Annotated in this window: 203 protein-coding genes, 1 tRNA gene, 1 other RNA gene, 1 pseudogene and 1 riboswitch (2 of these 207 only partly in view); of the genes and pseudogenes, 75 read left to right on the forward strand and 131 right to left on the reverse strand. The window is 62.8% G+C overall.

Features of this window, described 5'->3' with window-relative positions:
- Positions 1-1019: the 5' portion of a 4-hydroxyphenylacetate 3-monooxygenase, oxygenase component gene (hpaB, locus tag AC1DLO_RS01650; protein WP_476888569.1), read on the reverse strand. It extends 436 nt beyond the left edge of the window; 1019 of the gene's 1455 nt are visible here — the first part of the coding sequence; the start codon lies at positions 1017-1019; its stop codon lies off the left edge, out of view.
- Between the two features lie 71 nt (positions 1020-1090).
- Entirely contained in the window at positions 1091-1627 is a 537-nt protein-coding gene (locus AC1DLO_RS01655) for a flavin reductase family protein (protein ID WP_184737481.1), read from the reverse strand.
- A 148-nt stretch (positions 1628-1775) separates the two neighbouring features.
- Between AC1DLO_RS01655 and AC1DLO_RS01660 the strand changes: the two genes are divergently transcribed.
- The 3 genes from AC1DLO_RS01660 (at position 1776) to AC1DLO_RS01670 (ending at position 4590) form a co-directional block, all read left to right on the forward strand.
- Positions 1776-2510 (forward strand): IclR family transcriptional regulator, encoded by a 735-nt coding sequence (locus AC1DLO_RS01660; RefSeq protein WP_260404821.1) that lies wholly within the window; start codon positions 1776-1778, stop codon positions 2508-2510.
- 151 nt (positions 2511-2661) lie between these two features.
- On the forward strand, positions 2662-3483 hold the full coding sequence (locus AC1DLO_RS01665) for a molybdenum cofactor biosynthesis F family protein (RefSeq protein ID WP_476888570.1): 822 nt from the start codon (positions 2662-2664) through the stop codon (positions 3481-3483).
- A 147-nt stretch (positions 3484-3630) separates the two neighbouring features.
- Positions 3631-4590 (forward strand): AraC-like ligand-binding domain-containing protein, encoded by a 960-nt coding sequence (locus tag AC1DLO_RS01670; protein ID WP_476888571.1) that lies wholly within the window; start codon positions 3631-3633, stop codon positions 4588-4590.
- Positions 4591-4664: 74 nt separating this feature from the next.
- Here AC1DLO_RS01670 and AC1DLO_RS01675 read toward each other — a convergent pair whose 3' ends face one another.
- The 6 genes from AC1DLO_RS01675 to AC1DLO_RS01700 all read right to left on the reverse strand — a co-directional run bounded on the left by AC1DLO_RS01675 (position 4665) and on the right by AC1DLO_RS01700 (position 11489).
- Positions 4665-6272 (reverse strand): sulfatase family protein, encoded by a 1608-nt coding sequence (locus tag AC1DLO_RS01675; protein ID WP_476888572.1) that lies wholly within the window; start codon positions 6270-6272, stop codon positions 4665-4667.
- A complete protein-coding gene (locus AC1DLO_RS01680) occupies positions 6269-7084 on the reverse strand; it encodes an ABC transporter ATP-binding protein (protein ID WP_476888573.1) in 816 nt (271 codons plus the stop codon). Before AC1DLO_RS01680 ends, AC1DLO_RS01675 begins: the two co-directional genes overlap by 4 nt.
- A 65-nt stretch (positions 7085-7149) precedes the next feature.
- The gene (locus AC1DLO_RS01685) at positions 7150-7926 is read right to left on the reverse strand and encodes an ABC transporter permease (protein ID WP_476888574.1); all 777 of its coding nucleotides are present in this window, start codon (positions 7924-7926) and stop codon (positions 7150-7152) included.
- Positions 7923-8699: an ABC transporter permease gene (locus AC1DLO_RS01690; protein WP_476888575.1), complete on the reverse strand. Its 777-nt coding sequence runs from the start codon at positions 8697-8699 to the stop codon at positions 7923-7925. The genes AC1DLO_RS01685 and AC1DLO_RS01690 overlap by 4 nt, the downstream gene beginning before the upstream one ends.
- 32 nt (positions 8700-8731) lie before the next feature.
- Entirely contained in the window at positions 8732-9724 is a 993-nt protein-coding gene (locus AC1DLO_RS01695) for an ABC transporter substrate-binding protein (RefSeq protein WP_476888576.1), read from the reverse strand.
- A gap of 85 nt (positions 9725-9809) precedes the next feature.
- Positions 9810-11489 (reverse strand): amidohydrolase, encoded by a 1680-nt coding sequence (locus tag AC1DLO_RS01700; RefSeq protein ID WP_476888577.1) that lies wholly within the window; start codon positions 11487-11489, stop codon positions 9810-9812.
- A gap of 200 nt (positions 11490-11689) precedes the next feature.
- On the opposite strand from AC1DLO_RS01700, the gene AC1DLO_RS01705 reads away from it, so the two are divergent.
- The gene (locus tag AC1DLO_RS01705) at positions 11690-12301 is read left to right on the forward strand and encodes a TetR family transcriptional regulator (protein WP_476888578.1); all 612 of its coding nucleotides are present in this window, start codon (positions 11690-11692) and stop codon (positions 12299-12301) included.
- A 36-nt stretch (positions 12302-12337) separates the two neighbouring features.
- Here the strand turns inward: AC1DLO_RS01705 and AC1DLO_RS01710 are convergent, their stop codons facing one another.
- The 6 genes from AC1DLO_RS01710 to AC1DLO_RS01735 all read right to left on the reverse strand — a co-directional run bounded on the left by AC1DLO_RS01710 (position 12338) and on the right by AC1DLO_RS01735 (position 19943).
- Complete coding sequence (locus AC1DLO_RS01710) at positions 12338-13768, reverse strand: MFS transporter (RefSeq protein ID WP_476888579.1); 1431 nt, start codon at positions 13766-13768, stop codon at positions 12338-12340.
- A 118-nt stretch (positions 13769-13886) separates the two neighbouring features.
- Positions 13887-16907: an AAA family ATPase gene (locus AC1DLO_RS01715; protein WP_476888580.1), complete on the reverse strand. Its 3021-nt coding sequence runs from the start codon at positions 16905-16907 to the stop codon at positions 13887-13889.
- On the reverse strand, positions 16904-18094 hold the full coding sequence (locus tag AC1DLO_RS01720) for an exonuclease SbcCD subunit D (RefSeq protein WP_476888581.1): 1191 nt from the start codon (positions 18092-18094) through the stop codon (positions 16904-16906). The genes AC1DLO_RS01715 and AC1DLO_RS01720 overlap by 4 nt, the downstream gene beginning before the upstream one ends.
- Positions 18095-18184: 90 nt before the next feature.
- Entirely contained in the window at positions 18185-19105 is a 921-nt protein-coding gene (locus tag AC1DLO_RS01725; protein WP_476888582.1) for an MIP/aquaporin family protein, read from the reverse strand.
- Between the two features lie 134 nt (positions 19106-19239).
- Positions 19240-19590: a DUF202 domain-containing protein gene (locus AC1DLO_RS01730; RefSeq protein ID WP_476888583.1), complete on the reverse strand. Its 351-nt coding sequence runs from the start codon at positions 19588-19590 to the stop codon at positions 19240-19242.
- On the reverse strand, positions 19587-19943 hold the full coding sequence (locus tag AC1DLO_RS01735) for a YidH family protein (RefSeq protein ID WP_184737200.1): 357 nt from the start codon (positions 19941-19943) through the stop codon (positions 19587-19589). Before AC1DLO_RS01735 ends, AC1DLO_RS01730 begins: the two co-directional genes overlap by 4 nt.
- Before the next feature lie 77 nt (positions 19944-20020).
- Here AC1DLO_RS01735 and AC1DLO_RS01740 point away from each other — a divergent pair, with 77 nt between their 5' ends.
- Positions 20021-21106, forward strand: coding sequence for an ADP-ribosylglycohydrolase family protein (locus tag AC1DLO_RS01740; RefSeq protein WP_476888584.1), 1086 nt, complete (start codon positions 20021-20023; stop codon positions 21104-21106).
- 12 nt (positions 21107-21118) lie between these two features.
- Here the strand turns inward: AC1DLO_RS01740 and AC1DLO_RS01745 are convergent, their stop codons facing one another.
- Together AC1DLO_RS01745 and AC1DLO_RS01750 are read right to left on the reverse strand one after the other, a co-directional pair.
- Positions 21119-21685, reverse strand: coding sequence for a DUF4395 domain-containing protein (locus AC1DLO_RS01745; RefSeq protein WP_476888585.1), 567 nt, complete (start codon positions 21683-21685; stop codon positions 21119-21121).
- 93 nt (positions 21686-21778) lie between these two features.
- On the reverse strand, positions 21779-22801 hold the full coding sequence (locus AC1DLO_RS01750) for a 3'-5' exonuclease (RefSeq protein ID WP_476888586.1): 1023 nt from the start codon (positions 22799-22801) through the stop codon (positions 21779-21781).
- Between the two features lie 150 nt (positions 22802-22951).
- Between AC1DLO_RS01750 and AC1DLO_RS01755 the strand changes: the two genes are divergently transcribed.
- Positions 22952-24346, forward strand: a complete 1395-nt coding sequence (locus AC1DLO_RS01755) for an Nramp family divalent metal transporter (RefSeq protein WP_476888587.1) — start codon at positions 22952-22954, stop codon at positions 24344-24346.
- A 60-nt stretch (positions 24347-24406) separates the two neighbouring features.
- Here the strand turns inward: AC1DLO_RS01755 and AC1DLO_RS01760 are convergent, their stop codons facing one another.
- From AC1DLO_RS01760 to AC1DLO_RS01770, 3 genes are all read right to left on the reverse strand, one after another.
- Positions 24407-25600 (reverse strand): MFS transporter, encoded by a 1194-nt coding sequence (locus AC1DLO_RS01760; RefSeq protein WP_476888588.1) that lies wholly within the window; start codon positions 25598-25600, stop codon positions 24407-24409.
- A gap of 72 nt (positions 25601-25672) precedes the next feature.
- The gene (locus AC1DLO_RS01765) at positions 25673-26536 is read right to left on the reverse strand and encodes an SDR family oxidoreductase (RefSeq protein WP_476888589.1); all 864 of its coding nucleotides are present in this window, start codon (positions 26534-26536) and stop codon (positions 25673-25675) included.
- A complete protein-coding gene (locus AC1DLO_RS01770) occupies positions 26533-27525 on the reverse strand; it encodes a helix-turn-helix transcriptional regulator (RefSeq protein ID WP_476888590.1) in 993 nt (330 codons plus the stop codon). The genes AC1DLO_RS01765 and AC1DLO_RS01770 overlap by 4 nt, the downstream gene beginning before the upstream one ends.
- Before the next feature lie 118 nt (positions 27526-27643).
- Between AC1DLO_RS01770 and AC1DLO_RS01775 the strand changes: the two genes are divergently transcribed.
- A complete protein-coding gene (locus tag AC1DLO_RS01775) occupies positions 27644-28408 on the forward strand; it encodes a VTT domain-containing protein (RefSeq protein ID WP_184737475.1) in 765 nt (254 codons plus the stop codon).
- Positions 28409-28476: 68 nt separating this feature from the next.
- Here the strand turns inward: AC1DLO_RS01775 and rdgB are convergent, their stop codons facing one another.
- The 6 genes from rdgB to clpS form a co-directional block, all read right to left on the reverse strand.
- The gene (rdgB, locus tag AC1DLO_RS01780; protein ID WP_395893791.1) at positions 28477-29127 is read right to left on the reverse strand and encodes an RdgB/HAM1 family non-canonical purine NTP pyrophosphatase; all 651 of its coding nucleotides are present in this window, start codon (positions 29125-29127) and stop codon (positions 28477-28479) included.
- The gene (rph, locus tag AC1DLO_RS01785; RefSeq protein ID WP_221451250.1) at positions 29124-29882 is read right to left on the reverse strand and encodes a ribonuclease PH; all 759 of its coding nucleotides are present in this window, start codon (positions 29880-29882) and stop codon (positions 29124-29126) included. The genes rdgB and rph overlap by 4 nt, the downstream gene beginning before the upstream one ends.
- A 56-nt stretch (positions 29883-29938) precedes the next feature.
- Complete coding sequence (locus AC1DLO_RS01790) at positions 29939-30736, reverse strand: MBL fold metallo-hydrolase (protein ID WP_184737180.1); 798 nt, start codon at positions 30734-30736, stop codon at positions 29939-29941.
- Positions 30733-31803, reverse strand: coding sequence for a glutamate racemase (gene murI / locus AC1DLO_RS01795; RefSeq protein WP_260404804.1), 1071 nt, complete (start codon positions 31801-31803; stop codon positions 30733-30735). Before murI ends, AC1DLO_RS01790 begins: the two co-directional genes overlap by 4 nt.
- 105 nt (positions 31804-31908) lie before the next feature.
- The gene (locus tag AC1DLO_RS01800) at positions 31909-32475 is read right to left on the reverse strand and encodes a DUF2017 domain-containing protein (protein ID WP_184737176.1); all 567 of its coding nucleotides are present in this window, start codon (positions 32473-32475) and stop codon (positions 31909-31911) included.
- Positions 32468-32854 carry an ATP-dependent Clp protease adapter ClpS gene (clpS, locus tag AC1DLO_RS01805; protein WP_476888591.1) on the reverse strand — a complete coding sequence of 129 codons (387 nt, stop codon included), beginning with the start codon at positions 32852-32854 and terminating at the stop codon, positions 32468-32470. Before clpS ends, AC1DLO_RS01800 begins: the two co-directional genes overlap by 8 nt.
- A 131-nt stretch (positions 32855-32985) precedes the next feature.
- On the opposite strand from clpS, the gene AC1DLO_RS01810 reads away from it, so the two are divergent.
- The gene (locus AC1DLO_RS01810) at positions 32986-34314 is read left to right on the forward strand and encodes a nicotinate phosphoribosyltransferase (RefSeq protein ID WP_311770512.1); all 1329 of its coding nucleotides are present in this window, start codon (positions 32986-32988) and stop codon (positions 34312-34314) included.
- A complete protein-coding gene (locus AC1DLO_RS01815; RefSeq protein ID WP_184737172.1) occupies positions 34315-34941 on the forward strand; it encodes an isochorismatase family protein in 627 nt (208 codons plus the stop codon). It abuts the gene before it with no gap.
- A gap of 58 nt (positions 34942-34999) precedes the next feature.
- On the opposite strand, the gene AC1DLO_RS01820 is transcribed toward AC1DLO_RS01815, so the two are convergent.
- The 8 genes from AC1DLO_RS01820 to AC1DLO_RS01855 form a co-directional block, all read right to left on the reverse strand.
- Positions 35000-36778, reverse strand: coding sequence for a DEAD/DEAH box helicase (locus tag AC1DLO_RS01820; protein ID WP_184737170.1), 1779 nt, complete (start codon positions 36776-36778; stop codon positions 35000-35002).
- A gap of 271 nt (positions 36779-37049) precedes the next feature.
- Positions 37050-37391 (reverse strand): DUF3039 domain-containing protein, encoded by a 342-nt coding sequence (locus AC1DLO_RS01825; RefSeq protein WP_184737168.1) that lies wholly within the window; start codon positions 37389-37391, stop codon positions 37050-37052.
- Between the two features lie 37 nt (positions 37392-37428).
- Positions 37429-38211, reverse strand: coding sequence for a glucosamine-6-phosphate deaminase (gene nagB / locus AC1DLO_RS01830; protein ID WP_476888592.1), 783 nt, complete (start codon positions 38209-38211; stop codon positions 37429-37431).
- A 94-nt stretch (positions 38212-38305) separates the two neighbouring features.
- The gene (locus AC1DLO_RS01835) at positions 38306-39877 is read right to left on the reverse strand and encodes an ABC transporter permease family protein (protein WP_476888593.1); all 1572 of its coding nucleotides are present in this window, start codon (positions 39875-39877) and stop codon (positions 38306-38308) included.
- Positions 39859-40650: an ABC transporter ATP-binding protein gene (locus AC1DLO_RS01840; protein WP_476888594.1), complete on the reverse strand. Its 792-nt coding sequence runs from the start codon at positions 40648-40650 to the stop codon at positions 39859-39861. The genes AC1DLO_RS01835 and AC1DLO_RS01840 overlap by 19 nt, the downstream gene beginning before the upstream one ends.
- A 127-nt stretch (positions 40651-40777) precedes the next feature.
- Positions 40778-41881, reverse strand: coding sequence for an NADH:flavin oxidoreductase/NADH oxidase (locus AC1DLO_RS01845; protein WP_476914386.1), 1104 nt, complete (start codon positions 41879-41881; stop codon positions 40778-40780).
- Positions 41881-42837, reverse strand: coding sequence for a co-chaperone YbbN (locus AC1DLO_RS01850; protein ID WP_476888596.1), 957 nt, complete (start codon positions 42835-42837; stop codon positions 41881-41883). The genes AC1DLO_RS01845 and AC1DLO_RS01850 overlap by 1 nt, the downstream gene beginning before the upstream one ends.
- Before the next feature lie 36 nt (positions 42838-42873).
- Positions 42874-44655, reverse strand: coding sequence for a DUF8094 domain-containing protein (locus AC1DLO_RS01855; RefSeq protein ID WP_476888597.1), 1782 nt, complete (start codon positions 44653-44655; stop codon positions 42874-42876).
- 299 nt (positions 44656-44954) lie between these two features.
- On the opposite strand from AC1DLO_RS01855, the gene AC1DLO_RS01860 reads away from it, so the two are divergent.
- Complete coding sequence (locus tag AC1DLO_RS01860; protein WP_476888766.1) at positions 44955-46145, forward strand: AI-2E family transporter; 1191 nt, start codon at positions 44955-44957, stop codon at positions 46143-46145.
- A 49-nt stretch (positions 46146-46194) separates the two neighbouring features.
- Here the strand turns inward: AC1DLO_RS01860 and AC1DLO_RS01865 are convergent, their stop codons facing one another.
- Together AC1DLO_RS01865 and AC1DLO_RS01870 are read right to left on the reverse strand one after the other, a co-directional pair.
- Positions 46195-46989 carry an alpha/beta hydrolase gene (locus tag AC1DLO_RS01865; protein WP_184737154.1) on the reverse strand — a complete coding sequence of 265 codons (795 nt, stop codon included), beginning with the start codon at positions 46987-46989 and terminating at the stop codon, positions 46195-46197.
- 18 nt (positions 46990-47007) lie between these two features.
- Positions 47008-47340, reverse strand: a complete 333-nt coding sequence (locus AC1DLO_RS01870) for an ATP/GTP-binding protein (protein WP_184737153.1) — start codon at positions 47338-47340, stop codon at positions 47008-47010.
- A gap of 57 nt (positions 47341-47397) precedes the next feature.
- Between AC1DLO_RS01870 and nucS the strand changes: the two genes are divergently transcribed.
- The 3 genes from nucS to AC1DLO_RS01885 all read left to right on the forward strand — a co-directional run bounded on the left by nucS (position 47398) and on the right by AC1DLO_RS01885 (position 49922).
- Positions 47398-48093, forward strand: a complete 696-nt coding sequence (gene nucS / locus AC1DLO_RS01875) for an endonuclease NucS (protein WP_184737151.1) — start codon at positions 47398-47400, stop codon at positions 48091-48093.
- A gap of 74 nt (positions 48094-48167) precedes the next feature.
- Entirely contained in the window at positions 48168-49415 is a 1248-nt protein-coding gene (nagA, locus tag AC1DLO_RS01880; RefSeq protein ID WP_184737149.1) for an N-acetylglucosamine-6-phosphate deacetylase, read from the forward strand.
- 303 nt (positions 49416-49718) lie between these two features.
- Positions 49719-49922 (forward strand): cold-shock protein, encoded by a 204-nt coding sequence (locus tag AC1DLO_RS01885; RefSeq protein ID WP_028264741.1) that lies wholly within the window; start codon positions 49719-49721, stop codon positions 49920-49922.
- Between the two features lie 73 nt (positions 49923-49995).
- Here the strand turns inward: AC1DLO_RS01885 and AC1DLO_RS01890 are convergent, their stop codons facing one another.
- The 14 genes and pseudogenes from AC1DLO_RS01890 to AC1DLO_RS01955 form a co-directional block, all read right to left on the reverse strand.
- Positions 49996-52464: a bifunctional lysylphosphatidylglycerol flippase/synthetase MprF gene (locus AC1DLO_RS01890; protein WP_476888767.1), complete on the reverse strand. Its 2469-nt coding sequence runs from the start codon at positions 52462-52464 to the stop codon at positions 49996-49998.
- 92 nt (positions 52465-52556) lie between these two features.
- Positions 52557-53810, reverse strand: coding sequence for an alpha/beta hydrolase (locus tag AC1DLO_RS01895; protein WP_476888598.1), 1254 nt, complete (start codon positions 53808-53810; stop codon positions 52557-52559).
- A gap of 23 nt (positions 53811-53833) precedes the next feature.
- Entirely contained in the window at positions 53834-54265 is a 432-nt protein-coding gene (locus tag AC1DLO_RS01900) for a DUF2550 domain-containing protein (RefSeq protein WP_184737145.1), read from the reverse strand.
- 10 nt (positions 54266-54275) lie between these two features.
- Positions 54276-54560 carry a F0F1 ATP synthase subunit epsilon gene (locus AC1DLO_RS01905; protein WP_184737143.1) on the reverse strand — a complete coding sequence of 95 codons (285 nt, stop codon included), beginning with the start codon at positions 54558-54560 and terminating at the stop codon, positions 54276-54278.
- Between the two features lies 1 nt (position 54561).
- Positions 54562-56016, reverse strand: a complete 1455-nt coding sequence (gene atpD, locus AC1DLO_RS01910; protein ID WP_184737141.1) for a F0F1 ATP synthase subunit beta — start codon at positions 56014-56016, stop codon at positions 54562-54564.
- Positions 56017-56102: 86 nt separating this feature from the next.
- The gene (locus tag AC1DLO_RS01915) at positions 56103-56990 is read right to left on the reverse strand and encodes a F0F1 ATP synthase subunit gamma (RefSeq protein WP_184737139.1); all 888 of its coding nucleotides are present in this window, start codon (positions 56988-56990) and stop codon (positions 56103-56105) included.
- A gap of 94 nt (positions 56991-57084) precedes the next feature.
- On the reverse strand, positions 57085-58722 hold the full coding sequence (gene atpA / locus AC1DLO_RS01920; RefSeq protein WP_184737450.1) for a F0F1 ATP synthase subunit alpha: 1638 nt from the start codon (positions 58720-58722) through the stop codon (positions 57085-57087).
- A gap of 83 nt (positions 58723-58805) precedes the next feature.
- Positions 58806-59633: a F0F1 ATP synthase subunit delta gene (locus tag AC1DLO_RS01925; protein WP_476888599.1), complete on the reverse strand. Its 828-nt coding sequence runs from the start codon at positions 59631-59633 to the stop codon at positions 58806-58808.
- On the reverse strand, positions 59633-60193 hold the full coding sequence (locus tag AC1DLO_RS01930) for a F0F1 ATP synthase subunit B (protein ID WP_184737134.1): 561 nt from the start codon (positions 60191-60193) through the stop codon (positions 59633-59635). Before AC1DLO_RS01930 ends, AC1DLO_RS01925 begins: the two co-directional genes overlap by 1 nt.
- Before the next feature lie 54 nt (positions 60194-60247).
- Positions 60248-60466 (reverse strand): ATP synthase F0 subunit C, encoded by a 219-nt coding sequence (gene atpE, locus AC1DLO_RS01935; protein WP_028264751.1) that lies wholly within the window; start codon positions 60464-60466, stop codon positions 60248-60250.
- An 81-nt stretch (positions 60467-60547) separates the two neighbouring features.
- Complete coding sequence (gene atpB, locus AC1DLO_RS01940; RefSeq protein WP_184737132.1) at positions 60548-61348, reverse strand: F0F1 ATP synthase subunit A; 801 nt, start codon at positions 61346-61348, stop codon at positions 60548-60550.
- An 81-nt stretch (positions 61349-61429) separates the two neighbouring features.
- Positions 61430-61769, reverse strand: a pseudogene (locus AC1DLO_RS01945) (AtpZ/AtpI family protein).
- Entirely contained in the window at positions 61756-62244 is a 489-nt protein-coding gene (locus tag AC1DLO_RS01950; protein ID WP_476888600.1) for a hypothetical protein, read from the reverse strand. Before AC1DLO_RS01950 ends, AC1DLO_RS01945 begins: the two are co-directional and overlap by 14 nt.
- 127 nt (positions 62245-62371) lie before the next feature.
- Positions 62372-63481, reverse strand: coding sequence for an MraY family glycosyltransferase (locus AC1DLO_RS01955; protein ID WP_184737127.1), 1110 nt, complete (start codon positions 63479-63481; stop codon positions 62372-62374).
- 213 nt (positions 63482-63694) lie between these two features.
- On the opposite strand from AC1DLO_RS01955, the gene AC1DLO_RS01960 reads away from it, so the two are divergent.
- Complete coding sequence (locus tag AC1DLO_RS01960) at positions 63695-64591, forward strand: glycosyltransferase (RefSeq protein ID WP_476888601.1); 897 nt, start codon at positions 63695-63697, stop codon at positions 64589-64591.
- Here AC1DLO_RS01960 and AC1DLO_RS01965 read toward each other — a convergent pair.
- The 10 genes from AC1DLO_RS01965 to argS form a co-directional block, all read right to left on the reverse strand.
- Entirely contained in the window at positions 64588-65379 is a 792-nt protein-coding gene (locus AC1DLO_RS01965; protein WP_476888602.1) for a WecB/TagA/CpsF family glycosyltransferase, read from the reverse strand. The two genes, AC1DLO_RS01960 and AC1DLO_RS01965, sit on opposite strands and share 4 nt — an antisense overlap.
- Positions 65376-66161, reverse strand: a complete 786-nt coding sequence (locus AC1DLO_RS01970) for an L-threonylcarbamoyladenylate synthase (protein WP_476888603.1) — start codon at positions 66159-66161, stop codon at positions 65376-65378. The genes AC1DLO_RS01965 and AC1DLO_RS01970 overlap by 4 nt, the downstream gene beginning before the upstream one ends.
- Before the next feature lie 12 nt (positions 66162-66173).
- Positions 66174-67046 (reverse strand): peptide chain release factor N(5)-glutamine methyltransferase, encoded by an 873-nt coding sequence (gene prmC, locus AC1DLO_RS01975; protein WP_476888604.1) that lies wholly within the window; start codon positions 67044-67046, stop codon positions 66174-66176.
- Between the two features lie 18 nt (positions 67047-67064).
- The gene (gene prfA / locus AC1DLO_RS01980; RefSeq protein ID WP_028264759.1) at positions 67065-68138 is read right to left on the reverse strand and encodes a peptide chain release factor 1; all 1074 of its coding nucleotides are present in this window, start codon (positions 68136-68138) and stop codon (positions 67065-67067) included.
- Positions 68139-68315: 177 nt separating this feature from the next.
- The gene (gene rho / locus AC1DLO_RS01985; protein WP_476888605.1) at positions 68316-70472 is read right to left on the reverse strand and encodes a transcription termination factor Rho; all 2157 of its coding nucleotides are present in this window, start codon (positions 70470-70472) and stop codon (positions 68316-68318) included.
- Positions 70473-70773: 301 nt separating this feature from the next.
- Complete coding sequence (gene thrB, locus AC1DLO_RS01990) at positions 70774-71748, reverse strand: homoserine kinase (protein ID WP_476888606.1); 975 nt, start codon at positions 71746-71748, stop codon at positions 70774-70776.
- Between the two features lie 2 nt (positions 71749-71750).
- Positions 71751-72857 (reverse strand): threonine synthase, encoded by a 1107-nt coding sequence (thrC, locus tag AC1DLO_RS01995; RefSeq protein ID WP_184737112.1) that lies wholly within the window; start codon positions 72855-72857, stop codon positions 71751-71753.
- Positions 72858-74180: a homoserine dehydrogenase gene (locus tag AC1DLO_RS02000; protein ID WP_476888607.1), complete on the reverse strand. Its 1323-nt coding sequence runs from the start codon at positions 74178-74180 to the stop codon at positions 72858-72860.
- Positions 74173-75651 carry a diaminopimelate decarboxylase gene (lysA, locus tag AC1DLO_RS02005; RefSeq protein ID WP_184737108.1) on the reverse strand — a complete coding sequence of 493 codons (1479 nt, stop codon included), beginning with the start codon at positions 75649-75651 and terminating at the stop codon, positions 74173-74175. Before lysA ends, AC1DLO_RS02000 begins: the two co-directional genes overlap by 8 nt.
- A 5-nt stretch (positions 75652-75656) precedes the next feature.
- Positions 75657-77306: an arginine--tRNA ligase gene (gene argS / locus AC1DLO_RS02010; protein WP_476888608.1), complete on the reverse strand. Its 1650-nt coding sequence runs from the start codon at positions 77304-77306 to the stop codon at positions 75657-75659.
- Positions 77307-77525: 219 nt separating this feature from the next.
- On the opposite strand from argS, the gene AC1DLO_RS02015 reads away from it, so the two are divergent.
- The 7 genes from AC1DLO_RS02015 to AC1DLO_RS02045 all read left to right on the forward strand — a co-directional run bounded on the left by AC1DLO_RS02015 (position 77526) and on the right by AC1DLO_RS02045 (position 82460).
- The gene (locus tag AC1DLO_RS02015) at positions 77526-77984 is read left to right on the forward strand and encodes an FMN-binding protein (RefSeq protein ID WP_184737104.1); all 459 of its coding nucleotides are present in this window, start codon (positions 77526-77528) and stop codon (positions 77982-77984) included.
- 5 nt (positions 77985-77989) lie between these two features.
- The gene (locus AC1DLO_RS02020; protein WP_184737102.1) at positions 77990-78865 is read left to right on the forward strand and encodes an FAD:protein FMN transferase; all 876 of its coding nucleotides are present in this window, start codon (positions 77990-77992) and stop codon (positions 78863-78865) included.
- On the forward strand, positions 78862-80382 hold the full coding sequence (locus tag AC1DLO_RS02025; RefSeq protein ID WP_476888609.1) for an FAD-dependent oxidoreductase: 1521 nt from the start codon (positions 78862-78864) through the stop codon (positions 80380-80382). Before AC1DLO_RS02020 ends, AC1DLO_RS02025 begins: the two co-directional genes overlap by 4 nt.
- An 86-nt stretch (positions 80383-80468) precedes the next feature.
- Positions 80469-80544: transfer RNA gene (locus AC1DLO_RS02030), tRNA-Arg, on the forward strand.
- A 128-nt stretch (positions 80545-80672) separates the two neighbouring features.
- Positions 80673-80822 carry a hypothetical protein gene (locus tag AC1DLO_RS02035; RefSeq protein ID WP_184737098.1) on the forward strand — a complete coding sequence of 50 codons (150 nt, stop codon included), beginning with the start codon at positions 80673-80675 and terminating at the stop codon, positions 80820-80822.
- Between the two features lie 279 nt (positions 80823-81101).
- Complete coding sequence (locus AC1DLO_RS02040; protein ID WP_184737447.1) at positions 81102-82118, forward strand: M4 family metallopeptidase; 1017 nt, start codon at positions 81102-81104, stop codon at positions 82116-82118.
- Positions 82119-82151: 33 nt separating this feature from the next.
- The gene (locus tag AC1DLO_RS02045) at positions 82152-82460 is read left to right on the forward strand and encodes a protealysin inhibitor emfourin (protein WP_184737096.1); all 309 of its coding nucleotides are present in this window, start codon (positions 82152-82154) and stop codon (positions 82458-82460) included.
- On the opposite strand, the gene AC1DLO_RS02050 is transcribed toward AC1DLO_RS02045, so the two are convergent.
- Positions 82457-83425, reverse strand: a complete 969-nt coding sequence (locus tag AC1DLO_RS02050; RefSeq protein ID WP_184737094.1) for a GlxA family transcriptional regulator — start codon at positions 83423-83425, stop codon at positions 82457-82459. The two genes, AC1DLO_RS02045 and AC1DLO_RS02050, sit on opposite strands and share 4 nt — an antisense overlap.
- 81 nt (positions 83426-83506) lie before the next feature.
- Between AC1DLO_RS02050 and AC1DLO_RS02055 the strand changes: the two genes are divergently transcribed.
- The 3 genes from AC1DLO_RS02055 to hrpA all read left to right on the forward strand — a co-directional run bounded on the left by AC1DLO_RS02055 (position 83507) and on the right by hrpA (position 88786).
- Positions 83507-83677: a hypothetical protein gene (locus AC1DLO_RS02055; RefSeq protein ID WP_476888611.1), complete on the forward strand. Its 171-nt coding sequence runs from the start codon at positions 83507-83509 to the stop codon at positions 83675-83677.
- 125 nt (positions 83678-83802) lie between these two features.
- Positions 83803-84789 (forward strand): helix-turn-helix transcriptional regulator, encoded by a 987-nt coding sequence (locus tag AC1DLO_RS02060; protein ID WP_476888612.1) that lies wholly within the window; start codon positions 83803-83805, stop codon positions 84787-84789.
- A gap of 13 nt (positions 84790-84802) precedes the next feature.
- On the forward strand, positions 84803-88786 hold the full coding sequence (hrpA, locus tag AC1DLO_RS02065) for an ATP-dependent RNA helicase HrpA (protein ID WP_476888613.1): 3984 nt from the start codon (positions 84803-84805) through the stop codon (positions 88784-88786).
- Between the two features lie 410 nt (positions 88787-89196).
- Here hrpA and AC1DLO_RS02070 read toward each other — a convergent pair whose 3' ends face one another.
- The 3 genes from AC1DLO_RS02070 to AC1DLO_RS02080 form a co-directional block, all read right to left on the reverse strand.
- Complete coding sequence (locus AC1DLO_RS02070) at positions 89197-89625, reverse strand: HIT family protein (RefSeq protein ID WP_184737086.1); 429 nt, start codon at positions 89623-89625, stop codon at positions 89197-89199.
- On the reverse strand, positions 89622-90830 hold the full coding sequence (locus tag AC1DLO_RS02075) for an NAD(P)-dependent alcohol dehydrogenase (protein ID WP_476888614.1): 1209 nt from the start codon (positions 90828-90830) through the stop codon (positions 89622-89624). The genes AC1DLO_RS02070 and AC1DLO_RS02075 overlap by 4 nt, the downstream gene beginning before the upstream one ends.
- A 98-nt stretch (positions 90831-90928) precedes the next feature.
- Positions 90929-91783, reverse strand: a complete 855-nt coding sequence (locus AC1DLO_RS02080; RefSeq protein ID WP_184737082.1) for a sulfurtransferase — start codon at positions 91781-91783, stop codon at positions 90929-90931.
- A 115-nt stretch (positions 91784-91898) separates the two neighbouring features.
- Here AC1DLO_RS02080 and cds1 point away from each other — a divergent pair, with 115 nt between their 5' ends.
- Entirely contained in the window at positions 91899-92987 is a 1089-nt protein-coding gene (gene cds1 / locus AC1DLO_RS02085; protein ID WP_184737080.1) for an L-cysteine desulfhydrase Cds1, read from the forward strand.
- A gap of 13 nt (positions 92988-93000) precedes the next feature.
- Here cds1 and AC1DLO_RS02090 read toward each other — a convergent pair whose 3' ends face one another.
- Positions 93001-93657, reverse strand: a complete 657-nt coding sequence (locus AC1DLO_RS02090; RefSeq protein ID WP_476888615.1) for an MBL fold metallo-hydrolase — start codon at positions 93655-93657, stop codon at positions 93001-93003.
- 123 nt (positions 93658-93780) lie between these two features.
- Between AC1DLO_RS02090 and AC1DLO_RS02095 the strand changes: the two genes are divergently transcribed.
- Positions 93781-94263 carry a Fur family transcriptional regulator gene (locus AC1DLO_RS02095; protein ID WP_260404802.1) on the forward strand — a complete coding sequence of 161 codons (483 nt, stop codon included), beginning with the start codon at positions 93781-93783 and terminating at the stop codon, positions 94261-94263.
- Here the strand turns inward: AC1DLO_RS02095 and AC1DLO_RS02100 are convergent.
- From AC1DLO_RS02100 to AC1DLO_RS02120, 5 genes are all read right to left on the reverse strand, one after another.
- Positions 94260-95177, reverse strand: coding sequence for a metal ABC transporter permease (locus tag AC1DLO_RS02100; RefSeq protein ID WP_476888616.1), 918 nt, complete (start codon positions 95175-95177; stop codon positions 94260-94262). The two genes, AC1DLO_RS02095 and AC1DLO_RS02100, sit on opposite strands and share 4 nt — an antisense overlap.
- Positions 95178-96011, reverse strand: a complete 834-nt coding sequence (locus AC1DLO_RS02105) for a metal ABC transporter ATP-binding protein (protein WP_476888617.1) — start codon at positions 96009-96011, stop codon at positions 95178-95180.
- 108 nt (positions 96012-96119) lie between these two features.
- Positions 96120-97073, reverse strand: coding sequence for a metal ABC transporter solute-binding protein, Zn/Mn family (locus tag AC1DLO_RS02110; protein WP_476888618.1), 954 nt, complete (start codon positions 97071-97073; stop codon positions 96120-96122).
- A gap of 131 nt (positions 97074-97204) precedes the next feature.
- Positions 97205-98275 carry a hemolysin family protein gene (locus AC1DLO_RS02115; protein ID WP_476888619.1) on the reverse strand — a complete coding sequence of 357 codons (1071 nt, stop codon included), beginning with the start codon at positions 98273-98275 and terminating at the stop codon, positions 97205-97207.
- Positions 98272-99738 (reverse strand): hemolysin family protein, encoded by a 1467-nt coding sequence (locus AC1DLO_RS02120; protein ID WP_476888620.1) that lies wholly within the window; start codon positions 99736-99738, stop codon positions 98272-98274. Before AC1DLO_RS02120 ends, AC1DLO_RS02115 begins: the two co-directional genes overlap by 4 nt.
- 534 nt (positions 99739-100272) lie before the next feature.
- Between AC1DLO_RS02120 and AC1DLO_RS02125 the strand changes: the two genes are divergently transcribed.
- From AC1DLO_RS02125 to AC1DLO_RS02145, 5 genes are all read left to right on the forward strand, one after another.
- The gene (locus AC1DLO_RS02125) at positions 100273-104091 is read left to right on the forward strand and encodes a multifunctional oxoglutarate decarboxylase/oxoglutarate dehydrogenase thiamine pyrophosphate-binding subunit/dihydrolipoyllysine-residue succinyltransferase subunit (protein WP_476888621.1); all 3819 of its coding nucleotides are present in this window, start codon (positions 100273-100275) and stop codon (positions 104089-104091) included.
- Positions 104092-104234: 143 nt separating this feature from the next.
- Positions 104235-104834 (forward strand): GDSL-type esterase/lipase family protein, encoded by a 600-nt coding sequence (locus AC1DLO_RS02130; RefSeq protein WP_269992429.1) that lies wholly within the window; start codon positions 104235-104237, stop codon positions 104832-104834.
- A gap of 109 nt (positions 104835-104943) precedes the next feature.
- The gene (locus AC1DLO_RS02135) at positions 104944-105795 is read left to right on the forward strand and encodes a DUF4097 family beta strand repeat-containing protein (RefSeq protein WP_476888622.1); all 852 of its coding nucleotides are present in this window, start codon (positions 104944-104946) and stop codon (positions 105793-105795) included.
- Positions 105795-106409, forward strand: coding sequence for a PadR family transcriptional regulator (locus AC1DLO_RS02140; RefSeq protein WP_476888623.1), 615 nt, complete (start codon positions 105795-105797; stop codon positions 106407-106409). Before AC1DLO_RS02135 ends, AC1DLO_RS02140 begins: the two co-directional genes overlap by 1 nt.
- A gap of 85 nt (positions 106410-106494) precedes the next feature.
- Positions 106495-106569, forward strand: a complete 75-nt coding sequence (locus AC1DLO_RS02145) for a 50S ribosomal protein bL37 (protein WP_369299106.1) — start codon at positions 106495-106497, stop codon at positions 106567-106569.
- A gap of 79 nt (positions 106570-106648) precedes the next feature.
- Here AC1DLO_RS02145 and rsrA read toward each other — a convergent pair whose 3' ends face one another.
- Both rsrA and AC1DLO_RS02155 read right to left on the reverse strand, forming a co-directional pair.
- On the reverse strand, positions 106649-106906 hold the full coding sequence (gene rsrA / locus AC1DLO_RS02150; protein ID WP_184737058.1) for a mycothiol system anti-sigma-R factor: 258 nt from the start codon (positions 106904-106906) through the stop codon (positions 106649-106651).
- Positions 106903-107742 carry a sigma-70 family RNA polymerase sigma factor gene (locus tag AC1DLO_RS02155; RefSeq protein WP_476888624.1) on the reverse strand — a complete coding sequence of 280 codons (840 nt, stop codon included), beginning with the start codon at positions 107740-107742 and terminating at the stop codon, positions 106903-106905. Before AC1DLO_RS02155 ends, rsrA begins: the two co-directional genes overlap by 4 nt.
- A gap of 218 nt (positions 107743-107960) precedes the next feature.
- Between AC1DLO_RS02155 and AC1DLO_RS02160 the strand changes: the two genes are divergently transcribed.
- The 7 genes from AC1DLO_RS02160 to AC1DLO_RS02190 all read left to right on the forward strand — a co-directional run bounded on the left by AC1DLO_RS02160 (position 107961) and on the right by AC1DLO_RS02190 (position 115207).
- Positions 107961-108476, forward strand: coding sequence for a DoxX family protein (locus tag AC1DLO_RS02160; protein WP_476888625.1), 516 nt, complete (start codon positions 107961-107963; stop codon positions 108474-108476).
- A gap of 6 nt (positions 108477-108482) precedes the next feature.
- On the forward strand, positions 108483-109877 hold the full coding sequence (aroA, locus tag AC1DLO_RS02165; RefSeq protein WP_476888626.1) for a 3-phosphoshikimate 1-carboxyvinyltransferase: 1395 nt from the start codon (positions 108483-108485) through the stop codon (positions 109875-109877).
- 2 nt (positions 109878-109879) lie between these two features.
- Entirely contained in the window at positions 109880-110995 is a 1116-nt protein-coding gene (gene rsgA / locus AC1DLO_RS02170) for a ribosome small subunit-dependent GTPase A (RefSeq protein WP_476888627.1), read from the forward strand.
- 94 nt (positions 110996-111089) lie between these two features.
- Positions 111090-111902: a histidinol-phosphatase gene (gene hisN / locus AC1DLO_RS02175; protein WP_184737047.1), complete on the forward strand. Its 813-nt coding sequence runs from the start codon at positions 111090-111092 to the stop codon at positions 111900-111902.
- A 159-nt stretch (positions 111903-112061) separates the two neighbouring features.
- Positions 112062-112174: riboswitch (SAM riboswitch) on the forward strand.
- Positions 112175-112209: 35 nt separating this feature from the next.
- Positions 112210-113637: an aminotransferase class V-fold PLP-dependent enzyme gene (locus AC1DLO_RS02180; RefSeq protein WP_476888628.1), complete on the forward strand. Its 1428-nt coding sequence runs from the start codon at positions 112210-112212 to the stop codon at positions 113635-113637.
- 50 nt (positions 113638-113687) lie between these two features.
- The gene (locus AC1DLO_RS02185) at positions 113688-114464 is read left to right on the forward strand and encodes a class I SAM-dependent methyltransferase (protein WP_476888629.1); all 777 of its coding nucleotides are present in this window, start codon (positions 113688-113690) and stop codon (positions 114462-114464) included.
- A 29-nt stretch (positions 114465-114493) separates the two neighbouring features.
- Positions 114494-115207: a metal-dependent transcriptional regulator gene (locus AC1DLO_RS02190; RefSeq protein WP_476888630.1), complete on the forward strand. Its 714-nt coding sequence runs from the start codon at positions 114494-114496 to the stop codon at positions 115205-115207.
- A gap of 73 nt (positions 115208-115280) precedes the next feature.
- On the opposite strand, the gene AC1DLO_RS02195 is transcribed toward AC1DLO_RS02190, so the two are convergent.
- Complete coding sequence (locus AC1DLO_RS02195) at positions 115281-116726, reverse strand: MFS transporter (RefSeq protein ID WP_476888631.1); 1446 nt, start codon at positions 116724-116726, stop codon at positions 115281-115283.
- An 80-nt stretch (positions 116727-116806) separates the two neighbouring features.
- Between AC1DLO_RS02195 and AC1DLO_RS02200 the strand changes: the two genes are divergently transcribed.
- Complete coding sequence (locus tag AC1DLO_RS02200) at positions 116807-117181, forward strand: hypothetical protein (RefSeq protein WP_260404800.1); 375 nt, start codon at positions 116807-116809, stop codon at positions 117179-117181.
- Positions 117182-117301: 120 nt separating this feature from the next.
- Positions 117302-117442 carry a hypothetical protein gene (locus tag AC1DLO_RS02205; RefSeq protein WP_172465476.1) on the forward strand — a complete coding sequence of 47 codons (141 nt, stop codon included), beginning with the start codon at positions 117302-117304 and terminating at the stop codon, positions 117440-117442.
- A gap of 65 nt (positions 117443-117507) precedes the next feature.
- On the opposite strand, the gene AC1DLO_RS02210 is transcribed toward AC1DLO_RS02205, so the two are convergent.
- Positions 117508-118506, reverse strand: a complete 999-nt coding sequence (locus tag AC1DLO_RS02210; RefSeq protein WP_476888632.1) for a S1C family serine protease — start codon at positions 118504-118506, stop codon at positions 117508-117510.
- A 125-nt stretch (positions 118507-118631) separates the two neighbouring features.
- Positions 118632-119102, reverse strand: a complete 471-nt coding sequence (locus tag AC1DLO_RS02215) for a MarR family winged helix-turn-helix transcriptional regulator (RefSeq protein WP_476888633.1) — start codon at positions 119100-119102, stop codon at positions 118632-118634.
- Between the two features lie 123 nt (positions 119103-119225).
- Between AC1DLO_RS02215 and AC1DLO_RS02220 the strand changes: the two genes are divergently transcribed.
- The 6 genes from AC1DLO_RS02220 (at position 119226) to menE (ending at position 125850) form a co-directional block, all read left to right on the forward strand.
- On the forward strand, positions 119226-120170 hold the full coding sequence (locus tag AC1DLO_RS02220) for an SDR family NAD(P)-dependent oxidoreductase (RefSeq protein ID WP_476888634.1): 945 nt from the start codon (positions 119226-119228) through the stop codon (positions 120168-120170).
- 1 nt (position 120171) lies between these two features.
- A complete protein-coding gene (locus AC1DLO_RS02225) occupies positions 120172-121068 on the forward strand; it encodes an amidohydrolase family protein (protein ID WP_476888635.1) in 897 nt (298 codons plus the stop codon).
- A gap of 1 nt (position 121069) precedes the next feature.
- Complete coding sequence (locus AC1DLO_RS02230) at positions 121070-122290, forward strand: acyl-CoA dehydrogenase family protein (RefSeq protein WP_476888636.1); 1221 nt, start codon at positions 121070-121072, stop codon at positions 122288-122290.
- 103 nt (positions 122291-122393) lie between these two features.
- On the forward strand, positions 122394-122849 hold the full coding sequence (locus AC1DLO_RS02235) for a MaoC family dehydratase (protein ID WP_476888637.1): 456 nt from the start codon (positions 122394-122396) through the stop codon (positions 122847-122849).
- Between the two features lie 45 nt (positions 122850-122894).
- Positions 122895-124241 (forward strand): MFS transporter, encoded by a 1347-nt coding sequence (locus AC1DLO_RS02240; protein ID WP_476888638.1) that lies wholly within the window; start codon positions 122895-122897, stop codon positions 124239-124241.
- Between the two features lie 40 nt (positions 124242-124281).
- Complete coding sequence (gene menE / locus AC1DLO_RS02245; RefSeq protein WP_476888639.1) at positions 124282-125850, forward strand: o-succinylbenzoate--CoA ligase; 1569 nt, start codon at positions 124282-124284, stop codon at positions 125848-125850.
- A gap of 483 nt (positions 125851-126333) precedes the next feature.
- Here menE and AC1DLO_RS02250 read toward each other — a convergent pair whose 3' ends face one another.
- The 14 genes from AC1DLO_RS02250 to AC1DLO_RS02315 form a co-directional block, all read right to left on the reverse strand.
- A complete protein-coding gene (locus AC1DLO_RS02250) occupies positions 126334-126552 on the reverse strand; it encodes a hypothetical protein (RefSeq protein WP_476888640.1) in 219 nt (72 codons plus the stop codon).
- Positions 126553-126692: 140 nt separating this feature from the next.
- Positions 126693-127061, reverse strand: a transfer-messenger RNA (tmRNA) gene (gene ssrA, locus AC1DLO_RS02255).
- Positions 127062-127207: 146 nt separating this feature from the next.
- A complete protein-coding gene (gene smpB / locus AC1DLO_RS02260) occupies positions 127208-127678 on the reverse strand; it encodes an SsrA-binding protein SmpB (protein ID WP_476888641.1) in 471 nt (156 codons plus the stop codon).
- A gap of 64 nt (positions 127679-127742) precedes the next feature.
- Complete coding sequence (locus tag AC1DLO_RS02265) at positions 127743-129167, reverse strand: peptidoglycan DD-metalloendopeptidase family protein (protein ID WP_476914387.1); 1425 nt, start codon at positions 129165-129167, stop codon at positions 127743-127745.
- Between the two features lie 2 nt (positions 129168-129169).
- Positions 129170-130084 carry a permease-like cell division protein FtsX gene (ftsX, locus tag AC1DLO_RS02270; RefSeq protein ID WP_476888643.1) on the reverse strand — a complete coding sequence of 305 codons (915 nt, stop codon included), beginning with the start codon at positions 130082-130084 and terminating at the stop codon, positions 129170-129172.
- Entirely contained in the window at positions 130081-130845 is a 765-nt protein-coding gene (ftsE, locus tag AC1DLO_RS02275; RefSeq protein WP_184737017.1) for a cell division ATP-binding protein FtsE, read from the reverse strand. Before ftsE ends, ftsX begins: the two co-directional genes overlap by 4 nt.
- Positions 130846-131008: 163 nt before the next feature.
- Entirely contained in the window at positions 131009-132124 is a 1116-nt protein-coding gene (gene prfB / locus AC1DLO_RS02280) for a peptide chain release factor 2 (RefSeq protein ID WP_184737015.1), read from the reverse strand.
- A 65-nt stretch (positions 132125-132189) separates the two neighbouring features.
- Positions 132190-132603 (reverse strand): hypothetical protein, encoded by a 414-nt coding sequence (locus tag AC1DLO_RS02285; protein ID WP_476914396.1) that lies wholly within the window; start codon positions 132601-132603, stop codon positions 132190-132192.
- 86 nt (positions 132604-132689) lie between these two features.
- Complete coding sequence (locus AC1DLO_RS02290) at positions 132690-133082, reverse strand: hypothetical protein (RefSeq protein WP_476888645.1); 393 nt, start codon at positions 133080-133082, stop codon at positions 132690-132692.
- A gap of 151 nt (positions 133083-133233) precedes the next feature.
- Entirely contained in the window at positions 133234-133656 is a 423-nt protein-coding gene (locus AC1DLO_RS02295) for a TadE family protein (protein WP_476888646.1), read from the reverse strand.
- A gap of 3 nt (positions 133657-133659) precedes the next feature.
- Positions 133660-133923: a hypothetical protein gene (locus AC1DLO_RS02300; RefSeq protein ID WP_184737503.1), complete on the reverse strand. Its 264-nt coding sequence runs from the start codon at positions 133921-133923 to the stop codon at positions 133660-133662.
- 114 nt (positions 133924-134037) lie between these two features.
- Complete coding sequence (locus AC1DLO_RS02305; protein ID WP_476888647.1) at positions 134038-134976, reverse strand: type II secretion system F family protein; 939 nt, start codon at positions 134974-134976, stop codon at positions 134038-134040.
- Entirely contained in the window at positions 134973-135827 is an 855-nt protein-coding gene (locus tag AC1DLO_RS02310) for a type II secretion system F family protein (RefSeq protein WP_476914388.1), read from the reverse strand. Before AC1DLO_RS02310 ends, AC1DLO_RS02305 begins: the two co-directional genes overlap by 4 nt.
- A complete protein-coding gene (locus AC1DLO_RS02315) occupies positions 135827-137050 on the reverse strand; it encodes a CpaF family protein (RefSeq protein ID WP_476888649.1) in 1224 nt (407 codons plus the stop codon). The genes AC1DLO_RS02310 and AC1DLO_RS02315 overlap by 1 nt, the downstream gene beginning before the upstream one ends.
- Before the next feature lie 407 nt (positions 137051-137457).
- Here AC1DLO_RS02315 and AC1DLO_RS02320 point away from each other — a divergent pair, with 407 nt between their 5' ends.
- Positions 137458-139365: an S-layer homology domain-containing protein gene (locus AC1DLO_RS02320; RefSeq protein ID WP_476888650.1), complete on the forward strand. Its 1908-nt coding sequence runs from the start codon at positions 137458-137460 to the stop codon at positions 139363-139365.
- A 24-nt stretch (positions 139366-139389) separates the two neighbouring features.
- On the opposite strand, the gene galE is transcribed toward AC1DLO_RS02320, so the two are convergent.
- Entirely contained in the window at positions 139390-140424 is a 1035-nt protein-coding gene (galE, locus tag AC1DLO_RS02325; protein WP_476888651.1) for a UDP-glucose 4-epimerase GalE, read from the reverse strand.
- 178 nt (positions 140425-140602) lie between these two features.
- Here galE and AC1DLO_RS02330 point away from each other — a divergent pair, with 178 nt between their 5' ends.
- Positions 140603-142684 carry an acyltransferase family protein gene (locus tag AC1DLO_RS02330; RefSeq protein ID WP_476888652.1) on the forward strand — a complete coding sequence of 694 codons (2082 nt, stop codon included), beginning with the start codon at positions 140603-140605 and terminating at the stop codon, positions 142682-142684.
- 210 nt (positions 142685-142894) lie between these two features.
- Complete coding sequence (locus AC1DLO_RS02335) at positions 142895-145195, forward strand: GH25 family lysozyme (RefSeq protein ID WP_476888653.1); 2301 nt, start codon at positions 142895-142897, stop codon at positions 145193-145195.
- 132 nt (positions 145196-145327) lie between these two features.
- Here the strand turns inward: AC1DLO_RS02335 and AC1DLO_RS02340 are convergent, their stop codons facing one another.
- On the reverse strand, positions 145328-145702 hold the full coding sequence (locus tag AC1DLO_RS02340) for a DUF2304 domain-containing protein (RefSeq protein WP_461837240.1): 375 nt from the start codon (positions 145700-145702) through the stop codon (positions 145328-145330).
- A 13-nt stretch (positions 145703-145715) separates the two neighbouring features.
- On the reverse strand, positions 145716-146381 hold the full coding sequence (locus tag AC1DLO_RS02345) for a glycosyltransferase family 2 protein (protein WP_395893787.1): 666 nt from the start codon (positions 146379-146381) through the stop codon (positions 145716-145718).
- A gap of 146 nt (positions 146382-146527) precedes the next feature.
- Here AC1DLO_RS02345 and AC1DLO_RS02350 point away from each other — a divergent pair, with 146 nt between their 5' ends.
- The 6 genes from AC1DLO_RS02350 (at position 146528) to AC1DLO_RS02375 (ending at position 156258) form a co-directional block, all read left to right on the forward strand.
- A complete protein-coding gene (locus tag AC1DLO_RS02350; protein WP_476888654.1) occupies positions 146528-147682 on the forward strand; it encodes a glycosyltransferase family 4 protein in 1155 nt (384 codons plus the stop codon).
- Between the two features lie 2 nt (positions 147683-147684).
- On the forward strand, positions 147685-148869 hold the full coding sequence (locus tag AC1DLO_RS02355; protein WP_476888655.1) for a hypothetical protein: 1185 nt from the start codon (positions 147685-147687) through the stop codon (positions 148867-148869).
- A gap of 56 nt (positions 148870-148925) precedes the next feature.
- The gene (wecB, locus tag AC1DLO_RS02360) at positions 148926-150107 is read left to right on the forward strand and encodes a non-hydrolyzing UDP-N-acetylglucosamine 2-epimerase (protein ID WP_476888656.1); all 1182 of its coding nucleotides are present in this window, start codon (positions 148926-148928) and stop codon (positions 150105-150107) included.
- The gene (locus AC1DLO_RS02365; protein WP_476888657.1) at positions 150104-151219 is read left to right on the forward strand and encodes a glycosyltransferase; all 1116 of its coding nucleotides are present in this window, start codon (positions 150104-150106) and stop codon (positions 151217-151219) included. Before wecB ends, AC1DLO_RS02365 begins: the two co-directional genes overlap by 4 nt.
- Positions 151220-151266: 47 nt before the next feature.
- Positions 151267-153273 carry a DUF6541 family protein gene (locus AC1DLO_RS02370; protein ID WP_476888658.1) on the forward strand — a complete coding sequence of 669 codons (2007 nt, stop codon included), beginning with the start codon at positions 151267-151269 and terminating at the stop codon, positions 153271-153273.
- A gap of 582 nt (positions 153274-153855) precedes the next feature.
- On the forward strand, positions 153856-156258 hold the full coding sequence (locus tag AC1DLO_RS02375; protein WP_476888659.1) for a S8 family serine peptidase: 2403 nt from the start codon (positions 153856-153858) through the stop codon (positions 156256-156258).
- 123 nt (positions 156259-156381) lie between these two features.
- On the opposite strand, the gene AC1DLO_RS02380 is transcribed toward AC1DLO_RS02375, so the two are convergent.
- The 5 genes from AC1DLO_RS02380 to glf are packed head-to-tail and all read right to left on the reverse strand — an operon-like array spanning position 156382 to position 163409.
- A complete protein-coding gene (locus AC1DLO_RS02380; RefSeq protein ID WP_476888660.1) occupies positions 156382-158610 on the reverse strand; it encodes an acyltransferase family protein in 2229 nt (742 codons plus the stop codon).
- Positions 158570-159307 (reverse strand): ABC transporter ATP-binding protein, encoded by a 738-nt coding sequence (locus tag AC1DLO_RS02385; protein WP_476888661.1) that lies wholly within the window; start codon positions 159305-159307, stop codon positions 158570-158572. Before AC1DLO_RS02385 ends, AC1DLO_RS02380 begins: the two co-directional genes overlap by 41 nt.
- Before the next feature lie 3 nt (positions 159308-159310).
- A complete protein-coding gene (locus tag AC1DLO_RS02390) occupies positions 159311-160204 on the reverse strand; it encodes an ABC transporter permease (RefSeq protein WP_184736978.1) in 894 nt (297 codons plus the stop codon).
- Positions 160201-162225 (reverse strand): glycosyltransferase, encoded by a 2025-nt coding sequence (locus AC1DLO_RS02395; protein ID WP_476888662.1) that lies wholly within the window; start codon positions 162223-162225, stop codon positions 160201-160203. The genes AC1DLO_RS02390 and AC1DLO_RS02395 overlap by 4 nt, the downstream gene beginning before the upstream one ends.
- On the reverse strand, positions 162222-163409 hold the full coding sequence (gene glf / locus AC1DLO_RS02400; protein WP_184736976.1) for a UDP-galactopyranose mutase: 1188 nt from the start codon (positions 163407-163409) through the stop codon (positions 162222-162224). Before glf ends, AC1DLO_RS02395 begins: the two co-directional genes overlap by 4 nt.
- Before the next feature lie 213 nt (positions 163410-163622).
- Between glf and AC1DLO_RS02405 the strand changes: the two genes are divergently transcribed.
- Positions 163623-167693 (forward strand): FtsK/SpoIIIE domain-containing protein, encoded by a 4071-nt coding sequence (locus tag AC1DLO_RS02405; RefSeq protein WP_476888663.1) that lies wholly within the window; start codon positions 163623-163625, stop codon positions 167691-167693.
- A 24-nt stretch (positions 167694-167717) separates the two neighbouring features.
- Here AC1DLO_RS02405 and AC1DLO_RS02410 read toward each other — a convergent pair whose 3' ends face one another.
- On the reverse strand, positions 167718-168215 hold the full coding sequence (locus tag AC1DLO_RS02410; protein WP_476888664.1) for a hypothetical protein: 498 nt from the start codon (positions 168213-168215) through the stop codon (positions 167718-167720).
- 228 nt (positions 168216-168443) lie between these two features.
- Here AC1DLO_RS02410 and AC1DLO_RS02415 point away from each other — a divergent pair, with 228 nt between their 5' ends.
- Positions 168444-168692, forward strand: a complete 249-nt coding sequence (locus AC1DLO_RS02415; protein ID WP_003804966.1) for a WhiB family transcriptional regulator — start codon at positions 168444-168446, stop codon at positions 168690-168692.
- A 151-nt stretch (positions 168693-168843) separates the two neighbouring features.
- Here the strand turns inward: AC1DLO_RS02415 and AC1DLO_RS02420 are convergent, their stop codons facing one another.
- From AC1DLO_RS02420 to AC1DLO_RS02435, 4 genes are read right to left on the reverse strand one after another with little or no spacing between them, the layout of a single operon-like run.
- Entirely contained in the window at positions 168844-170313 is a 1470-nt protein-coding gene (locus AC1DLO_RS02420) for a sensor histidine kinase (RefSeq protein WP_184736973.1), read from the reverse strand.
- 30 nt (positions 170314-170343) lie between these two features.
- Complete coding sequence (locus AC1DLO_RS02425; protein WP_476888665.1) at positions 170344-175197, reverse strand: NAD-glutamate dehydrogenase; 4854 nt, start codon at positions 175195-175197, stop codon at positions 170344-170346.
- Between the two features lie 57 nt (positions 175198-175254).
- Positions 175255-176568 (reverse strand): CpaE/TadZ family protein, encoded by a 1314-nt coding sequence (locus tag AC1DLO_RS02430; RefSeq protein ID WP_476888666.1) that lies wholly within the window; start codon positions 176566-176568, stop codon positions 175255-175257.
- Positions 176565-177209, reverse strand: a complete 645-nt coding sequence (locus tag AC1DLO_RS02435; RefSeq protein ID WP_476888667.1) for an SAF domain-containing protein — start codon at positions 177207-177209, stop codon at positions 176565-176567. Before AC1DLO_RS02435 ends, AC1DLO_RS02430 begins: the two co-directional genes overlap by 4 nt.
- Positions 177210-177359: 150 nt before the next feature.
- On the opposite strand from AC1DLO_RS02435, the gene AC1DLO_RS02440 reads away from it, so the two are divergent.
- Positions 177360-177575, forward strand: coding sequence for a helix-turn-helix domain-containing protein (locus AC1DLO_RS02440; protein ID WP_184736966.1), 216 nt, complete (start codon positions 177360-177362; stop codon positions 177573-177575).
- 62 nt (positions 177576-177637) lie between these two features.
- Here AC1DLO_RS02440 and AC1DLO_RS02445 read toward each other — a convergent pair whose 3' ends face one another.
- Entirely contained in the window at positions 177638-178210 is a 573-nt protein-coding gene (locus AC1DLO_RS02445; RefSeq protein ID WP_476888668.1) for a hypothetical protein, read from the reverse strand.
- A 144-nt stretch (positions 178211-178354) separates the two neighbouring features.
- Here AC1DLO_RS02445 and AC1DLO_RS02450 point away from each other — a divergent pair, with 144 nt between their 5' ends.
- Together AC1DLO_RS02450 and AC1DLO_RS02455 are read left to right on the forward strand one after the other, a co-directional pair.
- Positions 178355-179137, forward strand: coding sequence for a LysM peptidoglycan-binding domain-containing protein (locus AC1DLO_RS02450; protein ID WP_476888669.1), 783 nt, complete (start codon positions 178355-178357; stop codon positions 179135-179137).
- A gap of 231 nt (positions 179138-179368) precedes the next feature.
- Positions 179369-179725, forward strand: a complete 357-nt coding sequence (locus AC1DLO_RS02455; RefSeq protein ID WP_476888670.1) for an Rv3235 family protein — start codon at positions 179369-179371, stop codon at positions 179723-179725.
- Between the two features lie 87 nt (positions 179726-179812).
- Here the strand turns inward: AC1DLO_RS02455 and secA are convergent, their stop codons facing one another.
- From secA to mtrA, 7 genes are all read right to left on the reverse strand, one after another.
- Entirely contained in the window at positions 179813-182557 is a 2745-nt protein-coding gene (gene secA / locus AC1DLO_RS02460; protein WP_476888671.1) for a preprotein translocase subunit SecA, read from the reverse strand.
- A gap of 126 nt (positions 182558-182683) precedes the next feature.
- Positions 182684-183925, reverse strand: a complete 1242-nt coding sequence (locus AC1DLO_RS02465; RefSeq protein ID WP_476914389.1) for a winged helix-turn-helix domain-containing protein — start codon at positions 183923-183925, stop codon at positions 182684-182686.
- 32 nt (positions 183926-183957) lie between these two features.
- Complete coding sequence (hpf, locus tag AC1DLO_RS02470) at positions 183958-184683, reverse strand: ribosome hibernation-promoting factor, HPF/YfiA family (protein WP_476888673.1); 726 nt, start codon at positions 184681-184683, stop codon at positions 183958-183960.
- Between the two features lie 162 nt (positions 184684-184845).
- The gene (locus AC1DLO_RS02475; protein WP_476888768.1) at positions 184846-185553 is read right to left on the reverse strand and encodes a ComF family protein; all 708 of its coding nucleotides are present in this window, start codon (positions 185551-185553) and stop codon (positions 184846-184848) included.
- A 386-nt stretch (positions 185554-185939) separates the two neighbouring features.
- Positions 185940-187676, reverse strand: a complete 1737-nt coding sequence (locus AC1DLO_RS02480) for an LpqB family beta-propeller domain-containing protein (RefSeq protein WP_476888674.1) — start codon at positions 187674-187676, stop codon at positions 185940-185942.
- The gene (gene mtrB / locus AC1DLO_RS02485) at positions 187673-189649 is read right to left on the reverse strand and encodes an MtrAB system histidine kinase MtrB (protein ID WP_476888675.1); all 1977 of its coding nucleotides are present in this window, start codon (positions 189647-189649) and stop codon (positions 187673-187675) included. Before mtrB ends, AC1DLO_RS02480 begins: the two co-directional genes overlap by 4 nt.
- The gene (mtrA, locus tag AC1DLO_RS02490) at positions 189621-190295 is read right to left on the reverse strand and encodes an MtrAB system response regulator MtrA (protein ID WP_184736948.1); all 675 of its coding nucleotides are present in this window, start codon (positions 190293-190295) and stop codon (positions 189621-189623) included. Before mtrA ends, mtrB begins: the two co-directional genes overlap by 29 nt.
- A gap of 178 nt (positions 190296-190473) precedes the next feature.
- On the opposite strand from mtrA, the gene AC1DLO_RS02495 reads away from it, so the two are divergent.
- The 6 genes from AC1DLO_RS02495 to AC1DLO_RS02520 are packed head-to-tail and all read left to right on the forward strand — an operon-like array spanning position 190474 to position 196879.
- The gene (locus tag AC1DLO_RS02495; RefSeq protein WP_476888676.1) at positions 190474-191790 is read left to right on the forward strand and encodes a DUF7847 domain-containing protein; all 1317 of its coding nucleotides are present in this window, start codon (positions 190474-190476) and stop codon (positions 191788-191790) included.
- Entirely contained in the window at positions 191751-192473 is a 723-nt protein-coding gene (locus AC1DLO_RS02500) for a DUF4129 domain-containing protein (RefSeq protein ID WP_476888677.1), read from the forward strand. Before AC1DLO_RS02495 ends, AC1DLO_RS02500 begins: the two co-directional genes overlap by 40 nt.
- Positions 192470-193711, forward strand: a complete 1242-nt coding sequence (locus tag AC1DLO_RS02505) for a DUF4350 domain-containing protein (RefSeq protein WP_476888678.1) — start codon at positions 192470-192472, stop codon at positions 193709-193711. Before AC1DLO_RS02500 ends, AC1DLO_RS02505 begins: the two co-directional genes overlap by 4 nt.
- Positions 193708-194763 carry an AAA family ATPase gene (locus tag AC1DLO_RS02510; protein ID WP_184736943.1) on the forward strand — a complete coding sequence of 352 codons (1056 nt, stop codon included), beginning with the start codon at positions 193708-193710 and terminating at the stop codon, positions 194761-194763. The genes AC1DLO_RS02505 and AC1DLO_RS02510 overlap by 4 nt, the downstream gene beginning before the upstream one ends.
- A 35-nt stretch (positions 194764-194798) precedes the next feature.
- Positions 194799-196091 carry a DUF58 domain-containing protein gene (locus AC1DLO_RS02515; RefSeq protein ID WP_476888679.1) on the forward strand — a complete coding sequence of 431 codons (1293 nt, stop codon included), beginning with the start codon at positions 194799-194801 and terminating at the stop codon, positions 196089-196091.
- A gap of 53 nt (positions 196092-196144) precedes the next feature.
- Positions 196145-196879, forward strand: coding sequence for a DUF4166 domain-containing protein (locus AC1DLO_RS02520; RefSeq protein WP_476888680.1), 735 nt, complete (start codon positions 196145-196147; stop codon positions 196877-196879).
- Between the two features lie 18 nt (positions 196880-196897).
- Here AC1DLO_RS02520 and AC1DLO_RS02525 read toward each other — a convergent pair whose 3' ends face one another.
- From AC1DLO_RS02525 to mnmA, 8 genes are all read right to left on the reverse strand, one after another.
- On the reverse strand, positions 196898-197935 hold the full coding sequence (locus tag AC1DLO_RS02525; protein WP_476888681.1) for a uroporphyrinogen decarboxylase/cobalamine-independent methonine synthase family protein: 1038 nt from the start codon (positions 197933-197935) through the stop codon (positions 196898-196900).
- Between the two features lie 4 nt (positions 197936-197939).
- Positions 197940-198326 (reverse strand): chorismate mutase, encoded by a 387-nt coding sequence (locus tag AC1DLO_RS02530; RefSeq protein WP_476888682.1) that lies wholly within the window; start codon positions 198324-198326, stop codon positions 197940-197942.
- Between the two features lie 166 nt (positions 198327-198492).
- Complete coding sequence (locus AC1DLO_RS02535) at positions 198493-200217, reverse strand: dipeptide ABC transporter ATP-binding protein (protein ID WP_476888683.1); 1725 nt, start codon at positions 200215-200217, stop codon at positions 198493-198495.
- Positions 200214-201248, reverse strand: a complete 1035-nt coding sequence (locus tag AC1DLO_RS02540; RefSeq protein WP_476888684.1) for an ABC transporter permease — start codon at positions 201246-201248, stop codon at positions 200214-200216. Before AC1DLO_RS02540 ends, AC1DLO_RS02535 begins: the two co-directional genes overlap by 4 nt.
- Before the next feature lies 1 nt (position 201249).
- A complete protein-coding gene (locus tag AC1DLO_RS02545) occupies positions 201250-202338 on the reverse strand; it encodes an ABC transporter permease (protein ID WP_476888685.1) in 1089 nt (362 codons plus the stop codon).
- Positions 202339-202451: 113 nt separating this feature from the next.
- The gene (locus AC1DLO_RS02550) at positions 202452-204080 is read right to left on the reverse strand and encodes an ABC transporter substrate-binding protein (protein ID WP_476888686.1); all 1629 of its coding nucleotides are present in this window, start codon (positions 204078-204080) and stop codon (positions 202452-202454) included.
- Between the two features lie 202 nt (positions 204081-204282).
- Entirely contained in the window at positions 204283-205908 is a 1626-nt protein-coding gene (locus AC1DLO_RS02555) for a gluzincin family metallopeptidase (protein WP_476914390.1), read from the reverse strand.
- 135 nt (positions 205909-206043) lie between these two features.
- Positions 206044-207165 (reverse strand): tRNA 2-thiouridine(34) synthase MnmA, encoded by a 1122-nt coding sequence (gene mnmA, locus AC1DLO_RS02560; protein WP_476888769.1) that lies wholly within the window; start codon positions 207163-207165, stop codon positions 206044-206046.
- A 226-nt stretch (positions 207166-207391) separates the two neighbouring features.
- Between mnmA and AC1DLO_RS02565 the strand changes: the two genes are divergently transcribed.
- A complete protein-coding gene (locus AC1DLO_RS02565) occupies positions 207392-208633 on the forward strand; it encodes an NAD(P)/FAD-dependent oxidoreductase (protein WP_476888688.1) in 1242 nt (413 codons plus the stop codon).
- On the opposite strand, the gene AC1DLO_RS02570 is transcribed toward AC1DLO_RS02565, so the two are convergent.
- Positions 208609-209877 carry a cysteine desulfurase family protein gene (locus AC1DLO_RS02570; protein WP_476888689.1) on the reverse strand — a complete coding sequence of 423 codons (1269 nt, stop codon included), beginning with the start codon at positions 209875-209877 and terminating at the stop codon, positions 208609-208611. The genes AC1DLO_RS02565 and AC1DLO_RS02570 overlap by 25 nt on opposite strands.
- A gap of 68 nt (positions 209878-209945) precedes the next feature.
- On the reverse strand, positions 209946-210611 hold the full coding sequence (locus tag AC1DLO_RS02575) for a helix-turn-helix transcriptional regulator (protein ID WP_476888690.1): 666 nt from the start codon (positions 210609-210611) through the stop codon (positions 209946-209948).
- A gap of 90 nt (positions 210612-210701) precedes the next feature.
- On the opposite strand from AC1DLO_RS02575, the gene AC1DLO_RS02580 reads away from it, so the two are divergent.
- Positions 210702-211121, forward strand: coding sequence for a hypothetical protein (locus AC1DLO_RS02580; protein ID WP_476888691.1), 420 nt, complete (start codon positions 210702-210704; stop codon positions 211119-211121).
- A gap of 3 nt (positions 211122-211124) precedes the next feature.
- Here AC1DLO_RS02580 and AC1DLO_RS02585 read toward each other — a convergent pair whose 3' ends face one another.
- Together AC1DLO_RS02585 and AC1DLO_RS02590 are read right to left on the reverse strand one after the other, a co-directional pair.
- The gene (locus tag AC1DLO_RS02585; protein ID WP_476888692.1) at positions 211125-211976 is read right to left on the reverse strand and encodes a hypothetical protein; all 852 of its coding nucleotides are present in this window, start codon (positions 211974-211976) and stop codon (positions 211125-211127) included.
- Positions 211973-212935, reverse strand: a complete 963-nt coding sequence (locus tag AC1DLO_RS02590; RefSeq protein WP_476888693.1) for a diacylglycerol/lipid kinase family protein — start codon at positions 212933-212935, stop codon at positions 211973-211975. Before AC1DLO_RS02590 ends, AC1DLO_RS02585 begins: the two co-directional genes overlap by 4 nt.
- Before the next feature lie 151 nt (positions 212936-213086).
- On the opposite strand from AC1DLO_RS02590, the gene AC1DLO_RS02595 reads away from it, so the two are divergent.
- The 5 genes from AC1DLO_RS02595 to AC1DLO_RS02615 all read left to right on the forward strand — a co-directional run bounded on the left by AC1DLO_RS02595 (position 213087) and on the right by AC1DLO_RS02615 (position 217123).
- The gene (locus AC1DLO_RS02595; RefSeq protein ID WP_476888694.1) at positions 213087-214046 is read left to right on the forward strand and encodes a J domain-containing protein; all 960 of its coding nucleotides are present in this window, start codon (positions 213087-213089) and stop codon (positions 214044-214046) included.
- A gap of 43 nt (positions 214047-214089) precedes the next feature.
- The gene (locus AC1DLO_RS02600; RefSeq protein ID WP_184736927.1) at positions 214090-214557 is read left to right on the forward strand and encodes a tRNA (cytidine(34)-2'-O)-methyltransferase; all 468 of its coding nucleotides are present in this window, start codon (positions 214090-214092) and stop codon (positions 214555-214557) included.
- 233 nt (positions 214558-214790) lie between these two features.
- Positions 214791-215387, forward strand: a complete 597-nt coding sequence (sigK, locus tag AC1DLO_RS02605) for an ECF RNA polymerase sigma factor SigK (protein WP_476888770.1) — start codon at positions 214791-214793, stop codon at positions 215385-215387.
- 1 nt (position 215388) lies between these two features.
- Positions 215389-216270, forward strand: a complete 882-nt coding sequence (locus AC1DLO_RS02610) for an anti-sigma factor (RefSeq protein WP_476888695.1) — start codon at positions 215389-215391, stop codon at positions 216268-216270.
- Positions 216271-216361: 91 nt separating this feature from the next.
- A complete protein-coding gene (locus AC1DLO_RS02615) occupies positions 216362-217123 on the forward strand; it encodes a MerR family transcriptional regulator (protein WP_476888696.1) in 762 nt (253 codons plus the stop codon).
- Between the two features lie 93 nt (positions 217124-217216).
- On the opposite strand, the gene AC1DLO_RS02620 is transcribed toward AC1DLO_RS02615, so the two are convergent.
- From AC1DLO_RS02620 to AC1DLO_RS02645, 6 genes are all read right to left on the reverse strand, one after another.
- A complete protein-coding gene (locus AC1DLO_RS02620) occupies positions 217217-218590 on the reverse strand; it encodes a GntT/GntP/DsdX family permease (protein WP_476888697.1) in 1374 nt (457 codons plus the stop codon).
- A complete protein-coding gene (locus AC1DLO_RS02625; protein WP_184736923.1) occupies positions 218587-219132 on the reverse strand; it encodes a gluconokinase in 546 nt (181 codons plus the stop codon). The genes AC1DLO_RS02620 and AC1DLO_RS02625 overlap by 4 nt, the downstream gene beginning before the upstream one ends.
- A 73-nt stretch (positions 219133-219205) precedes the next feature.
- Positions 219206-219985, reverse strand: coding sequence for a PIG-L deacetylase family protein (locus tag AC1DLO_RS02630; protein ID WP_184736922.1), 780 nt, complete (start codon positions 219983-219985; stop codon positions 219206-219208).
- A 5-nt stretch (positions 219986-219990) separates the two neighbouring features.
- Positions 219991-220944, reverse strand: a complete 954-nt coding sequence (locus AC1DLO_RS02635) for an electron transfer flavoprotein subunit alpha/FixB family protein (protein WP_476888698.1) — start codon at positions 220942-220944, stop codon at positions 219991-219993.
- Between the two features lie 15 nt (positions 220945-220959).
- Positions 220960-221760, reverse strand: a complete 801-nt coding sequence (locus AC1DLO_RS02640; RefSeq protein WP_476888699.1) for an electron transfer flavoprotein subunit beta/FixA family protein — start codon at positions 221758-221760, stop codon at positions 220960-220962.
- Between the two features lie 285 nt (positions 221761-222045).
- Entirely contained in the window at positions 222046-223635 is a 1590-nt protein-coding gene (locus tag AC1DLO_RS02645; RefSeq protein WP_476888700.1) for a S1C family serine protease, read from the reverse strand.
- Positions 223636-223965: 330 nt separating this feature from the next.
- Here AC1DLO_RS02645 and AC1DLO_RS02650 point away from each other — a divergent pair, with 330 nt between their 5' ends.
- Complete coding sequence (locus tag AC1DLO_RS02650; RefSeq protein WP_476888701.1) at positions 223966-226026, forward strand: TPM domain-containing protein; 2061 nt, start codon at positions 223966-223968, stop codon at positions 226024-226026.
- Positions 226027-226126: 100 nt separating this feature from the next.
- The gene (locus AC1DLO_RS02655; protein ID WP_184736912.1) at positions 226127-226915 is read left to right on the forward strand and encodes a PspA/IM30 family protein; all 789 of its coding nucleotides are present in this window, start codon (positions 226127-226129) and stop codon (positions 226913-226915) included.
- 77 nt (positions 226916-226992) lie between these two features.
- On the opposite strand, the gene AC1DLO_RS02660 is transcribed toward AC1DLO_RS02655, so the two are convergent.
- From AC1DLO_RS02660 to AC1DLO_RS02675, 4 genes are all read right to left on the reverse strand, one after another.
- The gene (locus tag AC1DLO_RS02660; RefSeq protein ID WP_476888702.1) at positions 226993-228129 is read right to left on the reverse strand and encodes an acyl-CoA dehydrogenase family protein; all 1137 of its coding nucleotides are present in this window, start codon (positions 228127-228129) and stop codon (positions 226993-226995) included.
- A 52-nt stretch (positions 228130-228181) separates the two neighbouring features.
- The gene (locus AC1DLO_RS02665; RefSeq protein ID WP_476888703.1) at positions 228182-229114 is read right to left on the reverse strand and encodes a cytochrome b/b6 domain-containing protein; all 933 of its coding nucleotides are present in this window, start codon (positions 229112-229114) and stop codon (positions 228182-228184) included.
- A 90-nt stretch (positions 229115-229204) separates the two neighbouring features.
- A complete protein-coding gene (locus AC1DLO_RS02670) occupies positions 229205-230176 on the reverse strand; it encodes an electron transfer flavoprotein subunit alpha/FixB family protein (RefSeq protein WP_476888704.1) in 972 nt (323 codons plus the stop codon).
- Between the two features lie 13 nt (positions 230177-230189).
- Positions 230190-230686: the 3' portion of an electron transfer flavoprotein subunit beta/FixA family protein gene (locus tag AC1DLO_RS02675; RefSeq protein WP_476888705.1), read on the reverse strand. It continues 271 nt past the right edge of the window; 497 of the gene's 768 nt are visible here — the last part of the coding sequence; its start codon lies off the right edge, out of view; the stop codon is at positions 230190-230192.

The raw sequence follows: 230686 nt of genomic DNA on the forward strand, positions 1-230686 counted from the left end.
ACGGTCTCGATCAGCTCGGCAAGGTCTTCCTGGATGTGCTGGAAACCGTCGATCCCGATGGATGCTGCGATCTCCGAAGCAAGGCCCAGGAAGAACTCGCTCTTGGCAATGGTCCGTGTGACCACCTGATGGGTCATCAGGGCCCCGGCGCCGGTCTCCGAGTAGAACGCGTTGCACAGTTCAGGGTGGCCAAGCATGAAGATTCGCTCGTTGGGGACAAAGACATGATCGAAAACCACCACGGCGTCCATCTCCTCGAAGCGGCTGGCGAGCGGCTCATCATGGGTGCTTCCGCCCTTGTAAAGGGAGGTCCGGCACAGGTAGCGCATGCCCGGAGCGTCATTCGGAAGGGCGAAGGCGTATGAGTAGGGAGCATCTTCCGGCGTAGAGCGAAGGAGGGTCGACGGGAAGACGAGGAGTTCGTCGGCGATCGGCGCGATCGTGGCGAGCATGCGAGCCCCGTGGACGACAATTCCATCTTCCCGCTCCTCCACCACCCTGGCCGAGAGTTGGCCACCGAGCTGCTCGGATCCGGACACCGAGCGGTTGACTTGTGGTGGAATCAGCGTATGCGTCGCCAGCAGATCGTTCTCGCGGCAATGCTCGTAGTATTTGCGGATGTTTTCACCGAACATCGGATCTGCCTGGGCAAACCACTTCTCCGCGCCTGAAAGGGCCGTGAGCGCGCCGTTCATGTAGTCGCCCGTCCGGCCGAGGAATCCATGCGAGTATTCGGCCCAGGCACGGATGGCTGCGTGCCGGTGTTCGAGGTCCTCCTTGGTGCGCGGCACCAAGAACGAGGCGCTCACCCGATCACCCGTCGTCGGCGATTCATAGGTGAGGGCGTCCGCATACTTCGGGTCATGCTGCATGTCGAAGAGCTTCGCGTATGTGCGGGCGACGTTCCTGAAGGACGGGTGATCGGCGATCTTCTCGGTGACCATCTCGCCGTCGATCAGGACGTGGGGGTTCATCGAGTTGAGCTTGTCCAGGTACTGCTGTCCGGTCCGGATTCCCATGGTTGTCTCCAATGACGGTTGAGCTGAAACGGCGTTGCGTGATGGATGCGGCATTCCGTGGGCCGCGGCGACTACAGAAGATCCTCCATTCCCAATTGGCTTTCCGGGATGGTGGTGAAGGAGCTGTTGGCGAAGGCGAGCGCGTCCCCGTTGCGGTAGTTGAAGTCCACCACTTCACCCAGATAGAGGGTGTGGTCTCCGCCGTCGTAGGCAGCCCATGGCGTGCATTCGAAGTAGGCGAGGACATTGGATAGCCGGGGCGCCGTGTCGCCTTCGACCCATCGGGGCTCGGGCCCGGGACGTCCCGCGAAGTGCAGGGCCAGCTCCTGCTGCTCCGCTCCCAGGATGTTGACGCTGAACGGCCGTCCGGCGAGCTCGTCGTGGGCTTTGGCGGTGCGGGCGATGCTGACAAGGACCAGCGGCGGTTCCATGGACACCGAGGTGAAGGAATTCACGGTAATACCGTGCCTTTTGGTGGGGCCGTCAAACGTCACGATGGCCACGCCGGTGGCAAATCGGCCCAGGCTGCCACGGAAGTGATGTGCCCGCGGCCGCGAAGTGCGGCCCGGGCGGCCGGGCTCAGCATTCTGGCTGGACTTGGCAATCATCATTGATTCCTGGCTGGAGATTGTTCCATATGTGAACTTGTTCTATATTTGAACAACAAATTCTCATACAGAACCATAGTCTTTTGCGGTCCACGGCACAAGACAGCGGACCCGCCGCGTTAGACCCCAACATAGGATGGAGCCCATGATGTCCGCCAGTGCCACGAAGAAACCGCAGGAAACGACGGCGACCGTCTCGCCGTCGCAGACGCTCTCCCGCGGAATCCAGGCCCTGGAAATCCTGGCCGCCGCGGAGCGCCCCTTGACCATCGCGGAACTTGCCGGGGCCCTGGGCGTTCACCGCTCGGTGGCCTACCGGATTCTGCGCACGCTGGAGGACCACTCCCTTTTGGTGCGCGATGACGCCGGCCGAGTTCAGCCCGGCCCCGGCTTGGCAGTGCTGGCGCGTGGCGTCTCGCGCGATCTCCAGACGGCCGCGCTCCCCGAGCTGACGCAGCTTGCGAACACCCTGAACATGACGGCATTCGTTGCGGTCTGGGACCATCAGGATTGCGTCACGCTGGTCACTGTGGAGCCGCGCCACTCGGCCGCAACCTTGGCACAACACCCCGGTACCCGCCACCCCGTGAACACCGGAGCGCCTGGAATCGCCATCCAGTCCACCATGAGCGAGGACGAATGGGCCGCCCGCGCCCCGGGCTTGCCCTATCGGCCCGAGGCAGCCGAAGCACGCCGGCTCGGCTACGCCGCAAGCCACGACGAAGTCATCGCGGGTTTGTCATCCTTGGCCGCTCCCGTCCAGGTGCCCGGCGGGCGGCCCGCGGCGATCGCCGTCGTCTACATCCGCCGCGAACAGGATCAATCCGCCGTCGGGGAAGCGCTGGCCGCGAGCGCGGCCCGGATAGAGTCCCAGCTGGCTTAAGGCAAGCACTTCCGGCCGGCGTCGGAGGAACCCATTCCGCTCAGGTCAAGTGCCATTCCCTCGCAGACAAGACTTCGACCCCCGATCCGCCCAATACTCAAAGCAGTGCCGGCGCCTGCCGGCGCCGCTGCTGAGAATTGGAAGGAACCACATGAGCGTGAATCTTCTCGACACTGCCAATTGGCTGCCCTTGGATGGCCTGGCCCCTGGCTTCGACGCCAACAAGGCACCCCACTCACCGGACCTGGCCGGGCGGACCATCACCATCAATGCCTCGAACGGATCCGTGATCACACATACGTTCACCGAAGACCGCGTGATTTGGGCCTACGATGCGGCCGAGGGCGATCCGCACGGCGACGAGCGCGGAGATGATTCCTACGAGGCATTCCAGGTTGAGGAAGACCTCTACTTCGTCCAGTTCCACACCCAAGTGCGTCCGCTCGACGCCGTCAGCCTGGTGCTGGACCTGAAGTCGGGCCGGTCGCTGACGGTTGTCACAATCATCGACGAAGAGGATTCGCAGGGCACGCGGGTAAAACAGCTGTTCGACGCCGGCACCATCGTCGAAGTTCCGACGAATGGCACAGCCCCCTCCCCGAGCCGTGCCCTTATTGGCCGGCGTGTGTTGTGGGTCTATAGCCCGGAGCACGCCTACGAGCACATCTACTTGAGCCCTGAGTGGTACACCTGGCAGTGCCTTGCCGGCCCGGAGAAGGGCCTTGCCGACACCGATGAGAACACGGTCTACGAAATCCGCCCGGGCATCTTCGTCTTTGCTTGGCGTGAGAAGGTCATCCCCTGCGCTTCGGTAACCATCGCTGACCACCGAAACGTGCGCAGCATCCGTTCCCATGGCGCACTGTTCGGACTCGACGAGTCGGGCGAGGTGCCCACGCACTTCACGTTCGGGGCATTCGGCCGCTTGATTTCCACCACCGTGCATCCCGAGGAGTTCGACCCCGCACGATGATTGACGTGCCGACGGCGCGGCCCCTCACGAGGGACCGCGCCGGATGCGCGCGGCACGCTTCGAATCACAGGAGTGTAGAATTGCGGCCAAGCTCACACCGGGCAGGCCAACGGCCTGCGGCGCGGGGGGCACTTAAGAAGGAGTTTGATGACCGCCGTGGCCGATGCCGGCTCCGCCACCGTTCACACCGTCGTGGCCGACAGTTTCCAGGACTGGAGCCGCGCCATCTCCGAGTCGTTCGTGCCGTTGATGGTCCGCTCCAACGACGCTCCCACGTTTCATGGGAGCATGCGTTCCCGGGTTCTTGGTGACATCTCGGTGGTTGAAGTCAAGGCCGGGCGGCACACTGTTGTGAGGACCCCGGCGCTGATCGCAAAGTCCACGGGGCGCTATTTCAAGCTCAGCATCCAACTCTCCGGCAGCGGCCGGCTCGTCCAGGATGATCGGGAAGCCGTGCTGAGTCCTGGCGACCTCGCCATTTACGACACGTCCAGGCCGTACGAGCTCTCCTTTGACGGAGAGTTCCGAACACTCGTACTCATGTTTCCGCACGGGCTGCTGGACCTCCCGGCAGAAGCGATGGGACAGGTCACCGCACTGAGAATCCCCGGCAACGAAGGCCTCGGAGAGATCATCAGCCCCTTCCTGGTGCGCCTCGCAGACAATCTGGAAGCATTGTCCGGCGCCAACGGCCTGCGCCTGGCCCACAACGCCCTGGACCTCGTTACCACTTTGTTCAACGGCGAGCTGGACCAGTTGATCGACACCGGCCGCGACCCTCACTTGCTGTTGCTGAGCAGGATCCACGACTACATCGAAAGCAATCTCGGCGATCCGGACTTGGGACCGGGCTCGATCGCAGCGGCGCACTACATTTCGACCCGGCACCTGCACGACCTCTTCCAGGAGATCGGCACCACCGTGGCCGCTTCCATCAGACAACGCAGGCTTGAACGCTGCCGCCGGGACCTTCGGGATCCCGTCCTGGCCAAACGACCCGTCACAGCCATCGCCGCCCGCTGGGGTTTCACGGATGCGGCGCACTTCAGCCGCATCTTCCGTGCCGCCTTCGGCAATTCGCCCACTGGTTACCGCAACGAGCCCTGATCAACGAGAAAGGCGCACGAACGCCCACGGCTTTGCACTTGAAAAGGGAGTTCCGGCCCCGAATTGGCTCAGCCTCAGGCGGCTGCCGTGGGCGCCGTTCCCTCATCCGCCACGGCAGCCATTTCCTCCAGCATCGCCTGCATGAGCCGCTGCTCCAACTCGCGGTGCTCCGGATTTCCAGCGAGGTTGTCCAGCTCGTCCGGATCGGAACGATGGTCGTACAGCTCGGTCATCCCGTTGCCGAAGTAGCAGGTCAACCTGCCATCTGCGGTGATCACAGTGCGCATACGGACCGGCCCTGGCAACCCGTCCAGGCCGAAGGGCTGTTCCTCCTCGACCAATAGCCGCTGCCGATGCATGTCAGTCCGGCCTTCCAGCAACGGCGACAGGGATCTGCCTTGGATCCCCCGGTAGGACGGCGCGCCGGCAAGTTCCAGCAAGGTCGGGGCAAGGTCGGTGCTGGACACGAGTGCGTCGCTTTGACGGCCTATGCCGCCAGGCACATGGATCAGCAACGGAACGTTCGTCACGGCCCGGTAGTGAACGAAATGCTTGAGCATCAACCCATGGTCGCCGAAGAGGTCACCATGATCGGCTGTGAAAACGATAATGGTGTCATCAGCCAGGCCCTGGCATTCCAATTCATCCAGGATCCGCCCGATGTGTTCGTCCATCAGGGTGACCAAGCCGTACTGGGCGGCCGCCGCGTGCCGGTACTGTTCCTCGGTGGCCGCCCACGTCATGGTGGGATCGATGTTCGGTTCGCCGCGGTGTTCGATCATCCGGCGCACATGCTCGGGCGACCTCGAATGATCCTGGCTGAAGCCGATGGGGAGTTCAATTGCGTCCGGATCGTAGAGGTCGGCGTATCCCTGCGGCGGCGAGAAGGGATGGTGGGGATCCGGGAATGAGACAAACATGAAGAACGGCTGGTCCTGGCCTGCGGCATCTTTCAGCTGCTCGATCGCCTTCTCGCCGACGTAACTGCTGGGGTGCAGTTCGGCCGGGACCGCCGTCTGGTATACCTGTTCCCATCCGCTGTAGGCACTGGACGAGTTTTCAGGCCCGCCCACCGCTGCCGGATCAATGCCGCGCTCACGGGCCCAGTGGACGTAGTGTCCGCCGGGCCGGTCGCCGTGACCGATGACAAGGTCCACATGGTTGTAGCCGTAGTAATCCGCGGGCAGCTCGATGAACCGCTCGTCGTGGGCGTCGCGGTTTTCCCATTGGTCCCAGCCCGGGGCAAAGCCGGGCTCCCTGGCATCTGTTGCACGCGGCTCTACCAGCAATGGGGCCACCGCGGCGATCTCCGCTTGCTGGTGGGGTTCGAACTCCCAGCCCATATTCTGGTGGTGGAGCTTCCCGACGCCGATCGTCCGATATCCCTCGCCGCGCAGCACCCGGGGCAGTGTTCGTGCCACAGGATCCAAGGTGATGCCGTTGCAGCGGGTTCCATGAACCGAGGGCCACCGACCCGTCATGAGGCTGGCCCGGTTGGGCATGCACGTGGGGTTGGCTACCGTGGCCTCCGTGAATACGGTGCTCCTGGCCGCGAGCGCATCCAGGTTCGGTGTCCTGACGGTGTTGTTGCCGCCGAAGCCGAGATGGTCTGCCCGCAGTTGGTCGGCGATGATGAACAAGATGTTGGGGCGGCCGGTGGTTCCGCCGTTGCCTCTTGTCATGCCGGCCGCTTGATGAGCGAGAGGACATCGGTGCGCTGCCGGGCAAACTCGGGCAGCGAGCGCGTGGTGATCTGGTCACGCGGAGCCGGAAGGTCGACGTCGACAATCCGCAAGACGCGGGCAGGCTTGGATCCCAGCACCACAACCCGGTCGGCCAGATAGACCGCTTCATCGATGTCGTGGGTGACCACCAGGATGGTCATGTTGAAATCGCGCCGGATCTTGAGGCAGAGGTCTTCCAAGTCGAAGCGGGTCTGGGCATCAACGGAAGCAAACGGCTCATCCATGATCAGGATTTCCGGGCGGTATGCGAGGGCGCGGGCAATCGCGACACGCTGTTGCATGCCTCCCGAGAGCTGCCATGGGTATTGGTGTTCGGCATGCGAGAGACCGACGGCGGCCAGGGCGTCGTCGCAGCGCTCCTTCAGTTCGACGGCACTCAGGTGAAGGTGGCGCAGCGGAAGCATGAGGTTCTTGCGTACCGTGAGCCAAGGCATGAGCGAACGGTTGTAGTCCTGGAACACGAGTGCCATTTCGGGCGGAGGTCCGCTGATGGTGCGGCCGTCGATGGCGGCCCGCCCGCTGCTGGAGGGGTGCAGGCCTGCAAGGCATTTGAGCAGGGTGGTCTTGCCCACGCCGGATGGGCCGACGATGCAGACCACTTCGCCGGCGTCCACAGTGAATGTCAGGTCCTCGATGACGGTCCGGGCTTTGTCCCCCGTTCCGTAAGTCTTGGCGAGGTGGGAAACGTCGAGGCGGGGCGGCGCCGTCGTGGTATCCGCGGGCCCGGCGGGGGCGATCTCTTCGGTCATGGCATTCTTTCCGGGCTGGGCCGCAGTCGCGGCGCTGGAAGTTCGGGAAGTACTGAAGATGGTTTTCATGATGATCGGGCCAATCGACGGGATCCGATGTACCAGGCGAGCACCCGGCGGCGGATGAGGCTGAAGACAAGGTTCGCGGCGAAGCCGATGACCCCCAGCAGCAGGATCCCGGCCCACATGTCCGAAATCATGAAGCTCTGCTGGGCCAGCAGGGTCATTGCTCCGATGCCCTGCGAAGGGCCGAGCATTTCGCTGGCGATCATCACCACGAAAGCAACCTGGAGGCTCACTTGAAGCCCGGAAAAGATCTGCGGGCCCGCCGAGGGCAAATAGACCTGGGTGACCTTCTCCGCCGTCGTGAAGCGGTACACGCGGGCTACGTCCTTCAGCCCGGAATCTACGCTGCGGATACCATCAACGGTTGCAATCAGCGTGGGGAACAGTGCCGCCAACGCAATGCTGAAGACCCGCATCTCAGTGCCGAAGCCCATGAGCGAAATGAAGATCGGAACCAGGGCAACGGGCGGAATGCTGCGTAGGAAATGGATCAGGGGTTCAAGGACGTTCCGAGCCACCGGCACCAAGGCGATGACAAAGCCGAGCACCACACCTACCACCGAGGCCATCGCGTAGCCCAGCAGCAGATTGCCCAGGCTGACCAGGACATCCGATTGGAAGTGGGCGAAAAGCCACAGCTGCTGGAAGCTCTGCAGGATGTCCTTGAGCGGGGGAAAGAACGTGTCGGTAGATTGAAGCGAGGTTGCCCACCACAGCAGCAGGAGCAGCACCGGGGTACCCGCTCCCAGAAGCCAGAGCAGAAGTTTGCGGTTCATCGGTGTGCCGCCTCTCGGAAGGATTCGTGCCAGTGGAGCATGCGGCGTTCCACAGCGCTGGTAGCGCCCTGGAAGAACATTCCGAGCACGCCAAGGACGATCACCAGGGCATACAGGGTCGGATAGTCGCCACCGGCTTGGGCTTGGTAGATGCTCTGGCCGAGCCCTGGGCCGCCGCCCAACAGGCCGGCTACCACAGTGATGATCAGGGCGCCGGGCGCCGCCACCCGGATGGCCGTGCCGATGAAAGGCATCGCACTGGGCAGTACCACACGCAGCAGGATCTCCGGCTCTTTGAGTCCGTAGGAACGGGCCGTATCGCGGGCCACCGGATCGGCGTCGTGGACCCCGTCCACGGTCTGCATGATGATCGGCAGGAGGCAGCCCAGGAACACCAGGAACCAGGACATCTGGCCGGTGGGCCCCAGGACCAGGACCACCAAGGGAAGAATGACGATCGGCGGAATGGGCTTGAGGAACTCCAGGACCGCCACCGTGGCGTAGCGGAACGGCTCAAAACTTCCCACCAGGATGCCCAGTGCAATGCCGGCAACGGCGGAGGTCAACAGTCCGAGCAAGGCGATCCCCACCGTCGTCGCCAGGGAAGTCCAGAATGCCTCCGTAACGACGACGGCGGCGAGGTTTCCCGCGACCGAGGTGACCGTGGGCAGTGGCCCGCCGGCCATGGGTCCGGTGGCGACCAGCTGCCACGCAGCCACCGCCACGAGGAAGCCTGCAGCGCTGGTAAGCAGCGTCTTCGGCTGGATTTTCATGATTGCGTCTCCAGGAGCTTGGTGGGGGCCGTTCAGTTGCCCATGATGAGGTCGGGCGCGAGCTGCACGCTCTGCTTCAGGAAGCCCAGATCCACCAGTTGCTTGTCGACGCGTTCGATGTCATCGACACGCACGGTCACCGGCCAGTAGTTCGCAGCTCCGGCCCGGACGACGTCAAGGCTGGTCTTGGTGATCTTGGCACTCAGCTCCTGGGCTTCCGGGAGGTTGGCGTTGGCATACGCATTGGCCTTGTAGATGGCCTTCTTGAATCCCTCCAAGGCCGGCTTCTTGGAGGCCACCGTGCCCTTGCCGGCCAGCCAGAGGCCGACTGCGCCCTTCCCGAAGAACTCGATTCCGGGCGAGGCAAGGAGCTTTTCGCCGTCGTTGACGGCTTGCGAGCTGAAGGGGGATATCAGCGATGCCGCTTGGACCCGTCCTGCCTTGAGCGCTTGCATGGCCGAGGACGGGTCCAGGACCATCCAGTTGACCTTGGCCGGATCCCCGCCGTCGTCCTTGATGACCTTGCTGACGGTGACTTCCAGTTGGGCTTTGCGGGCAGGAACGGAAACGGACTTGCCTTCGAGGTCCTTGGGCCGGATGATGCCGGAATTCTTCCCTGCAACAAGCGCGGTGTCGTCAACTTTGGAAAGGTCTTTCGTGCTCAGGGCGTCGTCTGCGTATCCGTCGGCGGCGGCGACGATCGTCACCGGGACGTTTTGGCTAAGGGCGTTAAGCATGGGGATCGACGGCGAATACGTCAGGTCCAGCTGTCCGCTCTGGGCTGCAGCCACGCCGGCGGGAGGGTTGGCCACGACGGAGACCTGGACGTCAAGCCCTTGTTCCTTGAAGTAGCCTTTGTCGATCGCCAATTGCAACGCGGCGTCCGAGCCGATGCCGATGGTGCCGACCTTGAGGGTGGTAAGTCCTGCCGGGTTGCTGGCGGATGAGGGACTAGGGCCCGATCCACAGGCAGCGAGCGTGAGTGCCACAGTGGCAGCCAGGACGAGGGGAATGCTTCTTCGCATCGTGTGTCTCCTTGCTAGTACGGCTAGTTGCCGAAGTTGGGGTGCATTTCTTGTCGGGAATCCATGGGGGTGAAGTCTTGGTATGTCAATTGCCGGTGGCGTCGTGGACGACCCGGCCACCACTGACGGTCATGAGCACATCGTTTTCGGCCAATGCCCCGATATTTCCGTCGTCGGGCCAGCCTTCGGCCAGAAGGCAAAGATCTGCCGCCATTCCGGCACGGAGGGACCCCTTGAAGTGCTCTGCGTGGTCCTGCCACGCAGCCTGGCTGGTCATGGCGGCGAGGGCCTGCGTGCCGGAGATCCGTTCAGGATCGTCCTTGCGTCCGGGGCGGGTCCGCGTTGAGCGCTCGACGGCGGAAATCACCGTGCGGCGCCAGTCGGTGGACGCGACAGGTGAGTCCGATGCCAGGTTGAAATGCACGCCTGCGATGGATGCGGAATGAAGAGGCTGATGGCGCTCAAAGCGTTCCTCGCCCAGGATGGAGCGCATCGCGTCGCCGGCCATCGAACGGATGAGCGGGTTGGTGCTGTAGCCGATGGTCCGGGCCGCCATGGTGTCCAATGTCCGGTGCGAACTGAAGGAACCATGGATGATGTAATGCCGTCTTGCCACGGTGTCAGTGCGGGCAATCAAGGCCTCCACGGCGGCCTCGGTGGCGGCGTCGCCTGTGGCGTGGATCCCTGCCTGCAAGCCAGCGATATCGATCAGTTCCAGGATGTTGCCGAGTTCGGCTACCCGTTCGGCGTCACTCCCGCCGCGGACCACCAGGCTGCCATGCTTGCACGCATCTCCGTAGGGTTCGGACATCCAGGCCGTGCCGCTACGAGGGATTCCGTCCGCAAAAACTTTGACCCCGGCAATGCGCAGGAGCCGTTCGTCGATTCCGCGGTCCGTGTAATGGGTGGCAAGCCCTGAAGCCAGTCCATCCGCTACCGCCTCAGCGCTCACTCCCCCGGTTCCGGCGAACAGGAGGAGGACATTCATACGCAGGCTCAGCTCCCCCGCGACGGCGAGATCGCCGAGCAGCTTAAGTGCCGCCGTCGAACCCGTTCCGTCCAGCAGCCCGGCGCTGGCCGGTCCCAATCCGGGTTCAGTGAGCGAGGTGATGCCTTGTTGGTGCAGCAGGGACTGCATGGACAGGGCCGAGCGTCTCAAGGTCTCCACGGGCACGGGCGGCAGGGCTCGTGAAATGAGTTCCATGGCGCCGTCCTTGAACAGGCCGCGGGGGCTCCCATCGGTCAGCCGCGCGATAACTCCCCCTAGAACATCGGCCGTTCCTGCGGTGATCCCGGCGGCGGCCATCGCAGCCCGGTTGGCCAGGAGTTGGTGTCCGGTCTTATCGAAGGCAACAACCGGTACGTCCGGCCGGGCATCCAGCAATTCACCATGCTCGGGGCCAATCAGGACCTCATCCCAGCCGTGGGCACGGATCCAGCCGTCCGCTCCGGGTTCTGCCGAGTCGATCATGGACCTCACCCCTGCCCACGATTCCGCGGAGCCCACGCCCAGGTATCCGAATCCGACCATGGAGGATGCGATGAAGTGCAGGTGCGCATCGTTGATTCCAGGGATGACGGCTCCGCCCGCGGCGTCAACAACTCGAGTGTCCGTGCTGGCCTGGGCCAGCACGTCGCCATCACTGCCTACCATCGTGATCTTGCCGGCGCGGATCGCAATTGCGGAGGGACCCGGCCCGGAGCCGTCGTCCACCATTGGCAGCACCTGGCCGTTGACGATGACCAGTTCCGCGAATTGCTCCATCGCTGCCTCCGACCTTTCACGCACTCGTAAGTGTGACTTCGATTACCCGTTGAAGCCAAGTATGTCGCTTGACTAGGTCATTTGACTAGGTTTATGGCAAACTTTCTTGTTTAGTTGCTTTCATGACCACCGCCGCCGCGCTTCCGAGGAAGCGACGGAGCCGGACATAGGATGGTCAACGACGTATCTGGGAGGACACCATGGCCAGAGTTCCGGTCGAAGAGCGCCGGTTGCAATTTGTGCGTGCGGCCGCGAAGGTCATCGCGAGCGATGGACTGGCCGCGGCCACCACGCGGCGCATCGCGGCTGAAGCCGACGCACCCTTGGCGGCGCTGCACTATTCCTTCCGGAACAAAGATGAGCTGCTCCAAGAGGTGTACAACTTCCTGAGCCGCGACTACGCGCAGGCACTGCCTCCAGTCGGCGAACCGGAGTTGGGCCTGGAACACGTGATCCAGGCCCACGCCAGGCGTATCTGGACCCGCATGGTGCAGAATCCGCATGAGCAGATAACCACGTTTGAGCTCTTGCTGCGCCGCTTCCGCGTGGGACCCGATGATGAGCCGCAAGCACTCCTGATGAACAAGACCATGTACGAGGGGTGGATCAGTTCAACCCTGGATCTCTTTCGCGGTGCAGCTGAAGCTGCCGGCGACCCCGTTCCTGTGAACCTCGAACAGGTCACGCGCTTGTTCATCTCCGGCATCGACGGCATCAGCATGCAGCATCTGGCCGATCCGGACGAGGAACGGTCCCTGGGGCTCGTCGACCTGCTGGCACGTTCGCTGACAGGCGCGCTCGACTACAGCTGACGGCTTGGTTCTTGTCCGCGCTTGAAAGTCGAAGCCTTACTGTCGAGTGGACGGCCTGCGTCGAAGGACCAGTCCCGCAACGATCCCAAGCACCAGAAGCGCACCCGAAGCGGCCGTGGACACCACAAAAGCGGCGCCGGGACCTTGGGTCTGTGCCAACTGGCCCGCAAGGTAGGCGCCCAAGGCCGTACCGGCCACGATCCCGCTCGCCAAGGCGGTCATGACCGTTGCCATGCGGCCGGCCGGAGCCACCACTCCCCCGATGCTAAAGACCGTCACCATGACGGGTCCCACCGGAATTCCCAGTACGAGCAAAACAATGACCATTGGCCAGATCCCGGCCGGAAGGAACAACAACAGCGAGAACGCCGTCATCGCCGCGGCAGCAAGCACCCAACGGATGGCCAGTCCAAAGCGCTGCGGCCAGTAGGCAACAGACAGGGCGGCGACAGCGGAGCTCAGGCCCATGACGGAATACATCAGCCCCGCGATTTCGGCGGTGGCAAACTGGGCGGAGAATGCACTCAACGCATTCTGCGTGGCGCCGAAAAATGTTCCCATGCAGACCATGGCCAATACCGGAACGGCTACCTTCAACCAGGCAAGGGAACGGACACCTGTTCTCTGTCCGTCAAGAGCGCTCCCGACGACGGCCGGTGCCTTGCGCTTAGCCGGCACCACGGCCAAGTGCGAAGGATGGACGGCGAAAGCAGGCACGAGGGTGGCAGTGAGGACCGCGGCCAATGCGAGGGGCAGCCAAGGAGCTACGAGGCTGGCCAAAATGCCAACCAGCGCGGGCCCTAGGACGAAAGTGACCTCGTCTGCGGTTCCTTCGTAGGACAAGGCAGTATCCAAGTCGGCACGACTCGTCGCCACACTGCCGGAACCGGCGGCTTTTCCGCTAGCTCCAGGGCCCAGGTTCCGGGTGGCCAGGTTCCTTGTGGTCAGTGCCATCCAGCGAACCCGGGCCATGGGACCCACCTGCGGGCAACTCGCCCCAGCGAGGAAAGCCGTCACCAGAATGGCAATCGCGTCCGTGGGCGCGTTGAAGTCCGGCGTCAGGTAAGCCGCGACAAGCAGTGCAATGACTGTGATGGCGTTGACGGCCGCGGCTACGAGCAGGACCGGACGCTGACCGGCCCGGTCAGCGAGAGAGCCGAGCACCGGCGCACCTACGGCCGACCCGATGCCGACTGCGCCGGCGGCCAGGCCGCCGATGGCGTAAGAATGGCTGACGGCCGTGACAAGTGTCAGGGTGCCTACGGTCAGCATGGCGAGGGGCAGCCTCGCGAAGAGTCCCAGCGGCAGGAAGTTTCGGCCAGCAAGTTCGGGCAGGCGCGCGAAGCGGCCGGGCAGACGTGAATGGCGCTGCGCGGTAGGAGGAGCAGCTGAATCTAGCAGGACCGGCTGCGATGGGGCAGGCTCGAGCGCGGTGTTGGCCGCGGCGTTTCGTGGGAAGGAGTTCATGATTCCGGGTTCGCTGAATGGTGCGCATCGTCCCTCCTCCCGATGCGCGCGACCCGGTGTAACCCTCCAAGTCTACCGGACTGCTCCCGGGGGTGCGTCTGTTCCTTGTGGCCGCGTCCTAGGCGGCCAACGCATGGACGATTCGCACAATGGAGCCGTTTCGGCTCTTGATCACCTGAAGCTGACTGCTGATTCTTTGCTTCATTTCCGCAACGTGGCTGACGAGTCCAACGACCCGGCCGCCGTCGCGTAGTCCTTCCAGCGCATCCATGACCTGTTCGAGCGACTGCTCGTCAAGGCTCCCGAAGCCTTCATCGACAAACAAGGTTTCGATATCTACGCCGCCGGCCTCTTGCTGGACAACATCCGCGAGCCCCAAGGCCAATGCGAGCGAGGCCATGAAGGATTCTCCGCCGGAAAGCGTGGCGGTGTCCCGCCGCTGGCCTGTCCACTCATCCACGACTTCGAGGCCCAAACCGGATTTCGCGCCCCGGGCCGCCTTGGCGTCCGTGTGCTGAAGGGTATAACGGCCGTCGCTCATGGCAATAAGGCGCTCCGACGCCGCTGCTGCGACCTGTTCGAGCCGGGCAGCCAGGACATAGCTGTTGAGGCTCATTTTGTAGCCGTTGTCGCCCGACCCTCTGGCAGTTTCGGCGAGTTCGCTGAGCACCCGGGCGCGTTCGCGGGGTTCCCGACCAGACGCCGCAGCTTCTTCATACTGCGAGCGGATCGTTGCCAGGCTCTCTACCGTTCGGGCGGCGAGTCCCGCAGCGAGGGCAAGACGGCGGGCCGCTTCTTCCGCCTGCCCGGCCTCCTGTTCAAGGGCGGCGAGCTCGACGGCGGACAACGGCACCTCGCCGATCTGGGATTCCTTGGCAGCAAGCACAAGGTCCTCGGACTCAAAAAGCTCCGCGAGACGGGCACTCTCGGTCTCGGAAGCCCTGACGACTTCGTCAAAGCGGGCGGCGTGCTGTTCGTCGAGGATCTCGCGCCGGGCATCCTCGGCTGTTTCGAAGTGGTTTGCCGAAAGAGCATGTTCCAAGGCTGTGGACGCATCGTCCAAGGCCTGCCGGGCGCCTTCCAACTGAGCGCCTGCAGTTACGGCGAACTGCAGGAGCACGCGTTGCCCCGCCAATGCCTCGATCCTTGCGCGGAGAGTGTCGAAGCCATCACGAAGCCCCGAAAGCAAGGAGTCCAGGGACTCGCGTTGTTCGCCCAGCAAGGCGATGGTTGACTCAGCCTGCGCAGCAGCCGTGTCCTCCTGGAGTTGTTCATCCTCCAAGCGGGCTATGCGCTCCTTCGTGCGGGTGAGATCTTCCTTTCCTCGCTTGAGTATTTCGACGGCGGAGCGTGCCGAGGCGAGGGCATCGTTGGCCGAGGCCCCCGCGGAAGCGGCTTCCTTTGGATCGATGTCTCCGCCTTGGGCGGCGAGCACGGCGACTTCCTGCTCGGCCGAGGCGAGCTCAGCCGCCGCCTGAAGTAGTTCGTGCTCACTCTCGTCATAGCGCTCGTGGGCGGATTGCTCTTTCTCGGCAAGGGCCAAGGCCGTCAGTCCGGCTGGCGCTGGAGAGGGGTGCTCAACGCTTCCGCAGACAGGGCAAGCATCACCATCATGCAGCTTTGCTGCGAGCTCGGCGGCGGCGTTGGCCAACCGGGATTCGCGCAGATCCAGCCAGAGTTGGCGGAGGTCTTGGGAAAGCGCACGGGCGAACGCGTGCCGCTTGACGGCCGCGGAGAGTGATTCGAGGGCCGCGGTGTGACGGGCCACCGTCTTGACAGTGTTCTGTGCGGCGGCGGCTTCGCTTTCGCGGAGGGGCAATTCCAGGGCTGCGGCCTCCAGTGGGTCCAGGCCGGCTTCCAAGGCGGATGCCTCCGCACGAAGCTCTGCGACGGCTATGGACCTTGCCGCCTTGGCCGCGTCCCGCTGCCCGGCCGCCACGTCGAGTGCAAAAAGCCTGGCAGTGATGTCCTCAAGCTTTTGTTCGTCTCCAACCCGGGCCTCCAGGACTGCTGTGGTTTCATGAATTCCGGCCAAGGCCACCGCGGGATCGCTTGCGTCCAAGGAGGCTGCAAGAAGCTTCGCCGTAGCGGCTTCGGCTTTCGAGCCCGCCAGGTCCAGCGCTTTCGCGGCGCGGTCTACGGCGTCGAGCTGTCCGCCAAGGACGGCGGCCTTCCGGTGGCGTCCTAGACGATCGCGGACTTCTTGGACTTCGGCCGCGCGTGCGGAGAACGCTTCGTGGCGGAGCGTGGCGGCGTCGAGCTTCGCGTGGCGTTGGACCCGTTCCCGTGCGGAATTGAGCTTGTCGGCCAGCTGAAGCCTGACAATGTCTGCGGATCTGGCCGCCTGGTGCCGCTCCGCCGATTCGGCCCGCGCCCATGCTTCCAAGTGGCCGAGCCTGAGTTCGGGCGCCGCCACGTCGGACTTTACGTCAAGGACCTCCGGGTCCACAGACTCTTCAATGCCCAGTTGGGCAAACTCCGATTCGGCCCGCTGCAGGAGCAAGTGAAGACTGTTCTGGTTGTCCTGCACCTCTGCGCGCGCGGTGATTGCCTGGGATGCCAACTGCTGCTCAATGGCTTCAAAACGCTGGGTGCCGAAGAGTTTCTGGAGCAGGTCTAGCCGGTCGGAAGCCTTGGAGCGTAGGAAAGCCGCAAAATCTCCCTGCGGGAGCATGACCACCCTGGTGAACTGCTCCCGGTCCATCCCGAGGACGTCACCGATTTCCGCACCGGCTTCGTCGTTCCGGGAGGTCTTTTCTTCCCACGAGCCATTGACCCGTTCACGCAGGAGGGTTTTGGCCTGCTGGGTGGTGAAGCCTTTGCGTCCGCGGGCACTGGGCCTGTCCCACGCCGGGGAGCGGGTGACCTCAAAGCGCCTACCACGCGCCGAGAATTCGCAGACAACCCGGGGCTCTGCAGCCGGTTCCGCGTGGTCGCTCCGCAAGCGTTTGCCGTCTTGGCGAGCCCCGGGCACGGAGCCATACAAGGCAAAGCAGATGGCGTCGAGCACGCTCGTCTTGCCTGCGCCGGTGGCACCGTTCAGGAGGAACAGACCCTGGGCGCCCAGCTGATCGAAGTCGATCGACTGAACCTTGGCAAAGGGCCCGAAAGCCTCAATCTCAAGGTGGTGGATTCTCACAGCTCCGCCCCTTCCAGCCGAACCGCTTCCAAGGCTTCACGAAGCGCGGAAAGTTCAGTTTCGTCGGCGGGCCTTCCCCGCACGTGATCAAGGAAACCACAGCAAACTTCGAGATCGTCCTCAGCTTCGGCAAGCCTGCTGCTGTAGCTGGCCTTGGCCCTTCCCTCGGCGTCCTCCGGATCAAAGCCCAACACCAGGGTGTCCGGGAAGCGGGTACGCAGCTGTTCCATGGCCTGCGCCGGCCGCGCGGAGTCCGTGAGCGTGACTTGGCAGTAGGCGGATTCGGCCCACTTGTATTCCTCTGCCTCCAAAAGCTCGGCGAGCTTCCCTCTGAGAATCGCCAGCTCCCGCGGCGCTTTCCACAAGATTTCCTCGACGTGGTTCACGCCGTCGGATCCGACGTCAATCAGCCATGCGCCCTTCCGATGCTTGGCTTCGGAGAAAGAGTAGGCCAGCGGCGAACCCGAATACCGGACGTGCTCCGAAAGTTCCTGGCGTCCGTGAAGGTGGCCCAAGGCCGTGTAGCCAATGCCGTCGAAGAGATCAAGCGGCACTGCTCCCAAACCGCCGATGCTCAGATCGCGTTCGCTGTCCGAAGTAATGCCTCCACTCGCGAAGGTGTGTGCTAGCACCACGGAATGCACAGGTCCCGTCTCGCTCCGCCGGGCGACGTCCTCGCGAATAAGCTGCACGGCTGACTGGGTGACGTCGAAGTGACTAGCTGTTTGTGTACCGAGCCGTTCGGCGACGAGCCTCGGTTCAAGATAAGGAATGCCGTAGACGGCCAGCACCGGGGCACCCGGCAGAGCTTCGCCGACGTCGTTCCCATCCATAGTGAACAAGACCGGGGAATCCAGATCCTCTAGGCGGGTCCGCAGATGGACTCCCCCGCGCTCCAGCAAGCGTGAGGCGAACCCGAGGCGGATCGCGGAATCGTGGTTACCGCTTGTCAGCACTACCTTGGCGCCAGCATCCGTGATCCGCACGAGGGCGTCGTCGAGAAGCTTCACAACATCCAGTCCGGGAAGGGCACGATCGTAGACGTCACCGGCAATCAGCACGACATCGACCGACTGCTCGCGGATCACTGCCAGCAATTGCTCAATGAAATTGCGTTGGGCATCCAGCATCCCGACGCCATGGAATGAGCGGCCCAGGTGCCAATCCGAAGTGTGAAGAAGCTTCATGATTTCACGCTAACCGGAGGCACAGACATTTTTGACGCGGCACGGCGGCACCGGCAATATCAGCGCCTTCCGGGCAGCTAAATCCCTGTGTCAGTCCCGCTTGCCGTCGAAGAAATCACGGGCGGGATCGACGTCGGGCTTCACTTCTGCGGGGGCGGCAGCCGCAGTTGGCGCAGGGACCTCCGTTGAGCCTTCCGAAGCGCCGGTGTCCGTGTCGTCGTCGGACTCTTCCTCCCACTCGTCGGACTGTGCGGGATCTTCGATCTCCGCTACGGCTACCGGAGCGGACTCTCCAAAGCCACGGAAGATGAGGCCAGCGATTGCTGCCCCCAGCAGCGGTGCGAGCCAGAAGAGCCAGAGCTGCTCCACGGCCCAGCTGGAGCTGAAGACGGCGGAGGCGGTGGCGCGGGCAGGGTTGAACGCAAGGTTGCCGACTGACTGTCCAAGCTGCAACAGCACTGCGAAGGTCAGGCCGACGGCAAACGGGGCTGCGGTCCTGACAGGGTTGCGCCGGGCGGTGGCGGCGAGGAATACCCCCACCAGCAGTGCACCGCCGAGGATCTCCACGAGCAACGCGCCGGCCATGGGAGCCTGGATGACGGAGTGCTCACCGAAGCCGGCAGAGACGGTATCGAATGCAGCCCGGCTGTCGTCGATCTTGGGCACGGTGCGCACAAGTGCGAACACGGCAAGGGCGCCGAGCAGGCCGCCGACAACCTGGGCCACAAGGTATGCCGCGCCATCCACGAGCTTTGTGCGCCCGGCAATCACATGGCCGACGGTGATAGCCGGGTTGAAGTGGCCGCCGGAAAGGTATCCGAAGGCGAGCATGGCCGCGGCAACCGCAAGTCCGCCGGCCAGCGGCGCAGGCACAGTGCTCGATTGCGGAATGCTGAACATGGGGACGCCCACACCAATAACCACAAGGAACAACGTCCCCAGAGCTTCAGCGGATGCCCGGGCGATGAGCCCGGTACCGCGGGAGGAGGGAACGGACACAGTTGTGGTCATGTCGAATGATTCCTTAGTTCGAAGTTAGGGTGGCGTATTGCGGAGCCGCACGGCAACAGCACGTCATGCAGCAGCCTGCGTGCCTGCCCCGCAGCATCCTGTCAGCCGAGTCTGGACGCTTCCTGAATCTGAGCCTAGTCGCCCAATGCGATCGCGGCGACCGCCGCGCAGCCGAGGGCGATGATGGACAGTGCGCTTGCCAGCATAAGGACGGCCGACGCTTCTTCTGTTCCGTGGTGGAGTTGGCGGGACCTTACCCACACAACGCTGCCAAGGACGATCGTCGCAGCAGCGGCCGTCAAAGCGCAGATTCCCTGGTAGTCGAGCCCCGGTATTCCGGTGGGCAATTGCCCCGCACCGGACTTCGCCGACAGCCACCTGCGCCAGATAAAGAGATCCACAACCAAAAGCGAAATCAGGGTCCGGCGCCAGGCAAGCGTGGTGCGCTCTGGCTGCAGGCCCGGATCCCTGGCTTCTACGCTCAACGCGCCACCAGGATCAGCACCGCAAAGGTGAAGGCCGCTACGGCGACCACAATGGTCATCAGCAACATGACACGTGAGAATGGCAGGGCTTGGTCGTTACGCATGGCTGACTCCATCTGTGCCCACCGGCGGTAGGCGAGCGTCGCCAGCCCCGCGCCAATGATGGAAAGCACGACGCACAGGACAATGCGCACCGGCTGCGGCGCAATATTCGGAGCGAGCTGATCGATAGCCACGGCACCTGCGAGCAGCGCCAATGAGGTACGGATCCATGCAAGGAAAGTCCGCTCATTTGCGAGGGAGAATCTGTAGTCCGGGGTCGTTCCGGTTTTGCGCCACGCCGGTTCACGCATCGTTGCCTCCTGGTTCAGGAGCCACCGTATCAGTGGCCAAGTGAAGACCGGCGAAACGGCCACGGTAAATTACCACTATGACTGCTGAATCGTCCCCCTCTGCCGTGCCGACCTTCGAGTCCCGGGTCCACGGCTGCCTGCTGGGAGGTGCCCTGGGCGATTCGCTCGGCTACGCCGTCGAATTCGACGACCTGGACACCATCCGCTCCCGCTACGGCGCAGCGGGTCTCACCTCTTTCGGACAGCTCGACGGCGGCAGCCACTTTTCGGACGACACCCAGATGACGCTGTACACCGTGGACGGACTCGTGGAAGCGCTCGAGTGGGCCAACGACGGCGTGGCCGCCGATGAAACAGCGTGTCTCTGGCTGGCCTACCTGCGATGGCTCGCCACCCAGGGCGTGGCCTTGCCGGCATCGGCGCCGGTTCCCCAACCGCGTTGGATTGACAAGCAGGAGGTACTCCGGCACCGCCGTCATCCAGGCAAGGCCTGCCTGAGCGGACTCGCCACCGGCCAAATGGGGACCAAATTTCGCCCGGTCAACCCGGATTCGAAGGGCTGCGGCACCGTGATGCGGTCCGCACCGTTTGGCTTGGTCCCACACATTTCCGAGGCCGCGGTTTACAAGTTGAGCACTGACGCCGCCTCTTTGACCCACGGGCACCCTTCTGCGCGGCAGAGTGCCGGTGCCTTCAGTGTTCTGGTACACAAATTGGCCACGGGCTCGGATGTACGGAGTGCGGCTGAACATGCCTTGAGCGTAGTGGCAGGATTGCCCGATCCGGCCGCCGAACTGCTGGACCGTCTCCACCAGGCGCTGGAACTGTCCTCCACCGGCGCTCTGCTCAGCCCGGAAGAACTCACCGCGCAACTAGGCGAAGGCTGGGTCGCTGAGGAGGCACTCGCCGTCGGGCTCTATGCTGTGCTGGCAACCGCCGCGGCGGCCGAGGCACCGCTCGATCCGTCCGCCCATTTCCGCCAGGCCGTTGCCATGGCGCTGAACCACAGCGGTGACAGTGACTCCACGGCCTCCATCGCGGGCAACATCCTCGGGGCTTTCCACGGCGAGGGAGCCCTGCCGTCAGACTGGCTTGAAGCTCTTGAGGCTCCTGACGTCATCCGCGGGATGGCCCAGCGGCTTATCGCTGTCACGGTCGGCTAGGGAGCAATCGACTCATAGCCGGCGAAGTGCGATGTTGTTGCAGGCTTCGCAGACTTCCTCGGGGATAAAGCCATGCCTCTGCAGGAAACCGAATATGGCGCAGCCAAGGCAGAATCCCACAAACGACTCAAGGGAAGCTGCCACAATCAGCAGGGCGAGCAGGACCCACGCCCCCAGGGCGAAATTGGCGAAGAACAGAATAGCGGCCGCTGTGCTCAGAACGGCCCCAATTCCCTGGGCAAAACGTTTTGGTGGGCCAGGGACAAGTTTGGCGGGGCCCACCCGTGGTGCCAGGACCTTGACGGACAACAGGGCAAACGGCGAAATCCTCGGCCCGAACAGTACGCGCAACCAGAAACCGGCAGCAATCAGAACGAGCCCCCAGCCAAAGCCGCTCAGGAGCGTAGCCACCGCAGCCAAAACCACAAGGCCCGCCGTGATCCTCGCGGCGTACTCATTGACCGGGTTGGGGAATGCGAAGACGGCACGCCATCTGGGGGCGGCGTGGGCCCCGGACGCGGTTGATGAAGGGGCGCCGACGGCGGTCCGCGCCGTGTCCGGCTGGTTTCCCTGTCTCATGGCTCAAGGCTAGGAGCGCGGGCACTCAACGGGAAGCTTTGTTGCTCCGTGTGAAATCTGCCGACGGCCCGGCGAACCGGGCCGCGCCGGTTCCTAGCTTCCGCCAACCATCTGCAGGAACTCTCCTTCAGACAGCACCTCGATCTGTTGGCCGCGGCTATGCAGCTCCAGGACCCGCTTGGCTTTGCCGGTGAGTCGTCCGTTCCTGAGATCGCCGGCTACAAATCCGTCGCCCACCACCAGGACCGTGGTCCTTCCTGTAACCCGACTCTCCGGACGCGCCCCCATCTCCGCGGCCCGCTGTTTCGCTTCCGGCCGCGCAATCGCAAGCTCGCCGGTAAAGACGACGGTCTGGCCGAACAGGGGGTGGCTCGGTTCTGCTGCCGGATTGGGCACCGGATTGGTGCCCTCTTCCGGCCAGTTGCCCCAGGCTCGTCCCAGCTGGCCCGCGCTGCTCCCGACGCCGGAACGGCCGGAAGGTTGCCCGCCAGCCCCGACGGCCGCGAGCGCAGCCAGGGTCTGCTTCGAAAGCCCTTCTCCAGGCCGGAAAGCCTGCTGTTTAGGCAGGTCCAGGCCGAGCGACAAGTAGAGCTCGGCGATGCTGTTGGCATTGTTCCGGCGGGCGATATCGACCAGGATCCCCGCGCAGGCCCGGGCGTCCTCGGCGGCGTCGTGATGGTTCACGAGAGGCACCCCGGCCTCTTCCGCGGCGTAGGGCAAGGAGTTGGAAACCAAGGAATAGCAGCGCCTGGACAACATCACGGTGCAAACGTATTCATACGCCGGCCCCGGCAGCCCGGACACTTCAAGACCTGAACGGATGACGCCGAGATCGAAGGCCGCATTGTGGGCAGCCAGGATGTCTCCTCCGATAAAGGCCCCAATTTCGGGGAAGAGCTCGCCAAAACGGGGAGCGGTGGCGACGTCCTCGGCCCGAATGCCATGGATTCGCGTGTTGTGGTACTCGAAGTGGTCATGGTTTTCTGGTGGCCGCATGAGCCAGGAGGCTTCCTCCACCACCACTCCGCCGCGGACCTTGCTGAGGCCGACCGAGCACGGTGAACCCCTGAAGCCGTTCGCAGTTTCAAAGTCGATCGCCGTAAAGTCCAATGCCACTGGTCAAGGTTACAGGGGAAAGGGGCCGGCCAAGCGAATGGTCGAGTTCACCCAAAAACGAGCCATCAGGCCACTTTTGTTTTACCATAAATGCTAGCTGGGGATAGTAAGCATGCTTATCATCTAGTCAATGAAGAGCGGGAGAAAACCATGCACTCCATCAAGGCTTCTGATCCGGAACCCCGCCCGTCCGGGGCGGCCGCAACGCACGCGAACCGCCGCTCCGAAGAGGATCCGCCCCCTTCGAAATCGAAACGGTCACCCATCCGGCGATTCTTCGGCTTGCTTGGGCCCGGCTTGGTCACCGGCTCAGCCGATGACGACCCATCAGGAATCGCAACGTATGCCCAAGCGGGTGCCACCTTCGCCAACGGGATGTTGTGGACCGCTCCTGCTACGTTGCCAATGATGATGGCTGTTCAGGAAATCTGCGACCGCACCGCTTTGGCCACCGGGGACAGCCTAGGCAAGCTTGCCCGCAGGAAATTCACCCGCAAGCCGCGGATCATGATCGGAATACTGATCGTCGCCCTCCTCGCAGCCAATACTCTCAACGCATCGGCGGACCTGATGGCGATCGGACAGGGCATGCAATTGCTCGGCGCTGGTCCGGACCACCTCTGGAGCGCGGTCGCAGGCATCGGGATTGCCATAGCCCTGATGGCTGGCGGCTTCGACATCATTTCCAAGACCTTCAAGTGGCTCTGTATGGCCCTCCTGGCGTACGTAGCGGTTCTGTTCGTGTCCAATGTGGACTGGACCGATGTCCTGAAGGGGCTCCTTGGCCTCCAGTTCCGGTTCAGCCCGGATTACCTCGGACTGATCGTCGCCGTCCTGGGCACCACCATCTCCCCATATCTTTTCTTCTGGCAAAGCGCGCACAGGATCGAGGAGCTCCGCGAAGAAAATCATGGAAGTGACCAAGCAGTCGGCCTGGAAGAGAGGCCTGCCGGCCCGGCTGAGCATGAGCTTCATAATGCCCGCGCCGATGTGTTCACTGGAATGTTCTTCTCCGTGTTGGTCATGTTCGCCATCATGGCGGCCACTGCCGCGACATTGGGAAAGAACGGTTCGGACGTCAAGACTGCGGCTGACGCCGCCAAGGCGCTGGAACCCATGTTGGGTCCCGCTGCCAAATTCCTGTTCGCAGCCGGCTTCATCGGTTCCGGGATCCTCGCAGTGCCTGTGCTGGCCGCCGCTGGCTCCGCGGGGCTGGCCGGCTTGCTGGGAAAAGAGTGGGGCTTCGATCGCCGCCCCAGTAAGGCGCAGACCTTTTATGTGCTTCTAGGCGTCGGAACCATAGGCGGTGTCATCATCACCTTCTTTACCACCGACCCGATAGGACTGCTGATCCTCAGTGCCATCATCAACGGGATTGCGGCCACGCCGTTCCTCGTGGTGACAATGCTGATCGCGCGGGACAAGGACCTCATGGGCAAATACCGCAACGGAAAACTCGCCGCTACCCTCGGCTGGTCCACCACCGCCATCATGGTCGTCGCAGGCGCCATCGGTATCTGGACCACCATCACCGGCGCTGCCTAGGCCCCTCCCCACCGAGGACATCCCGGGACCGAAAGCAGCCGGACGCCTGACCGCCACTCTTCACGAACCGGGCGCAGGGACGTGGTGGGGCAGATAGTGGCGCAGGCGCATGCGCAGGGCCACCGACACGGCGGCGAAGATGGCTCCGGTGACCGGGATCCAGGCCATGCCGAGGGTCTCCACGGTGAGCCCGCCCAAGGCTGCGCCCAGGGCGATGCCGAGCTGGATGGCGACCACGGAGAGGCTCGTGACGGTGTCGGGGGCCTCGTGGCCGACAATGAGGACGACTTGTTGGTCGAAGACTGCTGCGGCGGCGTATCCGGCTCCCCAGACCCCCAGGAGCACGACGGCGGTGGCCAGGTTCATGGGCAGCACGCCCAGGCCCAGGAGGCCTGCGACGATCAGCGTCGGCGCGCCCAGCAGCCCTGCGAACAGGGCACGCCGGGGCACGCGTCCGGCCAGGACTACTCCTGCCAGCCCGGCGATTCCCAGGATGGCAAGCCCGGCGCCGACGATGTCCCCAAGGCCCGCGTGTTCCAGGAACGGGGCGATGTAGGTCAGGACGGCGAAGTGGGCCAACAGCATGACAGCCCAGCCGCCGATAATCAGTCCGACTCCGGGCAGGCGTGCGGCCCGGGCAAGGGAGAGCGGCCGTCGGGTGTCCGGGCTGACCTTCGGGATCGTGAGGAAGGCGCACACTGCGAGCACCGCGCTCACACCGGCCAGGATCAGGAACGCCGTGCGCCAGCCCAGTGCCTGGCCGAGCAGGGTTCCCAGCGGCGTACCGGCCGCCAGCCCCAGGCTGGTGCCGGCAAAGACGATCGCCATGGCCCGCGGGGCCCGTGCCGGGCTGGTGATCCTCCCGACCATAGGGGCCACGGTGGCCCACAGCAGACCGTGCGCAACCCCTGCGAGGACACGCGCGGTGATCGCGATCGGCAGGGCAGGGCTGAGGGCGACGAGGATGTTGGCGGCCGCGAAGACGCACAGGATCGCCGCGAACAGCACCCGGCGCGGGACGCGGATCGTGAACCGGGTCAGGGGAAGGACAGTAGCGACGATGGCGGCCGCGTACACCGAGGTCAGGGAACCGGCCCCGGCAATGCCGGTGCCAAGGTCCGCGGCGATGCGGGTCAAAAGCCCGGAGGGCAGAAGCTCCGTGGTGACGCTGGTGAAGCCGCACAGGCTGAGCACGACGAGGGGCAGCAAGGACGAACGGGTACTCGTTCGTCTGGAGACGCTGGTCGTCACCATGATCAGGCCCGACCGGTGGGCATGATCCACCAATCGGCGACCGGCGCTCGACGTTTCGATGTCATGGCGTTCCTAAGCGTCATCGTGGGCGAGGCTGCTGGAGAGTTGGCGGTGGGCGTTGGCTTGGTCCTGGAGTTCCTTGGCTCGGGAGTCGAAGAGTCCGACGGCGTCTGCGCCGGCGGCGAAGCGCAGCGGCGGCTCGTCCAGTTCGGCGAGGTGGATCAGGGCGTCGGCGAGCTTGGCCGGGTCTCCGCCCTGCAGGCCGTTCATGCCCTTCCAGGCCGTGACGGTCTGTTCGGTGCGTTCGGCGTAGTCGGCAATAGTGGATTCCGCGTAGCTCGTGGATTCCAGGGTAAGCAACTCCGTGCGGAAGAATCCCGGTTCGACGAGCATGGTGCGGATCCCGAAGGGTGCGATTTCCGGGGCCAGGGATTCCGCCCAGCCCTCGATGCCGAACTTGGACGCGGCGTAGGCGGTCAGGAACTCCCCGCCTGCGATGCCGGCGGTTGAGGAGATCGTGACGACCAGGCCCGAGTGCTGGGCCCGCAGGACCGGCAGGGCCGCGCGGGTGACGTTCATGGGGCCGAACATGGTGGTTTCGATTTGTGCCCGGAAGTCCTCGGGGGTGATTTCCTCGAAGAACCCGGCGTAGAAGTTGCCGGCGTTGTTGACGAGCACGTCGATCCGGCCAAAGCGGGCGACGGCGGCCTGCACGGCCGCTTCCGCGGCGGCGGGGTCGGTGACATCCAGTTTCACGGTCAGCAGGTCCTCGTTCTCGCCGACGGCCCGGGCGACTTTTTCCGGGGTGCGGCCGGTGGCGACGACCGCGTGGCCGGCAGCCAGGGCCGCCTTCGCAATGTCGGTCCCCATACCGCGGCCCGCTCCGGTGATGAACCAGACCTTCTTGCCGGACAGGCTTTTCTTGTGCTCACTCACAGTTCTGTCTTTCCTGGGTTGGGTGTTCGTGGCCGCGCGTGGGAGCGCACGCCAAGGACGGTGATTCCACCGGCTGGATCGCCGGCGGTGGTTGTTTCGGGAGGCGTTGCCGCCCAGCTGGCGAGGAACGCCAGCGCGTTTTCGGACGCGGAGGCGGGCTCCGCAGTAAAGGTGAACAAGGTCTGACCCTCATCGCCGGGAAGGTCCAGCGTCTCGAACTGCAAGGACAGGTCCCCGGCGACAGGGTGGTGGAAGCGCTTGGTTCCCGTGGTGTGGATCCGCACGTCGTGCCCGGCCCACAGTGCGGCGAACAGCCCGCTGCGCGTGGTCAGCTCCCCGACCAGCTCGTTCAACGCCCGGTCATCGGGGTTCCGCCCCGCCTCCAGGCGCAGCATCGCGACGGTTGTCGCCGCGATCGCGCGCCAGTCAGGGTAGAAGTCACCCGCGCCCGGATCGAGGAAGAGGTAGCGCGCCTGGTTCGGCAGCCGGGCCGACGTGTCCGAAGCCGGCGACGAGACGGAGTCGAACTGTGCGGCTGAGTTGAATACAGGCGCGTACAGCGCCCTGCCCAACACGTTTGCGGCCAGCACGTCCGAACGTCCGTTCTGGACGATGGCGACCGCTCCGGTCATCCCGTCCAGCAGACGCAGGACCCCCGGACGGACCCGTTGCTGCGGTGGCCGGCGCGGGCCCTGGCGAGACGGTGAATTGGCCGCTCGCGCCAGGTCCATCAGGTGTGCCCGCTCGGCCTCGTCCAACTGAAGGGCCGATGACACGGCCTCGAGCACAGCGTCCGAGACGCCGCGGACACTGCCGCGTTCCAGACGGGTGTAGTAGTCCGCGCTCACTCCGGCGAGATGCGCCACTTCCTCACGGCGCAGGCCCGGCACTCGGCGGAGGTCCCCGTATGTGGGGATGCCGGCCTGTTCCGGGCTGATCTTCGCCCGACGCGAGATGAGGAATTCACGGATTTCGTCTCTTCTGTCCACATCCACCACGCTACGTACTCCGGACTGCCAGTGGCAGTGTCTAGCAGACACCCCCGGCGGTTGCGGCAAAGGCCCGACGGCGGTCGTCCCGTACCCTTGAAGAGTGACCCTTTCTGCGATGAACGACTTTGCCGTATCCACTTTGGGGGGCGCAGGACCGGTGCAGCCGCACATGTCCGCGCTCCTCCCCGACTGGCTGAACCCCCAGATCTTCCTGGCCGACCCCGCCTTGGCGCCTTGGGTGGTCCTGCTCGTGTGCGGCATCGTGTTCGCAGAGACGGGACTTCTGGTCGGGTTCTTCCTGCCTGGCGACTCGATGCTCTTCACCGCAGGACTGCTCGTCGCCACGGATACCATCAAGTTCAATATCTGGGCACTTGCCGCCCTGATCATCGTCTCGGCAATCATCGGCAACCAGAGTGGCTACCTCATTGGATCCAAGGCCGGTCCGGCGATCTTCAACAAGCCAGACTCCAAGTTGTTCAAGCGCGAAAACGTCGAGAGCGCCCACGCCTTCTTCGAGAAGCACGGTGGTAAGGCCCTGATCCTGGCCCGCTTCGTACCTATCATCCGCACCTTCGTCCCGGTGATCGTCGGCGTCGCTCAAATGGACAAGCGCAAGTTCTTCATTTTCAACGTCATCGGGGCCGTGCTCTGGGGCGGCGGCGTCACGCTCCTCGGCTACCTGCTCGGCGATAAAGTTCCGTGGGTCCGGGACAACCTCGACATTATCTTCGTGGTCATCGTCCTTATCTCGGTGGTCCCCGTGGCCGTCGAGGTCATCCGCGGCTTGCTGGCCAAGCGCAAGGCCACTGACCGCAGCGCGAACCCCGCCGAAGAGTTCGTCGACGGACGCGAAGCCGGAAAGCACGGCGAGCGCTAAGCCCACTGGCTAAAGAAGAAGGCACCCCGCAGTTCGCTAGCGGGGTGCCTCTCTCGTTAACTCGTACGCTAGCGCAAAGCGTCCACGATGGCTGGAAGCAGCGCCCGGAACGCCTTGCCGCGATGGCTGATGGCGTTCTTCTCCTCGGAACTCAGCTCGGCGCAGCTGCGGTCCAAACCCTGGGGCTGCAGCACGGGGTCATAACCGAATCCGCCCCCACCGCGGGGTTCACGCAGGAGAGTGCCTTCCAGCTGGCCGTATTCGACCACCTCCCGCCCGTCGCCGCCGACGGCGTCCGGTACAGCGAGCGCCGCAGCGCAAACAAACGCCGCTCCACGGTGTGCGTCGGGGACATCGGATAATTGCGCCAGCAGAAGCTGGAGATTGGCGGCGTCGTCACCGTGCCGGCCGGACCACCGGGCCGAGAAGATGCCTGGGGCTCCGCCCAACACGTCCACGGCTAGCCCCGAATCATCGGCAATCGCCACGAGTCCCGTGGCTTCAGCCACGGCCCGCGCCTTGAGCAGGGAGTTCTCGGCAAAGGTTACTCCGGTCTCGGCAACATCGGGGGCTCCAGCCGCAGCCGCATCAATCACTTGCGTATCGACGTCGAGTCCTGGCACTTGCCCCCTCAGGAGCTCCCTGAGCTCCCGCAATTTGCCTTTATTGTGGGTGGCGAGAACCAGCCGCGGCGCCGCTGCGGTCACTGCCTCGCTCACGGGGCCTCGGCCAGGGTCTCGCGCTGGATCGCGGCCAGCTCGCCCGTGCCAAGGAGGGCAAGGTCCAGCAAAGCATTCAGTTCATCGCGGTCGAAGGGGGCCCCTTCGGCGGTGCCCTGGACCTCCACAAACTTGCCCGAGCCCGTGACCACCACGTTCATGTCGGTTTCGGCGCGCACGTCCTCGACGTAGGGCAAGTCCAGCATGGGGATACCATCAATGATCCCCACGGAAACGGCAGCAATGGTGTCGATCAGGGGCTGCGCGTTCTTGGCGATCATCTTGTTCTCCCGTGCGAAGCGGATCGCTTCGGCAAGGGCCACGTATGCTCCGGTGATCGCTGCCGTGCGGGTGCCACCGTCGGCCTGCAGGACGTCACAGTCGAGCACGATCGTGTTCTCGCCGAGGGCCTTGGTATCGATGATGGAACGCAACGAGCGGCCGATCAGGCGCGAAATCTCGTGCGTGCGTCCGCCGATCCTTCCCTTGACCGACTCGCGGTCGGAACGGGTGTTCGTGGCTCGCGGCAGCATAGCGTATTCGGCCGTGACCCAGCCACGGCCCTCCCCCTTGAGCCAGCGGGGAACGCCCTCGGTCAGGGAAGCCGTGCACAGCACCCGGGTATTGCCGAATTCGATCAGGGCAGAGCCTTCGGCTTGCTTCGACCAGCCGCGGGTGATGCTGATGGGACGGAGCTGATCAGGCGTGCGGCCGTCGGCACGGATGACAGGGACAGATGTGGCTTCGGAAGTCATAGTGCAAGCTTAGCGATCCCCCAGCCTCCGCTGGACTGCGCAGTCGGACTGCGGGTTCAGACGGTGTAGTGAACCCCGGCAACCGCGACGGCGACATCGCCGGCGAACTCGGGCCGCGCCTCTGCCATGACCTTGGTCTGCGATGTCCACACGGGGATGTGGGTCAGGAGGAGGCGTCGAGCTCCGGCGGCCGTGGCTGCTTGTCCCGCGCGCTTGCCGGTCAGATGCACATCCTTGATGTCGTCGTCGCGTCCTTCTTCGAAGGCTGCCTCGCACAGGAAGAGGTCCGCGTTACGGGCGGCATCCTCAAGGCCCTGGCACGAGTCGGTGTCCCCCGAGTACGTCAGAATCCTGGTGACAGGACTTCCTTCTTTGTCCGGCTCTGTGACCTCCACGCGTAAGGCGTAGGCCTCTTCCACCGGGTGGTTCACGGCGTACGGCGTCACGGTGAACGGTCCAAGCTGCACGGATTGGCGTTCGTTCCAGTTGCTGAAGTCGAATTCCTCGTGCATTCCGGGGACCAGTTCCAGCCCGTAGGCGGTGGCCATGCGGTCCGCCGTCGCGGCGGGCCCCCAGACGGGGATCCTGTCCCGTCCCCAACCGCCTGGCTTCCACCGGACGGCCACGTGCAGTCCGCACAGGTCCATGCAGTGGTCCGGGTGCAAATGGGTTAGGAAGATGGCGTCGATGTCCTCGAGGTCCGTGTACCGCTGGATGGCCCCGAGGGCACCACTGCCGAGGTCCATGACGATCTTCCACTGGCGTTCGCCGTCGTGCGCAGTCAGTAGGTAGCACGATGCCGGAGAACCCGGCCCGGGAAAGGAACCTGTGCAGCCAACAATGGTCAGTTTCACTGGATGCGGCCCCCGCGGGCCGCGCCGAATTCATTCACTGTGAAGCCTGCAGGGTCAACGAAGTTGGAGGTCCTCGCATGGTGCCCTCCCGCGCGGGCGGCCTCCAGCATTTCCGGGGTGATGCGCGCGAGGCTTCCTGTCGGGTACTGCGCGGCCACATGGTCCACGTGGCGCACGGACAGGACCTCCGGTCCGAGGAAGCGGCGCGCCAGGGTTTCGAACTGGACAGCGTCGCCGGTCGCCATGAAGTCGTGCCGGGGCAGGCCGGCGTCGGTCCGTTGGATCCCGTGGGTGGCCAGGGCGCGATACACGTCTTTGGCGGTCTCCTCGGCGCTGGATACAAGGGTGACGGCCTCCCCCATGACGTAGGAGATCACTCCCGTGAGCAGCGGATAGTGCGTGCAACCCAACACCACGGTGTCCACATCGGCATCCCTGAGCGGTTCCAGGTACTCGTGGGCTGCGGCGAGGAGCTCAGGACCGGTGGTGATGCCGGCTTCCACGAAGCTCACGAATTCCGGACAGGCCACCGAGGTGATATTTAGGTCCGGGGCGGCGGCAAAAGTGTCCTCGTAAGCCCGGGAACCCACCGTGGCCGATGTCCCGATCACTCCGATCCGGCCAGATCGCGTAGCGGACACGGCCCGGCGGACCGCGGGTTGGATGACCTCGATGACTGGAATCCCATAGCGGGCCGTGTACCGTTCCCGGGCATCGCGCAAAACTGCGGCCGAAGCTGAGTTGCAGGCGATCGTCAGCAGCTTGACGCCTGAGTCCACCAGCTCGTCCATGACGCCGAGGGCATTCGCCCGGACTTCGGCGATTGGAAGGGGCCCGTACGGTCCGTTGGCAGTGTCCCCCACATAGATGATGGACTCATTCGGCAGTTGGTCGATGATGGACCGTGCCACGGTGAGTCCGCCGACTCCCGAATCGAAGACACCTATGGGGCGCGATCCCAGCAAAGTGTTGACTGCGTTGGTGTTCAGTGTTTCGGGCTTGCGCTGGGATGCCGGCGCCGATGCGGCGCTCTCCCCACCCGATTCCGTATCCGATGCTGAGTTCATGATTCTTAGAGAATAAGCCACTGCATGTGTCGCAGCCATGACTTGTGGCGGGGGCCTCGTGTCTGTTTTGTCACACGGAAGGCCGCTGGCACCTCTAAATCCATCTCAGGTTTTCCGGTCCATCGATGCCATCATGGCCTGCACCAGCGATTCCTGGAGCCACGTGGTGAAGTTGTATACGAGCGCCAGATAGCTCTCAACGTCTTCGGCTTGGGACCAGTCCTGCATGGCGTGGACATGGTCCGCATCGGCCTCATCGCGGATATCGAGGCGCTCGGCCAGCACCAGGCGGACGTCGTTGAGCGCCATGGACCAGAGCTTCGCCTCCTCGGGCGTGAGCACGAGTTCGTTGCGGTCCAGGCCCATCGCGGCGGCCCGAAGCGCACCGATTTTTCCTTCCCGCAGCGAGCGCTCGGTGAGCTGGCGGAACTCGAGGGACGCGGCGTCGTCGTTCTTCATGACGTTTGGCAGCAACCTCAGCAAGGCGCGATCGGACGGTTCCTTGACGTTCATGTCCAGGCCGATCAGGGCAGTCAGCGGGTCTTCATCGCGGGAAAGCTCCGGTTCCAGCATGGAGATGACATCATCCAGAAGCCCACGCAGGAGTTCGCGCTCGGCGGGCTCAAGGTAGCCTGTGATGCCTTTGAGTCCGTATTTGAAAGCCTTAGCCACGTGCGCCGCCCTTGCGTCCCCGGCCGTCGCCGCTACCGCTTGCCTTTTCAACCGTTGCCCACAAACCGTAGCCGTGCATGGCAACCGCATGCTGCTCCACTTGTTCCTTGCCACCGTAGGCCACGATTGAACGGCCCTTCCTGTGGACTTCGAGCATGAGTTTGTTGGACTTGGCCTCGGAATAGCCGAAGTAGCTCTGGAAGACATAGCTCACATAGCTCATGAGGTTAACGGGATCGTTCCAGATCACCAGGTTCCAGGGGATGTCAGCAGCGCTGAGGAGGTCGGTGGACTGCTGCTCCGCGGTGTCCGTCCGTTCCTCTCCCTTGAGGCCTGCGTCTGTGACGGCTGCAGTGCCGGGGGCAACGGTAGTGGTCATCTGTCCATTCTAAGGCGATCGATGGGCCACGCCGGAGCGAGACCTGGGAGCCGGTGGGTGGGCCCACGCCGGCGAGGGGCCCGGGTCGAGCGGAGCGAGACCTGGGAGCCGGTGGGGACTAGAGTGAATTCGTGAGTAGATCCGTCGCCTGGGACCACCCCCGCACGTCGTTGTACACCGATCACTATGAGCTGACAATGCTGGAAGCTGCCCTCCATTCCGGGGCGGCGCACCGGCGCTCGGTCTTCGAAGCCTTCGCCCGCCGCTTGCCAGATGGCCGCCGCTACGGCATCGTCGCCGGCACCGGCCGGCTGCTCGAGGGAATTAAGGACTTCCGTTTCGGCGACGCCGAGCTCGCCTTCCTGGACCGGCACGAAGTGGTGGACAGGCAAACCCTGGACTTCCTCGCCGACTACCGGTTCTCCGGGGACATCTGGGGCTATCCGGAGGGCGAAGCATACTTTCCCGGCTCCCCCATCCTGATCGTCGAATCCACGTTCGCCGAAGCGTGCATCCTGGAAACCTACATCCTGTCCGTGCTCAACCACGACACCGCCATAGCTTCGGCTGCCTCCCGCATGACCAGCGCCGCCGGGAACCGGCCCTGCATCGAGATGGGCTCTCGGCGCACCCAAGAGGAATCGGCGACGGCGGCTGCGCGCGCCGCGGTCATCGCCGGTTTTGGCAGCACCTCCAATCTTGAGGCCGGCCGCCGCTACGGCATCAAAACCGTGGGCACGGCGGCCCACTCGTTCACGCTCCTGCACGATACCGAGCGCGAGGCCTTCGAAGCGCAGATCTCCGCCTTCGGACCAGGAACAACGCTCCTGGTAGACACCTACGACGTCGAGACCGGGGTTCGAACCGCCGTCGAACTCGCAGGTGACAAGCTCGGAGCGGTCCGTCTCGATTCCGGAGACCTGGTTGCCCAGGCACAATGGGTTCGCGAACTTCTGGACAATCTCGGCAACGTCAACACCAGGATCGTGGTCACCTCAGACCTCGATGAATACGCCATCGCCGCACTGCAATCGGCCCCGGTGGATGTGTACGGCGTAGGCACCTCCCTGGTCACCGGATCGGGCGCGCCGACGGCCAGCATGGTCTACAAGCTGGTCAGCCGGACCAACGATGCCGGCGAATTCGTTTCCGTCGCAAAGGTAGCCAAAAACAAGGCCAGCGTGGGCGGCCGCAAGTACGCCCTCCGCAAGCTTGACCAACACGGCATCGCAACCCAGGAGATTGTGGGCATCGGACACCGGCCGGAAGACGACGGGAACGATCGCCCGCTGCTCCAGCAGTTCGTCAAGAACGGCGAGCTGCTCCCCGGGTGGACAGGACACGAAGGCGTGGTCCGGGCCCAGGACCGCCATACTGCCACCATGGCTGAACTCCCGCCAGTAGTCCGGAGGCTGCAGCGCGGCGAACCGGCAATCCCCACCGTCTACGAGGAGGACTGAATGTCCCGTGCCCTGATCATCGTCGACGTCCAGAACGACTTCTGCGAGGGCGGGTCGCTCGCTGTGGAAGGTGGCGCCGCTACGGCAGCCGCCATCAGCGAATATCTTGACTCCAATCACCAGCACTTCGACCACATCGTGGCCACGCAGGACTGGCATGTGGATCCCGGAAGCCATTTTTCGGACACGCCGGACCTCGTGGACAGTTGGCCCCCGCATTGCCGTGCCGGCAGCAGAGGCGCCGAGCTCCACCCGGACCTGGATGCCGAGTACATCCAGGCATACTTCCGCAAGGGCCAGTACACCGCGGCCTACTCGGGGTTCGAGGGAGTCCTGGCACCCGAAGACGAAGTGCCCACGGGCGAGCTCGCACCCGGCGCCGCCCCCTCCGTCGAGCTGGACGAAGATGCACTAGGCCTCGATGACTGGCTGCAGAGCCACGGGGTGGAAGAAGTGGTGGTGGTGGGAATAGCCACGGACTATTGCGTCAAGGCCACCGCTTTGGACGCCGTCCAGGCTGGCTACTCCGTGACGGTAATCGGAGAACTCACCGCTGGAATCGCGGAAGATCTAGGCGAGACCTACGCAGAGCTGGAAGAGAACGGCGTCGAGCTCAGCGAGGGCTGAACCGCCGGAGCACGCTCAGAACCCACAGCCCCGAGTCCGCCTGGGCAGCCAAGCGGTTCTACTTTCGCCCGATGAACCAATCCTGAAGCTTGCGCAGCCGCGACTGCAATTGCTCTTCGTTCGCCTGCGCGACGGCCGGCCCGCCGCACACCTCGCGCAACTTGTTGTGGACGACGCCGTGCGGGGTGCCTGTCCTGGCAGACCAAGCCGCCACGTTCTTGGCAAGCTCGTTGCGCAGATCCATCAGCATGCGGTGGTCCGGCACCGCAGGTGACGCGGCAGCAGCCAACGGCGATTGGCGCTTCTTCCGCGACTGCTGATCGTGCTGCCGCTGCCGGAGCAAAGTGCCCACCTGTTCGGCGTCGAGCAAGCCGGGAATTCCGAGGAAATCAAGCTCGTCCTCGGAACCGATGTCTGCTCCCGTACCGAACTCGCCGCCGTCGAACAGCACCCGGTCAAAGGACGCCTGGGAATCGAGGGCTTCGAATTTGCCCTTTTCCAGGGAGTCCGAAGCTTTCTCCTCGCGGTTGGCCTCGGCCATCAAGTTCTCTTCGGGGTTGAAGAGACCATCCGGATCCTCCTTCTCGGGCCGATCCAGGGCATGGTCCCGCTCGGCCTCCATGGAGTTGGCGAGGGCCATGAGGGGCGGCACGGAGGGCAAGAACACCGATGCGGTTTCACCTCGTTTGCGTGCACGAACGAAGCGGCCCACCGCTTGGGCGAAGAACAGCGGCGTGGACGTTGACGTCGCGTAGACGCCGACCGAAAGCCGCGGGACGTCGACGCCTTCAGACACCATGCGGACGGCAACCATCCAGCGCTTGTCGCTGGCGGTGAACTCCTCGATCTTGTGCGAAGCCTTGGAATCGTCCGACAAAATCACCGTGGGCGACTGACCCGTGATCTTCTTGAGCTGGCCGGCGTACGCGCGGGCGTCGTCGTGGTCCGTTGCAATCACCAAGCCACCGGCGTCGGGCACGGTACGGCGCACCTCGCTGAGGCGCTTGTCGGCGGCCGCAAGAACCGCTGGGATCCATTCGCCAGTAGCGTTCAGCGCCGTCCGCCAGGCTTGGGAGGTGATGTCCTTAGTCACGGCGGCTTCGCCGAGGGAGGCCGCCATTTCGTCGCCGGCGCTCGTACGCCATCGCATCTGGCCCGAATACGCCATGAACAACACGGGGCGCACGACATGGTCCCGCAAGGCGTTGCCGTAGCCGTAGGTGTAGTCCGCCTTCGAGCGGCGGATGCCGTCGCGGTCTTCGGCATATTCGACGAAAGGAATGGGCGAAGTATCGGAGCGGAACGGCGTACCCGTGAGGGCCAGGCGCCTCGCCGCGGGATCGAAGGCTTCCCGCAATCCGTCACCCCAGGACAATGCCTCTCCGCCGTGGTGGATTTCGTCCAGAATGACCAGCGTGCGGGCGGCCTCGGTCTTGGCGCGATGGAGCATCGGCTTACTGGCCACTTGCGCATAGGTCACCGCGACGCCCACAAAGCCCCTTCCGTGCTGGCCGTCGGAATTCTTGAAGTTCGGGTCAATGGCAATGCCCACCCTGGCAGCGGCGTCAGCCCACTGGCGCTTCAAGTGGTCTGTGGGAGCCACGATCGTCACGCGGTTGACGGTTCCGTTGTCAATGAGCGTCGAAGCGATCCGCAGAGCGAAAGTGGTCTTACCAGCGCCCGGGGTTGCCACTGCGAGGAAATCGCGCGGGTTGGTGTTCAGATACAGGTCCAGGGCTTCCTGCTGCCAGGCGCGCAGTTTCGGGGCGGTTCCCCAGGCTGCGCGTTCCGGATACGCAGGCGGCAGCGCCGGGCCGCCGAAGAGTGTTTCAGTCACGCAGATTCCACCTGCTTGGTGCCAGCCTGACTCGCGGCATTCAATCTGCCCGACTCGCCACCAAGCGCAGCTCGATGCAGGCCGCTGCGCGAGGCGGCGACGATTCCAAGCAAGGCCGCTGCAGCCAGCGAAACCCAAATAACCACAAAAACACCAATCTTTTCCGGATCCGCCGGATCACGCAGGGCAGCAAGCAGGCAGGAGAAGGCACTCCCCCGCCTGCTACTAGGAAATATCCAATTACTAGGGATTGCTTACTGCTGGGACTTAGCTACTTGGAGCCGCCGGGGCCGCTGCCCTTGTCTCCGCCGTCGTTACCAGGGCGGAGTCCATCGTAGATTTCTTTGCATTCCGGGCAGATCGGGAACTTCTGCGGGTCCCTGCCGGGAGTCCATACTTTGCCGCACAGCGCAATCACGGGCTCGCCTGTGATGGCGGACTCCATGATCTTTTCCTTGCGGACATAGTGGGAAAAACGTTCCCGGTCACCGGGCTCCACTTCCTGGCGCACTTCCTCGCGCTCAATGGTTGCAGTGGAAGTTCCGGCTCCGGAAAGCTCGCGCATGGGATCGTTTTCGAATGGGTCCGGAGGCAGCGTCGTCATGCCATCCATCTTAGCCGCTGTAGCTTCCGCGCCGGATGCACGGCGATCAGATGCTCTGCCACTTCGGCTTGTTGTCGTAAGTGTGGCGGTAGTAGTCGGCAAGCTTGAGCGAGGAAGCGGCCGCTTCATCAATCAGGATGGTGGCGTGCTGGTGCATCTGCAGCACCGATGCAGCACAGATGGCTGCGACGGGGCCCTCCACAAAGTCCCGGACGGACTGGGCTTTCTGCGCGCCTGTAGCAATCAGGACAACATGCCGGGCATCCATGATGGTTCCTAGCCCCTGCGTGACCACGTGGTGCGGGACGTCGTCGATGCTCTTGAAAAAGCGGGCGTTGTCCTTGCGAGTCTGCTCGATCAGCGTCTTGATCCGGGTCCGCGAGGCGAGCGACGAGCCGGGCTCGTTGAACCCGATGTGGCCGTCGGTCCCCACGCCGAGAATCTGCAGGTCAACGCCGCCGAGTGCCCGCATGGAGTCCTCATACGCCTGGCAGGCCGCAGGAAGGTCCGCTGCGGTACCGTCCGGACTGTGGACATTGGCGGGGTCGATGTTGACCCTGTCCGTGAATTCGCGGCGGATGACTTCACGGTACGATTCCGGATGCCCAGGCCCGAGCCCTACGTATTCGTCCAAGGCAAAGGCGTGTGCCTGGCTGAAGTCGAGGCCCCTTTCCTGGTAGCGGCGCGCAAGCTCGTCGTAGACAGGGAGCGGGGACGATCCGGTGGCCAGGCCAAGGACAGCGTTCGGCTTTCGACGAAGCAGCGACTCGATGGCATCGGCGGCAAGCGCCCCGATCTGCTTGCTTCCCGGAAGGATGACAACTTCCATGGTCCACGACCTTTCTAGCTGAGATTCCCGGATCGACTGGTTCGACGTTCAGGTTATCCCATGTCCCATATCTTGTCATTGTTGTTCAAAGTAATCAACGGTTGATGCTGAGCTGAGCGAAGAGCTCCGGCCCGCGCCGATCAAGCCATCGACCGCCGATCCGGACCCCCGTCGCGAAGAGAACAGCCCCAAGAAGCGTGCCGATTGCCAAATTGATCCACCCCCATGACGGATCGCCCGTGACGGACTGGACAACCACGAGGGTGAGTTCCGGAAGGAGCAGGACAAACAGGACCGCCATTCCTCCGAACTGGACGGCCAGCGTCTGGGCAACGTTGCCCGGCGGCTTCTTGAACGGGCTGTCACCGGGCAACGGCACGCTTGATGTGTACCGCGCCGAGACGATGGATGACAAGCCCAGTCCCGTCAGCAGCACGCCCAAGGAAAGCCCAAGAATACCGGGCAGCCAGCCCCAATCTGCCGTCAGGAAAAAGGGCCCGACAGCGAAGATCAGGACTACGGGGAGCGCGAACGCCAGGCAAGCGAGGGCCCGGCCAAGCCGGTCGTGGATGCCGCGAACCCCGGTGGCCAGATGCAGGGCAAACGCGGTGTTGTCGTAGGAAACATCGGCGGCAATGGACCAGGAGAGGACAAAAGCAGTGAGGGGCCCGAGGATCATCAGCATGGAGTAGCCTCCGGACTGCCCGGACTGGAACAGGAAGATCACGGGCAACAAGGGCACCACAATCAGCGCGGCTGCATAGCGCGGATCACGGTGCCAGTAGGTCAGTGAGCGTGCCGCCACAGCACCGGTAGGGGTTGCCGGCAGAAGTCCGAACAAGCCAAGTTTTCCGCCACGTTTTCCTGATCCGCCGGAGTATGGCGGAGTGACCAGCGCCCGCCTGAGCAGTGCATTCCAACATGCAAACAACGCGAGGAGAGTGGCTAAAGAGATGAGCGCCTTAAGGAGAGCGGCCCCGACGTTTCCCGACGCCAGATCCCCGCCAAGAGCCCACGGCGCTCCGAGCGGAGTCCAAGAGACCGTCCGGGCGAGTTCGGGGAGATAGCCGGTGGAACTGGACACTCCCCCTACTACGCCAGCCACAATCGGCCCCATCAGCACAAGCGGCACAAAGACCACGATGCTGCTCGCATCCTTGAAGCGACGGGAGGCAGCAAGGCTGGCTGTCGCGGTCGTCACCACTTTCGACAGCACCACACAGCTGAGTACGCCCAGCACGGCGCCCACCAGGGCACCGGCCACGGCAGGCACACTGCGCCACCACGTTGCCGCCGTGAACAACGCCACCGCCAGGGTGGACAAGCCCGGAAGCCCGATGAAACCGGCGAGTGCAAGGCCAGCCAGCAGTTGGCGCATGGGAATCGCCGACGTCGTGAAGCGGGAAGGGTCAAGTGTCATGTCCGCCGCCGAAGCCACAAGCGGCACCACCGCCCAGCCCAGGGTCGCAGCGGCGCCGCCGAGGACGACGGCGGTGTGGGCGGTCTCGATGTCGGCCCACCGCAAGGCAACAAGGACGACCATGAGGGTCGCCACGACTCCCAAAGCGTAAAGCCCACCGATCGCAATGCCCACGATCTGCCCCGGACTACGCCGGAAACCGTTCAGCAGGAGCCGCCACTTCAGGCTCAGAAGGTGCGCAACCATTCCAGGCCCCCCGTCCGGTTTCCGCCGCCCACCAACTGCACAAAGCGGTCCTCAAGCGTGGCGCCACCGCGGACTTCATCCACGGTTCCGGCAGCCAGGACCCTGCCCGCCGCTACCACGGCCACGTGGTCGCACATGCGCTGAACCAGGTCCATGACGTGGCTTGAGACGATGACGGTTCCTCCAGAGGACACATAATTGTCCAGGATTCCCCTGATGTTGGCTGCTGAAATCGGATCCACCGATTCAAAGGGCTCGTCAAGCACCAAGAGCCTTGGCGCATGGATGAGCGCCGAGGCCAACGCAATTTTCTTTGTCATGCCTGCGGAATAGTCCACCACGAGGGTGCCCGCGTCGCCGCTGAGATCCAATGCCTCAAGCAGTTCGCCAACCCTCTGTGCGACGACTTCCCTGTCCATCCCACGAAGCAAGCCGGCATACGTGACCAACTGTTCGCCGGTCAATCTGTCGAAGAGCCTCACACCGTCAGGCAATATCCCCATCAGCTTCTTGGCTTGCAGGGGCTTCGCCCATACGTCGACGCCGTGAATGAAGGCAGTACCAAAATCCGGCCTCAGAAGCCCTGTTGCCATGGACAACGTGGTCGTCTTGCCCGCGCCGTTGGGCCCGACCACCCCGTAGAACGAGCCAGCGGGCACGTCCAGGCTGATGCCGTCGACGGCAATCTTTCCGCCGAAGCGTTTGGCCAGTCCACGAAGCGCAAGTGCAGGCACCGGGACAGTGGGAGAGGAATCGGGAAGCTGGACACTCATGCAGCCAGCCTAGTCCCGGCGAGGCTCCCGGGGGTCGTCCCTGAGGGGGAACTCCGGACCGTCCTTCCGGAGCTGCCTCATCCCAAAGGACTAGATCTCCAAAGACTAGATCTCCAAAGACTGGGCCTCAGAAGCTGTGGCGTGGAACCGCGCGCTGGTACTGCGGCGCCCATTCCAAGGGGAATCCGAGTTCAAAAGCTGCGCGAAGCCACCAGTGCGGATCGCGGAGGGCAGCGCGGGCCATGAAGACGCCGTCTGCTTGGCCGGTAGCCACTGTGTGTTCGGCCTGTCCAGGGGAGGTCAGGAAGCCGACAGCCCCAGTAGGGACTCCTGCCTCGCGCCGGATCTGCTCAGAGAATCCCGTCTGATAGCCAGGGCCGGCCTTGATCCGCTGGTGGGCCACGGCGCCACCGCTGGAGACGTCCACCAAGTCCACACCGTGCTCGGACGCCTCCCGCGCGAGCCGCACGGAGGCTTCAATGTCCACGCCGCCCTCGGCCCAATCGCTCGCGGAGATCCGCAACAACAATGGCATGGAGTCGGGGATGGCTGCACGGACGGCATCGACAACCGCGAGAGTCAGGCGATTCCGGCCCGCCTCACTGCCTCCCCAGGAATCATCGCGTTTGTTGATCAAGGGGCTTTGGAACTCATGCAGGAGGTAGCCGTGCGCGCCGTGGATCTCGACCGTGTCAAAACCCGCGTCCACGGCCCGTGAGGCTGCTGCCGCGAAATCGGAAATCACTTCCTGGATGTCCGTCTCGCCCATGGCAGCAGGGGCGGCAAGCCCGGCAAATGGTTCAGACCCGGGACCCCGGGCCAGCCACCCGCCGTCGGCTTCCGCTACGGATCCGTGTTGTTCGGCAAACGGCCAGTAGGTCGAAGCCTTGCGCCCGGCGTGTGCCAGCTGGGCGCCGATCTTGCCGCCTATAGCGCTATTGCGGTGGACGAAGTCCACGATCCGCTCCCAAGCGCCCGCCTGCCCATCCGTATACAGCCCGGCGTCCCGCGGGCTGATCCGTCCCTCGGGACTGACGGCTGCCGCCTCGGTGAGGATGAGGGCCGCGCCTCCAGTGGCAAACGCTCCAAGGTGTACAAGGTGCCAGTCGTTCGGCACGCCGCCGTCGCCGTCGGGCGAGCAGCTGTACTGGCACATCGGCGACACCCAGCCTCGATGCGGCAAGGTCAGGGAGCGTAACTGAAGCGGGCTGAACAGAGCCGGCTGCGTCATCAGAAAAGGACCCGCGCGAGACCTTGCCGGGCCTTGGCCACACGTTCGTCCGAAATGCCGACAACGTTGAACAGTTCCAGCAACCGTACGCGCGCCGTTTCGCGCTCGGGCCCGAAGTTGCGGCCGATGAAAGCGATGATGCGGTTGAACGCGTCCTCGATATGGCCGCCGGAGATGTCCAGGTCCGCCACGCTGAGCTGCACTTCGATGTTGTCCGGTTCTTCCGCTGCCCGATGGCGCAGGGCATCGGCTTCCGCTGCGGTCAAAGACTCGAGCCGGCCCATCAGTTCCACCTGCGCAAGTCCGGCCTTAGCTTCCGCGTCAGCCGGCTTCTCGGCAAGCGCTTGGCGGTAAGCGACCGCGGCGGCGGCGTAGTCCCCGGCCTCAATGGCGTCGAAGGCCGCTTGGTGCAAGGGCGGCAACGGCGGGGCTTCCGCATCAGGAGCGCCTGCACCGATGCTGCCTGTCACTCCGTTGGCTTCTGCCACCTTGAGGAGTTCGTCGATGAGGGTGCGGATTTCCTGGTCCGACGCCGGCCCTTCGAAGAGCGGCACCGGCTGGCCCTTCAACACTGCGACGGCGGTGGGGATGGCTTGGACCTGGAATGCCTGGGCAAGCTGCGGGAACGCGTCAACGTCCGCGGCGGCCAGCACCACTTTGCCCGCGTAGCTTTCGACAACCCCCTCGAGGATCTGCAACAGGCTCGAGGATTCCAGGGAGCGGTTGGACCACAAGAGAAAAAGGACGGGAATCTGCGCGGACAGCTGAACGAGGTCCTGGAAATTGGCCTCGGTGGCGTCTACCCGCAGCGGCTGGCTGCTTCCGCCGGGGGCAGCCGGAACACCGCTCGATGCCGACGGCGCTGGGCGCCGCAACGCAGAGAGGTCGACGGCGCCGCGAAGGTTGAGCTGGCTGGCAGCGGCTGGAGAGACGGGACGGGATCCTGGCGAACTCATACCGTCCACTCTAGCCGCTGCGCCAACAGCATTTTCCTACTTGAAGCTGGCTCCCACCAGACCGCGAACGGCGGCAACGAGCTTCATCGGAGCAGTCGAACCGGCTGGCGGAATATAGACGGCTACTGACTCCGCGAAGGTCTGGACAAGGCCCACTTTCGTCGAATCCCCGCCGGCGAGCACGGCAGCAGCTTTGTCCACCGTCAACGTGTCTCCATCCGCCTTGGGCTTGCTGGTGAAATCAAAGTCCAGCTTTCCGACAACCACAGCACCGCCGTCGGACGTCCGGAACACCGCCGTGTCCGCCGGAGTGGGAGTGTGGGTGAAGGTGAAGGTTCCATTGGCGCCGGACTTCACGGTGCTGGCCTGGTAGTCCAGGACGTCCGCAATGTAAGGCGAATTGGTTCCCTCGACCAACTTGTCCTTAAACGTGGAGTCCGCCTTGGTCAAACGATCGCCCAGGGCAGCCAGCGCCTCCGTCCCGCTGTACTGCAGCCCTGACTTGTCCCCGGCCGCCAGTTGTTGGGTTCCGCCCAAGGGAATCGCTGGGAAGGACGTTCCAGGCTGAAGCGGGGAGGCGCTCTTCAGCTTGTAGTTTTCGCGTGGTGAAGCCTGCACAAGAGTCAGGACCTGGGGAACTACGTTGCCATCGCCCTGCGTCACCGCGATTACCGTGCGCGGCCATGTGCGCTGGTTGGTAATGACGCTGCCGAGCAACTTGCTGGACCGGACGGGCATCCGCGCCTCGTGCGTTGCAACCTGGGACCGGATCTTGTAGTTCTGGGTCCGAACCTGCAGCTCCGCGCCGTCAACCCGGGGAGCGAGCTTGGCGGCATCACGTGCGGCGTCTCCGGCGGCAACGGCGCTGGCGACCTGTTCCAGGATCCGCTTGAGTTGCGTGTCCACCAGGACAGGCACGGCGGGGGCTCCCGAGATCCCTGACGGGCTCGCCGTCGGGGATCCTGAGGGAGAAGGAGTCTCGCTCGCCTGGGCACCTGCGGCAGTGCCACCAACGAGGGCTGCCGCCACAGCCGCAGCCACCACCGAGACACGGAGCGCAGGACCGCTGCCCGTGCTCTTCTTGGTGTCGCCAGCAATGTCCTCGTCCGTGGCGCCCTGGTCCGTGGTGCCCTTATCGGCTTCCGTGTTCTCGTCAGCGTTCTCGCCGCCCGAGGGATCGCTTGGGCCAACGCCCTTGCCCCGGCCTCTGGTGAACTTGTTGACGAACGGCAGCGCCGCACCCGCGACGAGGAGGATCGCGCCAATGACGATGAGCGGGACGGCCCACGGCATCGTCGCATCGTTCGGGAACGTCACGGAGACCGACGACGGCGCCGGCTTGGTTCCGTCGCTCGCCAGGAGGAGCGACCAGTTACCACTGGCAGGCGGCGTAAAGGTGTAGTCCAGCTGGCCATTGGCGTTTTCCGTTTCCGCCCACAGGTCCGATCCGGCCGGAGACGGAGCGGTCGCTTCGCCGTCGGTGCCGGCAACCTGGAGGGACTTGCCGTCCTCGGACACACCGGTGACGCTGTTATGCGCGGTCTTGCCCACCCAGGCATCGACGTCATCCGGACGGCCAACAGCCAGGACAAAGTTGCCATCGCCCTTGATGCTGATCTTCGTGGGACCCCCCTTGTGGGCCAGCACGTTTTGGTTGATCACCGTCAGCGGAGCGGCTTTGGCGTCGCCAGGGGCGGACGCGGTCACGGTCTCGGCCGGAGCCCAAAAGGTCAGCTGGCCAATGCCGGCCAACAGTGTCAGCAGGCCAAGCAGCACCAGCGAAACTGCAGTCTTCAATCGCACAGGAATACCAATCATCAGCGGTCGTTGAACTTCAAGGGTAACGGTTTTGTTACCGAAGAGTCAGTTCGGAGTCCTGCCCTAGAGGCCCACCGCGCACCCCTTTGCCCCTAGAATCCGCCAATTCCTGCCTGCTGATAGTGTGGCGAACAACATCACATCGGGCACCTCCGGAGCCTGAACGCGGAACGAAAAGGCAGCTGAAACACGTGAAAGAGCGCAAGGATCCGACTCCCGCCGAACAACAGCCCGGGACCACCCCGGATGGTTTGGCTACCGGGTCCGCCCAGGATGGCAAGGATCACGGCGAGGGGCTGATGGCTTCCTTCGTCCGCAGGCTCCGCCAGCCCATTCCGGGCGCACAGCCGCGGGTCCGTTTCGAGATGCCGCCCGAGCTTGAGCACGATGGAACAGCCGAGGCCGATCTGGATGAATCCGGCGGTCCACGCTTCGGCTCTCCCGGCCCGCGGATGTCCGCGCAGCATCCGCTTTATCTCGGATTCATGGGCACGGCCGGCGTCGGCGTCGCGCTCTTGTTGTTCTACATCGGCACAAATACCGCCCAGCTTTTGCTATGGATCGTGACCGCCTTATTCATCGCGCTGGGCTTGGATCCCGTGGTTCGCTGGCTTGAGGGCCGAAAGATTCCGCGCCCGGCCGGCGTCGTCATCGCAGTCGGAGCTGTTGTTGCCGGAGTGGCAGCGTTCTTTGGAACCCTTATCCCCACGATCGTGGAGCAGGTCTCGCAGATCGTGCGGCAGGCTCCGGACTGGATCCGGGGCTTCGTGGATTCCGATTTCTTCAGGTCCCTGGACAGCCAGTTCGGCGTCCGTGACAGGATCAGCCAGGAGCTGGACAAATTCGTCAAGAACCCTGACGCCATGGGCGGAATCTTCGGCGGCGTGGTCGGCTTCGGTTCCACGGTGGCCAATGGCGTGTTCGGGACGCTCATCGTCCTGGTCCTCAGCCTTTACTTCCTCGGTGCGCTGCCCGCCATGAAAAGGTGGGGTTACAGGCTCGCCCCCCGGTCGCGCCGGCCGCGCGTGGAGGCCCTGTCAGAGGAAATCACACGTTCAGTAGGCAACTACGTGATCGGCCAGGTTTGTGTGGCCTTGCTGAACGCATTGTTCGCCTTCATCGTCATGAGTATCCTCGGCATTCCGTTCAGCGTCCTTCTGGCTTTCGTGGTTGCCCTGCTTGCGTTCATACCGCTGGTAGGAGGAATGATCGCGGCCGTAGTGGTCATCCTGGTGGCCTTGACCGCCGGCTGGCAAACGGCCGTGATCTACGCCATCTGCTACTTCGCCTATCTGCAATTCGAGGCCTACTTCATCTCCCCACGCATCATGCAGAAGGCCGTCGCTGTTCCCGGCGCAGTCGCCGTGATCTCGGTGATTGCGGGCGGCAGCCTGCTGGGCGTCCTCGGCGCCTTGATCGCCATCCCGACGGCGGCAGCCATCATGCTGCTGATCAAGGAAGTCTTCATCGTTCGCCAGGACCGCCACTAGGCCTGGCAGTCGCCAAAGGACCGACCGCTGCTCAGGCAGCAGCCGCCGGTCACGCGGTAGCCACCGGACCTGTCCATTCGCGGGGCAGGCCGCCGGGTCCCGCACCAGCGTCGGTCACGTCATCGACGATCTCGTCCAGAACCCGGGCCGCGTACTTCTCCCCCACCCATAGGTGCTTGGCGCCGTCGATCCCCAGGACACGGGCCTGTGGCACCAGGCTGAACCGCTCAGCGGCCTCAGCGGGCTGAAGATAGTCATCGTGTTCCGGAACCAGGACAGTCAGCGGCTTTCCCGAGGCAGCCCATTCTTTCAGGTGCACGTCCGTGGCCCGGTGCAGCGGCGGTGACAGCAGGACAGCTCCTTCCACTTGGGAAGCCACAGGTTCAACTGCCCCGTACATCAAGGCCAGCTCCGTACCAAAGGACCAGCCGACCAACCAGCGGTTCGGAAGCCCGCGTTCCACCGCGAAGCGAACGGCGGCTTCGACGTCGTACCGTTCGCCGATTCCCTCATCGAACTTCCCCTGGCTGGTACCCCGTGGCGAATGCGTTCCCCGTGTATTGAAGCGCAAAACCGCGACGCCGGCCAGGGCCGGTAGCCGATAGGACGCTTTGCGGTAGACGTGCGAATCCATGAATCCGCCGTGCGTTGGCAAGGGGTGCAGGGTAATCAGCGTTGCCGAGATCTCCCCGGATTCCGGCAACGCCAGTTCTCCCACGAGCAACTTGCCGTCCTCGGTGAGGAACTCCACGTTCTCGCGGCGCGCCGGCAGAACCGTGGAGGCCCGGATATCCGTGGCAGACTCCGGCTGGCTGAAAACGAAGGAGGCAGGATCGAAACTCATGCTTTCAAGCTTAAGTGCTCAGCGGTACCTGTACGTCCGGCCTGTCCAGCAGTTGTTGTGCCAGTGGCGGCGTTCGGCCAATCCTGCGGCTTCGCCGAAAAGGTGCGTCTCGGACCACACCACCAAGTGCGCGACGCCTGGCGTGATGGCCATCGAACAACCGGGGCAAATATACGTCTTCTCGGCATTCCGCGCGGTCATGGTCCGGACCATCCAGTCGCCGTCGGGGGCGCTTTCCCTGCGGGCGATCCCCGAACGGGCGCGTTCCAGATCCAGTTCCGGCGACTCGCCTGTCCGTTTCCAGCTTGCCTTGGCTGATTCGGTGCGTCGGGGGCGGTTGGAGCGGGGCATGACTCCATTCTGCACCAGTCGCTGAATGCAAGCGGCAGAGGAAGTAAAGTGGAGCGGGTGCGACTCGTCATAGCCCGTTGTTCCGTTGATTACGTTGGCCGCCTCAAGGCCCACCTCCCGCTTGCCACCCGGCTTTTGCTCGTCAAATCCGATGGTTCCGTGCTGGTCCACTCCGACGGCGGTTCCTACAAGCCGCTGAACTGGATGAGCCCGCCCGCTACTCTGCGGGTGACGACGCCGGAGGAGACTGAGGTCGAAGAAGGCGTGGTGGAGCAGTGGACCGTGCAATCGGCCAAGACCGATGACCGGCTCATCATCAACATCTACGAGCAAATCCATGACACGTCCCACGACCTCGGAACGGACCCCGGGCTCATCAAGGACGGCGTCGAGGCTGACCTGCAGCGACTGCTTGCTGAGCAAATCGAAACCCTCGGGGCCGGCTATTCGCTCATCCGCCGTGAGTATTTCACCGCCATCGGTCCGGTCGACATCCTCGCCAGGGACAGCGACGGCGGGACAGTCGCCGTCGAACTCAAGCGGCGCGGCGACATCGACGGCGTCGAGCAGCTCACGCGCTACCTTGAGCTGCTCAACCGCGATCCCTTGCTGGCACCCGTACGGGGCATCTTTGCGGCCCAGCAGATCAAGCCGCAGGCGAAGGTCCTTGCCAACGACCGCGGAATAGACTGCGTCACCTTGGACTATGACGCCATGCGCGGCGTAGATGACAGCGAGTCGCGCTTGTTCTAGGCGTTCCGGTTGGTCCGGCCTTCATCCCGATTCAAACCGGGTCAGCGGCAACCAGGGGCAACTAGAATCAAAGCATGACTGTCCCAGACCGGCCTGCATCTTTTTCTGCGCCTGTGCGCCACCTGATTACCGGAACGATCGTCAGTGACGGTGTGGTGATCGAAGACGGCCTGGTGGCGGTGGAAGATGATCGCATTGCCTTTGCTGGGCCGGCCGCTGAGTTCCACGAAGCATCATTTGAAGGCTTCGAGGAAACGCCGCGCACGGATTTCCCCAAAGAACGTTACATCGTTCCCGGTTTCGTGGATGTGCATTGCCACGGCGGCAACGGTGGCGACTTCCCGGGGGCCGACGAATCCTCCGCGCGCAAGGCCATCGATTTCCTGCACCGGTCCGGGACCACAACCTTACTCGCCAGCATGGTCACGGCGCCGCGGGAGGACCTTCTCCGTGGCATCGAGCTCTACGTCCGTTTGGCCGATGAAGGACTCGTGGCGGGAATCCACTTGGAGGGGCCTTTCCTCTCCCATGCCCGCTGCGGCGCGCAGAATCCCGCTTACTTGCTTGAACCGGACCTGGATCTCATGAACGAGCTGGTTGAAGCGGCTGCAGGCAAGCTTGCCACGATGACTTATGCCCCCGAGCTTCCCGGAGCCGCAGCGCTCGTGGACCTGATGACGTTCCACGGAGTAACGCCGTCGCTCGGCCATACCGATTGCGACGACGCGACGGCCGCCGCCTCCCTCATTGCGGCAAGGGAGGGCCTGGAATCCGCTGGTTTCGACGGCGTCAGCTCTTTGCCAACCGTTACCCACCTGTTCAACGGCATGCCACCCATGCACCACCGCTCCCCCGGGCCGGTTGCCGCTTGCCTGCGCACGGCCCAGGAAGGCAAGGCCGTGGTGGAACTGATCGCCGACGGCACCCACCTCGATCCAAGCACCGTGGCAACCGTTTTTCAGCTGGTAGGTGCCGCGAACGTTGTCCTGGTGACCGACTCGATGGCAGCAGCCGGGCTCTCCGACGGGAACTACATGCTGGGCCCCTCGCCAGTGACCGTGACGGACGGCGTGGCCACTTTGGATGCCACCGGTTCGATTGCCGGCGGCACTGCCACCATGCTCGACGTCGTCCGGCGCACTGTTGCTGCCGGCGTCGGGCTCGCCGATGCTGTTTCATCGGCGACGGCGGTTCCCGCCGCGGTTTTGGGGCTCTCCGATGAACTTGGCGGCCTTCGCAGGGGTCTGCGGGCCGATCTGGTGGTCGTGGACAAGGAACTGCAACTTGCGGGTGTATTGCGCAATGGGGATTGGCTGGCCTAGGCCGAATTCGCGGACGGCCAATGGCAGCGCCAATGGCGGGTGCGCTTTCTTCCGTTACCTTCTTTTTACTTAAAATTTGTCGGAATTCCTGAACAGACCGTTGACCTCCAGTATCCGCCATGAAAGTGTTGTAGCAGTCTTTGTGTAGGTGTGATTCATGCTCGCAAGACGTGTTGCGAGCGTGAAGCTCCTGCGAAGCCAACCAAGCCTGGCTTGGGCGGAGAACCAGGTCTTCTCGCGGAGTAACCAAGGCCGGCACGCGGTGTGCCGGACTTAAAGTTCCACAATGAGGAGAAACAAAAAATGGCACTGGGCACCGTCAAGTGGTTCAACGCTGAAAAGGGCTTCGGCTTCATTACCCCGGACGACGCAGAAGGCGACGTCTTTGTCCACTACTCCGAGATCCAGACCGGCGGCTTCCGCACCCTCGACGAGAACCAGCGTGTTCAGTTCGAGATCGGTCAGGGCGCGAAGGGCCCGCAGGCCACCGGCGTCACCGCCGTCTAGTTTGACTGATTGATTCTGCCTGGCAGGTTCAAGGAAGGGGTTCCGCACAGGATGCGGAACCCCTTTTTCCTTTTCAGGCAACGAGCGTGCGGAGAAGCCTGGCGGTTTGCCGAACGGACAGCCCTGGCAAATATGCCCGGCTGAGCGCAGCGCCGATCGCGGGAATCTCCAAGCTGTCCTGATAGTACATATACAGGTTCCTATACTCCGGCTGGAACCTCGATTTGAAGCGGGCCAACGAGCGGAATCCGTAAACAGGTTCCAAGGTCCTGCCAACAAGGTCAAGAATCCCTGCCATTCCGGCATCCCCGGTGGAAAATTCCCCTGTCTCCCCAGCCAAGGGTGAACCCGACAGGGAAATGACTTCCACTCCCTGGCGCAACTCCTGCACCGCTGAGGCAATCATGAATTCCATGATGCCTGGGAATGCATCACCCCGCCGGCGCATGAAGTCCAATGTCCAGCTAATCACCCGGCCCTCACGAAACACGGGCAGCCAACTGGTCACCCCGTAGACAAACCCTTTGCTGTCGACAGCTATGCAACAAAGCACTTCGTCGTCCATCAGTTCGTCGAGGGAACCCAGGGTAAAGCCCATTTCAGGTACCTTTTTCCTGGCGGCCCATTCTTCCGACACCTCGCCAAGCTGGGAACGGATGTGCTGGGAGAACTCGGAATAGCGTCCCCACCGGGCTTCAACACCGGCCTTGAGCGCCCGGTTCTTGGCCGTGCGGACGTTTTGCCACGCTTTGCCGGTGAACTCAAGATCACGGATGGAGAGCCGGGTTTCCTGGGCAACGGCAATGCGGCGAAACCCCGTGGATTGCAACATCGGCCACAATGCCTCGGTACAGGAGTAGAGGCACGGCACCAAGGCGTGGTCCGCGCAGTAGTCAAGAAAGCCTTCGGTCGCTGCCCGGGCCTGTTCGGGAACGCCGAACGGACCGGCAAGGGTCAGTGCGACGTTTCCGTGCTGCTGGTAGGCAATGCCAGCGTCCATCCCCGGAGTGAACCAGAACTTGTTCGGCTCCCATAGCGACATCCAGGCGAGTGACTCTCCGCCCCGCTTGACCAAATCCCTTGCCGCTAGACGGGCCGGATCGTCTCCGCCTGGACCGTGTTGCCGTTTGAGAAGCAGTGTCCATACAGCGGCGAGTGCCACAAGCCAGAAAATAATCCCGGACCAGGCGAACAATATTGACTCTGCGGCGCTGCGCTCGGCGAACACGCGTCCGAAAGCCGTGGGTATCGGCAGCGGGAGATACTGCCGGGCGAGTTCGGCAATGAGCCCCAGGATGCCGCCGTCGTGCGCCATACCGCCCGAGCCGAGCCAGGCCCCTGTGTAGGCACTCGCCAATACCAGCAACGTTCCGCCAACCAGCCACGCCATCTTACGGCGAAGAGGCGCCCTCGATCCCACGACAAAGTTGCCCCTGAACAGGAAAAGCAGAACTGCCAGGATGAGCGGAACCAGCGCGAGAGTCAGGATATGGAACACTGCGGACCCAAGAACCACAGTGCGGCCCCGTCCTGGAAAATGCGGAATGCTGGCAAACAAAACCAGATAGGCCAAGGACAGCGCCACCACCCCAAGCTGCACTCCGATGGCGATCTTCAGGGCCAAGCGCCTTCCTTGGCGCATGCCCACCGCACAAATGAGGAGAAGCAGTGCGGGTACGACGGCAAGAGCCACGCCGGCTGGCCCGGGATAGCCCTGCCGCCCAAGCTCCAGGCACGTGATGTCCACGGTGCCGCCACAGTTCGCCTGCAACTGCGTGAGTGTCGGAACGGGGTTCAGGACCATTTCCCTGAGCAATGCCAACGGCCCTGCCGGGCTCCGCACGGCGCCTGCCACGAGGGGCCCGACGCCGAAAATCGCCACCATGAGCGACAACAAGTTTCGCGTCTCGCGCCTGGTCGCCCGATGGCTCGGTTGAATTCCTTGGTCGAGTTGGAGCCAGAACCCGGCTCCGAGGCCTAGCAGCGCACCAGTCAGCGCCATGACAGCAGAAGGGTCGCCAACGTACAGGACCAAGAGAAGTGCCAACGACACAACCGTTGCCCTCAACCGCCGACGCCACAAAGTGGGTAGAAGCCCGCTCGCGGCCATCGAGACGAAGAGGGTAGCCGGAACGGGACCCGAAGTCCTGGCATCCATCATCCGTCCCAGCCAACCGTCGTCCGCGTAGGCCGCAAGCTGGACCACCAACAGAAAAGCAGTGACCGTGGCAAACTGGCCGCCAAGGAAGCCTGCTGCCGTTCGGAACCATCCCAGTTTGCGCTCTGAAGAGCCCAGCAACACGACGAGCAGCAACGAACTCGCGACGTAGTCGAAGGGGTTGGCGGCAAAGAACATCGATGTCCAGATGGACCACCAGTCCCCGGACTTCAATCCGCCACCGCTCACGCTGGTCAGGTGACGCAACACATCTGGGCTGGATGCGATGTCCGGGTCGAAGATGGCCGGAGTGAGCAGATAGAGCGCTAGCACCCCCACAGTGAACGGGATCGCGCCAATATGGACAGCCACGTTTGCAACCATGGCCCGGACGAGCGCTGCCACCACCTTCCGCGCTGGCTTGGAGTCCTCGTGCGCAGCCGCTTGGTCCTTGGACAATTGAGCTTCCTGGGTGCTCACGGTGTGATCCCCCATCGAGGAGCCAGGAAATCCAGGGCAGAAGGAAACTCTTGCACGGCCACGGCCCACGAATGACCGGCGCCGGCAACTGAAGCCTGCCTGATGTCGAACCCTGAACCGCGGGCTGCCGCCGCAAGCTCGGTGGCGAAATGGCTGAATTCGCTATCAGCGCTACCGACCGCGATGAAGGCCGCATGCCCGGCGTAGTTTTGTTTTTTCATCAAGATCAGCGGTGTCAGGGCATCGAAAGCGGCAGAGTCTCCGCCGAATGCGGTCTGGATGGTCCGCTGGCGGTCCGGACCAAGCGAAGGCTCCCGCTCGCCCGAGAAGGCAATGAAGGAAGGATAGATTTCAGGATGCAGGGTAGTCATCTGCATGGCACACGTGGCACCGAAGGAAAACCCGCCGACTGCCCATTTCCTCGGATCCGCGGAGACCTCGAGAGTCGAGTTGATCCATCGCGGAACATCGATAGAGAGGTAAGTGTCGGCACGGGCGATCCGGCTATCCATGCAGATGGTGTTCGCGGTATCGGAGCCGTTGGGATCGACCACCACCACGACCGGCGCCACTCCACCGTGTTTTGCCGCGAAGGTATTCATGGTCGGTTCGAGCAGGCCGCCGGTCAGCCAGTCGGCGGGACGTCCGGGCTGGCCGGCAAACAGCACCAGCACTGGTAGTTGGGTGCGATCGGCGACCAGATAGGCAGGCGGCAGATAGATGAAAGCATCCTGTGCCTTGAAACCGGATTCGGTCCCCGGAATCGATGCCCGGCGGACTAATCCCCCACCGTGCGCCCACACTCTCAGGCTTCCGGAAGCACCCTTCTTGAACTCATCCCCAAGTTCCGGGATCCGCCCCACATTGTGGCCGAAGAGATCAGCAGCCGTGTGGTTGAGGCCGAAATAGCTGTTGATCTGAAGCGCAGAGAGCAGCAGGACAGCGACGAACGAGGCGGCAGCTGCACTCCTGCCACGCCACGAAGAGCGAGGGAGCCGGACTAGGAAGAGGGCCAGCGCTGAGAAAGCAACCACGGACCACGCGAGAACATCGAAGGGGAGGTCCTCAGGGAACACTGGGAGAACGTTGACGAGCATCCAGTGGATGAACGCCACAACTCCACTTGCCATCACGACAGCCACAACAATGGAGAGTACCCACCGCCAGCTTCGTCGAATGAGGAGGAACGCGCCCCCGGCGATTCCTGCGCCAAGGATGGTCCAAAAGAATGGACCATCAACAAGGCTCACTTTGTCGAAATAGTCCACGGTCCTCAGCGCCAGGTGCCGACGCCCACCACGGGGCCGGCTTCCAGCCAGGAAGACAACCCGGTGTAGGCATCAAATCTCATGGCGAGCATGAACGACTGGCCTTCATGCTGCAGCTCCACGACCACGACGTCGGGTTGTAGCCTCGTGAGTTCTTCCTCCGTTGGTTTCCGGCGGCCTAGGAGCTCCAAGGAGCTACGGCGGAAGCTGTGCCTCGGACGGAAGCTGAGGGAGAGCAAACGGAACCATTCGAGCTCCGAGTCCTGATAACGACAAACCCCCATCCGCCAGCTGTTTCCAGCCATGCAAATGGAGGCGTCAACCGTGCCCAGGGCGCGCCGCAAATTGAAGCGGCGCACCCCTACGAGGCACAGTGTAAAAATCAGCAACGCAAACGCCGTTGCCAGGGCGATGAACGGAATAGCAGAATCGTCCATCAAGGTCTTGCTATCGGATCCCCGCAGTAGCTGCTTCGCCCAGCTGGGCGTTGTCAGCGACGATCACCACGCGGTTGTTGTCGACGGAGAAGAACCCGCCGTCCACAACTACCGACAGGCGGTCTCCGGAAACCGGCTCGATGGCCAGCTCGCCCTCGGCCAGGATGGCGAGGAGCGGCGAGTGGCCCGGCAGGATCCCGATTTCACCATCGCTGGTGCGGGCCTTGACCATCTTGGCCGCACCGGACCACACAAAGTGGTCCGCTGCGACAATCTCAACCTCGAGCTCAGCCATACTACTTGGTCTGTTCCTGGATCTTGGCCCACTGGCGCTCGACGTCATCCAGGCCGCCGACGTTGAAGAACGCCTGCTCTGCGATGTGGTCCAGCTCGCCGTCGCAAATGGCCGTGAAGCCTTCCACAGTGTCCTTGATGGAGACGGTGGAGCCCTCGACGCCGGTGAACTGCTTGGCGGTGTAGGTGTTCTGGGACAGGAACTGCTGGATGCGGCGTGCGCGCGACACGACGATCTTGTCTTCTTCAGACAGTTCGTCAACGCCGAGGATGGCGATGATGTCCTGGAGTTCCTTGTTCTTCTGCAGGATCTGCTTCACACGGACAGCCGTGTTGTAGTGGTCCTTGCCGATGTACTGGGGGTCCAGGATGCGGGACGTCGACGTCAGCGGGTCAACAGCCGGGTACAGACCACGAGAGGCGATTTCACGGGAAAGTTCCGTGGTCGCGTCGAGGTGTGCGAAGGTGGTCGCCGGAGCCGGGTCGGTGTAGTCATCGGCGGGCACGTAGATTGCCTGCATCGACGTAATCGAGTGGCCCTTGGTCGAGGTGATGCGCTCCTGCAGGAGGCCCATCTCGTCGGCGAGGTTCGGCTGGTAACCAACGGCGGACGGCATGCGGCCGAGCAGCGTGGAAACCTCGGAACCGGCCTGGGTGAAGCGGAAGATGTTGTCGATGAAGAGCAGCACGTCCTGGTTCTGCACATCGCGGAAGTACTCCGCCATGGTGAGCGCAGAGAGTGCGACGCGCAGACGCGTTCCCGGCGGCTCATCCATCTGGCCGAACACAAGGGCGGTGTCCTTGAGGACGCCCGCCTCTTCCATTTCAACCCAAAGGTCGTTACCTTCACGGGTACGCTCGCCAACACCGGCGAATACCGAAGTACCACCGAAGTTACGGGCAACACGGGTGATCATTTCCTGGATCAGAACGGTCTTGCCAACACCGGCGCCACCGAACAGACCGATCTTTCCACCCTTGATGTACGGGGTGAGAAGGTCGATGACCTTGATGCCGGTCTCGAGCATCTCCGTGGAGCCCTCAAGGGACGCGAAGGCCGGAGCCTTGCGGTGGATCGGCCAGTAGGCGTCGGCCTTGATCTCCGACTCGTCGACGTCCAACGGCTTGCCGAGGACGTTGAAGATGTGTCCCTTGACGCCGTCGCCAACGGGCACGGAGATCGGGGCGCCGGTGTCCTGCACGGAGGTACCGCGGACGAGTCCGTCGGTGGCCTGCAGGGAGATGGCACGAACGAGGTTGTCACCCAGGTGCTGGGAAGTCTCGAACGTGATGGTCTTGGTCTCACCGTTGAGGGTTACCTCAGTGGTAAGCGCATGGTAGATCGACGGGATTGCGTCAGCCGGGAATTCGACGTCGACAACCGGGCCGATGACACGGGCAATGCGGCCGGTGGCGCCGGCCGTTGCAGCTGCGTGCTCGGTAGCGGTGGCAGTCATCTCTCTCACTTCACTCAGTAGATGGCGTGGGGTTAAGTTTATCTATTTGGTGCAGGTGTAGCTTGCGCCGAACCATGCACCGGCAACTACGCGCTCAGGGCGTCGGCGCCGGCCACGATTTCGGAAAGCTCCTGCGTGATCTCAGCCTGGCGGGCCGTGTTGCGCAGTCGCGTGTACTTCTTGATCAGTTCGGTCGCGTTGTCGCCTGCCGACTTCATGGCGCGCTGGCGGGCCGCGAGCTCGGAAGCCGCTGCCTGCAGCATCGCTGCGAAGATGCGGGATTCGATGTAACGCGGCAGCAGTGCGTCAAGCACCTGCTCCGATTCCGGTTCGAACTCGTACAGCGGCAGAAGCTCGGCCTCGCTGACTGTCTGCTCTTCAACTTCGAGCGGCAGCAAGCGAACAACTGTGGGTTCCTGCGTCACCATTGACTTGAAGCGGGTGTAAACGACATGGATCTCGTCGACACCACCCTCAGCGAAGTCGTTGGCGAACTCCTCAAGAAGAGCAGCACCGATTTCCCTGGCAGTCTCGAATTCCGGTGCGTCCGTTCCGCCGGTCCACACGCGGGAGTACGAACGGCTGCGGAAGTCGAAGTAAGCCTGGGCTTTACGGCCAACCAGGTAGGTCTTGACTTCCTTGCCCTCTGCGCGGAGAAGCTCGTTGAGTCCTTCAGCCTTCTTGAGCACGCTCGCGGAGTAAGAACCAGCCAGGCCACGGTCCGAGGTGATGACAAGGACGGCGGCACGGCGGATCTGCTCCGGCTCGGTGACGAGCGGGTGATCGATTTCGCTCTGGCTTGCGACAGCAGAAACAGCACGGGTAATCGCGTTTGCGTAGGGCGTCGAAGCTGCAACGCGGGCGCGGGCCTTACCGATGCGCGAGGTAGCGATCAGTTCCATCGCCTTGAAGATCTTGCGCATCGACGTCGTCGAGCTGATCTTCTGGCGGTAGACCCGGATCTGGGCTCCCATACATTTCCTTTCCTAAGATCCCGATGGATCAGCGGCTAAGGCTTTGGCGAAGGCCCCGGGCCTGCGTTCGTACGCAGGCCCGGGGACCAATGCTCTAGCGCTTCTGCTTGACGATCTTTTCCTGGTCGACTTCGCCGCCGGAGATCGCTTCGTGCTCTTCGTGTCCGGCACCGACCAAGCGGTCGTCGCCTTCGCCGAAGAAGCCCTTCTTGAAGGCAACGATGGCTGTCTTCAGCGCTTCAGCGGTGTCGTCGTCCAGGACGTTGGTCTGCGCCAGCGTGGTCAGGATGGAGGACTTGTGCTTGAGGTGCTCCAGGAACTCAGACTCGAATCGGCTGACATCCTCAACGGGGACATCGTCCAGGTAGCCCTTTGTACCGGCCCAGATGGACACAACCTGGTCCTCGACCGGGAACGGCGAGTATTGGCCCTGCTTGAGCAGTTCCATCAGGCGGGCACCACGGGTCAGCTGCTGGCGAGAAGCCGCGTCAAGGTCGGACGCAAACATCGCGAACGCCTGCATGTCGCGGTACTGTGCCAGGTCCAGCTTCAAGGTGCCGGAGACCTTCTTCATGGACTTGACCTGCGCCGAACCACCAACGCGGGACACGGACACACCGACGTCAACAGCGGGGCGCTGGTTGGCGTTGAAGAGGTCCGACTGGAGGAAGATCTGGCCATCGGTGATGGAGATGACGTTGGTCGGGATGTAGGCCGAGACGTCGTTTGCCTTGGTTTCGACGATCGGAAGACCGGTCATCGAGCCTGCACCCAGCTCGTCGGAGAGCTTGGCACAACGCTCCAGCAGACGGGAGTGCAAGTAGAAAACGTCACCCGGGTACGCTTCGCGTCCCGGCGGGCGGCGGAGCAGCAGGGAGACTGCACGGTAGGCTTCAGCCTGCTTCGACAGGTCATCGAAGATCACCAGTACGTGCTTACCGCCGTACATCCAGTGCTGGCCGATGGCCGAGCCCGCGTACGGAGCCAAGTACTTGAAGCCTGCCGGGTCGGATGCCGGGGAAGCCACGATCGTGGTGTACTCCAGCGCGCCGTGGTCTTCCAAGGTCTGGCGGACAGCGGCGATGGTGGAAGCCTTCTGGCCGACGCCGACGTAAACGCAACGGACCTGCTTGGTGACATCGCCCGAAGCCCAGTTGGCCTTCTGGTTGATGATGGTGTCCACGGCGATGGCGGTTTTGCCTGTCTGACGGTCACCGATGATCAGCTGACGCTGGCCACGGCCGATCGGAATCATGGCGTCGATAGCCTTGAGACCGGTCTGCATTGGCTCGTGGACCGACTTACGCTGGGTCACGCCCGGAGCCTGGAGTTCCAGTGCACGGGTGGTCTCGGCCTTGATCTCGCCGAGGTCATCGATCGGCTGGCCCAGCGGGTCAACTACGCGGCCCAAGAAGGCGTCGCCAACCGGGACGGACAGGATTTCACCGGTGCGGTGGACTTCCTGGCCTTCTTCGATACCGGTGAAGTCACCGAGGATGATGACGCCGATTTCGCGGACGTCGAGGTTCTGGGCCAAGCCCAGGGTGCCGTCTTCGAAGCGAAGCAACTCGTTCGCCATGACCGAGGGAAGGCCCTCAACACGGGCGATGCCGTCACTTGCGGCGGTCACGCGGCCGACCTCTACGCGTTCTGCGTTTCCGGGTTCGTAGGACGCCGCGAACTCGTTCAACGCATTACGGACGTCGTCGGCGTTGATGGTCAATTCGGCCATCTGCAGTCCCTGCTCTCCTGTTTTCGTGATCATCGTTGCTCACGATGACCGGTGTTTGTATCAGTTAAGTTGTGCTTGTCTGGCTAGCCAGCGAGCTGCCGGCGGAGCTCGGACAGGCGGGCTACAACGGAAGCGTCAAGCACTTCGTCTGCCACCTGGACCCGGATTCCACCGATCAGAGTCGGATCAACGCTGACGTTGACCTTCAACTCGCGGCCGTAGAGGGCATCAAGCCCGGCCTGCAGACGGCTGGCCTGCGCATCCGTCAACGGACGGGTGACGCGGACAGTTGCGATCCAGCGCTGCTGGCGCTTGGCTGCAAGCTTGGCGAAGTTGTCGATGAGCTTGCTCGGCTTGACGCCGCGCGGCTGCGACACGGCCTGGCCGATGAGAAGTTGGGCTTCCTGGCTTGCGCCAGGAACCAGCTTCTCCGCCAAGCTGATTTTGGCCGCAGCACTTGCCTGCGAATCTCCCAGAGCACGTTGTACCTCGTGGCTGGAAGCAACGGCCTGGTTGAAAGCAAAGAGATCGTTTTCCAGCTCTTCCAGCCCCGTAATTCCGGAGGCAGAAACGGCCGACTTGTTTTCAGCCACGGCAATGACCACCGTGGCGGCAAGAGTCTCGAGTGCATCGCCGATATCGCGTGCCGATGCCCAGCGGGAGCTGGCCAATCCGCTCGCGATTTCCGCAGCATCAGCGGAGACTTTCCCGCCAACCAGCTGCTTGACCAGCGCCGACTTTTCTTCTCCGCTGCGGGAAGGGTCAGTCAGGGCGCGGCGCAAGCCAGCCGAGCTGTCCACCGTTCCCAGGATTCCGAAGAGGTCCTTAGCCAACTGCAGCGAGGCAACCGGAAGCGTGGCTTCCAACTGCTCCAGCGCTTTGGTCAGCGATTCGCTCGATACACCTGCCATTACTTAGCTGCACCTGCGCTCTGAGTCTCCAGATCTGCCAGGAAACGGTCCACCACGCGGGCGGCACGCTCGTCATCGCTGAGCGATTCGCCAACGATGCGCTCGGCCAACGTCGTGGCCAAGGTGCCCACCTCGGAACGCAGGGAGACAACAGCTGCCTGACGCTCCGATTCGATCTGGGCGTGTGCCTGCTCGGTGATACGCGCCGACTCGGCTGCTGCCTTGGTCTTCAGCTCCGCAAGGATCTGGGCACCTTCGGCACGAGCTTCTTCGCGGATGCGGTTGGCCTCGGCGCGGGCGTCGTGGAGCTGCTGCTTGTACTCTTCAAGAGCTGCAGAAGCTTCAGCCTGAGCCTTTTCAGCCTTGGCAATGCCACCCTCAATCGCCTCTGCGCGCTCGGCAAAAGTCTTCTCGAACATCGGGACAACAAACTTGACCACGATGTAAAAGAGGACCGCGAAGCCAGCGAGGACGACGCCCATTTCCCAGGGGTTGGGAAGGAGCGGATTAGCCGACTCGGCGGCGCCTTGAGCGGCGGCTGAGATGATCTGCTGATTCATTTTTCACCCGTCCTTATCTACTCGGTTCTGAATGTTCGCTTGGTTCTTAGCGGTTTACTTGAGAACGAAAGCGAAGACCAGGCCGAGGATGGCGAGGGCTTCCGTCAGAGCCAGACCAAGGAACGCGATCGGCTGGAGCACGCGCTGGGCTTCCGGCTGACGTGCAACACCGTTGATGTAAGCAGCAAATACGAGACCCACACCGATACCACCGCCGATGGCGGAGAGACCGTAGCCAATGAGGTTAAGGGAGCCGTTGATGTCGCCGTTCATTGTATTCCTTTCAAGATGCCGCAGTCGCGGCAGGTTGTTTGGTTTGCTTCAACCCCCGAGGGGGAAGATTGAGGGTTGTGCCTAGTGGCTGTCGGCGTGGAGTGCGCCTTCGATGTAGATCGCAGTCAGAAGGGTGAAGACGTATGCCTGCAGCACCATGATCAGGGCTTCGAGCATGTACATGGCGATGGCACCTACGAGGACCAGCACGGAAGCACCCTTGAGGAGGACGTTTTCCTGTGAGACAAGGAACTCGATACCCGAGCCGGCGATCATGACGATGAGGTGTCCGGCCATCATGGTGGCGAAGAGACGGAGGCTGTGCGTCACCGGCCGGACCAGGAAGTTGGAGATGATTTCGATCGGTACGACGATCGGCAGGATGAACCACGGGACGCCTGAAGGAACCGTGGCCAGCTTGAAGTACTTCAGGCCGTTCTTCTTGATGCCGATGCCAATCCAGGTGACATATACAACCGCGGCAAGAACATAGGCTCCGCCGACGTGCGAGAAGCTCGGGAGCTGGATGACGGGAATGGCGCCGTAGATGTTGTTCACCAAGATGAAGAAGAACAACGTGAACAGGAGCGGTACGTACTTCATGAAGTCGCGGCCGCCGATAATGTCCTTGGCGATGCTGTTGCGGACGAAGCCGTAGGCCATCTCGCCTGCGAACTGCAACTTGCCGGGAACCAACTGCTGTTTGCGTGCAGCGGCGATGAAGAATGTAGCGATAAGGACGACCGACAGGATCACCAGCAACATCTGCTTGGAGAAGCCATCGCTCGCACCCCACGGCAGGATAGCCGGCAGGTGCATTTGGTCGATTCCGGGAGGAGTGAAGGTCCCTGAATCCTGGGCCGGGAGCGCAAGCGCGATCAACGCGTTTCCTCTCTGCAGTGTCCATCATTGGGCGTTGTTGAGGATCCGGCCGCGTTTCCTGCAGCCATTTCCCGTGTGAAATTATTTGACATTACTGTCCCCGTCGTGGGGCGGGCCGCTGTGTGCTTTGCTCATCACCAGATGAAGACCGTTGACTGGTAAGGCCATGCATGTGGGAAAGATAGAACCCCCCTGCGGCTCCGAGCAGAGCGCCAACGAGCACAATCCAGCGAGTCCCCCACAGAATATCCAGACCCCAGCCTATCAAACTCCAGACTATGATTCCGCCAACAATGTAGCTAAAGACGGCAATGCCGGCGTTGTATCCGCCGTCGCTTCCGTCGCTCACTTGCTCAGTGGAATCGCCGGGTTTTGCGGCACGGGGCGTGGCGGAGTGTCCTTTGTTCTTACGAGTGAACATCGTCGCCTCCTTTGCCTGCTGCGGGGTCGTTGTAGATCTGGAGCCGCGCTTTGCTGAAGCCATAGATTTCGGCGGCCTGCCAAGAGACGACGGCAACGACGGCCCCAATCACGAACCAACGTCCGTGCAGCCATGCGGGGGCTCCTAGGACGAACAGCACCACGGCAAAGCCGACCACCTTGACAAAGTAGCTGGCGACAAAGAGGCCTACCGCGCCGGAGGGGTTGTCCCGGCCAACAAAATGGCCGATCAAAAGGCTGATGGCAAAGAACGCCATCACCAGCACGCCGCCGAATGCGGCAGAAAGGACTCCTACGCCACCGTTCATGACCGCCGCAACAACCGACGTTGCAGCAAGAGCCGCCACCGCCGCCGCCGAGCTGAGGAAAAGGAGCCGCAGCCAGAGCGAAGAAGTGGAGCGTGGGGCAGCAACGCCGCTGGAGTCGGACTGCTGTCCGCCGGCGTTGGAGGTCATGGGGATGCCAATCGTCGTGGCAAGGATGCCAAAGTCTCAAAAGGGTGGGTGCGCGGGCGAGTGACTGTCCGCCCTAGAATTCTACATGAGATAGAACTGTGATGTTAACGCCCTTGTCACACGACGCCTACCGGGCGGCGCGTCCCTTTCGGACGAAGTACGGCCAAGCTGTCACGCCGGCCATGATCAACGCGGCCAGGATGTCCAGGGTAAGGACCATTTGCCAGGGGAAGATCGCAAAAGCAAGGCCTCCGAAAGCCAGGATGCAGGTCCACACGTACATCATGAGCACTGCCGTTCGGTGCGTGTGACCGAGCTCTATGAGCTTGTGATGCAGGTGCCCGCGATCGGCTGACCACGGTGATTGCCCACGTGCTGTTCGCCGCAACACCGCCAGCCCGAGGTCCAACAACGGCAGCGAGAGAATCGCGAACGGCAGCAGGATGGGGACGATCGTCGGAATACCGTTGGCGCGGTCGTAAAGTCCGGAGCTGATTTGGCCCGTGGAGACAACACCGGCCGAGGCCATCACTAGGCCCAAAAGCATGGCCCCCGAGTCGCCCATGAAGATCTTGGCCGGGAACCAGTTGTGTGGCAGGAATCCGATGCAGCAACCCACGATGATCGCCATCAGCAGCGCCGCCAGGTCCGAGCGATCAGTGAGTGTCGCGTTGCGGTGGACCCAGTAGGCGGTCAGGAAGAACGCGACCCCGCCAATCGCGGCGACGCCTGCCGCCAAGCCATCGAGTCCATCGATGAAGTTGACGGCGTTCATGGTGGTCACAATGAGGAGGGCGGTAAGGACAACCCGCAGCGGTTCCGACTCAATCCGGATGGGCTCCGGAACAAACGGAATCACCGACATCTGCACACCCCAGACTGCAACGATCGTGGCGGCTGCGCACTGGCCGATCAGCTTGACCCACCATCGGATGTCCATCACGTCGTCGGCAACACCAACCGCGACGATCACCAGGGCACCGGCCAGTATCCCCCATGGCGCACCGTTTCCGTGGAAGATGTCCTTCACGAAGAACGAATTGCTCGCTACGACGAGGGCCACGGCAAAGCCTGCGAAGAGTCCCAGGCCACCCAGCCGGGAAATAGGCACAGAGTGCATATCGCGGCTCCGGATAGGGGCAAACAGCCGAAGTCTGTTCCCCATTTGGCGGGCTACCCACGTTGCGAGATAGGACACGACGGCAGCCGTGAGCATCATGAGTGAGTACATGATCACGTGGCGGCTCCTGTTGGCGGTGGTGGTGGATTTCGTCCCCGGCGAATAGCTGCCGGCACAACACCCGCAACACCTCTGCGCACCGCCGAATATTGCTGTACTACAGTTGGACTCTGTTCAAGATACTAGCGGCAACGGCGGCCTTGCTCCGTTTCACGCGCCCCTAGGGCGAGCCGGGAAGACCCTCCCGCTGCTGCCCGGAAGGAACCCTACATGACTGTCTCCGTTGCCGTTGCGGCTGTGACCTTTGACCGCCCCGGAGAGCTTGGAGTCCTGCTCGACGCCGTCAACAACCAGTCCCTACCGGTGGACACCATCTGTCTCGTGGACAGCGGTACCACTCCTTCGCGGGAGCTCGCATCGAGCCATCCGAACGTGGACTACGTCCGCTCCAAGGCCAACCTTGGCGGGGCGGGCGGCTTCGCCCTAGCCATCCTCAAAGCCGTGGCCAGCGGCGCCGAATGGGTCTGGATCATGGACGATGACGCCGAACCAGGGGATCCCGAATGCCTCGAAACCCTGGTTCGCGAAGCGGATGCCCGGGGATTGGATGCGGTGGTCCCGCTCGTGGTGGCCCCCGGCCACCCGGATAAGCTCTCCTTCTTCTTCCGGATCGACGGCAAGGTGACCCACGACCGTTCCGAAGTCGAGAAGGCCGGGTTCCTGCCCGACGTCGGGCACTTCTTCAACGGGGCCCTCATCCGTTCCAGTGTCTTCTTCAAAGTGGGAGTGCCGGATATCCGGCTTTTCATCCGGGGCGATGAGGTGGACTTCATGATCCGCCTGAGGAAAGCCGGGATACGGTTCGGTACTGTCGCGACGGCGTGGATCACCCACCCGCACGCGTTTTCCGAGACGAAGCACGTCTTCGGCGCGCGCTGGCACGTGATCGTGCCGGATTCGGCGTTCAAGCGCTACTTCTACTACCGCAACCGCGGCTATTTGATCCGCAGGTATCGTCGCGGCAAGTCCATGGTGGCCGACGTCGGAGGCTACCTAGGCTATTTCCTCCCCCGGGGTGACTTCCGCGGGCTCGCCGAGTGGTTCCGGGCGTTCTCCGCCGGTTTGCGGAACAAGGGCTTCGGCCCCTTGGAGGACCAGAAGTTCTAAGGGCCCTGAGGGTCGCTCTTCTTGCCTGCAAGCCGACGGCGGACGAGCAGGCTGAGCAGCACCCACGGCTCACCGAACACCCGGTATGCGACGCGTCCCGGGTGCAGAATGAGTCGCCAGGCCCATTCAAGCCCCAGCCGGCCGAGCCAGCGCGGAGCAAGCTTCTGGAGCCCCGCCAACTGCTCGATAGCCCCGCCGACCGTGCAATAAACGGCGGGCGGAAGTTCGCCCAGGCGACGGTGCAACACCGACTCCTGCAGCGGCATTCCAAGGCCAAGGAGCACCAATTGCGGACGGAACTCCGCCAGCCAGGCAACGGTAGCCTCTTCGCTGGAGGCGTCCCAATTCTCACCCGCCCGGCCAGAGACCTCGGCGCCGGGCACGATCTCCCGGAGCCGTTCGACCGTCTTGGCATTAGCCACGGGGCCAGCCCCGACGACGGCGATCCGGCGTAGTCCTTCAACGCCGCCCAGCGCTGGCACCCAGTCCGTGGATCCCAGACGGTGTTCCATCAGCCCGGGGCCGTCAGTTCGTGAATCGCCGCGGCGGCCAAGTCCCCAAAGCATGGCGACGGGCGCACCATCAAGGAGGACCACATCGCTGCGTTCATAGAGGCGGCGGAAATCCGGACTCGAATGAAACAGCGTGACACTGTGCAGGTTGTGCCCAAGAACCACCTTCGTGGTGCCATCCGAAATGAACCCTCGCATGGCCTCGAGAAGTTCGTCGACGCGCAGGGCTGTGACGTCAACGTCCAAGAGGGGAACACGATCCCGGACCAGGCTCATTCGGCCTTGATCTCTCCGGAGACTGGGGCCTCAGCCTGATCTTTCGGCTCTTCAGGCACCGTATCCGGCGCCGCGGCCGACTCCGCCTCCGGCTCAGTCTCCCCGCCTGGCGCGGGCGCAGTCTCGCCAAGGGCCAACAGGCCCGGAACCACCTCGCGTAGGCGTTCCAGGGAAAGAGCACCATCGCGGACCACTCGAAGTGGCAAGGTAGTGGCGTCAACAATCGTCGACGCTACGGACTCGGTTCCTTCGACAGGCCGGAACCCGCCCTCAAGGTACACCTCGACCGATTCAGCAAGCTGGATCCTCGCCTCGGCAGCTGTCTGCGCCGCCGCTTGACCGGTGCGATTGGCCGAGGACACGGCCAGCGGACCGGTGCGGTTGAGCAGTTCAAGCGCAATTTCATCGTCGGGCATTCGCAGGGCCACGGTTCCGCGGGTCTCTCCCAGGTCCCAATCCAGGGACGGCTGGGCGTGGAAGATCAATGTCAGGCCACCGGGCCAGAAGGCGTCTGCCAGTTTACGGGCTTCTTCCGATACGTCTGTTGCCAGCCCGTCCAAGGCATTGAGCCGCGGGATCAACACCGGGGGCGGCATGTGGCGACCGCGGCCCTTGGAGACGAGCAGCATGGTCACGGCCTGGGGCGAGAACGCGTCGGCGGCGATGCCGTAGACGGTGTCGGTCGGCATGACGACGCATTTCTTCTCACTGATGGCGCGCTGCGCATGCTCCAGGCCTTCGGCGCGTTGTTCCTCTGACGTGCAGTTGTAGCTTGTGGTCACAGCGCTATTCTTTCATTCCCCGGAGTCGGCGATTGCCAACACCGCACTCGTGGCACGTTCTTTGCCGTTGAGATCGACGTGGGTGGTGACCTGCGCCCAACAACCTGCGGACCTCAAATGTTCGGCAATCCACCCTGCCTGCACTTCCGCGTGCTCCATGACGAAGAAGCCCCCGGGCTTCAGGAGCCGCGCAGCAGAGGCGGCAGCCGCCGTCGGAAGCTCCATCCCGTCTGCTCCCCCGCCGTACAGCGCCTCGGGCGGATCATGCAATGCAACTTCAGGCTCGTTCGGAATCGCTTCAGCGGGAATGTAGGGCGGATTGGAAACGACGACGTCGAAAGTTCCGTTGTGTTCGGGCAAGGCATTGCGGAGATCGCCCTGCACGAGTTTCACCCCGAGGGGCTTCAGGTTCTTGGCGGCCCAGGCATGGGCAAAAACACTGAATTCAACGGCATGGACGTCTGCCCCAGGCACTTCGTGGGCAATCGAACCGGCAATAGCGCCGGAACCGGTGCCAAGATCGACAACCTTGGGGTGCGGGAGTCCCTGAAGGTGGTCAATGACCAGCTGGACCACCGATTCGGTTTCCGGCCTCGGAATGAACACCCCCGGTCCCACCGCAAGCGTGAGGTAGCGGAAATGCGCGACGCCGGTGATGTGCTGGAGCGGAACGCGCTGTGCCCGCTCGGCCACCAAGTCCCCGTAGCCATCCGGCGCGGCAGAATCACCAAGCAGCATGGCACGCAGGCGGCCGAGGCCGACACCCAGGAGGTGTTCCGCGAGGAGTTCCGCGTCCACGCGCGGAGTGGGGACTCCGGCGTCGGACAGGATGGTTGTTGCCTCGCGCACGGCGTCGGCGAGGCTTTGGCCCGGAAAGAGCGTCATGAAGATCCTTGCAGGCTGTTACTCGCCCAGGGCATCCAGGCGCGACTGTTCGTCCATCTCGATGGCCGATTGGATGACCGGCTCCAGGTCGCCGTTCATGACGGCGTCGAGGTTGTAGGCCTTGTAGCCGGTACGGTGGTCGGCAATCCGGTTCTCCGGGAAGTTGTACGTGCGAATACGCTCCGAACGGTCCATGGTGCGGATCTGCGACTTGCGCTGGGCCGAGTTCTCGGCGTCGATCTGCTCCTGCTGGTGGGCCAGGATGCGGGCGCGCAGAACGCGCATGCCGGCTTCCCGGTTCTGCAGCTGGGATTTTTCGTTCTGCATCGCCACCACGATTCCCGTGGGAAGGTGGGTGATGCGGACTGCCGAGTCCGTGGTGTTGACGGACTGGCCGCCAGGCCCCGACGACCTGTAGACATCGATCTTGAGATCGTTCTGGTTGATTTCGAGCTCTTCGGGCTCATCCACTTCCGGGAGCACCAGCACACCGGCAGCCGAAGTGTGGATGCGCCCCTGGGACTCGGTGACGGGAACGCGCTGGACGCGATGCACGCCGCCCTCAAACTTCAACCGGGCATACACGCCTTCGGCGGGATCGTTCGAATTGCCCTTGACGGCCATCTGGACGTCCTTGTAGCCACCCAGATCCGATTCCGTTGCTGAGATGAGTTCGGTCTTCCAACCGCGCGACTCCGCGTAGCGCATGTACATACGCAGCAAATCGCCAGCGAACAGGGCAGCTTCGTCGCCGCCTTCGCCGCCCTTGACTTCAAGGATGACGTTACGGGCGTCGTCGGGATCGCGGGGAATCAGCAAGCGGCGGAGTTTCTCCTGGGCAGCCGGAAGCTTCGCCTCGATTTCGTCTACCTCGGCAGCAAATTCGGCGTCCTCGGAAGCCATTTCCTTTGCCGCTTCAAGATCGTCCATGAGCCCGCGCCACCGGTTGTACGCCTCCACGATGCCCTGCAACTGGGCGGAGCGCCGCCCCAACTTGCGGGCCAGGGCTTGGTCGGCATAAACAGCAGGATCACTCAACTGCGCTTGGATAGCAGCATGCTCATCAAGCAATCCCTGTACGGACTCAAACATTTCAAAACCTCTTTCGACTTCTACAAGTCTAATAACTGCAACGAGGGGTCACTTACGGCCCATGCGGAGGGCCCGGATGGGCCGTAGCTGACCCCGCGTTGCAACGAGAAGGGGCGGGGGCGGAACATCCGCGCGGAATCAACCGCACGAACGAACCAGCGCCCGCCCCTAAAACAGCTATTTGTCGTTATCCGACTTGGCTCCAAGAGTCGTCTTCTGCACCTGCATGAGGAACTCGACGTTGCTCCCGGTCTCCCGGATCTTGTTGGTCAGGAGTTCAAGGCTCTGCTGGGTCTCGAGTCCGGACAGGACGCGGCGCAGCTTCCACATGATCTTGACTTCTTCAGGCGAAAGCAGGTTCTCTTCGCGACGGGTACCCGAGGCGTTGACGTCCACAGCCGGGAAGATGCGCTTGTCCGCCAGCTGGCGGGACAGGCGGAGCTCCATGTTGCCCGTGCCCTTGAACTCTTCGAAGATGACCTCGTCCATCTTGGAACCGGTCTCCACGAGGGCGGTTGCCAGGATGGTGAGCGAGCCACCGTTTTCAATGTTGCGGGCGGCACCAAAGAAGCGCTTCGGCGGGTAGAGCGCGGCGGAGTCGACACCACCGGACAGGATACGGCCCGAGGCCGGTGCTGCCAGGTTGTAGGCACGGCCCAGGCGGGTCATGGAGTCCAGGAGGACCACCACGTCCATGCCCATTTCCACGAGGCGCTTGGCGCGTTCGATGGAAAGCTCGGCAACCGTAGTGTGGTCATCGGCGGGACGGTCGAAGGTGGAGGCAATGACCTCGCCCTTGACGGTGCGCTGCATGTCCGTGACTTCTTCAGGACGTTCGTCAACCAGCACCATCATGAGGTGGACCTCAGGGTTGTTGGTGGTGATCGCGTTGGCGATGGACTGCAGGATGAGGGTCTTGCCAGCCTTGGGCGGGGAGACGATCAGGCCGCGCTGGCCCTTGCCGATCGGGGCCACGAGGTCGATGACGCGCGGGCCGATCTTCTTGGGGTCCGTTTCGAGGCGCAGTCGCTCGGACGGGTACAGCGGGACGAGCTTGGCGAATTCGACGCGGTCCTTGAGCTCTTCGGGCGTCTTGCCGTTGACCGACGTGACGCGGACGAGCGCGTTGAACTTCTGGCGCGCGGACTGCTGGCTTCGGTCCTCGCCGTCACGCGGGGCGCGGATTGCGCCAACGACGGCGTCGCCCTTACGCAGGTTGTACTTCTTGACCTGGGCGAGGGACACGTACACGTCGTTGGCACCGGGCAGGTACCCGGAGGTACGGATGAACGCGTAGTTCTCCAGTACATCCAGGATTCCCGCGACGGGAAGCAAGACGTCATCCTCGGTGACCTCGACGTCGTCGACGTCCGGGCCCTGGCCGCGGCCGCGACGGCGTTCGTTGCGGTCGCGGAAGCGGTCGCTGCGGGTGTTTCCATCGCGGTTGTCACGGTTGTCCTGCGGACCCTGACGGTCGTTGCGGTCGCGGCGGTTGCGACGATTGCGGCGGTTGCCCATGTCATCGCCGTCGTTCGTGTCTTCGCGACGCGTACGGGTGGTGTCGCGGCGTTCGCGCTGGCCGGATTCGCCGGCCTCGACCGAGGCCTGCTCGCCCTGGCGCGGCTGTGCCTGTCGCTGTTCCGCCTGGCGCTGTTCCGTCTGGCGCTGCTCGGGCTGACGCTGCTCGGCCTGGCGCTGTTCCGTCTGGCGCTGCTCGGGCTGACGCTGTTCCGTTTGGCGCTGTTCGACGCGGGGCTGTTCAGCCTGGGGCTGCTCGGCCGCACGGGTTTCGCTTGCTTCACCGGTCTCCACAGGAGCAACGGCGGCTTCGCCACGGCGACGATTCCGCGTGCGCGGCTGGCGGCGTTCGCTAGCGGCCTCGCTTGCTTCGGCGACGGGAGCGGCAGGAGTCTCGGCAGTGACGTCGGGAGCCTCCGCGGTTTCCGTGGCAGCGGGAGCGGCAACAACGCCGTCGCTCGTAGCGCGACGGCTTCGGCCACGGCCACGTGCCCGGGTGCCGTCCTGCGCGGGAGCTTCGGTAGATGCGGCAGCGGTCTCAGCTTCCGGGGATGCAGGCGCAGTCTTTGCTGCTACGGCCTTGGCCGCAGCGGGAGCCTTGCTGGTGGTTGCACCGGCACGGTGGGCCGAGATAGCCGAAACCAAGTCCCCCTTGCGCATCCGGGACCCGCCCGAAATGCCCAGCTGACTGGCGAGAGCCTGGAGCTGCGCGAGCTTAAGGCCTGCAAGGCCGCTGCTCTTGGCGGTTGCGGCCGTTGATTCAGCTGCAGAAGATGTTGTGTCCACAGCTGAAGCCAGCTCAGTGGTTTCTGTCACGAAGGATCCTTCCCCCTCGACGGCGTCCAGACCTAGAGCTGGACGCGATGATTTGTTCTGGACTGCAGTTCAGATCTGCAGCCGTGATTTCGGTCTTGCCGGTTTAATTTCAGCAGGGCCGGATACTGATACGTCTTCGATGCTCCGGCGGGCGGGGCGCGGGCTGACGGTTCGGGTAACAGAAAGGGTTCTGTGGCACCTGCGGCAGGCCGATAAGGAGACGGCACCGGCAGACTTCGACACAGTAGGAGACGGGAACGGCATTAAGCCGGGATCCAATGTCAGGGAACTGCCCGCGGTTCTACCGCCGGTGCAAGTCCACTCTAGCACCTTCAACGTCCACCGCCAGTGTCATCACGCGCCAAGAAACGTCTGGTGTGTTGTCCGCAGTGAAAGAGGTGATCAATTCCGTAATCGCTTCTGCCTCGTCCGTGCCGTTTGCCAATGCCAGAACTGTGGGCCCGGCGCCGGAAACAACCGCCGCGTGGCCCGCGGTCCGCAAAGCCGCAATCAACGCCGCGCTAGGCCGCATGGCCTCGGCGCGGTAGCTCTGGTGCAGGTAGTCCTCGGTTCCTGGAAGCAGGAAACGGGGCTCGGCCGTCAGTGCGTGGATCAGGAGCGCGGCGCGTCCTGAGTTCATTGCCGCGGCATGATGGCCGATGGACGCGGGAAGCAAGCCGCGCGCTGTCTCTGTGGACAGTTCGTAGTCCGGTACTGCGACGATGGGAATGACGGACGGGACCACCTCGGCACGGGTGCTGCTGTACTGCTCGCTGTCCTGCCATGACAAGGCCAGTCCGCCGAAAATCGCCGGTGCGACGTTGTCCGGGTGGCCTTCCATCTCGCTCGTGAGTTGCAGGATCCACTCACGGTCGCGTTGGGCGGATTCGGGTACCAAGGCGTTGGCTGCGGTAACTGCCGCAACCACTGCCGATGCCGAGGAACCGAGTCCGCGACCGTGCGGGTTGACGTTGTCCGCGGTGATCTTCAGGCCGTTGTGCCGGAAGCCGAGGCGTTCCAAGGCTGTGTTGATCGCTCGGACCACGAGATGGCTGGCATCGCGGGGAAGGGTGTCGGCCCCCTCACCGGAGAGCTCGAACTCAAGCTCTCCGGTGGTGAGTGTTTCGACGGTCAGGGTGTCGTAGATCGACAATGCCAGGCCGAGGCTGTCGTAGCCGGGGCCCAGGTTGGCACTGGTTCCCGGGACCCTGACGGTCAGCTGCTGGCCTGCCGCGACAAGCGCTAGTCCGGTCGCGGTGGGCTGCGTGCTTTCCACTCTTAGCTTTCTTCCAGTCCCAGTTCAGCTGCCACCGTCACGACGTCGTTCGGTACCTTGACGGGCTGGACTTCACTGCCGTCCTCGGTACGGAGTGCCCACTGCGGGTCCTTGAGTCCGTGTCCGGTGACCGTGATGACGATCGTCTTTCCGGCGGGAACTTCGCCTGCGGCGTGTTTTTTGATGAGGCCGGCGACGCCCGCCGCGGAGCCGGGTTCTACGAAAACGCCTTCCTTGGCGGAAAGCCAGCGGTGTGCGTCGAGGATTTCTTCATCAGTCACGGCGTCGATGAAGCCGCCTGATTCATCGCGTGCCGCGATGGCCGTGTCCCAGGACGCCGGGTTGCCGATGCGGATCGCCGTGGCGATGGTATCCGGCTCAGTGATGGGGTGGCCGGCAACGAACGGCGCTGCACCAGCGGCTTGGAAGCCCCACATGGCCGGCGTCTTCGTGGAGACGGCGGGAAGGGTGCCGGCGGTTGTGGACTCGAAGGGCGCGCAGTATTCCTTGTAGCCCTTCCAGTACGCGCTGATGTTGCCTGCGTTACCCACCGGCAGGACGTGGATGTCCGGAGCGTCGCCGAGAGCGTCGACGATTTCGAAGGCACCGGTCTTCTGGCCCTGGATTCGGGCGGGGTTGACCGAGTTGACAAGGAACACCGGGTAGGACTCGCCGAGCTTGCGGGCGATGTCCAGGCAGTTGTCGAAGTTGCCGTCCACCTGAAGGAGCGTGGCGCCGTGCGCGATCGCCTGGCTGAGCTTGCCCATGGAGATCTTGCCTTCGGGGACCAACACGGCACACTTCAGCCCGGCGGCCGTAGCGTAGGCCGCAGCGGAGGCCGAGGTGTTGCCCGTGGAGGCGCAGACAACCGCCTTGGCGCCTGCTTCAACAGCCGCCGTCATGGCCATCGTCATGCCGCGGTCCTTGAAGGACCCGGTGGGGTTCATGCCCTCCACCTTCAGGTACACGGTGGATCCGGTGAGTTCGGAGAGCTTCTGCGCATGGACGAGCGGAGTTCCGCCCTCACCGAGGGTAATGACCTTCGTGGCTTCCGTTACAGGCAAACGATCAGCGTATTCGCGGATTACTCCGCGCCATTGGTGAGCCACTTAGACCCCTTCTACCCGCAGGACGGATGTCACAGAATTGATGACGTCCAGGCCCTTGATGGCCTCGACGGTTGCCGCGAGTGCGGCTTCGGATGCGCGGTGCGTGACGATCTTCAGCTCGGCCGACTCAACGTTCGAGGCGGCATCACGGTGGATCGTCTGACGCATGATCTCGATGGATACGCCGTGCTCCGCAAAGATATGGGTGATCCGCGCCAGGACGCCAGCCTGGTCGGCAACGTCAAGGCCGACGTAATAGCTGGTGTTCGATGCACTTATCGACAGTGCAGGCACGTGGCCGGTGGTGGTCTCGGTACGACCGGGACCACCCAGCACCACCCGGCGGGCAGCCGAGACGAGGTCGCCCAACACGGCAGACGCCGTCGGGGTTCCGCCGGCGCCCTGACCGTAGAACATCAGCTCGCCGGCGTTCTCGGCTTCGATGAAGACTGCATTGAACGCACCGCGAACGGCTGCAAGGGGGTGTTCACGCGGCAGGAGGGTGGGGTGGACGCGGACTGAGATACCGCCGTCGTTACCGGGCTCCGAGCTCTCGATCTTCTCGGCGATGGCGAGCAGCTTGATGACAAAGCCGGCTTCCTTCGCTGCCGCAATGTCGGCTGCGCTGACCTTGGTGATGCCTTCGCAGTAGACGTCTTCGAGGGCGAAGCGCGTGTGGAAGGACAGCGACGCGAGGATGGCGGCCTTGGCTGCGGCGTCGTGGCCTTCGACGTCGGCAGTGGGGTCAGCTTCCGCGTAACCGAGCCGTTGGGCTTCAGCCAGGGCGTCGGCGAACTGGGCACCGGTGCTGTCCATCTGGTCGAGGATGAAGTTGGTGGTGCCGTTGACGATGCCCAGGACCCGGGTGATGCGGTCACCGGAGAGGCTGTCCCGGATGGGGCGCAGGATCGGAATGGCCCCTGCGACGGCGGCCTCATAGGAGAGCTGAACGCCGGCCTTGTCAGCCTCTTCGTAGAGTGTAGGGCCGTCCTGTGCCAGGAGTGCCTTGTTGCCGGTAATGACGCAGGCGCCGTTCTGCATGGCGGTCAGGATGAGCGAACGGGCCGGCTCAATGCCGCCCATGAGCTCGATCACCAGATCCGCGTCCTTGACCAGGGTGTCGGCGTCGGTGGTGAACAGTTCGCGCGGTAGCTCGACGTCGCGCTTTGAATCAAGGTTGCGCACGGCGATGCCGGACAACTCCAAGCGCGCACCACTGCGGGCAGCAAGGGCGTCGGCGTCGTCAAGGAGGATCCGCGCTACCTGGGCTCCAACGTTGCCACAGCCCAGCAGGGCCACCTTCAGGGTTCGCACTTCAGACATTCGCCACTCCCATGTCGCGGTTCAAGAGATCTTCTTCGGTTTCCCCGCGGACGATCAGCCGGGCGGATCCATTGCGCACAGCGACAACGCCAGGCCTGGCCAGATAGTTGTAGTTGCTTGAGAGGGCCCAGCAGTAAGCGCCGGTCCCCGGTACAGCGAGCAGATCACCGGCTGCCACGTCTTCGGGCAGATATACATCTCTAACAACTATGTCGCCGCTCTCGCAATGTTTGCCCACTACTCGGGACAGTTCCGGGACAGCGTCCGAGGTGCGCGAGGCCAGAATCGCCGAATAATCCGCGTCGTACAGCACCGGACGGGCGTTGTCGCTCATGCCACCGTCCACCGACACATAGCGTCGCGGGAACGTAACGTTTTCCTGCCCTGCTGAACTGCTCGGGGCATCCACACGCACGGTCTTCAGCGTCCCGACCTCGTACAAGGTGAAGGTGCTGGTGCCAACGATCGCGCGGCCGGGCTCGATCGAAATACGTGGCGAGGTGATGCCCAGCTCAGCACACTTTGAGCGTACGACGGCGGCCATCGCCTGCGCGATTTCGGCCGGTGGACGGGGGGTGTCCACCGGAGTGTAGGCAATGCCGTAGCCACCGCCCAGGTCCAGTTCCGGCAAGACGATGGAGTACTTCGCCTGCATCGCGGCGAGGAATCCCAACAGTTTCTCGGCTGCCAGCGCGAAGCCGTCAGGCTCGAAGATCTGGGAACCGATGTGGCAATGCAGGCCCAGGAGTTCCACATTGGAGTACGAGGTGGCCGCAGCGACGGCTTCTTCGGCGGCCGAGAGGCCTGCCGATTCCGTGGTATCCCCGGCCATGGAAAGACCGAATTTTTGGTCCTCGTGGGCCGTGGCGATGAATTCGTGGGTGTGGGCGTGGACGCCGGGAGTCAGCCGCAGCATGACCTTCGCCGTCTCGCCGCGGCCGGAGGCAATCTTGGCAACCCGCTCAAGCTCATCGAGGCTGTCCACCACGATGCGGCCGAGCTTCATGTCCAGCGCGCGGTTGATCTCGGCGTCGGACTTGTTGTTTCCATGCAGGCCCAAATTGGCGCCGTCGATGCCGGCGCGAGCCGCGACGGCGAGTTCGCCGCCGGAACAGGTGTCCAGGCGTAGGCCTTCCTCAGCCACCCAGCTCGCCACGGCAGTGCACAAGAAGGACTTTCCGGCGTAATAGACATCCACTCCCCCGCAGATGTCCTCAAAAGCTGCGTCGAACGCATCCTTGAAGGAACGCGCGCGGGCACGGAAATCGCCCTCGCTCATGACGAACAGCGGGGTGCCGAACTGCGCCTTCAGCTCACTGACGGGAACCCCGTCAATGACGAGTTCGCCGGCGTCGTTCCTCTGGACACCTTCGGCCCACATCGGCGCGTGGAGCGCGTTCGCGTCCTCCGGCACGGCGAGCCATTCGGGAGCAAGGGGTGAAGCTGCGGCGTTGCTGGGGCTTTGCTGCACGCCGATCACATCCGTTCCGGAGCTGAAACGCCGAGGAGTTCAAGTCCGTTGGCCAGCACTTGGCTCGTGGCGTCGTTGAGCCACAAACGCGTGCGGTTGACGTCCCGCACCGGCTCGTCGCCCAGCGGCGAAACGCGGCAGGCGTCGTACCAACGGTGGTATGCCCCTGCGATGACCTCAAGGTGGCGTGCCACCCGGTGCGGCTCGCGGAGCTCCGCGGCCTTGGCCACGATGGACGGGTAGCTGCCGAGGTAGGACAGCAGCTCGTTCTCGGTGGCGTGGTCCAGCAGGGACGCGTCGAAGGCGCTGTGGTCCACGCCAGCCTCGATTGCGTTGCGTGCTGTTCCGCGGGAGCGCGCATGCGCGTACTGCACGTAGAACACCGGGTTTTCGTTGCTGTTCTTCTTCAGTAGTTCCGGATCCAGTGTGAGCGGCGAATCGGCGGGGAAGCGCGCCAACGAGTAACGCACCGCGTCCTTCCCGAGCCACTCGATAAGGTCCTTGAGCTCGATGATGTTGCCCGCACGCTTGGACAGCTTGGCGCCGTTGACGGAGACCAGCTGTCCGATCAGGACCTCGATATTGACCTCGGGGTCGTCACCGGCGCAGGCGGCAATGGCCTTGAGCCGGTTGATGTAGCCGTGGTGGTCCGCGCCGAGCAGATAGATCTTCTCCGTGAAGCCGCGGTCCTTCTTCGACAAGTAGTAGGCGGCGTCGGCGGCGAAATACGTGGGTTCGCCGTTGGCGCGGATCATCACGCGGTCCTTGTCGTCGCCAAAGTCCGTGGTGCGCAACCAAACTGCTCCGCCGTCGTCGAACACGTGGCCCTGCTCCCGGAGGCGCGCAACAGCCGATTCGATCGCACCGGCGTCGTGCAGTTCCTGCTCGGAGAAGAAGACATCGAAAGCCACGCCGAATTCGGCAAGGGTGTCCTTGATGTCCTTCATCTGGGCTTGGTAGGCGGCGGCGCGGATCACGGGAAGTGCAGCCCCGTCGGTGAGTTCACGGATTGCCGGATGGGCCTTGAGGACCTCGTCGCCTAGTTCCCGGATGTACTCACCAGGGTAGCCGCCCTCCGGAACGCCACGCCCGTGCAGGCGGGACAGTACCGAGTTCGCAAAAACGTTCATCTGCGTGCCGGCGTCGTTGATGTAGTACTCGGCAGTGACATCCGCACCGGAGGCGCGGAGCACGCGGGCAATGGAATCGCCCAAGGCGGCCCAGCGCGTGTGTCCAATGTGCAGTGGGCCCGTGGGGTTGGCGGAGACGAACTCCATGTTGACCACATGGCCTGCGAGCGCCTGGTTGGTTCCGTAAGAGCTTCCTGCCTCGACGATGGCCTTGGCCAGTGCGCCTGCAGCGGCGGGGTCCACGGTGATGTTAAGGAAGCCCGGGCCCGCGATGTCCACGGCGGTCACGCCGTCGATCGCTTCCAGCCGCTTGCTGAGAATCGTGGCGAATTCGCGCGGGTTGGTCCCGGCTTGCTTGGCCAGCTGCAAGGCAATGTTGGTAGCCCAGTCGCCGTGCTCCCGGTTCTTGGGTCGCTCCACGCGCACGTCCTCGGGGAGGGCAGATTCGGAAAGCGCAAGCTCGCCAGCGGCGACAGCGTCTTTCAGGCAGGCGGATATGGCGGCGGAGAGTTCTTCGGGAGTCACCCGTCTAGCCTACCGGTGGGGCTTGCAAGTGGTGGAATTCTTTGCATAGCGATCATGTACACGCGGGCACCAGTTGGCGCACAGGCTGCGCACAGTTTCGCCACGTAGAGCTCCCAGACTGAACCGTTAGGCTGAATTCAACGTTGAACGTGCGAACGGCCTGCGTGTGATCGGCCCCAGGCCGCAAACCATTTCTTGTCCAGTTGAAACGAGCAGAATATGACTACGCCACTCCACAAGAGCATTCTTGTCGGTGCCGCCGGCCTCTCCCTCGCCAGCTCGGTGGCCGCTTGCGCCCCCTCGGCCCAAGGCAGCACCCCGCAGAATACGAGCACGCAAGCGGGCTCCAGCAAACTGGCCACGACAGGCTCGTCATCGTCGGGCTCGTACAAGGACGGCACTTACAATGCCGACGGCTCCTACACCTCGCCCAACGGCCAGGAAACCGTAGGCGTCCAGCTCACCCTGTCCGGTGGCACTGTCTCCGCCGTGAACATCACAGTCCATGCCGACAACCCAAACACCAAGAGGTTCCAGGGAGAATTCAAGGACGGCATCGCGGCGCAGATCGTCGGCAAGAAACTGGACGATATCAACGTGTCCAAGGTCGCAGGCTCTTCGCTGACCAGTGGCGGGTTCAACCAAGCTGTGGAAATCATTAAATCCGAGGCCAAATAACCGCCATGACGCACGCGGGCTGGAGCGACTTCGACTTCGACGGAATCGGAACCCGGTGGGAGATTTCGACGCCGGAGCCGCTTCCCTCTGCGGTCCGCCGCAGCTTGTTGGGCGTTGTAGAGGACTACGACCGAAGCTATTCACGGTTCCGTGACGATTCGCTGATTGCGCGGCTCGCGCGGGAACCCGGAACTGTCGTTCTCCCGGCAGGGGCGTCCGGGCTGGAAGTGCTGTTCAGGAAGTTGTACCAGCTCAGCAGGGGTGCTGTGACGCCGCTTATCGGCAGCAGCCTTGAGCAACTGGGCTACGGGGCGGATTATTTCCTGCGACCCCTCGGCCACCCGGTGCCGGCGCCGCGTTGGGAAGACGTCCTGGAGTGGAACGGCACAAAGATCTCCACTTCTGCTCCGTTGGTCCTTGACATCGGCGCTGCGGGAAAAGGCCAGTTGGTGGACCTAGCAGCCGAGGTCCTGCGCTCAGCGGGGATCACGGAGTTCCTCGTGGATGCGAGCGGCGACATGCTCCATTCCGGTGCGGAACCCCTCGGTGTCGCCCTCGAACACCCTTACGATCCCACCCAGGCGATCGGCGTCGTTGAACTCCACGACCACGGCGCCCTGTGCGCTTCTGCAGCCAACCGGCGCGCGTGGGGCGACGGCCTGCACCATGTCCTGAACGGTGCTACCGGGCGCCCGGTAGAGACCGTGGTGGCCACCTGGACCATGGCCGCCACGGCAATGGAAGCCGATGCGCTGGCCACTGCGCTGTTCATGGTGGATCCGAAAGTGCTCGAGGAAGAATTCGTATTCTCCTGGCTCAAGGTCTATTCGGACGGACACGCCGCCTATTCGGCCGGCTTCGAAGGGACACTATTCACATGATTGCCCTCAAAGCGCGTGCGGACGCCTGGCTTGGCCGTTTCACGATGTACCGGCTGATCCTCTGGGTCCTCGCGGTTCTTGTGGTGTACAGCCTGGCGTTGAACGTCCTTGGCTGGCTGACCTTCGGCCTGCCGGAAATGCTGGTCCACCTGCTGCTGTGCCTGGGACTGACATACGCGTCCAGCCGACTCGCGGCCGTGCTGTTCAGGGCGCGGCCGCATTCGGAGTCATCACTTATCACCGGCTTGCTGTTGTACTTCCTGTTCTGGCCGACCGAACTAGTTCCTTCCGTTCACCTGCCCGATCTCGCCGGAATCGCTTTGGCGTGCGTCCTGGCATCGCTGTCCAAATACGTGTTGGCTTTCCGGGGCCGGCACATTTTCAATCCTGCCGCCGCGGGCGCTTTCATTGCCGGTCTCACTGGTTTGAACATCGCCACGTGGTGGGCGGCCACTCCGGCCATGCTGTGGCTTCTGGTTCCCGGGGTCCTGCTGGTGCTGTACCGGACGCTGAAGGTGCTGATGGCGTGCACTTTCCTCGTGGTGGCGGGGTCCATTGCGTGCGCTGTGCTCCTGAGAGGCGGCATGGCGTTCGGACCAGCGCTCTGGCAGCCGATCTCGCAGCAGCAGCTCCTGTTCTTCGTCGGCTTCATGCTCACAGAACCCCTCACTTTGCCACCCCGCCGCTGGCAGCAAGTGGCGCTGGCCGTCGTCGTCGGCATATTTTTTGCGGTGCCGTTCAATCTTGGCATCGTCGCCAACTCGCCCGAGCTCGCGCTCCTCATCGGCAACTTCCTCGCATTCCTCGTGGGACAACGGAGTGGGGTCCTGCTGACGTTCAAGGGTTCCCGTCCTTTGACTCCGTTCACTACCGAATTCCGTTTCGAGCCGCGACGGCCCGTTCGCTTCCTCCCAGGGCAGTTTATGGAACTCAACCTCCCGCACTCCCGCTCCGACGGGAAGGGACGCCGACGGGTCTTCAGCATGACCAGCGCACCGGGCGCACCCGAGGTGACATTCGGCGTCGGCACGGCGGAGCCTGTCTCGGCAGCGAAGCGCACATTGCTCGCCCTGGAGCCTGGCGAGTGCGTTCGTGGCACCACCGTGGGCGGCGACTTCGTCCTACCGCCCGACGCCGGGAAACCCCTGCTGCTCATCGCGGCAGGAATCGGGATCACACCTTTCTTGTCCCAGCTGGCGTCGGTCGATTCCCAACGAAGGGACATCGTGGTGCTGTACCTCGCCCCCAGCGCTGCCGAGCTTGCCGGAAGCGATGTTCTGGAGGCCTCTGGGGCGCGGATCATTGCGCGCGTGGCAGACGGTTCCCCACCGCCGTCGTTCATGCGCGACGCCGGACGGACCCGGATCGATGGCGACTCCCTGCGGGAACTCGTCCCGGATGTCGCCGGGCGGGACGTGTACGTATCCGGGTCCCCGGCAAACGTGGACACCCTTCGCGCTGCCGCCCGCCACGCCGGAGCCCGACGGATCCACGTGGACTCTTTCGCCGGCTACTGACGGCGCGCCCGGCCCGTTTTCCATTGCGGCGCGGTGACCTGCTAAGCTCATGGACGTCCCTCCGGCAACGGATGGGAGCCCCGGATGCCCTCGTAGCTCAGGGGATAGAGCGTCTGCCTCCGGAGCAGAAGGCCGTAGGTTCGAATCCTATCGAGGGCACCACAGAAAACCCCGCCAGTTCAAGGAACCGGCGGGGTTTTTGCTTCGACCGGCGAGTTGGTGGCGTGGCAAATTGAAAAATATGTGGAAAAACCGCGTCACGTTTTGCTCCCTCCCTCCACAACGCTCTTGTGCAGATACCAAAAGTGGAGCCCGCGACTGCGTTCCCGGAGCTCGAAGCCAAAGCCCCGGTTCTTGCCAGGAAACTCTCGCGCCTGCCAGCGGCACAACTCGCAACCATCCTTCGCGCGGAACCCAAGGACAACGATGCCGGACTGTGAAGCCGCCCGCCGCAACAAACAAGCCCTCTATGAAATCGAATTGGCATGGGGCAACGGCATCGTGGACCTTGGCAAACTGCAACGGATCCTCAAAGGTTCCGAAAACGACCCGGAACCTTTGCCCCCCTGCCCGGCGGAAGCCTCTCATTTGACGTGATGGCGGACATGCCGCGCCGACCCGGCCAAAATGTCGGCGCCCGCTCCTAAGCTGTTCGTACCCGGTCAAGTCCACCATGTACGAAAGGGTTCGCCGTGATCTGTTCCATTATTCCGCCCTACATGCTGCGCAGGTTGGCAGCCCAGAATGAGCCCCGTCTGCGGATCATTGCACGCGCGGCCAAGGAATCCCTGCTCCAGATCAAGTCCCTTCAGGCGGTCCGCGCGCTTCCTGTGCCGGCCCCGGTGCCCACGGCGCGCCAGGCCAAGCCCGGACCTCCCAAACGGACCATCTACGACGCCGAATCTGCAGAGGTCCTGCCCGGCAAGCTTGTCCGCAAGGAGGGCGGTGCGGCCACGGGCGACGCAGCCGCCGACGAAGCCTACGACGGACTGGGCGAAACCCACAGGCTCTACGCAGAGGTGTTCAGCAGGAATTCAATCGACGGCGTCGGGTTGAAACTCGATGCTACTGTCCACTACGGCCAGCTATACGACAATGCGTTTTGGAACGGCAGCCAGATGGTCTTCGGTGACGGTGACGGCGAGATCTTCCAGCGATTCACGAAGTCGCTCAGTGTGATCGGGCACGAACTTGCCCACGGCGTCACCCAGTACACAGCGGCCCTCGCCTATCGGAACCAGGCCGGAGCCCTCAACGAATCCATGTCCGACGTTTTTGGGGTCCTGGTGGAGCAGCACGCCAAAAAACAATCCGCGGCCGAGGCCAGCTGGCTGATCGGCGAGGGCTTGTTCACCGATGCCGTTCAAGGCGCCGCGCTCCGTTCAATGAAGGCACCCGGCACCGCGTACGACGACGACGTGCTCGGGAAGGATCCGCAACCGGACTCCATGGATACGTATGTCCGCACCACTGCGGACAACGGCGGTGTCCACATCAACTCAGGCATCCCCAACCGGGCTTTCTCCATAGTTGCCCTGGAGCTGGGCGGCAATGCGTGGGAGGCGCCGGGGCAGATCTGGTACAACACCCTGGCAAGCGGTTCCCTGCCCGCAACGTGTACCTTCCGGCGCTTCGCCAAGGCAACCGCGGCGTCGGCAGAGGAACTGTTCGGCGCTGGTTCGTCCGAGCATGACGCCGTCTTGAAGGCGTGGGAAACTGTGAAGGTAAAGCTCTAGCAACACATTCCAGAGCAGTGGAAGCCGTCAAACATGAAAATCACCGTCCAGCGCAGCGGCGGGGTCGCCGCGATCACGCGCGTCTGGACCGTAGATGCCGCCAGCCCCGAAGACAAGCAACGCTGGATGCCGATTGTTGAAGCCTGCCCTTGGGACCAGGTGCCGTCCCGCGCACTAGCGGCCGCGCAGGCAGCCGGGAGAGCGGCCGGGCAAGCCGATCGGTTCATGTATTCGATCCGCGCGGGGCAACACCGGGCAACGCTCCCGGAAACCGCTGTCACGGGGCCATGGCACACCCTCGTGGAGAGTGCCAAGGTAGAGGGCCGGGAAACCCTCCGCTAGCCGACCTCGGCCAATTGGCCACGGAAAGCCCTCCGGTACGACTGCGGGCTCGTGGCCAGGACCTTGGCGAAGTGGTGCCGCAGCAGCACGGAATGCCCGAACCCTGCTTCCCGTGCAACTTCGTCAATGTTCAGTTCGGTGGTTTCCAGGAGTTCCTGTGCCCGGAGCACGCGTTGCGAGTTGAGCCAAGCCGCCGGCGTGGCACCTGTTTCGGCCCGGAACCGGCGTGCGAAGGTCCGGGCGGACATGTGCAGCCGGGCTGCCAGTTCGTTGACGCTGTGGTCCCTCTCAAGGTTCTCCACCATCCAGCGCAGCAGGGCCTCCATTGGGGCGGAGCCGCACGTGGGCATGGGCCGATCGATGAATTGGGCTTGGCCGCCGTCCCGGTGCGGCGGAACCACCATGTCGCGTGCAATGGCTGCTGCGACATTGGCGCCCAACTCCACTCGGACCAGATGCAGGCATGCGTCAATACCAGCCGCCGTGCCCGCACTCGTGATGAGTGTTCCGTCCTGGACGTAGAGCACGTTCTCATCTACATGGATCTTCGGATACCTGCTGGCCAGGTCCTGTGAATAGTGCCAATGCGTGGTGCAGCGGCGCCCGTCCAAGAGCCCGGCACGCGCAAGTGCGTACGCTCCGGAACATATAGACATGACCCAAGCCCCGCGCGCGTGTGCCGCCCTCAGCGCATCTAGTACGGATTCCGGAACGTCCTCGTCCCTGCCATACGGAGCCATGATGACGAGGTCTGCATCGGCCGTGGCCTCCAGTCCCAGGCCGACGTGCATCGACAGGCCGGACTTCATTTTGACATCGCCTGGGACAGGGGTACACACCCTGAAGTCAAAGCTGGGAACGCCGCTCCCCCGGTCCTTGCGATCAATGCCAAAGACCTCGTAGGCGGTCCCGAACTCGAAGATCGAGAAGTTGGGAACCACAATGATTGCCACCGTTTTCAACATAGTTCCAGTGTGGCAGAAAATTGCCTAAACGGGTCATTTCTGCCACTGTTTTGTGAACCGGATCAGGAACACGATGGAGACATGGAAATCGTCGGAATCTTGGTGTTCATCATCCTCGTCATCACTGCCGCTGCTACCGTCTCAGCAGTTCTTCGGGATGGCCGCGGCCACCTTCCCCCCGTCCGTTCAGAACAGCCTTGGACCGCACGGGAACTGCCCAGCAGCCCTTACTCGACGCTTCGCGTCTTCTAACTACGCCTTCTAACTACGCCCTGTCCGGGCGCTCGTGCGGGATGCGTCCTGCGCCGGGGGCTCGGACACAGCCTAGAACCCAATGGGGACGACTATTGTCCGCATTGTGGGCTACATTCAATGCCATGATCCAAACGTCCGCGCGGCTGCTGCAATTGTTGTCCTTGTTGCAGGTCCGGCGTGAATGGACAGGTCCGGCATTGGCCAACCGCATGGGCGTCACCGAGCGCACCGTTCGCCGCGACATCGATAAGCTCCGCAACCTCGGCTATCCCATCCATGCCTCGCCCGGCATCGCCGGTGGCTACCAATTGGGTGCCGGAGCCCAACTCCCACCCCTGCTGCTCGACGACAACGAAGCGCTTGCCGTCGCTTTGGGACTGAACTCAGTTGCGGCGGGCCCTGTGGCTGGCATTGGGGAGGCGTCAGTACGCGCACTCGCCAAACTCGAACAGGTGCTCCCCTCACGCCTCCGCCCTAAATTCGCGATGCTCAAGGCCGCGGTCACCACCTTGCCCAGCAATGCGGCATCGGTGGATCCCCAGCAGCTCACGGTGGTCTCGGCGGCAATCGCGGACAAACGGCAACTCAGTTTTGACTACGTCAAGGCCGATAGCGACGCTGGCCGCCGCCTGGTGGAACCGTACCGCTTGGTGGACACCGGGCGCCGCTGGTACCTGGTGGCATGGGACGTCGACCGGGAGGACTGGCGCACGTTCCGCGCGGACCGCATCGTTTCCCTGCCGGTTGAACGGAAAAAATATGTGCCGCGACCCCTGCCGGCCAAGGACCTCGCAGACTACGTCCAGCGATCCGTGACCCGCTCGCCTTACCGCTACGACGTCGTCGTGCGCCTCCATGCCCCCATCGGCGAGGTGGCCGCCGTCGTCGGCCCGCAGCTCGCGAGCTTGAGCGACGACGGCGGGAACGCCACCCTGCTTCGTGCGGGCTGGGACAGCCTGGCGCAGCCGGCCGCGCACCTCGCTGCCCTGGACATGGACTTTGAGATCATCTCTCCCGAGGAGTTCAAGGACTACGCCCACACCATGGCCGGGCGCTTGGAAAAAGCTGCCGGGAGCCATGCACTGCAAGGCAACGCGCCACCACAGTAGACTGTCAGCAGCCATGACACTTCATATTTCCTACCCCGCAGAGCTGCCCGTCTCCGAGCGCCGCGAGGACCTGATGGCGGCCATCGCCGCAAACCAGGTGACCATCATCGCCGGCGAAACCGGCTCCGGCAAGACCACCCAGATCCCCAAGATGTGCCTGGAACTCGGCCTTGGGGACAAGGGACTGATCGGCCACACCCAGCCGCGCCGCCTTGCCGCGCGTACCGTTGCCGAACGTATCGCCTTTGAGATGGGCGTGGAGATCGGGCAGGAAGTGGGTTTCCAGGTCCGGTTCACCGGCGAGGTCAGCAAGGCTACCAAAATCAAGCTCATGACCGACGGCATCCTGCTCGCAGAAATCCAGCGCGACAAGCTGCTGCGAAAATACAGTGCCATCATCATCGACGAGGCGCACGAGCGCAGCCTCAATATCGACTTCATCCTGGGCTATCTCAAGCGGATCCTGCCGCAGAGGCCGGACTTGAAGGTGATCATCACCTCGGCCACCATTGATCCCCAGCGTTTCGCCAAGCACTTCGGCAGCGAAGAAGAGCCCGCGCCGATCATCGAAGTCTCAGGCCGGACCTACCCGGTGGAAATCCGCTACCGGCCGCTGTCCCAGCCCGCCGGCGGTGGCGATGAAGACGCGTCCGACGACGAACTCGAGGAAGACCGCGACCCTCTCGACGCCGTGTGCGACGCCGTCGACGAGCTCGCCCTTGAGGCCCCGGGAGACATCCTGGTGTTCTTCTCCGGCGAGCGCGAGATCCGCGACGCAGCTGAGGCCCTGAACGGCCGGATCCCGTCCAACCGAAGGCTGGCGGGAACCGAAGTCCTGCCGCTGTTTGCCCGCTTGAGCTTGCAGGAGCAGCACAGGGTCTTCAACCCGGGCGGTAAGCGGCGGATTATCCTGGCTACGAATGTCGCGGAAACATCGTTGACGGTTCCCGGCATCAAGTACGTCATCGACACCGGTACGGCCCGTATATCGCGCTACTCGCACCGGACCAAGGTACAGCGGTTGCCGATTGAACGTGTATCGCAGGCATCGGCAAGCCAGCGTTCCGGTCGTTGTGGACGTGTCTCCGAAGGCATCGCGATCCGGCTGTATTCGGAGGAAGACTTCGAGTCCCGTCCGCAGTTCACCGATCCTGAGATCCTCAGGACCAACCTCGCGGCAGTCATCCTGCAGATGACGGCCATGGGGGTGGCCCGCGGTCCCAAAGACGTCGAGAACTTCCCGTTTGTTGAGCCGCCAGACTCGCGTGCCATCAACGACGGCGTCACGTTGTTGCGCGAACTCGGCGCCTTGAGCGCGGCGCGCACGGGCGAGGGCGGCGCTCCCCCCACGGGCGACAGCGGCAACGGACGCGTGAGCGGCGGCCTAACCGCCGTCGGGCAGAAGTTGGCCCAGCTCCCGGTCGACCCTCGGCTCGGCAGGATGATCGTCGAAGCCGGGAAGCGAGGCTGTGTCAAGGAAGTCATGATCCTGGCAGCTGCGTTGACGATCCAGGATCCGCGCGAGCGTCCAACAGACAAACAGCAACTTGCAGCGGAGAAGCATGCACGCTTCCGGGACGAGAACTCGGACTTCACGGGGTTCCTGAACCTGTGGAACTACATCCAGGAAAAGCAGCACGAACTCTCCTCCACGCAGTTCCGCCGGCTGTGCAGGAACGAGTTCATCAACTACCTGCGCGTCCGCGAATGGCAGGACCTCTTCCAGCAATTGCGCCAGCTCGCCAAGCCGCTGGGCATCACTATCGACAACAAGCGCGAAGCCGACCCCGTAGGCAACAACGAGGGCATCCACATCAGCTTGCTCTCGGGGCTCCTGAGCCACATCGGCATGCTGGATGAACGCAAGCGCGAGTATGTCGGAGCACGCGGCAGCCGTTTCGCGATCTTCCCTGGCTCGGCACTGTTCAAGAAGTCACCGGCATTTGTCATGGCGGCGGAATTGGTGGAAACAAGCAGGCTGTGGGCCAGGGTTGCAGCCAAGTTTGATCCCTTGTGGGCCGAGCAGGTAGCCCCCGATCTCCTGAAGCGCACCTACAGTGAGCCTCATTGGTCCACCCGCACGGGTTCGGTCATGGCGCACGAAAAGGTCATGCTCTACGGAGTTCCCATCATCCCGAACCGCCGCATCAACTACGGCAGGATCGACCCCGAGCTCTCCCGCGAACTCTTCATCCGGCATGCCCTGGTGGAGGGCGACTGGAAGACCCACCACAAATTCTTCCATCGCAACCGCGCCCTCCTCCATGAGATCGAGGAGCTCGAGACACGGATGCGCCGCCGCGACATCCTGGTGGACGACCACACGCTCTTCGAGTTCTACGACGCCAGAATCGGCAAGGACGTGGTCTCCGAACGGCACTTCGACAAATGGTGGAAGGATGCCCGCCGGCAGGACCCCACCCTGTTGGACTTCGACCAGTCGCTGCTCATGAGCGAGGACGCCGAAGCCCTGGATGATTCCGCCTATCCGAAAACCTGGCTGCACAAGGGCTTTGAGCTGCCCCTGAGCTACGAGTTCCATCCCGTCGCTCCCGGCTCGCCGCCCAATCCCTCGGACGGCGTCACGGCCGAGGTGCCGGTGCTTTTCCTCAACCAGCTCGACGACGCCGCATTCCGCTGGCAGATCCCCGGCCAGCGCGTCGAACTCGTGACTGCATTGATCAAGTCCCTGCCCAAGCACATCCGCAAGAACTTCGTACCGGCCCCGGATGTTGCCCGGCAAGCAGCTGCTGCCTTGGAGAATGACTTCGATCCGGCCTCGGATGACCTTGAGGCCTCGCTCGAGCTCGTGCTGCGCCGCATCCGCGGACACATCATCCCTCCGGGCTCGTGGAATTGGGACGCCGTGCCCGCACATCTGCGCGTCAGTTTCAAGGTGGTGGACAGCCGCGGCAAAGTACTGGACGAGGGCAAGGACCTCGCCGTACTCCAGGAGCAACTGGCCCCGGCCACCCGGCGAGCCATCGCCGAATCACTCGGGGCAACACCCGCGATGGCGGCGCGCACGAAGGGTCCGAGGGGCACCGGAACGCCCGCTGACCGAGTTCCAGCCTCCGCCCGCGGAAACGGCCGCGGCGGGCCGATCCAGCAGCCTGGCGGTTTCCTGTCCGAGCAAACCGGCCTCACCGAGTGGACTTTCGGCGCTATTGAACGCCAAGTGACCCGCACGGTGAAGGGTCACGATGTCACCGGTTTCCCCGCCCTGGTGGACGAGGGCAAGTCCGTCGCATTGCGGGTGTTCCAGACCCGGGCGGAGCAGGAGTCGGCAATGCGCAGCGGCGTTATCCGGCTGCTCGCCCTGCGGGTTCCTGCCCCGGACCGCTATGTCCTGGAACATTTGAACAACACCGAGAAGTTGACGTTCAGCCAGAACCCTCACGGCTCGGTGAGCGCCTTAATCGCTGACTGCGTCCTGGCGGCCATCGACAAGCTGACTCCGGCCGAACTTCCTTGGGACAAGGCAGCGTTCGAGGCCCTGTACGAACTGGTCCGAGCGGAACTGATCGACACCGTCTTCACGGTGACGGCCGTCGTCGAACGCGTCTTGGCGAGCACCCGGCGGATCGAGAAGCAACTCAAGGGCAGCACGAGCCTCGCCCTGATCAGTGCGCTCAATGATATGAAGAGCCAACTGGAGCAGCTCGTGTTCCCCGGTTTTGTAGCACAGACGGGCTACGCACAGCTGAGCCAGTTGCCGCGGTATCTGGCCGGAATTGAGAAGCGCCTCGAAAAGCTTCCGAACAATGTCCAGCGGGACGGGTTGAACATGTCGGTCGTGCAGGGCTTGGAGGATGACTACGACGACGCCGTCTCCGCACTGCTGCCCGGCCGACGGGCGGGCGCCGAGTTAACACGGGTGCGCTGGATGATCGAGGAGCTGCGCGTGAGCCTCTTCGCGGTCGAACTTGGCACGGCCTATTCGGTCTCGGAAAAGCGCATCCGGACGGTGCTCAACCAGGCGCTGGCACCAGCCTAGGCGCCGCGACGGGCTAAGACGCTCGCTCCTGCACTTATGAGGGTTAGGCCCGAAACCTTCCTGCACATCTAACGCAGGCAGGTTTCGGGCTTTCGCACCAAGGTGAGCGAGCGTTTGGGAAAAGGGCAGCAAAGGTGAGCGGGCGTCTGGCAAGACAAACGCTCGCTCACTTATCTGCCCGAAAACCCAAACGCTCGCTCACTTATAGCGGTCATTCTGTCGACCCTCATGCACTAATGAAGGGATCAAAACCGAAACCTTCCTGACATCTAACGCAGGGCAGGTTTCGGGCTTTCGCACCAAGGTGAGCGAGCGTTTGGGAAAAGGGCAGCAAAGGTGAGCGAGCGTCGCCCCGGAACCGGGCCGCATCCATTCCGCGACCATCCGCGGGAGTTCTACGGCGTCGCGCCTCAGTCTGCCGGAACGAACTGTCCGTGCCCGGCGGCGACAAGGCCGGCGCGGAGCTTCGCGGCGTTGGTATCAAGCTGGGCAGGGTCCGGATGGTGGTCCACGGTGCCGAAATCAAAATCTGCCAGGGAGCTGGCAGGGAAGACGTGCACGTGGAAGTGCTCAACTTCGAAGCCCACCACGGAAAGGCCTGCCCGGGGTGCGCCGAACGCCTTCACCTGGGCCTGTCCGATTGTCTGCGCGACGGCCATGACCTTGTTGAGGAGCTCGGGGGCGACGTCGGTCCAACGGTCCACCTCTTGGCGGGGCACCACGAGGGCGTGGCCGTCTGTAAGCGGGGCGATGGTCAGGAAGGCAACCACGTCGTCGTCTTTCCAGACGAAGCGTCCAGGGATCTCGCCGTTAATGATCTTGGTAAATAGGGTGCTCATACGTCTGCCTTTTCCGAAGGGGTCTGAAGGGTCTTGGTATCAAGGACGAATCGGTACTTCACGTCGCCGGCGACCATGCGATCGTAGGCCGCATTGAGTTGCCGCGCGGTGACCATTTCGATGTCGCTTACTACGCCGTGCTCCGCACAGAAATCCAGCATCTCTTGGGTCTCGGCGATACCGCCGATCAACGATCCCGCGTAGGCGAGCCGGCGTCGGATCAGGGCGCCGGGACTGACTGGGGGCATGTCCGTGGAGGGCAGTCCCAACTGGAAGAGGGCACCATCCAGGCGGAGGGTGCGGAAGTACGGGTTCAAGTCATGAGGCGCCGCGACGGTGTCAATAATAACGTCGATGGTGCGGTTGGCGCCCTCCATCGCTTCGGGGTCCTTCGAGAGGATCACCTGGTCCGCACCGAGCTCCGTCGCCGCCTCGATTTTGGCGTCCGACGTGGTGAAGACCACCACGTGCGCGCCCATCGCCTTGGCAATCTTGACGGCCATGTGACCTAGTCCGCCAAGTCCGACGACGCCCACCACGTCTCCTTCCTCGACGTCAAAGTAGCGCAGAGGCGAGTAGGTGGTGATGCCCGCGCAGAGCAACGGCGCCACCGCGGCCGGGTCCAGGCCCTCGGGCACGCGCAACACAAAACGGCGGTCGACCACCACCGAAGTCGAATAACCGCCTTGCGTGACGGCGTCGCCATTCCGGCCGTCCTTCACCCCGTAGGTGCCCACGTTTCCGCGTTCGCAATACTGTTCAAGGCCTTCGAGGCAGCTCCCGCATTCGCGGCAGGAGTCCACCAGGCAGCCGACGCCCACCAGGTCACCCGGCGCGAAGTCGTCGACGGCGGAACCCACCTTGCGGACCCGGCCCACGATTTCGTGGCCAGGGACCAAAGGATAGCTCTGGGCGCCCCATTCGCCCCGTGTCGCGTGGACATCGGAGTGGCACAGACCGCAGAAATCGATCTCGATCTCGACGTCGTCTTCCTTGGGTGCGCGGCGGGCAACTGTGAGGGGAACAAGTCCGCTGTCGGCAGAAGTGGCGCCGTAGGCGGCCGCGAGGGTTGGCGTGCCGTAGGCGGCCGCGAGGGTTGGCGTGCCGTAGGCGGCCGCGAGGGTTGGCGAGGGGACGACGTCGGTTTCGTCAATCGGGAGGAGCGGCTTGCCAAGCGGCGGAGGAACGGGGCGTCCGGGTGTCATGTTTCGACGCTACCTCTGCGGGCTGAATTTTTGCCACTCAGCGCCGCCACGCCACCCCGGCTTCACTGGGCAACCCGGCTTCACCGGGCAACACACGTTCACTGGGCGGGGGCGCCCAGTGGCTCGGCACCGACCACCACTCGGTTGGAGTCAAGCGAAGACCATTGCGAAAAGGACCCAGGGAACAACGCTGCCCTGAATCCAGCGATTTCGAGGGCTGCGATTTCATGGGCGGCCGTTACCCCGGAGCCGCAGTAGACCGCTACCTTGCTGCCCTCGTCGATGCCCAAGGCAGCAAATCTATTGCGGAGCTGCGCCACGTTAAGAAACGTGCCGTCCGGGCCGAGGTTTCCGCTTGTGGGGGCGCTGAGCGCGCCGGGAATGTGCCCGGCGCGAGGATCAATGGGTTCGATTTCGCCGCGGTACCTTTCTCCCGCGCGGGCGTCGAGAAGGATTCCACGGGTGTGCCAGTCCGCCGCCTCGTCCATGCTGATGGCGTCCATGTGGCCGTGTCCAAGCACGACGTCGCCCGGTACCGGCGGCTGCTCGTCTTGCGCCAACGGGTAGCCGGCCGCGCGCCAGGCGCCCAATCCGCCGTCGAGCAGGAAGACCGAAGGGAACCCGGCGTCACGGAGCAGCCACCACAACCGCGCAGCCGCGGTGCTGCCGCTGTCGTCGTAGGCCACCACGGTATCGCCGTCGTTGATGCCCCACGCGCGGGCGCTTCGCTGTAGGGCAGCGGTAGGCGGCAACGGGTGCCTACCCTGTCCCTCGGCTGACGGATCCGCGAGCTCGTTGTGCAGGTCCACGTAAACTGCCCCGGGGATATGGGCTTGGCGGAAGTGCGAATGGCCGTGCGGATCGCCCAACACCCAGCGGACATCGAGCAATACGGTCCGCTTGCCCGCGTCCATGCGGTCCTTGAGCGCGGCTACATCAATGAGGGTGGCCATCAAATCTCCTTCGTTTTGCTGCGACTACCAAACCGCTTCGAAGCTGCCGCCGTGCAGCTGCCGACCGGCCACCAGCCTATCCTTGGGCGGCAGCCTCCGCCGGTAGGCTGGATCGGTGAGCACTCTACACAATCAGGACCGGGCATGGGCCAGCGAGGCAATCCGCCGCATCGAAGCCGAGAACAACCGCTCTGCTGACACGCACCTGTATGCGGTGCCGCTCCCCGAACACTGGGGTGTCGAGCTCTACCTCAAGGACGAGTCCACGCACCGTTCGGGCAGCCTCAAGCATCGTTTGGCCCGGTCGCTCTTCCTCTACGGCCTGGTCAACGGCTGGATCACTGAAGGGACCACGATTGTGGAGGCTTCGAGCGGCAGCACGGCGGTCTCGGAGGCATACTTCGCCAGGCTGATCGGGCTTCCATTCATCGCCGTGATGACTCGAACCACCAGCCCGGAAAAGATCGCGCTCATCGAGGAGTTCGGTGGCGCCTGCCTGCTGGTGGACCATGCTTCCGAGGTCTATGCGGTGGCCGAGGACGTCGCCCGCACTTCCGGCGGTTACTACATGGACCAATTCACCTTCGCCGAGCGCGCCACCGACTGGCGGGGAAACAACAACATCGCCGAGTCGATCTTTGAGCAACTCGCCCTCGAAGAGCACCCCGTACCCGAGTGGATCGTGGTGGGCGCAGGCACGGGCGGCACCAGCGCAACAATCGGCCGCTACCTGAGGTACCACCGCCATTCCACCCGGCTGGCCGTTGTCGATCCCGAGAACTCAGCGTTCTATCCCGGTTGGCGCGACGGCGTGTCGGATTACTCCACGGGGATGCCGTCCCGCATCGAAGGCATTGGGCGCCCCCGCATGGAGCCCAGCTTCGTCCCGGCCGTCATCGACACCATGATCCAGGTTCCCGATGCCGCCTCTGTGGCGGCCATGCGGCAACTGCAGCGGCTTGCCGGGCTTCACGCCGGGCCATCCACGGGAACCAACCTTTGGGGCGTCTGCCAGTTGATCGCCGACATGGTGGCCCAAGGAAAGCGCGGGAGCATTGTCTCACTCATGTGCGACGCCGGCGATCGCTACGCAGGAAGCTATTACAACCCGGACTGGATCGCCGAGCGAGGCCTGGACCCAGCGCCTTATGAGGCCGTCCTGGCCGACTTCTTCGAGACAGGCAAATGGCCAAGCAACATCTAGAAGGCGGACCGGACTAGACCCCCACTGACTCCCGCGGAGACAGCCTGGCATAGCTGGTGCCGTACTTCGCGCCGATCCGGGTCACGTGGGCTTCAACCAGGCCGCGTCCCAGTTCGTTGAGCAGGGCATCGTGAACCGGGTAGGCCTTGGGCGCCCGAACGGCGATCACGAAGTCAACCACCTCCCCCACCTTTGACCACGGCGCGTGAATGGGAACCAAAAGCGTCTTGACGTCAATGCCATCAGGAACAACAAACGAGTCCCCAGGGTGGAAGACGTTTTCGTCCACGAGGTAGCCGATGTTCGCCACCACCGGAATCTGAGGATGGATGAGGGCATGCTGCCCTCCGAAGGTGCGTACCACGAAGCCGCCGGCTTCGAAGGAGGTGCCGGGTTCGACGGCGTGCACCCGGCCGCCGTCGTCGCCCGCTTTGGCAGCGAGCTGGGAAGCGACACCCGAAGGTGCGTGCACCTGCAGTCCGGGATTTCCTTTGAGGGCTTCGACGACTGCATCGGGGTCCACATGGTCCGCGTGCTCGTGGGTGATCAGCACCGCGTGTGCTCCGGCAAGGGCTTCCTCGGACTCGGAAAAAGTGCCGGGATCAATCACGAGGACCTGGCTGTCCTTTTGCAGGCGGACACAGGCATGGGTGAACTTGGTGAGCTTCATGCAGCCAGCCTAGGGGCGAGCCTCCGGCGGTGTCCACGAGGCGGTGCCGACGAGCCGGTGTCCAAGCGTGCTTGGCTGGTAACCTTGGTGTTTGCGAACATCCACACCGAAATGAGTCCACGAATGTCACACGGCGCCAATGCCGCCACGTCCAGGCCCGCGGCCCAACCGCTCCCGGCGGCGAAGGATCCCGCCGTCAAGGAGCAGCGCGTCACCAAGCAGCGCCTGGCCGTTAGCGCAGCCTTGGACGAACTGGACGATTTCGTGAGTACCCAGGAGCTGTACCGGCTGCTCCAAAACCAAGGCGTCTCCGTGTCCTTGGCCACGGCATACCGCATTCTGCAGTCCCTTGCCGACGACGGCCTCATCGATGTCCTTCGCAATGCCGACGGCGAAGCCGTGTACCGCCGCTGCGCCGTGACCGGTCACCACCATCACTTGCTGTGCCGCAATTGCGGCAAGGCCGTCGAGGTGGAAGCACCCGCCGTCGAGACGTGGGCGGCCCGGGTGGCAGCCGAGAACGGCTACACCGAAGTAGCGCACACCGTGGAGATCTTCGGACTCTGCCCCGAGTGCACGGCCAAGAAGGCTGCCGGCCGGCTCTAGCCAGCTACCGTCTGGTCTTCCACTGCCTGGCCCATGGCAGCGTGGGGACGGGCTACCCGGCCGTTGATTCCCCGCTTGGCGCGTACGTTGCCGATGATCCGGCACACGACATAGATCAGGAACGACAATGTGGTGACATACGGGCTGATGGGGATCCTGCTGCCGAGCGCCAGGAGGATGCCCCCCACCGTGGCCGTGATGGCAAAGAGGACGCTCAACAGGACCACAAGCCGTGGCGAAGTGGTCACCCGCAGGGCAGCTGCCGCGGGAGTGATCAGCAGGGCGAGCACCAGCAATGCGCCAACGATCTGGATGGACAAGGCAACGCTGACGCCGAGCAACACCATGAAGGCAATCGCCAATCCACGGACAGGCACTCCCCTTGCTTCCGCCATCTCGGGATCAACGCTGGCAAAACTGAGCGGGCGCCACATTGCGGCCAGCGCGATCATGACCACCACGGCGGTGCCTGCCAGAACTTGGAGCTGCACTGTGTCCACCGAGACGATTTGGCCGGTCAGGAGTCCGAACTTGTTGGCGGCCCTGCCTTGGTAAAGGGCAAGGAACAAGATGCCAAGGCCCAGCCCGAAGGGCATGATGACGCCAATGATCGAGTTCTTGTCCCGGGCCCGGACGCCCATGAGTCCCAGCAGCAGTGCGGCCGCAACTGAACCTGCCAGGGAGCCAAGAATGATGTCGGTTCCTATGAGCAATGCGAATGAGGCACCGGCGAAGGACAATTCCGAAATGCCGTGCACGGCGAAAGCAAGGTCCCGTTTCATGACAAAGGTGCCCACGAGCCCGCCGAGCAGGCCCAGGACCGCACCGGCCCAGATGGAATTCTGTACCAACGCCAGCAGTTCACCGTAGTTTTCAAAGTTGAAGATGGTGTGCAGGATGCTGCCAAAGTCCATTTAGTGGCCCTCCTCCACGCCGGCGTGCGCGTCATCATGGTAGTGAGTGGTGGCGTCCGGAAGCCCGACGACGACGATCCGGCCGTTCGCGCGGATCACTTCCACATGGCTGTTGTACAGGTCCGAGAGGACCTCGGTGGTCATGACCTCTTGGGGTGTTCCCACCCGGAACCTGCCGCCCGCGAGGTAAAGGACCCGGTCTACGTAGTCAATGACCGGGTTGATCTCGTGGGTCACGAACACCACGGCACTGTTCCGCTCGTGGCATTGCCTGTTAATGAGGGCGCTGACGGCCTGTTGGTGGTGCAAATCCAGGGAGAGCAGCGGTTCGTCACAGAGCAGGAGTTCGGGCTCCGTGGCCAACGCCTGCGCAACACGGAGCCTCTGCTGCTCCCCTCCGGACAATTGGCCAACTGGAACGCGAGCGTAGTCGCTTGCACCTACCAGTTCCAGCAGACCGTCGACCCGGTCATTGACGGCTTTGGCGTTCACCCGCAGTCCCCAGCGGTGGCCATCGACGCCGAGGGCAACCAAGTCCCGGGCGCGCAGGGGGGTGTCTGGCGCAAAGGACTTCTGCTGCGGGACATAGCCGATCTGTCGGCTGCCCCGCTCCACGGGGTGTCCTCCCACGGTCACGGTCCCGGAGTGGAGTTGCTGCAAGCCCAGGAGGACTTTGAGGAAACTGGTCTTGCCGCTGCCGTTGGGACCAAGCACAGCGAAGAACTCACCCGCCCTGATGTCCACATCGAGGTCCTTCCAGAGGGCCCGCTGGCCAAACTGGAGTCCCGCGCCGCGAAGGCTCACTACCGGTGTCAAAAAGAATCCTCGATCCATGGGGTTCGCGAAGCTGGGCTGCACTTTGAACACAAAAGGCCCCACAGCCGCCCTGTACATCTTAGGACGATTGCGGGGCCCGCCAGCTTCCTATCTTGCCTAAGCTGGCTACTTGTTCAGGGCAGCGGCGATGTTGGCCACGTTGTCCGTCATCCAGGCGATGTAGCCCTTGCCTTCCGGAAGCGTCTCCGTGAAACCGACAACAGGAACTCCGGCCGTGGTTGCGGCGGCCTTCAGCTTCTCCGTCTCGGCGCCCGCGGTCTGTTCGTTGTATGCCAAGAACCGCACCGACTTCGACGTGATCAGATCGCTTGTTTCCTTGACCGCCGCAGGCGGAACGTCCGAGCCGGCCTCGATCGCGTGGCTGAATTCCTCGGGCGTCTTGTTTTCCAGGCCAGCAGCTTCAAGCAAGTAGCCCGGGACCGGCTCAGTGATGGCTACTGGAGCGGAGCCCTTGGAAGCCTTGAGCTCGGCGACCTTGGCGCTGAGCCCGCTCAGGGACGACTTGAACTTTTCGGCATTGGCGGTGAAAGTCTTTGCATCCGCGGAGTTCAGGCTTCCAAGCTTCGCCGCAACGGCGTCGGCCACTTTGCCCATGGCATCGAAGTTGTACCAGACATGCTCGTTGAACCCTTCCGGCACCTTGGAGGCAGCGCCCGACGTCGGCGCGGGAAGGAGACCGGACGCGTTGACGGCGGTGATGACCTTGTCAGCGGGTACTTTGCTGTCATCGCTCAGCTTGCTGAAGAAGTCGTCGTACCCTGCCCCATTGTCGATCACCAGCCGGGCTTTGGAGATGGCCAGCTTGTCCTGGGTGCTTGCCTCGTAGGAGTGCGGATCCTGGCTGGTCTTGCTGATGATGGAAGTCACTGACACCTTGTCGCCACCAACGCTTTTGACGATGTCGCCATAAACGCTGGTGGAGGCGACCACATCGATCACCCCAGACGACGACGACGGCGCAGTCGCGGCGGGTGCCGCGCATGCGGCAAGCAGGACAGCAACTGCCGCGCACGCGGAAGGCAGTGTGGCAAGGGAAAGACGGGCGGCAGTGCGACGCACGGGAAACCTCGGATCTACTCAAATGAGAATCAAGCACAATAGTTGGCTCAATGAGTGTATCCATAAATGGGAATGATTCCTATTTAGGATTCACGACGGTTCTTTCCTACCCCACAGGGGCCGGCAAGAGGCTATGTTGACGTAGGTCCGCCCAAGCGCCGGATCCCCGTGGCCTGGGTGGCATCCCGGATCTCGCCAACCAACTGTTCGATAACGTCTTCCAGGAACAACACGCCCAATGTCGCGCCACCCGCCGCGACAACCCGGCCAAGGTGCGAACCGGTTCGCTGCATCACGGACATGGCATCTTCAATCTCATCCTCGGGCGCGAGGTTTACGAGGGACCGGATCCGGCTTTCCGCAATCGGATAGCGGCGTCCCTCCTCGGGAATGGAAAGCACATCCTTGACGTGAAGATAGCCGGTCAGCTCGCCGTCGTCGTCCAACACCGGGAAACGCGAGAAACCTGTGCGGCTGACGGCTTTCTCCAGTTGGCGCGGTGTGGACCCGGGCTTGAGCATCACAAGCTTGTCGAGCGGCACCATGATGTGCGCCGCGGTGTGCTCGGAAAACTCAAGCGCTCCGCTCAGCAGGCCGGCGTCGTCGTCCACCAGTCCGTGGCGGGTCGATTCCTGGACGATCGACTGCACCTCTTCAAGAGTGAAGGAGGAGGTCACCTCGTCCTTCGGCTCGATCTTCATCAGGCGCAGAATGCGGTTGGCCGACCAGTTCAGCGTCCAAATAACGGGCTTCACGAAACGGGCGACGTGCACCAACGGAGGCGCCAACAGCAATGCGGCCTTGTCCGCCACGGACACCGAGATGTTCTTGGGGACCATCTCGCCGAAGGTCACATGAAGGAACGTGACTGCCAGCAACGCAACCGCAAAAGCGATGATGCCTGCCAATTCAACAGGGACGCCCACGGATTCCAGCGGTGCCCCCAGCAAATGGTGGATGGCCGGCTCGGCCACAAGGAGGATCAGCAACGAACACACCGTAATGCCAAGTTGGGCGCACGCCAGCATCAACGAGACGTGTTCCATCGCGTACAGGGTGGTCTGCGCGCGCTTGGAGCCGTTCCGGGCCAAAGGCTCGATCTGGCTGCGGCGCGCCGACATCACAGCGAACTCGGCGCCGACAAAGAAGGCATTGCCAATCAACAGGACCACGAGCCATAGGATTCCTGCCCAGTCGGTCATGCTGCACGTCCTTTGCGGGTATTTTTGCCTACGGGGTTGCTTACGGCATTGCCCGCCGCACTGCCCGTGCCCCTGTTTACACGCTTGCTGGCCTGCTTCTTGCTTTGCCAACCAGTCGAATCACGTTCTGTGGCATCTCTGTCTTCCGGGCCATCGTCATCGGGTTCGGGCGCCGCGGGGCGGAAGCAGATCCGGTCGATCCGGCGGCCGTCCATTCGCGTGACGGCAAGAGTGCCGCCGCCCGCCTCGACAACGTCACCGACGACGGCAATCCGTCCCAGTTGGCTCATGACGTAGCCGCCTACGGTCTCGTACGCGGGGTCGTCAGGGACTGTCAGGCCCAGGATCTGTTCGCTGACCTCGTCCGGGCGCAGAAGCCCGGGGAAGTACCAGTCGCCCGAGGCGCTTTGCAGCAATCCAGGGCGGACTTTGTCGTGCTCATCAGCCACTTCGCCGACGATTTCCTCCACCAGGTCCTCGAGCGTCGCGATTCCTGCGGTTCCGCCGTACTCATCAAGCACGACGGCGAGTTGCAGGTTGCCCTCGCGGAGCTCCAAGAGCAGGGAGTCAAGGTGGATGGTTTCGGGAACGCTCAGGACCTCGGACATGATGGCGCCAGCTTCGACCCTGCTCCTGCGTTCAGACGGGACGGACACTGCCTTCTTGATGTGTACCACGCCCCGGATGTCGTCGGCGGACTCACCGATGACAGGAAAGCGCGAATATCCGGTGCGCCGCGCGGCCTCGATGATGTCCGACACCGGTTGATCGGCGTCAATGGTTTCCATGCGGATGCGCGGCGTCATGACATCGGCCGCGGTGCGGGCTGAAAAGTTCAGCGTGCGTGCAACGAAGTTGGCCGTTCCTGCGTCGAGGGTTCCCAGCTCCGCCGAACGACGCACCAACGAGGCCAGTTCAGACGGCGAGCGGGCGCCGGAGATCTCCTCCTTGGCTTCAAGTCCAACGAGGTTGAGCATCTTGTTGGAGAAGCCGTTGAGCACCACGATCGCGGGCTTGAACACGGCCGTAAACATCAGCTGCGGGCGGGCTAGGGCCCGGCCCAGCGGAAATGCCAAGGCGATGGCCATGTTCTTGGGGACAAGCTCACCGATCAGCATCGACAAGACGGTAGCGAACGTCATGGCCAGGATGAGGGACAAAGACTGCGCGGCAGCTTCAGGCAACCCGGCCCAGAGCAGCGGTCCGTGCAACAGAGAGCCAACGGAAGGCTCCATGACGAACCCGGTCAGCAAGGTAGTGAGGGTGATCCCCAATTGGCAGCTTGAAAGCTGGGTAGAGAGGGATTTCAGGCATTTCAGCAACGCCACGGCCGCGTGGTCGCCGCCGTCGACCGCTCTTTGGACGGTCGCCTGGTCGAGTGCCACGAGCGAGAACTCCACCGCGACAAAGAAGCCCGTGCCCAGTATCAGGAGCACACCGGCAAGAAGGAAAAGCCACTCCATTACCGGCCACCGCCGGCCGGTGCGGACGTGTGGAGCAGCCGTCCGGGAAGACTAGGGGCAGATTGACCCGGCGGGGGTTGGTCGGACGCAGCGGAAGAACGATCCGCTGCCCTGCCGGCCTGGAGCTCCGGACCGCGATGGGCATGTGTACGGGTGTTGCCGGCTCGACGGGTGCGCTGCGCGGAGATTGCCGAACGGCTTCCCCTGCAGCTCCCAGGCCGGCACCTAGAATTACTGTCCATAAGAATCCCAGTCTACAGTCCGGTCACCAAGCGAATTCACCGGCCATGACAGGGTCCGCGCCGCGATGGTCCACGGGAAGAACCCACGAAAAAACGGTCCTGCCAAGGCGCTTCAGCCGACGCACATCAGGATTGACATGATTTAGGTCACCACTATTGGCAGATAGCCGCCGCTCGTCACTAGACTGGCAAGGGTCTGAGTTCGCGGGACCCGGACCCTGGCTCGCCTTTGCACCCCTGCAGTTCCCCGGGCCAGCTGGAAATCAACACTCATGGAAGAGGCGTATTTCAAGTGCCAGAGCAGCCAAGCCACCGTCTACCCGAGGAATTTGGCGGAAACGAGTGGCTCGTTGACGAACTGTACGAGCGGTACCAGCAGGACAAGAATTCGGTCGACGCCAAGTGGTGGCCGCTTTTCGAATCCTTCGATACCGCTGACGGCACTTCTTCCAACGGAACATCCGCAGCCCCTGCGAACCCCCCCACTCGTGAAATTCCTGTCGTGGCACAGGCCGCAGCAACGGCAATGACGCCGATTGCGCCCGTGGTTGCCCCGGCAGCCGCTCCTGCCACCGCCACGCCTGCGCCAGCTGCTCCTGCCGTTGCTGCGCCGGCCAAGAAGGCTCCGGCCACTGTCGCCAAGGACGGCGCGCAGAAGCCGTCCGACGGCAGCCAGGCCCAACCGATCCCGGCACAGCTCCCCAAGAGCACCAAGGCCCCTACCCCGCCTGAAGAGGACGTCGTCTCCGTCCTCCGAGGTCCGGCCAAGGCCATCGCTTCGAACATGGTCTTGAGCCTCGAAGTTCCCACCGCCACGAGCGTCAGGGCCGTTCCGGCCAAGCTGCTGATCGACAACCGCGTTGTCATCAATTCCAACCTTGCCCGGGCCCGCGGCGGCAAGGTCTCCTTCACCCACCTCATTGGCTACGCTGTGGTCCGCGCCCTGTCCCAGTTCCCGTCGATGAACGTGTACTACGACGAAATTGACGGCAAGCCCGTTGCCGTGCAGCCCGCGCATGTCAACTTCGGCATCGCCATTGACATGCCCAAGCCCGACGGCACCCGCCTCCTGATGGTCCCCAACATCAAGAAGGCCGAGACCATGAACTTCGCGGAGTTCTGGCACACCTACGAAGACCTGATCAAGCGCGCCCGCAATGGCAAGCTCACGGCGGACGACCACGCCGGCACGACCGTCTCCCTGACAAACCCAGGCGGCATCGGCACCGTGCACTCCGTGCCCCGGCTCTCCAAGGGCCAAGCCGCCATCATCGGCGTCGGAGCCCTCGACTACCCGGCTGAATGGCAGGGCGCCAGCGAGAAGATCATCGCCCAGAACGCCATCAGCAAGATCCTCACGCTGACGTCCACCTACGACCACCGGGTCATCCAAGGCGCCGGCAGCGGTGAATTCCTCAAGCTCGTCCACCAGCTACTCCTCGGTGCGCAGGACTTCTACGACGAGATCTTCGAAGCCCTTCGCATTCCCTACGAGCCCGTCCGCTGGAGCCCCGACCTCCAGGTGGATCCCGCTGACGAGATCAACAAGGTCGCGCGCATCCAGCAGCTGATCCACTCATACCGGGTCCGCGGCCACCTCATGGCAGACACGAACCCGCTTGAGTACGTCCAGCGCAAGCACCCTGACCTCGACGTCCTGACCTATGGCCTCACGCTCTGGGACCTGGACCGCGAATGGCCCACCGGTGGTTTCGGCGGGAAGCCGATGCTCAAGTTCCGCGACATCCTCGGTGTCCTCCGCGATGCCTACTGCCGCACCACAGGCATCGAATACATGCACATCCAAGAGCCCGCGGAACGCAAGTGGTTCCAGGACCAGCTGGAGCACCCGTACTCCAAGCCGAGCCGCGAAGAGCAGTTGCGCATCGTCTCCAAGCTCAATGCGGCCGAAGCCTTCGAAACCTTCCTGCAGACCAAGTTCGTAGGCCAGAAGCGCTTCTCGCTTGAAGGTGGCGAATCTCTGATTCCGCTGCTGGACACGATCATTTCCGACGCGGCCGACGACGGCCTCGATGAGGTTGCGATCGGCATGGCCCACCGCGGCCGCCTCAACGTGCTTACCAACATCGCGGGCAAGACCTACGCCCAGGTGTTCCGTGAATTCGAAGGCACCCAGGACCCCCGATCGGTGCAGGGCTCAGGCGACGTCAAGTACCACCTTGGCACCGAGGGCACGTTCACTTCGGACAACGGCAACGAGACCAAGGTCTACCTTGCGGCAAACCCTTCCCACCTTGAAGCGGTCGACTCTGTGCTTGAAGGCATCGTCCGCGCCAAGCAGGACCGGCTGGACCAGGGCGAGGCGTTCCCCGTGCTGCCCATCATGGTTCACGGCGACGCTGCATTTGCCGGTCAGGGCGTTGTCGCGGAGACGCTCAACCTGTCCCAGTTGCGTGGCTACCGTACCGGTGGAACCATCCACATCATCGTGAACAACCAGGTCGGCTTCACCACCGCTCCGTCGTCATCGCGTTCATCCACGTACTCCACCGATGTGGCCAAGATGATCCAGGCCCCGGTCTTCCACGTCAACGGGGACGACCCCGAGGCCGTGGTGCGCATCGCGCAGTTGGCTTACGAATTCCGGCAGCGCTTCCACAAGGACGTCATTGTCGACATGGTGTGCTACCGCCGCCGTGGACACAACGAGGGCGACGACCCCTCGATGACGCAGCCGCTCATGTACAACCTGATCGAAGCCAAGCGTTCCGTCCGCAAGCTGTACACCGAGTCCCTCATTGGCCGTGGCGACATCACCGAGGACGAAGCCGAGCAGTTGCTGCGCGACTACCAGGAACGCCTGGAGCGCGTCTTCGCTGAGACCCACGCTGCCCAGACTTCGCCGATCCCGATTATCACGGCGGACTCCGCCGCGGTCTCCGACATCGAGCGTCCGATCGCCCAGCAGGCGGACTTCGGCACCAACGCGCCCGCCACCACCGCCATTTCAGCCGAAATGCTCCAGCGGATCGGCCAGGCGCACCTAGACGTTCCGGAGGACTTCACGGTCCACTCCAAGCTCAAACAGCTTCTGGAGAAGCGTGAGCAGATGTCCCGTGAAGGCGGCATCGACTGGGGTTTTGGCGAGATTGCAGCCTTTGGTTCGCTCGTCATGGAGGGCGTCCCCGTCCGCCTGGCCGGCCAGGACTCCCGCCGTGGCACGTTCGTGCAACGCCACGCAGTCTTCCACGACCGCGCCAACGGAGGCGAATGGATGCCCTTGGGCAACCTGAGCGACAAGCAGGCCAAGCTGTGGATCTATGACTCCCTGCTGTCCGAATACGCAGCCATGGGCTTCGAATACGGCTACTCGGTGGAGCGCCCGGATGCCTTGGTCTTGTGGGAAGCCCAGTTCGGTGACTTCGTCAACGGCGCACAGACCATCATCGACGAATTCATCTCCTCTGCAGAGCAGAAGTGGGGCCAGCGATCCTCGCTTGTGCTCATGCTGCCGCACGGCTACGAAGGCCAGGGACCGGACCACTCGTCCGCCCGCATCGAACGCTTCCTGCAGCTGTGCGCCGAAGACAACATGATCGTGGCCAACCCCACCACGGCCGCCTCGCATTTCCACTTGCTGCGGCGCCAGGCCTACAGCCGGCCACGCAAGCCGCTCATCATCTTCACTCCGAAGCAGCTGTTGCGCCTCAAGGCAGCCGCCTCGGCGGTGGAGGATTTCACCACGGGCGGCTTCAAGCCGGTCATCGGCGAGCACGAGCCCCTCGAGGCACAGAGCGTGGACCGCGTGATCCTGGTTTCCGGACGCCTCTACTACGATCTTCTGTCGAACCGCCAGAAGATCGGCGACACCTCGACGGCGATTATCCGCTTGGAGCAGCTCTACCCGTTGCCCCAGGCTCAAATCGAAGCTGAGCTGGCCAAGTACCCGAACGCCGACATCGTCTGGGCACAGGACGAACCCGCCAACCAAGGCCCGTGGCCGTTCATTGGCTTGAACCTGCCGCAGGCACTGGATCGCAAGGTCCGCCTCGTTTCGCGTCCGGCGTCCGCCTCCACGGCTGCTGGCTCCATGAAGCGTCACAGCGCCGAGCAGGCCACCTTGCTCAAGCAGGCATTCGAACGCAAGTAAACCCTCATAAAGAAGGCTGCCCGGCTGGAGGTTCAATACCCGCTTCCAGCCGGGCGGTTCTGTTTAATGGAACAAGTGCCCGGCAATCCTGCCGCCCGGCCGGGCACAGTGCAAGGACCGCAACGTTTGGTGAAGAGGTAACTGTGGAAGACAGGAAGCTGCGTATCGCAGCTGTTGGTGATGAACTGCTCGCCGGGCTCGGTGACCCCAGGGCTTTGGGTTGGCTCGGAAGGGTCCTTGCACGCACTCCCCAGGACGCCGTCCTCGTGGAGAGCTACTCTCTCCCCTGCCCCATGGAGGGCACGGAAGGCCTTGCGGGTCGGTGGCTCGACGAGGCCGGACGACGTTTCAGCAATGTCCACGAGAACCGCCTCGTGATCGGATTGTCCGGCCGCGACATCGAATTCGGTGTCTCAACTGCCCGGAGCCGCCTCAATCTGGCCAATATCCTGGACGGCGCATCCCAAAGCAACATCGAAGTTTTCGTCGTCGGTCCGCCTCCTACCCTGGACCCTGCCAAGAATCGCAGGATCGCGGAGCTCAACGCCGCTTTTGCCGATGTCACCACCCGCCGCAACCACCAATATGTGGACACTTTCTCGCCGTTGCTCAACCACGAACAATGGCGCACTGACCTCGCCGCAAATGGTGGCACCCCGGGCCAGGCGGGCTACGGGCTCATGGCGTGGCTCGTGTTGCACCGTGGCTGGTTCCAGTGGCTGAGGATCGCACAGCCGGAATAGCAGGCGCCTCTCTCCAGCAAGAACCCATTGCCAACCCGCTGTTCGCGATATATCGTAAATCCATAGACGCGATATATCGCAACAGGCGCGTCGCAACAATGGAGGGGTCATGACAGAGGAAAACTGGACCGTTACCGGCCCGCGGACCATCGACGTCGACGGCGTCCGCTCACTCAAGCTGGGGATCGTCAAGGGTCGCTTTGATGTCGTCACCCATGATGAGCCGATCGCGAGGATCGAAGTCTCGGAAATCGACGGCGATCCCCTGAGTGTCGCCCTCATTGATGGCCGGCTCGAGGTCCGGCACCAGTTGCACGGCCCGCAGGGCTGGTTCCGCAACCTCATGGGGACAGTCAACAACACCAGTACCAACACCATCGTGATCAGCATCGCCTTGCCTGCCGGCGTCGACGTCGAGGCGGGAACTGTGAGCGGTGACGGCATGGTGTCGGGCGTCAACGGACATATCCGCCTCAACACCGTGTCCGGATCCGTCCTTGCGGACCGGACTCACGGCGATCTTCACGTCAATACCGTCAGCGGTGAGGTCATCGCCCGGAACCACGACGGCGTCATGACTGCCAAGAGCGTGTCCGGCGAAGTCACGGCTTCAGGCCGCTTCAAGAACATCCGGGCCAACACGGTCAGCGGCGAGCTCAGTTTCGACCTTCACGGCTACACCCAGGATTTCGGAGCCAATTCCGTTTCAGGCGACCTCACTATCCGCCTGCCCCACGATGTGGGGGTGGACATTGTTGCCAAGTCGGCAAGTGGCACGGTAACGATCGATGACCGCCACTACGCCCAGCCAGGAAGCAAGGTCGTCCAGACTATTGTTGGGCCCGACCAGCAACTCATGGTAGTGCGCACCAATTCGATCTCTGGCAAGACCTCCATCATCCATGGCAGCGCGCCAGCACCCGGAACAACGCACTCAGTCCCCGGAGAAGAGGAAGTCTGATGCCGCCCGTCTTTGCCCACGGAGCCCTGAGGCTCTATCTGCTGGCACTCCTCGAAGAGGGCCCCAAGCACGGCTACGAGCTCATCAAGGCCCTCGGCGAACGTTTTGGCGGGACCTACTCCCCCAGTGCCGGAACCATCTACCCGCGCCTTGGCAAACTCGAGGAGGAAGGACTCGTAGCGACGAGCAGCGACGGGCGCCGTACCAATTACTCCATCACAGTTGCCGGGTTGGCGGAACTCAACAGTCGCCGGCAGGAACTGGCCGACGTCGAAGACAACATCTCTGCCTCCGTGCGGCGGCTGGCCGATAGCCTCCGTGAAGACATCCGCAGCAACATGCGTGGCTTGCGAGCGGACTTGGCCGCGACCGCCGAGGCCGCACGCGCCAACGCCAAGACCGCGGAATTCCAGTCGTGGGCCGGAAGTTACTCTCCTGAGGGGCACCGCATCCTCAAGGAGGCCGAGCTGTTGGTCCAATCTTTCCGTGACGACATCCGGATCGAACTGCGCCAGCATGCCGGCTCCAAGGCCCTGACGCCGGTCGCCCTTGAAACTGTGCGAACCGTCCTGGACCAGGCGAGGATCTCCATACGGAATTCCCTACGGGGCTGAGTCCGCGCGGTTCGCGGGGCGGCCCCCGGATGTGGGAGACTGGAGGGCAGCTTTATTGAGTATCAAGAATCTAAGGAGGCCAGCTATGAGCAAGCGTGCACGTAAGCGTCGTGACCGTAAGCGCGGCGGCGCAAACCACGGCAAGCGTCCCAACACCTAAGCCAGCGGCTTAGCGTAAGACTTAATGCGGAGGGCCCCGGAAACCATCAGGTTTCCGGGGCCCTTGCCGTTCCAGCCTCTTAGACGTCCACCGATTTCATCGAGTGGATCCTGTCCAGGATCGAGTTCTTGAGGTTCTCGGGCGCCGCCTCCGTGCAGGAGCGCTTGACCACGGTGCGGATGACGCACTCAAGGTCATACTGCTCAGTGCACTCCGGGCAGTCTTCCAGATGCACTTTGATCTCTACGATGTCTTCACGGGTCAACGCACCATCGAGGTATTCGTAGATACGCTGCATCCGAGCATCGTCGCAGTCGCCCAATCCTTGGCAGCTCATTTCCTTTTCTCCTGTTTTTTGCTTGCGGCCGCGCCCACGGCCAGGGCCTTTTCTTCCGCGCCGGCGCTGATTCCCCGTTCTGCGGCGTAATCCGCCAGCAGATCGCGCAACATTTTCCTGCCGCGATGAAGCCGGGACATGACCGTCCCGATCGGGGTATTCATAATGTCTGATATTTCCTTGTAGGCGAAGCCTTCGACGTCAGCGAAGTACACCGCGAGCCGGAATTCCTCCGGAATGGACTGCAGGGCGCTCTTCACGTCCGAGTCCGGCAAATGATCCAGTGCCTCCGCTTCCGCGGAGCGCAGTCCGGTGGACGTGTGGGACTCCGCCCGCGCCAGCTGCCAGTCTTCGATGGTGTCCGAATTCGACTGCAGCGGTTCGCGCTGCCTCTTCCGGTAGAGGTTGATGTACGTGTTGGTCAGGATGCGGTACAGCCACGCCTTAAGATTGGTCCCCGGTTTGTACTGGTGGAACGCCGAGAAGGCCTTGGTATAGGCCTCCTGGACCAGATCCTCGGCGTCGGACGGATTTCTGGCCATGCGCATGGCAGCCGAATAGAGCTGGTCGACATATTGCATGGCGTCGCGTTCGAAGCGCGCCCTCCGTTGTTCAGGTGTCTCGGACGCGAAGTCCACTGCGAACTCGACGTCGGCCTCAACAGTTGGATCGCCGTCGGACGTTGCGTCCGCGACTTCCGTCGCTGCTTTGTACATGGCCGCTGCGGCCGGATCCATGGTGCTCATTGCATCCAAGTCTACTGTCACCCTCCGGGAGTCCACTGGCAGCTCGCGACCGAGCGCCAAGTGTTCCTCGCGGTCCTTAACCAAGGCCAAAAAACCATCTCCGCTCAACGACGTGACACAGGCGCAACACAACACACACGCCAAAACCCGAGGTCCAGCCCATACCGCACCTTCTTTTCACAACCGCAGGCTCCGGGCAAATATTCCACAAAGATGCAAGACTAGACCCGACTGCACGCCGTGAACACTGCACCACTCGAACGCAGCACCACCTGACCACTGTGGCAAGCCATCCAGGAGGCAAAAACATGTCCCTCGTCCGTTTTCTCGCCAGGCCAATGTTGGCTTCCAGCTTTGTTGTCGCAGGGCTGGACAAGCTCAAGAACGCGGATGACACTGCCAAGCAGCTTTCCCCGCTGCTCCGCCGTGCCTCGGAGTCGTTGCCCTTCCCGACGGACGAGAAAATGCTGGCGCGCGTCATCGGCGGCACGCAGGTAGGCGCGGGCGCCTTGCTCGCCCTCGGCAAGTGCTCCCGGTTCTCGGCCACGCTTCTGGCTGGCATCTCGGTCCTGAACACTTTTGTTGAATGGCGTTCAGCCGACATCAGCACCAAGGAAGGGCGGCTCGCCCGCCGCGCCCAGTTGCTCAAGAACATTTCCCTGACCGGCGGCGTGCTGCTCGCTGCCGTGGACACCGCAGGTAAACCCAGCCTCGCGTGGCGCGCCGAGCACCTCGCCATGGACGCCAAGCAGGCCACCGGTAAGCAGCTCAAAAAGACAGACCGTGCCGTTCGCAGGGCCGTAGACACCGCAGTTGGAGCATAAGGAAGCATGCCAGGAACCCCCGCCACGCAAACAGATGAATCAGGCAGCACCACCGCCTCCGCACTCCCCCTGTGGCCAGCGCCTTTCGCGGACCACCCCGTGGATGCCACGGTTACTGTTCCTGGTTCCAAGTCGTTGACCAACCGCTACCTCGTTCTGGCGGCATTGGCCGATGGCCCGTCCCGCTTGCGCGCACCCCTGCACTCGCGGGACTCCGCCCTGATGGTCGAAGCCCTGCGCAAGCTTGGCGCCACCGTTACCGAAGTCCCCGGCGACGGACAGTACGGGCCGGACCTGGAAATCACCCCAATGGACGCGGCTGCAGCCGCTCCTGAGTCCGCCATCGACTGCGGCCTTGCTGGCACAGTCATGCGCTTTGTGCCGCCCCTTGCTGCCCTCCGCAACGGTGTTTCGGTGTTCGACGGCGATCCGCACGCTCGCAAACGTCCCATGGGCACCATCATCGAAGCCCTCCGAACGCTCGGAGTAGAAGTCAGCGCCGTGGACGGGCAGAACACCGCTTCCTTGCCGTTCAGGGTTTCCGGCACCGGTTCCGTACGCGGTGGCCACCTCGTGATCGATGCGAGCGCCTCTTCGCAGTTCGTCTCCGCCTTGCTGCTGGTGGGTGCCCGTTTCGAAGAAGGCCTGCACCTGGAACATGTGGGCAAGCCCGTGCCGAGCCTAGACCACATCAACATGACAGTTTCGGTCCTGCGCGGCGTCGGGGTACAGGTGGATGACTCCGTGCCGAACCATTGGCGCGTGGCCCACGGCACCGTCCGTGCCTTCGACGAGAGAATCGAGCAGGATCTCTCCAACGCTGGTCCGTTCCTCGCGGCGGCACTCGCCACCAAGGGAACCATCCGCATACCCAATTGGCCGGCCAACACCACGCAGGTCGGCGACCTTTGGCGGGACATTCTTGCCACCATGGGTGCCACTGTCACGCTGGACAACGGCACGCTGACAGTAACGGGCGGCTCCGAAATCCTGGGGGCCGACTTCGACGAAACCAGCGAACTCGCCCCAACGGTCGCGGCACTGTGCGCTTTGGCCTCGGGCCCTTCCCGGCTCACTGGCATCGCGCATTTGCGCGGCCACGAAACGGACAGACTTGCTGCGCTGGTTGCCGAAATCAACCGACTTGGCGGCGACGCCGAGGAAACCAGCGATGGCTTGGTGATCCGGCCCGCAAAGCTGCACGCCGGCGTCGTGCACAGTTACGCCGATCACCGCATGGCGACCGCGGGCGCAATCCTTGGGCTCGCCGTCGAGGGCATCCGGGTTGAAGACATCGCGACCACTTCCAAGACCATGCCCGAATTCCCGCACATCTGGGCCTCAATGCTCAGCGGTGGCCCGACGCCGGCGGACGCCGGCTCAACGGAGACAAGCAACTAACGATGGCTCGCGACGCACGTTCCTGGGATGAGTCCGATGTCCGGATCCGACCCAACAAGAAGGGCACACGCCCCCGCACGAAGGACCGCCCCAGCCACGACGATGCCGTGATCGGGCGCATCATTACAGTCGACCGCGGCCGCTACACGGCGGTGGTGGGCGAAGGCTCGGGCAACGAGCGCGTCGTCATTGCTGCCCGAGCCCGGGAACTTCGGCGCTCCCCCGTGGTTCCAGGAGACTTCGTTGCACTCGTGGGCGATGTGACCGGAGCCCCGGACACCCTCGCCCGCCTCGTGCGCGTCGAGGAGCGAAAGACCCTCCTGCGGCGAAGTGCCGATGACACGGATCCCATCGAACGGGCCGTCGTGGCAAATGCCGACCAGTTGGTGGTGGTTGTTGCGGCCGCCAACCCGGAGCCGAGGACCGGATTCATTGACCGCGCCTTGGTGGCAGCGTACGACGCCGGAATCGAGCCGCTGCTGCTCGTCACCAAAGCGGACGTCAAGGATCCGACGGAACTGCTCGCCAACTATGTGAGCCTTGGCTTCCCCATCATCATCAGCCGGACCGCCGACGCAGGCGCTTCGGGCATCGATGCCCGTTCCGACGACGGCTTGTCCGCCCGGCTAGATGGCGACGCTGTCGGTCAGTTGCGGGACTACCTCGACGGTAAGGTGACCGTGCTCCTGGGCCATTCCGGCGTCGGGAAGTCCACCATGGTGAATGCCCTCACTGGCGCCGAACGCGCCACGGGCGGGGTCAACGCGGTGACAGGGCGCGGGCGGCATACTTCGTCCTCTGCCCTTGCCCTGAAGCTCACCAACGCCCCGGGCGGCAGCTGGATCATCGATACGCCCGGCATCCGCTCCTTCGGCCTGGCTCATGTGAACCCGGATCGCATCCTGCACGCCTTCCCGGATCTGGAACCTGGAACCGAAGCGTGCGAGCGGGGCTGCAAGCACGATGCCACCGCGGTCCGTTGCGGTCTGGATTCCTGGGTCGCTGATGGCCACGCCGGCGAGGCCGGCCCCGCCCGCTTGGCGTCGCTGCGCCGGCTCCTCGGCGCGGACCCGCGCATGGAAGCCCAAGAGGCCAAGGAATTGGGCACTGTCAATTAACAGCACGATCGATTAACAGCACCGTCAACTGACTGCGCGCCGCTTGCCGTCCTACCTCCCCGGTTCACGGGCGAATAGACGGTAGTTTGGAACCATGACCCAACCCGATTCGAGCTACAACGACGACCTTCGGTTGGCCCATGTCCTGGCCGACTCCGTCGATTCCCTGACAATGGAGCGGTTCAAGGCACTGGACCTCCAGGTGGAGACCAAACCCGACCTGAGCCCGGTGACCGATGCCGACAAGGCTGCCGAGGAAGCAATCCGCGGGCAGCTCTCCCGTTCCCGCCCCCGCGACGCCGTTCTCGGGGAAGAATTCGGCAGCACCGGCCACGGCTCGAGGCGTTGGATCATCGACCCCATCGACGGGACCAAGAACTTCGTGCGTGGCGTACCCGTCTGGGCAACGCTGATCGCCCTCGTGGACGAGGGCGAAGTAGTGGTGGGACTTGTCAGTGCTCCGGCGCTCGGCAAGCGCTGGTGGGCTGCCAAGGGCTCGGGCGCCTATATGGGCCGGTCACTTGCCGCTGCCACCCGGCTGAAAGTATCCAATGTGTCACGGCTTGAGGATGCCTCGCTTTCCTACTCCGAACTTTCCGAGTGGAAGCAGCACGGTTCCCTCGACAACTTCCTCGGACTGGAGAATGATGTCTGGCGCAGCCGCGCCTACGGCGATTTCTGGTCCTACTGCCTCGTGGCGGAGGGCGCCGTGGACATCGCCGCCGAGCCGGAACTCCAGCTTTACGACATGGCGGCCCTGGTGCCGATCGTGACCGAGGCCGGCGGACGCTTCACGTCCCTCGAAGGCGCGGACGGCCCCTTCGGCGGCAATGCCGTAGCCACCAACTCGATCCTGCACTCCGAGGTCCTCAAACGACTCAACCCCGAGCTCGACGACCTGCTCTGAGCCCCTTGCTCACTGAATAATCGACGGCGGACGTCCCATTTTCGGGACGACCGCCACTTTTTCTTCGGCAGAAGGCACATTTTCCGGCCACCGTAATAATCCGCTTAACAATCGGAGTCACATTGGAACCCGCCTTGCCGGTGTCCTAGTCTCTTTACAGGTCACGAGTGCCAGCGCGAAACCCCGGTTTGCTGGCCGGCAACCCTCCATCGCGGCGGGGTGCCCCGGGTGACGACCCGGCCGGTCCGGAACGGATGCGGCAAGCGCGGATCCCCTGCACGCAGGGGTCCCTCTTGAGTGAGGTCCCATGAGCACAGCCACGTTCACTTCTCCCACCGTCTCCGAATTCGACGGAGAAGCCCAGCACAACAAATCAGCCCGCCCGTCTCCGGCATCACGCCCACTCGCCGCGGTCACCGGCGCCGAATTGCAGGCACCCTTGATCCAGGGCGGCCACGTCCGCTACGCCAACCTTGACTACGGCGCCTCGGCACCCGCGTTGACAGTGGTTTCCGCGTACCTCAACGAGATCCTGCCGTACTACGCGAGCGTCCACCGGGGCGCAGGCTACGCATCCCAGATCAGCACCTCGGTCTATGAAAACGCCCGCAACATCGTCCGTGATTTCGTTGGCGGGCGGGCAGACGATTCCGTCATATTCACGCGCAACACCACCGATTCCCTCAATCTTCTGGCCGGCTGCTTGCCGGTTGAGGACGGTCGGCACACTGGGGAAGTCCTTTATCTGGACATCGAACACCACGCCAATCTCTTGCCGTGGCAAGGCGTCCCCCACCGCAGCATCGTTGCCGCGGGAACCTTGGCCGAGACTATCGCCAATGTGCGCACCGCCCTCTCCCACGGGGGCATCAGCCTCCTGGCAGTCACCGGCGCGTCGAACGTGACCGGTGAGATCCTGCCCATCAAGGCTCTCGCTGCCCTGGCGCACGAATTCGGCGCGCGGATTGTGGTGGACGCGGCGCAGCTCGCCCCGCATCGCCGGATCGACATTGCCGCCACGGATGTTGACTACTTGGTTTTCTCGGGGCACAAGCTCTATGCGCCGTTCGGTGCAGGCGTCCTGGTGGGTCGTCCCGACTGGCTCGACGCCGGCACACCCCACCTTGCTGGAGGCGGCGCAGTCCGCGAGGCACGCCTTGACTCCGTCAGCTGGGCGACGGGACCGGCCAGGCACGAAGGCGGCTCCCCGAACGTACTCGGTGCTGCCACCCTTGCACGGGCTACCCAGGTCATCGCCAGCCTCGACCATGACGAGTGGCACGCCCACGAAGCCGCCATCCGCTCCCATTTGATTGACGGCCTCAACGAGATCGACGGCGTGACCGTCCACCAGATCTTCAGCGACACCGATCCCCAGGACACCATCGGCGTGGTCAACTTCTCGCTCCAGGGCTACGACGCAGGCCTCGTGGCGGCCTATCTTGCGGCCGAGCACGGCATTGGCCTGCGCGATGGGCGCTTTTGCGCCCATCCGCTGCTCAAGCGCTTGGGCCTCCCGTCCGGATCCCTGCGGGCCAGTTTCGGCGTGGGGTCACGGCTGGAAGACGCGACCCGGCTCATCGCGGGCATCCAGGCGCTCAAGAGCAATGGCCTCGGCTGGGATTACGTCGTGGACGCCGGCCGTTGGGTGCCTGCAAACGACCACCGCAGCTACCCGGAGTGGGCTCCCAACACCCCCGGGACCGCGGGCGCAGCTCCCTGCAGCACTGACTGATTGCGGTAGATTCGTAGGGTATTTTTCATGTCCTACGAAGGAGTTGCTACGTGGCCCCGCGACACAAAGGCACCTCGGCCGGCCCCAAGCTCTACGAGGAACGGCGCCTTGAGCTCGGTCAGAGTTTCCAGGACGGCGGGGAACATTATGACCGCGTCCGGCCCGGGTACCCCGCGGATTCGGTCGATTGGCTGCTGCCGGAAGGGGCACGGGACGCGGCGGACCTGGGAGCCGGTACCGGAAAGTTCACTGCGCTCCTGGTCGAGCGCGGGCTGAACGTCTCTGCGGTGGACCCTTCCACTGACATGCTCACGCAGCTGCGCAAGGCGTTTCCCCAAGTGGTCGCCTTGGAGGGAACGGCTGAGGCAACTGGACTGACGGACTCAGCATTCGACGTCGTCAGCGTTGCCCAAGCGTGGCACTGGTGCGATTCCCTCGCAGCCAGCACCGAGATTTCTCGGATCCTCCGGCCCCACGGTGTTGTCGGCTTGATTTGGAACCAGTTGGACACTTCGGTGCCCTGGGTCCACCGTTTGTCCCGGATCATGCATGCTGGCGATGTCCACAAGCCAGACTTCCGTCCTGTTGTGGGCCCGGAGTTCGCTGGCCTCGAAAGCCACGTGACGCGTTGGGAGGATCCTGTAACGCCGGCTGACATCCTCGAACTGGTGAAGTCCCGAAGTTATTACTTGAGGGCGAATGACGCCACCCGGGCCAAGGTCATGGGGAATCTCGGCTGGTATCTCTTCGAGCATCTGGGTCACACTGAGGGCGAGGTCATCCCCTTGCCGTACCTCACGCAGAGCTGGCGGGCGTGGAAGGTCTGAGGCCGCCGGTTCACGATAGGCTTGGAACCGTGAAGACCAGTGCGCCCTCCTCCTCGATCGAGGACTACGTCAAGGTCATCTACTCCTTCACGGAGTGGCAGGACAAACCCATCACGTCCTCGCAGCTGGCACAGCGGCTAGGCGTCGCCAATTCCTCCGTCTCGGAGATGGTCCGCAAGCTCAAGGACCAAGGCCTGGTGGACCACCAGCCCTACAGCGCCATTACTTTGACGCCCCAAGGAATGCAGCTTGCCCTCGGCATGGTCCGCAGGCACCGCCTCATCGAGACCTACCTCGTGCGGGAATTCGGCTATAGCTGGGACGAAGTCCATGACGAGGCCGAAATGCTCGAGCACGCCGTCTCGGACACCTTCATCGATCGTATGGCAGCCAAGCTGGGCAATCCCGGACGGGATCCCCACGGTGACCCCATCCCCGCAGCGGACGGTTCGGTGACCTTGCCGCACGCGCACCGAATGATCGAGCTCGACGACGGCCACTCAGGGAAGATCACCCGGATCAGCGACGAAAACCCCGAGTTGCTGCGCTACCTGTCCGCCGAGGAAATCGACCTTGACGCCAGTATCCAAGTGATTGGCCGCAAACCGTTCGGAGGCGCCCTGGTGGTACGGATCGGCAAAGGTCCGGGCAGTCGCGACTACGATCTCGCCGATGAAGTCACCTCCGCACTGTGGGTGGCGACGGACACCGCTCACGAAGGTTGCGTCCTCGCGGAACGCTGACCAAACTGTCGCTGGACCGCAGTCACTGGAGCGGTCTGCGTCTTGGAAAGCACTGCGTCTTGGAAAGCACTGTTCAGGCGCGCCGGGCTGCCGTCCCGCCGTCGTCGGGGGCTGGACCTTCCGGAGATTCCGTCACCGCAGGGGCCAAAACCGGGTTCCGGATCCCGACGGCGGATGCCGCCGCCCCGATGAAGAACAGCACAGCGGTGACCACCACCGCATTGATGAGACCTTGGCGGCTGAAGACAGGGCCGATGATGAGCCCGGCGAACGCGATGCAGATCAAGCCTGCAATACGTGCTACCGCGTTGTTCACCGCGGAGCCGATCCCTGCCTCTTCGGTGGGAACGGCCCCCAGGATCGCAGCGGTGAGGGGCGCCACCAAGGTGCTGAGGCCGATTCCGAACACGATCTGCCCGGGTAGCACTTGCGTCCAGTAGTTCAAGGGCTCCTGGACCGCCATGGTCATGAGGAACCCGATTCCACAGATGAACGGACCCGCCGTCATGAACCACCGCGGACCGTACTTGCCGGCCAGCCCGCCGAAGAACGAGGCCGTGAGCATCAGGATCACAGTCGCGGGAAGCAGAGCGATGCCGGCCGTCGTGGCCTTCATTCCTCCGACTTGCTGCAAATAGATGCCCACCGCAAAGAATCCCAGCGAGAGGGCACCATAAATCGCCAGCGTGGCCAGGTTTCCCCAACCGAAGTTGCGGATGCCGAAGAGCCGGAGGGGCAGCATTGGCTCCGGGGTCCTGGCTTCGTGGATCAGGAACAGGGTCATCCCGACCACCCCGACCGCGAGGGGCATCCAGACCAGCATGTTCCCCCAGCCCATCCGCCCCTGTTCAATGAAGGCGTAGACCGGGCCACCGAGTCCCACCATGGCCAGGAAGGCGCCAAGATAGTCGATCCTCTTGTTCCTGTCCGTGGCGGCGTCGGACTTCCGCAACCCCGCCAAAATCGGCCAGACGGCGACCGCCGGAATCACGTTGATGAAGAAGATGACGCGCCAGGACAACAGATCCACCGAGGCGCCACCGATGAGCGGGGCCACGATAGCTGCCGCGCTGGTCCAGCCGGACCACTGGCCGATCGCCTTGGACTGCGCCGGTCCGGAGAAGAACGTGACAATCATGGCGAGCGAACTCGGAACCAGGAGTGCTCCGGCGATCCCCTGCAGGGCCCGTGACACCACAAGCACCTCCCCGTTCCAGGCGAGCCCGCAGATGATGGACGTCATGGTGAAACCGGCGAGTCCCCATTCCAGGATCCGCGCACGTCCGAAATGGTCGGACAAGGATCCGGCAACCAGGATCAGCGCGCCCAGGGTCAAGAGGTAGGCATCCACCACCCATTGCTGGATGACGAGTCCACCACCCAGCTCGCGGCCAATCGCCGGGAGCGCGAGGTTCACTACGAAGCCATCCAAAATGGCGATGAAGGAAGCCACAATAGCTACAACAAGGACCCGCTTTTGCAGCGGAGTGCTTGGCAGCAGGGCCGCTGCGTCGGTCATGAGCACAGCCTACGCCTGCCTGTCCACTGGCGCCGTGATTCCTCCGGGGTTCTGCCACGGCGATAGTCCCGTATCGTTGAATGGTGATAAGCAGACGTGACGCCGCACTGGCCCTTGATATTTCGATGGAAATGGCCCAACGCCACGGCATCCCGTCCAGGCTTTCAAAAGCCGAACTGACCGAGCTGCAGGACAACCCACCGCAGTGGCTCGTCCAATCGCGCGCCAACCGCACCGGCAAGCGTCCCGTCTGGGTTCACCTGAGTTGTGTCGTGTGCGGTTACACCGAGGCTGCCCGTCCCAAGAAGTGGTGGCCGGAGTTCACCTACGTTTTCTGTGGGCACCACCGGAACAGCGAGGTTCCCGGAATCCTGCCCGGAGAGGTCCGCAGCGAGTACGAAGGAATCGGCTCGCGGTTCGTGGGCATAGTGGACGTCCCGGCGTCGGAAGCCTAGCTGTTGGTCCGTTTGGCGGCCGGTTGCTTTCGGCCGAAACAGGCGTAACTTACAAGGAGAGGGCCTTTCAGGACCCTCTTTGCAGGATCTCAGGGAAGATCCGTAGTTAGGGAGCATGACATGCCTGACAAAGCGCCTCACCAGCACGAGACGAAGAAGAGTATCAAGTCCATCAAGGAAAAACGGGCCGTGAAGCGTGCCAAGCACGAATCCGACGCTGCCGTGGATCCCGTGGCCCATTTGAGGATGAGGAAGAAGTAACAGAAAACCGGGGCCATCAAGGCCCCGGCTTTCTGGCGAACCGGCTTTCTACGGAACTGGCTCTTTCATGAGTCCGCGTCGGTCATTTCGCTCGGTACGGCAACGATTTGATGGATCTTGCCGTCGCGCAAGACCGTCAGGGGGAATGGCTCCCCTATCGCCTGCGAAAACAGGAGCTTCTGAAGGCTCTCCGCACTGGACACGGCCCGTGACTGCGCGCTGAGGACCAAATCGCCCGCAATCAGTCCTGCGCGCTCTGCCGGAGACCCGCCGATGACTTCCACTACCCGGAGCGCTTCCTTTTGGCCTGTCCGGATCACCGCACTTGCTTCCAACGGAATAGGGGTACTGACCAGGCCCAGGTATGCCCTGCGTACCCGACCGTCCCTGAGCAAGGCGGCGATGATCCGTTGAGTGGTGGTATTGATGGGCACGGCAAGCCCGAGGCCCAGGCCCGCCACGGCGGTATTGATTCCAACAATCCGCCCCTTGGTGTCGGCCAAAGCTCCCCCGGAATTGCCCGGATTCAACGCTGCGTCGGTCTGGATGACGTCTTCGATGACCCGGCTGTGCCGGCCAGACCTGACCGGAATTGAACGGCCAAGTCCGCTGACAACGCCGGCAGTCACCGATCCTGCGAGCCCTAGCGGGTTGCCCACGGCGATCACCAACTGGCCCACGTGCAAGGATTCCGCGTTACCCAAGATGGCAGGCGGCGGGGTGCGATGCCCCCGAACGATGGCGAGGTCGGACAGAGGATCCGCACCCACAAGTTCGACGTCGGTGTGTGTTCCGTCGGCGAAGATCGCCCTCCCGGAGCGGAGACCGGAGACCACGTGGGCATTGGTCAGCATGTAGCCATCCCCCGTGAACACTACGGCCGATCCGCTTCCGATCCTCACTTGGCCGTTCCTGCGCGCGCTGCTCATCTCCAACGCGGCAACATGCGGCGTGACGGTTTCCGCCACGTGCATGACCGTCCGCGAGTAGGCGTCCAAGGCTTCGTCGTCCGATGGGGCGTCAGGGATGTCTTCGGGAAAAGCTTCTTCCGGCAACGTACTCATCGCGCACCTCCTGTAACCGATGGTGTCTATATCAACGAATACACTGCCGCGGTTAGTCCGTTCCGGCCTACGCCGTGGGTGAACGACGGTTGGCACCCCACCCCAGCAGGCCTAACCCAGAGCGCCTAACCCCATAATGCCTTGCGCAGCAACACCTTGAGCTCGGCGGCTTCTTCGTCTGAGAGCGCCGCGAGCACCTCGGACTCCGCGCGCCGGGCAGCAACGGCTGCTTGGGCGAGCAGCTGGGTCCCTTGCGCCGTAGCCGTCACCGTCTTGGCCCGGCGGTCCTGCTTGCCCGGTGCCCTGGACACAAGCTTCCGCTTTTCAAGCTCGTCCACCAAGGCGACGATCTGGCTGGGGTCAAGGCTGAGGAAGCCCGCCAATTCCCGCTGGGTAGGCTCCAGGCCGCTGTTGGCCAGGATCAGGACCGAGTAAGACCTCTCTTTGAGGTCGAACTCAGCAAGCGCCCGGTTATTCAGGACCGAGCCGCCGGCATGGAGCTTTGCCAGGAGGAAACCCACGTCCTGGCTGATAGGAGCGGCGAGCAGCCGGTCTTTCGTGGCAGCCTGTTGCTCGTCCTGCGCCTCGATCGTCATAACAAACTCCAATAATCTTCAAAATCAATCGTTGACATTTTCAACTATACGTATTTTCATGGATACAGAACAGCATCCCACGCCCAGGGCTTGGATGCACGGGGATCGAGCAAAGGAGCAGCGATGAGCCTGTCAGGAAAAGTAGCGATTGTCACCGGAAGCGGTCGGGGCCTGGGGCTTGCTTACGCCCGGGAACTCGCCCGTCAGGGCGCGGCGGTGGTCATCAACGACGTCGACGCCGAGGTCGCCGGCGAAGCCGTCCGGACCATCGAGGCCGACGGCGGCCGGGCACTCGCCGTCGTCGCTCCCGTAGGCAGCACAGAAGCAGCGAAGCAGCTGGTGGAAGCGGCTGTCGCAGAATTTGGCCGTCTGGACATCCTGGTCACGAATGCCGGCATCCTGCGGGACAAGAGCCTGCTGAAGATGACGGACGAAGACTTCGACCTGGTCATCAACGTCCACCTCCGCGGCACTTTTACTTGCGCCCGCGAAGCATTCGGCTACTTCAAGGAGAACGGCATCGCTGGCCGCATCATCGCCATCGGTTCCCCGACGGGACAACGCGGCAACTTCGGCCAGAGCAACTACGCCGCCGCGAAGGCCGGAATCGTGGGCATGGTCCGGACCTGGGCGCTGGAAATGAAGAAGGCCGGCGTCACCGCCAACGCGGTGATCCCGGTGGCCGCCACGGCGATGACCAAGACCGTCCCTTACTTCCAAAAGGCAGTAGAGGCGGACGAGCGCGGCGAGGCCATGCCCCACTTCTTCCGCCACGAGCTCGGCTTTGGGACAGCCGATGACGTCTCCGGGCTCATAGCCTTCCTCGCCTCTGACGAAGCGGCCCGCATTACCGGCCAGGCCATCGGCGCCGGTGGAGACCGCCTCCAGCTGTGGACCCACCCTGAAGCCGCCGCGACTGAATACCGGGAGGGCGGCTGGGGTTACGAGGACCTCGTAGAGAACTTCGGCACGCTGTTCGGCGACAAGCTACAGAGCGTCGGTGAGGAATTCCTGCCGCTGCCTGAGGATCTGCGGCCCGAAGCCGCCGCCGCGGCACAGGTCCGCTGACATGGCCGCGCCCCAACGCTACGAGCTCGGCATCGACGCCTCAAAACTTGACGCGATCGACATGCACGTCCACCTCGAAGTGGACGGCCACGGCCACGAATCCCTGCCACCGGCCCTGACGGAAGCTTCCGCCAAGTACTTCAAGGCCGAGGACCGCACGCCTTCGCTGGACCGGATCGCGGAGGTGTACCGCGAACTGAACATGGCCGCCGTCGTCTTCACTGTGGACGCCCGCACGCAGCTCAAGCACGAACCGAACAGCATCCCCGAACTGATCGCGGGAGCCGCGAGGAACAACGACGTCCTGATCCCGTTCGGCAGCGTGGATCCCCGCACCGGGGCCGAGGCCATACAGGGTGCCAAGCACCAGGCGATCGACCTCGGTGCCCGCGGCTTCAAGTTCCACCCCAGCCTGCAGGGCTTCGACCCCTCGAACGAACAGTACTACCCGCTCTGGGAAACCCTGCAGGAACTGGGCCTCCCGGCGATTTTCCACACAGGCCAGAACGGCATGGGTGCCGGTCTTCCCGGCGGCTACGGCATCAAGCTGGCCTACTCCAACCCGCTCCTGCTCGACGCCGTGGCCGCGGACTTCCCCGGACTGCAAATCATCATGGCCCACCCCTCGGTCCCCTGGCAGGATGAAGCCAACTCGATCGCCACGCACAAGTCCAACGTGTTCATCGATCTCTCGGGCTGGTCCCCGAAATACTTCCCGGAGTCACTGGTGCGCATGTCCAACTCGGTACTGCAGGACAAGGTCCTGTTCGGCACGGACTTCCCCCTCATCACCCCGCAGAAATGGCTGGCCGCTTTCGCCGACCTCCCGCTCAAGGACGAGGTCAGGCCCAAGATCCTCAAGGACAACGCGGTGCGCCTGCTCGGGCTGGGCGGCTGAGATGAGCCTGGAGATCCGTGTGGAGCCAGCGGCGGAGCGCCTCTACGGCGTCTGCGACTATTACGACGCCGAGTCCCTCCTCACCGAGGACGAGCGCCGGGTCCTGGGCCGCTTGCGCGACTTCCTGGACCGTGAAGCGAAGCCATTGTTGGCCGACTACTGGGAACGGGGCGAGTTCCCTGCCCAGTTGGCCCGGCCACTCATCGATCTGGACCTGATGGAACCGGCCGAACTCACGGGCCCCGGGCCAGAGCGCAGTCCGGCCCGCGGAATCTACCAGGGCTTCAGGATCTTCGAACTCGCCCGCACGGATGCTTCGCTGGCCACGTGGTACACGGCACAAGCCGGCCTCTTCCGCACCGCTATCCGCGTGGGCGCCTCGGCGGAACAGCAGGCCGAGTGGATGCCACGGGTTGTCGACTTCTCGCTCAAGGGCGTCTTCTCCCTGACGGAACCGGAATCCGGCTCGGACATTGCCGGCGGACTCTCTACAACTGCCCGCCGCGACGGCGACAACTGGATCCTCAATGGTGCCAAACGTTGGATCGGGGGCGCTTCGACGGCGGATGTCCTGGCAGTGTTCGCCCGGGATGTCGCGGACGGTCAAGTCAAAGCGTTCCTCGTGGACCGCGAGGCCGCCGGAGTGACGCTGGAGAAGATCCACCGGAAGACCTCGTTGCGGATGATGCAGAACGCCCACATCACACTCGACGGCGTCCGTGTCCCTGAATCCATGCGTCTGCACGGGGTGAATTCCTTCAAGGATGTGGCGGTGATGCTCCGCGCGATGCGCTCCGATGTAGCTTGGATCGCCACCGGCATCCAGGCCGGCGCCTTCGAAGCAGGCCTCCGCTACGTCCGCGAGCGCCGGCAGTTCGGCCGCCCGCTGGGTTCTTTCCAGCTGGTGCAGGAGAAGCTGGCCCGCATGCTTGGCAACCTCACGGCAAGCATGTCCCTCGTGGTCAGGCTGACCGAACAGCAGGCCCGCGGGATCTACCGCGACCAGGACTCCGCGCTCGCCAAGATGCAAAGCTGCCTGGCTATGCGGGAAACAGTCGCCCTGGCGCGCGAGCTGGCAGGCGGCAATGGAATCACGCTCGAGAGTGATGTTGCCCGGTTCCACGCCGACGCCGAAGCCGTCTACTCCTACGAAGGAACACACGAAATCAACGCCCTGATCGTTGGGCGCGCACTTACGGGCGAGAGCGCCTTCGCGCGCTAGTTGCGCTCGAAGTCCGCCAGCTCGGCACGATGGCAGGCCGCCCCCGCAAAGCGAGTCACGCCGTCGTAGTTCTTCCACAACCTAACCACCACAGGAGGCAACAATGCCCAATCTCGTCGTCGACTTCGACAAACTGCTCACCCTTGCCGGAACCGATCTCGGTGTCACCGAATACCGCGAAATCACCCAGGAACAGATCAACAAGTTCGCGGACGCCACCGGGGATGACCAGTGGATCCATGTCGATCCGGAACGCGCCAAGGACGGCCCGTTCGGCGCCCCGATCGCCCACGGCTTCCTCACGCTCTCGCTCGTCATCCCGTTCTGGGGCGAGCTGTTCGACGTCGAAGGTGTCACCACCAAAGTGAACTACGGCTTGGACAAGGTCCGCTTCACGTCCCCGGTCAAAGTGGGCGCGCGCATCCGTATGCAAGCCACCATCGCGGAAGTCTCCGAAGTCAAGGGCGGCGCCCAGATCAAGGTGGCCAACACTATCGAAATCGAAGGCCAGGAACGCCCGGCAGTCGTGGCCGAATTCCTCGCCCGCTTCTACAGGTAGCCCGCTACTTCTAACGCCCCCACCCCTCTGCCTTAAGGAACAACGATGTCCCAAATATCGCAGCTTCAATCCATGGACGCGGCCACGCGGCGCAAGGAAGCACGCACCGTCATTGCTTCCAGCTACCTGGGCAGCACCATCGAGTACTACGACTTCCTGCTCTATGCCACAGCCGCAGCCGTGGTCTTCCCGAAGGTCTTCTTCTCGGGAATGGACGACTGGGTGGGAGTGGTGGCAGCCTATGGAACCTTTGCCGCAGGATACGTGGCCCGTCCGTTGGGTGGCGTCATCTTCGGGCACTTCGGCGACAAGCTGGGACGAAAGGGCATGCTCATCGTCTCCATGCTAGTCATGGGCCTGGCATCTGCGCTGATCGGGTTGGTCCCTGATGCCTCGGTGGCCGGACCGTGGGGTGCCGTCTTACTTGTTGTGCTCCGGGTATTCCAAGGGATTGCCGTGGGCGGTGAGTGGGGTGGAGCCGCCTTGATGGCGTTGGAGCATTCCGAGTCTGGGAAGCGCGGCTTCGCGGCCTCGTTCGTGAATGCCGGAGCCCCGTCAGGCGCCGTGCTGGGAACCCTCATCATGGGCGTCTTTTCGGCCCTGCCAAACTCCCAGTTCCTTGTCTGGGGCTGGCGCGTTCCCTTCCTGCTCTCGTTCGCCTTGCTGGCAGTGGGCATGTTCGTCCGGCTCAAGGTTTCGGAGAGCCCGATCTTCAAAGCCGCCATCGAACAGGAACGGGCGGCCCGGAACGCGGACAACCGCGCCGCGAGGCCCGTCATCCCGATCCTTCAGGTGCTCCGCCGGCCCAAGACCCTCATCTTCACCATGCTGGCCGGGGCCGCCGGCTTTGCCCTCCAAGTGGTGCTGGCAACGTTCGCGGTCACCTTCGCCGTCTCCAAGGGCGCCGACCGCCAAGGAGTGCTGTACGCCTTCGCCGGTGCTTCTTTCATTTCCATAGCCTTCGTGATCCTTGGCGGCAGGCTCTCGGACAAGCTGGGCCGGAGGCCGGTAATGATCGGTGGACTCGTGCTCTTCATCGCTTATCTGGTTCCGATGTTCCAGCTGTTGTCCTCGAACAACGTCTTCCTGATATTCGTCGCTTTCACCGTGGGCCTGATGATCCACTCAACCCTTTTCGGGCCGCTGGCGGCATTCGTGTCCGAGCAGTTCGGCACCACGTCCCGCTATACGGGAGCCTCGCTCGGTTACCAGCTCGCCACGCTCCTCGGCGCGGGATTCACGCCGGGGATCGTGGCCCAGATCTTCAAGGACTCGGGCCAGAATACGGGCTCGGTGGTCTTTTATCTGGCTGCGATGTCCGTGGTCTCCATCATCTTCATCCTGTTGACCCGGGAATCGAAGAACAACGATTTGCAGGCCGTCCGGCCGTGAGGCCGGGAAAGGTCTAGCTTGGGAATAAGAAAGGACCGTCATGGAGAATTTTGGCATCGGTTCGTGGCTGCAGCGTCGCCGCCCGAAGTCCGGCAGCAAGATTGCGCTGGTCTCCGGAGACCGCCAACTCAGCTATGAGGAATTTGCGGAACGATCGGACAGGCTAGCCAACGCCCTCAAATCCGGGGGTGTTGCCAAGGGCGACAGGGTGGCCTATCTCGGTGAAAACCATCCTGCCTTCCTGGAAACGCTTTTTGCTTGTGGGCAGCTCGGGGCGATCTTCGTACCCCTCAACACGCGATTGGCGCCGCCGGAAATCACCTTCCAGCTTGCGGACTGCGGTGCCGTTGCGCTGATCCACTCGGCGAGCCTCAACGGCCTTGCGGCCAGCGGCGCGGAAGGCACCCGCGTGAGCCGGCGCGTCGTCGTCGGCGACTCCTTCCCGGGCGAGGGTACCGCCGCTTCCGGCGACAGCGGACGCGGGAGCAGGACGGCGCCGGAAGACTATGAGGACGTCGTCGCCTCGGGGGCGCCGCAGCATCTGGACGAAGAAGTAGGGCTCGACGACGGGGCCATGATCCTCTACACCTCCGGCACCACCGGTCGACCGAAGGGGGCGCTGCTGACCCACGGCAACATTACGTGGAACTGCATCAACGTGATCGTCGACTTCGATTTCTCCTCCGCCGACGTGGCCCTGATGATCTCGCCGATGTTCCACGTCGCCTCACTCGATATGGGAGTGTTGCCTACGTTCCTCAAGGGCGGAACCGTCGTCCTGGAATCCAGGTTCGATCCCCAACACACCCTGGAACTCATCGAGCAGCACCAAGTCACCACGATCAGCGGAGTGCCCACCACCTACCAGATGCTCTGCGAGCATCCGGCCTGGCCGACGTCGGACCTTAGCTCCCTCAACAAGCTGACCTGCGGCGGATCGGCAGTTCCGATGCGCGTCCTGGAAGCGTACGAGGCACGCGGACTGCGCTTCTCTAACGGCTACGGAATGACCGAGACGGCGCCGGGCGCCACCACGTTGCCCGCCGCCAGGTCCCGGGACAAGGCGGGCTCGTCGGGGCTCCCGCACTTCTTCAGCGACGTCCGGATCGCCGACGTCGCAGGGGGGATTGCCGGGCAGGGCACAGTCGGGGAAATCCAGATCAAAGGCCCCAACGTCATCCACGAATACTGGGGGCGGCCCGAGGCAACGGCTGAATCCTATGAAGACGGCGGCTGGTTCAAGTCCGGAGACATGGGTTATAAGGACGCTGACGGATTCGTCTTCGTTTCGGACAGGCTCAAGGACATGATCATCTCGGGCGGCGAGAACATCTATCCCGCCGAGGTGGAACAAGCGATCAGTGAACTCGACGCCGTGGGCAGCGTGGCAGTCATCGGCGTGCCGGATGAGAAGTGGGGAGAGGTGCCACGCGCCGTGGTGGTCCTCCGCGAAGGAGCCTTATTGACCGAGGACGAACTCAAAGAACACCTAGCCGGCAAACTGGCGCGCTACAAGATCCCGAAGACCGTGGTGTTCGTGGACGACATGCCGCGAACGGCCAGCGGAAAGATCCGCAAGAGCGAACTCCGCCGGAGCACCGTTTCCTGACATGCCGCCTTCGGGCATTCTCGGAATTGAGCACCGGCCGGGCGCCTTCGCAACGCCCAAACTGGTTAACAACCGCGACGGCGGCGTCGCTACGGGTGACGCGTAGGAAATCCCAAAAACAAGTATTGACCACTCGCGACAGCAGCTATCCGCACTTCTACTCTGGCGCCTAGCGTCCATGCCACGACCGATGGGCATGATTTTCGCGACTGAGTCCAGACTGCGGATGGGTCCAGAGCGAAAGGCGGCATCCGCAACCATCAGGAATTGGGGCAAATCATGATGACGTTGAGGCTGATTCTGACCCAGCTTGCTAGCGCCCACATTCAAGGACAAATACAAGGTGGATGGGTGGATGGACTGCCCACTGTTCAAGAACCACGATCGGTGCATCGCCTAAGTAGGCACAAGGACTGACTCCGTACTCGGTCCGCCTCCCGGACTAGGCCGCCGGGGCACGGGCCTTTCGTAGCAATGCCGGGCTTAACCGAGGTGCTGGGATTGGGGGCGAACTTGGACGGGCAACAATGGATCTGGGTTGTGATGGTGCTTGTTGGAGCAGCCGTAGTAGCGGCCGTGATGGTCTTTGGACGCCAGCGACGGACGCTGATCGATCGCAAACGCGTTGCCGAAGATCGCGACCAGGACACTGGAAACCCCCAGGACATCGACGAGGCGGGCGACGAACCGGGGCCTCAGCATCCGGAATCCTAAGACCACCGAAAACAGGCAGCGAGTCGGCGCGACTACCAGGCCAGACAAAGAAAAACACCCCGGTCCGAAGACCGGGGTGTAACCGATGACCCGACTCATCCGTGAAGGATGTCTCGACTCATCACAAAAAGTGGAGATGGGGGGAATTGAACCCCCGTCCGATGTCGTGTTGTCAGGGCTTCTCCGGGCGCAGTTCGCGTCGGATTTTCTCGGCCCCAGCTATCCTGCGAACAAGTAGCTGATCCGGGCCCAGTCATCTAAGAGTCCCGTTTGCCTCGATGACGAAGGCAAACAGCAGTGGCTATCTAAATGACGCCAGGATCCGGGGCAATAGCAACCTCGGGCTGACGGACTGTCTTACTGCTTAGGCAGCAAGAGCGAAGTCAGTGCGCTTAGAATTGGCACTTATTGGTTTGCAGACAGCGTTTACGAGATAATTCTGCATCCTCGGCCCGCTTCACCTGTCGCGACTAACATCGTCGAAACCGATCATCCCCGTATTTTGTTATCAATCCCTGCAGGATCACGATTGCCCAAGAGCAACCACGCAACACTTCCTGCCGGGTTAACCATCATAACGCACAGCGGCACCGGAACATTCCGGGACACGCCCTACCGTACCCGCTGATGGATCCTTACTGAACTAACGGCGGTTTCGCTCGCGCAGTTCGCGCAGCGATTCGCGCTTGTCCTGCTGCTCACGCAAGGTCTGTCGCTTGTCGTAGTCCTTCTTGCCTCGAGCCAGAGCGATCTCGACTTTGGCGCGTCCATCTAGGAAATACAGCTGGAGCGGTACTACCGTCAAGCCCGTTTCGCGGATCTTGCCGGAAATCTTGTTGAGTTCCTCACGGTGAAGCAGCAGCTTACGACGCCGGCGGGCGGCATGGTTGGTCCAGCTCCCTTGGTTGTACTCAGGGATGTGGATGCCTTCCATCCACAACTCGTCGTTGTAGAAGGTACAAAAGCCATCGACCATGGAGGCATGACCCTCACGCAAGGACTTTACCTCTGTTCCCATGAGGGCAATTCCTGCCTCATAGGTATCCAATATGTGGTAGTCGTGCCGGGCCTTGCGATTGGTGGCCACTACCTTACGGCCACTGTCCTTGGGCACGGTAGAACTCCTTGGTTGTCGAAGAATCACACTAGTCTACGCCAGCGGAAGCCTGCCGCGTGGGCTATAGAAGGTTCATGGGATCTACAGCCTGACCATTTACCCAAGTTTCAAAATGCACGTGGCAACCAGTGGAGTTACCCGTCGTACCCGAGTAAGCGATGAGCTGGCCTTGGCTCACCTGCTGCCCGGAAGAAACCACCACGCTGGTGTTGTGGTAGTAAATGGTGGTCAGGGAGTCGCCATTGATGACCCCGTGCGAGATCTTGACCCGGTTGCCACCGCCGTCGTTCCCCCAGCCGGCCGAAAAGACCGTGCCAGCCGCGGCCGCATACACGGGGGTGCCGCAAGGCGCACCGAAGTCGATGCCGGTGTGCATGTAGCCGCCCTGGCCGTAGAAATCGATGGTTCCAGGCGGCGTCGCGCGCCAACCGAACCCCGAGGTGATGGGAATATTCCCGGGTACCGGGTGGATCAGGCCGAAGTTCGAGCGTGGATTGCTCGCTGGTGGGACGTAGGGCTGCGGGGCCTGGCCCTGGGCCTGCGCGGCAGCCGCCGCAGCTGCGGCCAGTCGCTGTTGTTCGGCCAACCATGCTTCACGCAGCTTGCGATCCCGCTCCGAGATTTCTGCAGCGACGGAGTCCTGCATCGCCTTCACTTGTTGGAGCTGGGCTTGGATCCCGGGCTTGGCTGCTTGAAGCTGGCTGTTGAGGCGGGTGGTATCGGCAATGAGCTTGTCCACCTCCGCCTTCTTGGCAGCGGCATCATCACGGGCTGCCCTTTCACGCTCGAGTGCGGCATCTGCTTTCGCCTTGAGATCCCGGATTTCCTGTTCCACGGCGGCGAGCCGGGCCTGGGAGTTCACGTTCGTGGCGCTCTGCTGCGTCAATTTTGTCATAGCGGCGTTCTGGCTGCGCATCGCCTGGTTGGCGAGGTCCATGGTTTCGGTGAGGTTGCCGCCGTCGTTCGATCCGAACAGCAGAGCAACGTTCGTGGGAACACCTCCGGATTTGTACGCTTGAGCCGCGATCTGGCCGATGAGCTTTTTGGTGTCAGTGATCTTTTGCTTGTCGTTCTCCAGCTGCGCCGTGATCTGGGCTTTGCTCTGCTGCGCCAAATCCACCCGGGCGGCGAGTGCATCGGCTTCCTTGACGGCCGAAGCGACCCTGCCCTGCGCTTCGAGGAGTGCCTGTTGCGCTCCGGGGAGCCTGCCTTGGTAGACCACGAGGTCACCAGCCGCTTTCGCGATGTTAGCGTCAACAAATTCCAGCGACTGTTGAACCCGAGCCGATTCCGCGTTGAGGGCGGCCTGCTGGTCATCGAGGTCATCGGCGCGCGCCAAAGGCGCGGTGCCCAAACTCGCAGCCAGTGCAATGGCCAGCACAGAACCGGCAACCTTGGCACGTCCGCTCACCATGCGTAGCCGCAGGGAAGCCTGGTACTTGCGGTTCATCGACCGTCCTGTTCGCTGGGGATCACTGCGATTCATTGCTACACCTTGAGGTATCGGCGAAGGGTGAGGAGGGAAGATATCCCGGCCAAGCCGCCGCCCAACGCTATCAGGACCGGCGCTATCACGAGTACCTGGGTCGAGGAAATAAATGGAGTATTCAGGAACTGTTTCGACAAGTCTCCGTTGAGCCAGAATTGGGCCACCAGCCACAGTGTCCCCGAGGCTAGCACGGCTCCAACGACGGCGGCAATGACGCCTTCGAGAATGAACGGCAGTTGGATGATGGTCTTCGATGCCCCAACGAGGCGCATGATGCCGGTCTCCCGTCGCCTGCTGAAAGCGGACAGCCTGATGGTTGTGGTGATGAGCAGGACCGCGCAAAAGATCATGACCCCTGCGACCACCATCGCCGCCACGGATGCGCCGTTCATCCACTCAAAGATCCTTTCGAGGACCTGACGCTGGTCGCTGACGGTCTCCACTCCGGCCTGGGAGGAGAATGTCTCGCTGATGATCTGGTACTTCTCGGGGTTTTTCATGTTGATTCGGAACGACGCCGGAAGCTGATCCTGGGTCACCGAGTCAACAATCGGAGAGTTGGAGAACTGTTCCTTGAAGTGCTTGAACGCCTCGGCCTGGGACTCAAATTGGTAGTCATTGATGTACGGCTTCACTGCCGGAGATTCGAGCATCTTGGCCAAGTTGTCCCGCTGCTCTTTGGTCACCGCACCCGAAGCGCAGCCCGTGGCCGTCGAAGAGTCATTGCAGAGGAAAATGGCAACCTGGACTTTGTCGTACCAGTAACCCTTCATCTGGTTGATCTGCATCTGCAGCATGCCGGCCGCCCCGACGAAGGTGAGGGACACAAAGGTCACCAGCACGACGGAAATCACCATAGACAGGTTTCGGCGCAGACCGCTGCCGATCTCACCCAGGATAAACGCGAGCCTCACTGCTGACCCCCCTGGGCACGGTCGAGTTCGGCACCGCTTGCATCCTTTAGGCGGCGGGACTCCCCCACCACGGGGATCATCGAGGTGTAGAGCGCCTTGGCTTCATCGCGAACCACCACACCGTTCCGGAGCTCCACCACGCGCTTGCGCATCTCGTTCACAATGTCGTCGTCGTGGGTGGCCATGACCACCGTGGTGCCGTTTTGATTGATCTTGTCGAGCACGCCCATGATGCCCATGGAGGTGATGGGGTCCAGGTTTCCGGTCGGCTCGTCCGCCAGGAGGATGCCGGGCCGATTGACGACGGCGCGGGCGATCGCCACGCGCTGCTGCTCACCACCGGAGAGCTCATGCGGCATGCGGCGTTCCTTGCCCTCAAGCCCAACAGTTTTCAGTACTTCCGGAACGGTCTCCCGGATGATGCTCCGGCTCTTGCCGATCACCTGCATGGCGAAGGCAACGTTTGCGAAAACGTTCTTCTGCGGCAACAAACGGAAATCCTGGAAAACGACGCCGATGCCGCGGCGAAGCTTAGGGACGCGCCAGCTTGAAATGTTGGCCACGTTTTGGCCGGCGACGTAGACCGAACCGGATGTTGCCCGGTCTTCCTTCAGAATGAGTCGTAGAAACGTCGACTTGCCGGAGCCTGAGGCCCCGACGAGGAAGGTGAATTCTCCACGGTCAATCTCAAGGTTGACGGCGTCCAGCGCCGGACGGGCATTGGGGTCGTAGACCTTGGTGACATTCTCAAATCGGATCATGACTCTTCAGAACCCCGCCAGACATGCCACGTTCAGCTAGTCCAACCGCCAGCGCACGGGCTTTCGATGGGGGAAGTTGAGCGCCGGCTCTTCGACTATACGCACGCTCCGCTACGGAATTGCAGGCTTGGTAGGGTGTGTCGCCCAATCGGGCGGTCGGTGCCTAGTCCGCGGCGTTGCGGTTGCCGGTGCGCCAGCGGATACCGGCGTCGATGAAATCGTCGATGTCGCCGTCGAGCACCGCTGATGTGTTGCCCACTTCGTATTCAGTGCGCAGGTCCTTGACCATCTGGTATGGATTGAGCACGTAGGAACGCATCTGGTCGCCCCACGAAGCCTTCACATCCCCAGCGAACGCCTTCTTCTCAGCATCCTCCTGCTCCTTCTTCAGCAAGAGGAGTCGCGATTGGAGCACGCGCATGGCGGCAGCGCGGTTCTGCAGTTGCGACTTCTCGTTCTGCATGGACACCACAATCCCGGTGGGAATGTGGGTCAGGCGCACAGCGGAGTCCGTAGTGTTGACGGATTGTCCCCCAGGACCGGACGAACGGAAGACATCCACGCGGATCTCGTTGTCCGGGATGTCAATCGAGTCGGTCTGCTCAATGAGCGGGATAACTTCGACTGCGGCGAAAGACGTTTGCCTGCGGCCTTGGTTGTCGAAGGGGCTGATGCGGACAAGCCGATGCGTTCCGGCTTCCACGCTGAGGGTACCGAAGGCGTAAGGCGCCTTGACCTCGAAAGTGGCTGATTTGAGGCCCGCTTCTTCCGCATACGAGGTGTCCATGACGGTGGTCGGGTAGCCATGACGTTCCGCCCAACGCAGGTACATCCGCATGAGCATCTCGGCGAAATCTGCCGCATCAACGCCGCCTGCGCCCGCACGGATAGTGACCACGGCTTCGCGTTCGTCGTATTCACCCGAGAGCAGGGTAACCACTTCAAGTTCCTTGAGGGCCTTGCGGACCGACTCGAGTTCCGTGGCGGCCTCGACCATGGACGCGTCATCGTCCTCATCCTGGCCGAGCTCGACAAGGACTTCGAGATCGTCGATGCGGTCAGCGAGCCTGTTCAACCGCTCAAGCTCCGACTGCCGGTGGGACAACTTGGACGTAATCACCTGCGCCGAGGAAGGATCGTCCCAGAGGTTCGGCTCACCAGCTTGCTCGCTCAGTTCTGCGATCTCTTCCTTAAGCTTCTCAACGTCGGAAACCTGTTCGATGGAGCGGTAGGTGGAGCGAAGCGCGCGGATTTCTGCGGGAAAGTCAATCTCAGCCATGGTTGTTCCAGAGTACGCCATCCGTTGGCTGACATGGTGCGAGCCTCGACGTGTGACGGCTTGCCTTAGCGTGTCAGTCGAGAACGCGCGGTGGAGCGGGCTTCGATTGGAATGCCTTCGGGAAGCAGGAAACTCACCACTGGCGGATGGGCAACCGCACTGAGCACCACTTCAGCCGTGGCACTGTCCGGACTTCCTGTGTCCTGTCCAACAGCAAGTTGATCGAACCGCGAATAGGCACTGTTTTGGCTAAGGTATGTCTCGGTAACGCTGCGAACCCTCTCGTTGCTGAGGAGGGCCGAGGGCTTTTCCGCACCGCCTACCACTTGGCCAAGCGAATAACTGTCCGCCGCCGCCACCGAAGCTCCGTCGGCCATGGAGAGGAGCTTCTTGTGTTCTATGTAGACCGCGGAAGCCGCGGCAACGACCGTTGCCAGCAACAATGCAATCGCCACGTAGCCGATGGTCAGGACCATCATTTGGCCTTCTTCGTTGTCCTCCGGGCGGGCCTTTGCGTTCGCCTTTGCGCGGGACCTCAGCGCCTCCGTGTTCGGGGAAACGCCGGTCACCGAAACCGTCCGACGATTTGCGTGGCAGACGCTTTCAGATGCGCGGCATCCAGGCTCAGAGCCTCGCCGAAGGGCACCATCGGCAACGGTACCTTGAGCTTGACCGTAACCGTGACCGCCGTCCCGGCAGACAAGCAATCGTCACGGTCGCACGCAATGTCCACGGTGGCCTGCTGGGCCGAATGCCCATAATCGGCAAGAGTTAGCAGCGCAGCCTGTTCAGCGGCGACACGGCCTTCGGAGGTGTCTTTCCTCGCCACGTAAACTTTGGCGGCCTGGTCCGCCGCACCAACGACGGCGAACGAACCACCCTGGACCTGCCCGATGGTAACGATGAAATAGACAATCGGAACCATGAGGAGGAGGGACAAAAGGGTGAACTCGACCACTGCGCTCCCGCGCTCAGAGTCACACTCCGCAGAGGGGTACTCCGCAGAGGGGCATTCCGCAGAGGGGCACCTTTGGCCGTTGCTGTCCGGCCCCTCGGGGAGTGGCAGGCAGAGTGCCTCGCTGAAGCGTGCAAGCCCCGCGCGGGCTAGGTCAACCGGAAATCGCGGCATGACCCCTGACTTCCAGTGCCGGAACCGATCCGATCAGCCCTATGACAGGAAAGGGCGCCCGGACTGTCACCTCCAAAGTGCGGAGTCCTTGGAAACTAGCCTCCGACGTCGAGATGTCTTGGGCAAATTCTGCATTCAGGCTAGTGCCGATCAGGTCTGCGGTGCGCTCACGCGCATCTGCTGCCGTCCGGTCCGCGAGAGTGCCGTAACGGGCTCCGGATGAGGCAGCATCTATGAGCGTATTGCGCACGTGCACCACAAGAGTCAGTTGAATGATGGCAAGGAAGAAGACCGTCAGGAGCCCACCGACCAAGACAAAATCCACGACAGCGGATCCCCGCTCGCCACAGCGACACACGCCGGCCCCGCCGCCATATTGTGCTCCCCTGCTGCGGAATAGCATCGGCTACTTTCCGACCTTGCTCATGGCCTGGTTGAAGAGCCCTTCAAGAGCCGGACCCGCGAGCGCAAGCAAGCCCGCTACGAGTGCGGCTGACATCAGCGTTATCATGACCCAACCTGGTACGTCGCCTCGCTCGGCGTGCTCGTCCCCGGGGGCCAAGCCCTCACCTGGGACCATCTTGGGTCCTGATCCGGGCGGCAGGAGAGTCCACAGCAGCAAAAGCAAAAGTCCTGATGCGGGCAGGCCGCGGCGTTCGAGTTTCTTCATTATTCCCCATTTCCGTGTGCAGGAATCCGTTGCGAATTTCCACGCGTCTTTTGTTTATGGACATTCTGCGAATGCCCATGTGATGGATGCGAAAAGGTCATTGATGATCACGCATTAGAAGCCAAGGTTCAGCGCGGCCAGGCCCGGATAGACGGCGAAAATCACAGTGAGGGGCAGGACACCGAAAACAAGCGGCACCATCATCGCGATCTCCTTGCGGCCTGCCGCTTCCATCAACTCGCGTTTGGCTGTATCTCGGACGTCTGCGGCCTGGGCTCGCAACACATCGGCCAAAGGAGTACCCCGCTCGACGGCAACGACGATTCCATCCACGAACCGGACCAGCGGGCCGAGATCGGTTCGTCCGGAAAACTCGTGCAACGCTTCGATCAGAGGCGTGCCGGCACGAGTGGCGGCCAACACCAAGGCAAACTCTTTCGCCAATTCGCCGTGGGCCGTGCGACACACGCGGTCGAGGGCGCCGCTAGCGCTCTCCCCCGCGCCCACAGCGAGTGCCATCAGTTCGGCAAGGCTGGGGAATTCCGCCAGTATTCGTCTCTCCCTGTTCTTGATCTGCATTACGAGCAAATAGTCGCGGAGGAGGAATCCACCAAGCGCACAACCCAGCACTAAGACAACCGCAGGCAACGGACTGAACCGGCCCGCCGTTACGCCCATGATCACGGCGACAACCCCAATGGCAAGACCCGCCGCTGCCCACAGCAGTTGCTCTGCCCGAAAATCCAGCGCAGACTTTCCTGATCCAGCCTTCGCCAACCTCTTGTTGAGCGCGGTATTACCCAAGTTGAACCGCGCCACGTAGTGCACGGTGTCGCGAAACAAAGGCCGCAGAATGCGTTCCAAAGGGCCGAACGGCGCGCTGTCAGGGGTTGAGGCAAGTAGTCGGGATTCAAGGTTTTGGGACTTGAGCTGCGGTTCAATGCGTTCCGAGAAGGGAATGGATCGCATGAATGGCATGCGAACGAAGATGAGCCACAACCCTGCTCCCAGGGCAAGACCGCAAAATACGGTCATAGCAGTCAGTGCAGTCATCGGAGCACTCTTTCGTCCTCGGGAAGGGCTCCGATGCGAAGCATGCCCCAGTAGCAGATCCCCGAGACCAAAAGCCCCACTCCGAGCACGCTGATTCCTGCCACGGAATTGTAAGCAGCAACAGCTTCCGGCCTGCTGGCCAGCAGCATCAGGACGATCCAAGGAGCGGCAACCGCCAATCGCGCTCCATTGATGGTCCATGATTGGCGTGCTTCAAGCTCGCTTCGGGTCCTGGCGCTCTCACGAAGGAACTCGGCGAGAGTTCCCAGAAGTCGGCCGAGATCGGATCCGCCCACTTCTCGGGTCAATCTGAGCGCCTCGATGATCCGGTCGGCAACAGGATCGGCAAGGCGCTCCTTTAGCTTGTTCAGCGCTGAATCGAAATGGCCGCCGGAACGGTAATCCGCACCGAACTCCCGGAAGAGGTCCCGCAGTTCCTCGGGGCCCTTGCCACCGAGCTGAACGAGGGCCTCGGGTAGCGAAAGTCCCGCCCGGATTGCCGAGCGCAGATGGTCCACCACGTCCGGCCACAGCTCCCGCAGCATGGCTGTCCGCCTGCGCGCGCGCCAGCCGACAATGGCCAAAGGAAGCCACGCACCGAACAGGCCAAAGCACGCCGCGATCGAAAGGGAGGCTGTAATGATGAAGATCACCAACACGGTGAAAAGACCCAATCCCACACATGACGCGATGAATCCCCTGCCGCTCACTTTCTCGATTCCAGCGGTGAGGAGTAAGGTCTCAAGACGTTTCGGTCCGGACTGCTTGAAGGCAATCGGGGGTTGCTCCCAGGCGGACCACCAGATGAGAAACACACCCAAGCCACATAGAACACCCAGCAGCGGCGCCATCAGTAGTGCTCCAGGAGCGTGGCAACGTCAAAGCCCGCACGGGCGAATTTCTCCGCAGCGGGCATGGAATGTGATTTGGGTTGAAGCCGACCATCCTGCATCGCGAATACCGTGGACGACTCAATGATGCCGTTCTCCACGCGTCGACCCAGCGAAAGAACTTCTGTGACTTGCCGGCTCCCATCCGCATGGCGGCTGCAATGGACTACGAGGTCGATGCACGATGCCACCGTTGGAACAACGAACGCGCTCGAAATGTTCTCACCGGCCAAAAGCGGCAACGTGCAAATTTTGGTCACGGCGTCGTGGGCAGAGTTGGCGTGGACAGTACACATGCCAGGCAAGCCCGAATTCAAAGCGATCAGCATGTCCAGGCTTTCGGCTTCGCGGACCTCGCCCACCACGAGACGGTCCGGACGCATGCGCAGAGCCTCTTTGACGAGTCGGCGCAGGGGAATTTCGCCCTGCCCCTCCAGGTTCGGCTGGCGGCACTGCAGGCCAACAACGTCACGTAGCGGGAGCTGGAGCTCAAAGATCTCTTCGACTGTAATAACTCGTTCCCTGGAGCCGATGTTGGCCGCGAGGCAATTGAGCATGGTTGTCTTTCCAGCCTGGGTGGCTCCCGAAACGAGGATGTTCAGCCCACTGGCCACCGCAGCTCCCAGGAATCGGGCTGATTGGGGCGTCAACGTGCCCAGTTCCACCAGATGTTCAAGCCGGCTCGCCTTGACCACGAACTTGCGGATGTTCACAGCCCAGTACCGGCGGGTGACATCGGGAATGACGACGTGGAGACGCGAGCCATCGGGCAGGGCTGCGTCTACAAACGGTGATGAGAGGTCCAGCCGGCGACCCGAACTCTTAAGCATCCGCTCCACGAGGTCGCGGACCTGTTGCGCGCTGAGGCTAGCCGAGGTGAGTTCGGATTCGCCGTTCCGGGCAACGTAGATCTCGCTAGGGGCATTGAGCCAGATCTCTTCAATCGTGGGGTCATCCAGAAATGGCTGGAGCGGTCCGAATCCCGCAACAGCGTCAAACACGTACTTGCGAGCAGTTTCCAGATGTCCCAAGGGAGGCAACGGGCCGAGAAGGGCCCGCTCGTCGTAGTCACTCACAGCCGCCTCTACGAGCCGGTGGACCTCGACTGCTTGGCTCAGAGGGTCGAGTCCACGCCGTCGAATTAGCTCGCGGACTTCATCCTCAACGATGCGCAAAGCATCCATCTTTCCCCCAAAACAAGATGCGCCTAGGCGCCACGGAACCACCAACAATGTTAAAGCTAGGCGAGATAACAACTAGGGACCAAGTCAATTTGAGCCGATTGTGGATAACTGTTCACCCACTGGTCACACTGGCAACTCATGAAACTCTGGCCACTCAAATCACCAAAATGTTATGATGAGCCATCAAAAATGGCCGCTGGTGGGGTGTCTTCCGTGGTGGTGCTTCTCCTCCGGGGGTCACAGCCGTCCTCTTTCCTCCATCAATTTCAGAGACTGCCGTCATATGAAATGCTGATCATCGCCGGGCCTCGTTTGGCTCTTCTACCGCCGGGCATCCGCTCGACTCCCGCCTCCACTAACCGGATTTGCGACGTCCTGCAAGAAACGGTGCAAAGAAGGACGATCTGATGCCGAAAACACCGCGCGGTTACCTCCGCCACCGCTGGTTGAGCAGCCCGCGCCTACTCTCTGGTGCTGCTGCGCTGTTGCTGCTGGTTGCCGGGAGCTTCACACCTGCGCGAGCCGATGCAGGATCAGCGGACAGTCCTCCCGGCACGTCGTCGGCACCGGCCTCCACCCCCGAGCCCGGCCCGGTTGCCCCCGCCATAGCAAAGTTGAAGGGACACCGGCATTCAAAGGTATGCAGCGACGCACCCCCAGGCTACGCATCGTGCCATGCGGAGATCGATGATGAAGTCTCAGGCCCCTTGGCTGCCGGGCAGCTTCTCCCCGCCGGCTACGGGCCGGCGGATCTGCAGTCCGCGTATAGCCTGCCCTCACTCACCGCCGGAATCGGCAGAACCGTAGCAGTGGTCGATCCGTATGATGCCCCGACCGTCGAAGCTGATCTGGCGGTCTACCGGGCGAGGTACGGTCAGGCTCCGTGTTCCTCGGCCCTAGGGTGCTTTCGGAAAGTGAACCAAGACGGCGGCGCTTCCCTTCCGCCCATCAATGCGGCGTGGGCACAGGAAACGTCGCTCGATGTCCAAATGGTCTCGGCGGCCTGCCCCAACTGCAACATCCTCCTCGTCGAGGCCACGTCCAATTCGCTCACCGATTTGGGTAGTGCGGTCAACACCGCGGTTAGCCTCGGTGCCAGTGCCGTGTCGATGAGCTTCGGCGGCCCCGAATTCAAGGAAATCGCCCTATACGACGCCCATTTTTTCAATCACCAGGGGATACCCCTCGTGGCCAGTTCCGGCGACAACGGCTACACGAACGACACCGCCCCGCCCACAGTGAATTACCCTGCGTCCTCCCCCAACGTCGTCGCTGCCGGCGGTACCACCTTGACCCCCGATTCAACCCGGGTCCGGGGCTGGACCGAACACGCTTGGGGAACCGCCGCTTCCGGGGCGGCTGGACCTGGCAGCGGCTGTTCCGCCTATGAGCCCAAGCCGGTTTGGCAACACGACGCAGGCTGTCCGAACCGCACCGTCGCCGACGTGGCGTCAGTCGCCGACCCGAGCACCGGCGTCGCGGTCTATGACAGCACCCCCAGTAGCGGGATGAGCGGGTGGATGGTTTTCGGCGGAACCAGCGCAGCGGCCCCAGTCATCGCCGCCGCCTACGCCCTCGCCGGCCCTGTCCCTGCAGGAATCTCCCCTGCACAGCTGCCCTACAGCTCCCCGTGGGCGCTGAACGATGTTGCCAACGGCACCAACGGGACGTGCGCCCCTACGTACCTTTGCACCGCCGGCTATGGATACGACGGGCCCACCGGGCTAGGCACCACGCGGGGACTGACTGCATTCGCCCCTTCGACTCCGCCTTCGTTCACGGACGTCCCCACCAACTACGTCTTCTACACGGAAATCACGTGGCTGGCGTACAACGGCATCACCACTGGTTATCCGGACGGCACCTTCCGCCCCGGCCAACCGACCATCCGCGAAGCAATGGCCGCGTTCCTCTACCGTCTCAGGGGAAGCCCCGCCTTCATCCCCCCGCTCATCTCTCCGTTCAACGACATCGGGCTCTTCTCACCGTTTTACAAAGAAATTACCTGGCTGGCTTCAACCGGCATCACTACTGGCTACCCGGACCGTACCTACCGTCCCCTGAACCCTGTCAATCGCGATACTATGGCCGCATTCCTCTACCGGCTTGCCGGCAGCCCGGCCTACACCGCGCCGGCCACCTCACCTTTCACCGACCTCACCCCGGCCAGTCCGTTCTACCGCGAAATCTGCTGGCTGGCCTCAACCGGCATCACCAACGGATATCCCGACGGTACCTACCGTCCCCTGAACCCTATTAACCGCGATGCCATGGCCGCCTTCATGTACCGCTACAATGCCAAACACGGACGCTAATACAAGCAGCTCAAACCGGCCGGGTCAGACTCCAGCGGCCTCGTGCGCCGCGGAATAGCCGTGAGGGTTACGACTCTGCCAGCGCCAGTGGTCCTCGCACATCTGTGCAAGGCTCCGGCGCGCAGACCACCCCAGATCAGCGAGAGCGGCGGACGGATCGGCGTAGCTGATGGCAGCATCTCCCGGTCGCCTCGGCGCAATTTCATAGGGAACTTCGTGGCCTGCCGCCTCGCTGAATGCCCTGATGACTTCCAGCACCGATGATCCCCGGCCGGTTCCAAGGTTCCAACGGAACACGCCGGTCCTCTTGCTGAGATGACCCAAGGCAGCGAGGTGACCCGCGGCCAGGTCCATCACATGGATGTAGTCGCGTACGCCGGTACCGTCCGTCGTCGGGTAGTCGTTGCCGAAAACCATCACCTTTTCGCGGCGTCCGACGGCGACCTGCGCTACGAAGGGCAACAGGTTGTTCGGAACACCGCTCGGATCCTCGCCGATAAGGCCGGACTCATGAGCGCCGACCGGATTGAAGTACCGGAGCAAGGCGATGCTCCAACTCCCGTCGGCGGCACCTACATCCGAAAGAATGTCCTCGATTTGTTCCTTGGTGCGACCGTAAGGATTGGTTGCGTCCAGCGGCGACTTCTCGATGAGGGGAACTTCCTCCGAGGCGCCGTAGACCGTAGCCGAGGAGCTGAAGACCAGACGACGCACGCCAGCGGCGTCCATGCTGTGCAGCAAGTTGAGTGTGCCGACCACGTTGTTCTGGTAATACCAGAGTGGTTTCTCGACAGACTCGCCAACTGCCTTCAGGCCGGCGAAATGGATGACGGCCTCGAAGCCTCCCTCGGCGAAGATGGCGTCGACGGCGGCAACGTCGAGCAGGTCGACCTTGCGGAAGTCCACGCTCTTTCCCGTGAGCTGTTCCACCCTGCGCAGGGACTCGGGGTTCGAGTTCATCAAATTGTCGAGGACCACGACCTCGTGCCCCTCTTCGAGGAGACAAAGCGCAGTGTGCGATCCGATGTATCCGGCACCGCCGGTAACCAATACCTTCATGTGCTCAAGTGTAGGGCGGGATGTGGACGCATCCTCATTCCCCGGCAATTGGCTGCCTGAGGACAATGATTGTGCCACACTACCGCCCAACAACTACCATGGAAGGCGACGTTCGTCGTCCACATGCCGGGAACCTGAAGGATTCGGCTCCGAACTACCCCGAAGCAGAAAGTACCTCATGCCGCCCATCACGGCCGAACAAACGCTCGAACGCCCACTGGGCCGAAGCGCGCCGAAGACGTCGCTGCGAAACGACATCCAAGGCCTGCGAGCGATCGCCGTCGTGTCAGTGCTTCTCTATCACATGGGCGTACCCTTCATTCCGGGCGGTTTTGTCGGGGTTGACGTCTTCTTCGTCATCTCTGGTTTCCTCATTTCCGGCCTGATCATTCGCGAGCTGCAACGGACCGGGACCTTTTCCTTTTCCGGCTTCTACGCCCGGCGGCTCAAGCGCCTCGCTCCCGTGTACCTGATGGTCCTCCTGGCCTCCGGGACCGCCGTCATGACCCTGCTGACACCTCTGCAAGCGGGCCGCTATGTCAAGGATCTGATCGCCGCCGCGCTTTACGCGGCCAACTTCAATTTCGCAGGCCAAACCGCAGGCTATTTTGCCGATCCGGAACCGTCGCCTTTCATCCATTTCTGGTCATTGGCGGTGGAGGAACAGTTCTACTTTGTCTGGCCGATCATGCTGTTTGCTGTGCTGGTCAAGGCCCGGCGTTCCAAGCACCTGCTTTGGTATCTCTTGGGCGGCGTGTTTGCCGTCTCCCTGGCGCTGAGCATCGTGCTCTCGCACCTGGATCCCACAAGCTCGTACTACCTTCTCCATACGAGGGCATGGGAGCTCGCGGCAGGGGCGCTGACCTATCTCGTTTCCGCAAAGCTCACGGCGCTGAGCGGCAAGCTGCGGATTTTGCTCATGGGAACAGGACTTGCCTTGATTGTCCTGTCCTCACTTCTCATTACGAAGACCCTCGAATTTCCGGGCTGGGTTGCCCTGTTCCCGGTACTCGGCACTGTGGCGATCATTCTCTCGGGGAGCGGTGGCTTTATGGCGCCCGGCGCCGACCGGTTGCTGGGCAACAAGCCCATGTTGTTCCTTGGGAATATCTCCTACTCGCTGTATCTATGGCACTGGCCGCTCCTGGTCGTCCCGCAATTGCTCGCGGCCGAACCGCTTCGCCTGCGCGAAAAAGCTGTCCTGGCCGCGATCGCCATCGTCCTTGCAGCACTCACCTACCGATTCGTCGAAAAGCCTTTCCAAGCACTAAGTATTGCGTCGCGAAAGAAGCGGACGTATCTAGTCGCGCTAGGCACGACGGCGGTTCTCGTCACTGCGTTCGGCGGATGGGGACTCGTGCAGCAGCAGTCGCTACAGTCCGCGCAGGCTTCGAGTAAGCTCACCATCGGTGCCGACAGGCCCGGAACCGGATTGTCCGGTTTTGCCGACTCCGTGGTCGACTCCAGCGGCAGTTGGATCGCGCAGACCCAGCTCATCCCGTCCTTGGACACGGTCGACAAGGACCTGACCGATATTTTCACCAATGGTTGCAACAACAACGGAGCAGATTTCAAGGCTTCCGGCTGCGAATTCGGAAAGCTTGACTCATCGCGGACTGTGGTCCTTTTCGGGGACTCCCACGCAGGCCATTGGTTCCCGGCCCTGAAGAAAGCTGCCGAGGTGGAGGGCTTCCGGCTCATTACGATCACAAAATCGGCCTGTCCCTCAGTACAACTTCCAATCACCGGACATCCCGATATCAACGGCCCATTCAACTGCCAAGAGTTCCAGCGTGCAGGCCTGGAACGTATCCGTGAGCTGAAACCGGACCGAGTAGTGATCTCGAACTCCGAACGCAGCTACCATGGCTTCCCTGGCGTCGGGCCGGATTACGACAAACAATGGGGGGCTGGACTCGCGTCCCTGCTGAACGGCTTGCCGACTGGCGCCAAAGCGGTGATTGTGGGTGACAACCCCGGCTGGCCGCAGAATCCCAACTCTTGCGTCTCCAAGCATCTGAGCGATCCGGACACTTGTGCGGTGAAGCGCGCCGACTCCTACAGCCCGGCGCTGCAGACAATTGAACGGGACGCCGTCACTGCCCATGGCGGGACCTTCGTGGATACCGTGAACCTGCTCTGCGACAAAGACGTTTGTCCCGCCGTCTACCGCAATGTGCTGATGTCTCGGGACGGCAACCACATCACCACTCCGGTTGCCCGGGCTCTGGCCGCCCAGATCGCGGCAGCGCTGCGCTAACCTGCCGCTGCTTGATCTCGCCATCTCCAGTAACATAGGAAACAATGGCAACAGTAGTAACAACCGTCCCCGGTGTCATGTTGTTTCCGCCATGCGGAGGGTGCGGCTGTTCGATCCGCCCTGGTGCACCCGTGTTCAACGTGCTGGGTGCACCGGGACGGTAAGCTCACCCTTCTCCAGGAGAACAATATGAGTCGAGTTCGGACCCTGATGTCCACTCAGAACGTCCGCACCCGCTGGCGCTGGGGAGTGGCGGTAAGCGCTTCTGCCTTCCTTGTGATTACGTCGCTGGTTCAGGCGTCGGCGGCCGAGACCACTTCCGTTCCTTCAGCTCCAACGGCACTGCCTTCCGCGGTGAACAGCGACTTTCTTTCGAGAATCGGTCCAAACGGAGCCAGCATGGGTGACGGCGTACGCAAGCACCAGCGAAGCGCCACGCCCGGGGCGGCCTCATTGGGCTCCGCCGCCGCAATGTCCACCTGGATGCCCAGTGGGGTGCAAGGCTTGGACGTCAGCTACTACCAAGCGGGAGTGGACTGGGGCGCGGAAGTCGCGAAAGGCGCAAAGTTCGCCTATGTGAAAGCGACCGAGGGAAACTACTACCTCAACCCCGCGTTTTCCCAACAGTTCAACAAATCCTACGACGCCGGCCTGGTCCGAGGTTCATACCACTTCGCGATCCCCCATCCTGATGCCGGGACCGCAGCCGATCAGGCACGGTACTTCGTCGCCAACGGAGGGGTGTGGTCCAACGACGGCAAGACACTCCCTCCTCTGCTGGACATCGAATACAACCCCTACGTGGGTTCGTACTTCGGGAACACCTGCTATGACCGCACACCGGATCAAATCGTTGCGTGGGTCAGGGATTTCTCCGATACCGTGTACTCGCTGACTAAGCGGCTTCCCGCGATTTACACGACGACGGACTGGTGGAGTACTTGCGCTGGAAACAACGGAGGATTCTCCGGGAACCCACTGCATATCGCGTCATACTTCACACAGCCCGCCAGCAGCCCTGGGACACTTCCCAACGGCTGGCTGGGCTACGATATCTGGCAATACAGCAGCACAGGACCCTTCGCCGGTGACTCCGACGTATGGCGTGGCACGCTTGGCCAGCTGCAGACCTTCGCGACCGGCGTTACGGTCAACACCAACGGAGGCATTGGCCAGAGCTGGCTCGCTGCTGGTGGAGCCACCGGTTCGTGGGGCTCCCCCACCAGCTTCGAGAGCTGCGATTCCTCGCTATGTCTCCAGGTTTTCGAACGCCGGATGGTGTATTGGACTGCGCAGCGCGGCGTACTATCAGTCGCCACGTCCGGCGGAATAGGCTCCCTTTGGCGCAGTTCGGGAGCGGCCGCAGGGCCCTTCGGGCTACCAATCGGCAACGAAGCCTGCAATGGCTCCTATTGCGTTCAAAACTTCGAAAACGGGGACCTCTACTGGTCGGCCACCACCGGGGTCCAAACGATCTACTCCGGGCCGGACAACTCTACGATCGGCGCCTACTGGAAGAGCCTGGGCGGCCCGAGCAGCAAATACGGTCTTCCGACTACTGGCGAGTCCTGCGCCGCCAGCTACTGCGTCCAGTACTTTGAGCGCGGATCGATCTACTGGACCGCCGCCACCGGCATCCAACCTGTCTACACGGCGGGCGACAACTCGACCGTCGGTGGCGCATGGATCAAGCTGGGTGGCCTGAACAGCAAGTTCGGCTTCCCGACGTCGAGCGAGCGATGCTATTCGAACTATTGCGTGCAGATGTTCCAAAGAGGCCAAATCCTCTGGAGTGCTGTCGGGGGCGTCCAGCCAGTCTTCACCAATGGCGACAATTCCACGATCGGCGGGCTCTGGGTCAAATCCGGCGCGACCACGAGCCGGTATGGATTCCCGATCGGGCCCGAAACTTGTTCCAATGCCTCGTGCCAGCAGCGTTTCCAGTTCGGCACCATAGTCTGGAGCGCCGTCGGCGGAATTCAACCCCTCTATTACAGCAACGACAACTCCACAGTCGCTGCGTACTACACCCTGAATCTCGGCGGAACCGCCGGTAAATACGGCTTCCCGATCAGCGCGGAGACCTGCCAATCCGCTGCGTGCGTGCAGAAGTTCCAGTTCGGCAATGTCTACTGGAGCGCCGCAGGCGGGATACAACCCGTGTGGACCAATGGCTCACCGCAGACGGTCGGAGGCTACTACGAATCGTTGGGCGGGCCGACCAGTGCTTTGTCATATCCGGCCGGCGCGGAACAGTGCAAGAGCACTATCTGCTACCAGCGCTTCCTCTCGGGGTTCGTGACGTGGTCGGCTTCAACCGGCCTTCAGATCGTCAATACCAGCAAGGAAATCGGCCAGGCCTGGCTCAGCCGGGGTGGCGTCGACGGGGCCTTGGGAATCCCGCGCAGCAGTGAACAGTGTTCCAGCAGCACAAGCTGCTCACAGAGCTTCATGAATGGCACAATCCGTTGGACCGCTGCAGGGGGAATCACCATCGTCATGAACCCGTAGCCGTCTACGGCGACGGGACCCGGCCTCAGTGAAAGCCTTCGACAAACAAGGAAGGCTGGCCCCGGAACGACAGATGGTCCAGGGCCAGCCTCTTTGTTGGCGTTTTGCACGAAGCGGGCGCGTCAGGGCATTTCAGTTTTCGTGACGCTGGCTCACTTGCTCGGCTGCGACTTCTGGACGGGGAACCTCGTCGATCGCGATCCGGCGGGCGAGGCGCGTCATGGATGTCTCCATGTGACGGAATCGCTGATACGTCGTGGACATGAAGACCAACACCGAGACGATGGTTCCGTACAAGACGAGGTCGGTCCCGCGCCCTACGCCGAAGAACGTAGCGACAGTGGAGAGCATGCCTGGGAAGAAAATCGAGAGAACCGCTACCACCGCGAACACGATCAGCAGCATCCGGCGGATAGCGAGGTGACGGGCATTGGATCCCCCGCGCATCAGTGCCACAGAGACAAAGATGACGGCAAGGACAAGCGCAATCTGGACGATAATCAACATGTCGGGGACCTTACTATTTGAAGAACAGTTCGAAAACGATGTTGACAGCGTTCAGAAGAGACTGGCCTTTGGCTTTGGAATAGTCGGTGTAGATGATTTCGACGGGATGCTCCACATATCGTGGCTGCATCTTCGCCAGCTGATGTACGAGTTCCGAGGCATGGGCCATCCGGTTCTGCGTGAGATGAATCCGCTGAGCCACTGCGGGGCTGATGGCCCGGAGTCCGTTGTGTGCGTCCGTCAGATCCATGCCCGTGGCCAGTCGTGACTGGATAGCGGCGGTCTTCAGCACAACGCGCTTAGCGGGTGACAGCTTGGTCCGTTTGTCCAGGAACCTTGAGCCCAGGACGATCTCCGCTTCGCCGCTACGGATCCGCTCAACCATCGCTTTGGCGTCTTCAATCCGGTGCTGCCCATCGGCGTCGAACGTCACAATGCAATCGAGCTCGGGGTCTTGAAGAGCGTATTCGAATCCAGTCTGCAGGGCTGCGCCCTGGCCCAGATTGATGGGATGCTGTACAACTATCGCGCCAGCCGCGCGCGCGATGTCTTGGGAGCCATCGGAACTGCCGTCGTCAACACAGACAACATGGGGAAACTCCTTCCGGAGATCCGCCACGACCCCGCCGACGACGGTAGCCTCGTTGTACATCGGGATAACGAACCATGTGCGACTCACAAGAGTCCAGTATTCCATATGCCCGACCGGCGCCCCCGCCCCCGGGCTGCAGGATGCTGCCGGTATAGTGGTCAAACCCGGCGCATCGGGCTGTCGCAAGTGCTGGCGACGGCGGTGTGGGCCCCGAGAGAAAGCTGCCAGTTACTTTGACCGCCCCTGTTCTTCCGGTTCCGGAACCTGCCCATCACATTGCGTTCGTCGTGAACAACTTCCTGCCTAAGATCGGGGGCGTGGAGTTCCACGTAGCCGCCCTCGCCAAGGAACTCGCCAACTTGGGGGTCCGGGTCACTATCTTTAGCCTTGACAACGACACACCTTCGGACCTGGCCTCCAATCCGAAAATTGTCCGATTCAAATGCTCCCCGGCTGTCGGCGGGGTCCTCGCGTGGCCGTGGCCCGGGACTGCAAGGAAAATCCGGAAAATGCTCGCCCAAGAGTCGGTCACGGCGATCTCCTCGCATACTCGTTTTTTTCCTATGTCCTTGATCGGCGTCCGACTGGCCCGGCGGCTGTCCGTTCCGGGCATCCACACGGAACATGGCTCTGCAGAGGTCAAGGGGGTCTCGCCCCTCGTGGCCCTGGCCAGCAGGCTGATCGACAAAACCATGGGCAGGCTCGTGCTGTGTGGCGCCACCACAGTGCTATGCATTTCGGAGGGAGCACGGGACTTCGTCCGCGAGCTCGCCGGTGTTAACGGCCAGGTCTTTCACAACGCCATCGACACGACCGCCTTCGCATGTAGGTCCGAGGAGGGGTCTGAAATCGCCGCTCGGAGGACAAAGCTGGTTTATGTCGGACGGGTCGTCCCCGGCAAGGGTTGGGATCTCGCCCTCGCAACTGCCGAGCATCTTGCAGCTGACTACCCGGAAATGGAGCTACACGTGGTCGGCGATGGCACCGAGCGCGCAGCATTGGAAGCTCGAGCCGCAGCCTCGCCGATGGCAGACCGCGTCATCGTCCATGGCCAGCAACCGCAGGCCCGGATAGCGGAGTTGCTGCGGGGCGGCGTTTTCCTCAACCCCACAACGCTCTCCGAGGGTTTCCAGACCACCCTGCTCGAAGCCGTTGCGGCTGGCGCCGCCGTCGTCAGCACACCGGTCGGTGCTGCTCAATACCTCCTTGCGGCCGGAGCGGACGTACGGCTTGCCGAGGCCGGGGATTCCGGTGCTTGGGTCGAGAACGTCCGGGACGCACTAGACTCCCCTGCGTCCCGACCGGCGCCTGAGCTCGTGGCATCCTTCGACTGGAAACAGCGGGCGGCGGAGTATTTGGCGGTTGTTGACAGCGTACGGAAGCCTTGAGGATGGCGCGGCTCCACTTCCTCGGTTCCTCCCTGCTGGGTGCGGCGGGCAGCGCCATGGTGCCCATCTCGGCCCTATTGCTGTTCTCAACAGCGGAGTACGGCGCGTTTTCCGTTCCCTATCTGATCTTTGCCCTGGGCTGGTCGATGACCCTTTCTGCAATCTGCGACACCTGGGCGCGAGGGCGGACGCAGAACCCAATCCACAATGAATGGCTCGGTTACTCGGGCGCACTTTTCACGGGTGCCGCCCTCGCCGGGATTCTCACCCTTGCTGTCTCTGCGGTAGTCCTCGGCAACTGGACCAACGCCATTGCCTCCGCGCTCGGCGTGGCGGCCAACATCTACCGCCTGGGCGCCCGGTTCTTCCATTCGGCCAGCCGGGGCCCCCAGGCCGTTCTGATATCCGACGTCGTCGGCGTCGCCGTGTTCATCCTGACAGTGGCGGCTGCCTTGTTCTTCCGCACCGGGGCTCTGGGCGGGGTGCTGGGGGCGTGGGCACTGGCAAGCATTGCTTCCTCCATGCTTTTCCCCCCGTCGCGCTTCCGCCGCGGATCGGGCCTCGTCGCCTGGATCCAGCAGCGGCGAAAACGGATTGTTCCCCTGCTGGGCGAGTCCCTGCTGATGGACGCGGGATCGATCGGCGCGCCTCTCGCGATGGCGCCCTTCCTTGGCACAAGCAATTTCGGCGCATACCGGAGCATCTCAAGTGTTGCCATGCCCATCCAGCTGACACTCGATCCCATCCGGCCGAACATTTCCCAAATGCCACCACGGCTGCTGCTGAGCCGAAAGGTACTTTTTGGAGTCCTCGGCATGGCGGGATTGATGGCGCTCGGCTGTTTTGTGGTCCTCGGCTTCATCCTTCCCCAGCTTCATTTCGTTGCCGGTGCCCTGGCGACCCTCGCCAAGTACGCGGCAGCCTGCACCATCTATGTCGCGGTCGGTTTCTTAGGGCACTTCTACTACGTCGTCTCCCGCGGCATCCTGGCTCACGACAGCCTCGTCAAGGGTCGGGCGGTCCAGACAGTCATGCACATCCTGTTCCCGTTCACAGGCTTGTTCCTCAATGGGCTTGACGGGGCCGTTTGGGGCTTCGTCGCAGCGAATGCAGCCGCCGCGTTGGTCTGGCCGACATTCCTTGTCCGCCAGCACGGCCGGATACTAGTTCAGGCCAGCAAGTCCTAAGTGGCAGCTTTGGTAAAGTGGCCAGAGTTTCACTGTGATCACCATAGGGAGTTTTGATGCGTACGCTCATGCCGATTTACGGCACCCGCCCGGAAGCCATCAAGATGGCTCCGATCGTCTCAGCACTCCACGAGTCCCCGGACTTTGAGTGCGTTGTAACGGTGACCGGGCAGCACAGGCAGATGCTGGACCAGGTTAACGAGTTGTTCGAAATCGTTCCCGACTATGACCTGAACATCATCCAACCCCGGCAGTCGCTGACCGGCATCATGACCCGGACCATGCAGGGACTCGACAAACTCTTCAATGAGCGGAAGCCTGACGCTGTAATCGTCCAGGGCGACACCACGACGTCGACTGCCGCCGCCATCGCGGCGTTTTACCACAGCATTCCGGTCATCCATGTGGAGGCTGGACTGCGCAGCGGAAATCTCCATTCGCCGTTCCCAGAAGAGGCGAACCGGAAGATCACCTCGCAAATCACTGCCCTCCACTTGGCTCCGACCTCGGAGAGCAAGAGAAACCTCCTGGCGGAAGGCATCCCGGATAAGGACATCGTCGTAACCGGCAACACCGTCATTGATGCCCTGCTGGCCACCGTCGGCAAGCGGGTTCCCTTTTCCGACCCTGTGCTGCAGGAGCTTGCGGACACCGGGCGCCGGATCCTGCTGGTCACCACGCACCGCCGTGAGAACCAGGGCGAGGCCATGCGCGCGGTAGGACGCGCCCTTGCCCGGATCGCCGAGGCCGAGCCGGACCTCACAATCGTCCTTCCCGCCCATAAGAATCCGGTGGTGCGGGAAGCTGTCCTTCCATTCATCGAAACGTGCCCAAACGTCATCGTGACTGAGCCACTTGCCTACGGCGAGTTCACTCGCATGCTTTCCCTTGCCGACGTCGTGCTCACAGATTCCGGTGGAGTCCAGGAGGAGGCCCCCAGCCTCGCCAAGCCGGTCCTCGTTATGCGCGAGAACACCGAACGACCCGAAGCCGTGGACGCCGGGACAGTGCGGCTGATCGGTACTGACGAGAACCGGATTGTCTCAGAGGTCACCGCGCTCCTGCACGACGAGGCGCACTACACTTCGATGGCGCAGGCAGTAAACCCCTACGGCGACGGCAACGCCAGTGCCCGCACCCTGGCCGCCGTCCGCGCCTTGTTCGGAACCGGAGAACGGTTGCCGGACTTCGATCCGTCGTTCCCGCATCGAGCATCCGAGGCCGGCGCACACGCATGACTATCGCCTTTCTACGTGCAACGCATGTTGCCCCTGACCCACGGGTCGAAAAGGAAGTCAATAGCGTTCTGACGGAACACCCTGACATCCTGATCCTGGGCTGGGACCGCGACGGCGATCTTGCCCGGGACGAAGTTCTAACGTTTCCCAACGGCCGCGCACGGATCATTCGTTCGGGGATCAAATCGAGCTACGGCGCGAGCCTCAGAACGCTGCTGGGCATGGCATTGTTCCAGCTATTTCTACTGCGGCAGTTGTGGAAGCACCGCAAGGACCTCACCGCAATCCATGCGAGCGACCTCGGCACCGCATTGAGCGGCCTGATCATGGCCAGGATCCTGCGTGTGCCATTGGTCTACGACATTTACGACTACTTTGTTGATTCATTTTCGGTTCCCCGTACTGTGGCTCCGCTGATCGAACGAATCGATACGTTTGTCATCAACCGGGCCGACGTTGTGATCATTGTCGGCGAAAACCGCGAGTCGCAACTGGCCAAGGCCCGACCGAAGCGGCTGGTGGTCATCCACAACTCGCCGCCCAACACGGACGTGCAGGCAGTAAGGGACGCGGATTCCCGCAAACGGTTCGTCTATGTCGGAATCCTCAGCGAAGGCCGCCTCATCTCCGAGCTTTTGGAGCTATTCTCCCGACGACCAGATTGGCACTTGGACATCGGCGGTTTTGGTGCTCTCGAAGGGAAAGCTCGCCAGTTCGCCGCCGACTATGACTCCATCACTTTCCACGGCCGGCTGCCGTATGCGGAAACGCTAAAGCTGGAAGCAGCGGCAGACTGTCTGCTCGCCGTTTACGATCCTGCGGTTCCCAACCACAAATTCTCCTCGCCAAACAAGTTCTACGAGGCTCTGATGCTGGGTTTGCCGATAATTGTCGCCAAAGACACAGGTGTGGACGAGTTAGTCAGCAACCATAAAGTGGGCGCGGTCTGTGATTACTCTGCGGCTTCTTTCGAAGCGACTGCAGGCCGCCTGTTCGCCGATGCCGATGAGCTTACGGAAATTCAATTACGCGCTCGTACGCTTTTCAAATCCACTTTCAGCTGGGACATCATGGAGGAACGCCTCCTCTCGATCTACCGCTCAATTCTCTAGACTGCGCCGGAAAGTAGTTTCATGTTGCCTTGCAATGGGGTATGCCCATGATTTACGCCAGCCTGGCCCCCTTGGTAGCCGCCGCAATCCTGATTCTGCTGGTCCCAGGTCTCCTGCTCGCATGGGCAACAGGTGTTCGCGGTTGGGTGCTGGCCGGCTCGGCCGGACCTGCAAGTGTGACCCTCATATCCGTTTCCGCGATACTCGCCGGTTTCGCCGGCCTTCCCTGGAACATCCTGGTGGTTCTCGCTGTATCCGTCCTCCTTTCGGTGGCGATCTTCGCGGTGCGCCGGCTGTGGCCGTCGTCGATCCGCAGGCGAGGGACACGTTCCGGAAGGACCTCCCGAAACTGGAATGGCATCTTCATCAGCTGGCTTGCCATGACGGCAGTGTTTGCGGTGCTCTTCTGGCGACTTGGCCAGGTCTTCGGTGGACCCGAGAACATCTCGCAAACCTTTGACAATATCTTCCATCTCAACGCTGTCCGCTACATCGTGGACACAGGCAACGCGTCCTCGCTGCGGGTTAGCGGATTCACGGCTTCCAACGGGATCGGCGGCTTCTACCCTGCCGCGTGGCATGATGTCGTATCGCTGACCCAGCAACTGACGGGCAGCACGATTCCGGCGGCAGTCAATGCGACCAACATTGCCATTGGGGGGCTCATCTGGCCCTTGTCGTGCGTTCTGCTCGCGACCTCCCTCTTCGGCCGGCGCCGAACAGTGGTTGTCAGCAGCTGCGCCCTCGCAGCAGGATTCAGCGCTTTCCCTTTTCTGATGGTCGATTTCGGCGTCCTCTACCCGAACCTACTTTCAATCGCGCTGCTCCCCGCGTGCATCGCGCTCCTTGCCCTGGCCCTTCGGGTGGCTCGTGGCTTGGCACTTCCGCCTGGCTCTGCCTGGATCCTGCTGTTGGGAGCCCTTCCGGGACTTGCCCTAGCGCACCCAAGCACCCTTTTGGCGTTTTTCGCGTGGACGTATCCGGCAGTCTTGGCAGCCGGCGTCGCGGCTTTCCGGCTCTGGCGACCTCGCTTCGGGGCCCGGCCCACGGCGGCAACGCTCCTGATCGCGTTGATTGTTTACACTGGTGTGCTCGCAATCGGCTGGAAGGTCCTTCGGCCGGACGAGGCCCAGTCCACGTGGCAACCCGTTCAGACACTCAGCCAGGCCTTCGGACAGGCTCTGACTAGCTCTCCCCAAGGCCGACCGATCCCGTGGCTCATCTTCGCGTTGACCCTGCTCGGGATCTGGGCACTGTTACGGCAGCGCCGTCACCTCTGGCTGCTGGCAATGTTCATTGTTTCCGGACTGATGTTCATCATCGTTTCGGGCTACCCCTTCGGGAGCTTCCGGACCTGGTTCGGCGGCGTCTGGTACAACGATCCGTTCCGCCTGGCGGCACTATTGCCTGTAGCAACCCTGCCGGTCGCAGCTTTCGGTGCCGCGTGGCTGGCCGATCTCCTGCGAGGGTTCCTCCACGACCGCCTAACCGCGCGCAAGGCGCCGGTGTTGAGGGAATGGGTCAGCGGAACCCGGGCTAAGACAGCGTCCGTCATTCTTTCTGTGCTCGCGTTGTGCGGACTCTTCGTGCTTTCCCAAGGCGGGGCCGTGTCCGCAGCCGTTCGCTCCGCGGCGAGCAACTATGCGGTCACGTCGGATTCACCGTTGGTCTCCCGTGACGAGATGACGTTGCTGCGGAGGGCTGGCTCCGAGATTCCTGCTGACAACGTCGTCGTCTCGAGTCCGTGGACGGGTGCTTCCATGGTCTACGCAATCTCGGACCGCAAATCCCTGACGCCTCACGTTTTCGGAGAGTATGACGCCTCGACGATCGAAATCCTGCGTCAGCTCAATCATGCGGGTGAAACGCCGGAAGTTTGCGACGCTGTCCGCAAGCTCAAGGCATATTACGTTTTGGATTTCGGCACCCGCGAAGTCCATGGAGGCCACCACGAATTTCCTGGCGTCCAAAACCTTGAGATAAATCCTGGCTTCAGGCTCATCGATTCCGAAGGGCCTGCGAAGCTTTACAAGGTCTCGGCCTGCGGAGCCTGACGCCTCGCAAGCCTCGGCGTGTGTCCAACACCACCACCTCACGGCGGGTCAGTGGTCAGGCCCGCTGTGAGCGCCGTGGAATCCCTCTTCCATTCGCATTCGTCGTGTATCTTCGTCTGTGAAGGCTGTGGCTCCTGTGCTTCGTGGTGCAGTATTCATTTTCAGTCTGACGACGCGGAACGCAATATGGGGCAGGGCCCCAAATCCAATTGGAAGATGCTCATGCCATTTAGCCCCTCCTCGGCCAGGAATGTCTTTGTTGCAGTTGTTTTTTGCTCGTTGACATTCGCGGGTTCGGGCATCGCGGGCGCGACCACGGTTGAACCGTCTGGAGCCGCCGCGGCGCCCTCGGCCACTCCAGCTCCGCTGGCTGCCCCGTCCCCGTCGACGTCCGCAGCCACTGCTTACCCTTCAGGGCCGGCTAGACCAACAGCCACGGGCGTTCCTTCCGCAACGGCTGGCAGTGTGGCGCCAGTTGCACCGTCTCCAACGCCGCCGACGCCGGACGCCTCCTCTGATGGAAAGGTCCGGTACATCGTCCGGTACACACAGGAAACCGATATCGGCACAAAGGCGAGCAACTTGGAGTCCAAGGGCGTGGCCGTCGACAAGACTTTCACGCATGCGCTCAAAGGCGCTGCTGTTACAGCCACTCCGGCAGAGGCCGCAAAGCTATCGCAATCCCCCGATGTCGTTTCAGTTCAGGTCGACCAGCGCATCACCGTCGCCCAAGACTCTTCGCCGTGGGGGCTCGACCGGACGGATCAGCGCGATCTACCGCTGAATACGTACTACCAACCGATAGGAACCGGCGCAGGCGTCACAGCCTATGTCTTGGATACCGGAATACGTTCATCACACAGCGAGTTCATTGGACGGGTTAGCACAGGCTGGAGCAATGTCGACGATGGCCTGGGTACCGGGGACTGCAGCGGACATGGAACCCACGTTTCCGGTATTCTTGCGGGCAGCACATACGGCGTCGCAAAGTCAGCCACCATCGTTCCCGTGCGGGTCCTGGACTGCAGCGGTTCAGGATATACCTCGGGGGTGATCGCAGGCATTGACTGGATTACGGCCGACCATCAGGCCGGAACTCCTGCCGTGTTGAATATGAGCATGGCGGGTTTCACAGACATGGCTTTCGATGCCGCGGTTCAAGGCGCCATCGACCACGGGATCACCGTAGTTGCGGCGGCAGGCAACTACGGCGTCGATGCCTGTTCCGGTTCGCCAGCAAGGGTCCCGGATGTCCTGACTGTGGCCGCAACCGATTCAAGCGACACCCAGACGCCTTGGTCAAACGTCGGCAGCTGCGTTGACCTTTATGCCCCCGGCAAAGACATTACTTCGGCCGGGATCGCTTCGGACACGGCCTCGAAGATCATGTCCGGCACGTCCATGGCAAGCCCGCACGTTGCTGGTGCCGCTGCTGTGCTGCTATCCCGGAATCCCCAGATGACACCGGCCCAGGTCAGCGCAGCCATCCTTTCAAACGCGACCAGCGGTGTCGTGAAATCGGTCTCGGCCGGAACACCCAATAAGCTTCTCTACCTCCCTGCTCCCCTTGCCCTGAAGGGTTCACAACTCGACGGAGCATTCGGGGCAGCGATGTCTGGCGAAACCTATGGCCTCAAGGACGGAGGCGGCTACCTAAGCTTCGAGCGCGGTGCCGTGCACTGGTCGCCGGCAAGCGGAGCACACTCTACCAACGGCCCCATTCGGACCCTCTGGGCAACACAGAACTTCGAGGACGGGAGCCTCGGCTACCCCACCACGGATGTCCTGAGCTACCCCAATGGCGGCCTCGCCCAGGTTTTCCAGGGAGCTTCGGTCTACTGGACGGCGGGCAGCGGGGCGCACGCAACCTCAGGCCCGCTCCGCGCCGCCTGGGGCGCACTCGGATTCGAACGCGGTAAGCTCGGCTACCCCACCACCGACGAGCTGGACTACCCCAATGCTGGCCGAGCTCAGGGCTTCCAGGGCGGCGCCATCTACTGGACGGCGGCCACCGGAGCTCACGCCACCGCGGGTCCTATCCGGTCCACTTGGGCGTCACTGGGTTTCGAGGGCGGCACACTTGGTTACCCGGCTACCGATGAATTGAGCTACCCCAACGGTGGCCGAGCCCAGGGCTTCCAAGGCGGCTCTATCTATTGGACCGTTGACACGGGTGCACACGCCAGCACAGGACCAATCCGCGGAGCCTGGGCAGCTATGGGCTTTGAAAGCGGAAAGCTCGGATACCCCACCACCGACGTCCTCAGCTACTCGAACGGCGGCCTCGCCCAGGGTTACCAGGGCGGCTCTATTTATTGGACAGCAGACACCGGTGCCCACGCCACGGCGGGCCCCATCCGAGCCGCATGGGCCGCGCAAGGTTTCGAAAAAGGAAGGCTTGGCTATCCCACCAGCGACGAAACTCCGGGGATAGACGGCGGTGTCGTCCAGAATTTCCAAGGCGGGTCAATCTACTGGACCGCCGTCACAGGAGCCCACGCCAGCGCCAACCCCATCAGAAGCGCTTGGGCTGCTGTGGGCTACGAAAACGGCAAGCTCGGATACCCGACGACGGACGAGATGAACTACCCGTATGGCGGCGTCGCCCAAGTATATCAGGGTGGATCCATCTACTGGACCTCGGCTACCGGAGCCCACTCCAGCGCGGGTCCGATCCGGGCGGCCTGGGGCAGGGTGGGGTTCGAAAGCGGGCGGCTCGGCTACCCCGCGACGGATGAGATGAGCTACCCCAACGGTGGAATCGCCCAAGCCTACCAAGGCGGCTCCATCTACTGGACGGCCGACACCGGCGCCCACGCCACGGCAGGCCCTATCCGCGCCGCTTGGGCCTCCCAAGGTTACGAAACAGGCAAGCTAGGCTACCCCACCACTGATGAATACTCGACTCCCGATGGTGGCATCGCCCAAGGATTCCAGGGGGGCACCATCTATTGGACGGCTTCCGGCGGAGCTGTCATCAGGTAGCAGGCCTGCCCCGCGAAGAGAAGCGGGTCGGTTCAGATCCCTCGGGAAGCTGAGCCGACCCGCTTCTCTTCTTTGTTGGAATGGCTGTTGGCCCGGCTCGGAACCTGACCAGGCGTACAGGACTCAGCGTGGTGCCGGTGCACCAAGCTCCGCGCCTATGCGCAATGCGAGCCGTGATGAGACCTGCCGGTTCAGGTGGTCGAGGTCATAGTAAATGGGAACTCCACCGACCGCGCCGTAGCAGTAAGACTCGTCACAGAAATAGCGGGACAAATCTAGCAGCCGCACTTTATTGTCATTGGCCGCGGTGACCGCGGCGGCTATGGGATCCTCAGGCAGCGCTTGGTTTCTTGGGGCGCGGCACGTGAGCGGACTGTCGGCACTGAGGACTACGCAGTTGGCATCCCGGACCTTGTCGTTGAGCGGCGGATCAGCGATTGCGTAAACGACCGCCCCAGCCTGTGTCCAGCGCGTCCAGTAGCTGCTGAAACCTGCCTTGTACTGCTCCAGTTGGGACCGGCCGGAACCGTCGTTGATCTGTTCTCCTGCTGCAAAGCTTGAAGTGAAGACTTTTGCGGGCTTGTCCCGTTCCACGGCGTCGGCGACGTTTCTGCGCCAAAGCCCGCACCTCTCTACAGCGGCTGGATCCGCAGCGGACCCGCGGTAGCCGATGTAACGTACATCAGCCAGCGGGCATCCACCGCTGTAGCTAATTTTCAGCTTCCAGTGATTTGTTCGGGCCAGTTCGATGATTGCCGGCTGCCATTGCTGGGCGTGCGAATCTCCCACCAGCCAGACAGACTCAGCATCACGGCGCCCGCCCGAGTAGTCGCAGATTGCCGGGCCTCCCGGGTTGGCTTCACCGAGAGTGTCCTTCGTGGCTGGACAGTCCGCGGGCATACCCCAGTACTCGTTGGCGGGCCCCATATTCGCATCTTTAACGGGGCGGGCGAACGGGTCACCACATTCGGGCTTGTCAACCGCCCGGGGTCCAAAACAAGGACCCTCCGCGTCAGTCCGCGCGAGAGTCGCGGCGGCCTGAGCCTTGGGTGCTACCTGCAGGTAAAGCGTCGTCCCGCCCAACGCCAGCGCGATCATGCCGGCCGCAACACTGACGAGCACGCGTCGTGACCGCGTGGCGTGTTGGGGCCGCATGGTCCATCGGTCCTCAATCCACAACTTCGTCAGCCAAGCCAGAAGCACTGCCACGAGCGCCAACGACATTTTGGCCGCGGTGCCCAGTGTAGTCCCCAGCAAGAACGGCGCCACGACGATCAGCGGCCAGTGCCACAAATACAGCGAATACGATATGTTGCCTATGAACTGCACCGGTTTCAGCGCCGTGAGCCGGTCGTGCCACAAGTTCGCACCGCTTGCGCCTGCACGAATTACCAGCACCGTGCCCGCGGCCGGCACCAGAGCAGTCCAGCCTGGAAATGGGGTCGCGTGATCGTAGATCACAGCGGACAGAAGAATGAGGGCGAACCCGCTCAGCGCCATAATGTTCAAGGTGCGCCGAAGGCGAGCCGCGCGAGGAACTGACAAAGCCAGGAGGGCACCCGCGCCGAACTCCCAAACGCGCACCGGAGTGCTGAAATACGCTTGGCTGTGTGCGACGGCCGTCAGGTAGATGCTGAACCCGAAAGAAGCGACCACAGCCACCCCAAGACCGGTCACGAGGGTACGGCGAGGGTCGCGGCGTCGTCGTACCGACAATACGTAGAGGCTGATCAGGGCCAGCGGCCAGGCTAGGTAGAACTGTTCCTCGACAGAGAGCGACCAATAGTGCTGCACCATCGTTGCCGACGCATTCATCGCCGAGTAATCCACCGACTTCGCCGCGAGCACCCAATTCTCGACATAGAAGGCGCTGCCCACAATTTCCTGGGCGTTAGCAGTCCAACGAGTGTATGGCAGCCATAGCCAAGTTGCCGCAAGAGATACCGCCAGTACGATCAGGGCCGCTGGCAAGAGCCTTCGGGCTCGTCTTGCATAAAACTGGCCCAAGCGCACCCGACCACTCGCCAAAAGTTCCTTGCTCAAGTGCGAGGTGATCAGGAATCCAGAAATGACAAAGAAGACATCAACGCCGACATATCCGCCAGGCAACTGGACAGGCCAAAGATGGTTGGCCACTACTAGACTCACGGCAAGTGCGCGCAGCGCCTGGATGTCAGTACGGAATCGTCTTTTGCCGGGCAGTGGTTTAGCGGGTGCCTCATTTACACGGAGGGGGGATTCTCGCGCGAGGTGTCCGTCGAGTCCCTCGCCACTGCCAGCCGAAATACTGTCTTGTGAAAACGTCATCGGATCAGCGCGAGCTTTCGGTGCGGAGCTGAGCCACAGCGTCATCAATGGCTCCGTCAAACACGACATTTCCGTGCTTGAGAACCACACCCCGATCGCAAATACGGGAAACGAGTTCAAGGTCGTGACTGACCACGACGAGGGTCTTCCCTGCTGCGGAAAGCTCCTTGATCTTGGCGAGGCACTTACGCTGAAACGGTTCGTCTCCGACTGCTAATATCTCGTCCACGAGGAAAACCTCGGGGTCAGTGTGGACGGCCACAGAGAACGCAAGGCGAAGGTACATTCCCGATGAATAGAACCTGACCTCGGTGTCGATGAACTCGCCGATCTCGGAAAATTCCACGATGGAGTCAAATTGTTCGTCGATCTGGGACTCTGTCATCCCCAAAATTGCGCCGTTTAGATAAACGTTGTCCCGTCCGGACAGATCATGATGGAAGCCAGCGCCCACCTCGATAAGGCCGGCGACTCGGCCTCTCGTCCGCACTGATCCGCTATCTGGCAACATAACCCCGGAGATGTGCTTGAGCAGTGTGGACTTGCCGGAGCCATTCAAGCCCAACAAGGCGACGGTCTCACCTTGTTCGATTTCCAGATCGACATTGTGAAGAGCGTGGAACTTCTTCGAGATGTCGCCTTTGCGTCCGGTGACGAGCCAGACAATTGCTTCCTTGAGGGAACGCGTATGTCTCAGCACAAACTGCTTGTTTAGTTGCTGAACCTCGATTGCAACGGACATCCTTTAGAGCTCCTGTGCGAATCGGCCCTCAAGCCGGCGGAATACCCACTGGCCAAGAACAAGAACTGCGAGGGAAACACAGAGTCCGACAGGGACCCAGACTGGCAAAAGATTCGGCGGCATGGGAGCAGTTCCATCAGTGGTGGGAAGCCAGAAGGCGTAGTGAAAGGCTTCAACGCCTATAGTGATGGGATTGACTTGGTAGAGGGAATACCAACCCTCGCCAAGTTTCTCCCTCACCATCGTCCAGGAATACATGATGGGAGAAGCCCAGGTTGCAACCATCAGAAGCATGTCGACGATGTTCTCGGAGTCCCTGAAATAGACATTCGCAGAGCCAAAGAGCAGTCCCAGACCGGTAGCGAGCATAGCTACGACCACGAAACCGGCGACGGCCGCGATCAACTGGAGGAAGCTCGGGTGCCATCCTGCAAAAAAGCAGGCAACAACCAGGACAACCAACTGGGGAATGAAATGGACGGCGGAAACCCAGACCGATGCAACTGGAAATAGCTCGCGTGGCAGATAGATCTTCTTGATAAGACCACCATTGCCGACGATGGAGCGGGCTGCGTTACTGAGCGCCTCGGTGAAAAAGTTGATCAGAACAATTCCGGAGAACAAGTACACGGCGTAATTGCCCAAGCCGTCAGGGTTTCGAGCGCTTTTCTCGAGTCCAAGAAAGACGCCCAAGGCGATATAGAAGACAAGAAACTGGACCCCAGGTTTTACATAGGACCAAAGCAGCCCAAGTACCGATCCCTTGTAACGGATCTGCAGTTCTTTCCGGACAAGCAGCTTGAGCAAGAATCGCTGTCTGAACACATCAGCGAGTCCGCCTCCCACGCCCGGTCGGACGAGAGAGGCGGACTCGTTAAAGTCACTCGCAGTTGTCACCCGTTGACCTTTTCTTGCGGGGTCGTGGTCACCGCGTCGAACGTCTCGCGCCACGCCCGCTGGGACGTGAACTCGGGCAGGCTCCTTGAATATTCCTCGGCAAGCTTTTCCCAGTCTTGGAGAAGTTGCTGATGGAGTTTGATGCTGCGGGCCATCATATTGCGGAAATGCTCAGGATGACGCTTATACCAGGAGGCACCAGTTCCGTCCGCAGACGACACGATTGCGGAGTCCAACTGGGACAGGCGCCACCAACGGGCGTCCATTGCCGGGACAAGCGCCTCGGGGTGCTCAAGCGCCCCAGGCCGCACGCTTTGAACCTGACGGATTCCGGCTGACGCGGCCGTCGCGAGGGCAGCAAAAATCGATTTCGGAGAGGACGGCTTCTTCCCGCGCCGCGGGGGTTTCACGCGCTTCACTTGCGGGAAGGTTGCCACTTCCTTTGTGATGCGGGCATCATCAAAGTCCGCGCGTCGGGCACGTATTTCAGGGAGCTTGGTCTTGATTGTCTCGTGCAAATGGGACGGTCCCTTGAGGAGGTCCTCGAGGGCGTCAAGCCGGAGCTCGACCGCGGAATACTGCATCGACAGCAAGTGCTTGACATCTACCATGAAACTCTGGCGTGGCAGAAATCCGCCCTTTTTGTAGGGTGAGTAGACTAGGGCGGCAAGCCAGCGGTTTCGCTGGTGGAAATACGCCTGCCAGTCGATCGTGTCATCCTTTTCAGTCCAAGGCATGTGCCAGACGGCAGCTCCGGGAAGGCTAACTGTGGGGTAGCCATGACGGCGGGCCCGGATGCCGTATTCGGCGTCGTCCCACTTGATGAATACCGGAAGCGAGAGCCCTATCTCGCGCACAACGCTGGTCGGAATCAAACACATCCACCAGCCGTTGAAGTCCACATCGATCCGGCGGTGCATCCACGGCGTGGTGCGAAGGTTGCTCGCGGAGAAGTCATGGGCCTCTTTTGTGCTGTCGACGGCGCCCCACTGGAACTTGTACTCGTTGACTTCCTCGCCGAAACTGTGCATGACCGAGCGCTCATACAGATTGAACATGTGACCGCCGACGATCGATGGTTTCCTCGTGAAGTCAGCGAAATTGATGGCGCGCAATACGCCTTCTGTTTCGATGATCACGTCATCGTCCAGCAGCAGCACGTATTTGCTTCGACCGTCCTCAACCGTCTCAAGCATTCCGCGGGCAAAGCCGCCCGAACCGCCGAGGTTTCCCTGCTCTATGAGTGCGAACTTGTCTCCAAGTCGGGCGGCAGCCTGTTCAAACCCCTCCTGGTCCCGAACCTTTTGCGTCCCTTGGTCGGTGATCAGGAGCCGGTCCATGACGTTCAGGAGCTCTGGAGATTCGGCAAAAGTGGAAAGGTGCTTGACACAGAAATCAGGGCGGTTGAAGGTGGTCACGGCAACCGTGGCGGTGCCCGCCTCGAACCCTTCGGGCTTGCGTACAGACCATTCGGCGCCGAGAAGTTTGACCTGTTCAGACGAAGCCACGAGGTCAAACCAGTACCAGCCGCCATCGCCGAAGTTAGCCAGCGGTAGGACAACATCCACTGGTTGTCCCGCGTCCACGCTGATGCTTTCCACCCTATTGGAGGTACCCCTCGCCGTGGACCGCAGAATGACCACGGTTGCCGGGGCGTCAACCGCGACCGTAAGACGCACACTAGTGACATCCGTGTGCGCCCGCCAGTAGCTTGCGGGAAAAGCGTTGAAGTACGTTCCAAACGAGAGTCGTCGATAGGCCGGCAAGTGCAACTGGCGGCGGTTCTCAATGAAATCCGACCGGATCTTTGCACCACTGGAAGTGACGGCTGTGACACCTGCCCCGGACTTGGACGTCTGCGATTCTTCAGAAACAACACGCTGAGCCGAGTTGAAGTCTAGATACAAGGGAAGGGTGTCGGAATCTCCGTCAGTCGGAAAGACAACACGATGGACTGTTTGCCACTCCTCGCCCAGCCCGGGCGTAGCGCCCGTATTCAGGGGTTCCGTTGAAACGCTCATGCGTCCACTCCTCCGCTTTCAATCTCTGCGCCGCTTTCGAAGTGCGGACGGATCTTGTTGTCAAACATGGACAGGGCAGAACCGATGGCCATGTGCATATCGAGATATTTGTAGGTGCCGAGACGCCCGCCGAACAGCACGTCCTTTTCAGCTGCCGCAAGATCGCGGTATTTCAGAAGCTTCTCGCGGTCAACCGGGGTGTTGATCGGGTAGTACGGTTCGTCGCCGCTTTCCGCAAACCGAGAAAATTCTCGCATGATGACGGTCTTTTCCGTCTGGTAGCCACGCTCCGGGTGGAAGTGGCGCGGCTCAATGATCCTAGTGAAGGGGACGTCGGCGTCGTTGTAGTTGACAACGGACGTTCCCTGAAAATCACCCATGTCCAGGACTTCTTCTTCGAAATCGATGGTGCGCCAGGACAGATCTCCAGAGACGTAGTCGAAGTACCGGTCAACAGGGCCGGTGTAGACAACGGGAATCTTCCCGACGACCTTGTCTTTTGAATACTCATGGGAGTCGTCAAAGAAGTCAGTGTTCAGACGTACGTCGATGTTCGGGTGTTCGGCCATCTTCTCGATCCACGCGGTGTACCCGTTGGTCGGCAGGCCTTCATATTTGTCGTTGAAGTAGCGATTATCGTAGTTGTACCTGACGGGAAGCCGCGAAATGATTCCCGCTGGCAGGTCCTTGGGGTCAGTTTGCCATTGCTTGCCGGTGTAGTGCTTGATGAAAGCTTCGTACAGGGGGCGACCAATCAGCTGGATACCCTTGTCATTAAGGTTCTGCGGATCGGTTCCCGCGAGTTCGCCAGCCTGTTCCTTGATCAGGTCCTGCGCTTGGCTGGGAGTCAAGTTGGCACGGAAGAACTGGTTGATCGTTGCCAGGTTGATGGGGAGAGAGTAGACCTCGCCCTTGTGTACGCCGTACACCTTGTGCACGTAGTTGGTGAAGCTCGTAAACCGGTTGACGTACTCCCACACGCGCTCATTTGAGGTGTGGAAGAGGTGCGCACCGTAGCGGTGCACCTCGATTCCGGTCTGCTCTTCCGTTTCGCTGTAGGCGTTGCCACCGATGTGGTGACGGCGGTCAATGACAACAACCTTCAAGCCCAGCTCAGTGGCGGCCTGTTCTGCGATTGTCAGGCCAAAAAAGCCTGACCCGACGATGACGAGGTCAGCGGTCACAAATACTCCTGGTTCGAATGCGGGCAGCCCAATGATCTGCACTGGCTGCAGGTCAAGCCTACCTGAGATGCCGCATCCAATTGCCGCCGGGCTCGTTCGCTGACCAGCGAGCGCAGCGTTTTCCACATACGCCAATCGACCGAGAACATCCGGATCTCATTGCAAATACGTTGGAGGAGCATCAATCACGCAACTCGAAGGAGCGGGCAAACAGTGACATTCCATTGCACCCTGGTCCGGGGTCCGCGGGCACTTCGGCAAGCAGAACCCGTCGAGCTGACTCTCGCCGTGGGCGACGGCAGCTCGGGCTCCCACGTCCAGGCAGCAGTGGCCGCGGAGTTCGGAACCGGGAAACTGATGGTCGACGGGCTGCCACTAGAGAGTCTCACCGTCGGCGCGGCGCCTCTCGTATCCGGAGCCGTGTTGGTTGACGGCGCGGATTCGTGCGGACAAGATACCCGCGACGGCGGACGCGCCCCTGCAACTTTGTCACTTCTGGTGCACACGGGCCCCGCCGCAGGCTTGATCATTCCCCTGGAACGCGGCAGTTACGGGATCGGCAGGAGCAGTACGGATATTTGCCTCCCGGATCCCGATGTTTCCCGGGTTCACGCAGTCCTTACGGTTTCCGAGACAGCACTCACGATCTCTGACAACCAGAGCGTGAACGGAACCAGGGTCGATGGACGCAAAATCCGCTCGGCCTTCCTTTCAACTGCCTCCAGAATCCAATGTGGCCGCTCCGCAATGTCAGTAGTCTTCGGCGATGGAGAATTCGGCGCAGAGTCGCTGGGGAAAGCTGGCCTTGGCGTCGCAGAGCCTCTCTCAGTGCAGACTCGCAGTGACACCTACGGCCGCGTCCAACTGCTCCTCACTGCAGGGCTGCCGCTCCTGCTGGGAGTCGGCATCACCCTGGCCACGGGAATGTGGATGTTCCTCGGATTCACAGCAATTTCTGCCATCGCGGTCCTCGCGCCGGCCATTTCGGGAAGACGGCAACGCCGCCTTCTGGCGGCGGCGCTCGAAGAGGCAGTAGAACAAGACAGAGCCCGACGGCGGCGGTGCTCACCATCCGCCGCGGAGCTCGCCTTTGCCGTCAGATCAACTGCCTCAGTCTCAGACGGACGTGGGCGAAAGCAACTGAAGCTGCCACTGACCGCCGCCGACAAAGGAACGGTAGGCTGGAATGAAATCTGGCTCCGGCTCGGCGTCAGTCCGCAGAACGCCTTGGTTGCACTCGATCCCGCCGATCCACGCTTCGAGCCGCCGCAGTTGGGCCCGGTTCCAATGGTTTTGGATCCCACCATCCAAACGGTTTCCTTTGCTGGACCTGAAGCCAAGATCCAAGGCATGTTCAGGTTCCTGCTCATGCAACTTGCGGCGTTTCCTAGCGCATCGAATGTCGCTATCCTCATCCACGGCCCAATTGCCCTTTTGCCGTTCAGCGCCCGCTTCTTACCCCGAGTCACGATGACCACGGACGTCCGGTCAGCAGCAGCCGTTCTCTCCGAGCGAACCGGGGAACCAGGCGCGCTCTTCTTGGTGGGGTCCGAGCCTGATTCCGACGACGATTCACTCCGGAAGGCGGCGGCCGAATCCGGCTGGAGAATCTTCCAACGCGCAGCAGGCGGAGATGCAGGCATATGCCTTGTCGAGTTTTGGAACAGACGCGCAGTCCTCCGGTCCTGTCTTACAGAAACGGAATTCGATCCTGACTTTGTCCAGCACCCAGTTTTTGACCGCTACTGCCGATCGTTGGCCGCCGTGCCCGTACTGGCGGCAACAAGGCCGTCCGTTGTCCCCCCTGCGTGCCTGTTGGCCGAACTGCTTCCAAACGACCCCTCAAGCATCGCGGCCCGCTGGAGCGACTCTTCAGCACGCAGCGGGCTCACCGCGGTCATCGGGCGAGGGACCGAAGGGCCCCGCTCCCTGGATCTGGTTTCCGACGGCCCGCATCTCCTTGTGGCCGGAACGACTGGATCGGGAAAGTCCGAGCTTTTGCGCACTATCGTGACAGCGATCTCACTGACCCACAGCCCCGAGAGAGTCAACTTCCTATTTGTTGATTTCAAAGGAGGTTCAGGTCTGGGGCCCTTGATCGACCTGCCTCAATGCGTCGGAATGCTCACGGATCTCAGCGAACACGAACTGGAGCGTACCCTGGTGTCCCTCCGTGCCGAAGTTCGGATGCGGGAGGCAATCCTTGCGGAGGCAAATGTCCCGGACTTGCCAGCATACTGGGCCCGGGTCGGCGGGTCGGGAGACGGGATCCAGACAGCACGAAAAGACCAATTGCCCATCATCCCCCGATTGGTACTTGTGATCGACGAATTCAGGATGCTTGTTGAAGACGCCCCGGCTGCTCTGGCCGAACTGATGCGGATTGCCACCATCGGCCGGTCCTTGGGCATCCACCTGGTCATGGCAACACAACGTCCGCAGGGCGCACTGAGTGCCGACATCCGGGCCAACGTCACTACGAGCATTGCTCTTCGCGTCCAATCAGACTTGGAATCGCGGGACATCATCAACTCTCCGGCCGCCGCATCGATTCCGGTGTCCCTCCCTGGCCGGGCCTATTTGGTTCGAGGGGCGGAGGAAGCCGAGCTTTTCCAGACAGCGACTCTCACCAGCAGCGAGGGTATTCGACCACTCACGAGGATCGTCGCCCGGACGGCAGCAGAGTGGCTCGGCCTCAGCGGCTCGTCTGGGAACGCCGAGGAAGGGATTCAAAATCCAGGGACAACCCCGGCAGAAGCCGCGCGTCCCATTATCAAAGGAATCAATCGGGTTTGGACCACCCATGGAGGTAGACCGCCCCGAAGACCTGTTGCGGACGCGCTTCCTGAATCCATCGCATTTGACCTATGGCTTAGCGCGGCAGCATCGGCGGGCAAGCATGCAGAGCCCAGGAAATCGGCAGGAGGAACCGCCTACCTCGGCTTAGTCGATTTACCTTCGCAACAACGGGTTACGGGTCTGACCTGGACTCCCAGTCTGCACGGGAACCTCGGACTTGTCGGCCCTCCCGGAAACGGCGTCGAAGACGCCTGCCGGGCGGCGTTTGCACAGCTTGTTGGAAGTGGCGAGGAACTCCACTTTTATGTCCTGGATGGCGACGGCGCTTTCGCCGGTGTGGCAGCCGGCGGGCGCGTCGGCGCCGTCGCCTCCGTCAACCACGCCAAGAGGGCCGCCCGGATTCTGGAGCGGTTGGCGAACGAAGTGTCGGCGCGGCGGGCCCGGGGTGATGTCATGGGAGAAGTTCCCTTGCTGCTCGTCATTTCCGGCTGGGGGTCTTGGATCTCCGAGTTGCGCAACGGGCCACTTGCTTGGGCCGAGGACCTCGTCCACACCATCGTTCGCGATGGGCCGAAGTCCGGACTGACCGTTCTGGTAACGGGTGACAGGGAACTGGTCGCGTCGCGTATGTTCGCGTCAATTCCCAATCGTGCATACTTTCCCCTTGGCGCTACCGAAGAAACACGGCTTGCGTGGCCCCGATTTACGGCAATAAAGCCTGTTAAGGGCAGGGCTGTCGCGAGTGGCAACTTCCTTGATGTCGACACGGCAGTCACCCAGTTCGTGGCCCCGCCGCCACGCACGGGTTGGCCCTCCGACGAACCCCCTAACCCCATGCGACGCCCTTTCCGGGTGGAGCCGTTGCCACACTTTGTCCGGGCCTCGGACATCGTGGCGGACCACGGAATCGAAGCCACTGCTCCTTCGTCGGCTCGCGTGCGCAGAGCGGTGCTGCTTGGTCTGGGAGGCGACGAACATGAACCTGTATGGATCACGCTCCCGCCCTCGGGCGTTCTTCTTGCGCTTGGCGTTCCTGGATCCGGCAAGTCGTCGTTGCTCACCGCATTGCCGCTGCTCAACCCAGGCCTTCAGTGGCAGCGCCCACCACGGGGTACCGATCCGGATGCCTTCTGGGCGGACTTCCACAGGAATGCAACCAGCAAGCTTGCGAGTACCGGCACCAATCTCCTGGTAGACGACGCCGAACACCTGAGTAGAGCAACCGGCATGCTCCTTGCCGAGCTTGCCACCATGGGATTCTCCATAGTGGCAACGGCGGCACACAGTCCGGCCCTGCTGCAGCGGACGCCCCTGGCTTCCCTTGCCCGAGCCCACGGAAACGGGATTCTCCTTGGCAAAACCTCGCCTACTGACGGGGATCTCTTCGGCGTCCGCGTTGACGTCGAACTGGAAGCCCCACCGGGCCGTGCTGTCCTTATTGAGAACGGAAGAACGCGTCCTGTCCAGATCGCCGCTCCAGAATGAAGGGCTTCGTCAGAGCGAAAGGGGTCAGAGCGCGGCGCGGGATCCGCCCGTTCGGGAAGCAAAGGCGATCACCCGCTTGTCGAACAGAAGGACAATTCCAGCCAAAGCCGGAACCACCATGGCGAGTCCGGCGAGGGCCAGCCCCCCGGTCATCGTGGGAAACCCGATCGTCAGGACGAACAGCTGGGCAACCAACGCCGCCGCGCGGGTCCAACGATAGCCACGGAACAAGAAGTGGCTGACCGCAAACAACCACGCAGAAAAGGCAAGGAGAAGGCCCAGCGTAAATACCGCCCCCCAAAATGAGGTTACGGGCGCCCCGGTCGCTAGCTGGTAGACATACAGGGCCGCCGCGGTCAACAATGCGAGGGCTTCCAGCAAAACCACGATCGAAATCACAACGATTCCTTTGGGACGCTGTCCTCCGCCGGGGGCTCCAGCAGAGCTGTTGTGGCTGGTCCCTTGGCCGTCGTCGCCGGGCACGGCAGGGTCGTGGGCAGGGTTCAGAGGGGGTCTTGACACACTGGCACACTACCGGACATAGTCAAATACCTGTGAGCAGACCGGCAACCAATGTGATGCATCGCTCACGGTTTCAACGGCTTGAACCCCTTGTTTACATGGCGTTAACATGACACGCTTGACTCAGACGACCAAGGGGGCCCAATGGGTCCCCTTTCCTGTGAAGCCTCTCGTGAATATTTTCACAAAAGGCTCACCTAGTACTCACGAATGGAGTGACTGATCAGCATGGATTGGCGTAACCGCGCAGCCTGCCTTGACAAGGACCCGGAGCTTTTCTTCCCCGTAGGCAACACCGGCCCTGCGCTTCTCCAGATCGAGGAAGCGAAGAGTGTCTGCCGCCGCTGTCCTGTCGTGGACACATGCCTTCAGTGGGCTCTTGAATCGGGCCAGGACGCAGGCGTCTGGGGCGGCATGAGCGAAGACGAGCGCCGCGCACTCAAGCGCCGTGCAGCCCGCGCACGCCGCGCTTCCTAAAGCCGGCGGCAAATAGACTACGGTGCCTGAAAGATAGAACACGGCGTCGGCAGCGAACGGAACATACGAGGATGGCCCGGACCGAAAGGTCCGGGCCATCCTCGTATGTCTCATTGCGGTTAGCGGCACCGCAGCTCGTGAGCGCCTGGTGTCAGCTTCGCACCAGGTTCAAGACGATCTCGACGGCGGTGCCTCCCCCGTCGCGCGGCATCCACTGGATGCTGCCACCCAATTCGCTCGTGACAAGCGTCCGCACAATTTGAAGGCCCAGGCCTTCTGTGTACGACCCCTCGGGCAGCCCGACGCCATCATCGGCAATTGTCACGGTCAGGAGCTCATCACCGCGCTCCCCGGTCGAACGATCGGCCATCAGCCACACTGTTCCGGCCCGTCCTTCGAGGCCGTGTTCCACGGCATTCGTCACGAGTTCGTTGATAACCAGGGCAAGCGGCGTGGCAAAGTCGCTCGGCAATTCACCGAACAGACCTGAGCGCTCGGTCCGGACATGCTGCGAAGGTGACGCTACTTCGGCCGAGAGCCGGAACTGGCGCCCGATCAGCTCATCAAAGTCCACGCTCTGGGTGAGTCCCTGCGAAAGGGTCTCGTGCACCAACGCAATGGTCGCCACCCGCCGCATTGCCTGTTCCAGGCCTTGCTTCGCCTCATCGCTGACCATGCGTCGCGACTGCATGCGCAGCAAGGCAGCAACTGTCTGCAGATTGTTTTTGACGCGATGGTGGATTTCACGGATGGTGGCATCCTTGGTGACAAGCTCGAGCTCGCGGCGTCGTAGTTCGGATACGTCGCGGCACAGAACCAGGGCGCCGAAACGGTGCTTTTCATCGCGCAGCGGAATTGCGCGCAATGACAAGCTGACCCCGCGGGACTCAATCTCGCTCCGCCACGGCATGCGGCCCGTGACTACCAACGGCAAAGTCTCGTCCACCATGCGCCGGTCCTTGAGGAGGCCTGCTGTAACCTCGGCGAGGGACCGCCCTTCCAACGTCTCCACCTCGCCGAGGCGGCGGAATGCCGAGACACCGTTCGGGCTCGCATACTGCACGATGCCGTCCGCGTCGAGCCTGATCAGGCCGTCACCCACACGCGGCGCACCGCGGCGAGAGCCCGTGGGTGAAGCGAAATCCGGCCACAGTCCCAGAGTGCCCATGCGGAGCAGATCATAGGCGCATTGCCTGTATGTCAGCTCCAGGCGGGAAGGCATCCGCGAACTGGACAGGTCCATATGCGACGTGACGACGGCGAGGGTCCGTCCGTTCCTGACCATGGGCACCGCTTCAACCCGCAACGCCATCTCGCTGCTCCAGCTCGTTTCACTGGAGCGTTCGATTGAATGGCTGGACCACGCCTTGTCCACTATCGGTTGCAGATCCGATCGGATGCCTTCCCCGACGAAGTCCGCGTGAAACACCGTGTGGCTCGTCGATGGCCTGACGTGTGCAAGCGCAATGTAACCGAATTCAGGATGCGGAAACCATAGGGCCAAGTCCGCGAACGCCAGGTCGGCGACCATTTGCCAGTCGCCGACCAGGAGGTGCAGCCATTCGGCATCTCCAGGCCCGAAATCAGCGTGCTCCCTGATGGGGTCTGTAAAGATTGCCACTGCACCTCCATATAACGCCCGGGCTTGTCCCTAGCGTCGAACGATTGACCTCAAGAGCCTCAATGCTACCGACAGCGAAGCCATGTCGTCGGCCTCCAACGCATTGACCTCGTCAAACATGCTCTTCGCACGACCCAGCTGCTCGGCGTTGAGGTCCTCCCAAGCCCGCAAGCGGGCTTCGGCGTCGAGACCGGCGTCGGTCGATTCGAGGACCGACATGGTCATGTCCGCCACAGTCGAGTAGAGGTCGTCGCGCAGAGCAGCACGGGCAAGCGCCTGCCACCGGTCGTCCCGAGGGAGTGCGGTAATTCGCTCGAGCAGTGAATCAACATGGAAGCGGTCAAACACCGTGTAGTAGACGTTGCTGACCTCTTCCACCCGGGCCCCGCGGCTCTGCGCAATCTTGGCGATGTCCAAGAGCACGAAGCTCTCGAAAAGCTCGGCCCAGCGATGGGCAAGCATCTCCGGCAAGCCCCACGCACGCGCCTTTTCAAGCCAGCCGGTCACCCGCTCCTTGTCGCTGCCGCGCAGGTAGTCCAGCACCCGGGCCCTCATGGGATCCATCATCGGCTTGAACTCAGCGACAACCTCCGAGATCGGCTTTGACGCGTTACCCTGGCTCAGCAACCAGCGAACAGCGCGGTCCAGAAGCCTCCGGACGTCGAGGTGGACGGTGCTCCAGTGTTCCGTGGGGAACGAAGCCGGCAGGGCATTGAGCTCCTTCACCATGGAGTCGAGTTCGTAGATCTCGCGGAGAGCGACGAACGCCTTCGCCACGGCAACCTCGGTGGCCGAGGTCTCCTCCATGGTGCGGAAGGCGAAGGTAATGCCGCCCAGGTTGATCATGTCATTGGCGACCACGGTTGCGATGATCTCGCGACGCAAAGGATGCGTGTCCAGTTCGGCGTCGAACCGTTCCCGAAGCTGCTTCGGGAAGTACGAGCGGATCGTCTTGCGGAACCAGGGATCGTCCGCCAGGTCGCTGTCGCGCAATGCAGATCCCAATTCGATCTTGGCATATGCGGCGAGGACGGACAGTTCCGGAGACGTCAGGCCTTGGCCCTGTTCCAGCCTCTCGCGAAGCGTGTCGGTGGTCGGCAGTGCTTCAAGGTCCCGCTTGAGATCAGCAGACTTCTCGAGCCAGTCCATCAGGCGTTCGTAGCTCGGGCTCCATTCTGCGACACGGGTGCGGTCGTTAAGCAGCAGGATGTTCTGATCAATGTTGTCTTCGAGCACAAGGCGCCCGACCTCGTCGGTCATGTCGGCGAGGAACGATGTGCGCTCGGAAGCGTCAAGTTTCCCGGCGGCAACCATCCGGTCGACGAAGATCTTGATGTTGACCTCATGGTCGGAGCAATCTACGCCGGCAGAGTTGTCGATGGCATCAGTGTTGAGGATGACTCCCTGTAGTGCGGCCTCTATGCGTCCGCGCTGCGTCATTCCGAGGTTGCCACCTTCGCCGACAACCTTGACGCGCAGCTCGCGTCCGTTCACACGGATGCCGTCATTCGCCTTGTCCCCCACCTCAGCGTGGGTCTCGGTGCTTGCCTTGACGTACGTCCCGATGCCGCCGTTGTACAGGAGATCTGCCGGGGCGAGGAGTATGGCGCGCAGAAGATCCGGAGGGCTCAACTGGACTGTTCCGTCCGGAAGACCCAGGGCGCTACGAACCTCCGGGGAGATCGGGATGACCTTGGCCTGGCGCGCGAAGACGCCGCCGCCTGCACTGATGAGCGAGCGGTCATAGTCATCCCATGAGGAGCGGGGCAGATCGAAGAGACGCTGCCGTTCGTCGAAGGAGGAAGCCGCATCCGGCGTCGGGTCCAAGAAGATGTGGCGGTGGTCGAAAGCGGCCAGCAGACGGATGTGCTTGGAAAGAAGCATTCCATTTCCGAACACGTCACCGGACATGTCGCCGACGCCGACCACAGTAAATTCCTCGGTCTGGGTGTCCAGGTCCAGCTCGCTGAAGTGGCGCTTGACCGATTCCCAAGCGCCTCGTGCCGTGATCCCCATGGCCTTGTGGTCGTAGCCGATGGAACCACCGGAAGCAAATGCGTCTCCCAGCCAGAATCCGTACTCGGCGGCCAGTCCGTTGGCCGTGTCCGAGAACGTTGCCGTGCCCTTATCCGCAGCCACCACCAGGTACGAATCGTCGTCATCCTGACGGACAACGTCCGACGGGGGCACGATCTTTTCGCCGTCGGCTGTAGTCACCAGGTTGTCGGTGAGATCGAGCAGACCACGAATGAAAGTCTTGTAGCTCTCGATGCCTTCCGCCATCCAGGCCGCGCGGTCAATTGCGGGATCAGGGAGCTGCTTAGCAAAGAAACCGCCCTTGGCGCCGGTGGGCACAATGACAGCATTCTTCACGGTCTGTGCCTTGACCAGGCCGAGGATCTCGGTCCGGAAATCTTCGCGGCGGTCCGACCACCGCAGGCCGCCTCGAGCCACCTTGCCGAAGCGCAAATGCACGCCTTCAACACGGGGCGAGTATACCCAGATCTCGTACTTAGGCCGCGGGAATGGCAGTCCATCGATCTTGGTTGGATCCAGCTTGAAGCTGACGTACGACTTGCCTTGGAAGTAGTTCGTGCGCAGGGTCGACTCGATGAGGTTGACGAAAGTCCTCAGGACACGGTCGGCGTCGAGCGTTGCGACTTGGTCGATCGCTTCGGCCAGTGTGGCGCGCGCGGTGTCTTGGCGAGCCGGACGGGCTGCGTCAGCTGATGCCGGATCAAAGCGTGCTCCGAAGAGATCAATCAGGCCACGGGCAACCTCGGGGTTGGCGAGGAGTGTGTCCGCAATGAACTCGAAGGAGTTTGTGTTTCCCATCTGGCGCATGTACTTCGCATATGCGCGGAGCATCACGACCTGGCGCCAGTGGATTCCCTCGCGGAGCACCAGTCGGTCGAAGCTGTCGGATTCCACCTCACCGGTCACGGCTGCACTGAAGGAATCCGCCAAGAACTGGCCGGTGGCCACGGGGTTGACGCCAGCGGGGTACTTCAGGCCGAGGTCGTAGAGGAAGAAGTCCCGGTGGTCGGAAGTCTCGATTTCGAAGGGTCGCTCGTCCAGAACCTCAAGGCCGAGATTGTGGAAGTAGGGCAGGATCTGGCTCAAGCTCTTGGGTTCCAGGAGGTAAAGCTTAACGCGGGCGTCCTCTTCAAGGAGCTCACCGGCACCATCGGGCAGATAGACATGCACTCCAGGAGCCGCCTGGACGGCGACGGCGTCGCGATCGGCCGTGGCGCCGTACTTCTCGAAACGCTCGATGTCCTGAAGAGCGTCCTCGACTTCGTAGTCCACGCGGTAACCGGCGGGGAAGGCATCCGTCCAGAGGGCGGACAGCGCCTCGGCTTCCGATGCGCTCGTGTTCTCGCGGAGCACCTCTGCGATTCCTTCTGCCCAGGACCGAGAGGCCCGGACGAGGCGCTTTTCGAGCTCTCCGGCGTCGACGTCGCGAAGTTCCGCCTCACGCGGCAGCCGGATGCGGAAGAACACCCTGGCGAGGGCGGACTCCGTGATGCGCGCTTCATAGTCGATGCTCTCGGCTTCGAAGGTCTCGCGGAGTTCCTGCTCAATACGCTGCCGGACGTTGGTGGTGTAGCGGTCGCGGGGCAGGTAGACCAGGGCTGACATGAAGCGTCCGTAGATATCCGGACGCAGGAAGAGCTTCGTACGACGCCGCTCCTGAAGCCGCTGGATACCCAAAGCGGTTGTGGCCAGATCGTCGGTCTCAATCTGGAAGAGTTCATCACGGGGGTAGGTCTCGAGAATACCTACGAGGTCCTTGCCGGAGTGGGAGTCCTGCGGGAAACCGGCCGAGCGGAGCACAGCGTCGACCTTTTCCCGGACGATCGGGATGTTCCGTACGGAACCGGTGTACGCGCTGGTGGCGAAAAGCCCGATGAAGCGGCGCTCGCCGTTGACGTTGCCGGCAAGATCGAAGCTCTTGACACCTATGTAGTCCAGGTACGCAGGACGGTGCACGGTAGAGCGCGAGTTGGCTTTGGTGATGACCAAGGCACGCTTTTCGCGGGCCTTCCTGCGTCCTGCGTCGGTGAGGTGCTGGATTTGGTGCGGATGGTCACCCGCCCTCAGGAGTCCCAAGCCGCTCGCTTCCCGCAACTCAAGGACGTCTTCGCCGTTCTCGGTGATGAGGTCGTATTCCCGGTAACCCAGGAACGTGAAATTGCCGTTGTCCAACCAGCGCAAGAGGTCCTGTGCCTGCTTGAGCTCGGCGATGTGTTCGGGATGGGCCACCTTGTCCAGGGATGATGCCAGTTCGAGCGCCTTGGTGCGCATCTTCGGCCAGTCTTCGACGGCGGCACGGACATCGCTCAGGACGCGATGGATTCCGTCCACGAGTTCCTTCTGGAAGTCGTCCGCCACCCTGTCAACCTCGACGGCGATCCACGACTCCATGTGGGAGACGTTGTCGCCTTGCGCGATCAGGTGGGCGACATTCGGCATCGCTGCGGTGTCACCGCTCGAGATACCTATGTTGGAGGGCACCCGGGCAATGCCGGAGAGATCGCCCGTCAGGCGATCGCGCGAAACCACGAAGAGCGGGTGCATGACGAGCCGGATGGCGCAGTTCTGGCGAACGAGCTCGGCATTCACCGAATCCACGAGGAACGGCATGTCATCCGTGACGATATACAGAATGCTGCGGTCTGCCTCATTGGCAATCTTGACGTTGGCGGTGCCCGGTTTGCGGCTTTTTCCCACTTCCCGGTGGGCGGCCGCCCGGGAGGTCAATCGCTCGGCCGCATATCCGCGGGCGTCCTCCTCTGCGAGATGCTCGTAGTAGTCGCCGTAGAACCCTTCACGGACTACTGCAAGTTTAGAACGATCCTCCACGCTGGATCCTGACGACATCGACAAACGCCTCCATCACATCTTGATTGCTGCGTCCTTGCAGCCCACATGGCGAGCCTAACGCTTTAGCCGTCGCCTTGCTCTGGAATAAATGACAGAGGATTTGCCATTTTGCTGGACGGCTGCACAGACCAATTTGGCGATTGCTTGCCGCAGGGCAGATTCAGGCGCACTTTCGAGGAGCACGGCGCCGGACAGCAAGGCAGCGTCGCAAGCTTCCGGGTCAGATGGAAGGAACCCCTCGATAGCGGAGCCGGGACCGTACCGATCCCATGCTTCGCGAAGCTCGCGATTCGGTGAGCGGCCCGCAGATGCTGCCCGGACCTTATTCAAGACCACTCGAGGAGCCGCTTGCGGTACGGCCTGCGCGACCTCCGCAAGGCCACGCACGAGCCGCGGAACGCCGATCGCATCGGCAGCACCCACGGCGTAAACGGTGTCCGCAAGTTCGATGCTGCGCAGAGTGGCCGCGTTGCGTCGGGGTGCCATAGTGTCGAAGCTGAGTTCTTCATCGGCTTCAACACAGAAACCCGCATCGACCACAACGACCTCAGCAATCTCCCTGGCGTACTCATATACGGTAGCGAGTGCAGCGGCCCGAAGTTCGGTCCACCGGTCCGCACGGGTGATGCCTGTAAGAACCCGAAAGCTGCCGGCCTCTGTAAAGACAGGCACGGCTATTCGTTTGAGGGATTCAACGTCCAGCAATCCTTGGTCCGCCAACCGGCAGGCTTGCGCCAGTCCGGCTGATTCATCCAACAGGCCCAGTGAGGCCGCGACGCTGGCCCCGTAGCTGTCCGCGTCGACAAGTATCACGGACTTGCCTTCGGCCGCCAACTCCGCAGCCATGTTGACAGCCACGAGGGTCCGGCCCGGCGCTCCCGTGGGACCCCAAACCGTTATGACCCGGCCGTCCCCCGCGGGCGCCTGCTCCGCTTCTTCCTCGACATCGGAGGGGCGGAGTTCCGCGGCGGTATCCGCATAACCGGAATCCCGCTGCTCTGCGCGTCGCCTCGCCCGTCCGGAAAGTTGTCCCACCGAATCGGAGATCGTGGAAGCCAGTGACGCCGAATCCACCTCCAGCGACGCCGTGACGACGCCGATACTCCGCAAGCGGACCGCCTCCGCCGGATCGTCACTCAGGGCAACAACGGACACGCCGACGGCCGCCAACCGGTCGACCAGCGACGCTGTAAGCTCCTCAGTACCGTTGGCTATGACCGCCGCACGGGCGAGACCGCTTTGGCACGCGGCCAGCAGTTCGGCGAGCTCGCCGCACCGGCGGACGACTGTCACCGGCCCATGGAGCCGCTCGAGTCCCCCGACCAAATCTTCCCGGGACTGCCCGACGGTGACAACGGGGATACTCACTTGCTGGCACCGCCCGGGTTCCAGACCACGGCAACCTTCGCTTTGTTCGCCTGTGCGCCAAGAAGTTTCGGCATCTGCTCATCGGTCACGAGTACGAGCACTACCTTCTCCTTGGACACCCCAAGCGTCGAAGCGCCTTCGGTGATCTGGGCGATTTCCGCGCCGGGCAACAATAGCTGTGGCGCGCCGAAGCCATTGCGGGCATCGGGAAGGGCTACCCAGACGTCCACGCGGGATCCAGCCACAGCTTGGGGAGGCAGGGACTCCTGAATGGAGATCGCAACCGGCTTGCGGTTCAGGGTGTCCGCGGCTCCGAGGCTTTCTTGCGGGACGAGCTGATTCTTGGCGATCCTTTGGACGGCGACCCTCCCTTCGGGCAGGCCATCCGTCAGAGTCACGTAGCTTGACTCGACGTCGTCGAGCCGCACTTTCACGATCGTAAGATCGTCCTTGCTGACCTTCTGGCCCACGGCGATCGGCTCGCGCGCCGCATATACCTGGATGGTGCGGTCCGCGGTTCCAACGAGGGCGATGACTCCAGCCAACGATGCCAGGACCAGGAGGATCCCCACCAAGAGGCGCGGATCCCTCCATGACGGTTTCTTGAGCCGCGCTGCAGCGGCCGCGGTAGTTGCACTCACTCTGTCCCCCAATTGCAAATTCGCCGGTCGTAACCTTCAGTGGCCCTCATTCTGACCGCTTACTGGCAGCTTCCAAAAGTCAAGTGCGGCAAATCACCTCAAACTGTGGATAACGTCAGCAAATTGGTTGAAGAGTGGCAAAATAAAGGCATGCCCCGATTCCTCACCTTGGCTGATGTCGCCGAACAGCTTCAAATCAACTCGCCGCAGGCATACGCCTTGGTGCGAAGCGGAGAACTCAAAGCCATTCAGGTGGGTGGCAGGGGCCAGTGGCGCGTGGAAGAAAAAATGCTAGAGCAGTACATCGAGGAACGCTATGCCGAGGCCAACAGGATGATCCAAGAGGCCAAATCCAAGTCCTCCTGATCCCCGCAAGCACTGAAAAGCTCCCAAGCGCCAATGACGGCCGCGGGGAGTCTCCGCCCGAGTTACATCTCCTGGCCCCGCAATGAACGCAGAGCAGCAAGCGACCGGAACGGAACTGTCGCCACGAAAACGACGCTGCCGTGCCGGCGCACTTCGCCCGGCATCATGACTGCGAGATCAAAGTGGTCCTTGCCTACGCGGTCAACGACGCCCCGCATTGCCCTCTCCTCCGATGTCGATCCAAGCAAATGGACTGCGACTTCTGACCTATCCCGGGACAGCATCCGCAGTGCGCTGGCCAAGCCAAGGCGTTGCACCGTCTTCGATTGGCTTGCCCGCGCTTGACGGCCGAGTCCCTGATACGTCAGTACTGCCTCCCCCGGCACCAGCCACTGGTGGCGACCCTCATCCAGAACCAACCATTCGCTCCCGACATGGCTCAGCGTCCCGGACACCAGCGTTCCCGAACGAAGCTTCACATCAATCTTCTGGCCGATTGCTCCACGCAGCCTGTCAGAGAGTTCGATTCCGGCGGTCTCCACCCGGGCCCGCTCTGAAATTTCGGATTCAAGTCCCAGCAAGTGTTCGGAGGCCAGTTGTGCCTCCATGTCTTCAAACAGTGCATCCCAGCGCATTGCGTCAGCGTAAGCGGGCAGGCTGTGTGGGTCAATCTTCGTTCACCGGCATTCGACTTCTGGACAAGTGATGCTTTGTGTGGTCAAAATGGTTCAAGATATATCAAACTGCATCAAATGCCATCAATTGGGTGAGGGGAACCCATGGAACAGACCACCACAACCATTCGGAACGACGCTGCGATGGCAGCGACCATCCTGGTTCTCGGCCTTTCGCTCGCTGCCACCGGCCTGATCCTGACTGACCGATGGCAGGCCGCAGCAGGCCGTCACCAAACACCCATGTTTGAAGATTTCCTAGGATTTGTTGCGACCGGCGTCGGTCTGGCGATCGTCGCCTGGTGGATAGCGACATTACTCCTGGCGGTTGCCGCCGCGGTCTTCCAGCAATCGGGCACAGGCCGCACCGCCCGCACCGCTGCCAAACTCAGCCCCGCCTTCATGTGCAGGCTGGCAGCAGCAATTCTTGGCCTGAATCTCGTGGGAATTCCGATGGCAAATGCAGCCCCCGCACCAGTTGAACCCGCGTGGAGCCCTACTGCCGAGACCGCACCGTCCACCAGCATTTCCGCCCAGTGGGCACCAGCCCCCTCTACGCACCTTTCAACCGTGCCATCGATTGCGTCCGATCCTTCGAAGGTCGAGCCGCGCTGGCAACCCCGTGCAACCACCGGCGAGCCGGGGTTCCTGGGATCCCTACCGCAGCGGACCGCGGAAGAGCCAGTCTCCCCGGGTCAGGGCACTGTGGTGGTGAGCCGGGGCGATTCATTATGGTCAATTGCGGCGCGGCAGCTTGGCCCGATGGCCAGCGACGTCGACATTGCCCTCCACTGGCCAAAGTGGCACGCCGCAAACCGACAAGTCATAGGAGACGACCCTGGGCTCCTGTTCCCTGGTCAAATCCTCCAACCACCGCCCCGTACCTGAGCCGCCGGAACCACACCGTCCGCAGCCAACCCGCCATCCGCCAGCAACCCATCGATTCAATCGAGGAAATCCATGAGCGCAACATCAGCTATCCATGCCCTGCCCGATGCATCCCGGACGGTGACTTCGCCACAAATCTTTCCTCCAGCAACCGGGGAATCGTCTCGCGCCACAGCCCGACCGGGGAGTTCTTCCGCTACGGGGCGGTCTTCCGCCCGCAAGGTGGCCGACGTGATCAGCCTTGATGGGGAATTGCGCACGCTGGCCCGCAGTATCGCCCAAGCCTCAATCGAAGTCCTTGCGGGCACGCGGCCTGTCCAGCAGCTCTCGCGGTCCCTGGACCCGCGATGCCTCAGCGCACTCCAGCACCGGGCGGCACTGACGCGAGCCCATGCGGCCCGGTCCCAGGCCGGACGGTCACGGCTTCACCGCAGTCCGGTGGTCCGCTCAGTTCGTGTCTGCACCGTGAAGGAGGGAGTGTACGAGGCAAGCGTGGTTATCTCCGAAGAACTCCGCTCCCGCGCCGTAGCCATGCGGCTTGAAGGAAGCAATGGCGCGTGGAAGGTCACTGCCCTCGAAATTGGCTGACGCAGCGTCCCCTGGGACGTCTCGGGAAACGGAGAAGGACCAGAACGAGGTTCTGGTCCTTCTCCGTTTCCCAGCGTACGGCCGGGGTCAGCGGCGCTTCTTCTTGCTGGTCCCGCGCTGCTTGTCTTCGGCGGCGGCCTTGGCGGGGTTGCCCGAGCGCCCCGAGGACCGGCCTTCCACCCGGGTCTGGCTCGCACCGTCTTCACCGGGCGCCGTGTACTGCAGCTGAACCGGTTTCTCCGGAGCTTCGAGGCCGGCCGCGCGAATTTGCGGATCGTGATGTTCGACGTGACCGCCTTCGGGGCTGCCGTCGACGATCACCACGTCTTCGGCGGGCGTTACTTCGACTTCCAGGTTGTAGAGGAAGCCGACGCTCTCCTCTCGGATGGCCTCCATCATGCTCTGGAACATCATGAATCCTTCGCGCTGGTACTCGACGAGGGGATCCCTTTGGGCCATCGCGCGAAGGCCAATGCCCTCCTTGAGGTAGTCCATCTCATAGAGATGTTCCTGCCACTTGCGTCCAAGGACCGAGAGGACAACCCTGCGCTCAAGCTCGCGCATGTTCTCGGCGCCAATGGCTTCCTCCCGCTCCTTGTAAACGAGCTGCGCGTCAGAAAGGATCTCGTTTTTGAGGAATTCAACGGACACGCGGGCCTTGCCGCCGGCTTCGTCAATGATGTCCTGGGCCGTAACAGTCACCGGGTACAGCGTCTTGAGGTTGGTCCACAGCTGGTGGAAGTCCCAATCATCGCCGGTTCCTTCCGACGTCGCGGCATCGATGAGGGCATTGATGGTGTCCTCCAGGAAGAATTGAACCTTTTCATGCAGGTCGTCGCCCTCAAGGATCCTCCGTCGGTCGCCGTAGATGGCTTCACGCTGGCGGTTCAGAACGTCGTCATATTTGAGGACGTTCTTCCGCTGCTCAGCGTTTCGGCCTTCAACCTGGCCCTGGGCCGAAGCGATTGCACGGGACACAAGCTTGGATTCGAGGGCGACGTCGTCCGGCACGGAGCTGTTCATGAGGCGCTCGGCGGCACCGGAATTGAAGAGCCTCATGAGGTCATCCGTCAGCGAGAGGTAGAAACGGGACTCACCCGGGTCACCCTGGCGGCCCGAGCGACCGCGGAGCTGGTTGTCGATTCGACGGGATTCGTGGCGTTCCGTTCCCAGCACGTAGAGTCCGCCTAGTTCAAGCACTTCCTCATGCTCATCCTTGACTGCCTGCTTGGCCGCTTCGAGTGCCCCTGGCCACTCTGCCTCGTATTCCTCAGAGTTCTCCTCGGGATCCAGGCCACGCTTCGCAAGATCGGCAATAGCTGTGAACTCAGCGTTGCCGCCCAACATGATGTCAGTACCACGGCCAGCCATGTTGGTAGCGACCGTGACTGCGCCCTTGCGTCCCGCTTGCGCGACGATGGCAGCCTCGCGTGCGTGGTTCTTTGCGTTCAGGACCTCGTGGCGGATGCCTTCTTTGGCCAGCAACTTGGCAAGGTATTCGCTCTTCTCCACGCTGGTGGTGCCAACGAGGACGGGCTGGCCCTTTTCATGGCGTTCCGCGATGTCCTTGACGACGGCTTCGAACTTCACGATTTCGTTCTTGTACACGAGGTCCGACTGGTCGATGCGCTGCATGTCCCGGTTAGTGGGGATGGGCACCACACCAAGCTTGTACGTGCTCATGAACTCGGCGGCTTCGGTCTCAGCCGTACCGGTCATGCCCGAAAGCTTGGAGTACATGCGGAAGTAGTTCTGCAGTGTCACCGTGGCGAGGGTCTGGTTCTCAGCCTTGATCTCGACGTTTTCCTTGGCCTCGATCGCTTGGTGCATGCCCTCGTTGTAACGCCGTCCCGCGAGGATGCGGCCAGTGTGCTCGTCAACGATGAGTACTTCGCCGTCCAGGATGACGTAGTCCTTGTCCCGCTTGAAGAGCTCCTTTGCCTTGATGGCGTTGTTCAGGAAGCCAATGAGCGGGGTGTTGGCGGATTCGTAGAGGTTCTGGATGCCGAGGTAGTCCTCGACCTTCTCAATGCCGGCTTCGAGGACACCGATGGTGCGCTTCTTTTCGTCGACTTCGTAGTCGGTCTCCGGCTGGAGACGCAACACGACCTTCGCGAATTCGCTGTACCAGCGGTTGGTGTCACCTTGGGCAGGACCGGAAATAATGAGCGGGGTGCGGGCCTCGTCAATGAGGATGGAGTCCACTTCGTCGACAATCGCGAAGTTGTGGCCGCGCTGTACGAGCTCGGATTTGTCCCACGCCATGTTGTCGCGCAGGTAGTCGAAACCGAATTCGTTGTTGGTGCCGTAGGTAATATCGGCAGCGTACATCTGCCGGCGCACTGATGGGTCCTGGTTGGAGAGGATGCATCCGCTGGTGAGGCCCAGGAAGCGGTAGACGCGGCCCATGAGCTCGGACTGGTATTCGGCGAGGTAGTCGTTGACTGTGACGACATGCACACCGTTGCCTGTAAGGGCATTGAGGTAGGCCGGAGCAGTGGCCACGAGGGTCTTGCCTTCACCGGTTTTCATCTCGGCGATATTGCCTAGGTGAAGGGCAGCCCCACCCATGAGCTGGACATCGAAGTGGCGCATCCCGAGCGTGCGGGAGGAAGCTTCACGCACAGCCGCGAAAGCCTCGGGCAAGAGCTCGTCCAGCTGCTCACCGTCCTCGTGACGGGCACGGAGCCTGTCCGTCTCTTCGCGCAATTCGGCGTCGGAGAAGGTCTTGAAAGAGTCTTCGAGGGCGTTGATGGAATCGGCATAGGTCCGCAGTTGCCTCAGGGTTTTTTTGTCACCCGTGCGGAGAAGTTTTTCGATAAGTGATGCCACGTAAAGTTGCTCCCAGTCTCAAGCTGCCGAATTCTGGCGGTTTCAGTCTACGTGAGAGACCAACACCACGCGGCCTCGTTCCCCTGAGAGCGGAGAGCCGGGCGCGCCTGGGGACACTCCGGGAATTCAGTTTCGGGCCGCTGCCGAGGCCAGCGCCGGGGAGAGATCACCGCTCGGTGACACGACGACGTCGTCGAGCCCGAGCCAATCGGCCATGAGCCGCAGCTCCGCGGAGAGCTCGACGGCGGTGTCCCCCGGCGCGTTCGGTTCACCATGTGCGGCGCGCACCAGAAGCTGCTTGGCTGAGCGGTCGGCTTTAAGGTCTACTCGGGCGACCACTGCGTCCCGGAGGAGGAACGGCAGGACGTAGTAACCGAACTTGCGCCTCTCCGCAGGCGTGTAGATTTCGATCCGGTAGTGGAACCCGAACAGCTCCTCAAGCCTCCGGCGCTCAAAGACCAGGGAGTCAAACGGGCTGAGCAGCGCCCGGGCGGTGGCACTGCGGGGAAGCCGGGCTTCCACGTGCCGATACACCGGCCGGTCCCAGCCCCGCACAGTGACCGGTTCCAGGCGCCCCGCGGCAACGAGCCTGCTGAGCGATGCTGCAGCAGGCTTCACCGGAGTCCGGAAGTAATCGGCGAAGCAACGGATTGTTCCGATGCCGTGGGCCTGGGCTGCGGCGTCGATCAGCCGGTCCATGGCCGCCGCTGGGAGATCAGCGTCACCGTCCTGAAAACTTCCCATGCGGCCGTTGACTCCAGGAGATCCCGCGGGCAGGACCCTCGACGTCAGGGTGTACCGCCGCTCGAATTGCTCCGTCCTCGACGCAGCCGTCACGAGCCCCTCTTCAAACAAGTGCTCCAAAACCTGTTTGACCAAGTTCCAATTCCAACCCCAGTTGTCGTGCTGCCGCTCTTCCTCGTGCCCCAGGTGTGCGGTCAATTGGGCGGCCGTCATGGGGCGCCCGCTTGCGAGCGCGTCGAGGATACGGCTCGCCATATCCTCCCGGATTCCGCGCTCCAGGTGGGCCGCGCCCACCCAGGTACGGTTTTGCCACAGCAGCAGGTCCTGAAAGTGCTCAGGGCGGATGAAGCTGGCCTCGTGCGCCCAGTACTCCATCATGCGCCGCGGACTTCGCCCGGCCATTGTATGGAGGATGCTTCGGTCATACTTGCCGAGCCTTGAGAAAAAGGGGAGGTAATGGCTGCGCGTAAGGACATTGACGGAGTCGATCTGCACCACATGGAGCCGGGCAAAGGTGCGGCCCACCGTCCGTGTAGTCACGGGGCCGGTGGGCCGTTCCTTGTCCAGTCCTTGGGCTGCCAATGCGATCCGCCGTGCCCGCAACAGGCTCAGCGAAGCGGCCATGCCAGTCCTTTCATGGGAGATGCGAATGTTGCCTAGGCTGTGGCAGCCTGGTCATTCGAGCGGTAAGCGTGGATCTTTTCCTCCACGGGTTCGTCTCCTGGCTCGCACGTGGAGTCGAGGGTGATTACTCCATATGTCCAGCCGCGGCGGCGATAGACAACCGACGGGGTGTTGGTTTCCTTGTCCACGAACAGGTAGAAATTGTGGCCCACCAATTCCATGTTGTCCACCGCATCATCAAGGGTGAGCGAAGCGGCGGGGAAGACCTTGCGACGAATCAGGACCGGGGAATCGCCGGCCGGAATGTCGTTGTCGACATCATAGGGCGAGGTCTCCACCGGTGGCGTCGTTGGCTCCTGGTGGTTGCTTGCTTCTACGTAGATGGGTTCGCTCGCACTGGCGGGCTCGAGCGCCGCGGTGGCCTCACGGACGGCTTTGGGCGTGTGGCGGCCATGGTGGACCTTCTTGCGGTCCTTGGCCCGGCGGAGTCTTTCCAGAAGCTTGCTATAGGCGAGATCAAAGGCGGCAAACTTGTCAGCGGCGCTCGCTTCGGCCCGGATCACAGGGCCCCGGCCCAGAACTGTAACTTCCACCGTGAGCTGGCCCGGTGTCTGACGCGGGTTGGTTTCCTTCGAAACCTTTGCGTCAACCCTCTGGACCTTGTCCCCAAGCGATTCAATCTTTGAAATCTTCTCGCCTGCATACTCGCGGAAGCGATCCGAAACGGTCAGATTACGGCCGCTGATCATGAACTCCATGGTGCCCTCCAAACAACTCAGGTGACACGATAAGGGCGCTTCTTGGGGCTGATCTGACGGACAGTCGAGCCCCTTTCCGAGCCGCTATCGACAGGTACATCTGTTCTTGGTACCCATAACCGACGTTAGTTCATCGCCACGGGTAATTCACCCTTTCGTCACTTATTTTTTGTTTGAGTCGATTTTGGGTTGCCCCGGGCGCATCTGGGAGAACTCGTTTCCCGCCGGGGGTCTAGTGGCCGCAAGGACAACGGCGCCACACACCGTGCCGCCCGCCGCCGATACGGCCCGCGCAGCTTCGGCCAGGGTGGCGCCCGTGGTGAGGACGTCGTCGACGATGATGCATACCCGGCTTTCCAAAGAACCTTTCCGGAAAAGCCGAACGGTCATGGAGCCGCGGACGCGGCGCGCACGGTCTCCACGGCCCAAGCCCTTTTGTCCGCTTCCTGGCGCCGGCGCCCCAACGCCAACACCAGCCCGTTGCGAGGCTTTCACAACCTGGCCCGCAACACCTTGGAACCGGGCCAGCAGGGCCGGCATGAGGGTCTGCACCGCAATCCCGGGCCTCCCCTTCTTCAAGGCATCCTTCACCTCCAGGCCTGGCAAGGCACCCTGGCGCCGCAAGCGGCCGAGCAAGAGATGGACCGGACTGAATCCGCGGCGCCGGAAGGCCGCGTTGCTGCTGGGCACCGGGACCACACAGATGTCCACCCTTTCTCCAACGGCTGCCCGTATGGCCTTCCCCAAAGCAGGCGCGAGCGTTGAGGCCAGTTGTCCTTGGCCTAGATGCTTGAAAGACAGGAGTGCTTGCGCAAGTTCGTCCCGATAGTGGCCGGCTGCGACAACAGGCAGGAGCACGGAGCCATCCACCGTAAGCAAGGCCGGTGCTTGCCCTTCAGCGCGGAAAGGGCGCTTGCACAAAAGACGTAGCTGCCGTGCACATGCGCCACAGAGCGCCGAATCCTCGGCACCGCAGCACATGCATTCCACGGGAGCCAGAACAGCCAGCAACTCAGTGAGGGCATCACCCAAGCCCTGTCCGAGCCGCATCAAACGAGCAGGATGAATTCCCCGATGACGCGCAGCGTGGTTCCGGACAACAAGATCAGGATCGCACGCCCGGCGGTGCCTGTTGTCATTCCCCATGCCCCAAGCATCCGGTTTCTGCCCCACAGCCAACAGCACCGAACGTACGCATGTGGATAACACCTATGCGGACAACAGGCTATGTGGAGAACGTGACGGCAAAAGGGACCCTAGCCCGGGAAAGCCGGGTCCACCGGACCCTTGAGTTGGAGTTCCCAACCATTGCCCACCCGCTGGAACACTCCGGCTGCCGACTGTCCAAAAATCTGGTCGGGCCCGTTGCCGGCACTGATGGTTGTCAGGCTCGGCCAAGCCGGTAACAGCTGCGGCTGGCTGGACGTGAGGGACAGCAGTTCAGGAACAACGTTTTGACTGGATGAAGCCTTCATCACGGCAACTGTCGTGGAATTGACCCAAACGCCTTGATCGGCAGGAGCTGAAGAAATCAAGGTAATCGGGGCGGTCAGATCCTTGGGGGTGCCGTCAGGATTCCGGACGATGCCGGTCACTTGCACAGACGACTTACCGTTCATTTCGGAGATGACCAGGGCGCGCGTTCCCTCCCGGGATATGCGGAAATCCCTCACCACGCGCCCGGCCAGCCATGCCGGGGTCATCGTCACGCTGGGGACAGGCTGGCCTTGCGCAACGTTGGATGGCTTGAACGCCACGACCTCGGTGGCGCCGCTGGCTCCCGGCCCTGCCGTCCAGACCCAGTCCTGTGGACTGAACGAGGGATGGCTCAGGGTGCTCCTTGTGGTCAACTGACGTGCGGGCTGGCCCGGAATGATCGAATAAAGGACGGTTCCAGCGTCATTGAGGAAGGCCACCGCCTGGGATGTCGGGGACTCTGCGGGAGCCTTCGGGTTCAGTCCGGCCACCGGCTGCATGTCCGGGAGGGGCGAGATTCTGTTGTTCTCGTAGCGCACCAGTTCGTTGTTGCTGACTGCAATTTGGCGGGCAGGTGCACTCTTCTCGAGCACCGGGGGCAGGACCGAGCCATTGTCTTCCACCCGGACAAGGTCCTGGTCCGCCCGGAGCTGAACGTTCACCACATCCGGTTGGCTGCGGAACGTCAGCGCCAGCTGATTCTGCATGCGCTGCCTGTCTTCGGCAGAGGCGTCCACGAGTTCCTTTGCGGACAAGTCAACTTGGGCTGCTCCCGAAACAACGGGCACCGATTCCCTGGCCAGTTTCATGCCCGAAGGAAAGGCACTGACGACGGCGCCCCGCAGGTAAGGCGCCGGACCGGCTAGCAATGCACTGGTCATCGCCTTGACGGTGTTCTTCTTGATGAACCAGCGGATATCCGGAACCGCGTACGCAAAAGTGGGGTCGTAGAAATAGATGGGCTGGGCCGCATAGATGACTTTGAACGTCTCTTCCGGGATCGCTGTACCGTCCGGAACTGCTGAGATCCGCCACTCGCCGTCGACCTGTTCCAAAGTCACCGGAATTGTCTCAGTGGTTCCCTCAGGAAACTGTGTGGCAACACCGTCGGCGTCGACGGCGTAAGCGAGATCGAGCTGGTACTTGAACTCATTTTCCACGCCGGTTTTGACGACTGTCGCTTTGCGGAAAACGAGTGTGCGCTTATCGGATTTCCAGCTGACGGATAGCGACTGCGTCAGGTACTGCCGGGCCACAGCATAGTCGCCTTCATAGCCGCTGCCAGCACCGTAGAAGTCTTCAATGATGGACGCGGGGCTGGCTCCGGGGTGGGGCGGCGGCGGGAAGAAGACGGGAGCGTTCGGGTTGCCCGCGCTTTCGTCCTTGCTCTTCCCCACTGGACCGGACCGTGGGATTTGCGCGCAGGAACTGAGGACAACCACGAGGACTGCAAGAACGGCGATTGTAGCCCTCAGCAGATACGGGCGTCGGGACGAATACGAGCGTCGGGAACTCATAGTGCCGTGTCCCCCGTCTTGTCGGCATCGTCCTTGCGGGTCGGAGGCAAGGCAGGAGGAAGCGCCGGAGGGCCGTTCAGTTCCTGATCCGCACGGGACCCCTGCTCCGGCGGGGCTTCGCCTGCATCCAAGACGAGCATGTGGCGTTCGGGAGCGGCGCCTGGCAAGTGGATATCTGCGGCTTCAAGCTGCAAGGGGGATTTCACAATGGTGCCTCCCTTCCTGAGAGGCAAGGTCAAGCGGAAGTTCGAACCGGATCCTTTGCGGCCCCAAGCCTGGAGCCACCCGTTGTGAAGCTTGGTGTCCTCCGCGGCGATGGAAAGTCCAAGGCCGCTGCCGCCGGTTGTCCTGGCGCGGGCGGGATCGGCACGCCAGAAGCGATCGAAGACCCGCGCAGCCTCCGCCGGGCTCATCCCTATGCCGAAGTCGCGCACTGAAACAGCGACCGCTTCGTGGTTGGCTGCGACGGAGACATGGACGGGTTTCCCCTCGCCGTGTTCGACGGCGTTGAGCAGCAGGTTCCGAAGGATGCGGTCGATCCGGCGGGAATCCATATCCACGATGATGCGTTTGTGGCGGGAGGTAAGACGGACTTCCGAGCCGTACTCCGCGGCGACTGGCGAGGCGCTGTCGATGACATGGGATACCACTTGGAGGATGTCGGTCGGCTCGGAGTCCAGGACCGCAGCACCTGCGTCGAAGCGTGAGATCTCGAGTAGGTCCGAGAGTAAGGATTGGAAACGCTCCACCTGGTTGTACAGGAGTTCTGCGGAGCGCTTATTGATGGGGTCGAAATCATCCCGGGCGTCGAACAGCACTTCCGCCGCCATTCGGACTGTCGTGAGCGGGGTCCGCAATTCATGCGACACATCGGAAACGAATCGCTGCTGCATCTGGGACAAGGTGGCCAACTGCGTAATTTGTTCCTGAAGGCTCGCAGCCATGTGGTTGAAGGAGGCGCCCAGCCTGGCCACCTCATCTTCACCCTTGACCACCATGCGCTCCTGCAACTGGCCTGCGGCCAGCTTCTCGGAGACGACGGCGGCGTGGCTCACCGGGCTCACGACGTTCCTGGTCACATACCAGGCAATACCGCCGATCATCAGGATGAGGGCGGCGCCACCCGCCCACAGCACATTCTGGATTTCGTCCAGGGTTTGTTGGGCGGTATCCAGGTCGTAGAGGAGATACAGTTCGTAGACGGTTCCATTGAAGGTGACCTTGTTTCCGACGGCGATTCCCGGGTGATCCTGGTTGCCGACCGGAAACTCCGTGGAAGCCCAGTACTGGTCCTTGCCCGATTCCTGGACCGATTTGCGGAGCGCCGGGGGGATGACGCGGACCGTCAATTGGTCCGAGGCCCGCGATTCCACCCAGCGGTTGCGCGGCTTGGTTTGTTCGGGCATGGCTTCGAAGACGTATCGCCGCTGGATGACCGAGCCGTTGCCTTCCACAGCCTTAAGGGTGTCGTAGACCAGGGTGATGACGCTCGACTGGTCGTTGGCCTGTGAACCGTCGAAGGTGTCCTGCACTTGCTTGACGTAGTAACGGCTCTCAGATTCGGCTTGCTTCAGACGCTCCTGGAACAGGTTGTTCGCAATTTGGTTTGAGAGGTACGCGCCGACCACCGCAAACGACACGACCGACAGCACGATCGTCACGGCCACGGTCCTGAATTCAAGCGAGCGGCGCCAACGCCGTAGGAGGGCGCGCCACAAATACCGGATTCCTGGACGAATGTGGCGAAGCCCGGTCACCACAAGACGGGAGACGCGAAGCGCCAGGATCAGGGCCCGGCGAGTCCAAATTCGAGTACGCTCCAGGACCCACGGGAGGTTTAGTGCCCGGGCGTCGGTGTGTTCCGGGACAGGATGTCCGGCAACGGGGTGTTTGACCTCGGTCGATGCCGCCGCTTGGTCAGTGCCGGGCTCGCCGCTGGAAGACTCAGGAGCCTGCTTTATATCCGACACCACGAACCGTCAATACAACTTCGGGGGCTTCCGGATCACGCTCGATCTTGGACCGCAGCCGCTGGACATGGACGTTGACCAGCCGGGTGTCGGCAGCGTGGCGGTACCCCCACACCTGCTCAAGGAGCAGTTCGCGGGTGAAAACCTGCCACGGCTTGCGCGCCAGGGCGACCAAGAGGTCGAATTCCAAGGGGGTCAGCGAAATCCGCTCACCGCCGCGGGTCACCAAGTGGCCCGCGACGTCGATGGTGACATCGGCAATCCGCAGGGTCTCCGGCGCTTTCTGGTCTCCCGGGCGCAGCCTGGCGCGAACCCGTGCCACGAGTTCGGCCGGTTTGAAGGGCTTTGGCACGTAGTCATCAGCACCGGATTCAAGGCCGCGGACAACATCGGAGGTATCCGATTTGGCGGTGAGCATGACAATGGGAACGTCGGACTCCCCGCGGATCTGGCGGCACACTTCGATGCCATCCGAACCGGGCAGCATCAGGTCAAGCAGTACCAGATCAGGCTTTGAGGAACGGAATACCTCCAGCGCCTGCCCGCCGTCCGCGCAAAAAACCGGGTCGAAGCCGTCGTTCCGCAGCACGATGCCGATCATTTCAGCCAGCGCTTCGTCGTCGTCTACCACCAGGATGCGTGCCTTCATAGTTATATATTCCCTTATCACTAAGCCTTTGTCCCGTTGAGGCGGATCACGGCATGGCGCGCGGCAGAAGGCAGGCGGATTGGGCTATGAGGCGCGACGGCGGAACTATAGGCTGGAGCGAATGGCCCGCTTCCGGGGCCGTGCACTGCTGCGGATCGCATCTTTTGGGGAGGAAAACGTGTCACAGCCAGATCCGGGCAACCGGCCCGAACAGGGACCGCAGCCACCATGGGGCGCCCAGCCACAGTGGGGCGCTCCACAAGCGGGCGCCCAGCCACCATGGGGCGCCCAGCCACAGTGGGGCGCTCCACAAGCGGGCGCCCAGCCACCATGGGGCGCCCAGCCGCAGTGGGGGCCGCCGCAGTATCCAGGACAGCCGTGGGGCGTCCCGGCCGATCCGCGCTGGCCCGCCGGTGGTCCGCCGCCATATGGTCAGCCCCGCTATGTCGCTCCGCCGAAACCCGGGATCGTGCCCCTCCGGCCGCTCTTGTTCGGTGAGATCATGGACGGCGGCTTCCAGACCATCCGCCGGAACGCCAAGACCATGTTCGGTTCGGCACTTGTTGTTCAGGCAATCACCAACGCATTGAGCGGGGTGACCACACTGGGCATGCTCGGCATAGCCCAACCCCCAGTGGATGGTTTCACCTCCCAATCCGAAGCGATGCAGTATTTTGGCCCGGTCCTCGGTGCCTTAGCCGGGATCCTGGGTATTTCGATGCTCGCATTGGTGCTTTCCTCCATTCTCCAAGGCGTCATGGCGATCCCCGTCGCGAGGTCGGCGCTGAACCGCCGGACCGGGTTCAAGCAAATGTGGTCCCTGGCCCGTTCACGTATCTGGTCCCTTGTGGGGTTTGGTTTCCTCGTACTTGCCGGCTCATTGCTGTTCTTCGTAGCCCTGTTCGTGTTGGCCGCCCTCATCTTGACTGGGCTGGGTCCGGTCGGGCTACTTTTGGTCCTGCCTTTGGGATTCGGCGCCGTCGTCGCGTATGCCTGGGTCCGCACCAAGCTGCTCGTGTCACCGTCCGCCATCACCATAGAAGAACTGGGCGTCTTCGCCGGTCTTCGGCGCTCGTGGACCCTTACGGCCAGAAATTGGTGGCGGGTCTTTGGCATCACGTTGCTGGTGGGATTCATGGTGGGCGTCATCGCGCAGGTCATCCAGATTCCGTTTAGCTTGGCGTCCGGCGGATTGACGGCCGTCTTTTCCCCTCACCCCAGCGCCGAACAAGTGACCACCACAACAGTGGTCCTGCTGGTGATTTCGCTGGTCGTCGCGGCCCTCGTAGGTGCGGTCGGCTTCGCCTTCCAAACCTCGGTTGCCGCCCTGATCTATATGGACTTGAGGATGCGACGTGACGGACTGGATGTGGAGCTGCTTCGGCTTCTGGAGACCGGAGAAGATCCCGACGGCGTTCCCGGCCGCCGCGGAGCACGTCACGCTGGCGCGCAATCATGGCCGCCAACGCCCGGTCAGGGTTCGCCAACAGGATGATCCCGGCCTTCGCGTCCTTTGCCTGTCTTTTCGCAGCCTTCGAACCTCCCGTTGACCCCGACCGCGGGGAAGCCCAACGGTGGGCGGTTGAGGAACTCTCCAAGCCCCAATACGCATCGGCCAAACCCAGTTGGATCGAAGAGATGTGGAACCAGTTCGTCGAATGGCTCCGCTCCCTGAACGGCGATTCCTTCAGCGTGCCGAATATCGGCGTGCCGGTGATTGGAGCGTTGGCGGTGGTCCTCATCGTGGTTGCCGTGATCGTGGTCAGGCCGCGGCTCAACGCCCGCAGGAAAAAATCGGCGGAGGTTTTCGACGACGCGACGTCCGAGAATGCCGAGGCTTTCCGCGCGCGGGCATCTGCCGCAGCGGGCCGTGGAGACTGGGAAACGGCCGTCGTCGAGCAGTTCCGCGCTGTGGTTCGCTCGGCTGAGGACCGTGCAATCATTGATGCCCAAGCCGGCCGGACCGCGGACGAGGCAGCTGCCCAGTTAGGGCGCGTGTTCACGGCCGCCAGTTCGCGGCTTGAGCACGCGGCCAGGCTCTTCGACGGAGTGAAATACGGCAAGGCAGCTGCCACATCCTCCGATCACGCCGTTGTCTTGGCATTGGACACAGAGTTGTCGGCCACGAAACCTGATTTCGCCAGTCAGGCAGTCGCCGGTTTGGCGGTCCCCCGATGACTTCAGCCCCCGGCAAGGCCAAGGAACGCGGCACCTCCGAACGAGCGGCAAGCCGAACTCACGATCAGGATGGGACCTTGGCCGAACAGAGTGTCCGGTGGACCGGGCGGCTGCGTGGCTGGTCGAGGCGCCAAATCGCCTGGATGATCATCGGAGCGATCGTCGTGGTGCTTGGCGCCCTCACCCTGGCCCAGTCGCCCGCCAACACGGACAAGGCGCCCCTGTCTGCCCGCAATCCGGCTCCGGACGGGGCGATGGCAGCGGCCGAGGTCCTTCGCAGGCACGGAGTCACGGTTACGGAATCCGATTCGTTTGCGACCACAACTTCGCTCCTGGCCAGGAAACCAGGCGCCACCGTCTTGTTGTATGACCGCAACGGCTACCTTGACCCTTCCCAGTTACATAGTTTGCTGGAGTCGGCCGGCCGCGTAGTAGTAGTCACCCCAGGCGTCCGGACCCTGACGGGACTCAGCAGCGAGATCCGGCATGCCGGCGTGGTTCCCAACGGCACATCAACCTTGGAAGCGGGATGTGGCCAAGCGGATCCACTCGCCGCAGGGCCCGTGTCCGGAAAGAACGGCTTCCTTTACACAGGAGCCGAGGCGATTTGCTATAGGCCAGGAAGCAAAGACGGCGGCATGTACGCCGCGAGCGCGGACGGGCGGCTGGTGGTTTTCGGCAGCACGGCGCTGCTCAGCAACGATCTTCTGCGAGAAGAGGGAAATGCCGCTTTGGCCTTCCGCACTCTTGGGTCTGCCCCGGATCTCGTCTGGTATCTCCCAAGCCTTGGAGACATACCGGGAGACGGCAAACCGCCTACGCTCAACGAATTGGCGCCACCGTGGGTGGGCTTCCTGGGTCTGTGGCTGATGGTAGTCGCACTGCTTGCCGTGCTGTGGCGTGGCAGGAGATTCGGTCCGCTCGTGTTCGAACCGCTGCCGGTGGTGGTCAAGGCCGCAGAAACTGCCGAAGGCCGCGCCCGGTTGTACCAGGACTCACGTGCGGTTGGCCGGGCAGCGGACAATCTACGGGCAGGCGCCCTGGCCAGGCTGGCAAGGCACTTCCGGCTCGGTCCCGAGGTGGGAGCAGATTCCGTCATTGACACCGCGGCCCGGAGGCTGGACGTGCCTGCGCAGGAACTCCGGATGCTGCTGGACCACCAGCCCCGCACCGAATCCGAACTGGTCCGATGGGCACAAAGCATCGAAAAACTCGAGCAGGAGGCAACAGCCGCATGAGCAATCAAGCAAACAGCTTCACCGACGGGAACTATGGCTATTCGGGAGGGGCGGCATCGCAGGGACCACCGTCGCAGCAGCCGGTCCAGCACTTTGTGGAGTCCGATCCCGCCCGCAAAGCCCTGCTGGACGTCCGTCACGAAGTCGGCAAGGCCGTCGTCGGGCAGGATGCAACGGTGACTGGCATGCTCATCGCATTGCTCTGCGGGGGTCACGTCCTGCTGGAAGGCGTACCCGGGGTTGCCAAGACTCTGTTGGTCCGTGCTTTGTCCACCGCCCTCAACCTGGATACGAAGCGCGTCCAGTTCACGCCGGACCTCATGCCCGGCGATGTCACCGGTTCGCTCGTCTACGATTCGCACACCTCGGAATTCACCTTCCGCGAAGGACCTGTCTTCACCAACATCATGCTGGCAGACGAAATCAACCGGACCCCTCCCAAGACCCAGGCCTCGCTGCTGGAGGCCATGGAAGAGCGCCAGGTATCAGTGGACGGGCTTTCGCGTCCCTTACCCTCGCCGTTCATTGTTGCCGCCACGCAGAACCCCGTGGAGTACGAGGGCACCTATCCCCTGCCGGAAGCCCAGTTGGACCGCTTCCTCCTCAAGCTCTCCATGCCCCTGCCCGGACGTGCCGAGGAAATCGAGGTGATCCGCAGGCACTCGGAAGGCTTTGATCCGCGCAACCTGTTGGCGGCCGGGGTCAGGCCGGTGGCCGGTGCCGCCGAGCTCCAAAATGCCCGTGACGCCGTGGCCGGGGTGACGGTGGCCCCCGAAATCCTCGGATACATCGTGGACGTTGTCCGGGCGACGCGCGCCGCTCCGTCGTTCCAATTGGGGGTTTCCCCGCGCGGGGCAACGGCATTGTTGAACACTTCGCGTGCCTGGGCATGGTTGTCCGGCCGCAACTTCGTCACCCCCGACGACGTCAAAGCGCTGTCCTTGCCATGCTTGCGGCACCGTGTGGGGCTTCGCCCTGAAGCCCAGATGGACGGCGTTCACGTGGACGATGTCCTGGGCAGCATCCTTGCCTCTGTCCCTGTCCCGCGCTGAAGATGCGGCGCCTCATGACTGTCCAGGAGTGCTGAATGGCGATCACAGGCCGCTTTGTGCTGTTGGTATTCGCAGCGTTGGCCCCCTTGGTCCTGTTTCCTGCATGGGGTACGGTCTTTCTCATCGCGGCAGGGCTTTTCGCCCTGATGTTGTCCGACATCCTGCTGGCAGCGTCGCCCGCCAAAGTTGCCCTGCAACGCAAGGATCCGGGCAATGTCACCCTCCACTCGGAGGCAGAATCAGTGCTGACTCTGGAGAACGGCAACAGCCGGACCTTCCGCGGGCTAGTGCGTGATGCCTGGCAACCCTCCGCTGGCACCGTCGCCCCCGTCCAGCGCGTCGATATCCCGGCCGGTGAGCGCCGGCGAATGTCGGTCCAGCTACGGCCCACACGGCGCGGCGACCTGACGGCACGGCACGTCACGCTGCGTTCCTTTGGGCCGCTCGGTCTGGCGGCCAGGCAACGCACGGTGCCACTCCCCGGCCACCTGCGGGTCCTGCCGCCGTTCCACTCCAAGCGGCACCTGCCTTCCAAGCTACGGAAACTGCGGGAGCTCGATGGCAAGGCGGCCGTCCAGATCCGGGGAGCCGGCACGGAGTTCGACTCCCTGCGCGACTACGTCCGGGGCGACGACGTGCGCTCCATCGACTGGCGCGCAACCGCGCGGCGCACCGCCGTCGTCGTCCGGACGTGGCGTCCCGAAAGGGACAGACGGGTCGTGATCATGCTGGACACCTCGCGTACGGCGGCAGCACGCATCGATGACGAGCCCCGCCTGGACACCGGAATGGAAGCGGCCCTCCTGCTGGCTGTGCTGGCCGAGCGGGGCGGAGACCGTGTGGACTTCTTCGCGTTCGATCGGCGTGTCCGCGGGCGCGTGGATTCGGCAGCCAAGGGCAATCTGCTCGGCTCCTTGGTCCAGGCCATGGCTCCGCTCGAGGCCGAACTGATCGAGATGGACTGGGCGCAGATCCCCGCCCAAGTGCGGGCCATTTCCGCGCACCGTTCCCTGGTTGTGCTGTTGACCTCGCTCGACGCCGGCGCCCCCGAGGAAGGACTCATTCCCTTGGTGGCGCAACTGGTACGGCAGCACGTCGTGTTGGTTGCATCGGTTCGTGACCCCTTGCTGGGGCGAATGAAAGAAGAACGCACGACGGCGAGCCAGGTTTTCCGTGCCTCGGCCGCCGAGCGGGCCCTTCTTGACCGAGAAGCGGTCAGCGTCCAACTGCGGCAGCTTGGCGCGGAAGTAGTCGACGCCGAGCCTCTTGAACTACCGCCACGCCTCGCGGATGCTTACATCCGCCTGAAGGCTGCGGGCCGTTTGTAGCCGATCCGGCAGCCACTCCGTCTCACAGGAAATCCATAACCCGAGGAAAAATCATGAGCACACCCATCTACGAGTTGGCATTGGGCAGCAAGTTCCGGCAGCTGCAGCCTGAACTCCAGGACTATTTCTCGCTTGCGCCAGGGACCGGATCATATGGAATCGGCGAGGGCGTGTTCGACGTGGTCGGTTGCCGGCAGAAGTGGCTCCGCCCCCTCCTTGCCACGGTTGCAGGGGAAGAGGCCTTCTTCCCCGAGTACGGCGAGCGCATCCCGTTCCGCATCGAAAATCATGCGCACCTTGATCCGTTCGGACGGTCCAGCCTCACGGCCCGGCGTGAAATTTTCTTTCCCGGGCACACCCGTTTGTTCCATGACACCACTGTCGCGGAGACCACCAACGACGGCGGTACCCGCCTGGTGGACTATGTGGGCCGTTTCCGCAGGCTTGCCACGGCGTTGGATCTGGATGTCACACCGGAGGGGCGGCTTCGCGGCGTCTCGGGTGCCTCGCGTTTGTTCCTGGGTCCGCTGAGGCTCGCCTTGCCGGCTTCCCTTGATGCGAAGGCTTACGCGGAGCAGTGGTGGGATCCGGCAGAAGGCAAGCATCGGATCCAGGTGAAGGTGCTTCAGCCACACGTCGGCCTGGTCCTCGTCTACTCAGGCTCCTTTGATTACCGATTGGCGCCCTCGTTGCCCGCGCCGGACGGCGCCGCGGCCGCGCGGACCGCTACTGCCGCCGTCGGGCTCCCCCGGTACGCCGAACCGGACCGCTGGGAACGGCGCGTCTAGGAACGAGCTGGAAAGCGGTTAGCCGAGGGCGAGCTGGTTCAATCCATCGGCAAGCTGGGTCAACCGGCTCAGGACCTCTTTGGCGCCCGACGGCGAGTACCCCGCCAGCCCGTCCGACGGTGTGACACGCACGGCCCCCAAGCTCGACGCCGGGAGGCCTAGTTGGTGCCAAGGCCGCCAAACGGTGTCCACCACCTCGGCGGTGCGTGGCAAGGTTGCCCGCGGATTGTCGGTGGGGAGGGCGCCGGCCCAGAGGCGTTTGCCCGCCTCTACCGCCGTCGCAATCTGTTCCCATTGACGCGTGGTGAGTGCTTTGAGCGGAAGGGCGACGCCATCGGCTCCAGCGGCCAGGATCTGCTGGATGGGTGCCTCGATCTCCGGAACGGAGACCACTGTCTCGGCCACTCCGGCTGCCCGCAGCGAATCGATCACTAACCGCCAGGCACCCGTGACTTCTTCGCCGGGGATGGACCGTAGGGTGCGGTAGCCGCTCGCGGTGGGAATAGTACCCGCCAACACCGAAGCAATGTCCGGCTCGTCGAGTTGGACCACGACTTCGGCTCCCGGCACTGCGGCGCGAACCCTGGACACGTGCTCGGAGATGCCGGCAGCCAAGGATTCGGCAATGTCCCTGCGGGCACCATAGTCAAGAAGGGCGCGCTCCCCGTTGTGCAGGTAAAGGCCCGCTGCGAGGCTCATGGGACCGCGCAGCTGAATCTTCAGCGCCTCCGCGGAAGATTCTTCGGCACCGGCAACGTCAGCCAAGACGTTAACGTCCGTAGCAAGGGCGGACCTTGCCCGTCGCAGGTCTTTCCCCGGGCGGTCCACCAGGCGCCAGCCGTGCGGCTGGACATCAATAGCGAGCTCAACCAACAGGGAAGCCGTCCGGCCAAGGGCATCGGAACCAACGCCGCGGTCCGGAAGCTCAGCCAGGAATGGCAAGTGCGGACTGCCCAGTTCGCCACGGATGGTCCGTGCAGCCTCGGCAGGATCCGTCCCAGGCCAGGAACCCAGGGCTGTCGCAGTGACCTGGTTCTGCGGGGTTTCTTCCGGCATGTGGTCAGGCCTGCGCGACGGAAGCCTGGTGGTCTTCGGCGATTGCCTCGTGGTGCCGGATGACCTCGCTGATGATGAAATTCAGGAACTTCTCGGCGAAGGCGGGATCCAGGTGCGCTTCCTCGGCGAGCCGGCGCAACCGCGCGATCTGGGCGGACTCGCGTCCCGGGTCCCCTGCCGGGAGCTTGTGCGTCGCTTTGAGGACTCCTACTTTCTGGGTGGCCTTGAAGCGTTCCGCGAGGAGGAAGACGAGGGTGGCATCGATGTTGTCGATGCTGGACCGGATCGAAAGCAGCTCGTCCATGACGGAGTTGTCCACACGGCCGGCAAGGGAGCTAGCTGAAGGATCGAAGGAATCGGCGTCGGGAAGGGCATGGTTCTGCTCGGTCATTCCTCCAGTCTAGGGTGTGCTGGCCGCACCGGAACGGCGGGACAGGCACTGGCCCACGATGTCCAACGTCGCAGTGGTCTCTGAGTAGGCAGCCAGAGGAAAGGCAAGGACAGACGAAAGACCCGCCTTCCACAAGCAAGGCGGGTCTTTCGGGTGTGGAAGCGGCTCAGCTTCCCAGCAGCTCGGTTCGCAGTAGCTCCCGGTTGTCTTCCCGGCGTCGGGCCTGTTCATCAGGATCCGGCACCGGCAAGGAAGCGATCAGCCTGCGGGTGTAGTCGTGCTGCGGATTGCCCATGATCTGGCTACCGATCCCCTGCTCCACCAGCTTGCCTTTGAACAACACGCCCACCCAATGGGAGAGCATGTCCACCACTGCAAGGTCGTGGCTGATGAACAGCGCGGCGAAACCGAACTCTTCCTGGATGTCCTTGAACAGTTCCAGGACCTTCGCCTGCACGGAAACGTCGAGGGCAGACGTTGGCTCGTCGGCGATCAGGAGGCGCGGATTGAGCGCGAGCGAACGAGCCAGCGAGGCGCGCTGGCGCTGCCCGCCGGAGAGCTCGTGCGGGAAGCGCTCAGCGTACGACGCCGGGAGCTGCACCGATTCGAGCAACTGCGCCACACGCAGGCGTGCTTGAGCCGGGCTCGGGTGGGTATGGATGAGTAGCGGTTCCGCCACGCACTCGCCGATGGTCAGCTGGGGGTTGAACGAGGCTGCCGGGTCTTGGAAAACGAAGCCGATGTCCTTGCGGAGCGGCTTGAACGTGTGCTCCTTGAAGTCCAGCATTTCGTAGCCGAGGACCTTGAGGCTGCCACCGGTCGCGCGGTTGAGGCCGGCGATGGCGCGGCCGATGGTGGACTTGCCCGAGCCGGACTCGCCCACCAGGCCAAAGACCTCGTTCTCGGAGACCGTAAAACTGACGTTGTCCACAGCCTTGAACCCGGGCTTGCCAAGGCGGCCCGGATATTCGATGGTGAGGTTCTTGGCTTCGACCAGGACCTTCCCGCCTTGGTGCAGCCGTTGAGTGGCTCCTTCGGATGCTGAGTTGCGGCCGAGGTGCGGCACAGCGGCCAGCAGCTTCTTGGTGTAGTCCTGCTTGGGCTCGGCGAAGAGGACTTTGGCTGTGGCTTCTTCGACGACGTCGCCTTGATACATGACCACCACGCGGTCGGCCAAGTCAGCCACCACACCCATGTTGTGGGTAATGAGCACGATCGAGGTGCCGTATTTGTCCCGCAGGTCCCGGAGCAACTGCAGGATCTCCGCCTGGACCGTGACGTCGAGAGCCGTTGTCGGCTCGTCCGCCACGATCAACCCCGGGTTCAAGGCAAGCGCAGCCGCGATGACTACGCGTTGCTTCTGACCTCCGGAAAGCTGGTGGGGATAGTAGTTGACTCGGATTTCGGGATCGGGGATGCCCACCTTCCGCAGTGCTTCGGTGGCCCGCTTCTTGGCTTCCTTGGCCGAGATCCGGTGCCCGCCCGAGGCATGGGCGCGTATGCCTTCGGCGATCTGCCAGCCCACCGTGAACACGGGGTTCAGTGCCGTGGAAGGTTCCTGGAAGACCATTGCCACGTCCCGGCCACGGATCTTGCGCAGCTTGGACGCGCTGACGCTGATCACGTTGTTGCCATTGATGAGCACAGCTCCCGAGCTGATGGCTGTTTCCGGGAGCAGGCCGAGAATGGTCTTGGCGGTGACAGTCTTGCCGGAGCCGGACTCCCCCACGATCGCCAGCACTTCTCCGGCCTTGACCTCAAGGCTGACGTCCTTGACGGCATAGACGTCGCCGCTGTCCGTGGCAAAGGTGACTTTGAGCCGTTCGATGTCGAGGACTGGCCGCCCCGGTTCCCGCAGCTGGTCCGAAATGTTGCCGATGTTGGTGGTCATGCCTTACCTGCTTCTGGTTCAGGAGCGGTAGTGGCCCCTGTGTTCGTGCTGTCGGTTCCTGCCGTGCCTTTGGAGCGGGAGGCCTTGCCGCCAGCACGCTTGCGTCCGCGAAGGCGGGGATCGTTGAGGTCGTTGATGCTCTCGCCAACCAGGGTCAAGCCAAGCACGGTCAGGACGATCGCGACACCGGGGAAGACGCCGGTCCACCAGATGCCGGAGGACGCGTCTGCCATGGCCTTGTTGAGGTCGAAGCCCCATTCAGCGGCGGAGGACGGTTCGATGCCGAATCCCAGGAAGCCGAGGCCTGCCAAGGTCAGGATGGCTTCGGAGGCGTTCAGGGTGAACATCAGCGGAAGTGTCCTGGTGGCGTTCTTGAAGATGTGGCGGGTGATGATCCGCAGGCTGGACGCGCCCAGGACCATGGCCGATTCCACGAACGGCTCGGCCTTGAGCCTGATGGTTTCAGCCCGGATCACGCGGAAATACTGTGGCACGAACACCACGGTGATCGAGAAGGCGCATGCGAGGATGCCGCCCCAGAAGCTCGATTGGCCGCGGCTGATGACGATGGACATGACGATCGCCAGGAGGAGGGAAGGAAAGGCGTAGATGGCATCGGCGATGACCACGAGGACCCGGTCCAGCCAGCCGCCGAAGTAGCCGCTGAGCAGGCCCAGCGCCACACCGAGGAAGATGGACATCGCCACGGCGACGACGATCACGGTCACGGCGGTCTGTGAACCCCAGAGGACCCGCGATAGCACGTCATAGCCGCCGACTGTGGTGCCGAGCAGGTGCTTGCTGCTGGGAGCCTCTTGGGTGGGGAACGAACCGGAAGCATCACTCAGCTGGGCGTATCCGTAGGGCGCTATGAGCGGCGCCAGCACCGTGCACAGCAGGAAGAAGCCCGTCAGTACGAGCCCGGTGATGAGCATGCCACGCTGCAGGCCAACGCTCTTGTTGAGGTGGGAAATGACCGGGAGTCCGGACAAGAAGGACTTTTTCCGTCCTGAAATTGTTGCAGTGCTCATATCAGTACCTCACTCGCGGGTCGATCAGCGCGGCGACGACGTCCACCACAAAGTTGGTGATGGCCACGATGACGGCCAACAGCACCACAATGCCCTGGACGGCTACGAAGTCCCTGGCGTTCAGGTACTGGACCAACTGGTAACCGAGCCCCTTCCATTCAAAGGTGGTCTCTGTCAGGACGGCACCGCCCAGCATGAGGGCGATCTGCAGGCCCATGACGGTGATGATAGGGATCAGCGCAGGCTTATAGGCATGCTTGGTGACGAGCCGGAACTCGCTGACGCCGCGCGAACGGCCGGCCTCGACGTAGTCCTTGCCTAGCGTGCCGATCACATTTGTCCGGACGAGGCGCAGGAAGACGCCGGCGGTCAGGAGGCCCAGGGCAATGGCAGGAAGCACCGCGTGCGAGGCGATGTCGCCCAGTGCATTGAAGTCTCCGCTGCGCAGCGCGTCGAGCCAGTAGATGCCGCTCGGAGCCGCGAGTTGACCCATGGCCAGCTCGGTGCGGGTGGACACACGTCCGGCCACCGGCAACCAGCCGAGCCAGACGGAGAACGTGAGCTTCAGCAATAGCCCGGAGAAGAAGACCGGGGTGGCGTAGCAAAGGATGGCGAAGCAACGAAGGAAGGCATCTGCTGCTTTGTCACGCCGCTGAGCGGCGATCAGGCCTAGCGGGATACCGACCGCGAGGGCCACGATCAGCGCGTTGATCGACAACTCAAGGGTTGCTGCACCGAAGGTCGAGAGCATTTCAACGACGGGCCGCCGGTCCGTGATGGTGGTGCCGAAGTTGCCGGTGACCAATTGGCCCAGGTACTCGAGGTACTGGATGATGATCGGCCGGTCATACCCGGCGTCGTGGATTCGCTGTGCCAGGACATCCGGAGGAAGCCGACCGCCCTGCGCTGCCGTGATGGGGTCACCAATGACCCGCATGAGGAAGAAGACCAGCGTTACAAGGATGAAGATCGTCGGAATGATCAGGAAGAACCTGACCACGATGTACCTGCCGAGACCCCCGCCCGCCGATTTGCTCTTGGGAGTGACCGCGTCCGGTTCGACGTCGGGCACCTCTATAAGTGTTGTCATTGCTACCTAAGTTCATTGCCCGCGGATCGCGCGGGGTTTTGCTCATATGTGAGGCAATCAGCAGTAAGGGGAGGCAAAGCGCCTGTTGGCACCCGCCTCCCCCGACCGGCTGCTTACTTTGAAACGGTTCCCAATCGGAACTTGAAGGATGCGTCAAGCGTCTTGTCGACGCCGTTCACGCCCTTGGCCGAGATGGCAACTTGTGCACCCTGGAGCAGCGGCAGAGTGGAAATGTCCTTTGCCAATGCGTTCTGGGCGTCCTTGATGGCCGACTCGCGGGCCGTCTTGTCCGTGGTGGTCAGCTGCTTGTTGATCAGATCCGTCACGGCCGGGTTGTTGTAATGGTTCTTCAGGAAGCCACCGTTCGGGAAGAAGGGGCTCAGGTAGTTGTCGGCGTCGCTGAAGTCCGGGAACCAGCCGAACTGGAATAGCGGGTACTCATCGGCGCGGCTGGCCTTGCTGTAGGTCACCCATTCGGTGGACTGCAGGTTGACCTTGAAGAGGCCCGACTTCTCCAGCTGGTCCTTGATCATGGCGTACTCGTCGCCTGAGGACTTGCCGTAGTGGTCCGGGTTGTACTGGAGGTTCAGGGTGACAACATCCTTGACTCCGGCGTCCGAGAGAACCTTCTTGGCTTTGTCCAAGCTAGGCTTTCCGTTGTCGCCGTAGGCGTCCTTGAACGACTCGTTGGCGCCCAGGAAACCGCTGGGGACATTGGAGTACAGCGGCAGGTACGTGCCCTTGTAGACCTGGTCGGCGATTGACTGGCGGTCAACGAGATTGGCGATCGCCTGGCGGACTGCAAGTGCCTTGGCCGGGTCCGCTCCCGCTGCCTTGGCGCCAAACGGCATGGTGTCGAAGTTGAACGTGATGTAGCGGATTTCGCCGCCCGGTCCAACGTTTACCTTGACCTTGGAGTCCTTCTTGAGGTCGTCGACGTCGGTGGCGCTGAGGCTTCGGTTAGCGACATCGATGTTGCCCTGCTGGATGTCCAGCTTCATGTTGGTCGGCTCGGCGTAGTACTTGATGGTCGCCGCGTCATTGGCCGGCTTGCCCAGCACACCCTTGTAGTCCGGGTAGGCCTTGAGGCTGATGAGCTCGTTTTTCTTGTAGCTGTCGATCGTGTACTGGCCGTAGAACGCCTTGGCCTTGATGATGTCGTCATCGGAGAGCAGCTTGTCCGCGGGGAAGACTTCGTCATCGACAATCGGAGCGGCCGGGCTGCTGAGGATCTGCGCAAAGGTTTGGTCGTTCGCGAGCTTGAGCTTGAAGACCACCGTGTTGGCGTCGGGAGTGCTGACGCTGTCCAGGTTCGCGAGGAGCGACGCGGGGCCTGCGGGGTCGTTGATCTTGAGCTGGCGATCGAACGAGAACTTCACATCCTTGGAGTCCAGCGTGTGGCCGTTGGCCCATTTGAGTCCGGACTTCAGCTTGACCGTGAACTCGGTGGGGGACGTGAACGACGCCGATTCTGCCAGGTCCGGGACGGGCTCGGCGCTTCCCGGCTTCGAGTTAAGGAGGAAGGAATAGACCTGGTTCATCACCATGAAGGAACCGTTGTCGTAAGAACCAGCGGGATCGAGCGCGGTCACTTTATCGGTGGTGCCGTAGGCGATCGGGCCGCTGGCAGCTGAAGAAGCCGAACCGCCGCCGCCGGACGGGCCCGTGCAGGCCGTCAACGCGAATGCGGAGATGCCCGCGAACGCGATAACGCTGCGCAGGGCTTTTTTGTTCATTGCCATCAGTGAACTTTCTGTTCGATGGATACGGCGTACCGCCGTCGGTAATTTCCTCGGAGCACATACTCCTGATTCCACGATTCAATCAGAAGCATTAGCGGTGAAACGTTTGATTTTGTGAGTTGAGACACAAAATTTACTTTTCTTCGGTCGCGTCGACAGCAAAATCGATCACCATGCGCAGGAACGCCTGAGGCCACGAGCGCTATTCCCCCGTCCTGTGGAACTTGTTTTGGACACCGCTGGAAGCCTCCTGTTCGGCGGCGTGCTGTTCGTCCGAGACGAACAACGCGCCCTGCCTTTCACGGGACATGACCGGTTTCAGCGCCGCGTAGACGAGGCGGCCACCGGCGTCGAACCTCAAGACTCCGCCCCCGCGGATGTCCACATAGTCCCGCTTGGTCTTCAGGCCGAGACGCACCAAGGCCTCCTTTCGGCTCATCCGCACTGTCTGGATGAAGGACGCCCCGATCTCCGAGACGACGAAGCCATCCGGAGTGACCCGCTCGGAAGTCCGCACCCGGGTGGAACTGAGCGGAGTGCGGCGCTCCAAGCGGGCGGCATCGAGCAACCGGGGATTTTCCCAGACAAAGCGTTGAACCTCCTGGGGATCCGAGCCGAGTGCGGTGAGCCGGATGGGGTACCGCAGCCCCTGGTAGTTGTCCACCCCGGAAATATTGGACGGTGAAACGCGATGGATGCCGATCCCGGAGAATTCGGCTTGGATGGCTTCCCGGTAACCGTGCGGGTCCTCGGGAACCATGTCCAGGTCCGATGCCATCACCCCCCGCAACAGGTCATGCCAGGAGACATCAACGGGAGGCATGTAGGCCAGTCCCCTGATGAGCATGCGCAGGACCCTGGTGCCCACGATGGAACCGGACTCTGCTTTCTGCTGCAGGCTCTGCCCCTCCCCGAAGCGGCGGTTCCGTTCGACCCAGAGTCTATGGACCGCCCGCAACACGGCCCCGACGACGACGGCGCCACGCTTGTGCGGCTCCGGCAGCTCCTGCCAGTGGTCGGGGACGGCACCGACGAATGGCTCACGAAGGGGGCCACGCGCATAGAGATCCCGGGCAAAGTCGAAGATGGACCGCATCATGATGGCCTCGTCCACGTCCTGTCCGGCCTCGAATCCTCCGGCTGCGGCTTCGAGCTGGCGGTACACCACGTCCCGCGAAGAAAACACGGAAAGGATGGCAACAAGGTCCGCCAGCGCTTCGTGCAAGGCGATTTGTTCCGTGGTGGCCATCGCATCACCCCATGCCGGGCGGAATCCATCAAGGATCGCGTGCGTGACCTCGTGCGCCACGATGTCCCGGAACAACGCGGTAGGAACCTTGTAGCCCATGCGGTCGATGGAACCGAAACGGATGATGTTGGTATCCCGCTCGTAGCCGGTGTCCGTGGCCGTCACAAGGTCGCGCGCCTTCAGCACGAGCCGGCCCTCCGGATTCCACGGCATGCGCCGACCCAGCGTCGACTCGAACAAGTCAAGGGTTGCCGAAGCCACCCCGTAAACGTGCTGGGCCAAGAACCTCGAATCGTCAAGGAGCGCCCGCAAGTCAGCGGGCGGGTCCTCGGAGACGAGACGCCAAGGATCCCCCGGCGCCGTGAGGGTGATGGGAACCACGTTGGTGCCGCGCCATTTCCTGATGTGCACGGCAAGCCGGTGTCCCGTGGGGCCGCGTCGCAGGCGCTCCACGGGGATGCGCAACCGGGCGATCAGCGGACCGGCGCCTCCGGTGCCGATCGGGCCTTCAGCAAGAACCGCCACCTCGACCATTTGCCCGGCCTTGATGTCCCCCGGGGCCTTCTTTTGAAATGCCACAGCCATCGCCGTCCCGAATGCGGAACCCCAACCACCGCAGCGGAAACGCTGCTTAGCCAAGTATGGAGCGGGCCTTCACGGGAGGCAATGGCACCAGCCAGGCGCAAACAAGGCTAAGTGCGGCCGCGGACACGCTTAGAGCGCGGCGCGCTGGAGGGACCGGGCGGCGTCGATGGTTGCCTGGCCAAGGACACGGGTGCCTTGGTACAACACGATGGTCTGGCCGGGGGCCACCCCGCGCAGGGGATCGACAAGTGTTACCACGAGGCCTTCGCGCTCGACGCCGGCGTCGTCGACATTCCGCTCCACCGACGCCTTGGCGGGAACAGGATCGCCATGGGCGCGTACCTGGGCATAGCAGTCGAACTCGGCACCGGTAGCCACCTCGGCGATGGGTAGCCCAGCCCAGGACACCTTGATTCCACGGATCTCGTCGATGGCGAGCAGGGCTTCGGGCCCGACGACCACTTTGTTTTCCTTCGGCCGGATTTCGAGCACGAAGCGCGGCTTGCCGTCAGCGGCAGGGGTGCCCAGCTTGAGCCCGCGGCGCTGGCCGACAGTGAAGGCGTTGGCGCCCGGGTGCTCCCCTACCTTGGTTCCGGCCTCGTCCACGATGTCGCCCGTGGTCATGTCGATCTTTTCGGCAAGCCAACCCGCGGTGTCGCCATCGGGGATGAAGCAGATGTCGTGGCTGTCCGGCTTGTTCGCCACGGACAGGCCGCGGCGCTCGGCTTCCGCCCGGACCTCGGCCTTGGAAGGGGTCTCGGCCAGCGGGAACATGGAATGCTTGAGCTGTTCATGGGTCAGGACGCCGAGAACGTAGCTCTGGTCCTTGGCCCAATCGGCCGCGCGGTGGAGTTCGGGATTACCGTCCGCGTCTTGGATGACCTTGGCGTAGTGGCCCGTGCAGACCGCATCGAAGCCGAGCGCGATGGCCTTTTCCAGCAAGGCAGCGAACTTGATCCGCTCATTGCAGCGCATGCAGGGATTAGGGGTTCTGCCCGCCGCGTATTCGTCGATGAAGTCCTGGACGACGTCCTCCTTGAAGCGCTCCGAGAAGTCCCAGACGTAGTACGGGATCCCCAGCACATCACAAGCGCGCCAAGCGTCACGGGAGTCTTCGATGGTGCAGCAGCCGCGGCTGCCGGTGCGCAGCGTTCCGGGCATGCGTGACAGCGCCAAATGGACGCCGACGACGTCGTGCCCCGCCTCGACGGCGCGGGCGGCGGCAACGGCGGAGTCGACTCCGCCGCTCATTGCTGCAAGAACTCGCATGCTGGCTTTCTGTTGACGTTGGGGGTAAGAATTGCGGCTGAAGAGACTATGCGCGCCCGACTATTCTAGCGCCCGCCGGAATAGGCCCCAAAAATGCCTTGACCGACCTCGCGGGCAATTCTAAAATCAAAACTATCAGTTTTAGATTACGGACTGCGCGAACAGTCCGCGCCCACGTGAACCCCACGCTCTCGCGAATCGAGTCACCATGGACACTGAACACATCGTCATTGCCGGCGGCGGGTTGGCCGGAGCCACTGCCGCCAAAAACCTCCGCTCGGAAGGATTCGAAGGCAGGATCACGGTGGTTTGCGCCGAAAATGAGCCGCCATATCTGCGCCCTCCCCTTTCCAAGGAGTTTCTCCTGGGCAAGGCCGCCGAGGACACCGTCCCGGTGCTGGCGGCGGGCTGGTACGAAGAGAACGACGTCGGACTCCTCCTCGGCGAGGCAGTCGGGGCTGCCGATCCTGCCGCCCATACGGTACAGCTGGGATCTGGAACCGAGCTTCAGTTCAGCAAGCTCCTGATTGCCACGGGGGCGCAGCCGCGCCGGATTCCGCTCCCCGGGTCCGATCTAGCGGGTGTCATGACGTTCCGGACATTCAATGATTCGCGCAGGCTCAAGGAGGAACTGTCGGCCGGAGGCCGAAACGTGGTGATGATCGGCTCGGGTTGGATCGGGATGGAGCTTGCCGCGGCCGCCAGCAGCTACGGCAACGCCGTGACCCTGCTGGGACTGGAAGACGTGCCGCTCAGCATGGCCATCGGCCCCGAACTGGGCGGCTTCTTCCGCAGCCTGCACGAAAAACACGGCGTGCAATTCCGGCTCCCCGCGAGCGCAGCGAAAATCACCGGCACCGGGGGCAAAGCGGGCGCCGTAGTTACCAACTCCGGCGAGGTCCTTCCCGCCGATCTCGTGGTGGTGGCCGTAGGCGTGGTTCCGGACACCGCGTTGGCAGAAGCCATTGGACTGGATATCCGGAACGGAATCATGGTCGATTCTTCCCTCCGGACCAGCAGCCCGGACGTGTTTGCCGCAGGAGACGTTGCCAACGCCCTCCACCCCTTCACAGGGGAGCACCACCGAAGCGAGCACTGGTCCAATGCCCTCAACGGCGGCAAGGTCGCCGCCAAAGCGATGCTGGGACAGGACGCGATGCTGGATTCGATCCCGTACTTCTATACGGACCAGTTCGACGTCTCGATGGAGTACTGGGGATATCCCACGCTCGCGGCAGGATCGGTGCCCGTCATCCGCGGCTCGTTGGAAAAGAAGAACTTCATCGCCTTCTGGGTACGGGAGGGTGCCGCGGTGGCGGCCATGAGCGTCAACCAGCAACGGGTCCAGAAGCCCGTCAAGGCGCTCATTTCGGGGCGCATTCCAGTAGACGTGGACCGCCTGACTGATCCTGCCGTTCCGCTGGATCAGTTGCTGCCGGAAGCCGCATAGCCTGCGGAACCGCTGGCAGAGTCACCGACGGAGCCGCGGGCGACGGTGGCCGCGGTCTGGATACTGGACTCATGTCCGGCCATTCCGGCCAGCTTCGCCCGGGCATACGCATCAGGCAGAGCCTTGAGCAGCGCGTCGACGTCGGCGTCGTTCGAGGAATGCCCCAGGCTGAATCGCTGTGCCCCGCGGGCGGTGTCCTCATCCAGTCCCATGGCAAGCAAGACGTGCGAGGGCCTGGGGACTCCCGCAGTACAGGCGGATCCCGTGGATGACTCGATGCCCGCAAGGTCCAGGAGGAACAGCAAAGAATCGCCCTCGCAGCCCGGGAACGTGAAATGGGCGTTGCCCGGAAGCCGGGCGTCTCCAGACGCTCCGCGCAACACGGCCTCGGGAATAGCAGCCCGGACGCCGTCAATGATCCGATCCCGCAAGGCACTGATTCGCTCGCGCTCCGCGGGCAGGTTCTCCGCAACCGACTCCGCCGCCGCGGCGAACGCCGCGATCGACGCCGTGTCCAGCGTTCCCGAGCGGACGTCACGTTCCTGTCCTCCCCCGTGCTGGACGGGTGTGACCTTCGTGGACCGCCCGAGGAAGAGGGCGCCCACGCCCACCGGCCCGCCGATTTTGTGGCTCGACACGGACATCGCGGCAAGCCCTGATTCGCGGAAGCCAAGGGGAATCGACCCGAAAGCCTGGACGGCGTCCGAGTGCACGGGGATGCCGTGGGGGGCGGCGATTTCAACGATCTCCTTGACGGGTTGGATGGTGCCAACCTCGTTGTTTGCCCACATGACGGTGACCAAGGCCACCGATCCCGGATCGCGCTCGATCTCCGCCCGGACGGCGTCGAGCCGCACCACGCCTTGGGAATCGACGGGGAGCCAGACTGCTTCCGCTCCTTCGTGACGTTCTAGCCACTCGACAGTGTCCTGCACAGCATGGTGTTCGACGGCGGAGCAAAGGATCCGCTTGCGGCGGCCGTCTTCGTCGTGGCGGGTCCAGTACAAGCCCTTCACGGCGAGGTTGTCAGCCTCGGTGCCTCCGGAAGTGAAGATAAGTTCGGAGGGATGCGCCCCGGCCGCGGCCGCGATGGCTTCGCGCGCTTCTTCTACCACGCGGCGGGCACGTCGCCCCGAAGCGTGCAGGGACGATGGATTGCCGGTCCGCGCCAGCTCGCGCGTCATTGCACTCAGCGCGACAGCGGCAAGGGGCGTGGTGGCAGCATGGTCCAGATAAACAGGCACTACCCAAGTCTATCGACGGACCGGGATTCAGGCGTCTGCGGGGCCGGACGCCTGCTCGATCCGCTTCCTCAACCCGCCGGGCGGATCCTGGCGCAGCAATGGCCTTCGCGGTTGTCATCGGCGATCCGGTCCTCCGCGATTCCACACGCGGCGGCCGCTCCGCTGAGGAAGGCGCCGTTCATGGCACAAACGACGTTTGTGTGACCTTCGGCCAGACGGTGGAACGGGCAATTGACCAAGGAGTACCCGCCGTCCTCGTCAGCCTCCGGACGGTAACCGTAGCTCGCGAGAACGTCCAGGAATTGCGGCTCCGCGCTTCCGGCCTCGCGGCCACGCGCATAAGCGGTTTCCAGGAGTGCTTCACGGGGGGAACCTCCCTCCGCCATCAGGTTTTGGATGGCCGAGGCCATCACTTCTCCCGCGAGGTCATAGTGGCGCTCCGGGACCGAGGCGCCAACCTCTTCAATGACTGGCGCGTAGAGCTTTGCGGGGCGCCCGGAACCGGGACCAACTTTGCCACCGAGCTTGCGGAATTCAACGTTCAGGAGCCCGTCCCGGACCAACCGGTCCAGGTGGAAGGAGGCGGTGCTGCGGGGAAGTCCCAGGGCCATCGCGGCGTCGTCGCGACTCACCGCGTGGGTGGCGCCGCAGACGTGTTCGTACAAGCGGCGGCGATTGCCGTCGTCGAGGGATGCGAGGGCGGAAAGTCGACGCAGCCAGGGAAGTCCGGTCATGCATCCAGCTTAACTCTAAAAACAACACTCATTGCTTAATCCCTCCGAACTTTCTAAAATCAAACTATCCACTTTTAGAATGAAGGCATCATGAAGACTGCACCATCCTCGGCTCAAGTGAAAACCGGGTCGCTCACCGCCCTCGATCCCCAGCGGCAGGCATTCCTGCTCCTCCGGACCGTGTTCACGGTGGCGCCGATCATTTTCGGCCTGGACAAGTTCAGCAACCTGCTCACTCACTGGACGATCTACCTGGCTCCCATAGCTACCTCGGTGGTACCGATCCCCGCCCAGACGTTCATTTACATCGTGGGCGTCGTGGAGATTGTGGCCGGCATTGCCGTGGCGGTGCGCCCGCGCTTCGGCTCGCTCCTCGTGGCCGTGTGGCTCCTGGGAATCATCGTGAACCTGCTGGTGCTCGGCAACTTCTTCGACGTCGCCCTCCGAGACTTCGGGCTCCTGGTGGGCGCACTCGCGCTCAACCGCCTGGCCGTGGCCTCGCATCGCTGATGATCAGTTCGACGGCGGCACGAGCGGCAGATGCGCGGCGACGTCGGCCTTTGCGGTACTGAGGGCCTCCGCGGAGGGGCAACTGAACGAAATATAGACCGACGATCCGGCCGTTCCGAACAAACGGGCAAGGATACTGGTGGCCTTGCCTCCGGTTCCCGGTTGCGGGTTGAAGGCCATGACTTCAACGTTCGACGCCGGCTTATCGTTTTCGCTGCCCCAGCCGAGGCTCTCGGTCCGCAGATAGCTGGGCAGGATGGCGGGATCCAGGTAGGTGAACAACGCTTCCGTTGAGGCTTTGTCATCTCCCGGGACCGCCAAGGGGCCCTGATCCACACTGACGCGTGTGGACACGACGCAACCGTCTTTGCGGTCAAAGCGGCTTTCGCCTTGGGCGTTGTCCCTGACAATGTGCCAGCCTGGAACATCCCGAAGACCGTCCGAAATCCCCACCGGCACGCCCGCCGCCAACGTACCGCCCGCCTGCAGCGGCATGTCTTTTGCAGCCACTGCCTTGGCATCGTGTCCGGGGGTAATGGTGGGCGTGGCCAGGAGGGGTTTACTCGATTCCGGCTGCCGGGCGGCCGGGTCTGGAACGTTGACGCTGCAGGAACACAAAAGTGCGGCAAGTAGCACCGCCCCGGCGGGCAAAGCCCAACCTGGCAATGCCCACCCCGGAGCCTCCACGCCAAGCCAGCCCCGGGCTGCCGTCCGTACGAAGTTTTTCAAACCGTAGCCCCCGTCGGTTCCTGTGTCGGTCGCGGCCAATCCGAGTCTAGCGGCCCGGGTTTCGCGGCCTGCGGTTCGCGGCCTGCGGTTCGCGGTCCGGGTTTCGCGGCTCGCCTCTTCGGTCACGCCAACACCCGCAGGGCCCCCGGAACCACGTCGATGTCCAAGGGAAGGAAACCGATCCGCTCTCCGTCGGCGTAGGCCACCACGTTGTCGGCGGTCAGCCGCACCGAGCGGACCCTGCGGATTTCCACAGCCGGATGCGTGGTGTGCCGTCCGGAGAAGACCTTCGGGAAGACCGCAAGGAAGGCTAGCCGGGACAAAGGCTTGACGATGAACAGATCCAGCAACCCGTCGTCGGGCGCGGCATCCGGGACGATGCGCATTCCGCCGCCAATCGACTGGCCGTTGGCTACCGAAATCAGCACGGCCCCCACCCGCGAGCTCGCGCCGTCGGCTGTCACGGTGTAGGTGATGGCACGGAACGAACCCAACTCCCGGAGCATCGCCAGCGTGTAGCGAAACGCGCCGCGCGGCCACCGCCAGGAGTTGGCCCGTTCGTTGACGGCGGCGTCGAATCCCGCGGACACAGCGCCGGCAAACCACGTGGTCCGTCCGACCGCGGTGATGCGGCCCGCGTCGAGCACCCGGCCACCGCCGTCGAGCGCGGAGATCACGCGGGCGCACGACGCCGCAACATCCTGCAAAGGCAGCCCGAGCATTCGGGCTACGTCGTTTCCGGTGCCCACGGGAACGATCCCGAGCGGCAGCCCGGTCCCGGCAAGCGAGTTGACGCCCAAATGGACCATGCCGTCGCCGCCCACCACCACCAAGGCTTCGGTGCCCGCCTGAAGAGCTTCGTCCACCGCTTCCCCCAGTGCGTCCATGCTGTTGCGCCGAAGTACGACGACGTCGAGGCCGGCGGCGCGGAGACAGCGGGCGGCTTCGTCCCCGGCAAGGACGTGCCGGCCAAATGCGGCGGCCGGGTTGACAGCCAGGACAACCCTTCGGCGCGGCGACCCGTTCAGCCCATCGGAGCCGGCGTTTGGTAGGTCGAGGGGATTGCGGCTGGCCGGGGAGTTCACAGCATGAATCATGCCACCGGAACGGGCGGGACCCGGGGAACTAAAGCCCAGGCCGCCGTCGTTCTCATGGTGGGCTGGCTAGACTTGCCAAGATCGCCGCTCCCGCACCGGGGCGGCAGGAATCTTCAGAATCCCAGAGAAAGGCCCGTGGTTGGCTCAGGGCAGCAGTTCCCACTATCAGATCCTTCGGGTCCCCGTCACCGCGACGGACAAGGAGATCAAAGTGGCCTACCGAAAGGCCGCGAGGAACGCCCACCCGGACCATGGCGGGGATCCTGAGGTCTTTCGACAGGTCACGCTTGCGTACGAGACCCTGATTGATCCCAAACGACGCGCGGAGTACGACCGCCGTTATGCCAGTGGTACCTCCGGAAGGGTAGGCCCGCATGCAGGCCAGGGGCCGAACTACGGTTGGGCCGGAGCGCCTGGAGCGGAAACCCGCACCACTACCGGGGTCCACCGGCCGAATGCCCCGCGCAACACAGCAGGCGACGCGCCCGTCTATGTCCCCTCCTTCGATGATCCCCACGAGGTGCCCCTGCTTTCCAAGGGCGAGGCCGCCCTGCAGATCCACGGGATGCCCCGGAAGCGTGGAATCTTCGGCGCCGAAGCCCGCATTCAGCGCGAAATGCGGACAGTCCAGCTCATCAGCCGCCAAATCCTGCCTGTCATTCCCGCAGCCCGGCTTATCAATGGGCTCCTCTCCCCTTCGGACAACAACCATATCGATCACGCCCTGCTTTCCGGTTACCGTCTGGCGTTGATCGGTTCCATGCTGCTGCCCAAGGGCGCGTATGCCTGGGACGGGATAGCGCTCAAGCACGGCGGGCGTTCAGTGCCACCGCCGCAGCTCGAGCTGATCGTCCGCCACATGCAGGAGATCTTCCCGGAGCTGAATGTGACGGGCTGGGTGGTAGTCCACAGCCCTGACGGCAACCCGCACGAGCCCGTCATCGACCACTACAGGCGGACAGACGGAGACTTTGGGTCGGTGCAGATCGTCAACGCTTCCGGACTGGCCCGCGGCCTGAAACAATTCCTGAGCTCCGGCCCTGTGCCCAACACAGTGGTTGTCCCGGTGCTCGCACGGCTGTTGCGGGGCATGCACTGAGCTCTCGGCCCAAGCCGGCACTTCCGCTGGCTAGGATTGGTACGTGTTCCGCATCCTCTTCCATACTCCTGAAATCCCGGGCAACACGGGAAACGCCATCCGGCTCGCCGCCATCACCGGCGCGGAGCTCCACCTGGTGGAGCCGCTGGGCTTCGACTTCTCCGACGCGAAGCTACGCCGGGCGGGGCTCGACTACCACGACCTCGCGGTTGTCACTGTGCACAAGGACATCGAGGCAGCTTGGGCGGCTTTGCAGCCCGAGCGCGTCTTCGCTTTCACGTCCGACGGCGAATCCTCCTATACGGACATCGCTTACCAGGAAGGTGATGTGCTGCTCTTCGGTCCGGAATCCGTCGGCCTTCCAGACTGGCTGAAGCAGGACCCGCATGTCACCGCCCGCGTCCGGCTCCCGATGCTGCCGTCGCTCCGCTCTTTGAACCTGGCCAACGCCGCCTCCATCGCTGTGTATGAAGCTTGGCGTCAACACGGCTTTGCCGGGGCGCGGCTCTAGTAGCTTGCTTTAGCAGCTCGAACAATCCGCAGGGTCGCGGCTGCGCCTCCCATCCAAGCCACCCGCTGCACCGAATACTCAGTGCAGGCATAAACATCCTGCGCATACATTTGGCCTTTGAAGCAAAGTGCCTGGATTGCGGCTGACTGTGGAAGGGGGCGCACGTGACTACTCTCAAAACTCGCAGTGCCTCTGGTGCTGCCGGGGTCATCAGCAAACTATGCTGGACGGTGATGGATACACCGAATGCGAGCGGCCCGGAGGCCCCCGGCCTCATCGCCGGTTCCAATGCGCAGCTCGCGGAATTGCTGGGGCTAATGGCCGACGGCGACCGGGCAGCCTTCAGCGAGTTCTACCGGCTGACGGCGCGGAGGGTATTCGGCATGGCCAAGCGCGTACTGGTGGACCCAGGCCTGAGCGAAGACACCACGCAGGAAGTGTTCATCCAGGTCTGGCAGAATGCGGCCACATTCGATCCCGACGCGGGCAGTCCCCTCGCATGGCTCATGACCATCACGCACAGGCGTGCGATCGACCGCGTCCGTTCGGCCCAGTCGGCCACGGACCGCGAAGCGAAGTACGGTGCCGCGAGCCAGCACCTTGACCACGATTCCGTGGAAGAGGAAGCCAGCAGCAGGCTTGAGGCCGAGGCCGTTACCCGGTGCCTTGGTACTCTCACGGAAACGCAATTGGAATCCGTGCGGCTCGCGTACTACGGCGGGCTCACCTACAAGGAAGTTGCCGAGCAACTCGGCGCCGCGATTCCCACCATCAAATCCCGCATCCGCGATGGACTCCTCCGACTCAAGACTTGCCTGGCGGTGAGCTGATATGACCGACCACGACGACAACAAGCAGAAAATCGCTAAGGACGGTTACCTCCGCAGGATGTTCGCCACCGACATAGCCAGCGATCTTGCCGAAGGAAGGGTCTTGGAGCTTGCCGAGATCTATGCCCTTGACGCGCTGAGCGATGCCGAGCGCGCAGAAATCGATCACTTCATCGCCACCGCGCCCGAACGCTCGGCGTTCCTTGACCGGGTCAGGCAGACGCGGGAGACGCTCGCCACCGCCTTCACGGACGAGGCCGAACCCCGGGCCGGGCTGTTGCAGGACATTCTGCTGCAACTCCCGGACCAAGCACGTGTGGCACCCGCCTCTTCCTCGATTGCAGAAGCTTCAGTTAGCGCACCAACGCACGCAGCGACAGAACCGTCTCCGGGCCTCGTGGACCTCGCAACGGCCCGGGACCGACGGGATCGGCGACGCTTCGGCGGCGTCCGTGGTTGGGTGGCGGCCGCCGCGGCGGCCGCGGTGATTGCCCTTGGCGGGGTGGGCGTGGGCGTCTACGTGGCCGGTCAGAACGATCCCGTGAACCAGGTCCTTCAGGCCAGCGATGTCCGGCAAGCCACCGTCAATGTCAATGGTGGCGGCACTGCCACTGTGTCTATTTCCAGCTCGAAGAATGCGGTAGTGGTCCGCATGAACGGAGTTCCTGCTCCCCCCGCGGGCAAGGTCTATCAGATGTGGCTTATTCCGAAAGACGGCTCCGACCCCGTGTCCCAGGGACTCATGGATGCTGAAGCCCTGAGTCATCCGGCAGTGGTCTCGGGCATTTCCAGTGCGACGGCCATTGGTATCACCGTGGAACCCGCGGGCGGCTCCAAGAAACCGACACTCCCCACCGTTGCAGCAGCCCCTCTCACGTCATAGCCGGGGCCGCGCAATGACAGAGGTGTACGGCGACCAGTTCAACAGCAACAGGACTTGACCTTGACGTAGCGTCAACTTCTACGCTGGATGCATGAAGCAGGAAAAAGCCGGTGCCTGGACCATTTCCGAAGTGGCGAAAGCCAGCAAGGTCTCCTCACGGACTTTGCGGCACTACGACCAACTCGGACTGTTGGAGCCCGCGCATACCGGGCACAACGGCTACCGCTACTACGGTCAGCCTGAGCTGTTGCGCCTGCAGCGCATCCTCCTGCTTCGTGAACTTGGCCTTGGGCTCGAGACCATCGGCGAAGTTCTGGATGGCCAGGCCGATCCTGCGGAGGCACTTGCAGTGCACAGGAACTGGCTGCTGGCCGAGCGCGACCGCCTGGACCGGATGTCACGGACGGTCGACGCCACTATCGCAGCACTACGTCAAGGAGAAACCATGACCGCGGAGAATATCTTCAAGGATTTTGACAACAACCCCTACGAAGCGGAGGCGCGCGAGCGCTGGGGCGATCGGGCTGTCGACGAGAGCAACGCCCGTCACTCGGCCATGACACCGGCCCAAAAGCAGGCCTTCATGGAAGAGTATGCGGCCCTGAACCGGGATCTCGCCCGTTGCTTCGACGCCGCCCTTCCAGCGGACCACCCCGACGTCCAAGCCGCCGTGGACCGGCACTACAAGTGGATTTGCGCGAGTTGGACACCGAACCCCGAATCGTATGTGGGCTTAGGCCAGATGTATGTGGACGATCCCCGGTTCACCGCGAACTACGACAAGGTCCGTGTCGGGTTGGCGCCCTACCTGCTGGAAGGTATCAAGGTCTACGCAGCGGAAAAACTCAGTTAGGGAATTCCTTTCTGAAAAGAGCGACGGCGGCCCGTCTCCCCTGTGTCAACTGGGGAGGCAGGCCGCCGTCGTACTGGCTGCTTGGCAGTCCGGCTAAATGATCAGCGAGAGCACCATGATGAAGGCGAAGCCGACCAGCGAAATCAGCGTCTCCATCACGGACCATGTCTTGAACGTCTGCCCGACCGTCAGGCCGAAAAGCTCCTTCACCAGCCAGAAGCCAGCGTCGTTGACGTGGGACAGGAAGAGCGAACCGGCGCCGATCGCCAAGGCGAGGAGCGCGGCGTGCGTCGGACTCAGGCTGCTGGCCAGCGGAGCCACAATGCCGGCTGCCGTCACAGTAGCAACTGTTGCCGAGCCCGTCGCCAGGCGCAGCGCAACCGCCACGATGAAGCCAAGGACCAGGACAGACATGTTGGCGCCCTCTGCCCATTTCTTCACGGCGTCGCCCACGCCGGCACCGATCAGGGTCTGCTTGAAGCCACCACCTGCGCCGACGATCAGCAGGATGGCGGCGATCGGACCGAGGCTGGCGCTCAACTTGGACGTGATCTTGCTGCCGGTGAAGCCCACGGCGTAGCCGAACGTCACCATCGCGGCGAGCACGGCCAGGGTCATGGCCACGAGCGGCTGGCCAATGAAGTCCAGAACGGCGCGGATCATGGGCGCATGTGCGGCATCGGGCCAGACGATGTCCGCCACGGCCTTCAGGAGCATGAGTACCACCGGGAAGATGATAGTCAGCAGCGTGACGATGAAGCTGGGCTGGCGCTTGACTTCACTGAGGTCGACGGCGTGTGTAGTGTCGACGCCGCCGGCTACGGCGGGTGCGTCAACGGGAACCCAGCGTGCGGCCAAGTTGGAGAACAGCGGACCGCAAATGATCACCGTCGGGATGGCGACCAGGAGTCCCAGTGCCAACGTGGTTCCCAGTTCGGCCTTCACCGCGCTGATGGCGATGAGGGGTCCCGGGTGCGGCGGCACGAGGCCGTGCAGCACGGACAGGCCGGCGAGCGCAGGGATGGCGATGCGCATGAGCTTCATCTTGGAGCGCTGGGTGACCAGGACGATCACCGGCAGGAGGAGGACAAGGCCGATCTCGAAGAACATCGGCAAGCCGATGATGACCGCCACCAAGGTCATCATCCAGACGACCCTATTGCCCTTGGCCTTCTCCAGCAGCGTGTCCACTACCCTGTTGGCACCGCCGGAGTCCGCCAGGAGCTTGCCCAGCATGGCGCCGAGGGCGATCAGAATGCCGACTTCCTTGAGGACACCGCCCACGCCGTCTTCGAAGTTGCTGATGACTTTGTCGAGCCCCACACCCGAGGCAAGGCCGACGAACGCCGAGCCGAGCACGAGGGAAAGGAAGGGGTGGACCTTGAATTTCGCGATCAGCAGGACAATCAGCGCAATGCCGATGGCCGCGACTACGAGGAGCTGGGTATCGTGCCCGGTCCAGTTCACGCTGCGCCACCTACCGAGTTTGCTTGCTGTGCCTCGAGGCCCAGCCGTTCGATGATTTCGTCCGCCTCTTCAGATGGAGAAGCGGATACGCACAGCGAGATGTGGTTCTCATCCTCCGTGGGCTCTTCCAATGCATCGAACTGGGATTCCAGTAGCGAGGGAGGCATGAAGTGTCCGTGGCGCGAGGCCAGGCGGTCGGAAATCTTGTCCTTGCTTCCCTGGAGGAAGACGAACACCACACCCTCGCCGCGCAGGACGTCACGGTAGCGCTTCTTCAAGGCCGAGCACGTGATGATGCCCGGCTTTCCAGCCGCCGTGCGCTCCTTGATCCAATGGGCAATGATGTCCAGCCACGGCCAACGGTCCTCATCGCTGAGTGCGTGCCCTGCCTGCATCTTTGCCACGTTCGCTTCGGGGTGCAGGTCGTCGCCTTCGGCGAGGTCCCAACCCAGCCGGCCGGCCAATACGCCTGCCACTGTCGATTTGCCGGAACCGGAGACGCCCATGATCACCAGTACCGGTTGCTGTGCAGTCTTCGCCATCAAAGTCTGCCTTCCTCAATTAAATATGATTTAAACGAGAACAGCATATGACACAGGTTACATTTCGGCAATTTCAGAATCCGGCGATCGTTCCTGAACCGTTGACTTCCACCACGTGGAACGCCTCGGCACCGTGCCCGGCAGGCAGGCCGGCGCGCGAGGCATTCCGCTGCAGCATGCCCCGGACAGCGCGTTCCATGCCCTCAAGATCGGGATGCTGGCTCGCATGGATCCGGATCGCGGCGAGCTTGGCGTCAATGTGCCCTGTGACGTCCACGAAATAGTTCTCACGGGCTTCGGGACCGGCGAAGAGCCACAGCCATGGCAGTTTGAAGGCCTCGAGACCGGCTTCCGCCAGTTCAGGGTAGGCGAAGGGGTTCTCAAGCGCGGGGTACACGGCGCGGGTCACGATCTCCCCGACGGCAAGGTGATCCGGGTGGCTTTTCTGAATCCGGTCCCAGTTGCGTTCCGGGTGCATGGCCAGGACCACGTCGGGACGGATTTCGCGGATCAGCTTCACTACTTGCCTGATGACTTCATGCGTCGGTTCCAGGTAGCCATCACGCTCATGGAGGTAGTGCAGGTCCGTCACGCCGACGAGGGCCGCGGCTTGTCTTTGCTCCTCTGCGCGCATGGCAATGATCTCTTCGCGGTGGGCAGGATCGAAGCCTCCGGCATCGCCGTCGGTCATGATGCAGTAACTGACCTCGACCCCGGCGGCGGTCCAGGCCGCGATGGTGCCGGCTGCGCCGAAGTCAATATCGTCCGGGTGGGCAGTAAAACAAAGCACCCGCTCAACAGACTCCGTGGAGGCGTTGAACGGGCTCTTTGCCGACGTAGCGTCAGGTGACAAAGGGATCAGCCTTTCCGCTTCTTGATCTCTTCGGTGGCCTGCGGAACAACCTTGAAGAGGTCACCGATGATGCCGAAATCGGCAATTTCGAAGATCGGCGATTCTGCGTCCTTGTTAATCGCGACGATGACCTTGGAGGTCTGCATGCCGGCCTTCTGTTGGATGGCCCCGGAGATGCCCGCCGAGATGTAGAGCTGCGGGGAAACGGTCTTGCCCGTCTGACCCACCTGGTAGTCATGGCCGATCCACCCTGCATCCGTGGCGGCACGGGATGCGCCGACCGCCGCGCCCAGGGCATCGGCCAGTTCTTCCAAGGGGCCAAAGTCGCCGTCGACGCCGCGTCCGCCGGCAACGACGATCCGGGCTTCAGTCAGCTCGGGACGGCCGCTGGCCGGCTTTTCGGCGCGCCCGGTAATCCGTGCGGCGGCAGCCGTGGCATCCGCCGGGACGTCAATGGTCACGGTTTCAGGCGTGCTTGCCGCAGCCGCGGCCTCGACGTCAACGCTGTTCGGCTTGACCGTGAGCACGGCGACGGCGGTGCGCGCCTTCGCCGTGGTGGTGTAGGAGCCAGCCAGGACCGACTTGTGGGCCGTGCCATCGGCGTCGACCCCCACAACATCGGTGATGACGCCGGCGTTGAGCTTCACGCCAAGGCGGGCTGCGATTTCCTTGCCATCCGCCGTGTTCTCCAGCAGGACAGTTTCGGCCCCGGAGGCAGCAACCGCGGCGGCAAGGTATGCGGCTTTCGGCGCAACCAAATAGTCGTCCAGGTCCGTCGCGGATGGCCGGTAGAGAAGTGAGGCTCCGTGCGCCCCCAAGGCGGCGGCAACGTCGTCGTGCAGTTCGCCGTTGAAGGCGACTGCCGCTTCCCCGAGGGAACGGGCGATCGTCAGGAGTTCGAGGCTGCTCTTCTTGAGCGCCGCTCCCGGGTTGTCAATGAATACAAGTGCTTTTGCCATGTGTCTGGAATCCTCTTAGAGCAGCTTCTGGGCGGCCAGGAACTCAACCAGCTTGATGCCGGCGTCGCCTTCGTCAGTGATGATGGTGCCCGCTGTGCGTGGTGGACGCGCCTCTGCGGTCTCGACGGCGGTCAGCGAACCAGCGGCGCCTACCTGGGCCGCATCGACGCCGATGTCGGCCAGGGTGAGCGCCGCGATCTTCTTCTTCTTGGCGGCAAGGATGCCCTTGAAATTGGGGTACCGGGGCTCGTTGATCTGGTCCGTCACGGACACCAAAGCCGGCAAGGTTGCCTCGACCGTGTCCGAGTGGGCATCGCCATCGCGACGGGCAACGACGCGTTCGCCATTGACTTCCAAGGAAGAAGCAAAGGTGACCTGCGGCAGCCCGAGCCGCTCGGCGAGCTGGGCGGGAACCAAGGACGTTTCGCCGTCGGTCGAGGCCATACCCGTCAGGACAAGGTCCACCGGTGCGTCTGTCCCGAGATACCGGATTGCCGCGGCGAGGGCCAGCGAGGTAGCGGCGGCATCGGAACCGGCCAAAGCGTCATCGCTCAAATGCGCGCCCGACGAGGCTCCGATCTGCAAGGACTTCTTGACGGCGTTTACGGCGCCGGCGGGACCCATGCTCAAGGCGATGACCTCGTTGCCCGCCTTCGCACCTCCGCGGGCCTCGCTGAGCTGCAGCGCGGCTTCAAGCGCATACTCGTCCAGTTCGGAGAGGATGCTCTCGTCACGGGCCGTCGTGTTGCCTGGGCCTGTGAGGTGTCGGTCGAACTGCGCGTCCGGGACGTGCTTGACCAGAACAACAATCTTCAATGTGTCTCCCACTGTGTTCGAGGCAGCCTTCCATACTCGGGGATGGCCAGCAGCTGGCGGCATGGCCAAGAGTGCCCAGCGTAAGGGCTCGTCCTAGCTAAGCATATTGCGGGACAAGTCGGGCAACGCCGGGTGCCCGCGTTAACTCCTGTTTCACGGGCCACTCCCCGCGATGGCGCGGTACAGCGCCCGACGACGGCGGGCGGCACCCCAGTGGTGCCGCCCGCCGTCGTCGACCGCTGGGTCCTTGTCCGATTGGAATCTACGGTTACGGCGCTGCTTCTGTTAAGGGGCAGCGTCCAGGGTCACATCGAGTTCCTGGGACTGGCCGCCGCGTTGGATGGTCACCTTGACCGTTGAGCCTGCCGGCTGTTCACGGACGGCCGCAGTGAGCTGTTCAGGGTCAGTGATATCCATGCCGGCGAACTTGGTCACGACGTCGCCCACCTTGAGCCCGGCCTTCGCAGCCGCGGACCCCTGGGTCACACTTGCCACTTCCGCGCCCACCGAGAACCCGTCGGCGCTTCCCGTGGCCGACTTGGGCTGCACGCTGACACCGAACTGCCCGTGGGTGGCCTTGCCCGACTTGATGATTTCATTAGCAATACGTTTCGCGTTATCGATGGGGATACTGAAGCCTACGCCGATGTTGCCGCTGGACGAAGACGAGGAATTGCTGCCGCCAGCGGAGGCGATCGCCACATTGACGCCGATGACCTCGCCCTTGGTGCTGACAAGCGCCCCACCGGAGTTGCCCGGGTTGATGGCCGCGTCGGTCTGGATCACGTTGAGCGACACCGTGCCTTGGCTAGCGCTGCGCTGGCTCTGGCTGCCGTTGGGAGGAGCGAACTCGAACCCACCTTGGCCGCCACCTTGAGAGTTGTCCGAGCCACCGTTGGGAACAGCGGAGGACGCCACGCTGATGGTGCGGTTGAGGGTGGACACGATGCCATCCGTGACGGTGCCCGGCAGGCCAAGCGGGGCACCGATGGCGACGGCGGTGTCCCCCACGTTGATCTTGCTCGAGTCACCGAGCGTAGCCGGCACCAGCCCCGAAGCGTTGTCCACCTTGATGACGGCGAGGTCCGACAGCGGGTCAGTACCGACGACGGTGGCCTTCATGACACGTCCATCGCTCAATCGCACTTCAATCGCGGCGTTGGCGCTGGCACCGTCGAGGGTCACCACATGGGTGTTGGTCAAGATGTGTCCCTGATCATCGAGGATGATGCCCGAACCCGTGCCGCCCTGGCTGCCGCTGGACGCCATGATGGTCACGACGCTGGGCGAAGCCTTGGCTGCTGCTGCCGTGATGGCGTTGACGTCGTCCTTGTTGTTGACGATCACCGTTCCCGTCTGGCTGCTGCTCGCCGCGACCGGGGTCCGGCTGCCGAACAACTGATCGCTGGCAGCCACCACGCCGCCGCCCACCAGCCCTGCCGCGAGGATGCTGGCCACCAAGGTCCCGACGCCGAAGACGGGCTTGCGTTTGGGACCAGCCGCCGGGCCGCCCGGGTGGGCCGCCCCCATCGGATGGCCCGGGCCGGCTGCAGGGAACTGCTGGGTGGGATAGTGCTGAGCGGGATTCGGCCCACCGTAGAAAGGCTGGTGCTGCGGATAGTGGTGCCCTTGGCCTGCGGGGTAGTCCGGGCGCTGGGGTTCCGCATGCTGCGGCGCCGCGCTGTGCTGGGGGGCGCCGTACTGTGGCGGGTTGCTCTGGGCCGTGAAATCCTGACCCGGCTGATATGCCGGCAGCGGGGCCGTAGGCTGGGAATTGATTTGCTTGTCCCCCTCCGCCTTGCCGTTGCTCTCAGGACCATGGTTCTCGGGGCCATTGTTCTCAGGCGCGGCGCCCTGTGCTGGGTTCTCCGTCATGGGACTTCCTTTCTTCCTCGTCCCCTTAACTATCGTCGCTCTTGCTGGATCAAGAGTCGACGTTCGCTGGGAGCTTGCTGAACGCGGGCATCAGAACTGTCCCCGCCCACGAATAGCCCGGCTAGCCCCCTCAACGCTGGAGAAGGGCAGATCTCTCCCCGTTTCGCTGGCGGCATATTTACCGCTGTGGACGCTCCAAAAGGTGCACCATAGTATCAAGTGGAATTGCCACAGCGACCTGCGGCTTGACAACCATGCGTGGGGGCGCTGATGCATTCTGTTTCGATTGATCCGGCCCGGACCAGTCGCAGACGTGCTGAAGGGTTGCACATGCGGTCAATGTTGAAACGTGTACTCGCCGTCATCGGCCTGGCTGGAATGCTGGCCCTTCCGGCCGCTGCAGCTTGGGCAGCCGACCCGGTGACTATCCCGTCCGGCCAGAACATCGTGGACAACGCGAATGTTCTGGGCAACCGCAAGGGCGAGGTCCAGGACGCCATCCAGAAGCTCCTGAAAGACCACAAATACAACTTGTACGTGGTCACTGTGAATTCGTTTGAAAACCCCTCATCGCCCGAAGCCTGGGCCACGGCCGTGGCCACCAAGAAGGGCATGGGCCGGTCGGACGTCATTCTGGCCATCTCCGCGGCCGGTCAGTACTATTTCGCACCTAACTCTGCCAGTGCGATCTACCCCAAGAGGTCAACCATTTCGTCCAATGCCATCGCGGCCAACCTGGGCGCGGGCAAGCGGGACTTCGCCCAGGCAGCCATCGACACGGCGGCCGCCGTCGGCGACGCCGCCAGCGGAGGCAGCGGCACGGTTCCGAGCGGCAACTCGGGCGCAGTCGTTTTGATCGGCGCGGGCGTGGTTGCGGCCGGTGGTGTCGGCACATACCTGTACTTCCGTAACCGCCGCAAGAAGAGCCAGGCATCCAGCGCCAGCTACGGCCCGCAGGGAGAACAGCTCGATCCCCTGGCCTCCCTGAGTATCGCGGACTTGCGGCGCAAAGCCGGCTCCCTGCTCATCGAAGCGGATGACACCATCAAGTCCAGCGAGCAGGAGCTCGGCTTCGCCCAGGCGCAATACGGCGATGCCGCCGTCGGGAACTTCACCAAGGCTCTGCTGGAAGCCAAGAACCACATGACCGAATCCTTCAAACTGCAGCAACAGCTCGATGACCACATCCCGGACACCGAAGAGCAGCAGCGCAGTTGGCTCGGCGAAATCATCCGACGCTCGGAGGCCGCCCTTCAGTCGCTGCGCGAACAGAAGGCCGATTTCGATTCCCTGCGGGAGCTTGAGAAGAACGCGCCGCAGGCTTTGGCCACTGTTGCCGCCGGCGCCAACGAAGCCGAGGCAAAGATCAGCAGCGCGGAGCAATCGCTCAACGGCCTGCGCGCGAAGTACGCAGACAGCGCACTTGGCCACGTGAGTGACAACATCACCCAGGCCAAGGACCGGCTTGCCTTCGTTCAAAACGCAACAACGACGGCGCAGGAAAAACTCGCCGCGGGTGAGAGCAGCCTTGCCGCAGTGGCAGTCCGCGCCGCGGAAGAGGGCCTGCACCAGACCAACGTGTTGATAGACGCGATCTCCAAGGTAGCGGGCAGCCTCGACGAAGCCCGCAACTCGCTGGAGGGCGCCGTCGTGGAGACCAGCCAGGACCTCGCACAGGCCAAGGCGATGATCCAGTCCGGCGAACACCCGGAGCTGGCTGGTCCGGTGGCCGGAGTCGAAGCCGCACTGGCGCAAGTCAAGATTGAAATCCAGGGCGGGAAGATCGACCCCATTGCCACTTTGGACCGCGTGGAGAAAGCCCACCAGGCCTTGGACCAGTCCCTCTCGGGAATCCGTGACCAGCAGGAACAGGCAAGGCGTGCACAGGCCGCGCTCCAGCAGACCATCATGGCTGCCCAGTCGCAGATCAGCGCCACCTCGGACTACATCGCGGCCCGACGCGGCGGTGTGGGCACGGAGGCGCGTACCCGCTTGGCCGAAGCCCAACGGAATCTCGACTACGCCCTGTCCATTTCCCGCAATGACCCGGTCACCGCACTGACGTACGCCCAGCAGGCCCAGGCGCTCGCGGCACAAGCCGGGCAACTGGCACAGTCCGACGTCGATCAGTTCGGCGGCTTCGCCAACCAAGGCTACGGCCGTGGCGGCATGTTCGGTGGTGGAGGCAACGGTGGCGGCCTCGGCGGAGCGATCCTCGGAGGCATCCTCATCAACTCCATCCTGCACGGCGGAGGCGGCGGCTGGGGCGGAGGAAACAACGACGGCGGAGGCGGAGGCTTCTTCGGCGGCGACGGCGGTGGGGGCGGGGGCTTCTTCGGCGGCGACGGCGGCGGCGGCGACTTCGGCGGCGGCGACTCCGGCAGCTTCTAGTACCCAAAGACTAGGCGGGGGCCGGTCCCCCGCGTAGAGCGATACAAAAACTGATCACTGGATTCAGTGGGCACCACTGAGCAGGACGAAAGGCAACACCATGGTTAAGCAGTCCATTTTCGGGCGGATCGCACAGCTCGCCAAGGCGAATATCAATGCCTTGCTCGACCAGGCTGAGGACCCGCAGAAGATGCTGGACCAGATGGTCCGCGACTACTCGAACAACATCGCCGAGGCCGAGTCCGCCGTAGCCCAGACCATCGGCAATCTCCGCATGCTCCAGGCCGACTACAACGAGGACGTCAAGAACGCCCAGGACTGGGGCAACAAAGCCCTTGCCGCCTCCCGCAAGGCGGACGAGTACCGGGCCACCGGAAACGCCGCCGACGCCGTGAAGTTCGACAACCTTGCCAAGGTGGCCATCCAGCGCCAGATGTCGGCCGAGAACGAGGCGAAGTCCGCCGAGCCCAATATCGCTTCCCAGTCGGAGGTTGTGGACAAGCTCAAGAGCGGGCTGGACCAGATGAAGGGCAAGCTTAACGAACTCACCAGCAAGCGCAATGAACTGGTTGCCCGCTCCAAGACGGTTGCAGCGCAGACGCAGGTGCACGATGCCCTCAAGAGCATCGACATCATGGATCCCACCAGCGAAGTTGGCCGCTTCGAGGAGAAGATCCGCCGCGAAGAGGCCAAGGTACTCGGCCAGCAGGAGCTTGCCGCTTCCAGCCTGGACGCACAGTTCAACCAGCTTGAGGACCTGGGTGAGCAGACGGAAATCGAGGCTCGCCTGGCGGCCTTGAAGTCCGGCAGTTCGAAGGCCGCGATCGGCGCAGGCGCTACCGCTTCGGAGGATGACACTGTGGACGAAGCCGACTTCGACAAGCTCTGATCCCACCAAAAGAATGGCCGGACCTCTCCCGTGAACTGCCCACCGAGAGGTCCGGCCATTCGTGCTTGCGGCGTGCTTTAGGCCCCCACGGCAAGCCGCCCGACGATCAGCCGCATGATTTCATTGCTGCCTTCCAAGATCTGGTGGACGCGCAGGTCCCTGGCGATCTTCTCCAGACCGTACTCGGACAAGTATCCGTAGCCCCCATGCAGCTGGATGGCCTTGTTTGCCACGTTGAAACCGGCATCAGTGGCCACGCGCTTGGCCATCGCGCACAACCTCACGGTGTCCGGGGCGCCGCGGTCCAAGGCATCAGCCGCCCGGAGGATCAACGTCCTGGCGGTTTCGAGTTCCGTATCCATGTCGGCGATATCAAACAGCAGGGATTGCTGGTTGATGAGCGGCCCGCCAAAAGCCGAGCGGGACTTGAGGTAGGCGATGGACTTGTCCAGCGCCGCTTGGCCGCCTCCCACGGAACAGGCGCCCATATTGACCCGGCCGCCGTTGAGGCCCTTCATGGCGATGCCGAACCCGCTGCCTTCCTCGCCGAGACGGTTGGCCACGGGGACCCGGACATCTTCGAAGATGACCTGTCGTGTGGGCTGGGCATTCCACCCCATTTTCTTTTCGTTCGGGCCGAAGGACAGGCCCGGCGCTTCCGCAGGCACCACGATTGCGGTGATGCCCTGGCTGCCCGTGTCCGCAGTCCGCGCCATGACCACATAGATGCTGGAAACGCCGGCTCCCGAAATGAACTGTTTGGTTCCGTTAAGAACGTAGCTGTCGCCGTCGAGCACTGCTTTGGTGCTCAGTGCGGCAGCGTCGGAGCCCGCTCCCGGCTCGGTGAGGCAATAGCTGCCCAGGGCCTCCATGGACGCAAGCTGCGGCACCCACCGGGCCCGCTGCTCATCGTTGCCGAAAGCGTCGATCATCCAGACCACCATGTTATGGATGGAGATGTACGCCGCGATGGTGGGGTCGGCCTTGGATAATTCCTCAAAGATCAGGGCAGCATCCGTGCGGGTGAGCCCTGAGCCGCCGAACTCTTCCCGGACATAGATGCCGCCCATGCCGAGCGCGCCGGCTTCCTTCAGGACATCCACGGGGAAGTGCTTGGTCTCGTCCCACTCGGCGGCGTGCGGGGCAATGGCCGTTGCGGCGAAGTCGCGCACCATCTCCACCACCGCTTGCTGGTCCTCTGTGAGCTCGAACATTGGCACTCCTTTTCCCGGGTTGTCCGGTCTTTTTCTAGCTATCCGTTGCGGTTTATTTGCTGACTTTCCCCATGAGGGAGGCGACAGGGCGAAGGAACAACGGCCTCGCGAGGAACCATGCCCCCACAATCACCAGGAGGGACACGGCGAATATGCCGAAACCAACCCAGTTGATGTCGTCGCTGCTGCCGTACATGTGGTTCAGGTTGCGCAGCGCCCCGGTGGCGAGCACCAAGGTGACGTGAACGATGGTGAAGAGCACGAAGTACACCATCACCGGGAAATGCACCGCACGGGCCAGCTCGATGGGATAGATCTTGTTCACGGTGCTGGCCTTCTTCGACCATGCCGACGACGTGCGAAGGCCGGTGATGATGGCCAACGGGGCCGCGATGAAGACCGTGACGAAGTAGGTCAATAACTGCAGGGCGTTGTAATTGACCCAGCCGTCTTCGGTGGGCCAGTTCAGGGACGCGTACTGGAGGGCCGCGGAAATCGCGTTCGGGAACACGTCCCAACTCGTCGGGATGATCCGCATCCATTGCCCGGTGGCAAAAATCACGATGATGAAGACGATGCCGTTCAGCACCCACAGTGCATCCAGCGTCAGGTGGAACCAGAGGTCCAGGCTGATCTTGGTTGGCGCATTCTTGGTCCGGATGAATCCTGTGTTGTTGCGGGTCCATTGGGCCGGAGGTCGCTTGGCTGTGCGGACCTGCCAACCTGAACGGACGATGAGCACCATGAAGAAGACGTTCAGGAAGTGCTGCCACCCGAGCCAAGCCGGGAACCCTACGGGTGCACTCTCGGGGAGGCTGGAAGCACCCGGATAGTCATGCAAGAACGACTGCACACCCGACAGACCGGTCAACCATTTGGCCAACAAGACAATGAGCAAAAGTACAACCAGCACACCGGGAACCACCCAGAGGGGTTGGGACCACTTGCTTTTGGCTGCTGTCGACTTTTTCGCGGGGGTGGACATCTTCTCAGACACCTCTCGGAAGAACTTTGCAATCACGGACGCATCAAGCTAACAGGCTTTTGGCTGAAGCGGCCAAAGCCTGTTACGCCGTCAGTTGGATCGGGCTTTGACGGCCTCGATCAGTTTGGGAACCACCGTGAAAATATCGCCCACGATTCCGAAGTCGGCCACGTCGAAAATCGGGGCGTCTTCGTCTTTGTTGATAGCCACGATGGTCTTGGCTGTCTGCATGCCGGCCCGGTGCTGGATGGCTCCGGAAATTCCCAATGCGATGTATAGCTGCGGGGACACGCTGACGCCGGTCTGGCCTACCTGGGCCGTCTGGGCAATGTACCCCGCGTCGACGGCGGCACGTGACGCACCGATCGCCGCACCCAGAACGTCGGCCAATTGTTCAACCAAGACAAAATTCTCGCACGAGCCCAGGCCCCGACCGCCTGAGACCACCGTGGCTGCACTGCGAAGCTCGGGCCGGGCGGAGACCATGGGGTCGTCGTTGAACCGTTCAATAGCAGCGGCAGCCGCGGTGGTGGCTTCCAGGGACGCAATGCTGACGTCCGCAGTGGCTGCCGGAGCCTGGCCCTCGATCGCACCCTGTCGAATGGTGAGGATGGGCAGCCCACCGTCCACCGTGGACTCAACGGTGTACGCCCCGCCGAAGACTGAATGCTGGGCAACGACGGTTCCGTTGTCGTTACGCACCTGCACGACGTCGGCGAGCACACTGCCGCCCGTTCGCACAGCGAGCCGGGCGGCGGCTTCGCGGCCATCCGCCGTGTTCGTGGTGAGCACCGCGGCCGGCTCATAGGCCTCGGCGGCCGCGCTCAGCGCATCCACTGCAGGGGCCACCAAGACAGTGCTCGCGGCAGCAGTCACAGCCGAGTAGATCCTTGCCGCGCCCAGCTCACCCAGGCGCGCGACGTCGTCGTCCGCCAGAGGCTCCGACGAGACCACGACGGCGACCGGCGAGCCCAGCGCGGCAGCGGCAGCCAACAGTCCCTGGGCGGACGCGGCAATCTCGCCGCGGTGGGAAATTTCGATGAGTGCCAAGATGTTCGACATTTCTTTTCCTCCCTCAGACCAAGCGATTCGCAACGAGGAACTCAGCCAGTTCGCTGGCTGCGGACCCGTCATCAATGAGTTTCCGGCCTGCTGCCCGGGGTGCGCGTTCAGCGGTGGAGACCACGACGGTGCGGCTCCTACTTGCCGGAATGTCGAGCCCGGCGACCGACAAGGTGGTGACGGGTTTGCGCTTGGCCGTCAGAATGCCCTTGAAGTTGGGAAACCGGGCCTCCGGGAAACGTTCGGTCACCGTGAGGATGGCAGGCAGCCCGGCATGGACGTTGAGTGTTCCGCCCTCGCCCTGGCGGACGCCGCGTACCGCGTCATCGGTGACGTCTGCGGAGATCAATGATCCCAAAAGAGGCAGCCTGAGGTATTCGGCCACCATGGCGGGCACGACGCCGGCGCGGCCATCCGTGGATTCGTTGCCGGCCAGCACCACGTCAAAACCCGTAGCCCGCAAAGCCGCTGCCAGGGTCGCGGCGGTGCGGCCCGTATCGGCGCCGTTCA

Source organism: Arthrobacter sp. 01T419, from assembly GCF_056398865.1.

What these genes read in the sequence shown, in the direction of transcription:
- AC1DLO_RS02610 (WP_476888695.1), top strand. Translation starts at nt 215,389, where the DNA reads ATGACCGACCACGACGACAACAAGCAGAAAATCGCTAAGGACGGTTAC.
- AC1DLO_RS02140 (WP_476888623.1), top strand. Translation starts at nt 105,795, where the DNA reads ATGCCGCCCGTCTTTGCCCACGGAGCCCTGAGGCTCTATCTGCTGGCA.
- AC1DLO_RS01965 (WP_476888602.1), bottom strand. Translation starts at nt 65,379, where the DNA reads ATGAGCCTGGTCCGGGATCGTGTTCCCCTCTTGGACGTTGACGTCACA.
- AC1DLO_RS02625 (WP_184736923.1), bottom strand. Translation starts at nt 219,132, where the DNA reads ATGGCGAAGACTGCACAGCAACCGGTACTGGTGATCATGGGCGTCTCC.
- AC1DLO_RS02550 (WP_476888686.1), bottom strand. Translation starts at nt 204,080, where the DNA reads ATGGCAATGAACAAAAAAGCCCTGCGCAGCGTTATCGCGTTCGCGGGC.
- AC1DLO_RS02380 (WP_476888660.1), bottom strand. Translation starts at nt 158,610, where the DNA reads ATGACGCTGTGGCTCAGCTCCGCACCGAAAGCTCGCGCTGATCCGATG.
- AC1DLO_RS02045 (WP_184737096.1), top strand. Translation starts at nt 82,152, where the DNA reads ATGAAAATCACCGTCCAGCGCAGCGGCGGGGTCGCCGCGATCACGCGC.
- AC1DLO_RS02580 (WP_476888691.1), top strand. Translation starts at nt 210,702, where the DNA reads ATGAAGACTGCACCATCCTCGGCTCAAGTGAAAACCGGGTCGCTCACC.
- AC1DLO_RS01915 (WP_184737139.1), bottom strand. Translation starts at nt 56,990, where the DNA reads ATGGGAGCCCAGATCCGGGTCTACCGCCAGAAGATCAGCTCGACGACG.
- AC1DLO_RS02395 (WP_476888662.1), bottom strand. Translation starts at nt 162,225, where the DNA reads ATGAGCGTTTCAACGGAACCCCTGAATACGGGCGCTACGCCCGGGCTG.
- sigK (WP_476888770.1), top strand. Translation starts at nt 214,791, where the DNA reads ATGGATACACCGAATGCGAGCGGCCCGGAGGCCCCCGGCCTCATCGCC.
- AC1DLO_RS02095 (WP_260404802.1), top strand. Translation starts at nt 93,781, where the DNA reads ATGTCACACGGCGCCAATGCCGCCACGTCCAGGCCCGCGGCCCAACCG.
- AC1DLO_RS02660 (WP_476888702.1), bottom strand. Translation starts at nt 228,129, where the DNA reads ATGTTCGAGCTCACAGAGGACCAGCAAGCGGTGGTGGAGATGGTGCGC.
- clpS (WP_476888591.1), bottom strand. Translation starts at nt 32,854, where the DNA reads ATGACCACTACCGTTGCCCCCGGCACTGCAGCCGTCACAGACGCAGGC.
- AC1DLO_RS02060 (WP_476888612.1), top strand. Translation starts at nt 83,803, where the DNA reads ATGATCCAAACGTCCGCGCGGCTGCTGCAATTGTTGTCCTTGTTGCAG.
- AC1DLO_RS01685 (WP_476888574.1), bottom strand. Translation starts at nt 7,926, where the DNA reads ATGAACCGCAAACTTCTGCTCTGGCTTCTGGGAGCGGGTACCCCGGTG.
- AC1DLO_RS02480 (WP_476888674.1), bottom strand. Translation starts at nt 187,676, where the DNA reads ATGAGTTCCCGACGCTCGTATTCGTCCCGACGCCCGTATCTGCTGAGG.
- AC1DLO_RS01660 (WP_260404821.1), top strand. Translation starts at nt 1,776, where the DNA reads ATGTCCGCCAGTGCCACGAAGAAACCGCAGGAAACGACGGCGACCGTC.
- AC1DLO_RS01775 (WP_184737475.1), top strand. Translation starts at nt 27,644, where the DNA reads ATGAACGACTTTGCCGTATCCACTTTGGGGGGCGCAGGACCGGTGCAG.
- mtrA (WP_184736948.1), bottom strand. Translation starts at nt 190,295, where the DNA reads ATGAAGGCACGCATCCTGGTGGTAGACGACGACGAAGCGCTGGCTGAA.
- atpD (WP_184737141.1), bottom strand. Translation starts at nt 56,016, where the DNA reads ATGACTGCCACCGCTACCGAGCACGCAGCTGCAACGGCCGGCGCCACC.
- AC1DLO_RS02210 (WP_476888632.1), bottom strand. Translation starts at nt 118,506, where the DNA reads ATGAGTACGTTGCCGGAAGAAGCTTTTCCCGAAGACATCCCTGACGCC.
- AC1DLO_RS01850 (WP_476888596.1), bottom strand. Translation starts at nt 42,837, where the DNA reads ATGAGTTCGCCAGGATCCCGTCCCGTCTCTCCAGCCGCTGCCAGCCAG.
- AC1DLO_RS01905 (WP_184737143.1), bottom strand. Translation starts at nt 54,560, where the DNA reads ATGGCTGAGCTCGAGGTTGAGATTGTCGCAGCGGACCACTTTGTGTGG.
- AC1DLO_RS02090 (WP_476888615.1), bottom strand. Translation starts at nt 93,657, where the DNA reads ATGAAGCTCACCAAGTTCACCCATGCCTGTGTCCGCCTGCAAAAGGAC.
- AC1DLO_RS02655 (WP_184736912.1), top strand. Translation starts at nt 226,127, where the DNA reads ATGGTTAAGCAGTCCATTTTCGGGCGGATCGCACAGCTCGCCAAGGCG.
- AC1DLO_RS02520 (WP_476888680.1), top strand. Translation starts at nt 196,145, where the DNA reads ATGAGCACACCCATCTACGAGTTGGCATTGGGCAGCAAGTTCCGGCAG.
- AC1DLO_RS01740 (WP_476888584.1), top strand. Translation starts at nt 20,021, where the DNA reads ATGACTGCTGAATCGTCCCCCTCTGCCGTGCCGACCTTCGAGTCCCGG.
- AC1DLO_RS02050 (WP_184737094.1), bottom strand. Translation starts at nt 83,425, where the DNA reads ATGTTGAAAACGGTGGCAATCATTGTGGTTCCCAACTTCTCGATCTTC.
- nagA (WP_184737149.1), top strand. Translation starts at nt 48,168, where the DNA reads ATGACTGTCCCAGACCGGCCTGCATCTTTTTCTGCGCCTGTGCGCCAC.
- AC1DLO_RS02320 (WP_476888650.1), top strand. Translation starts at nt 137,458, where the DNA reads ATGCCGAAAACACCGCGCGGTTACCTCCGCCACCGCTGGTTGAGCAGC.
- AC1DLO_RS02535 (WP_476888683.1), bottom strand. Translation starts at nt 200,217, where the DNA reads ATGACCACCAACATCGGCAACATTTCGGACCAGCTGCGGGAACCGGGG.
- prfB (WP_184737015.1), bottom strand. Translation starts at nt 132,124, where the DNA reads ATGGCTGAGATTGACTTTCCCGCAGAAATCCGCGCGCTTCGCTCCACC.
- AC1DLO_RS02120 (WP_476888620.1), bottom strand. Translation starts at nt 99,738, where the DNA reads ATGGAGTGGCTTTTCCTTCTTGCCGGTGTGCTCCTGATACTGGGCACG.
- AC1DLO_RS02180 (WP_476888628.1), top strand. Translation starts at nt 112,210, where the DNA reads ATGAGCACAGCCACGTTCACTTCTCCCACCGTCTCCGAATTCGACGGA.
- AC1DLO_RS01960 (WP_476888601.1), top strand. Translation starts at nt 63,695, where the DNA reads ATGACTGTCTCCGTTGCCGTTGCGGCTGTGACCTTTGACCGCCCCGGA.
- menE (WP_476888639.1), top strand. Translation starts at nt 124,282, where the DNA reads ATGGAGAATTTTGGCATCGGTTCGTGGCTGCAGCGTCGCCGCCCGAAG.
- aroA (WP_476888626.1), top strand. Translation starts at nt 108,483, where the DNA reads ATGCCAGGAACCCCCGCCACGCAAACAGATGAATCAGGCAGCACCACC.
- AC1DLO_RS02215 (WP_476888633.1), bottom strand. Translation starts at nt 119,102, where the DNA reads ATGACGATCGAGGCGCAGGACGAGCAACAGGCTGCCACGAAAGACCGG.
- AC1DLO_RS02385 (WP_476888661.1), bottom strand. Translation starts at nt 159,307, where the DNA reads ATGTCCGTTGCAATCGAGGTTCAGCAACTAAACAAGCAGTTTGTGCTG.
- AC1DLO_RS01885 (WP_028264741.1), top strand. Translation starts at nt 49,719, where the DNA reads ATGGCACTGGGCACCGTCAAGTGGTTCAACGCTGAAAAGGGCTTCGGC.
- AC1DLO_RS02340 (WP_461837240.1), bottom strand. Translation starts at nt 145,702, where the DNA reads ATGTTGATTATCGTCCAGATTGCGCTTGTCCTTGCCGTCATCTTTGTC.
- AC1DLO_RS01760 (WP_476888588.1), bottom strand. Translation starts at nt 25,600, where the DNA reads ATGGTGACGACCAGCGTCTCCAGACGAACGAGTACCCGTTCGTCCTTG.
- AC1DLO_RS02205 (WP_172465476.1), top strand. Translation starts at nt 117,302, where the DNA reads ATGCCTGACAAAGCGCCTCACCAGCACGAGACGAAGAAGAGTATCAAG.
- AC1DLO_RS01890 (WP_476888767.1), bottom strand. Translation starts at nt 52,464, where the DNA reads ATGGTTGCAAACGTGGCTGTCCATATTGGCGCGATCCCGTTCACTGTG.
- AC1DLO_RS02635 (WP_476888698.1), bottom strand. Translation starts at nt 220,944, where the DNA reads ATGGCAAAAGCACTTGTATTCATTGACAACCCGGGAGCGGCGCTCAAG.
- AC1DLO_RS02365 (WP_476888657.1), top strand. Translation starts at nt 150,104, where the DNA reads ATGACTATCGCCTTTCTACGTGCAACGCATGTTGCCCCTGACCCACGG.
- AC1DLO_RS02235 (WP_476888637.1), top strand. Translation starts at nt 122,394, where the DNA reads ATGCCCAATCTCGTCGTCGACTTCGACAAACTGCTCACCCTTGCCGGA.
- AC1DLO_RS01840 (WP_476888594.1), bottom strand. Translation starts at nt 40,650, where the DNA reads ATGAGTGTCCAGCTTCCCGATTCCTCTCCCACTGTCCCGGTGCCTGCA.
- AC1DLO_RS01845 (WP_476914386.1), bottom strand. Translation starts at nt 41,881, where the DNA reads ATGACGCAGCCGGCTCTGTTCAGCCCGCTTCAGTTACGCTCCCTGACC.
- AC1DLO_RS01930 (WP_184737134.1), bottom strand. Translation starts at nt 60,193, where the DNA reads ATGAATCAGCAGATCATCTCAGCCGCCGCTCAAGGCGCCGCCGAGTCG.
- AC1DLO_RS02355 (WP_476888655.1), top strand. Translation starts at nt 147,685, where the DNA reads ATGGCGCGGCTCCACTTCCTCGGTTCCTCCCTGCTGGGTGCGGCGGGC.
- prmC (WP_476888604.1), bottom strand. Translation starts at nt 67,046, where the DNA reads ATGACGCTCTTTCCGGGCCAAAGCCTCGCCGACGCCGTGCGCGAGGCA.
- AC1DLO_RS02465 (WP_476914389.1), bottom strand. Translation starts at nt 183,925, where the DNA reads ATGGCCGCTTCGCTGAGCCTGTTGCGGGCACGGCGGATCGCATTGGCA.
- AC1DLO_RS01900 (WP_184737145.1), bottom strand. Translation starts at nt 54,265, where the DNA reads ATGGACGATTCTGCTATTCCGTTCATCGCCCTGGCAACGGCGTTTGCG.
- mnmA (WP_476888769.1), bottom strand. Translation starts at nt 207,165, where the DNA reads ATGAGCGGCGGAGTCGACTCCGCCGTTGCCGCCGCCCGCGCCGTCGAG.
- AC1DLO_RS01855 (WP_476888597.1), bottom strand. Translation starts at nt 44,655, where the DNA reads ATGATTGGTATTCCTGTGCGATTGAAGACTGCAGTTTCGCTGGTGCTG.
- AC1DLO_RS02335 (WP_476888653.1), top strand. Translation starts at nt 142,895, where the DNA reads ATGTCCACTCAGAACGTCCGCACCCGCTGGCGCTGGGGAGTGGCGGTA.
- rph (WP_221451250.1), bottom strand. Translation starts at nt 29,882, where the DNA reads ATGACTTCCGAAGCCACATCTGTCCCTGTCATCCGTGCCGACGGCCGC.
- atpE (WP_028264751.1), bottom strand. Translation starts at nt 60,466, where the DNA reads ATGAACGGCGACATCAACGGCTCCCTTAACCTCATTGGCTACGGTCTC.
- AC1DLO_RS01755 (WP_476888587.1), top strand. Translation starts at nt 22,952, where the DNA reads ATGCACTCCATCAAGGCTTCTGATCCGGAACCCCGCCCGTCCGGGGCG.
- AC1DLO_RS01670 (WP_476888571.1), top strand. Translation starts at nt 3,631, where the DNA reads ATGACCGCCGTGGCCGATGCCGGCTCCGCCACCGTTCACACCGTCGTG.
- AC1DLO_RS02015 (WP_184737104.1), top strand. Translation starts at nt 77,526, where the DNA reads ATGACTACGCCACTCCACAAGAGCATTCTTGTCGGTGCCGCCGGCCTC.
- AC1DLO_RS02545 (WP_476888685.1), bottom strand. Translation starts at nt 202,338, where the DNA reads ATGACAACACTTATAGAGGTGCCCGACGTCGAACCGGACGCGGTCACT.
- AC1DLO_RS02135 (WP_476888622.1), top strand. Translation starts at nt 104,944, where the DNA reads ATGACAGAGGAAAACTGGACCGTTACCGGCCCGCGGACCATCGACGTC.
- AC1DLO_RS02425 (WP_476888665.1), bottom strand. Translation starts at nt 175,197, where the DNA reads ATGTCGTCAGGATCCAGCGTGGAGGATCGTTCTAAACTTGCAGTAGTC.
- AC1DLO_RS02105 (WP_476888617.1), bottom strand. Translation starts at nt 96,011, where the DNA reads ATGGATCGAGGATTCTTTTTGACACCGGTAGTGAGCCTTCGCGGCGCG.
- AC1DLO_RS02370 (WP_476888658.1), top strand. Translation starts at nt 151,267, where the DNA reads ATGATTTACGCCAGCCTGGCCCCCTTGGTAGCCGCCGCAATCCTGATT.
- AC1DLO_RS02265 (WP_476914387.1), bottom strand. Translation starts at nt 129,167, where the DNA reads ATGAATCGCAGTGATCCCCAGCGAACAGGACGGTCGATGAACCGCAAG.
- AC1DLO_RS01680 (WP_476888573.1), bottom strand. Translation starts at nt 7,084, where the DNA reads ATGACCGAAGAGATCGCCCCCGCCGGGCCCGCGGATACCACGACGGCG.
- AC1DLO_RS01665 (WP_476888570.1), top strand. Translation starts at nt 2,662, where the DNA reads ATGAGCGTGAATCTTCTCGACACTGCCAATTGGCTGCCCTTGGATGGC.
- AC1DLO_RS02650 (WP_476888701.1), top strand. Translation starts at nt 223,966, where the DNA reads ATGCGGTCAATGTTGAAACGTGTACTCGCCGTCATCGGCCTGGCTGGA.
- AC1DLO_RS02285 (WP_476914396.1), bottom strand. Translation starts at nt 132,603, where the DNA reads ATGATGGTCCTGACCATCGGCTACGTGGCGATTGCATTGTTGCTGGCA.
- hpf (WP_476888673.1), bottom strand. Translation starts at nt 184,683, where the DNA reads ATGGAGTTCATGATCAGCGGCCGTAATCTGACCGTTTCGGATCGCTTC.
- AC1DLO_RS02310 (WP_476914388.1), bottom strand. Translation starts at nt 135,827, where the DNA reads ATGGCGCCGCTGCTGGGTGTTCTATGTGGCTTGGGTGTGTTTCTCATC.
- AC1DLO_RS02315 (WP_476888649.1), bottom strand. Translation starts at nt 137,050, where the DNA reads ATGGATGCTTTGCGCATCGTTGAGGATGAAGTCCGCGAGCTAATTCGA.
- AC1DLO_RS01865 (WP_184737154.1), bottom strand. Translation starts at nt 46,989, where the DNA reads ATGAGTTTCGATCCTGCCTCCTTCGTTTTCAGCCAGCCGGAGTCTGCC.
- AC1DLO_RS02080 (WP_184737082.1), bottom strand. Translation starts at nt 91,783, where the DNA reads ATGGCCACCCTCATTGATGTAGCCGCGCTCAAGGACCGCATGGACGCG.
- hisN (WP_184737047.1), top strand. Translation starts at nt 111,090, where the DNA reads ATGACCCAACCCGATTCGAGCTACAACGACGACCTTCGGTTGGCCCAT.
- AC1DLO_RS01725 (WP_476888582.1), bottom strand. Translation starts at nt 19,105, where the DNA reads ATGACCACAACTGTGTCCGTTCCCTCCTCCCGCGGTACCGGGCTCATC.
- AC1DLO_RS02020 (WP_184737102.1), top strand. Translation starts at nt 77,990, where the DNA reads ATGACGCACGCGGGCTGGAGCGACTTCGACTTCGACGGAATCGGAACC.
- AC1DLO_RS02525 (WP_476888681.1), bottom strand. Translation starts at nt 197,935, where the DNA reads ATGCCGGAAGAAACCCCGCAGAACCAGGTCACTGCGACAGCCCTGGGT.
- rsgA (WP_476888627.1), top strand. Translation starts at nt 109,880, where the DNA reads ATGGCTCGCGACGCACGTTCCTGGGATGAGTCCGATGTCCGGATCCGA.
- AC1DLO_RS02195 (WP_476888631.1), bottom strand. Translation starts at nt 116,726, where the DNA reads ATGACCGACGCAGCGGCCCTGCTGCCAAGCACTCCGCTGCAAAAGCGG.
- AC1DLO_RS01695 (WP_476888576.1), bottom strand. Translation starts at nt 9,724, where the DNA reads ATGCGAAGAAGCATTCCCCTCGTCCTGGCTGCCACTGTGGCACTCACG.
- nagB (WP_476888592.1), bottom strand. Translation starts at nt 38,211, where the DNA reads ATGGAAGTTGTCATCCTTCCGGGAAGCAAGCAGATCGGGGCGCTTGCC.
- AC1DLO_RS01720 (WP_476888581.1), bottom strand. Translation starts at nt 18,094, where the DNA reads ATGAAGCTTCTTCACACTTCGGATTGGCACCTGGGCCGCTCATTCCAT.
- AC1DLO_RS01825 (WP_184737168.1), bottom strand. Translation starts at nt 37,391, where the DNA reads ATGGATGGCATGACGACGCTGCCTCCGGACCCATTCGAAAACGATCCC.
- AC1DLO_RS02615 (WP_476888696.1), top strand. Translation starts at nt 216,362, where the DNA reads ATGAAGCAGGAAAAAGCCGGTGCCTGGACCATTTCCGAAGTGGCGAAA.
- AC1DLO_RS02240 (WP_476888638.1), top strand. Translation starts at nt 122,895, where the DNA reads ATGTCCCAAATATCGCAGCTTCAATCCATGGACGCGGCCACGCGGCGC.
- ftsE (WP_184737017.1), bottom strand. Translation starts at nt 130,845, where the DNA reads ATGATCCGATTTGAGAATGTCACCAAGGTCTACGACCCCAATGCCCGT.
- AC1DLO_RS02515 (WP_476888679.1), top strand. Translation starts at nt 194,799, where the DNA reads ATGGCGATCACAGGCCGCTTTGTGCTGTTGGTATTCGCAGCGTTGGCC.
- AC1DLO_RS02100 (WP_476888616.1), bottom strand. Translation starts at nt 95,177, where the DNA reads ATGGACTTTGGCAGCATCCTGCACACCATCTTCAACTTTGAAAACTAC.
- AC1DLO_RS02440 (WP_184736966.1), top strand. Translation starts at nt 177,360, where the DNA reads ATGCCCCGATTCCTCACCTTGGCTGATGTCGCCGAACAGCTTCAAATC.
- AC1DLO_RS02510 (WP_184736943.1), top strand. Translation starts at nt 193,708, where the DNA reads ATGAGCAATCAAGCAAACAGCTTCACCGACGGGAACTATGGCTATTCG.
- AC1DLO_RS01870 (WP_184737153.1), bottom strand. Translation starts at nt 47,340, where the DNA reads ATGCCCCGCTCCAACCGCCCCCGACGCACCGAATCAGCCAAGGCAAGC.
- AC1DLO_RS02025 (WP_476888609.1), top strand. Translation starts at nt 78,862, where the DNA reads ATGATTGCCCTCAAAGCGCGTGCGGACGCCTGGCTTGGCCGTTTCACG.
- AC1DLO_RS02160 (WP_476888625.1), top strand. Translation starts at nt 107,961, where the DNA reads ATGTCCCTCGTCCGTTTTCTCGCCAGGCCAATGTTGGCTTCCAGCTTT.
- AC1DLO_RS02075 (WP_476888614.1), bottom strand. Translation starts at nt 90,830, where the DNA reads ATGACACCCGGACGCCCCGTTCCTCCGCCGCTTGGCAAGCCGCTCCTC.
- AC1DLO_RS01655 (WP_184737481.1), bottom strand. Translation starts at nt 1,627, where the DNA reads ATGATTGCCAAGTCCAGCCAGAATGCTGAGCCCGGCCGCCCGGGCCGC.
- AC1DLO_RS02500 (WP_476888677.1), top strand. Translation starts at nt 191,751, where the DNA reads ATGGCCGCCAACGCCCGGTCAGGGTTCGCCAACAGGATGATCCCGGCC.
- AC1DLO_RS02565 (WP_476888688.1), top strand. Translation starts at nt 207,392, where the DNA reads ATGGACACTGAACACATCGTCATTGCCGGCGGCGGGTTGGCCGGAGCC.
- AC1DLO_RS01835 (WP_476888593.1), bottom strand. Translation starts at nt 39,877, where the DNA reads ATGGTTGCGCACCTTCTGAGCCTGAAGTGGCGGCTCCTGCTGAACGGT.
- AC1DLO_RS02305 (WP_476888647.1), bottom strand. Translation starts at nt 134,976, where the DNA reads ATGACTGCACTGACTGCTATGACCGTATTTTGCGGTCTTGCCCTGGGA.
- AC1DLO_RS02670 (WP_476888704.1), bottom strand. Translation starts at nt 230,176, where the DNA reads ATGTCGAACATCTTGGCACTCATCGAAATTTCCCACCGCGGCGAGATT.
- AC1DLO_RS02055 (WP_476888611.1), top strand. Translation starts at nt 83,507, where the DNA reads ATGGAAATCGTCGGAATCTTGGTGTTCATCATCCTCGTCATCACTGCC.
- AC1DLO_RS01745 (WP_476888585.1), bottom strand. Translation starts at nt 21,685, where the DNA reads ATGAGACAGGGAAACCAGCCGGACACGGCGCGGACCGCCGTCGGCGCC.
- AC1DLO_RS02575 (WP_476888690.1), bottom strand. Translation starts at nt 210,611, where the DNA reads ATGACCGGACTTCCCTGGCTGCGTCGACTTTCCGCCCTCGCATCCCTC.
- AC1DLO_RS01700 (WP_476888577.1), bottom strand. Translation starts at nt 11,489, where the DNA reads ATGGAGCAATTCGCGGAACTGGTCATCGTCAACGGCCAGGTGCTGCCA.
- atpA (WP_184737450.1), bottom strand. Translation starts at nt 58,722, where the DNA reads ATGGCCGAATTGACCATCAACGCCGACGACGTCCGTAATGCGTTGAAC.
- AC1DLO_RS01950 (WP_476888600.1), bottom strand. Translation starts at nt 62,244, where the DNA reads ATGACCTCCAACGCCGGCGGACAGCAGTCCGACTCCAGCGGCGTTGCT.
- murI (WP_260404804.1), bottom strand. Translation starts at nt 31,803, where the DNA reads ATGAACTCAGCATCGGATACGGAATCGGGTGGGGAGAGCGCCGCATCG.
- AC1DLO_RS01690 (WP_476888575.1), bottom strand. Translation starts at nt 8,699, where the DNA reads ATGAAAATCCAGCCGAAGACGCTGCTTACCAGCGCTGCAGGCTTCCTC.
- AC1DLO_RS02300 (WP_184737503.1), bottom strand. Translation starts at nt 133,923, where the DNA reads ATGAAGAAACTCGAACGCCGCGGCCTGCCCGCATCAGGACTTTTGCTT.
- AC1DLO_RS02540 (WP_476888684.1), bottom strand. Translation starts at nt 201,248, where the DNA reads ATGAGCACTGCAACAATTTCAGGACGGAAAAAGTCCTTCTTGTCCGGA.
- AC1DLO_RS01815 (WP_184737172.1), top strand. Translation starts at nt 34,315, where the DNA reads ATGTCCCGTGCCCTGATCATCGTCGACGTCCAGAACGACTTCTGCGAG.
- AC1DLO_RS02530 (WP_476888682.1), bottom strand. Translation starts at nt 198,326, where the DNA reads ATGACCGAGCAGAACCATGCCCTTCCCGACGCCGATTCCTTCGATCCT.
- AC1DLO_RS01675 (WP_476888572.1), bottom strand. Translation starts at nt 6,272, where the DNA reads ATGACAAGAGGCAACGGCGGAACCACCGGCCGCCCCAACATCTTGTTC.
- AC1DLO_RS02200 (WP_260404800.1), top strand. Translation starts at nt 116,807, where the DNA reads ATGGTGATAAGCAGACGTGACGCCGCACTGGCCCTTGATATTTCGATG.
- AC1DLO_RS01860 (WP_476888766.1), top strand. Translation starts at nt 44,955, where the DNA reads ATGGCTTCCTTCGTCCGCAGGCTCCGCCAGCCCATTCCGGGCGCACAG.
- AC1DLO_RS02070 (WP_184737086.1), bottom strand. Translation starts at nt 89,625, where the DNA reads ATGAGCACCCTATTTACCAAGATCATTAACGGCGAGATCCCTGGACGC.
- AC1DLO_RS02645 (WP_476888700.1), bottom strand. Translation starts at nt 223,635, where the DNA reads ATGACGGAGAACCCAGCACAGGGCGCCGCGCCTGAGAACAATGGCCCC.
- prfA (WP_028264759.1), bottom strand. Translation starts at nt 68,138, where the DNA reads ATGTTTGAGTCCGTACAGGGATTGCTTGATGAGCATGCTGCTATCCAA.
- AC1DLO_RS01925 (WP_476888599.1), bottom strand. Translation starts at nt 59,633, where the DNA reads ATGGCAGGTGTATCGAGCGAATCGCTGACCAAAGCGCTGGAGCAGTTG.
- AC1DLO_RS02115 (WP_476888619.1), bottom strand. Translation starts at nt 98,275, where the DNA reads ATGACCGACTGGGCAGGAATCCTATGGCTCGTGGTCCTGTTGATTGGC.
- AC1DLO_RS02230 (WP_476888636.1), top strand. Translation starts at nt 121,070, where the DNA reads ATGAGCCTGGAGATCCGTGTGGAGCCAGCGGCGGAGCGCCTCTACGGC.
- AC1DLO_RS02450 (WP_476888669.1), top strand. Translation starts at nt 178,355, where the DNA reads ATGGAACAGACCACCACAACCATTCGGAACGACGCTGCGATGGCAGCG.
- AC1DLO_RS02000 (WP_476888607.1), bottom strand. Translation starts at nt 74,180, where the DNA reads ATGTCTGAAGTGCGAACCCTGAAGGTGGCCCTGCTGGGCTGTGGCAAC.
- galE (WP_476888651.1), bottom strand. Translation starts at nt 140,424, where the DNA reads ATGAAGGTATTGGTTACCGGCGGTGCCGGATACATCGGATCGCACACT.
- AC1DLO_RS02415 (WP_003804966.1), top strand. Translation starts at nt 168,444, where the DNA reads ATGGATTGGCGTAACCGCGCAGCCTGCCTTGACAAGGACCCGGAGCTT.
- AC1DLO_RS01735 (WP_184737200.1), bottom strand. Translation starts at nt 19,943, where the DNA reads ATGCGTGAACCGGCGTGGCGCAAAACCGGAACGACCCCGGACTACAGA.
- AC1DLO_RS02445 (WP_476888668.1), bottom strand. Translation starts at nt 178,210, where the DNA reads ATGCGCTGGGATGCACTGTTTGAAGACATGGAGGCACAACTGGCCTCC.
- AC1DLO_RS02250 (WP_476888640.1), bottom strand. Translation starts at nt 126,552, where the DNA reads ATGCTGAGGCCCCGGTTCGTCGCCCGCCTCGTCGATGTCCTGGGGGTT.
- AC1DLO_RS02295 (WP_476888646.1), bottom strand. Translation starts at nt 133,656, where the DNA reads ATGCTATTCCGCAGCAGGGGAGCACAATATGGCGGCGGGGCCGGCGTG.
- AC1DLO_RS02330 (WP_476888652.1), top strand. Translation starts at nt 140,603, where the DNA reads ATGCCGCCCATCACGGCCGAACAAACGCTCGAACGCCCACTGGGCCGA.
- AC1DLO_RS02220 (WP_476888634.1), top strand. Translation starts at nt 119,226, where the DNA reads ATGAGCCTGTCAGGAAAAGTAGCGATTGTCACCGGAAGCGGTCGGGGC.
- wecB (WP_476888656.1), top strand. Translation starts at nt 148,926, where the DNA reads ATGCGTACGCTCATGCCGATTTACGGCACCCGCCCGGAAGCCATCAAG.
- AC1DLO_RS02225 (WP_476888635.1), top strand. Translation starts at nt 120,172, where the DNA reads ATGGCCGCGCCCCAACGCTACGAGCTCGGCATCGACGCCTCAAAACTT.
- hrpA (WP_476888613.1), top strand. Translation starts at nt 84,803, where the DNA reads ATGACACTTCATATTTCCTACCCCGCAGAGCTGCCCGTCTCCGAGCGC.
- AC1DLO_RS01705 (WP_476888578.1), top strand. Translation starts at nt 11,690, where the DNA reads ATGGCCAGAGTTCCGGTCGAAGAGCGCCGGTTGCAATTTGTGCGTGCG.
- rsrA (WP_184737058.1), bottom strand. Translation starts at nt 106,906, where the DNA reads ATGAGCTGCCAAGGATTGGGCGACTGCGACGATGCTCGGATGCAGCGT.
- AC1DLO_RS02505 (WP_476888678.1), top strand. Translation starts at nt 192,470, where the DNA reads ATGACTTCAGCCCCCGGCAAGGCCAAGGAACGCGGCACCTCCGAACGA.
- AC1DLO_RS02040 (WP_184737447.1), top strand. Translation starts at nt 81,102, where the DNA reads ATGCTGCGCAGGTTGGCAGCCCAGAATGAGCCCCGTCTGCGGATCATT.
- AC1DLO_RS02665 (WP_476888703.1), bottom strand. Translation starts at nt 229,114, where the DNA reads ATGTCCACCCCCGCGAAAAAGTCGACAGCAGCCAAAAGCAAGTGGTCC.
- AC1DLO_RS01710 (WP_476888579.1), bottom strand. Translation starts at nt 13,768, where the DNA reads ATGAACTCCTTCCCACGAAACGCCGCGGCCAACACCGCGCTCGAGCCT.